This window comes from Pseudomonas sp. Pseusp10 (assembly GCF_059492225.1).
This window is the reverse complement of the sequence record NZ_CP168528.1, coordinates 2473634-2701210: the sequence shown is the minus strand read 5'-3', so window position 1 is coordinate 2701210 and position 227577 is coordinate 2473634. Positions and strand designations below refer to the sequence as shown.

208 protein-coding genes, 4 tRNA genes and 5 pseudogenes (2 of these 217 only partly in view) are annotated in these 227577 nt (G+C 60.2%); 95 read left to right on the top strand and 122 right to left on the bottom strand.

Going from position 1 to position 227577, the window contains the following annotated elements:
• The 5 genes from ACEN8Z_RS12265 to ACEN8Z_RS12245 form a co-directional block, all read left to right on the top strand.
• On the top strand, positions 1-765 hold the 3' portion of the coding sequence (locus tag ACEN8Z_RS12265; RefSeq protein WP_495597815.1) for a type I secretion system permease/ATPase. The gene continues 972 nt to the left of window position 1, outside the view; the window shows 765 of its 1737 coding nt (coding positions 973-1737); the start codon falls outside the window, past its left edge; the stop codon is at positions 763-765.
• A gap of 6 nt (positions 766-771) precedes the next feature.
• The gene (locus tag ACEN8Z_RS12260; protein ID WP_008001583.1) at positions 772-2112 is read left to right on the top strand and encodes an HlyD family type I secretion periplasmic adaptor subunit; all 1341 of its coding nucleotides are present in this window, start codon (positions 772-774) and stop codon (positions 2110-2112) included.
• 1 nt (position 2113) lies between these two features.
• A complete protein-coding gene (locus tag ACEN8Z_RS12255; protein ID WP_495597814.1) occupies positions 2114-3442 on the top strand; it encodes a TolC family outer membrane protein in 1329 nt (442 codons plus the stop codon).
• A gap of 235 nt (positions 3443-3677) precedes the next feature.
• On the top strand, positions 3678-4808 hold the full coding sequence (locus tag ACEN8Z_RS12250) for a carbon-nitrogen hydrolase family protein (protein WP_495597813.1): 1131 nt from the start codon (positions 3678-3680) through the stop codon (positions 4806-4808).
• 3 nt (positions 4809-4811) lie between these two features.
• Entirely contained in the window at positions 4812-5852 is a 1041-nt protein-coding gene (locus tag ACEN8Z_RS12245) for an AraC family transcriptional regulator (protein ID WP_495597812.1), read from the top strand.
• A 31-nt stretch (positions 5853-5883) separates the two neighbouring features.
• Here the strand turns inward: ACEN8Z_RS12245 and ACEN8Z_RS12240 are convergent, their stop codons facing one another.
• From ACEN8Z_RS12240 to ACEN8Z_RS12185, 12 genes are all read right to left on the bottom strand, one after another.
• The gene (locus tag ACEN8Z_RS12240; protein ID WP_177323284.1) at positions 5884-6030 is read right to left on the bottom strand and encodes a hypothetical protein; all 147 of its coding nucleotides are present in this window, start codon (positions 6028-6030) and stop codon (positions 5884-5886) included.
• A gap of 194 nt (positions 6031-6224) precedes the next feature.
• Positions 6225-7052 carry a DUF2242 domain-containing protein gene (locus ACEN8Z_RS12235; RefSeq protein ID WP_495597811.1) on the bottom strand — a complete coding sequence of 276 codons (828 nt, stop codon included), beginning with the start codon at positions 7050-7052 and terminating at the stop codon, positions 6225-6227.
• Positions 7053-7255: 203 nt separating this feature from the next.
• Entirely contained in the window at positions 7256-9127 is a 1872-nt protein-coding gene (locus tag ACEN8Z_RS12230) for a SurA N-terminal domain-containing protein (protein ID WP_495597810.1), read from the bottom strand.
• A gap of 233 nt (positions 9128-9360) precedes the next feature.
• Positions 9361-9633 carry an HU family DNA-binding protein gene (locus tag ACEN8Z_RS12225; RefSeq protein ID WP_002552737.1) on the bottom strand — a complete coding sequence of 91 codons (273 nt, stop codon included), beginning with the start codon at positions 9631-9633 and terminating at the stop codon, positions 9361-9363.
• A 149-nt stretch (positions 9634-9782) separates the two neighbouring features.
• Entirely contained in the window at positions 9783-12179 is a 2397-nt protein-coding gene (lon, locus tag ACEN8Z_RS12220) for an endopeptidase La (RefSeq protein ID WP_495597809.1), read from the bottom strand.
• A gap of 266 nt (positions 12180-12445) precedes the next feature.
• Positions 12446-13729: an ATP-dependent Clp protease ATP-binding subunit ClpX gene (gene clpX / locus ACEN8Z_RS12215; protein WP_007982210.1), complete on the bottom strand. Its 1284-nt coding sequence runs from the start codon at positions 13727-13729 to the stop codon at positions 12446-12448.
• 112 nt (positions 13730-13841) lie between these two features.
• Positions 13842-14477: an ATP-dependent Clp endopeptidase proteolytic subunit ClpP gene (gene clpP / locus ACEN8Z_RS12210; protein WP_008001573.1), complete on the bottom strand. Its 636-nt coding sequence runs from the start codon at positions 14475-14477 to the stop codon at positions 13842-13844.
• A 93-nt stretch (positions 14478-14570) separates the two neighbouring features.
• The gene (gene tig, locus ACEN8Z_RS12205; protein WP_495597808.1) at positions 14571-15881 is read right to left on the bottom strand and encodes a trigger factor; all 1311 of its coding nucleotides are present in this window, start codon (positions 15879-15881) and stop codon (positions 14571-14573) included.
• A gap of 386 nt (positions 15882-16267) precedes the next feature.
• A tRNA-His gene (locus ACEN8Z_RS12200) sits at positions 16268-16343 on the bottom strand.
• Between the two features lie 77 nt (positions 16344-16420).
• Positions 16421-16505 (bottom strand) — tRNA-Leu (locus tag ACEN8Z_RS12195).
• 56 nt (positions 16506-16561) lie between these two features.
• Positions 16562-16637: transfer RNA gene (locus tag ACEN8Z_RS12190), tRNA-His, on the bottom strand.
• Positions 16638-16669: 32 nt separating this feature from the next.
• Positions 16670-16746 (bottom strand) — tRNA-Arg (locus tag ACEN8Z_RS12185).
• A 274-nt stretch (positions 16747-17020) separates the two neighbouring features.
• Between ACEN8Z_RS12185 and folD the strand changes: the two genes are divergently transcribed.
• Positions 17021-17875 carry a bifunctional methylenetetrahydrofolate dehydrogenase/methenyltetrahydrofolate cyclohydrolase FolD gene (gene folD / locus ACEN8Z_RS12180; protein ID WP_495597807.1) on the top strand — a complete coding sequence of 285 codons (855 nt, stop codon included), beginning with the start codon at positions 17021-17023 and terminating at the stop codon, positions 17873-17875.
• Positions 17876-18112: 237 nt separating this feature from the next.
• Positions 18113-19051 (top strand): D-alanyl-D-alanine endopeptidase, encoded by a 939-nt coding sequence (pbpG, locus tag ACEN8Z_RS12175; RefSeq protein WP_495597806.1) that lies wholly within the window; start codon positions 18113-18115, stop codon positions 19049-19051.
• Positions 19052-19108: 57 nt separating this feature from the next.
• On the opposite strand, the gene ACEN8Z_RS12170 is transcribed toward pbpG, so the two are convergent.
• From ACEN8Z_RS12170 to ACEN8Z_RS12160, 3 genes are all read right to left on the bottom strand, one after another.
• On the bottom strand, positions 19109-19324 hold the full coding sequence (locus ACEN8Z_RS12170) for a hypothetical protein (protein WP_008001568.1): 216 nt from the start codon (positions 19322-19324) through the stop codon (positions 19109-19111).
• Positions 19325-19341: 17 nt separating this feature from the next.
• On the bottom strand, positions 19342-19548 hold the full coding sequence (locus ACEN8Z_RS12165) for a DUF6021 family protein (RefSeq protein ID WP_007986494.1): 207 nt from the start codon (positions 19546-19548) through the stop codon (positions 19342-19344).
• 91 nt (positions 19549-19639) lie between these two features.
• A complete protein-coding gene (locus tag ACEN8Z_RS12160; protein ID WP_495597805.1) occupies positions 19640-20374 on the bottom strand; it encodes a C39 family peptidase in 735 nt (244 codons plus the stop codon).
• 179 nt (positions 20375-20553) lie between these two features.
• Here ACEN8Z_RS12160 and ACEN8Z_RS12155 point away from each other — a divergent pair, with 179 nt between their 5' ends.
• Entirely contained in the window at positions 20554-20721 is a 168-nt protein-coding gene (locus tag ACEN8Z_RS12155; protein ID WP_495597804.1) for a hypothetical protein, read from the top strand.
• Between the two features lie 79 nt (positions 20722-20800).
• Here ACEN8Z_RS12155 and ACEN8Z_RS12150 read toward each other — a convergent pair whose 3' ends face one another.
• Both ACEN8Z_RS12150 and ACEN8Z_RS12145 read right to left on the bottom strand, forming a co-directional pair.
• Complete coding sequence (locus ACEN8Z_RS12150; RefSeq protein WP_495597803.1) at positions 20801-21550, bottom strand: TerC family protein; 750 nt, start codon at positions 21548-21550, stop codon at positions 20801-20803.
• A 29-nt stretch (positions 21551-21579) separates the two neighbouring features.
• On the bottom strand, positions 21580-21822 hold the full coding sequence (locus ACEN8Z_RS12145) for a hypothetical protein (protein WP_495597802.1): 243 nt from the start codon (positions 21820-21822) through the stop codon (positions 21580-21582).
• Between the two features lie 135 nt (positions 21823-21957).
• Between ACEN8Z_RS12145 and nhaR the strand changes: the two genes are divergently transcribed.
• Entirely contained in the window at positions 21958-22857 is a 900-nt protein-coding gene (nhaR, locus tag ACEN8Z_RS12140; protein WP_495597801.1) for a transcriptional activator NhaR, read from the top strand.
• Between the two features lie 5 nt (positions 22858-22862).
• On the opposite strand, the gene ACEN8Z_RS12135 is transcribed toward nhaR, so the two are convergent.
• Positions 22863-24020, bottom strand: a complete 1158-nt coding sequence (locus tag ACEN8Z_RS12135; RefSeq protein ID WP_495597800.1) for an MFS transporter — start codon at positions 24018-24020, stop codon at positions 22863-22865.
• A gap of 481 nt (positions 24021-24501) precedes the next feature.
• Here ACEN8Z_RS12135 and sstT point away from each other — a divergent pair, with 481 nt between their 5' ends.
• Positions 24502-25734 carry a serine/threonine transporter SstT gene (gene sstT, locus ACEN8Z_RS12130; protein WP_008002104.1) on the top strand — a complete coding sequence of 411 codons (1233 nt, stop codon included), beginning with the start codon at positions 24502-24504 and terminating at the stop codon, positions 25732-25734.
• A 189-nt stretch (positions 25735-25923) separates the two neighbouring features.
• On the opposite strand, the gene ACEN8Z_RS12125 is transcribed toward sstT, so the two are convergent.
• From ACEN8Z_RS12125 to ACEN8Z_RS12070, 12 genes are all read right to left on the bottom strand, one after another.
• A complete protein-coding gene (locus tag ACEN8Z_RS12125) occupies positions 25924-26433 on the bottom strand; it encodes a DUF1993 domain-containing protein (protein ID WP_495597799.1) in 510 nt (169 codons plus the stop codon).
• Between the two features lie 200 nt (positions 26434-26633).
• Positions 26634-27509 carry an SDR family oxidoreductase gene (locus ACEN8Z_RS12120; RefSeq protein ID WP_495597798.1) on the bottom strand — a complete coding sequence of 292 codons (876 nt, stop codon included), beginning with the start codon at positions 27507-27509 and terminating at the stop codon, positions 26634-26636.
• A 162-nt stretch (positions 27510-27671) separates the two neighbouring features.
• Positions 27672-28820 carry an acetyl-CoA C-acetyltransferase gene (locus ACEN8Z_RS12115; protein ID WP_442099873.1) on the bottom strand — a complete coding sequence of 383 codons (1149 nt, stop codon included), beginning with the start codon at positions 28818-28820 and terminating at the stop codon, positions 27672-27674.
• Between the two features lie 168 nt (positions 28821-28988).
• Positions 28989-30044: an acyl-CoA dehydrogenase family protein gene (locus ACEN8Z_RS12110; RefSeq protein ID WP_495597797.1), complete on the bottom strand. Its 1056-nt coding sequence runs from the start codon at positions 30042-30044 to the stop codon at positions 28989-28991.
• A 10-nt stretch (positions 30045-30054) separates the two neighbouring features.
• Positions 30055-31221 carry an acyl-CoA dehydrogenase family protein gene (locus ACEN8Z_RS12105; protein ID WP_495598121.1) on the bottom strand — a complete coding sequence of 389 codons (1167 nt, stop codon included), beginning with the start codon at positions 31219-31221 and terminating at the stop codon, positions 30055-30057.
• Between the two features lie 10 nt (positions 31222-31231).
• Positions 31232-31987 carry an enoyl-CoA hydratase family protein gene (locus tag ACEN8Z_RS12100; protein WP_495597796.1) on the bottom strand — a complete coding sequence of 252 codons (756 nt, stop codon included), beginning with the start codon at positions 31985-31987 and terminating at the stop codon, positions 31232-31234.
• 30 nt (positions 31988-32017) lie between these two features.
• Positions 32018-33085, bottom strand: coding sequence for an NAD(P)H-dependent flavin oxidoreductase (locus tag ACEN8Z_RS12095; RefSeq protein ID WP_495597795.1), 1068 nt, complete (start codon positions 33083-33085; stop codon positions 32018-32020).
• A gap of 2 nt (positions 33086-33087) precedes the next feature.
• The gene (locus ACEN8Z_RS12090) at positions 33088-33960 is read right to left on the bottom strand and encodes an enoyl-CoA hydratase (RefSeq protein WP_495597794.1); all 873 of its coding nucleotides are present in this window, start codon (positions 33958-33960) and stop codon (positions 33088-33090) included.
• Positions 33961-33985: 25 nt separating this feature from the next.
• Positions 33986-34774 (bottom strand): CoA-transferase subunit beta, encoded by a 789-nt coding sequence (locus tag ACEN8Z_RS12085; protein ID WP_495597793.1) that lies wholly within the window; start codon positions 34772-34774, stop codon positions 33986-33988.
• A 12-nt stretch (positions 34775-34786) separates the two neighbouring features.
• Positions 34787-35668: a CoA transferase subunit A gene (locus ACEN8Z_RS12080; RefSeq protein WP_495597792.1), complete on the bottom strand. Its 882-nt coding sequence runs from the start codon at positions 35666-35668 to the stop codon at positions 34787-34789.
• A gap of 11 nt (positions 35669-35679) precedes the next feature.
• Positions 35680-36570, bottom strand: coding sequence for a VOC family protein (locus ACEN8Z_RS12075; RefSeq protein ID WP_495597791.1), 891 nt, complete (start codon positions 36568-36570; stop codon positions 35680-35682).
• A 258-nt stretch (positions 36571-36828) separates the two neighbouring features.
• Complete coding sequence (locus tag ACEN8Z_RS12070; protein ID WP_495597790.1) at positions 36829-37188, bottom strand: DUF6124 family protein; 360 nt, start codon at positions 37186-37188, stop codon at positions 36829-36831.
• Positions 37189-37598: 410 nt separating this feature from the next.
• On the opposite strand from ACEN8Z_RS12070, the pseudogene ACEN8Z_RS12065 reads away from it, so the two are divergent.
• Positions 37599-37676 (top strand): annotated as a pseudogene (locus ACEN8Z_RS12065) (YqgE/AlgH family protein); the annotation flags it as partial.
• Positions 37677-37930: 254 nt separating this feature from the next.
• On the opposite strand, the gene ACEN8Z_RS12060 reads toward ACEN8Z_RS12065, so the two are convergent.
• Both ACEN8Z_RS12060 and ACEN8Z_RS12055 read right to left on the bottom strand, forming a co-directional pair.
• Positions 37931-39052, bottom strand: coding sequence for an LLM class flavin-dependent oxidoreductase (locus ACEN8Z_RS12060; protein WP_495597789.1), 1122 nt, complete (start codon positions 39050-39052; stop codon positions 37931-37933).
• Between the two features lie 137 nt (positions 39053-39189).
• On the bottom strand, positions 39190-40374 hold the full coding sequence (locus ACEN8Z_RS12055) for an acyl-CoA dehydrogenase family protein (RefSeq protein ID WP_495597788.1): 1185 nt from the start codon (positions 40372-40374) through the stop codon (positions 39190-39192).
• A gap of 1129 nt (positions 40375-41503) precedes the next feature.
• Between ACEN8Z_RS12055 and ACEN8Z_RS12050 the strand changes: the two genes are divergently transcribed.
• The 6 genes from ACEN8Z_RS12050 (at position 41504) to ACEN8Z_RS12025 (ending at position 48181) form a co-directional block, all read left to right on the top strand.
• Positions 41504-42019 carry a flavin reductase family protein gene (locus ACEN8Z_RS12050; RefSeq protein WP_007976920.1) on the top strand — a complete coding sequence of 172 codons (516 nt, stop codon included), beginning with the start codon at positions 41504-41506 and terminating at the stop codon, positions 42017-42019.
• A gap of 9 nt (positions 42020-42028) precedes the next feature.
• On the top strand, positions 42029-43708 hold the full coding sequence (locus ACEN8Z_RS12045; RefSeq protein ID WP_495597787.1) for an FAD-binding protein: 1680 nt from the start codon (positions 42029-42031) through the stop codon (positions 43706-43708).
• Positions 43696-44451, top strand: coding sequence for a glucose 1-dehydrogenase (locus ACEN8Z_RS12040; protein WP_495597786.1), 756 nt, complete (start codon positions 43696-43698; stop codon positions 44449-44451). The genes ACEN8Z_RS12045 and ACEN8Z_RS12040 overlap by 13 nt, the downstream gene beginning before the upstream one ends.
• A gap of 13 nt (positions 44452-44464) precedes the next feature.
• Positions 44465-45547, top strand: coding sequence for a 2Fe-2S iron-sulfur cluster-binding protein (locus ACEN8Z_RS12035; RefSeq protein WP_495597785.1), 1083 nt, complete (start codon positions 44465-44467; stop codon positions 45545-45547).
• A 234-nt stretch (positions 45548-45781) separates the two neighbouring features.
• Positions 45782-46528 carry an SDR family NAD(P)-dependent oxidoreductase gene (locus ACEN8Z_RS12030; RefSeq protein WP_495597784.1) on the top strand — a complete coding sequence of 249 codons (747 nt, stop codon included), beginning with the start codon at positions 45782-45784 and terminating at the stop codon, positions 46526-46528.
• Positions 46529-46600: 72 nt separating this feature from the next.
• On the top strand, positions 46601-48181 hold the full coding sequence (locus ACEN8Z_RS12025; protein ID WP_495597783.1) for a FadD3 family acyl-CoA ligase: 1581 nt from the start codon (positions 46601-46603) through the stop codon (positions 48179-48181).
• Positions 48182-48339: 158 nt separating this feature from the next.
• On the opposite strand, the gene ACEN8Z_RS12020 is transcribed toward ACEN8Z_RS12025, so the two are convergent.
• The gene (locus tag ACEN8Z_RS12020; RefSeq protein WP_495597782.1) at positions 48340-49203 is read right to left on the bottom strand and encodes an SDR family NAD(P)-dependent oxidoreductase; all 864 of its coding nucleotides are present in this window, start codon (positions 49201-49203) and stop codon (positions 48340-48342) included.
• Positions 49200-50942 (bottom strand): FAD-binding protein, encoded by a 1743-nt coding sequence (locus ACEN8Z_RS12015; protein WP_495597781.1) that lies wholly within the window; start codon positions 50940-50942, stop codon positions 49200-49202. The genes ACEN8Z_RS12020 and ACEN8Z_RS12015 overlap by 4 nt, the downstream gene beginning before the upstream one ends.
• Positions 50943-51208: 266 nt before the next feature.
• On the opposite strand from ACEN8Z_RS12015, the gene ACEN8Z_RS12010 reads away from it, so the two are divergent.
• The 3 genes from ACEN8Z_RS12010 to surE all read left to right on the top strand — a co-directional run bounded on the left by ACEN8Z_RS12010 (position 51209) and on the right by surE (position 55246).
• On the top strand, positions 51209-52786 hold the full coding sequence (locus ACEN8Z_RS12010) for a DUF1302 domain-containing protein (protein WP_495597780.1): 1578 nt from the start codon (positions 51209-51211) through the stop codon (positions 52784-52786).
• 23 nt (positions 52787-52809) lie between these two features.
• Positions 52810-54189: a DUF1329 domain-containing protein gene (locus ACEN8Z_RS12005; protein WP_495597779.1), complete on the top strand. Its 1380-nt coding sequence runs from the start codon at positions 52810-52812 to the stop codon at positions 54187-54189.
• A gap of 79 nt (positions 54190-54268) precedes the next feature.
• The gene (gene surE / locus ACEN8Z_RS12000; protein ID WP_495597778.1) at positions 54269-55246 is read left to right on the top strand and encodes a 5'/3'-nucleotidase SurE; all 978 of its coding nucleotides are present in this window, start codon (positions 54269-54271) and stop codon (positions 55244-55246) included.
• 88 nt (positions 55247-55334) lie between these two features.
• On the opposite strand, the pseudogene ACEN8Z_RS11995 reads toward surE, so the two are convergent.
• The 4 genes and pseudogenes from ACEN8Z_RS11995 to ACEN8Z_RS11980 all read right to left on the bottom strand — a co-directional run bounded on the left by ACEN8Z_RS11995 (position 55335) and on the right by ACEN8Z_RS11980 (position 58862).
• Positions 55335-55792, bottom strand: a pseudogene (locus tag ACEN8Z_RS11995) (REP-associated tyrosine transposase).
• A 205-nt stretch (positions 55793-55997) separates the two neighbouring features.
• Positions 55998-57113: a 3,4-dihydroxy-2-butanone-4-phosphate synthase gene (locus ACEN8Z_RS11990; RefSeq protein WP_495597777.1), complete on the bottom strand. Its 1116-nt coding sequence runs from the start codon at positions 57111-57113 to the stop codon at positions 55998-56000.
• Positions 57110-58036, bottom strand: coding sequence for a LipP1 family hormone-sensitive lipase (gene lipP1, locus ACEN8Z_RS11985; protein ID WP_495597776.1), 927 nt, complete (start codon positions 58034-58036; stop codon positions 57110-57112). Before lipP1 ends, ACEN8Z_RS11990 begins: the two co-directional genes overlap by 4 nt.
• On the bottom strand, positions 58023-58862 hold the full coding sequence (locus tag ACEN8Z_RS11980) for an SDR family NAD(P)-dependent oxidoreductase (protein ID WP_495597775.1): 840 nt from the start codon (positions 58860-58862) through the stop codon (positions 58023-58025). Before ACEN8Z_RS11980 ends, lipP1 begins: the two co-directional genes overlap by 14 nt.
• 146 nt (positions 58863-59008) lie before the next feature.
• Between ACEN8Z_RS11980 and ACEN8Z_RS11975 the strand changes: the two genes are divergently transcribed.
• From ACEN8Z_RS11975 to ACEN8Z_RS11960, 4 genes are all read left to right on the top strand, one after another.
• On the top strand, positions 59009-60052 hold the full coding sequence (locus ACEN8Z_RS11975) for a 3-ketosteroid-9-alpha-monooxygenase, oxygenase component (protein ID WP_495597774.1): 1044 nt from the start codon (positions 59009-59011) through the stop codon (positions 60050-60052).
• A gap of 137 nt (positions 60053-60189) precedes the next feature.
• A complete protein-coding gene (locus ACEN8Z_RS11970) occupies positions 60190-61320 on the top strand; it encodes a helix-turn-helix transcriptional regulator (RefSeq protein ID WP_495597773.1) in 1131 nt (376 codons plus the stop codon).
• 87 nt (positions 61321-61407) lie between these two features.
• The gene (gene nudE, locus ACEN8Z_RS11965; protein WP_495597772.1) at positions 61408-61956 is read left to right on the top strand and encodes an ADP compounds hydrolase NudE; all 549 of its coding nucleotides are present in this window, start codon (positions 61408-61410) and stop codon (positions 61954-61956) included.
• A 688-nt stretch (positions 61957-62644) separates the two neighbouring features.
• Positions 62645-62812, top strand: a complete 168-nt coding sequence (locus tag ACEN8Z_RS11960; RefSeq protein WP_495597771.1) for a hypothetical protein — start codon at positions 62645-62647, stop codon at positions 62810-62812.
• 62 nt (positions 62813-62874) lie between these two features.
• Here the strand turns inward: ACEN8Z_RS11960 and dmpG are convergent, their stop codons facing one another.
• Genes dmpG through ACEN8Z_RS11940 form a run of 4 tightly spaced genes read right to left on the bottom strand, consistent with a single transcriptional unit; the run spans position 62875 to position 66480 of the window.
• Positions 62875-63909: a 4-hydroxy-2-oxovalerate aldolase gene (gene dmpG / locus ACEN8Z_RS11955; protein ID WP_495597770.1), complete on the bottom strand. Its 1035-nt coding sequence runs from the start codon at positions 63907-63909 to the stop codon at positions 62875-62877.
• 13 nt (positions 63910-63922) lie between these two features.
• The gene (locus ACEN8Z_RS11950; protein WP_116260877.1) at positions 63923-64831 is read right to left on the bottom strand and encodes an acetaldehyde dehydrogenase (acetylating); all 909 of its coding nucleotides are present in this window, start codon (positions 64829-64831) and stop codon (positions 63923-63925) included.
• An 18-nt stretch (positions 64832-64849) separates the two neighbouring features.
• The gene (locus ACEN8Z_RS11945; protein ID WP_007997182.1) at positions 64850-65641 is read right to left on the bottom strand and encodes a fumarylacetoacetate hydrolase family protein; all 792 of its coding nucleotides are present in this window, start codon (positions 65639-65641) and stop codon (positions 64850-64852) included.
• A complete protein-coding gene (locus ACEN8Z_RS11940) occupies positions 65638-66480 on the bottom strand; it encodes an alpha/beta fold hydrolase (RefSeq protein ID WP_495597769.1) in 843 nt (280 codons plus the stop codon). Before ACEN8Z_RS11940 ends, ACEN8Z_RS11945 begins: the two co-directional genes overlap by 4 nt.
• 275 nt (positions 66481-66755) lie before the next feature.
• Between ACEN8Z_RS11940 and ACEN8Z_RS11935 the strand changes: the two genes are divergently transcribed.
• Together ACEN8Z_RS11935 and ACEN8Z_RS11930 are read left to right on the top strand one after the other, a co-directional pair.
• Entirely contained in the window at positions 66756-67532 is a 777-nt protein-coding gene (locus tag ACEN8Z_RS11935; protein WP_495597768.1) for an SDR family oxidoreductase, read from the top strand.
• A gap of 26 nt (positions 67533-67558) precedes the next feature.
• On the top strand, positions 67559-68056 hold the full coding sequence (locus ACEN8Z_RS11930; protein ID WP_495597767.1) for an SRPBCC family protein: 498 nt from the start codon (positions 67559-67561) through the stop codon (positions 68054-68056).
• A 617-nt stretch (positions 68057-68673) separates the two neighbouring features.
• On the opposite strand, the gene ACEN8Z_RS11925 is transcribed toward ACEN8Z_RS11930, so the two are convergent.
• The 10 genes from ACEN8Z_RS11925 to ACEN8Z_RS11880 all read right to left on the bottom strand — a co-directional run bounded on the left by ACEN8Z_RS11925 (position 68674) and on the right by ACEN8Z_RS11880 (position 76925).
• Positions 68674-69108 (bottom strand): nuclear transport factor 2 family protein, encoded by a 435-nt coding sequence (locus ACEN8Z_RS11925; protein ID WP_495597766.1) that lies wholly within the window; start codon positions 69106-69108, stop codon positions 68674-68676.
• Positions 69105-69494, bottom strand: a complete 390-nt coding sequence (locus ACEN8Z_RS11920) for a steroid Delta-isomerase (protein ID WP_495597765.1) — start codon at positions 69492-69494, stop codon at positions 69105-69107. The genes ACEN8Z_RS11925 and ACEN8Z_RS11920 overlap by 4 nt, the downstream gene beginning before the upstream one ends.
• The gene (locus tag ACEN8Z_RS11915; RefSeq protein ID WP_495597764.1) at positions 69495-70697 is read right to left on the bottom strand and encodes an acetyl-CoA C-acyltransferase; all 1203 of its coding nucleotides are present in this window, start codon (positions 70695-70697) and stop codon (positions 69495-69497) included.
• A gap of 29 nt (positions 70698-70726) precedes the next feature.
• Complete coding sequence (locus ACEN8Z_RS11910) at positions 70727-71185, bottom strand: MaoC family dehydratase (RefSeq protein ID WP_442100123.1); 459 nt, start codon at positions 71183-71185, stop codon at positions 70727-70729.
• Positions 71186-71187: 2 nt separating this feature from the next.
• Positions 71188-71970, bottom strand: a complete 783-nt coding sequence (locus tag ACEN8Z_RS11905) for an SDR family oxidoreductase (protein ID WP_495597763.1) — start codon at positions 71968-71970, stop codon at positions 71188-71190.
• Positions 71971-71983: 13 nt separating this feature from the next.
• Complete coding sequence (locus ACEN8Z_RS11900; RefSeq protein WP_495597762.1) at positions 71984-73177, bottom strand: acyl-CoA dehydrogenase family protein; 1194 nt, start codon at positions 73175-73177, stop codon at positions 71984-71986.
• Complete coding sequence (locus tag ACEN8Z_RS11895; protein WP_495597761.1) at positions 73174-74346, bottom strand: acyl-CoA dehydrogenase family protein; 1173 nt, start codon at positions 74344-74346, stop codon at positions 73174-73176. Before ACEN8Z_RS11895 ends, ACEN8Z_RS11900 begins: the two co-directional genes overlap by 4 nt.
• A gap of 150 nt (positions 74347-74496) precedes the next feature.
• Positions 74497-75906, bottom strand: a complete 1410-nt coding sequence (locus ACEN8Z_RS11890) for an ArnT family glycosyltransferase (protein ID WP_495597760.1) — start codon at positions 75904-75906, stop codon at positions 74497-74499.
• A gap of 3 nt (positions 75907-75909) precedes the next feature.
• Positions 75910-76188, bottom strand: coding sequence for a lipid-A-disaccharide synthase N-terminal domain-containing protein (locus ACEN8Z_RS11885; protein ID WP_204934500.1), 279 nt, complete (start codon positions 76186-76188; stop codon positions 75910-75912).
• The gene (locus tag ACEN8Z_RS11880; RefSeq protein WP_495597759.1) at positions 76185-76925 is read right to left on the bottom strand and encodes a glycosyltransferase family 2 protein; all 741 of its coding nucleotides are present in this window, start codon (positions 76923-76925) and stop codon (positions 76185-76187) included. Before ACEN8Z_RS11880 ends, ACEN8Z_RS11885 begins: the two co-directional genes overlap by 4 nt.
• A gap of 304 nt (positions 76926-77229) precedes the next feature.
• Here ACEN8Z_RS11880 and ACEN8Z_RS11875 point away from each other — a divergent pair, with 304 nt between their 5' ends.
• The gene (locus ACEN8Z_RS11875; RefSeq protein WP_495597758.1) at positions 77230-77874 is read left to right on the top strand and encodes a YceH family protein; all 645 of its coding nucleotides are present in this window, start codon (positions 77230-77232) and stop codon (positions 77872-77874) included.
• A 136-nt stretch (positions 77875-78010) separates the two neighbouring features.
• On the opposite strand, the gene ACEN8Z_RS11870 is transcribed toward ACEN8Z_RS11875, so the two are convergent.
• Both ACEN8Z_RS11870 and ACEN8Z_RS11865 read right to left on the bottom strand, forming a co-directional pair.
• On the bottom strand, positions 78011-78529 hold the full coding sequence (locus tag ACEN8Z_RS11870) for a cupin domain-containing protein (RefSeq protein ID WP_495597757.1): 519 nt from the start codon (positions 78527-78529) through the stop codon (positions 78011-78013).
• Between the two features lie 171 nt (positions 78530-78700).
• On the bottom strand, positions 78701-79519 hold the full coding sequence (locus tag ACEN8Z_RS11865) for a shikimate 5-dehydrogenase (protein WP_495597756.1): 819 nt from the start codon (positions 79517-79519) through the stop codon (positions 78701-78703).
• A 246-nt stretch (positions 79520-79765) separates the two neighbouring features.
• On the opposite strand from ACEN8Z_RS11865, the gene ACEN8Z_RS11860 reads away from it, so the two are divergent.
• The 3 genes from ACEN8Z_RS11860 (at position 79766) to ACEN8Z_RS11850 (ending at position 81041) form a co-directional block, all read left to right on the top strand.
• On the top strand, positions 79766-80119 hold the full coding sequence (locus ACEN8Z_RS11860; protein WP_495597755.1) for a hypothetical protein: 354 nt from the start codon (positions 79766-79768) through the stop codon (positions 80117-80119).
• 420 nt (positions 80120-80539) lie between these two features.
• On the top strand, positions 80540-80734 hold the full coding sequence (locus ACEN8Z_RS11855) for a hypothetical protein (protein WP_007988042.1): 195 nt from the start codon (positions 80540-80542) through the stop codon (positions 80732-80734).
• Between the two features lie 115 nt (positions 80735-80849).
• Entirely contained in the window at positions 80850-81041 is a 192-nt protein-coding gene (locus tag ACEN8Z_RS11850) for a hypothetical protein (protein WP_008004165.1), read from the top strand.
• Here the strand turns inward: ACEN8Z_RS11850 and ACEN8Z_RS11845 are convergent.
• A complete protein-coding gene (locus ACEN8Z_RS11845) occupies positions 81038-82099 on the bottom strand; it encodes an AI-2E family transporter (protein WP_495597754.1) in 1062 nt (353 codons plus the stop codon). The two genes, ACEN8Z_RS11850 and ACEN8Z_RS11845, sit on opposite strands and share 4 nt — an antisense overlap.
• A gap of 162 nt (positions 82100-82261) precedes the next feature.
• Here ACEN8Z_RS11845 and trhP point away from each other — a divergent pair, with 162 nt between their 5' ends.
• The gene (gene trhP, locus ACEN8Z_RS11840; protein ID WP_495597753.1) at positions 82262-83587 is read left to right on the top strand and encodes a prephenate-dependent tRNA uridine(34) hydroxylase TrhP; all 1326 of its coding nucleotides are present in this window, start codon (positions 82262-82264) and stop codon (positions 83585-83587) included.
• Positions 83588-83709: 122 nt separating this feature from the next.
• Here trhP and ACEN8Z_RS11835 read toward each other — a convergent pair whose 3' ends face one another.
• Positions 83710-84573 carry a LysR family transcriptional regulator gene (locus ACEN8Z_RS11835; RefSeq protein ID WP_310060211.1) on the bottom strand — a complete coding sequence of 288 codons (864 nt, stop codon included), beginning with the start codon at positions 84571-84573 and terminating at the stop codon, positions 83710-83712.
• A gap of 95 nt (positions 84574-84668) precedes the next feature.
• Here ACEN8Z_RS11835 and ACEN8Z_RS11830 point away from each other — a divergent pair, with 95 nt between their 5' ends.
• A complete protein-coding gene (locus ACEN8Z_RS11830; protein WP_495597752.1) occupies positions 84669-85571 on the top strand; it encodes a DMT family transporter in 903 nt (300 codons plus the stop codon).
• Positions 85572-85734: 163 nt separating this feature from the next.
• Here ACEN8Z_RS11830 and ACEN8Z_RS11825 read toward each other — a convergent pair whose 3' ends face one another.
• A complete protein-coding gene (locus ACEN8Z_RS11825) occupies positions 85735-86445 on the bottom strand; it encodes a FadR/GntR family transcriptional regulator (protein WP_495597751.1) in 711 nt (236 codons plus the stop codon).
• A 279-nt stretch (positions 86446-86724) separates the two neighbouring features.
• Between ACEN8Z_RS11825 and ACEN8Z_RS11820 the strand changes: the two genes are divergently transcribed.
• The 3 genes from ACEN8Z_RS11820 (at position 86725) to ampC (ending at position 90709) form a co-directional block, all read left to right on the top strand.
• The gene (locus tag ACEN8Z_RS11820) at positions 86725-88071 is read left to right on the top strand and encodes an MFS transporter (RefSeq protein WP_495597750.1); all 1347 of its coding nucleotides are present in this window, start codon (positions 86725-86727) and stop codon (positions 88069-88071) included.
• A 24-nt stretch (positions 88072-88095) separates the two neighbouring features.
• Complete coding sequence (gene gudD / locus ACEN8Z_RS11815) at positions 88096-89439, top strand: glucarate dehydratase (RefSeq protein ID WP_495597749.1); 1344 nt, start codon at positions 88096-88098, stop codon at positions 89437-89439.
• Between the two features lie 160 nt (positions 89440-89599).
• The gene (ampC, locus tag ACEN8Z_RS11810; RefSeq protein WP_495598120.1) at positions 89600-90709 is read left to right on the top strand and encodes a class C beta-lactamase; all 1110 of its coding nucleotides are present in this window, start codon (positions 89600-89602) and stop codon (positions 90707-90709) included.
• A 133-nt stretch (positions 90710-90842) separates the two neighbouring features.
• Here the strand turns inward: ampC and ACEN8Z_RS11805 are convergent, their stop codons facing one another.
• Positions 90843-91403, bottom strand: coding sequence for a DUF4174 domain-containing protein (locus ACEN8Z_RS11805; protein ID WP_495597748.1), 561 nt, complete (start codon positions 91401-91403; stop codon positions 90843-90845).
• 180 nt (positions 91404-91583) lie between these two features.
• Here ACEN8Z_RS11805 and ACEN8Z_RS11800 point away from each other — a divergent pair, with 180 nt between their 5' ends.
• Complete coding sequence (locus ACEN8Z_RS11800) at positions 91584-91952, top strand: VOC family protein (RefSeq protein ID WP_495597747.1); 369 nt, start codon at positions 91584-91586, stop codon at positions 91950-91952.
• Positions 91953-91972: 20 nt separating this feature from the next.
• Here ACEN8Z_RS11800 and ACEN8Z_RS11795 read toward each other — a convergent pair whose 3' ends face one another.
• On the bottom strand, positions 91973-92758 hold the full coding sequence (locus ACEN8Z_RS11795; RefSeq protein ID WP_495597746.1) for a sulfite exporter TauE/SafE family protein: 786 nt from the start codon (positions 92756-92758) through the stop codon (positions 91973-91975).
• Positions 92759-93126: 368 nt separating this feature from the next.
• Here ACEN8Z_RS11795 and ACEN8Z_RS11790 point away from each other — a divergent pair, with 368 nt between their 5' ends.
• Both ACEN8Z_RS11790 and ACEN8Z_RS11785 read left to right on the top strand, forming a co-directional pair.
• On the top strand, positions 93127-93948 hold the full coding sequence (locus tag ACEN8Z_RS11790; RefSeq protein ID WP_008004123.1) for an aldo/keto reductase: 822 nt from the start codon (positions 93127-93129) through the stop codon (positions 93946-93948).
• 29 nt (positions 93949-93977) lie between these two features.
• A complete protein-coding gene (locus ACEN8Z_RS11785; protein ID WP_008004122.1) occupies positions 93978-94448 on the top strand; it encodes a DUF1810 domain-containing protein in 471 nt (156 codons plus the stop codon).
• Here the strand turns inward: ACEN8Z_RS11785 and ACEN8Z_RS11780 are convergent.
• Complete coding sequence (locus ACEN8Z_RS11780) at positions 94413-96773, bottom strand: DNA polymerase II (protein WP_495597745.1); 2361 nt, start codon at positions 96771-96773, stop codon at positions 94413-94415. The two genes, ACEN8Z_RS11785 and ACEN8Z_RS11780, sit on opposite strands and share 36 nt — an antisense overlap.
• A 331-nt stretch (positions 96774-97104) precedes the next feature.
• Between ACEN8Z_RS11780 and ACEN8Z_RS11775 the strand changes: the two genes are divergently transcribed.
• On the top strand, positions 97105-97545 hold the full coding sequence (locus ACEN8Z_RS11775) for a CBS domain-containing protein (RefSeq protein ID WP_204934462.1): 441 nt from the start codon (positions 97105-97107) through the stop codon (positions 97543-97545).
• Positions 97546-97672: 127 nt separating this feature from the next.
• Here ACEN8Z_RS11775 and ACEN8Z_RS11770 read toward each other — a convergent pair whose 3' ends face one another.
• Positions 97673-98296: a glutathione S-transferase family protein gene (locus ACEN8Z_RS11770; protein WP_495597744.1), complete on the bottom strand. Its 624-nt coding sequence runs from the start codon at positions 98294-98296 to the stop codon at positions 97673-97675.
• A 236-nt stretch (positions 98297-98532) separates the two neighbouring features.
• Here ACEN8Z_RS11770 and ACEN8Z_RS11765 point away from each other — a divergent pair, with 236 nt between their 5' ends.
• Positions 98533-98973: a phage infection protein gene (locus tag ACEN8Z_RS11765; RefSeq protein WP_495597743.1), complete on the top strand. Its 441-nt coding sequence runs from the start codon at positions 98533-98535 to the stop codon at positions 98971-98973.
• Positions 98974-99048: 75 nt separating this feature from the next.
• Here ACEN8Z_RS11765 and ACEN8Z_RS11760 read toward each other — a convergent pair whose 3' ends face one another.
• Complete coding sequence (locus ACEN8Z_RS11760) at positions 99049-100140, bottom strand: DUF1615 domain-containing protein (protein ID WP_495597742.1); 1092 nt, start codon at positions 100138-100140, stop codon at positions 99049-99051.
• A 137-nt stretch (positions 100141-100277) separates the two neighbouring features.
• Here ACEN8Z_RS11760 and ACEN8Z_RS11755 point away from each other — a divergent pair, with 137 nt between their 5' ends.
• Positions 100278-101813: an FAD-dependent oxidoreductase gene (locus tag ACEN8Z_RS11755; protein WP_495597741.1), complete on the top strand. Its 1536-nt coding sequence runs from the start codon at positions 100278-100280 to the stop codon at positions 101811-101813.
• A 121-nt stretch (positions 101814-101934) separates the two neighbouring features.
• On the opposite strand, the gene ACEN8Z_RS11750 is transcribed toward ACEN8Z_RS11755, so the two are convergent.
• On the bottom strand, positions 101935-102645 hold the full coding sequence (locus ACEN8Z_RS11750; RefSeq protein WP_495597740.1) for a glutathione S-transferase family protein: 711 nt from the start codon (positions 102643-102645) through the stop codon (positions 101935-101937).
• A gap of 367 nt (positions 102646-103012) precedes the next feature.
• Here ACEN8Z_RS11750 and ACEN8Z_RS11745 point away from each other — a divergent pair, with 367 nt between their 5' ends.
• Entirely contained in the window at positions 103013-103684 is a 672-nt protein-coding gene (locus ACEN8Z_RS11745; protein WP_495597739.1) for a histidine phosphatase family protein, read from the top strand.
• Positions 103685-103822: 138 nt separating this feature from the next.
• Here the strand turns inward: ACEN8Z_RS11745 and mnmH are convergent, their stop codons facing one another.
• The 5 genes from mnmH to ACEN8Z_RS11720 form a co-directional block, all read right to left on the bottom strand.
• Complete coding sequence (gene mnmH / locus ACEN8Z_RS11740; protein ID WP_495597738.1) at positions 103823-104926, bottom strand: tRNA 2-selenouridine(34) synthase MnmH; 1104 nt, start codon at positions 104924-104926, stop codon at positions 103823-103825.
• A complete protein-coding gene (gene selD, locus ACEN8Z_RS11735; protein ID WP_495597737.1) occupies positions 104926-105960 on the bottom strand; it encodes a selenide, water dikinase SelD in 1035 nt (344 codons plus the stop codon). Before selD ends, mnmH begins: the two co-directional genes overlap by 1 nt.
• A 110-nt stretch (positions 105961-106070) precedes the next feature.
• The gene (locus ACEN8Z_RS11730; protein ID WP_495597736.1) at positions 106071-107027 is read right to left on the bottom strand and encodes a quinone oxidoreductase family protein; all 957 of its coding nucleotides are present in this window, start codon (positions 107025-107027) and stop codon (positions 106071-106073) included.
• Positions 107028-107054: 27 nt separating this feature from the next.
• Positions 107055-107228 carry a DUF1427 family protein gene (locus ACEN8Z_RS11725; protein ID WP_007982408.1) on the bottom strand — a complete coding sequence of 58 codons (174 nt, stop codon included), beginning with the start codon at positions 107226-107228 and terminating at the stop codon, positions 107055-107057.
• Positions 107229-107334: 106 nt separating this feature from the next.
• Positions 107335-108114, bottom strand: coding sequence for an AraC family transcriptional regulator (locus ACEN8Z_RS11720; RefSeq protein ID WP_495597735.1), 780 nt, complete (start codon positions 108112-108114; stop codon positions 107335-107337).
• A 147-nt stretch (positions 108115-108261) separates the two neighbouring features.
• Here ACEN8Z_RS11720 and ACEN8Z_RS11715 point away from each other — a divergent pair, with 147 nt between their 5' ends.
• Positions 108262-108489, top strand: a complete 228-nt coding sequence (locus tag ACEN8Z_RS11715; protein ID WP_007982405.1) for a DUF6555 family protein — start codon at positions 108262-108264, stop codon at positions 108487-108489.
• Between the two features lie 31 nt (positions 108490-108520).
• The gene (locus ACEN8Z_RS11710; protein ID WP_495597734.1) at positions 108521-108799 is read left to right on the top strand and encodes a hypothetical protein; all 279 of its coding nucleotides are present in this window, start codon (positions 108521-108523) and stop codon (positions 108797-108799) included.
• Positions 108800-108986: 187 nt separating this feature from the next.
• Here ACEN8Z_RS11710 and ACEN8Z_RS11705 read toward each other — a convergent pair whose 3' ends face one another.
• The 3 genes from ACEN8Z_RS11705 to ACEN8Z_RS11695 all read right to left on the bottom strand — a co-directional run bounded on the left by ACEN8Z_RS11705 (position 108987) and on the right by ACEN8Z_RS11695 (position 112605).
• Positions 108987-109142 (bottom strand): metallothionein, encoded by a 156-nt coding sequence (locus ACEN8Z_RS11705; protein ID WP_007998919.1) that lies wholly within the window; start codon positions 109140-109142, stop codon positions 108987-108989.
• A gap of 246 nt (positions 109143-109388) precedes the next feature.
• On the bottom strand, positions 109389-111065 hold the full coding sequence (ctpM, locus tag ACEN8Z_RS11700; protein WP_495598119.1) for a methyl-accepting chemotaxis protein CtpM: 1677 nt from the start codon (positions 111063-111065) through the stop codon (positions 109389-109391).
• 223 nt (positions 111066-111288) lie between these two features.
• Positions 111289-112605, bottom strand: a complete 1317-nt coding sequence (locus tag ACEN8Z_RS11695) for a Na+/H+ antiporter family protein (protein WP_007998923.1) — start codon at positions 112603-112605, stop codon at positions 111289-111291.
• A 290-nt stretch (positions 112606-112895) separates the two neighbouring features.
• On the opposite strand from ACEN8Z_RS11695, the pseudogene ACEN8Z_RS11690 reads away from it, so the two are divergent.
• The 3 genes and pseudogenes from ACEN8Z_RS11690 to ACEN8Z_RS11680 all read left to right on the top strand — a co-directional run.
• Positions 112896-114185: pseudogene (locus ACEN8Z_RS11690) on the top strand (cache domain-containing protein); the annotation flags it as partial.
• Positions 114186-114287: 102 nt separating this feature from the next.
• On the top strand, positions 114288-115043 hold the full coding sequence (locus tag ACEN8Z_RS11685; RefSeq protein WP_495598118.1) for a methyl-accepting chemotaxis protein: 756 nt from the start codon (positions 114288-114290) through the stop codon (positions 115041-115043).
• A gap of 322 nt (positions 115044-115365) precedes the next feature.
• Complete coding sequence (locus tag ACEN8Z_RS11680) at positions 115366-117042, top strand: MFS transporter (protein WP_495597733.1); 1677 nt, start codon at positions 115366-115368, stop codon at positions 117040-117042.
• 154 nt (positions 117043-117196) lie between these two features.
• On the opposite strand, the gene ACEN8Z_RS11675 is transcribed toward ACEN8Z_RS11680, so the two are convergent.
• From ACEN8Z_RS11675 to ACEN8Z_RS11665, 3 genes are read right to left on the bottom strand one after another with little or no spacing between them, the layout of a single operon-like run.
• Positions 117197-118513, bottom strand: coding sequence for a sensor histidine kinase (locus ACEN8Z_RS11675; RefSeq protein ID WP_495597732.1), 1317 nt, complete (start codon positions 118511-118513; stop codon positions 117197-117199).
• The gene (locus ACEN8Z_RS11670) at positions 118510-119178 is read right to left on the bottom strand and encodes a response regulator transcription factor (protein WP_495597731.1); all 669 of its coding nucleotides are present in this window, start codon (positions 119176-119178) and stop codon (positions 118510-118512) included. The genes ACEN8Z_RS11675 and ACEN8Z_RS11670 overlap by 4 nt, the downstream gene beginning before the upstream one ends.
• Positions 119179-119181: 3 nt before the next feature.
• Positions 119182-119502, bottom strand: a complete 321-nt coding sequence (locus ACEN8Z_RS11665; protein ID WP_495597730.1) for a PepSY domain-containing protein — start codon at positions 119500-119502, stop codon at positions 119182-119184.
• Positions 119503-119877: 375 nt separating this feature from the next.
• On the opposite strand from ACEN8Z_RS11665, the gene ACEN8Z_RS11660 reads away from it, so the two are divergent.
• From ACEN8Z_RS11660 to codA, 3 genes are all read left to right on the top strand, one after another.
• The gene (locus ACEN8Z_RS11660) at positions 119878-120957 is read left to right on the top strand and encodes a patatin-like phospholipase family protein (RefSeq protein WP_495597729.1); all 1080 of its coding nucleotides are present in this window, start codon (positions 119878-119880) and stop codon (positions 120955-120957) included.
• Between the two features lie 74 nt (positions 120958-121031).
• Complete coding sequence (gene queD, locus ACEN8Z_RS11655; protein WP_003223505.1) at positions 121032-121388, top strand: 6-carboxytetrahydropterin synthase QueD; 357 nt, start codon at positions 121032-121034, stop codon at positions 121386-121388.
• 363 nt (positions 121389-121751) lie between these two features.
• On the top strand, positions 121752-122996 hold the full coding sequence (codA, locus tag ACEN8Z_RS11650; RefSeq protein WP_495597728.1) for a cytosine deaminase: 1245 nt from the start codon (positions 121752-121754) through the stop codon (positions 122994-122996).
• A gap of 113 nt (positions 122997-123109) precedes the next feature.
• On the opposite strand, the gene ACEN8Z_RS11645 is transcribed toward codA, so the two are convergent.
• Complete coding sequence (locus ACEN8Z_RS11645) at positions 123110-124102, bottom strand: diaminopimelate epimerase (protein ID WP_495597727.1); 993 nt, start codon at positions 124100-124102, stop codon at positions 123110-123112.
• Between the two features lie 164 nt (positions 124103-124266).
• Here ACEN8Z_RS11645 and ACEN8Z_RS11640 point away from each other — a divergent pair, with 164 nt between their 5' ends.
• Positions 124267-125418 (top strand): MFS transporter, encoded by a 1152-nt coding sequence (locus ACEN8Z_RS11640; RefSeq protein WP_495597726.1) that lies wholly within the window; start codon positions 124267-124269, stop codon positions 125416-125418.
• Positions 125419-125543: 125 nt separating this feature from the next.
• Here the strand turns inward: ACEN8Z_RS11640 and ACEN8Z_RS11635 are convergent, their stop codons facing one another.
• The 3 genes from ACEN8Z_RS11635 to ACEN8Z_RS11625 form a co-directional block, all read right to left on the bottom strand.
• On the bottom strand, positions 125544-127967 hold the full coding sequence (locus ACEN8Z_RS11635; protein WP_495597725.1) for a TonB-dependent siderophore receptor: 2424 nt from the start codon (positions 127965-127967) through the stop codon (positions 125544-125546).
• A gap of 98 nt (positions 127968-128065) precedes the next feature.
• Positions 128066-129049 carry a FecR family protein gene (locus ACEN8Z_RS11630; protein ID WP_495597724.1) on the bottom strand — a complete coding sequence of 328 codons (984 nt, stop codon included), beginning with the start codon at positions 129047-129049 and terminating at the stop codon, positions 128066-128068.
• Positions 129050-129089: 40 nt separating this feature from the next.
• Positions 129090-129590 carry a sigma-70 family RNA polymerase sigma factor gene (locus ACEN8Z_RS11625; protein WP_495597723.1) on the bottom strand — a complete coding sequence of 167 codons (501 nt, stop codon included), beginning with the start codon at positions 129588-129590 and terminating at the stop codon, positions 129090-129092.
• Between the two features lie 234 nt (positions 129591-129824).
• Here ACEN8Z_RS11625 and tynA point away from each other — a divergent pair, with 234 nt between their 5' ends.
• The gene (tynA, locus tag ACEN8Z_RS11620; RefSeq protein ID WP_495597722.1) at positions 129825-132113 is read left to right on the top strand and encodes a primary-amine oxidase; all 2289 of its coding nucleotides are present in this window, start codon (positions 129825-129827) and stop codon (positions 132111-132113) included.
• A 133-nt stretch (positions 132114-132246) separates the two neighbouring features.
• Here tynA and ACEN8Z_RS11615 read toward each other — a convergent pair whose 3' ends face one another.
• Complete coding sequence (locus ACEN8Z_RS11615) at positions 132247-132555, bottom strand: cupredoxin domain-containing protein (RefSeq protein ID WP_495597721.1); 309 nt, start codon at positions 132553-132555, stop codon at positions 132247-132249.
• A gap of 14 nt (positions 132556-132569) precedes the next feature.
• Positions 132570-133538 carry a metallophosphoesterase family protein gene (locus ACEN8Z_RS11610; RefSeq protein WP_008003001.1) on the bottom strand — a complete coding sequence of 323 codons (969 nt, stop codon included), beginning with the start codon at positions 133536-133538 and terminating at the stop codon, positions 132570-132572.
• A 154-nt stretch (positions 133539-133692) separates the two neighbouring features.
• Here ACEN8Z_RS11610 and ACEN8Z_RS11605 point away from each other — a divergent pair, with 154 nt between their 5' ends.
• Complete coding sequence (locus ACEN8Z_RS11605; RefSeq protein WP_495597720.1) at positions 133693-134205, top strand: sigma-70 family RNA polymerase sigma factor; 513 nt, start codon at positions 133693-133695, stop codon at positions 134203-134205.
• Positions 134198-134935 carry an anti-sigma factor family protein gene (locus tag ACEN8Z_RS11600; RefSeq protein WP_495597719.1) on the top strand — a complete coding sequence of 246 codons (738 nt, stop codon included), beginning with the start codon at positions 134198-134200 and terminating at the stop codon, positions 134933-134935. Before ACEN8Z_RS11605 ends, ACEN8Z_RS11600 begins: the two co-directional genes overlap by 8 nt.
• 32 nt (positions 134936-134967) lie before the next feature.
• Here the strand turns inward: ACEN8Z_RS11600 and feaR are convergent, their stop codons facing one another.
• The 3 genes from feaR to paaY form a co-directional block, all read right to left on the bottom strand.
• Entirely contained in the window at positions 134968-135882 is a 915-nt protein-coding gene (feaR, locus tag ACEN8Z_RS11595; RefSeq protein ID WP_495597718.1) for a transcriptional regulator FeaR, read from the bottom strand.
• Positions 135883-135983: 101 nt separating this feature from the next.
• Positions 135984-136907 carry a phenylacetic acid degradation operon negative regulatory protein PaaX gene (gene paaX, locus ACEN8Z_RS11590; RefSeq protein ID WP_007972019.1) on the bottom strand — a complete coding sequence of 308 codons (924 nt, stop codon included), beginning with the start codon at positions 136905-136907 and terminating at the stop codon, positions 135984-135986.
• Between the two features lie 160 nt (positions 136908-137067).
• A complete protein-coding gene (paaY, locus tag ACEN8Z_RS11585) occupies positions 137068-137664 on the bottom strand; it encodes a phenylacetic acid degradation protein PaaY (protein ID WP_007972020.1) in 597 nt (198 codons plus the stop codon).
• A gap of 348 nt (positions 137665-138012) precedes the next feature.
• Here paaY and paaF point away from each other — a divergent pair, with 348 nt between their 5' ends.
• From paaF to paaK, 6 genes are all read left to right on the top strand, one after another.
• The gene (gene paaF / locus ACEN8Z_RS11580; protein ID WP_495597717.1) at positions 138013-138786 is read left to right on the top strand and encodes a 2,3-dehydroadipyl-CoA hydratase PaaF; all 774 of its coding nucleotides are present in this window, start codon (positions 138013-138015) and stop codon (positions 138784-138786) included.
• A 51-nt stretch (positions 138787-138837) separates the two neighbouring features.
• On the top strand, positions 138838-139629 hold the full coding sequence (paaG, locus tag ACEN8Z_RS11575; protein WP_495597716.1) for a 2-(1,2-epoxy-1,2-dihydrophenyl)acetyl-CoA isomerase PaaG: 792 nt from the start codon (positions 138838-138840) through the stop codon (positions 139627-139629).
• Positions 139630-139632: 3 nt separating this feature from the next.
• Positions 139633-141150: a 3-hydroxyacyl-CoA dehydrogenase PaaH gene (gene paaH / locus ACEN8Z_RS11570; protein ID WP_495597715.1), complete on the top strand. Its 1518-nt coding sequence runs from the start codon at positions 139633-139635 to the stop codon at positions 141148-141150.
• Entirely contained in the window at positions 141143-141592 is a 450-nt protein-coding gene (gene paaI / locus ACEN8Z_RS11565) for a hydroxyphenylacetyl-CoA thioesterase PaaI (RefSeq protein WP_495597714.1), read from the top strand. The genes paaH and paaI overlap by 8 nt, the downstream gene beginning before the upstream one ends.
• Positions 141585-142796, top strand: a complete 1212-nt coding sequence (gene pcaF / locus ACEN8Z_RS11560) for a 3-oxoadipyl-CoA thiolase (protein WP_495597713.1) — start codon at positions 141585-141587, stop codon at positions 142794-142796. The genes paaI and pcaF overlap by 8 nt, the downstream gene beginning before the upstream one ends.
• A gap of 99 nt (positions 142797-142895) precedes the next feature.
• Positions 142896-144221, top strand: coding sequence for a phenylacetate--CoA ligase PaaK (gene paaK / locus ACEN8Z_RS11555; RefSeq protein WP_495597712.1), 1326 nt, complete (start codon positions 142896-142898; stop codon positions 144219-144221).
• A 113-nt stretch (positions 144222-144334) separates the two neighbouring features.
• On the opposite strand, the gene ACEN8Z_RS11550 is transcribed toward paaK, so the two are convergent.
• Positions 144335-145636 carry an IS4 family transposase gene (locus ACEN8Z_RS11550; RefSeq protein WP_495597711.1) on the bottom strand — a complete coding sequence of 434 codons (1302 nt, stop codon included), beginning with the start codon at positions 145634-145636 and terminating at the stop codon, positions 144335-144337.
• 391 nt (positions 145637-146027) lie between these two features.
• Here ACEN8Z_RS11550 and paaA point away from each other — a divergent pair, with 391 nt between their 5' ends.
• The 9 genes from paaA (at position 146028) to paaZ (ending at position 155370) form a co-directional block, all read left to right on the top strand.
• Positions 146028-147017 (top strand): 1,2-phenylacetyl-CoA epoxidase subunit PaaA, encoded by a 990-nt coding sequence (gene paaA, locus ACEN8Z_RS11545; RefSeq protein ID WP_057713980.1) that lies wholly within the window; start codon positions 146028-146030, stop codon positions 147015-147017.
• A gap of 139 nt (positions 147018-147156) precedes the next feature.
• The gene (paaB, locus tag ACEN8Z_RS11540) at positions 147157-147438 is read left to right on the top strand and encodes a 1,2-phenylacetyl-CoA epoxidase subunit PaaB (protein WP_008003021.1); all 282 of its coding nucleotides are present in this window, start codon (positions 147157-147159) and stop codon (positions 147436-147438) included.
• Between the two features lie 8 nt (positions 147439-147446).
• Complete coding sequence (gene paaC / locus ACEN8Z_RS11535; RefSeq protein ID WP_495597710.1) at positions 147447-148208, top strand: 1,2-phenylacetyl-CoA epoxidase subunit PaaC; 762 nt, start codon at positions 147447-147449, stop codon at positions 148206-148208.
• A complete protein-coding gene (gene paaD / locus ACEN8Z_RS11530) occupies positions 148195-148728 on the top strand; it encodes a 1,2-phenylacetyl-CoA epoxidase subunit PaaD (protein WP_495597709.1) in 534 nt (177 codons plus the stop codon). Before paaC ends, paaD begins: the two co-directional genes overlap by 14 nt.
• Before the next feature lie 34 nt (positions 148729-148762).
• Positions 148763-149839 carry a 1,2-phenylacetyl-CoA epoxidase subunit PaaE gene (gene paaE / locus ACEN8Z_RS11525; RefSeq protein WP_495597708.1) on the top strand — a complete coding sequence of 359 codons (1077 nt, stop codon included), beginning with the start codon at positions 148763-148765 and terminating at the stop codon, positions 149837-149839.
• Between the two features lie 175 nt (positions 149840-150014).
• Positions 150015-150323, top strand: a complete 309-nt coding sequence (locus tag ACEN8Z_RS11520; protein WP_495597707.1) for a DUF485 domain-containing protein — start codon at positions 150015-150017, stop codon at positions 150321-150323.
• The gene (locus ACEN8Z_RS11515; protein WP_495597706.1) at positions 150320-151966 is read left to right on the top strand and encodes a cation acetate symporter; all 1647 of its coding nucleotides are present in this window, start codon (positions 150320-150322) and stop codon (positions 151964-151966) included. The genes ACEN8Z_RS11520 and ACEN8Z_RS11515 overlap by 4 nt, the downstream gene beginning before the upstream one ends.
• A 22-nt stretch (positions 151967-151988) precedes the next feature.
• On the top strand, positions 151989-153242 hold the full coding sequence (locus tag ACEN8Z_RS11510) for an OprD family porin (protein ID WP_495597705.1): 1254 nt from the start codon (positions 151989-151991) through the stop codon (positions 153240-153242).
• A gap of 58 nt (positions 153243-153300) precedes the next feature.
• Positions 153301-155370: a phenylacetic acid degradation bifunctional protein PaaZ gene (gene paaZ, locus ACEN8Z_RS11505; protein ID WP_495597704.1), complete on the top strand. Its 2070-nt coding sequence runs from the start codon at positions 153301-153303 to the stop codon at positions 155368-155370.
• A 137-nt stretch (positions 155371-155507) separates the two neighbouring features.
• Here the strand turns inward: paaZ and ACEN8Z_RS11500 are convergent, their stop codons facing one another.
• From ACEN8Z_RS11500 to ACEN8Z_RS11490, 3 genes are read right to left on the bottom strand one after another with little or no spacing between them, the layout of a single operon-like run.
• Entirely contained in the window at positions 155508-156416 is a 909-nt protein-coding gene (locus ACEN8Z_RS11500) for a helix-turn-helix transcriptional regulator (protein WP_495597703.1), read from the bottom strand.
• The gene (locus ACEN8Z_RS11495; protein WP_495597702.1) at positions 156413-157831 is read right to left on the bottom strand and encodes an aminotransferase; all 1419 of its coding nucleotides are present in this window, start codon (positions 157829-157831) and stop codon (positions 156413-156415) included. The genes ACEN8Z_RS11500 and ACEN8Z_RS11495 overlap by 4 nt, the downstream gene beginning before the upstream one ends.
• Positions 157832-157870: 39 nt before the next feature.
• Positions 157871-158977 carry a polyamine ABC transporter substrate-binding protein gene (locus ACEN8Z_RS11490; protein WP_008003806.1) on the bottom strand — a complete coding sequence of 369 codons (1107 nt, stop codon included), beginning with the start codon at positions 158975-158977 and terminating at the stop codon, positions 157871-157873.
• Between the two features lie 215 nt (positions 158978-159192).
• On the opposite strand from ACEN8Z_RS11490, the gene ACEN8Z_RS11485 reads away from it, so the two are divergent.
• The 5 genes from ACEN8Z_RS11485 (at position 159193) to ACEN8Z_RS11465 (ending at position 165532) form a co-directional block, all read left to right on the top strand.
• The gene (locus ACEN8Z_RS11485) at positions 159193-159975 is read left to right on the top strand and encodes an enoyl-CoA hydratase-related protein (RefSeq protein WP_495597701.1); all 783 of its coding nucleotides are present in this window, start codon (positions 159193-159195) and stop codon (positions 159973-159975) included.
• Positions 159972-161153, top strand: coding sequence for an acetyl-CoA C-acyltransferase family protein (locus tag ACEN8Z_RS11480; protein ID WP_495597700.1), 1182 nt, complete (start codon positions 159972-159974; stop codon positions 161151-161153). The genes ACEN8Z_RS11485 and ACEN8Z_RS11480 overlap by 4 nt, the downstream gene beginning before the upstream one ends.
• Before the next feature lie 315 nt (positions 161154-161468).
• Positions 161469-162638 (top strand): aromatic ring-hydroxylating oxygenase subunit alpha, encoded by a 1170-nt coding sequence (locus ACEN8Z_RS11475; protein ID WP_495597699.1) that lies wholly within the window; start codon positions 161469-161471, stop codon positions 162636-162638.
• 158 nt (positions 162639-162796) lie between these two features.
• Positions 162797-164458, top strand: a complete 1662-nt coding sequence (locus ACEN8Z_RS11470) for a choline dehydrogenase (protein ID WP_495597698.1) — start codon at positions 162797-162799, stop codon at positions 164456-164458.
• 9 nt (positions 164459-164467) lie between these two features.
• Positions 164468-165532 (top strand): GlxA family transcriptional regulator, encoded by a 1065-nt coding sequence (locus ACEN8Z_RS11465; protein WP_495597697.1) that lies wholly within the window; start codon positions 164468-164470, stop codon positions 165530-165532.
• Between the two features lies 1 nt (position 165533).
• Here ACEN8Z_RS11465 and ACEN8Z_RS11460 read toward each other — a convergent pair whose 3' ends face one another.
• Positions 165534-166262, bottom strand: coding sequence for a class II aldolase and adducin N-terminal domain-containing protein (locus ACEN8Z_RS11460; RefSeq protein ID WP_495597696.1), 729 nt, complete (start codon positions 166260-166262; stop codon positions 165534-165536).
• 338 nt (positions 166263-166600) lie between these two features.
• On the opposite strand from ACEN8Z_RS11460, the gene ACEN8Z_RS11455 reads away from it, so the two are divergent.
• On the top strand, positions 166601-167722 hold the full coding sequence (locus ACEN8Z_RS11455; protein ID WP_495597695.1) for an HlyD family secretion protein: 1122 nt from the start codon (positions 166601-166603) through the stop codon (positions 167720-167722).
• Entirely contained in the window at positions 167719-169311 is a 1593-nt protein-coding gene (locus ACEN8Z_RS11450) for a DHA2 family efflux MFS transporter permease subunit (RefSeq protein ID WP_495597694.1), read from the top strand. Before ACEN8Z_RS11455 ends, ACEN8Z_RS11450 begins: the two co-directional genes overlap by 4 nt.
• A gap of 22 nt (positions 169312-169333) precedes the next feature.
• Here the strand turns inward: ACEN8Z_RS11450 and ACEN8Z_RS11445 are convergent, their stop codons facing one another.
• The 5 genes from ACEN8Z_RS11445 to ACEN8Z_RS11425 form a co-directional block, all read right to left on the bottom strand.
• Positions 169334-169774: a carboxymuconolactone decarboxylase family protein gene (locus ACEN8Z_RS11445; protein WP_007999662.1), complete on the bottom strand. Its 441-nt coding sequence runs from the start codon at positions 169772-169774 to the stop codon at positions 169334-169336.
• Positions 169775-170107: 333 nt separating this feature from the next.
• Complete coding sequence (locus tag ACEN8Z_RS11440) at positions 170108-171550, bottom strand: mechanosensitive ion channel domain-containing protein (RefSeq protein WP_495597693.1); 1443 nt, start codon at positions 171548-171550, stop codon at positions 170108-170110.
• A 213-nt stretch (positions 171551-171763) separates the two neighbouring features.
• A complete protein-coding gene (ycaC, locus tag ACEN8Z_RS11435; protein WP_495597692.1) occupies positions 171764-172390 on the bottom strand; it encodes an isochorismate family cysteine hydrolase YcaC in 627 nt (208 codons plus the stop codon).
• Positions 172391-172445: 55 nt separating this feature from the next.
• A complete protein-coding gene (locus tag ACEN8Z_RS11430) occupies positions 172446-173129 on the bottom strand; it encodes an isochorismatase family protein (protein ID WP_007984214.1) in 684 nt (227 codons plus the stop codon).
• Between the two features lie 92 nt (positions 173130-173221).
• A complete protein-coding gene (locus ACEN8Z_RS11425; protein WP_495597691.1) occupies positions 173222-174088 on the bottom strand; it encodes a pirin family protein in 867 nt (288 codons plus the stop codon).
• A 104-nt stretch (positions 174089-174192) separates the two neighbouring features.
• On the opposite strand from ACEN8Z_RS11425, the gene ACEN8Z_RS11420 reads away from it, so the two are divergent.
• Together ACEN8Z_RS11420 and dkgB are read left to right on the top strand one after the other, a co-directional pair.
• Positions 174193-175101, top strand: a complete 909-nt coding sequence (locus tag ACEN8Z_RS11420) for a LysR family transcriptional regulator (RefSeq protein ID WP_495597690.1) — start codon at positions 174193-174195, stop codon at positions 175099-175101.
• Between the two features lie 298 nt (positions 175102-175399).
• Entirely contained in the window at positions 175400-176203 is an 804-nt protein-coding gene (dkgB, locus tag ACEN8Z_RS11415) for a 2,5-didehydrogluconate reductase DkgB (protein ID WP_495597689.1), read from the top strand.
• Between the two features lie 3 nt (positions 176204-176206).
• Here the strand turns inward: dkgB and ACEN8Z_RS11410 are convergent, their stop codons facing one another.
• The 7 genes and pseudogenes from ACEN8Z_RS11410 to ACEN8Z_RS11380 all read right to left on the bottom strand — a co-directional run bounded on the left by ACEN8Z_RS11410 (position 176207) and on the right by ACEN8Z_RS11380 (position 185742).
• Positions 176207-179404, bottom strand: a complete 3198-nt coding sequence (locus ACEN8Z_RS11410) for a transporter substrate-binding domain-containing protein (protein WP_495597688.1) — start codon at positions 179402-179404, stop codon at positions 176207-176209.
• A gap of 30 nt (positions 179405-179434) precedes the next feature.
• Entirely contained in the window at positions 179435-180061 is a 627-nt protein-coding gene (locus tag ACEN8Z_RS11405) for a response regulator transcription factor (RefSeq protein WP_007999648.1), read from the bottom strand.
• 108 nt (positions 180062-180169) lie between these two features.
• Positions 180170-180571, bottom strand: a complete 402-nt coding sequence (locus tag ACEN8Z_RS11400) for a chemotaxis protein CheY (RefSeq protein ID WP_495597687.1) — start codon at positions 180569-180571, stop codon at positions 180170-180172.
• Positions 180572-180743: 172 nt separating this feature from the next.
• Positions 180744-181460 carry an MgtC/SapB family protein gene (locus ACEN8Z_RS11395; protein WP_007999644.1) on the bottom strand — a complete coding sequence of 239 codons (717 nt, stop codon included), beginning with the start codon at positions 181458-181460 and terminating at the stop codon, positions 180744-180746.
• Between the two features lie 140 nt (positions 181461-181600).
• The gene (gene mgtA / locus ACEN8Z_RS11390) at positions 181601-184315 is read right to left on the bottom strand and encodes a magnesium-translocating P-type ATPase (RefSeq protein WP_495597686.1); all 2715 of its coding nucleotides are present in this window, start codon (positions 184313-184315) and stop codon (positions 181601-181603) included.
• 557 nt (positions 184316-184872) lie between these two features.
• Positions 184873-185110 (bottom strand): annotated as a pseudogene (locus ACEN8Z_RS11385) (ornithine monooxygenase); the annotation flags it as partial.
• Between the two features lie 149 nt (positions 185111-185259).
• Positions 185260-185742 carry a sigma-70 family RNA polymerase sigma factor gene (locus ACEN8Z_RS11380; protein ID WP_495597685.1) on the bottom strand — a complete coding sequence of 161 codons (483 nt, stop codon included), beginning with the start codon at positions 185740-185742 and terminating at the stop codon, positions 185260-185262.
• 433 nt (positions 185743-186175) lie between these two features.
• Here ACEN8Z_RS11380 and ACEN8Z_RS11375 point away from each other — a divergent pair.
• Positions 186176-186472: pseudogene (locus tag ACEN8Z_RS11375) on the top strand (efflux RND transporter periplasmic adaptor subunit); the annotation flags it as partial.
• Positions 186473-186589: 117 nt separating this feature from the next.
• Positions 186590-189007, top strand: a complete 2418-nt coding sequence (locus ACEN8Z_RS11370) for a TonB-dependent siderophore receptor (RefSeq protein WP_495597684.1) — start codon at positions 186590-186592, stop codon at positions 189005-189007.
• A gap of 225 nt (positions 189008-189232) precedes the next feature.
• On the opposite strand, the gene ACEN8Z_RS11365 is transcribed toward ACEN8Z_RS11370, so the two are convergent.
• The 3 genes from ACEN8Z_RS11365 to ACEN8Z_RS11355 form a co-directional block, all read right to left on the bottom strand.
• The gene (locus ACEN8Z_RS11365) at positions 189233-189739 is read right to left on the bottom strand and encodes a PaaI family thioesterase (protein WP_108231953.1); all 507 of its coding nucleotides are present in this window, start codon (positions 189737-189739) and stop codon (positions 189233-189235) included.
• A 210-nt stretch (positions 189740-189949) separates the two neighbouring features.
• Positions 189950-190411, bottom strand: a complete 462-nt coding sequence (locus tag ACEN8Z_RS11360) for a GNAT family N-acetyltransferase (RefSeq protein WP_495598117.1) — start codon at positions 190409-190411, stop codon at positions 189950-189952.
• Between the two features lie 37 nt (positions 190412-190448).
• The gene (locus tag ACEN8Z_RS11355) at positions 190449-190862 is read right to left on the bottom strand and encodes a VOC family protein (RefSeq protein ID WP_495597683.1); all 414 of its coding nucleotides are present in this window, start codon (positions 190860-190862) and stop codon (positions 190449-190451) included.
• A gap of 509 nt (positions 190863-191371) precedes the next feature.
• Between ACEN8Z_RS11355 and ACEN8Z_RS11350 the strand changes: the two genes are divergently transcribed.
• Positions 191372-191719, top strand: coding sequence for a DUF6124 family protein (locus tag ACEN8Z_RS11350; protein WP_495597682.1), 348 nt, complete (start codon positions 191372-191374; stop codon positions 191717-191719).
• A gap of 139 nt (positions 191720-191858) precedes the next feature.
• Here ACEN8Z_RS11350 and ACEN8Z_RS11345 read toward each other — a convergent pair whose 3' ends face one another.
• Positions 191859-193031: an MFS transporter gene (locus ACEN8Z_RS11345; protein WP_495597681.1), complete on the bottom strand. Its 1173-nt coding sequence runs from the start codon at positions 193029-193031 to the stop codon at positions 191859-191861.
• Positions 193032-193404: 373 nt separating this feature from the next.
• On the opposite strand from ACEN8Z_RS11345, the gene ACEN8Z_RS11340 reads away from it, so the two are divergent.
• The 8 genes from ACEN8Z_RS11340 (at position 193405) to ACEN8Z_RS11305 (ending at position 201598) form a co-directional block, all read left to right on the top strand.
• Entirely contained in the window at positions 193405-194286 is an 882-nt protein-coding gene (locus ACEN8Z_RS11340) for a LysR family transcriptional regulator (protein WP_495597680.1), read from the top strand.
• A gap of 350 nt (positions 194287-194636) precedes the next feature.
• Positions 194637-196241, top strand: a complete 1605-nt coding sequence (locus ACEN8Z_RS11335; RefSeq protein ID WP_495597679.1) for an asparagine synthase-related protein — start codon at positions 194637-194639, stop codon at positions 196239-196241.
• Entirely contained in the window at positions 196229-197194 is a 966-nt protein-coding gene (locus tag ACEN8Z_RS11330) for an aminoglycoside phosphotransferase family protein (RefSeq protein WP_495597678.1), read from the top strand. The genes ACEN8Z_RS11335 and ACEN8Z_RS11330 overlap by 13 nt, the downstream gene beginning before the upstream one ends.
• Entirely contained in the window at positions 197182-197658 is a 477-nt protein-coding gene (locus tag ACEN8Z_RS11325) for a GNAT family N-acetyltransferase (RefSeq protein ID WP_495597677.1), read from the top strand. The genes ACEN8Z_RS11330 and ACEN8Z_RS11325 overlap by 13 nt, the downstream gene beginning before the upstream one ends.
• Complete coding sequence (locus tag ACEN8Z_RS11320; RefSeq protein WP_495597676.1) at positions 197655-199376, top strand: ATP-binding cassette domain-containing protein; 1722 nt, start codon at positions 197655-197657, stop codon at positions 199374-199376. Before ACEN8Z_RS11325 ends, ACEN8Z_RS11320 begins: the two co-directional genes overlap by 4 nt.
• Positions 199377-199637: 261 nt before the next feature.
• Entirely contained in the window at positions 199638-200027 is a 390-nt protein-coding gene (locus tag ACEN8Z_RS11315; protein WP_495597675.1) for a hypothetical protein, read from the top strand.
• Positions 200028-200038: 11 nt separating this feature from the next.
• Complete coding sequence (locus ACEN8Z_RS11310) at positions 200039-200671, top strand: BRCT domain-containing protein (protein ID WP_495597674.1); 633 nt, start codon at positions 200039-200041, stop codon at positions 200669-200671.
• A 24-nt stretch (positions 200672-200695) separates the two neighbouring features.
• A complete protein-coding gene (locus tag ACEN8Z_RS11305) occupies positions 200696-201598 on the top strand; it encodes an alpha/beta fold hydrolase (protein WP_495597673.1) in 903 nt (300 codons plus the stop codon).
• Here the strand turns inward: ACEN8Z_RS11305 and ACEN8Z_RS11300 are convergent.
• On the bottom strand, positions 201567-202550 hold the full coding sequence (locus ACEN8Z_RS11300; RefSeq protein ID WP_495597672.1) for a GlxA family transcriptional regulator: 984 nt from the start codon (positions 202548-202550) through the stop codon (positions 201567-201569). The genes ACEN8Z_RS11305 and ACEN8Z_RS11300 overlap by 32 nt on opposite strands.
• Positions 202551-202638: 88 nt before the next feature.
• On the opposite strand from ACEN8Z_RS11300, the gene inhA reads away from it, so the two are divergent.
• On the top strand, positions 202639-203325 hold the full coding sequence (gene inhA / locus ACEN8Z_RS11295; protein WP_495597671.1) for an isonitrile hydratase: 687 nt from the start codon (positions 202639-202641) through the stop codon (positions 203323-203325).
• Positions 203326-203611: 286 nt separating this feature from the next.
• Here the strand turns inward: inhA and ACEN8Z_RS11290 are convergent, their stop codons facing one another.
• Entirely contained in the window at positions 203612-204100 is a 489-nt protein-coding gene (locus ACEN8Z_RS11290) for an SRPBCC family protein (RefSeq protein WP_495597670.1), read from the bottom strand.
• 198 nt (positions 204101-204298) lie between these two features.
• Here ACEN8Z_RS11290 and ACEN8Z_RS11285 point away from each other — a divergent pair, with 198 nt between their 5' ends.
• The gene (locus ACEN8Z_RS11285) at positions 204299-204697 is read left to right on the top strand and encodes a GFA family protein (protein WP_495597669.1); all 399 of its coding nucleotides are present in this window, start codon (positions 204299-204301) and stop codon (positions 204695-204697) included.
• A 63-nt stretch (positions 204698-204760) separates the two neighbouring features.
• Positions 204761-205162 (top strand): lysozyme inhibitor LprI family protein, encoded by a 402-nt coding sequence (locus ACEN8Z_RS11280; protein ID WP_495597668.1) that lies wholly within the window; start codon positions 204761-204763, stop codon positions 205160-205162.
• A 150-nt stretch (positions 205163-205312) separates the two neighbouring features.
• On the opposite strand, the gene peaD is transcribed toward ACEN8Z_RS11280, so the two are convergent.
• The 4 genes from peaD to peaA form a co-directional block, all read right to left on the bottom strand.
• Positions 205313-206431: a quinohemoprotein amine dehydrogenase subunit beta gene (peaD, locus tag ACEN8Z_RS11275; protein ID WP_495597667.1), complete on the bottom strand. Its 1119-nt coding sequence runs from the start codon at positions 206429-206431 to the stop codon at positions 205313-205315.
• 23 nt (positions 206432-206454) lie between these two features.
• Positions 206455-206778, bottom strand: coding sequence for a quinohemoprotein amine dehydrogenase subunit gamma (gene qhpC, locus ACEN8Z_RS11270; RefSeq protein ID WP_007971075.1), 324 nt, complete (start codon positions 206776-206778; stop codon positions 206455-206457).
• 1 nt (position 206779) lies between these two features.
• Positions 206780-208210 (bottom strand): quinohemoprotein amine dehydrogenase maturation protein, encoded by a 1431-nt coding sequence (gene peaB, locus ACEN8Z_RS11265; RefSeq protein ID WP_108231965.1) that lies wholly within the window; start codon positions 208208-208210, stop codon positions 206780-206782.
• A gap of 95 nt (positions 208211-208305) precedes the next feature.
• Positions 208306-209886 carry a quinohemoprotein amine dehydrogenase subunit alpha gene (peaA, locus tag ACEN8Z_RS11260; RefSeq protein ID WP_495597666.1) on the bottom strand — a complete coding sequence of 527 codons (1581 nt, stop codon included), beginning with the start codon at positions 209884-209886 and terminating at the stop codon, positions 208306-208308.
• 344 nt (positions 209887-210230) lie between these two features.
• Here peaA and ACEN8Z_RS11255 point away from each other — a divergent pair, with 344 nt between their 5' ends.
• Positions 210231-210587, top strand: coding sequence for a hypothetical protein (locus tag ACEN8Z_RS11255; RefSeq protein WP_495597665.1), 357 nt, complete (start codon positions 210231-210233; stop codon positions 210585-210587).
• 49 nt (positions 210588-210636) lie between these two features.
• Here the strand turns inward: ACEN8Z_RS11255 and ACEN8Z_RS11250 are convergent, their stop codons facing one another.
• The gene (locus tag ACEN8Z_RS11250) at positions 210637-210891 is read right to left on the bottom strand and encodes a DUF1652 domain-containing protein (protein ID WP_204933857.1); all 255 of its coding nucleotides are present in this window, start codon (positions 210889-210891) and stop codon (positions 210637-210639) included.
• A 277-nt stretch (positions 210892-211168) separates the two neighbouring features.
• Here ACEN8Z_RS11250 and ACEN8Z_RS11245 point away from each other — a divergent pair, with 277 nt between their 5' ends.
• Positions 211169-212659: an aldehyde dehydrogenase family protein gene (locus ACEN8Z_RS11245; RefSeq protein ID WP_429491709.1), complete on the top strand. Its 1491-nt coding sequence runs from the start codon at positions 211169-211171 to the stop codon at positions 212657-212659.
• 123 nt (positions 212660-212782) lie between these two features.
• Here ACEN8Z_RS11245 and qhpG read toward each other — a convergent pair whose 3' ends face one another.
• From qhpG to ACEN8Z_RS11200, 9 genes are all read right to left on the bottom strand, one after another.
• The gene (gene qhpG, locus ACEN8Z_RS11240; protein ID WP_495597664.1) at positions 212783-214078 is read right to left on the bottom strand and encodes a flavin-dependent monooxygenase QhpG; all 1296 of its coding nucleotides are present in this window, start codon (positions 214076-214078) and stop codon (positions 212783-212785) included.
• Entirely contained in the window at positions 214075-214752 is a 678-nt protein-coding gene (gene qhpE, locus ACEN8Z_RS11235; RefSeq protein WP_495597663.1) for a subtilisin-like serine protease QhpE, read from the bottom strand. The genes qhpG and qhpE overlap by 4 nt, the downstream gene beginning before the upstream one ends.
• Complete coding sequence (locus tag ACEN8Z_RS11230) at positions 214742-216460, bottom strand: ABC transporter ATP-binding protein (RefSeq protein WP_495597662.1); 1719 nt, start codon at positions 216458-216460, stop codon at positions 214742-214744. The genes qhpE and ACEN8Z_RS11230 overlap by 11 nt, the downstream gene beginning before the upstream one ends.
• Positions 216460-218364, bottom strand: coding sequence for a sigma-54-dependent Fis family transcriptional regulator (locus ACEN8Z_RS11225; RefSeq protein ID WP_495597661.1), 1905 nt, complete (start codon positions 218362-218364; stop codon positions 216460-216462). Before ACEN8Z_RS11225 ends, ACEN8Z_RS11230 begins: the two co-directional genes overlap by 1 nt.
• Before the next feature lie 243 nt (positions 218365-218607).
• Positions 218608-219927 carry an outer membrane protein transport protein gene (locus ACEN8Z_RS11220; protein ID WP_495597660.1) on the bottom strand — a complete coding sequence of 440 codons (1320 nt, stop codon included), beginning with the start codon at positions 219925-219927 and terminating at the stop codon, positions 218608-218610.
• Positions 219928-220079: 152 nt separating this feature from the next.
• A complete protein-coding gene (locus ACEN8Z_RS11215; protein ID WP_495597659.1) occupies positions 220080-221990 on the bottom strand; it encodes an acyl-CoA synthetase in 1911 nt (636 codons plus the stop codon).
• 2 nt (positions 221991-221992) lie between these two features.
• The gene (locus ACEN8Z_RS11210) at positions 221993-222949 is read right to left on the bottom strand and encodes a fumarylacetoacetate hydrolase family protein (protein ID WP_495597658.1); all 957 of its coding nucleotides are present in this window, start codon (positions 222947-222949) and stop codon (positions 221993-221995) included.
• A gap of 175 nt (positions 222950-223124) precedes the next feature.
• The gene (locus ACEN8Z_RS11205) at positions 223125-224216 is read right to left on the bottom strand and encodes a VOC family protein (protein WP_495597657.1); all 1092 of its coding nucleotides are present in this window, start codon (positions 224214-224216) and stop codon (positions 223125-223127) included.
• An 87-nt stretch (positions 224217-224303) separates the two neighbouring features.
• The gene (locus ACEN8Z_RS11200; RefSeq protein WP_007984994.1) at positions 224304-224918 is read right to left on the bottom strand and encodes a TetR/AcrR family transcriptional regulator; all 615 of its coding nucleotides are present in this window, start codon (positions 224916-224918) and stop codon (positions 224304-224306) included.
• A gap of 351 nt (positions 224919-225269) precedes the next feature.
• Here ACEN8Z_RS11200 and ACEN8Z_RS11195 point away from each other — a divergent pair, with 351 nt between their 5' ends.
• Positions 225270-226526, top strand: coding sequence for an NADH:flavin oxidoreductase/NADH oxidase family protein (locus ACEN8Z_RS11195; protein ID WP_495597656.1), 1257 nt, complete (start codon positions 225270-225272; stop codon positions 226524-226526).
• Here ACEN8Z_RS11195 and ACEN8Z_RS11190 read toward each other — a convergent pair whose 3' ends face one another.
• Positions 226527-227174 (bottom strand): TetR/AcrR family transcriptional regulator, encoded by a 648-nt coding sequence (locus ACEN8Z_RS11190; RefSeq protein ID WP_495597655.1) that lies wholly within the window; start codon positions 227172-227174, stop codon positions 226527-226529.
• 2 nt (positions 227175-227176) lie between these two features.
• A protein-coding gene (mhpA, locus tag ACEN8Z_RS11185) for a bifunctional 3-(3-hydroxy-phenyl)propionate/3-hydroxycinnamic acid hydroxylase MhpA (RefSeq protein WP_495597654.1) crosses the window boundary here: on the bottom strand, positions 227177-227577 show its final stretch. The gene runs 1258 nt beyond the window's last position; the window shows 401 of its 1659 coding nt (coding positions 1259-1659); the start codon falls outside the window, past its right edge — the gene reads right to left on this strand; the stop codon is at positions 227177-227179.

The following is a 227577-nucleotide window of genomic DNA, read 5'->3' as shown; positions in this document are numbered from 1 at the left end:
CAGCGGCCAATGGGCATGCTGGCGGTGGAGAATGTGTATGCCGGTGCCCCCGGTACCAACAACACGATTCTGCGCGGGGTGGGCTTCAGCCTTGTCCCCGGCGAAAGCCTTGGCATTATCGGTCCGTCCGCCTCGGGCAAATCCACCCTCGCCCGCTTGCTGGTTGGCGTCTGGCCGGCACAGGCCGGCAAGGTACGCCTGGACGGCGCGGACATTTTCACCTGGAACAAGGGTGAACTTGGCCCCTGGCTCGGCTACCTGCCACAGGACGTGGAACTGTTCGAGGGCAACATTGCCGACAATATTGCGCGCTTTGGCGAAGTGGACAGCGAAGCGGTCATCCGCGCCGCCAAGAGCACTGGCGTGCACGAGATGATCCTGCGTTTCCCGCAGGGTTATGACACCCGCCTGGGCACCGACGGCAGCCCGCTTTCCGGTGGTCAGAAGCAACGCATCGCCTTGGCTCGCGCGTTGTATGGCGAACCCAATCTGATCGTGCTGGATGAGCCGAACGCCAACCTCGACGACGTCGGCGAAAAGGCTTTGGTCGATGCACTGGCCGAACTCAAGGGCCGCGGCGCCACCGTCATTCTGATTTCCCACCGTCCCAACGTACTCTGCGCCGTCGATAAGGTGCTGATGATGCGCGACGGCGGCGTGCAGATGCTTGGCACGCGCGATGAAGTATTCGCAGCGCTGCGCAAGGCCAGTGTGATGCCTGCTGGCGCGTCGACCCCTCTGGCCTCCGTCAAAGCGCGGGAGTGACCGATCATGCAAATGAGCCAACACACCGAGATGATCAAAGCCGATACCAGAAGCATGGTAGATCTGGACGTCGGTAAACCCGCGCGATGGGGCGTGTGGCTGGTGCTCGCCGGCTTCGGCGGCTTCCTCCTGTGGTCCTGGCTGGCGCCACTGGATGCCGGCGTGGTCGCGACAGGCACGGTCAAAGTCACCAACAATCGCAAAGCCGTGCAGCACCTCACCGGCGGTACCGTGGACGCCATTCTCGTTCGCGAAGGCGATGTGGTGAAAAAAGGTCAGGAGGTGGTCCGTCTCGATTCGTTGCATGCCGTTTCCGAACAGGGTGCGGTCAGCGCCCAGTACATCGTCAGCAAGACGGTGGAAAACCGCCTGGAAGCGGAACGTGACGGCCGCGATGTAGTGAACTTCGACCCCGAGTTGCTCAAGCGCTTCGGGGATGACCAGCGCCTGGCGGCCGCCATGGACTTGCAACAGCGTCTGCTGGACACTCGGCGCGCCGGTCTCGCTGGCGAAATCAGCATACTGCAGGAGAACCTGGCGGCGTCGGCGGTGCAGCTCAAGGGCCTGCAGCAGGTCTATAGCGCCCGCGCCTCGCAGATCAGCTTCCTCAACCAGGAACTGCAAGGCACCCGCGTGCTCACCGCCGAAGGCTATGTGCCGCGCAACCGCCTGCTTGAGCTGGAACGCAGCAATGCCGAGCTCTCCGCCGGCCAGGCCGAGAACCTCAACAACATCGCCCGCGTGCGTAGCCAGACCACTGAAATCAAGCTGCGCATCCTGCAGCGCCAGCACGATTACCTGAAGGAAGTCGAATCGCAACTGACCGACACCGCCAAGGAAAACACCACCCTGGCCGACCGCTTGCGCGCGCTGGACTATGAAGTGACCCATACGGTGATTCGTTCGCCGATCGATGGCATGGTCCAGGGCCTGAGCATTGCCACCGTTGGCGGGGTCATTCAGCCTGGCTTCAAGATTATGGAAATCGTTCCGGTCAACGAGCCGCTGCAGGTCGACGCAATGATTCCCGTGCAGGCCATCGACAAGATGGTCCCAGGCCTGCCCGTGGACATTTCCTTCCCGGCCTTCAACCATGCCAGGACGCCAAACATCCCCGGCCGCGTGAAGACCATCTCCGCCGACCGCCTGATGGACGAGGAAAGCAAGCAACCGTTCTATCTGGCTCAGGTGGAGGTCACGCCCGATGGAATGGGCCTGCTTGGCAGCAACCACATTCGCCCCGGCATGCCCGCCAGCGTCACCATAAAAACCGGCGAACGCAACATGATCAGCTATCTTCTTAAACCAATGCTTGATCGTGTGGACAGCTCATTCAAGGAACAATGAGATGGAACGTCGTTGCCTGTTCTTCTGCCTGCTGGGGCTGTCCCTGCCGGCTGGTGCCATGGACCTCAAACAAGCCTGGGATCTGTTGCAATTCCAGGGCCCTATCTACCAGGCCTCCGTGCATGAAAAAGAGGCTGGCCAGGAAAACCGCGCCATCGGCAAGGCCGGCCTGCTACCGCAGATCAATGCCTCGGGCTACCACAACAAGGTCAATGGCTCCCAAAGCCAGAGCGGCATCGACAGAGATCTCCATTACGACTCCAAGGGCGCTAACGTGCGCCTGCGCCAGCCGCTGTTCAACAAACAGAAGATGGCTGAGTACCGCCAGGGTCAGCAGCGTGCCGACTACAGCATCGCGGTATTCGATGCCAAGACCCAGGACGCCGCGGTGCGCTTGTCCGAAAGCTATTTCGATGTGCTCCTGGCCAGCGAAACCATCGTCCTGGCCAAGTCCAAGCTGACCGCCTTCGAAGAGCAACTCGCTTCGGCGAAGCGGCGCATGGAGCTGGGGGCCGGCACCGTCACCGACATCGACGAGTCGGCCGCTCGCCGCGACCTCGCTGAAGCCGAGCTGATCGAAGCGCAAGACAACCTGATCAACGCGCGCCGCAAGCTTGAGGAATACATCGGTGAAACCCCCGAGTCACTGACCACCTTGCGTCCGAGCTTCGATACACCACCGCTGCTACCGAGCAACCTGCAGGACTGGTTGGTCAAAGCCCAGACCGATAGCCCGCTGATCCATGCGCGCCGTTACAGCAGCGACCTCGCAGCAGAAGAAGTGAAGCGTGCCAGTGCCGGCCACTGGCCAACACTGGATTTCATTGCCGGCTACACCGCGGGTGAGAGCCAGTCGCTCTCCGAGTTGAATCAACGCAACCACTACGGCTCAATCGGGCTGGAAGTCAATATCCCGCTGTACAGCGGTGGCGGCGTCAGCGCGTTGACACGCCAGGCCAGTGCCAATAGCGATAAGGCCATGGACGAACTCGACGCCGCGCGACAGGAAGTCATCACCGAAACCACCCGTGAGTATCAAGGCATACTGAGCGGCGCCAAACGCATTCGCGCACTGGAGAAGGCCGTGGAGTCCAACGAACGCTCACTGGCATCGTCACGCAAGGGCTTCAAAGAGGGCGGCACCAGCACCAACTCGGACGTCCTCAATGCCGAAGAGCTGCTCTTCGTTGCGCGCCACGATCTGTTCGAGGCCAAGATACGCTATTTGATGTCGCGCCTGCGCCTGGCCTCTTCAGTGGGCAGCCTGGGCGACGACGATATCAACCAGATCAACGACTACCTCGGCCCGGAACTGCTGGTCACCAACTAACGTTCACCTGCCGGCCGGTCTAGCCAAATGATGGCTGACCGGCACGCCCCCTCCCCGTCAATTCCCCTCGCGTTTTGTCCGGTCATTCATTGCCGGATCTCGAAGCAGATAGGCAGCCGACCGCGAAAAAACCGTCAGCGTTGAAATTTGCCCACTAAGCCGTTGATTCCCTTTATGCTCGATCCGATTCCAAATGAAAAGCCACGCCCAGCTCCAGGCTGTAAACTGTGTCCCCATGCGCAAACTTTTGTACCTGACATTTTCCATGGCGTTGCTCGCCGCCCTCACGACCTACGCGATGTGGGCCGCGGACCGGCCGGTGGGTCATTACCTTTCGGACCTGCGGATCAACCTGGCTGTCGACCAGGGTACGCCTGCGGACCGTGGCAATCTCTTGGGCATCCAGCCCGAACTGTTTCCTACCGATTATCAAAGCCCCGAGCGTTTGCACCGCAAACTCGCGGCCTATCTGCAAGCAGCCCGGGACCAGGGTCTGTTGAACGGCAAGACCGTCGTCGTATTGCCGGAACACATCGGTACCTGGTTGATGGTCAGCGGCGAGAAGGATGAGTTGTATCAGGCCAGCACCCTCAAGGAGGCCATGAACTGGCTGGCAGTGAGCAATCCCCTGAAGTTCGCCAAGGCATTGATCAGCGCCGAGGGTGGCAACCGTCTGGACGATGCCCACCTGCGCATGAAAGCCAAGGCGATGGCCAGGGACTACCAGGCATTGTTCGGAGGGCTGGCCAGGGAATTCCACGTGACGCTGGTGGCCGGCTCCATCGTGCTGCCCGAACCGAACATCGTCGACGGCACCTTGAAAATCGGCCGTGGCGCGCTGTACAACAGCAGCGTGGTGTTCAACAGCGAAGGCCTGCCGATCGGCCAGCCCCAGCGCCAGATGCATCCGTTCTTCGCAGGACAGAGCGGGATCAAGGCGAACGGCGAGCACTCGCTCAACGTCGTTGATACCCCCGCAGGAAGGCTGGGCGTATTGATCGGCCACGACAGCTGGTACCCGGAAAATTACCTCAAGCTCAACGACCAAAGCGTAAAGCTGGTTGCAGTACCGGCCTTTGTTGCCGGCCGTGGCACCTGGGATCAACCGTGGCGCGGCTACAGGGGTTTGCCGGAGCCGGCCTCGGTCAATTTGAAGCCAGGAGAAGTCAGTGAAGGTCAGGCCTGGCAGCGCCTGACCCTCACTACCCGGATACCGGCCAGTCAGGCTGTCGCTGGCATGAGTGTGTTCCTGCGGGGTCAGTTTTGGGATCAGGGCAGCGCCGGGCAAAGCTTCCTCAGCAGCAACGGCCAGCATTTTGCCGACGGCAACGCACTGGGTGCGCGTTTGCTGAACCTCTGGCTGTAAACCATGAAACCGCAGCCGATGCGCCTCGGCGATCTGTCGGTGGGCTTTGTTCATAGCCTGGCCGATGCCGTGCGCAGTCATGGTATCGATCCGCAGCCACTGCTCGATCAATACGGCCTCGATGCAGCGCGCCTGAGCGAAGCCGGTGCCCGGCTGTCGATACCGCGCTACATGCGCCTGGGCCACAGCGCCATTCAGCTGACCGACAACCCGGCCCTTGGCTTGCGCATGGGTCAGCTCAGTCGCCTGAGCCAGATCGGCCTCGCAGGGGTCACTGCCGCCCAGGCGCCGACCGTACGTGAAGCCGCGCGCTGCCTGATTCGGTTCGAAGCCTTGTATGGTTCGAACTATCGGGGTCAATCAAGCTTTCACGAAGACGCCCAGGGCGCCTGGCTGCGTTTCTATTCGATCAGCCCCTATAACGCCTACAACCGCTTTGTGGTGGATTCGATCATCGCCAGCTGGTTGCAGCAATTGTCCAGTGTCAGCCCTGCCCCGCTGCGCGCCGAACGCATCGAGATCGAATTCGAAGAGCCCGGTTACCGTGCGGCCTATGACGTTTTGGGTGACTGTCCGATTCAGTTTGGCGGCGAACGCAATCAACTGCGCTTGAGCCTGGCAAGTCTCGCCCAACGCAACCCCGAGCATTGCCCGAGCACCTGGCGGCATTTGCTGCAATTGTGTGAGCGGGAACTGGAACAACTGACACGCACCCGCAGCCTGCGTGAACGGATCATCGCGCTGCTGGGACCCTTGCTCAATGGTGGTCGGGAGCCCGACTTGCAAGAGGTGGCGGCACGCCTGAAGCTGCCCACCTGGACCTTGCGCCGCAAGCTCGCCGATGAAGGCACACAATTTCGTGCCATTCTCAACGACACCCGTCGCGACCTGGCCATGACTTACATACGCGACACCGAACTGGCGTTCGGAGAGATCGCCTACCTGCTGGGCTTTGCTTCAGCCGAAGCGTTTCAACGTGCGTTCAAACGCTGGAACGGGCAGACACCCGGCGAGTTTCGCCGCAGCCATAGAAAAACAGCCTGAAGCTTCTGGCTGCAAGCGACAAGTTGGAGTTTTAGAGCTCAGTGGCGTCTTCTGCGGGCTCCGGCGGGTCCAGTTCGAACGCCTGGTACTCGAGCAGCTCTTCTTGATAATCGTCCATTTTTGAATCTCCCGAACCGTATTGAAAAACGTCTGAATAAATGACCAATGCCTTGAGCATAAAGTGCCCGCGTGAAAGAAAAATGACGCGGGCACGACACTCCGTCGCTACTGAATAAAACGTAGCAGTTGGTCAGGAATTTATCATTGATTTTTTCGCGGGAGGCCGCAGGACAGCGGCCTTGTTTGACACCGATCAATCGATGCGCTCGCTACGGGATCGTTACTCGTTGGCCGATCCCGTAACGCGATCAATCACTGGCCGGAGACAGGTATCGCCGGAATCGCCTCGCTCGGCGGCGGCATGTCTGTCGGGTTCACCGGCGGTGTGATGATTTCTACCGACGGTGCCGGATCCATGTTCTGAACCGGGGTAATCGGTGCCGCTTCAGGCGGTGGCGCGACCGGTTCAGAGGCCGTAGGAGCGGGTGCCGGGGCTGGCTCTGCGGTCGGCGCAGTGGTCGCGGCGGGCGCCAGGGGAGCCGGCGCTACCTTGGCTTCAGGCACGCCCAGGTCTGTTTTCGGCTTTTCGGTGATGTGCGCAGCCTTTTTCGCTTCCGGCGGCAGGAACAGTTCGACCAGTGCGAAGAAACGCTCGTAGAACTTGGCAGACGATACGGTTTCGCTGGCCACCTTGACCATCGAATCGTCCGACGAACCAATCGGCATCGACACCGAGCCCAGCACACCCACACCGAGACTGGCGGAGTTGTTGGTTTTCTTCAGCGCATAACGATCCTGCAGGGCGTTGGCGAACACAGTCGCGTGGTGCCCTTCGCTACCGTCATCGGTACAGACCACACTGAAGCTGATCTCCATGTGGTTTTCGCCGGTCTGCTGAAAGCTCTTGTGACCGCTGACCAGCTTCGAGTCATTGCTGGTAATGATGTAGCCCTGACTGAGCAAGGCGCGACGGGCGGCTTCACAGCTCTGCGTATCCGTTACCGGATAGTTGCGGGAGAAGGTTCCGGAATCGTCGAAGTTCTCATGCTCGTAGATGGCGGCCTTGTTCGAAGAACAACCGGCCGCTACGGCCAGTACGGCAGCCACGCCGACAATCCGCATGGGAAATGATTTAAACATTGAACATCCTGAGGAAAACGGTTCGGGGCGTATTGTGCAACAGATCGATGCTTAGCGGAGCATCGATTGTGTCTTAAAACGGTTACAGGCTGATTGACCCCGGTTTTGCGCAAAAGTCACCGCAGCAAATGACGTACGGCAAAACAAAAAGACCCCGGCTTTTCGGCCGGGGTCTCCTGTGCAGCACTAAACCTGGTCAGGCATCAGTAACGCTTGATGTCCGCCTGGCTTTCCAGCTGCTTGCGATAAGCCGCAAAGTCTTGCTGGCCGATGCGAGAAGCGAGGTAGCGACGATACTGTGCTTTCTCCTCTTCGGTCGGCGCCGCTGCTTCGTTCACGCCATTGAGGCGCACGATCATCAGACTGCCATCAGTCAGCGTCACGCTGGTGAAGGTCGGCTTGTCCTTGGCCGCGGGCTTCGCCATGCGGAACAGCGCCTGCAGCACGGCAGGGTCGACCCCTTCCTGAGCGCGAGTCGCCGCTTCGGTGACTTTCCAGGCCTGGCCGTCGATCGCCTTATCCAGCGGGGTCTTGCCGTCGCGCAGGCTTGCAATCAAGGCTTCAGCCTTGGTCTTGGCATCGGCGCTGGCGTGTTCCTTGGCCAATTGCACACGGATCGCAGCAGAAACGCTTTCCAGCGGCAGCTGTGAAGGCTTCAAATGCTCCTTGGCACGCAACACGACCACGGTTTCCGGATCGAGCTCGATGGCTGTGCTGTTCGCGCCTTCATCCAGGACTTCCGGGCTGAACGCAGCAGTGATCACCGCACGGTTGGCTGCAATACCCTCACCACCTTCACGGCCGAACGGCTTGGAGGTTTGGACGGTCAGTTTCAGGTCCTGCGCTGGCTGAGCCAGATCGGACGCTTCGAACGAGGCGTCTTCCAGTTGCTTGCTCGCCTCAACGAAGCGCTGCTCGACCTGCTGGGTTTTCAGAGCGCGGGTCAGCTTGTCCTTCAGGCTGGCGAAGGTTGGCACTTCAGGTGCTTCCACACCCAACAGCTTGATCAGGTGGAAACCGAAGTCGGTGCGAACCGGCCCCGACACCTGGTCCTTGGCCAACGAATACAGGGCTTTCTCGAACGCCGGGTCGTAGACGCCAGGACCGGCATAACCCAGGTCACCGCCGTTGTTCGCCGAACCCGGATCCTGGGAGAACTCCTTGGCCAGTGCCTCGAACTGCTCACCCTTGGCCAGACGGGCCTGGATCTCTTCGATTTTCGCCTTGGCTTGCGCCTCGGTGGTCTTGTCGTTCACTTCAATCAGAATGTGCGCAGCCCGGCGTTGCTCGGACAGGTTCGCGATTTCTTTCTGATAGGCCGCTTGCAGGTCTTCGTCGCTGACGCTGACCTGATCGAAGAAGGAAGCCTTCTTCAACTCGAGGTAATCGATGATCACCTGATCCGGCGTCATGAATTCCTTGGCGTGTTCGTCGTAATAGGCCTTGACCTCTTCGTCGGTCAGCTTCACAGCCGCCGGGTCAGCCTTGATGCTCAGCGAAGCGAAATCGCGGGTCTGTTTTTCCAGACGGGCAAACGCGAGCACCTGTGCATCGGTCACGAAACCGCTACCTGCCAGACCGGCACGCAGCTGACCAATCAGCATTTCCTGGGCCAGCATCTGGCGGAATTGCATGCGGGTATAGCCGAGTTGGCGAATCACCTGGTCGAAACGCTCGGAGCTGAACTTGCCGTCAACCTGAAACTCTGGTGTTTGCAGGATGACCTGATCAAGTGCCGCCTCGGAAAAAGCGAATTTCGATTTTTCGGCGCCTTGCAGCAGCAGTTTGCGATCGATCAGGCCCTTGAGAGCCGATTCGCGCAACATTTTTTCATCCAGCAAGGAAGCATCGAAATCCTTGCCCAGCTGTTGCATGAGCTGACGGCGTTGCATATCGACCGCCTGGCTCAGCTCGTTCTGGCTGATTTCATCGCCGTTGACCTTGGCCGCATCATTACTGTGCGACGTGGCCTTGAAAATGGCGTCGAAACCGGTCAAGGCCATCAGAACAACGATGACCCCGATAATAGTCTTGGCAATCCAGCCTTGTGAATTGTCCCTGATATTCTGCAGCATGCGTCCCCCAGAAACGGTTGAACTTCAAAATTAGGCAACCGTGGAGCGTGGGTAGAATCCGGATAGAAGAAAGGCGCATCCGAGGATGCGCCTTCTCGTAACTGGCGGAGCGGATCGAGGGCTCGAACTGGCGACCCTCGGTGTCTTGAACCGGCGACCTGCAGTCAGGACTGCCGCTCCGCTGCCAAGTCAGGCATGACCCCGACCCGGATGGGTAAAAACCTGAATCGAACTCAGTTGACAGCTTCTTTCAGTGCTTTACCGGCTTTGAAACCTGGTTTTTTGGCTGCTGCGATTTCCAGCGTCTTACCGGTCTGTGGGTTACGACCAATGCGAGCTGGACGATCAGTTACGGAGAAAGTACCGAAACCAACCAGAACAACAGAGTCGCCAGCCTTGAGAGCGCCAGTGACGGATTCGATTACAGCGTCCAGCGCACGGCCAGCAGCAGCTTTCGGGATATCAGCGGATGCAGCGATAGCATCAATCAGTTCCGACTTGTTCACTCTAAGTCCCCTTATATCTATTTGAGTATGATTCTAAGTTTTTTTGGTGAAAGCAAAAACGAGTGCTGAATGGCCTACAGACACTTAAGAGCCGCTTTATAACAAGGGCTCTAAAAAGCTGTCAAGAAAGCCCCCCAGGCAAATACGTACTAATGCGTGCTAATTCTTTCCTTAGAATCTGCGTCGCGCTTCTCATCCTTCGCGACTATCTCCGGAGCCACGTCCGGCAAGGGCTCCGGCGCGTATTGCAACGCAATTTGCAGGACCTCGTCAATCCATTTAACCGGTTTAATCTGTAGATCCTGCTTGATATTGTCCGGAATCTCTTTGAGATCGCGCACATTTTCTTCAGGAATGATCACGGTCTTGATTCCGCCACGATGGGCAGCCAGCAGTTTTTCTTTCAAGCCGCCAATGGCCAGCACCTGACCACGCAAAGTGATTTCGCCGGTCATGGCGACATCCGCGCGTACCGGAATGCCGGTCAATGCCGACACCAGGGCCGTGCACATGCCTACACCGGCGCTAGGACCGTCCTTCGGAGTTGCCCCTTCCGGCATGTGGATGTGCGTGTCGCGCTTCTCATGGAAGTCCAGGGGAATGCCCAGGCTCTTCGCCCGGCTGCGAACAACAGTCAAGGCAGCAGTGATCGACTCGACCATCACGTCACCCAGAGAGCCGGTCTTGATCAACTGGCCCTTGCCCGGCACCACAGCGGCTTCGATAGTCAGCAGTTCGCCGCCCACCTGAGTCCATGCCAGCCCGGTCACCTGGCCGATCTGATCCTGCTGCTCAGCCAGGCCGTAGCGGAATTTTCGCACACCCAGGAAGTGCTCCAGCATGTCTGCAGTGACCTTCACCGAGAAGCGTTTTTCCAGCGCATGTTCCTTGACGGCCTTGCGGCAAACCTTGGCAATCTGACGCTCCAGCCCACGCACACCGGCTTCGCGGGTGTAGTAGCGAATGATGTCGCGAATCGCTTCGGCGTCGAATTCCAGCTCGCCTTTTTTCAAGCCGTTGGCAGTGATCTGCTTAGGCGAAAGGTACTTCACGGCGATGTTGATCTTCTCGTCTTCGGTGTAGCCCGGCAGACGGATCACTTCCATCCGGTCCAGCAACGCCGGCGGGATGTTCATCGAGTTCGAGGTGCACAGGAACATCACATCGGACAGGTCGTAATCGACTTCCAGATAGTGATCGTTGAAGTTGTGGTTCTGCTCGGGATCGAGCACCTCCAGCAACGCCGATGCCGGATCGCCACGCATGTCGCTGCCCATTTTGTCGATTTCATCGAGCAGGAACAGCGGGTTGCGGACACCCACCTTTGTCATCTTTTGAATCAATCTTCCTGGCATCGAACCGATGTAAGTACGGCGATGGCCACGAATTTCCGCTTCATCACGTACACCACCGAGGGCCATGCGCACGAATTTACGGTTGGTAGCGTGAGCGATCGACTCCGCAAGGGACGTTTTACCCACCCCGGGAGGACCCACCAGGCACAACACCGGACCACGAATTTTCTTCACGCGTTTTTGCACGGCGAGGTATTCGAGGATGCGTTCCTTGACTTCTTCCAGGCCGTAGTGGTCGGCATCCAGAATGTCTTCTGCACGCGCCAGGTCCAGGCGTACCTTGCTCTGGGCCTTCCACGGCACCTGAACCAGCCAGTCGATGTACGAACGCACCACGGTCGCTTCCGCGGACATCGGCGACATTTGCTTGAGCTTGTTCAGTTCGGCCGTCGCCTTGGCCAGGGCATCTTTCGGCAGACCGGCGGCTTCGATACGCTTTTTCAGGTCTTCGACTTCATTGTGACCTTCGTCACTGTCGCCGAGCTCTTTCTGAATGGCCTTCATCTGCTCATTCAGGTAGTACTCGCGCTGGCTGCGCTCCATTTGCTTTTTGACGCGGCCGCGAATGCGTTTTTCGACTTGCAGCAGATCGATCTCGGCATCCAGCAACGCAAGAACGTGCTCGACCCGGGCCGACAAATCGATGATTTCGAGGATTTCCTGCTTCTGTTCGATCTTCAGGGCCATGTGCGCGGCCATGGTGTCCACCAGGCGGCCAGGCTCGTCGATGCTGTTGAGCGACGACAGGACTTCAGCCGGGACTTTCTTGCCCAACTGCACATATTGTTCGAACTGCGACAGCAGGCTGCGAACGAACACTTCCGACTCGCGCTCTGGCGCGTCGACTTCGTCGATCAGGGAGACCTCGGCACGGCAGTGACCGTCCACTTCGCTGAAGCGCTCCACGGCACCCCGCTGCTCACCTTCGACCAGAACCTTGACCGTTCCGTCAGGCAGCTTCAGCAGCTGCAGAACAGTGGCAATTGTACCGACGCGATACAGGGCATCTTCACCGGGATCGTCATCAGCCGGGTTTCTCTGGGCTAGCAGAAGAATCTGCTTGTCACCCGTCATCGCGGCCTCGAGGGCTTCGATGGATTTCTCGCGCCCCACGAACAGCGGGATAACCATGTGCGGATAAACCACGACATCACGCAATGGCAGGAGAGGCAATTCGATGGTTGTCTTCATGATTTCGCCTCTACGGCGGCCGTAAGGCCGTAAACAGATGGAAGTAAGCTTGAAACCAAGATGGGGGCTGCCTTGGAAAAAAACAAGCGGATAAAAGAACCACTTGAAAGATTGCAGCTGGTGGTAGCGCGTGAGATGGCCCGGACACATCCGAAAATCAGATCGGTTGTCAGGGCGCCTTCGCTGCAGTGCGGCGATCCGACAGGCCAACTCCCACAAAAGCAAAGGGGCCCGAAGGCCCCTTCTTTATTCAAGCTGCGTGACGCTTAAGCGTCTGGCGCGGCCTTGGCGGTCGGCTCACTGTTTTCGTAGATATACAGTGGCTTGGACTTGCCTTCTATCACGCTTTCATCGATCACTACTTTACTCACCTCGGATTGCGAGGGGATTTCATACATAGTGTCGAGCAATACACCTTCGAGAATCGAACGCAGGCCACGGGCACCGGTTTTACGCTCCAGGGCACGCTTGGCGACCGATTTCAGAGCGTCGGAACGGAATTCCAGATCAACGCCTTCCATCTCGAACAGCTTGGCATACTGCTTGGTCAGAGCATTTTTCGGCTCGGTGAGGATCTGCATCAACGCAGCCTCGTCAAGCTCGTCCAGCGTCGCAAGCACCGGCAGACGACCGACGAATTCCGGGATCAGACCGAACTTGACCAGATCGTCAGGCTCGACTTCACGCAGGGACTCACCGACTTTCTTGCCTTCTTCCTTGCTGCGCACTTCCGCGTTGAAACCGATACCGCCCTTGGTGGAACGGTTTTGAATAACCTTTTCCAGACCGGAGAACGCACCGCCGCAGATGAACAGGATGTTACGGGTGTCGACCTGCAGGAATTCCTGCTGCGGATGCTTGCGACCACCTTGAGGCGGAACGGACGCGACCGTGCCTTCGATCAACTTGAGCAGGGCCTGCTGCACGCCTTCACCGGAAACGTCCCGGGTGATCGACGGGTTGTCGGATTTGCGCGAAATCTTGTCGATTTCATCGATGTAGACAATGCCCATCTGGGCTTTTTCCACGTCGTAATCGCATTTCTGCAGCAGCTTCTGAATGATGTTCTCGACATCTTCACCCACGTAACCCGCCTCGGTGAGGGTGGTTGCGTCGGCAATGGTGAACGGAACGTTCAGCAAGCGGGCCAATGTTTCGGCAAGCAGGGTTTTACCCGAGCCTGTCGGGCCGATCAGCAGGATGTTGCTCTTGCCGAGTTCGACGTCGTCATTCTTTTTGTCACGCTGATTCAGGCGCTTGTAGTGGTTGTACACCGCTACGGCCAGAACCTTTTTCGCACGCTCCTGACCAATCACATACTGATCAAGGATGCCGCTGATTTCTTTAGGCGAAGGCAATTTATGCGCGCTGCTTTCGGCCTGTGCTTCCTGCACCTCCTCGCGGATGATGTCATTGCACAGGTCGACGCACTCGTCGCAGATAAAGACCGAGGGGCCGGCAATCAATTTGCGCACTTCATGCTGGCTTTTGCCACAGAAGGAGCAATAGAGCAGCTTGCCGTTGTCCTCGCCGTTGCGGGTGTCAGTCATTCGTTCGATCCAAATCCGATAGGCTTGCAACACAAGATGAAGGCTATTGCGGGCTTTTTCAAGCCCGCAGGTGATCGGACCCGCCGACCAACCCTATTTTGAGCTGCTTATTTTAAGCAGGGCGCTGGGTGATCACTTCATCGATCAACCCGTACTCACGCGCGGCTTCTGCACTCATGAAATTGTCGCGGTTGGTATCGCGCTCGATTTCTTCAAGAGTGCGCCCGCTATGCATGGCCATCAGCGTGTTGAGGCGCTCACGGATAAAGAGGATTTCCTTGGCATGGATTTCGATATCCGACGCCTGGCCCTGGAAACCGCCCAGTGGCTGGTGAATCATCACACGCGAGTTCGGCAGACAGTAACGCTTGCCAGGGGCACCGGCCGTCAGCAGAAACGCGCCCATGCTGCACGCCTGACCGATACAGGTGGTCGCCACGTTGGGCTTGATGAACTGCATGGTGTCGTAGATCGACATGCCCGCCGTCACCGAACCGCCCGGTGAGTTGATATAGAGATGGATGTCCTTGTCCGGGTTTTCCGCTTCAAGGAACAGCAGTTGCGCACAGATCAGATTGGCCATGTAGTCCTCTACCGGGCCAACCAGAAAGATCACTCGCTCCTTGAGCAGGCGCGAGTAAATGTCGTAGGCGCGCTCGCCACGAGCGGACTGCTCGACAACCATCGGGACCAGGCCGCCTGCGGCCTGGATATCAGAGTTCTGCTGAATATAGGAATTACGGAACATGCTCTGCAGTCACTCCCAAATAGTTATGTCTTGAATACGCATAAGCCAGCACGAAGGCTGGCTTATGGTGTTTGCTTCTTACTGCAAATGTGATCAGTCGGCTTGTGGTGCTTCTACCGGCTTGACCGCTTCTTCGTAAGAGACCGATTTGTCGGTCACGCTAGCTTTCTGCAGAACAGTATCCACAACTTGCTCTTCCAGCACAACCGAACGGACTTCGTTCAGTTGCTGGTCGTTCTTGTAGTACCAGGACACAACCTGCTCAGGCTCCTGATAGGCCGAAGCCATTTCCTGAATCATCTCGCGAACGCGGGTTTCGTCAGGCTTCAGGTCGAATTGCTTGACCACTTCAGCCACGATCAGGCCCAGCACGACGCGACGCTTGGCTTGTTCTTCGAACAGCTCGGCCGGCAGTTGGTCTGGCTTGATGTTGCCGCCGAACTGCTGAACAGCCTGCACGCGCAGACGGTCAACTTCGTTGGACAGCAGAGCCTTTGGCACTTCGATCGGGTTGGTGGCCAGCAGACCGTCCATTACCTGATTCTTGACCTTGGATTTGATCGCCTGACGCAGCTCGCGCTCCATGTTCTTGCGAACTTCGGCACGGAAGCCTTCCAGACCGGCTTCCTTGATGCCGAATTGAGCGAAGAATTCTTCGGTCAGTTCTGGCAGCTTTGGCTCGGAAACGGTATTTACAGTCACGGTGAACTCAGCGGTTTTGCCAGCCAGGTCCAGGTTCTGATAGTCCTCAGGGAAAGTCAGGTTCAGAACGCGTTCTTCACCGGCTTTTGCACCAACCAGGCCATCTTCGAAACCAGGGATCATGCGGCCGGAACCCAGAACCAGCTGAGTACCCTTGGCGGAACCGCCGGCGAACACTTCACCGTCGACTTTGCCGACGAAATCGATGTTCAGCTGGTCTTCGTTCTGGGCAGCGCGATCGGCCGCTTCGAAACGGGTGTTCTGCTTGCGCAGGACTTCCAGCATCTTGTCCAGATCGGCATCAGCTACGTCAGCGCTCAGGCGCTCGACGGTGATACCTTCGAAACCGGCAACGGTGAACTCAGGGAACACTTCGAATACAGCGACGTATTCCAGGTCCTTGCCAGCTTCCAGGGATTTAGGCTCGATCGAAGGCGAACCAGCCGGGTTCAGCTTCTGCTCAACCACAGCTTCGTAGAAGGAAGACTGGATCACGTCGCCTACAGCTTCCTGACGAGCATCGGCACCGAAACGGCGCTTGATTTCGCTCATTGGCACTTTGCCTGGACGGAAGCCAGCAATCTTGGCCTTTTGGGCGGTCTGCTGCAGACGCTTGTTGACCTGGCTCTCGATGCGCTCAGCCGGCACGGTGACGCTCATGCGGCGCTCAAGAGCAGTAGTATTTTCAACAGAAACTTGCATGGATATTCCTCGTTGCACAGACGTTAGCCGGCCGTTTCCGACCCCAGAATCAAGGGCATGCATTCTAGTGGGTCAAACTCAAGAAGTCACCCTACTGAAAACGGGTAAAAAAGCAGCAGGCAATTTATAGGTGCGAATGCACGGATGCACCTCGCCCCGATGGCAAATACAACCAATCACGCCAAGGCTCTGCGCCAACCCTTCTATATATAGAGGAGGTGGCCAATCATCTCCCTGACAGCCGATCTCGCAAGCAAGGCCGGCGGACAGGACGGCATCATCGAGAAACATAAATACGACGAAACGCCCTGCCCCTGCGGCCCGAAACCTGCAGCCGCTGAAACAAAAAAGGCGCCAGACTTTTCAATCTGGCGCCTTTCGAAATATGGGGTGGACGATGGGGATCGAACCCACGACAACGGGAGTCACAATCCCGTGCTCTACCAACTGAGCTACGCCCACCATATTGCCTGTTAAAGAAGCCAAACAACTTCTTTATCAAGCTCCAGCCAGGCCAACAGCCTGAATGAAGCTTTATTTGGTGCGGATGAAGAGACTCGAACTCTTACGCCTCGCGGCGCTGGAACCTAAATCCAGTGTGTCTACCAATTCCACCACATCCGCGGATGAAGCCGTTAAAGCAAAGGCGCCAGACTGTTAATCTGGCGCCTTTCGAAATATGGGGTGGACGATGGGGATCGAACCCACGACAACGGGAGTCACAATCCCGTGCTCTACCAACTGAGCTACGCCCACCATATCGCGTTACTTGTGCCAATGCTGCCTAATGGCGCACCCGGCAGGACTCGAACCTGCGACCATCCGCTTAGAAGGCGGATGCTCTATCCAGCTGAGCTACGGGCGCCTTGTTAGCTGTAACCTTGGAGGACTACAAACTAAGTGCTTTCCAGCCTTGCAGAACTGTAATCCTGCTCGACCTTCTTAACCAGTGCTAGGCTGTGCCCGACAAGTGCGACGAATAGTATAGAGCCCCCTGAAGGTCGTCAAATCCTTTTTAAAAAAAATTCATTTAATTAAAGGAGTTAGGGGAATTTGCAGACCAAGCGCCTTTGCCCTCACCGCATGACATGCGAGAATGCGTTCTCTTTTTTTCCCCTCTCGATGGTTAATCACGCGCAATGACTGCACAACTAATCGACGGCAAATCGATCGCCGCCAGCCTGCGCCAGCAGATCGCCCAACGTGTCACCGAGCGTCGCCAGCAAGGCCTGCGCACGCCCGGCCTTGCGGTGATCCTGGTCGGCAGCGATCCTGCCTCTCAGGTTTATGTCTCGCACAAGCGTAAAGACTGTGAAGAGGTCGGCTTTCTATCCCAAGCTTATGACCTGCCTTCCGAAACCACTCAAGAAGCGCTTTCCGAGCTGATCGATCGCCTGAACGACGATCCTGCAATCGACGGCGTTCTGCTTCAGCTTCCGCTTCCCGAACACCTGGACGCCTCCAGACTGCTGGAGCGCATTCGTCCGGACAAAGACGTCGACGGTTTCCATCCTTATAACGTCGGTCGCCTGGCCCAGCGTATCCCGCTGCTGCGCCCATGCACCCCCAAAGGCATCATGACCCTGCTGGAAAGCACCGGCGTCGATCTTTACGGAATGAATGCCGTGGTCGTCGGAGCGTCCAACATCGTTGGTCGCCCGATGGCGATGGAATTGCTGCTGGCCGGTTGCACCGTGACGGTCACCCACCGTTTTACCAAGGACCTGGCCGGCCATGTCGGCCGTGCGGACCTGGTCGTCGTCGCCGCCGGCAAGCCGGGCCTGGTCAAGGGCGAATGGATCAAGGAAGGCGCGATCGTGATCGATGTCGGCATCAACCGTCAGGACGACGGCAAGCTGGTCGGTGACGTGATCTACGAAACCGCCCTGCCCCGCGCCGGCTGGATCACTCCGGTACCGGGTGGCGTTGGCCCGATGACCCGTGCCTGCCTGCTGGAAAACACCCTGTACGCCGCTGAAACCCTGCACAGCTGAGTTTCAACGAAGACGCTGACAGCGAGTCAAAGAACCCCGCCCTTGGCGGGGTTCTTTTTGCCTGCGAAACAAGCTCGACCACCCGACGGAAAATGACTTTTTTTTCATGTTTCTCAGGACTTTCACCTGTTACTTGAACAACCATCGACAGTTATTCAGCCATACTCCAGAATGTCGCGCTTTTTACGAAATAGCCCGTTACAAAACGGCTTATCAACACTTTACGAGTCTGCCAGCGTGAAAATCCGTCTTTCCATCCTGAGCCTATTTTTTGCAGTTACAGGGGTTTTCCTCACGCCAATCGCCAGTGCTGACGAGACCACCGCAGCGCCGCGAGAGACGAAGACACTCAAGCTCGCTTCCGGCAGTTCCTTACTGCTGGACATACAGACCAATAAAGTCATCTATGCCAGCAACCCTGACGTGGTGGTGCCGATCGCTTCCGTCAGTAAGTTGATGACTGGCCTGGTCGTGGTTGAATCCCGGCAGAACATGGACGAATACATCGACGTCAACATCAGCGACACACCGGAAATGAAAGGCGTGTTCTCCCGGGTCAAGCTCCGCAGCGAACTGCCGCGCCGGGAAATGCTGCTGATTGCCCTGATGTCTTCGGAAAACCGCGCCGCCGCGACTCTGGCGCACCACTATCCGGGCGGCTATGCCGCGTTCATTGCTGCAATGAATGCCAAGGCCCGGGCACTGGGCATGACCAACACGCATTTCGTCGAGCCGACTGGTCTTTCCCCGCGCAACGTGTCGACCGCTCGCGACCTGAGCAAGCTGTTGATCGCCGCGCACAAATACCCGTTGCTGACAGAGCTGAGCACGACCAAGGAAAAAACCGTCTCGTTCCGTAAACCCAACTACAGCCTGGGCTTTCGCAACACCGACCATTTGGTCCGCAAGCCGGACTGGGACATTCAACTGACGAAAACCGGTTTCACCAACGAAGCCGGTCACTGCTTGGTGCTGGTGACCCGGATGAGTAACCGTCCGGTTGCCCTGGTGCTCCTGGACGCTTATGGCAAATACACACACTTTGCCGATGCTGCCCGCATCCGCAATTGGGTCGAAACTGGCAAGAGCGCCAATGTGGCTTCTGCAGCCCTGCAGTACAAATCGGACAAGAACCTCAAGCAGCGCCAGAGTGGTGTAATTGAAGCTTCGAAGTAAGCAGGCAGCTACAGCAGGCAAAAGCCCCGATCATTCGGGGCTTTTTTTCGTCAGCTGTTAATCGTTGGGCAGAGGCATCTGGTCATCATCCGGAATGCCATCACCTTTGCTTGGGTCTCGCCAGTCCTGCGGATGTTTGGTCGGCACCACCGTCGGCCGCGCCAGCGGATCGCGCATCGGGCTATCCGGATCCATCACTGGGTCCGTGTCCTGCTCGGGAGTGGTCGGAACGGTTTCCGGACGCTTGTCGTCGAAACTGGAATCGGTAGACATACTCACCTCCATTGGACCTAGGGTTTCAGATTGCCCAGTGGATCGTAGGGTTTGGCCGGGGCCTTGGGGTTGTCGCCCGGTTTCACATCCCTCGGTGCCTTGGCCGGTCCGACGGGATCAACCTGCGGATCGGAAAGGTCCGGGGAATCCGGGTCGAACCCCAGTTCATCACCGGAGGAATGTTCAGATGAATGCGGGCCGACAGGCGTGGGGGGATGAGCCATGGGCACCTCCTGATCTCGAACCGATGGTTGCAGGTCGTTATAGATCAGAGGCTGGCGACGGACAATGGTGCCCGTCGGGTGACCAACGGGCTTACTGCGCGGCCAATGCCTTTTTAGCCTTGGTCGCCGCTTGTTCCTGACCGGCCTGAGCCAGATCGTTGGCCGCCTTGAGCCAACGCTGCTGATCGACCTGGGCCGGGATTTGCGTCGGCTTCTGGATCAGCACGGCCCAGCCGCCGGCGTCCTTGAACGCCGACTCGAAGGAGCTGAAGCTCATCAGTTCGCGGCGATTCATTCCGGCGCGCAGCAGGACCGTCTGCTTCTGACGGTTGTAACCGGCAAGAATGGCATAACGCGGTTCGGCCCACATGGCCGAGCCCTCAGTGAAGCGCACCATCACCGGATAACCGGCGGCGACTTGCGTCAACAACGCCGGAAGGTTGCTGTCGACGGGATAAACGACCATCCCGTACTCGCGGGCCAGGTTCTGCATGTTTTGTTGCAACCGGTCTTCGCCCCCCGGCAAATGCAAGGGCTTGTCGAGCAAGCCCGGGGTGATCACGATGCCCTGCTGGGACAGCATGCTGGCCAGCACCTGCGGCCCGCTTTGATAGGCATCGCCCCGGTAGAATCGACCGCTGAGTTCGACACGCTCCGGCAAACGCTTGATCTCGGGCGCAACGCTTCCGGCACAGCCCGCCAGGCTGGCCACGCAACCGGCTATCAGCATGGCCGACAAAATTCGAGAAAATACCCGCACCATCATCTCTCTCTTGTTCAGGTTCAGACGCCAGGCAACCCCACTCCCGGCTAGGTTGTCGATCATAGGTCGCCGCGCCGCTACGGTATAGCTCTAAACGGCAGTCGAGTGCATTCGATAGAGCGAACTGGTTGGTGACAGACGACTTTCGGTCAATAGCCTGAAATGTAGCAACGACTAGACTGTTCTCTGAAGCGACAGCAGCAAAGCGTGTTTGCCCGCAGCAGGGCAAAGAGGAGGCACAGATGAGCCTGGCAATGATTATTTTGATGTTGATTTGCAGTTGGCTGGCGGTAGCCGCCGCCATGCTGTGGGGCGTGCTGCGTATTGCCCGCCGCCACCATCACCCTGTTCAGCCAGCACCTGCGTCGGCAATGGACAAGACGCCGAGCCAACACGCCAACGCTCACTGACGAACACTTTCAGCCGATACCAACAAAAACGGCCGCCTGCACTCCTTGGAGTTCAGGCGGCCGTTTCTTTCAGTGTCGGTTAAGCCTCAGTGGCTACGCGCTTCTGCCTGGCGCGACGGGACATCATGTTCAACACCTCGATCGAAGCCGAGAATGCCATGGCCGCATAGACGTAGCCTTTCGGCACGTGGGCGCCGAAGCCCTCGGCGATCAGCGTCATGCCGATCATGATCAGGAAGCCCAGGGCCAGCATCACCACCGTCGGGTTGTCGTTGATGAACCTGGCCAGCGGATCAGCCGCAAACAACATCACCAGCACCGATACCACCACCGCGATGATCATGATCGGCAAGTGCTCGGTCATGCCGACAGCGGTGATGATGCTGTCGATGGAAAACACCATGTCCAGCATCAGGATCTGGCCGATCGCCGCAGCAAAGCCCAAGGCCACGGTCGAAGTCTTCGACGTTGGATCTTCCGGGTCCGGGTCCATGCTGTGATGGATCTCGGTGGTCGCCTTCCACAACAGGAACAGGCCACCGGCGATCAGGATCATGTCTTTCCAGGAGAACGCGTGGCCGAGAATCTCGATCACCGGCGCGGTCAACTGGACGATGAACGCGATGGTGCTCAACAGGCCGAGTCGCAGGATCAGCGCCATGCCGATACCGATGCGTCGCGCCTTCTGCCGGTGCTGCTCGGGCAGTTTGTTGGTCAGGATCGAGATGAAGATCAGGTTATCGATGCCGAGCACGATTTCCATCACCACCAGGGTGGCCAGGGCGACCCAGGCTGTGGGGCTGGCGGCAAGTTGTAAAAGGTAGTCCATGGGTCAGTCCTGACTCGTTGTAGTACGGTTTAGATTTCCTGGGAGGAAGATTCGGATTTTTCCGCCTCTTTTTCCGATGATTCTTTTTTGCTGATCAGCCCGCCAGTGGCATCGCTGAGTGCTTGTTCGGCGGCCTTGTGGGTATCGTCAATCGCCTGTTTGGCACTTTCGGCGGCCTTGCCCATCAACTGTTGCGCGCTTTTCTCGGCCTGGTCGCAACCGGCCAGTACCAGTAAAGACGTGATCAACAGTGCCGTGGTTCTCAGCTTCATGATGCTTTCCTCGATAGAACGAACGGGACCTAAACGATGGCCCGTTGATAGCGATGCATTCTAGGGAGACGAACACTTCAGGAAAATTCGTATTTTCAGCGGTTATACTTCGGTTTTTACGAACTGTAGACCAACATGCTCAACTATCGGCAGTTACATTACTTCTGGGTGGTAGCCAAGACCGGCAGCATCGTGCGCGCCTGCGAGCAGCTGAACCTGACACCCCAGACCATCAGCGGACAAATATCCCTGCTCGAACAAACCTACGGCATCGAATTGTTTCGCCGGGTAGGTCGGCAACTGGAACTCACCGAAGCCGGGCGACAAACCCTGCCCTACGCCGAACAAATGTTTCAGCTGGGCGGCGAACTGGAGCTGATGCTGCGGGCACGACCCAATGAACAGCAGATTCTGTTTCGCGTGGGCGTGGCGGACGTAGTGCCCAAATCCATTGTCTATCGCCTGATCGCACCGACCATGGAGTTGAGCGAACCGCTGCGCATCACGTGCCGCGAAGACAAGCTTGAACGTTTATTGGCCGACCTGGCGATCCAGCGTCTGGACCTGGTGATTTCCGACAGCCCGATGCCGTCGCACCTGGACATCAAGGGCTACAGCCAGAAACTCGGTGAGTGCGGGATCAGCTTCTTTGCCACCCCTGAGCTGGCGGCACGTTACGGTCACGACTTTCCGCGCAATCTGCACGGTGCGCCGCTGCTGATTCCCGGCCCGGAAACCGTGGTACGCAGCCGTTTGCAGCGCTGGTTCGCCGAGCAGCAGATCCAGCCGCAAATTGTCGGCGAGTTCGACGACAGCGCCCTGATGCAGGCCTTCGGCCAATCCGGCAGCGGGATCTTCATCGGCCCGAGCGTGATTGCCGATGAAGTGCAACGCCAGTACGGCGTAGAAGTGATCGGCAAGACTGACGCGGTGAGCGAGTCGTTCTATGCCATCTCAGTGGAACGCAAGGTCAAGCACCCCGGCATCGTTGCCATTACCGAAGGTGCCCGACGCGAGCTGTTTACCGAGTTTTAAGGCTTTCAGGTGCAGACTTCCCGGGGCTGGAAGGTCATCAGGGCAATCGCCAGCAGGATCGAGGCGAGGATAAAAGCCGCCGCGGCGAAGCCAAGGCCTTGCAGGCCGACGCTGTCGATCACCCGGCCACCGATCATCGCGCCCAGACCGATACCGAGGTTGGCCCCGGCGATGTTCAGCGACGCGGCAAACGCCGGCGCCTCGGGTGCGGCTTTCATCAGGCGCACATGGCTGACCAGGAACAACGCGGCCTGGGTCACGCCCCAGATGCCCATCGCCGCCGCCAGACCGACCGGCGAATGGATGTTCGGCACCAGCGCCACCAGGCCGGCAATCATGAATGCACAGAACATCATCGACGCCATCAGCGGATGACGATCCACCGCGCGCCCGCCCAGGGAGTTGCCGATCAGCCCGACCGCGCCGAAGCCCATCAGGCACCAGCCGACCACAGTGCCGTTGAAGCCGGCCAACCGCTCAAGAATGTCTGCCAGATAGGTGTAGGCGGTGAACATACCGCTGAACACCACCACCGACAGCAACACATGCCCCAGCATCAGCGGGCTGCGCAGGATCTTGAACTGCGAAATGAAACTCACCTGATGCTGGTGCAAGTTGGTCTTCGGCAGGTAGATAAACAGCAACAACGCCTTGGCAAAGGCGATGACCGCCAGAATGGCAAAGGCACTGCGCCAGCCGAACGCGTCGGAAATCAGCGTGCCCACCGGAATGCCAAATACCGTCGCGCAAACGATGCCGAAGCCGATCTTGGCGATGGCGCGACCGGCGTAATCCGGCCCGACGATGTCCACCGCAGTCTCGCTGGCCAGCGCCCAGAACACCGGCAGCCCCAGCGCCGGGATCAGCCGCGCGAACGCCATCACCCAGATGTTCGGCGCCAGTGCCGCGAGCGTGTTGGCCAGGCCGAACAGGATCAGCACCGAAATGAACAACTTGCGCCGCTCGAAGCGGGCGAAGTACGCGGTGAGGAACGGCCCGAACGCGGCCACGGTGAAGGCAAACAGGGTCACCAGCAACCCGGCCTGCGGGATGCTGACGTCCAGGTCGCGGGCGATGGCCGGCAACAGGCCGACAATGATGAATTCCGTGGTCAGCACCGTGAAACCGGCGGCAGACAACAGAAGAATGGGCAACAACCGCATGCACAACTCCAGAAAACGACGACACCAGCGATAGCCCGAAGGCCCACTGGCAGACATGAAAATGAGGATGGCGAATCTTAACAGAGTGTTTCCAATCAGGGTTGCACGAACCTGCCGATCTCGTTGAATGCCCGAGTGGCGGATCGTCACAGGTCTGAAGGATCGTGCCTGCGCTGTGATAAAGTCCGCGCCCTGAAAAACGTACACCCTGTGGTTAATGCCGATTATTTAAGGGCAAAACCTGTGGGAGCGAGCTTGCTCCGGGCGGCGTTCCGACGATGGCGGACTGTCAGACAACGCGACTATGGACTGTGCCACCGTCATCGCGAGCAAGCTCGCTCCCACAAGAAATGCGGCGTTCAGCACCTTAAATGACATTACACCCTGTGTTTCCTTCTCGGTTTCCCGTCTGCGGCCTGCCCTGTTTGTTGCTGCAAGCGCGGTGAAACCTCGCACTTATAAAAATCAGAGATGCTGCTTTATGACTGCTTCATCCCCTTCTCTATTGCAACGCCTTAAACGCTTGAGCCTGGTCACGCAAATCGTGATCGGCCTTATCGCCGGTATTGCCCTGGCCCTGTTTGCCCCTGACGTGGCGAAGTCCACGGCGTTCATCGGCAAAGTGTTTGTCAGCGCATTGAAAGCCGTCGCGCCGATTCTGGTGTTTGTGTTGGTCATGGCGTCGATTGCCAACCATAAGCACGGTCAGGAAACCCACATCCGACCGATTCTGTTTTTGTATCTATTGGGCACTTTCGCCGCCGCCGTGGTCGCAGTGGTAGCCAGCATGATGTTCCCGTCGAGCCTGGTGCTGTCGACCCAGGACGTCGCGGTCACGGCACCAGGCGGAATTGGCGAAGTGCTGCAAAGTCTGTTGCTGAGCGTGGTGGATAATCCGGTCAGCGCCCTGATGAACGCCAATTTCATCGGCATTCTGGCGTGGGCCATCGGCATGGGCATCGCCATTCGCCACGCCGGCGACACCACCCGTGAAGTACTGGGCGACTTGTCCAACGGCGTGACGGTGATCGTGCGCCTGGTGATCAGCTTCGCCCCGCTGGGCATCTTCGGCCTGGTGGCCTCGACCCTCGCCACCTCCGGCTTCGGCGCCTTGATCGGCTACGCGCACCTGCTGGCCGTGCTGCTGGGCTGCATGCTGTTCGTGGCGCTGGTGATGAACCCGCTCATCGTGTTCTGGAAACTGCGCCGCAACCCCTACCCGCTGGTCCTGACCTGCCTGCGCGAGAGCGGCATCACCGCGTTCTTCACCCGCAGCTCGGCGGCGAACATTCCGGTCAACCTGGAATTGAGCAAGCGTCTGGGCCTGCACGAAGACACCTACTCGGTATCGATCCCGCTGGGCGCCACCATCAACATGGCCGGCGCGGCGATCACCATCACGGTGCTGACCCTGGCGGCGGTGCACACCCTGGGCATCGCCGTGGACATTCCGACCGCGATCCTGCTGAGCGTCGTCGCAGCGATCTGTGCCTGCGGTGCTTCGGGCGTGGCGGGTGGTTCGCTGTTGCTGATTCCACTGGCGTGCAGCCTGTTCGGCATCCCGAGCGAGATCGCCATGCAGGTGGTGGCGGTCGGTTTCATCATCGGCGTATTGCAGGACTCGGCGGAAACCGCGCTGAACTCGTCCACCGATGTGCTGTTCACCGCGGCGGCTTGCCTGGGTGAAGAGCAGAAGGCAGCACGATTGGCGTAACACCGCCGCCCCTGTGGGAGCGAGCTTGCTCGCGATAGCGTTTTATCATTCAACAAAGCTGTCGACTGACACTCCGCCATCGCGAGCAAGCTCGCTCCCACAAGGATTGATGGCGTAGCTGAAAAATGCGTACACATGAAAAAGCCCCCGCAGCCAAAGGCTCCGGGGGCTTTTTTGTACCTGGACGGTTTAGAACGCGCCCATGTAGTCGCGCTTGCCCACTTCCACGCCATTGTGGCGCAGCAGTGCGTAAGTAGTGGTGACGTGGAAGAAGAACTGCGGCAGGCCGTAGGTCAGCAGGTAAGCCTGGCCACTGAAGCGCTTCTCTTTAGGCGTGCCCGGACGGGTCACGATCTCGATGCCTTCCTTGCCGTTGATCTGCTCCGGCTTGATGCTGCCGATGAAAGCCAGGGCCTTGGCGATCAGTGCTTGCAGTTCGGCAAAGGTGGTTTCGCTGTCGTCGTACTTCGGCAATTCGACTTCGGCCAGGCGACCGGAAACGCCCTTGCTGAAATCAACGGCGATCTGCACCTGACGCACCAGCGGGAACATGTCCGGAAACAGGCGCGCTTGCAGGAACGCGTTAGGGTCGATGTTTTTTTCGGTGGCGTGAGCCTCGGCCTTTTTCAGTACATCGCTCAGGGCGTTGAGCATTTGCTGGAAAACAGGCACGGAAGCGTCATACAGGGAAATGGTCATGGCAGGTCTCGTGTAGAGGAACGTGGTTCATGTGCATCTGTAGGAGCGAGCTTGCTCGCGATGGACTCAAGCGCAACACGTTAATCCGGAAAGAACGCGTTATCGTTAACGTCCATCGCGAGCAAGCTCGCTCCTACAGGTGATCGGCTTTGGATCGTGGGCCGATTATAGCCATGCCGCCCATCCGAGACCGGTATTTTTCAGCTGCCGTACACTTTGGCTGCCGGAACGGCCTGAGCCACAAGCTGTGCGACGGCATCGCCCATTTCACCGACCGCCCAGCGGCCCTGGCGATCCAGTTCCGGGCCACGGCGCCAGCCGTCGGCGATCGACAACTTGCCACCCTCGACTTCGAACATCTGCCCCGTCACCTCAGCGGAAGCCTCGGAGCCGAGCCACACCACCAGCGGCGCGACGTTTTCCGGGGCGAAGTAATCGAAGCCCTCTTCAGGCTTTTTCATGGTGTCGGCGAACACTTGCTCGGTCATCCCGGTACGCGCGGCCGGCGCCAGGGCGTTGGCAGTGATTCCGTAGCGGCGCAGTTCAGCCGCCTGCACCAGCGTCAACGAAGCAATACCGCCCTTGGCCGCCGCGTAGTTGGACTGGCCAATGGAGCCCTGCAAACCGGCACCGGAACTGGTGTTGATGATCCGCGCATCGACCTTGGCGCCGCCCTTGACCTGCTCACGCCAGTACTTCACGGCGTGGCTGGAAATGCAGAAGTGCCCCTTCAGATGCACGGCCACCACAGCGTCCCAGTCGGATTCGCCGAGGCTGGCGAACATGCGGTCGCGGCAGATGCCGGCGTTGTTGACCACCACGTTCAGATCGCCAAAGGTTTCGATGGCCTGGCGCACGATCAGCCCCGCCGAGTCATAACGGGTAATGTCGTCACTGTTGGCCACGGCACTGCCACCCTGGCCGAGGATTTCGCCGACCACGGCCAGTGCCGCTTCGCGGTTGATGTCGTTGACCAGCACTTTCGCGCCTTCGGCGGCGAAGGCCAGCGCATAGGCGCGACCCAGACCGCCACCGGCGCCGGTGATGATCACAACGCGGTTTTCACAGATTTTCATGTTCTAAATCCTTCAAATTCATCACTACTCGCCACAAATCCCCTGTAGGAGCGAGCCTGCTCGCGATGGTCGTTAACGAATACACGGGGTATCTGAATAACCGCGTCGTTCTTGAGTCCATCGCGAGCCGGCTCGCTCCTACAGGACCGGTGTGCATCCTGATTACAAGCGTTCGATGATGGTCACGTTGGCCTGACCGCCGCCTTCGCACATGGTCTGCATGCCAAAACGTCCGCCGCTGCGTTCCAGTTCGTGCAGCAGGCTGCACATCAAGCGGGTGCCGGTGGCGCCCAGTGGATGGCCGAGGGCAATCGCACCGCCGTTGACGTTGGTTTGTTCGTGGGGATAGCCCGTCTCTTTGAGCCAGGCCATGGCCACCGAGGCGAAGGCTTCGTTGATCTCCACCCGGTCAATGTCTTCGAGCTTCATGCCGGCACGCTTGAGCGCGTAAGCCGTGGCCGGGATCGGCGCGGTGAGCATCCAGATCGGGTCTTCGGCGCGCACGCTCAGGTGATGGATGCGTGCCCGTGGCGTCAGGCCGTAACGCTTGAGCGCTGCTTCCGAGACGATCAGCATCGCGCTGGCCGCGTCGCAGGTCTGGCTGGACACCGCTGCGGTCACCCGGTCGCAGCCGAACAGGAATTCCAGCTCGGCCATTTTTTCCAGGCTGGTGTGGCGCGGGGTTTCGTCATGCAGCACACCGGCCAGGGGCACGATTTCGCGGTTGAAACGGCCTTGCTCTATGGCCTGTAAGGCACGTCGATGGGACTCAAGCGAATAGGCTTCAAGTTGCGCCCGGGACAAGTCCCACTTTTCGGCGATCATCTGCGCCGAACGGAACTGCGTCGGTGGTTGCGCGCCGTAACGCCGCACCCAGCCTTCGGAGCCGCTGAACGGATCGGTGAAGCCCAACGGCTCGGCGGCGATCATCGCCGAAGAGATCGGGATCTGGGTCATGGTCTGCACGCCACCGGCGATGACCACGTCCTGGGTGCCGCTCATCACCGCCTGGGCGGCGAAGTGCACCGCTTGCTGCGATGAGCCGCACTGGCGATCGATGGTGGTGCCCGGCACCGATTGCGACAGGCCGGCCGCCAGCCAACTGGTGCGGGCGATGTCACCGGCCAGCGGGCCGATGGTGTCGACACAGCCGAAGATCACGTCGTCGTAATCCTCGTCGGGAATGGCGTTGCGCTCGACCAGCGCGCGCAATACGTGGGCGCCCAGGTCGGCGGCGTGGATCTGGCTCAGACCACCCTTGCGCCGCCCGGTGGGCGTACGCAGGGCGTCGACGATATAGGCTTCAGGCATGGTCTACCTCGGTGAAAAAATTGAAGTCTGGTATTGAGAGCGCCGAAAAACCTGTGGGAGCGAGCTTGCTCGCGATGAGGCCGACACATCCAACATTGATGCCATCTGACGCACCGCTATCGCGAGCAAGCTCGCTCCCACAGGGATGTAGTCACCCTTACTGACTGGTTAGAACGTATTGCCCGCACCCAGCTCTGGGGTGCCATCAAACAGGGCCGCACGAATCCGCCCTTTGTGCAAACCGCGATCGCCCCAGACCTTGTCCAGCGCCCAGGCGCGTTTCATGAACAGATGCAAGTCGACTTCCCAGGTGTAACCCATGGCGCCATGGGCCTGGATGCTGTTCTTCGCGGCGAGCAGGGCCGCTTCCGCGGTTGCCAGTTTGGCGTGGGACACCAGCACGTCCTGCCCCGGTTGCTGCTCGGCCAGCGCATAAGCGGCGCGGTATAGCGGACCTTTGGCGAACTCGATCTGCACCGCGATGTTGGCCATCAAGTGCTTGACGGCCTGGAACGAGCCCACCGGTTTGCCGAACTGCTTGCGCTCGAAGGTGTAGTCCACCGCCAGGTCGACCATGCGTTTGGCCAGCCCGAGCAATTGCGCGGCACTGGCGAGGGCGCCACGGTTGCAGGCGGCTGCCCACAAACGCCGCCCCTGTTCGCCGCTGGCGACACAGGTGGTGGGCGTTGGTGTCCATTCGACCTGGAACAACTGACGGCTCGGGTCGACCGATTCATTGCGGGTCAGGCGCACGGCGTCGCGCTCCAGTGCATGCACTTCATCGCCATTAGCCAGCAACAGCAGATCGGCAACATGGGCATCGCTGACCAGCGGATTGCCCGGTTCAGAAACGGCGAAACGCGCGCGCCCCTCAGCGACCCGTGACAGCCAAGTCTGCTTTAGTGAAGCGTGTTGCTCATCAAGGGCGGCGAGCAACGGCACGCCGACCAGCATGGTGTCCACCAACGGTTCAGGCAGACCGGCGTAACCGCATTCCTGGGCAATCAGCACGAAATCCAGCTCATTCATGCCCATGCCGTCCTGCGCCTCGGGCACGGTCAGGGCGGTCAGGCCCAGTTCCACCAGCTGGGCCCAGAGTCGCTCACTGCGCCCGCTGTCGCTCTGCCACAGTTCGCGAATGCGTTCCGGGGTGACTTCGTTGATCAGGAAGCTGCGGACGTTGTCCTGAAACAGCAGTTGGTCGCGGCTGAAACTAAAGTCCATGGTCTATTCCTCAGGCACGCGGCATGCCGAGCATGCGTTCGGCAATGATGTTGCGCTGGATCTCGTTGGTGCCGGCGTAGATCGGCCCGGCCTGGGCAAACAGGAAACCTTCCAGCCAATGGCCGACATCACCGGCGGCCGGGGCTTGGGGCAGCAGCTCGCCACGCAGGCCAAGAATGCTCATGGCGGTGTCGTGCATGCGCTGGTCGAGTTCCGACCAGAAGATTTTGTTGGTCGACGACTCCGGCCCGATCTTGCCGCCCTGCACCAGTTTCGAGGCGGTCATGTAGGTGCTCAGGGTGTAGGCCTCGGCATCGAGCCAGGCGCGCATCACCGCCTCACCGATGGCCGGGTCGCGATCGGCCCGTTCGCGGTTGGCCAGGTACAACTGCACCAGACGCTTGGCGGTTTCCTGGAAGCGTGCCGGCGAACGCAGCAGCAAACCGCGCTCGAACCCGGCGGTGGACATCGCCACGTGCCAGCCCATGCCCTCGCCGCCGAGGGCGTTCTCCACCGGCACCTTGACGTCATCGAAGAAGATTTCGGCGAAACCCGGCAAGCCGTTGAGCTGCGGAATCGGCCGCACGGTGATGCCCGGCGTATTCAATGGCAGCAGGATGAACGTCAGCCCGTGATGACGCTGGGACTGTGGATCGGTACGGAAAATACCGAACACCCAATCGGCCCACACCGCGCGGGTCGACCAGGTTTTCTGGCCATTGATCACATAGTGGTCGCCCACCCGTTCGGCCCGGGAGCGGATCGCCGCCATGTCGGAACCGGCGCCCGGCTCGGACCAGGCCTGGGCCCAGATATCTTCGCCCTTGGCCATGCGCGGCAGAAACCGTGCCTTTTGTTCTTCGCTGCCGTATTCCATCAGGGTCGGGCCAAGCAAGAAAATGCCGTTCTGGTTGACCCGTGCCGGCGCCCCGGAACGGTAGTACTCCTCTTCGAAAATCAGCCACTCGATCAGGTCGCAGCCGCGCCCGCCGAGTTCCGTCGGCCAGGTGACCATGCCCCAACGACCTTCGTTGAGTTTGGCTTCCCAGGCGCGGTGCTCGGCAAAGCCCTGTTCGGTGTCGAACGATTGCAGCGGTTCACTCGGTACATTGGCCGCCAGCCAGGTTCGCGCATCAAAGCGAAAGGCCTGCTGGGCCGGGGTATAGGTCAGGTCCATGGATATGCCTTCAGCCGTTAAATCGGGCATCGCGTTTCTCGACGAACGAGTCGCGTGCTTCCTGAGAGTCCAGTGAGCGATAGGCTTCGAGGGTGAAGCCCTGCTCCCAGCGGTATTTGTCTTCCAGATTGCCGTCTTCGATGCCGGTCAGCGCTTCCTTGGCCAGGCTGATCATGCCCGGGCTCTTGGCGGCGATGGTGCGGGCGATCTGCAACGCGGCTTCGCGCAAGTCTTCACGCTTGACCACCCGCTCCACGGCGCCCAGGCGGTAAGCCTCGGCGGCGTCGATCGGCTCGCCGGTGAAGTACATGTGGCGGACTTTCTGCACCGGGAACAGCCGCTGCAAATGCGCGCCGCCGCCCATGGCGCCGCGATCCACTTCCGGCACGCCGAAGGTGGCGCACTCGGACGCGACGATGATGTCGGCGGCACCGCAGATGCCGATACCGCCGCCCAGCACGAAGCCGTGCACGGCGACGATCACCGGTTTCGGGTTGCGGTGAATGGCCTTGAAGCTGTCGTAGTTGCCCTTGTTCACCGCGACGATCAGGTTGCCGGCGGCGGCCAGTTCCTTGATATCGACCCCGGCGCAAAAGCCGCGACCTTCGGCCCGGATCACGATCACCCGCACAGCGTTGTTGCGGCCCAGGCCCTCGATCTCGCTGGCGATGTCGGCCCAGCCCTGGCAATTGAAGGCGTTGACCGGTGGCCGGTTGAACACCAGTTCGGCAATGCCGTTTTCGATGCTGACGCTAAATGGTTTCATGGTTTCCTTCCTTCACAATACATGGCCCCTTCACGACACACGGCGGCACAGCTCGCCCAGGCGCGCTTCGGCGTCGCGGACGATCTGTTCAATTAATTGGGCGCAGCTGGGCAAGCTGTCGATGGATGCGGCGATCTGTCCGGCAGGCAACACGCCCGCGGCCGGTTGCCCGTCGACCATGGCTTTCTGGATCACCATCGGCGCGTTGGCGGCCATGATGCTTTGCGCGGCGGTCAGCTCTCCGCTGCCGCGCATCTTCAGTGCGCTGGTCAGCAGTTGAGTCAGGCTCATGCCCGTGTGACGGCGGTAGGCCAAACCACTCTGCAAGGCCAGCAACAGGCGCTTGAGGCCACCGCTGTTTTCCAGCTGGTTGAGCAATTCGTTGCGGATCATCCGTTGTGGCATGCCGTCGATGGCGCGGCTGATGATGATCGCCGCCGGGTCTTTCACTGCCAGGTAACGGGCCAGGGTCGCCTGGGGCACCGGGCTGTCGGCGCACATCAGAAAACGCGTGCCCATGGCGATACCTTCGGCACCGTAGGCCAGGGCCGAAACCAGTCCCTTGCCGTCCTTGAAACCGCCGGCCGCCACCACCGGCACCGACACGGCATTGACTACTTGATCGAGCAGCATCGAAGTAGGCACGGAACCGGTATGCCCGCCACCCTCGCCGCCCTGTACGGTCACCGCATCGGCGCCCATTTCCACGGCTTTCTGCGCATGCTTGAGCGCGCCGACCGTGGGAATGCACACCACGCCGGCATCTTTCAGACGGCTGATCATTTGCTTGCCCGGTGAACGGCTGTAGCTGACCGCCCGGACTTTGTGGCGCAACACCAGTTCGACGATCTCGCCGGCATTGGCCTGGTACATGTGGAAATTCACCCCGAACGGCTGATCGGTCAGACGCCGGGTTTCGATAATCGCCGCTTCCATGAGCTGCGGTTCGATAGTCGCCCCGGCGAGAAAACCGAAGCCGCCGGCATTGCCCGTGGCCGCCACCAGTTTCGGGTCGGCGACCCAGCCCATGGCGGTCTGGATGATCGGATAGCGGCAACCGAGCAGTTTGGTCAACCGGGTATTCAACGAAATCGCCATGCTCACGCCCCGCCCGCATTGCGTTGCGAACTGGCCATGGCCCTGGCGTCGTAGCCGCCGAGGCGGTCGCCGGACACCAGTTCATTGTGGGCATGGGCGAAGTGATGCAGGCCGAACACCATGTCCATGGTCGCGCGCTTGCCCATCAGGTCTTCGGCGTTGTTCACCGCTTGCTTGCTCAATTGCAGGCCCAGGCGCGGCATCTGGGCGATGCGCCCGGCGATGTCGAGAGTCTGTTGTTCCAGCTCGTCGCGCGGCACCACCCGATTGAGCATACCCATCTGATAGGCACGCGGTGCCGGCATGCGCTCGCCGAGGAACAGGAATTCCTTGGCGATGCGCGGGTTCAATTCATGCACGTGGGCGAAATACTCGACCCCGGGAATGCCCATGCGCACCACCGGATCGGCGAAGTAAGCATCCTCGCTGGCAACGATCAGGTCGCAGACCCAGGCCAGCATCAGCCCACCGGCAATGCACGCGCCCTGGACCATAGCGATGGTCGGCTTGGGCATTTCGCGCCAGCGCCTGCACATGCCCAGATAGACCTCCTGCTCGCGGGCATAGAGAAACTCGCCACCCGGTTTGTTGGTGTGGTCGTACCAAAGGCTCGCCCGATCGAACGTCTTGTCGACGTCGCGCCCCGGCGTGCCAATGTCATGCCCGGCGGAGAAATGCTTGCCGGCGCCGCGCAACACGATGACCTTCACTTCATCGTCATCGCAGGCCCGGCGAAACGCCGCGTCCAGCGCATAAGTCATCTGCGAGTTCTGCGCGTTGTGGTACTCGGGGCGGTTCATGGTGACGATTGCCACCGCATCGCGCACTTCGTACAGGACCACTTCGGCCTCGTTCTTGTCGTTATGTTCAGCCATCACTTGTCTCCGAAAATGCGGGCGCTCAGCGCTGGCCTGGCGGGTTGTCTTTGAGCTGCAGGGCGCGCAGGTTGTGCGGGTCCAGACGCTGGATCAGCTGCAATTGCTCGACCGTCGGTGCCACGGTGGTCGGGCAATCGTCCGGCACGTGCAGCTCAAACCCGGTGTTGTCCCGGACCTGCGCTGCCGTCACACCGGGGTGCAGCGAACGAATGCGCATCTGCCGCTGCGGTCCCTGGAAATCCAGCACGCACAGATCGGTGATGACCAGGCGAATGTCGATGTCATCCAGCGACCAGCCGCGCGCCAGGCGGGCCGGGTTGTAGCCGACCGAGGCGACCATATCGACCTCGCCTTCGACGAACACCCGACGGTTATGGCTCGGCACGCAAAACGAGTTGGCGTGGCTGATCGAGTTGCCGGGAAAACCACGCACGCCGAGCATCTGCGCCTTGGGTTTGGCGTAGTCGCCGATGCAGGAAATGTTCGCCTGGCCATAGCGGTCGATCTGGGTCGGGCCGACCAGTGCATGGCGCTTGCCGCCCCAGACGTTGTCGAAAATCCGCGAGAACCCCATCCAGCTGTCACGCTTGAGCTCGTAGCCGTTGCGTGTGCCCAGCGGCACCGGCTCTGCGACCATGTAGGCTTCGGAGTCGGTCATCAGCAGTTGCGGGTTGCTGGTCAGCATGGCCAGCGAAGCGGCCAGACGCGGGATCACGCCGATGCCGGTGGCCAACACTTCGCCGTCCTCGCGCCAGGCTTCGGAGGCCGCGCAGATCATCAACTCAGCGAGGCTGTAAGTAGTAGTGCTCATCGCAAGGCTCCCTTAGAAAATCGGCAACGGCAGTTCACGGATCGCAGCCAGGCCGCCAACCTTGTCCAGATACTGTTCGTGGGTGCAGTCGACGTAGTCGCGCACGTACCCTTCCCAGCCGTCGGCCGCCTGCACGGTGGCGTTGTAAGCCTTGAAGTGCGCGACGTCGAAACCGTACAGCGGCGCGCAGGACGACGGGTGCGCCCCACCCGGCACGTGGGCCACGGCGGTGGTCAGGTTGCGCTCCCAGAACACTTGATGGGCGTGGGCGCTGTCCTGGTGGAAGTAGTCGCTGTCGACCAGTTCATCGCAGGTCACGTAGCTGTGGGTCGCGGCCCGCACGAACAGGTCGTCCATGTAGTGATCGGGTCCGCTAATCTGGCACACGCCGCGTTTGTCGGCACGGTCGACGTGCACCAGTGCTGCGTCGAGCTTGAGCGCCGGCATCGCCACCCAGTCCTTGCCATCGGCATAGGGCGAGGCGATCAACTTGATCTGGCGGTTGTAGCGCAGCACATCGGTGCCCAGGCCCACTGCGGTCGGTATGAACGGCACATTCATCGCCGCCGCCCGCAGACCGAGCAGCAGCATGCCTTCGTCGATCTCCATCACTTCCAGCGCCGCTTCCTGGCGCGCCTTGCGGAAGTACGGCTCCAGTGGAATGAAATCCAGGGAAACGAAGGCGAACACCAGTTTCCTGATCTTGCCGGCGGCGCAAAGCATGCCGACGTCCGCCCCCCCGTATGCAACAACAGTCAGCTCCTTGAGGTCCGAGCGCAGAATCTCCCGCACCAGCGCCATCGGCTTGCGCCGCGGGCCCCAGCCACCGATGCCGATGGTCATGCCATCACGCAGTTGGCCGACGATCTCGGCGGTGCTCATTTGCTTGTCCATCGTCATGTTCCTCATTGGCGACCGACACTGAAGTCGTGGCCCCAGTGGCTGACCACGGTGCTTTCGAACGGCGTGTGGCGATCCCAGTCGACCACCAGGCCATCGCAGCCGTACTCCAGGTCAAACCCGGACGGGGTCTTGATATAGAAAGAGATCATCTGGTCGTTGGTGTGCTGGCCGAGGGTGGCCGACAACTTCACGCCGTTGGCGTGGACGCGGTCCAGCGCCCTGCCCACTTCATCAAGCGCATTCACCTCGACCATCATGTGCACGCAGCCGTGGGGCATCGGGCACTCGAAAATCGCCAGCGAGTGGTGCCGGCCATTGTTGCAATGCAGGAAGTGGATGCGCTTTTGCGGTTCGGCCGGGTCCGGGGTGAAGCGGACTTTCATCAGGTCCGACAGACCGAAACCGAGCACCTGTTCGTAGAAGTCGCGGCAGCGTTCGAAGGCTGGCGCCGGGAGTACGACGTGGCCCATGCCGAGGTCGTTGGTGACAAAACCTTTGACGCCGACCGGCGAGACGAAACGGGCGAAGTCCTGCAACGGGCCCCAGAACAGTTCGTGACGATTGCCATCCGGGTCGCTGAAGTGCACCAGCTCCTGAACCTTGCGCAGCTCGGCCTCGGCCGCGGTGCCACGGGTCACTTGCACGTCGGCCTGTTGCAGCTCGCTGATCGCCTGCTCCAGCGCCGCTTTACCGGCCACTTCCCAGCCGCAGGCACCGAAGCCGTTGTCGGCATTTTTCTGCACCAGGATGCGGTAATGGCGCTCGTCCATTTTCAGGTACAAAAGCTCATCGTCGCCGCTGACCATCATGCCCAGCACCTGGCTTGCGTAGTGACGCCATTGCGCCAGATCGCTGGACAGCAGGGTGACGTAACCCAGACCACGGATATCCATGGATGCACTCCTCGTTTTTCTCAGGCGATGCCACCCTTCGGCGACTGCCGGGGGAGACTTTATGTAGGGCCTATTCAAACGGGTTCGGGGAGGGGCAACATCGTCCAATGGGACTAGCGGATTTGATGGGGTACGCACATAAAAAACTGTAGGAGCGAGCCTGCTCGCGATGGGGACCTAACAGTCAACATTGATGTTGAATGTACGACCGCTATCGCGAGCAAGCTCGCTCCTACAGGGGTAGGTGGTGTTGCGGCTTTATGCAGGTTGTTCGATTTGATCCAGCACACGGTTCGCGGTGATCTCGGCGAGCATGACGCTGTTGGAAATGCCCAACAGTGCATTGCGGTCACCGCCCTCCAGATGATCCACCAGTTGATGCACCATCACATCGACCGAGGCCAGGGTCTCGACCAGATAGACCACCAGGGTTTCGGTCGTGGCCCCGGGGTCGACGCTGAACAGCGTGCTGATGGTTCGAGGGGTGGCTTTGATGTCGGCTGTCGAGGGGAAGTGGTAAGCGAGGGCTCGCTCGGCGGCTTCGTTGAGTTTTTTGGAATCGGGTTCGTTCGGGGATGCCGGATCGGCTTCCGGGGGATTAGGTGAAGGCTTGATCATGATTCTGTCTCCAGAAATTGGAGCCGTCACCCAATTGCGACCAAACAAGGGGGTGGCAGCTGTACGCAGGTTAGTCGACCGGGGAGACACGAAACCGGCGCGCCCGAGAGCGCCCTGCGCACAGCTACCATCAAGCGCAGACATGAAATGACCTGACTCTTTGGAACGCATGCACGCTTCGTGTAACCACAGGCGACTAAACCCGATCACTGATGAGCAGTGACGCGAATCAAGTTACCGAGGGGGTCCAAAGCGCACAAGCCGGCGGATTCTGGCGTACCTGTAGGCAACGACGCAAGGCGTTGTAGCTTTCATCAAGTAACGCTGACAGCCGTTAAACAAACCCCGTTTAAAGGCCAAATCGGTGACGCGAACTTGCGCAAAAACCTGTAGGAGCGAGCTTGCTCGCGATGGTCGCCAACGATAACGCTGAAAGCCTGACACCCCGCGGCGCTCTCCGGTTTATCGCGAGCAGGCTCGCTCCTACAGGGGGTATGCAGTGGTCAATGCCCTATCCGGCGGGCATAAAAAAACGGGCCTTGGGGACCCGTTGGAAAGTTGGCCTGACGTCCATGCCAGGCCTGAAAAAACTGTAGCAGCTGCCGAAGGCTGCGTCCGAGTGCGCAGCGCTCGCAACCTGGCAAACCGAGTCCGTCCAGAAACACCGTCTATTGCCCTTTTGCGAGTGCTGCGCACTCGGACGCAGCCTTCGGCAGCTGCTACAGGTTTGCGTTATCTCAAATCAGCCCTTACGAAAATGCGGGATCACCTTCTCGCCAATATTCTTCAGGGTCTCCAGCTGCGCCCACTGCGGCACGGTGCCCATCTGGCAGATGAACAGGATTTCGTCGGCGCCGGCATCGATCAGGCGCTGCACATAATTGATGCAATCCTCGACGGTGCCGTAGGCGTGGTTGGGGTTCATCATCGCCATGGTAGGGTCGGAGAAATCGACGCTGACTTCTTCGGAGGCGAAGCGCGACTTGATCACGCTCTGGCCGTTGCCGTCGACGAAGGTGTCGTCTTTCCACTTCTCCGGGTCCGGACGCTCGCCACCGCCGTACCAGTAGCCCAACGATTCCATGAAGTAACGCTGACCACGGATACCGATGCGGCGCGCTTCTGCGTTGTCTTCCAGGACGATGGCCGGGCACAGCGCGGCGATGTGACGGTTTGGACGGAAGCCCACTTGCTTCTTCTCATCGCGGTTGTCGTAGGCCGTGTGATACACCTCGACCTTCTTGGCGATCTCTTCCGGGCCCCCGAAGCCCAGCACCAGCGCGCCCATGCCGCGACCGCCGGCGTTTTTCAGCGACTCGGTGTTGGTGCATGCCAGGTACATCGGCGGGTGCGGATCCTGGTAAGGCTTTGGATGGATCGGACGCTTGGGGATCTGCACGAAGTCGCCGTTGTGCTCGATCTCGTCCTGCACGAACATTTTCGGGATCAGGTACATCATCTCGTCGATCTGCGGCTGCAAGGTCGCCAGGTCGTAGCCGAAGGTGCCGGCTTCCTGCTGGGTGCCGCCCTTGCCCACGCCAAAGTGCACACGGCCCTTGGACAGCAGGTCGAGGGTGGCGATGCGCTCGGCGACTTTCACCGGGTGGTTCATCGCCGGAGGCAGGCAGACCACACCGTGACCGATGCCGATGCGCTCGGTTTTACCGGCCACGAAAGCCAGCATGGTTTCCGGCGCGGACATGTGCGAGTAGTTGCTCAACGCGGTGTGCTCCACGCACCAGAAGGTGTCGAAGCCAAGCTTGTCGGCGAGGATGGCCTGCTCGACCGTGTCTTCAAAAATCTTGCGGTCGCCTTCACGGCTGGAGTCCACCGTCTGGGCTTCGTAAATCAGGGAAAATTTCATGGTTGATCCTTGTGCTTATTTGGATGCGCAGTCGGCGCCGTAGACCTTCGCCTTACCGTCAATGCTCGTGCATCGACGGGGCGCTCGAATCACGCAAACGGACTAGCCGATTTATAGGTAAAGAGCCGGACATCGCGTCAGAGGAAGAAGTCGTTGCTGTCCTGACCCATGCTGACGCCGCCAAGGTTCCAGGCGTACTTGGCCGGGCTATTGGCCACGTGGGCGCGACCGGTGTGAATGTCGCGGAAGGCACGGTTGATCGGGTGACTGCGGAAGATCGTCGAAGCACCGCTGTTGAACATCAGGTCACCAACGGCCTTGGCGCACTTGTCGGCCACCAGCGCTGAGTCGTAACGCATCTTCACCCGCTCGGGCATGCTCAACGGCTCACCCTTCTGCGCGCGCTCAAGCATCAGGGCGAAGTTTCGCAGCAGCACGGTCTTGCATTCATCGACGCAGACCATGGCATTGGCCAGGGCCGATTGCGCGGCCGGGTCCTGAACCATTTTGCGACCGTCATTGACTCCGACCCGCGCACGGTTGTGCTCGACAAACTGATCCACCGCGCCTTGCAGGGCACCGATGGCGGACGACGAAACCGCACGCACGAAAATCTGCCCGAATGGCAGACGAAACAACGGCGCAGTGTTCACCGCATTGCCCGGGCTGTTCTGCATGAAGCCGTCGAACGCGCGATGAGTGCGGTACTCCGGCACGAAAGCGTTCTCCACCAGAATGTCGTGGGAGCCAGTGGCTTCCAGGCCCATGACATTCCAGTTGTCGAGAATCTGATAGTCACTGCGCGGCACCAGGAACGTCCGATAGTCCGGCGCCCCACCCGCCTCTGCCGGCGGCACCAGCGCACCAAGGAACACCCAGTCGCAATGCTTGCTGCCGGAAGAAAAGCCCCAGCGGCCGCTCAACTTGAAGCCACCTTCGACCCGCTCGACCTTACCCACCGGCATATAGGAAGACGAAATCAGCACGCTGGAATCGCTACCCCAGACATCCTGCGCGGCGCGGTCGTCGAACAGCGCCAGTTGCCAGTTATGGATCGCCACCACCCCCAGCACCCAGGCCGAGGACATGCAGCCTTCGGCAAGGGTCATCTGCACCTCGAAGAAATCCTTGGGCTCCAGCTCATAGCCTTCCCAGCGGGACGGTTGCAGGATGCGAAAGAACCCGGCGGCCTGGAAATCCTTCAGTGTTTCTTCGGGCAACTGGCCGGCTTGCGCAGCGTTCAGGGCGCGCTCACGCAGGATCGGCACCAGCTCGCGGGCACGTTGGCTCAAACGCTGGCGAATCAGGTCTTGGTTGAGCATTTTTATTGTTCTCCTTTGTTCACCCCATCCGCCGGGGCGCGCGTGCAACGGGGCGGGTGTAGCGCCCCTACACTGGCATTCAAGCAATGCGCAACAGAGTGGACATCCCTCAAACGGACCATGTGGGATTGGGGGAACAGGTGTCTGGGGGTGTATCTGAAAGGGGGGCGTTGGCTGGCAGGCCGTCTTCGCGAGCAAGCCCGCTCCCACATTGGGTTCCGGTTTTACTCGGGACTTGTGGCCACTGAAGATCCCTGTGGGAGCGAGCTTGCTCGCGATGGCTATGTATCAGGCGATGATTATTTTGTAGGGGTACATATCCGTTGCTGCGGTAACGGCGGCTTATGGTTCCGCCCTTACGGCACCCGAGGCGGCCTACCGGCCGGCCTGGTTATTGGGGACGTTCGTCTGTGCGATACCTGGTCGACTGGCCGGCCGCCATCGCGAGCAAGCTCGCTCCCACAGGTACTGAGTACATCTGCAAGCAATTGGTTGGCTGGCAGGCCGTCATCGCGAGCAGGCTCGCTCCTACAGTTGGGCCGGGTACATTCGGAAGAAATTGGTCGGCTGACAGGCCGCCATCGCAGGCAAGCCAGCTCCCACAGGGATTGCGGACATCTGCAAATACCAGGTCGGCTGTCAGGCCGCCATCGCGAGCAGGCTCACTCCTACAGAAGAGCAACGGCAGATCGGCATACCCCCACGCTCTTCACCACTCATCAGGCCGAGCGTTAGCTCGCCTGCAGCTCTTGATCTTGATCCACCCGCCCCCTCGGAAGGCTGAGTGGAGGTGTTCATCCGGGGATGGGCGCGCAGCGCCGTTCGACGCAGTCGAACTCATTGCATGCAGGTCGCGCGAAGCCGACCGGAGGGCAATGCCCCCGGATGGACACCGGAGCGAAGGAACCCCGAGCCTTGGCGAGGGGCCGTACGTAAGGGGCGAGACCTTTGGTTCCTTTGGGGCGTTTGCCAAAGGGACTCGCCGTAAGGTCGAAACCATAAGCCGCCGTTACCGCAGCAACGGATATGTCCCCCCCCCACCCAGGCCTAGTCCCCTCGGACGATGTTCTAGATAGACACCAGAGCAAGAATCCATCGCACTCCCCAACCAACAAAAAGGCCCAGTGCGATGAACGACGCCAACCTCAAAGCCGACATGCTCCAGGCCATGCGCCGCCTGGCCAAGTCCGTCACCATTATCAGCACCAGCAACGGCTCCGAACGCTTCGCCATGGCCGCCACCGCGGTCGATTCCCTGAGCACCGAACCGCCATCGCTGCTGATCTGCGTCAACAAGACCGCCTCCCCCCACGCCGCACTGGCGACCGGCGCGGACTTCTGCGTGAACATCCTCGGCGTCGAACAACAAGACCTGGCCAACCTGTGCAGCGGCGCGATCAAGGGTGAAGCACGCTTCGACCGTGGCAACTGGCTGACCAGCCCCGGCGGCATCCCTTACCTGGGTGACGCACAGTCGGCGATCCTCTGCCGTCAGGACGGCCACTTCAGCTACGGCACCCACACCGTGTTCATCGGACGCATCCTGCAGATCCACACCACTGACGCCATCACCCCGCTGGTCTACCTCGACGGCAGCTACACCACCACCGCCAAACCAGCACCTTCTCTCGCTGCGGCTGGCTGAGGCCCGAACATGGACAGCCTGAACCGGTTGACGGCGTTGCGAGTGAACAGCGCCGACCAGTTGCCATGGGATGACCGCTGCGACTTGCTGATCGTCGGGTTTGGCGGAGCCGGCGCCTGTGCCGCCATCGAAGCCAGCACTCGCGGCCTGTCGGTGCTCGCACTGGATCGCTTCGAAGGCGGCGGCGCCACGGCACTCAGCGGTGGCGTGGTCTACGCCGGCGGCGGTACACCGTATCAGCGTCAGGCTGGCTATGAAGACACCAGCGAGGCGATGTTCAATTACCTGCGACAGGAAGTTGGCGAGGCCGTCAGCCCCGAGACGCTACGGGATTTCTGCGAAGGCAGCCGCGAGCAACTGGCCTGGCTGGAGCGACAAGGCGCGTCCTTCGAAGCCAGCGTACCGCCGCACAAGACCTCGTACCCGAGTGACCAGTACTACCTCTATTACTCTGGCAACGAAGCCGTGCCGGCCTATGCCGCCAGCGCCAAGCCGGCGCCTCGTGGCCATCGTACCAAAGGCCCGGGCATGTCCGGCGCCAGCCTGTTCGCCCCGCTCAAGGCCAGCGCCTTGCGTCACGGTGCACGCCTGCGCAGCCAGTGCGAAGTACGGCGGCTGGTGCTTGACCTAGACGACAAGGTCATCGGCGTCGAAGCCTGGCAGTTGCCGTCGGGTAGCCGCGCTGCCAAACAACATGCGCGTCTGTCGCGCTGGGCCGCGGCCATTCATATGTACGCTCCGGCGTTGGCCGACCGCTTGCGCGCCCGTCAGCGCCGTATCGAACAGACCAGCGCCATACGCCAGTTGATTCGTGCCGAGCAGGCGGTGTTGCTGAGCAGCGGCGGTTTTATTTTCAATCGCGAACTGGTGCGCCAGCACGCGCCGCAGTACCTGGCCGGTTTGCCGCTGGGCGCCACCGGGTGCAACGGCAGCGGCATCGCCCTGGGCCAAAGCGCCGGTGGCAGCGTGGCGCGGATGGACAAGGTCAGCGCCTGGCGTTTCATCAACCCGCCACTGGCCTGGGCCCGCGGGCTGATCGTCAATGCCCGCGGACAACGTTACGCCAACGAAGAAATCTACGGCGCGACCCTCGGCCACGCCATGGTCGAAGAACAGGATGGCCGCGCCATTCTGATTCTCAATCGGGCACTGGTTCGAGAAGCACTCAGTCAGGTCGCCCCCGGCAAAGTGTGGAATTTCCAGCGCCTGCCGGTGCTGCTCAATTTGCTGTTCAACGCCAAACGCAGCAGCAGCCTGGCCGGGCTGGCCAAACGCTGCAATCTGCCGCCGGAATTGCTGCGTCAGAGCGTCGAACGTTACAGCCGCGCGGCACGAGGCGAACTGGTCGACGAGTTCGGCAAATCCGCGGCGATGCTCGCCAACCTCGACCAGGGCCCGTGGTACGCCCTTGATCTTTCATTCGCCAGCAAACTCTTCCCCTGCCCGGTCATTACCCTGGGCGGGTTGAAAGTCTGCGAGGCCAGCGGTCGGGTGCTGGACCCTGCCGGCCAGCCAATAAACGGCCTGTACAGCGCTGGCCGCAACGCGGTCGGGGTCGCCTCCAACCTGTATGTCTCCGGCCTGTCACTGGCCGATTGCATCTATTCCGGTCGCAGGGCTGCTGCCCACGTGGCCGACCAATTCGCACTTCAAACCGCACGATCAGGAGAACAACAATGCAACGTGTAGAAGGCAAAGTCTGCATCATCACCGGCGCCGCCAGCGGCATCGGTCGCGAAGACGCCCTGCTGCTGGCCCGCGAAGGCGCCAAAGTAGTACTGACCGACCTCAACGAAGAGGCCGGTCGCCAGGCGGCTGCGGAAATCGGCGCCAACGCGCTGTTCATCCGCCACGACATCGCCAGCGAAAGCGACTGGCAACACGTGGTCAAGACCACCGTGGAACACTTCGGCCGCCTCGACGTACTGGTCAACAACGCCGCGATCCTGGCCCTGGGCAGCATCGAGGACACCACCCTTGAGCTGTGGCAGAAGGTGCAGAAGATCAACGGCGAAGGCTACTTCCTCGGCTGCAAGTACGCGATCCAGGCCATGAAGAAAACCGGTGGCGGCTCGATCATCAACATGTCGTCGGTGGCCGCGTTGGGCGCGATGCCGATGTTCTGCGCTTACTCGGCATCCAAAGGCGCAGTGGCGGCGATGACCCGCTCCATTGCCTTGCACTGCAAGCAGCAGGGCTACCGCATCCGCTGCAACAGCGTGCACCCCGATGGCGTGAACACGCCGATGACCCAGGCCCTGGCCGGTGGTCAGCCGATCCCGCAGGAAGCACTGGACCGGGATCCGATGAATCGCATGGCCGCGCCACGGGACATTGCCAATGTGGTGCTGTTCCTCGCCGCCGACGAGTCGCGATTCGTCAACGGTGCCGAGATCCGCGTCGACAACGCCCAACTGATCAGCGGGCTCTGAGGCCGAGGTGAACATGGGCACGCAACAACAGAACCTGACTCCGGCTGAATCGACGACGGCAAGCGTCTCATTGCAAGTGTGCGCGGTGATCGACGAGACCGCTGATGCGCGCTCGCTGGTGCTGGACGTACCGCCAAACCTGCGTGAGCGCTTTCGCTACAAACCGGGCCAGTTCCTGAGTTTTCGCGTGCCCTTGGCCGGCAAACTGTTGACCCGCTGCTATTCCATGGCCAGCTCGCCCCTCGCGGACGCACTGCCCAAGGTCACGGTGAAACGGGTTGACGGTGGGCGGGTGTCGAACTGGATGAACGAAGTCCAGGTCGGCGACTGGCTGGAAGTGCTGCCACCGGCCGGGCATTTCTGCCTGGACCCGCAGGCGGACACCGAAAAGCCCCTGGTCTTGTTCGGGGGCGGTTCGGGCATCACCCCGGTGTTTTCCATTCTCAAATCAGTGCTGCACAGCAGTCGGCGGCCGATCAAGTTGATCTACGCCAACCGCGATGAAGCGTCGGTGATTTTCAAGGACGAGCTGTGCCGCTTGATCAAGGCGCATCCTGATCAACTGCACGTGGTGCACGTCCTCGACTCGGTGCAGGGTTTCCTGACGGACCATCAGGTCCGTCATCTGCTACGGGGATCGGCCGGCGGTGATTACTTCATCTGCGGGCCGGGGCCGTTCATGGACACTGTGGAGCGCACGCTGCTGGCGCTGGGCGAAGCGGCCGAGCGGATCCATGTCGAACGTTTCGTCTCGCCACCGGACCCCGATGAACTGTTGGCCGAAGAAGCCCTAGCCCGCGAGGCGGCGATGGGGTCGCAGTGCGAGGCGTTGATCGTCGAGCTTGATGGCCAGCAACACGAAATTACCTGCAAACCCGGCGACACCCTGCTGCAAAGTTGCAAGGCCGCCGGCCTGGACGTGCCATCGTCCTGTGAAGAAGGCTTTTGCGGCGCATGCATGTGCGTGGTCAAGGAAGGTGAAACCCAACTGGCGCGCAACGACGTGCTGACGCCAAAGGAACTGGCCGACGGCTGGACGCTGGCCTGCCAGAGCCGCCCGACGGGTGCCCGGGTACGCCTGAAATTCCCGGATTGAGAGTACGCGTCCCCCCCCTGTAGGAGCGAGCCTGCTCGCGATGGGCGTCAACGATAACGCGCCTTGTCTGAATGAACGCGGTGCCCAGACGTTTTTCGCGAGCAGGCTCGCTCCTACAGTTGAAATGTGCCAGACGGGGGATCTGTTGCTTAGTCTCATTGGACGATCACTCAGGCCAAGTCTGCCGTTAGACTCGGCCACAGCATTAGCCCACAACAATAAAGAGGTGCAGTTATGGCTCGTTTGCAGAATAAGGTCGCGGTGGTCACCGGCGGCGCTTCGGGTATCGGTCTGGCCTGCGTGCGCCGTTTCGCTGCCGAAGGCGCGCAAGTGGTCGGGCTGGACATCGGCAGCGCTCCGGCAGACTTCCCCGGCCTGTTCATGCCCCTGGACGTGCGCGACGAAGCGCAGGTACAGCAGGTCATGCAAGACGTCATCAGCCGCTTCGGGCACATCGACGTGCTGGTCAATGCCGCCGGCGTCGCCGACCAGGGCAGCGTGACCCAGACCACCACCGCCAACTGGCAACGGGTGATGGACATCAACCTGACCGGCAGCATGCTCACCAGCAAGTACGCGCTGGCGTCGATGGTTGAGCAGCGCGGTGGTTCGATCATCAACGTCGGTTCGATCTTCGGCCTGCAAGGCTGCGACGGCAACGTGGCCTATAACGTATCCAAGGGCGGCATCAACCAGCTGACCCGCTCGATGGCCATCGACTACGGCTACGCCAACGTTCGCGTCAACGGCCTGTGCCCGGGCCTGATCGAAACGCCGATGACCAGCATGGTCCGTGACAATGACGCGTTCCACGCGTTTTTCGCCTCGCAGCACATGCTCAGCCGCTCCGGGCAACCGGAAGAAGTGGCCAACGTCGCGCTGTTCCTGGCCTCGGACGAAGCGTCCTTTGTCAGCGGCCAGATGATCGCCGTGGACGGTGGTTTCTCCGCCGGTCGCCGTTTCGCCCCGCCCGCCCAGTAATTCGCAATCCGGCCGGGCGCCCTGCCCGGCCTACTCCCTTTTTCGCAACTGTCTTCTAACCGGGGAGGCCCCATGCCGCCTGTCGCCACCGCACTGACCATCGCTCAACTGTTCGCCAACGCTGCCCAGGCCTACGGCGACCGCCCGGCCATCGAGGACGCGGGCCACGTCATCAGCTACCGACAACTGGACCAACTGCGCCGCCAGGCTGCCCGCGCACTGCTGGCCCTCGACGTACAGGCCGGGGACCGCGTGGCGATCTGGGCGCCCAACGTATGGGAATGGATCGTCGCCGCCGGCGCCCTGCAAAGTGTCGGCGCCGCTCTGGTACCGCTCAATACCCGGATGAAGGGCAGCGAAGCCGGCTACATCCTGCGCGAAAGCGGCACCTGTGTGCTGTTTGCCATCGGCGAATTCCTCGGCGCGGACTACCCCGGCATGCTGGCGTCGGAAGACCTGCCTGAGCTGCGCCACATCGTCAGCGTGCGCGGCGCCAATGCGGGCACCCTGGCCTGGGAGCGGTTTATGGACCTGGGCACCGACGTGCCGCACCTGGCCCTGCGCACCCGCGAACAGAGCGTTGGCCCGCAGGCCTTGTCCGACGTGCTGTTCACCTCGGGCACCACCGGCAAGCCCAAAGGCGTGATGACCAGCCACGGCCAGAACCTGCGCATCGTGCGCGACTGGAGTGATATCGTCGGGCTGCGCGAAAGCGATCGCTACCTGATCGTCAATCCGTTCTTCCACTCCTTCGGCTACAAGGCCGGTTGGCTGGCAGCGCTGATGCGTGGCTGCACCCTTCTGCCGCAGCAAGTGTTCGACGTGCAGGCCGTGCTCGAATGCGTGCAGCACGAACGCATCACCGTGTTGCCCGGGCCGCCGACGCTGTATCAATCGTTGCTGGCCCATCCGCAACGCAGTGAGTTCGACCTCAGCTCCTTGCGCGTGGCGGTGACCGGGGCGGCGGCGATTCCCGTGGAGATGATCCACCGCATGCGCGACGAACTGGGTTTCGCCACCATCGTCACCGCGTATGGCCTGACGGAAGTCTGCGGTTTCGCGACGATCTGCCGCGCCGGCGACTCTGCGGAACTGGTCGCCAACACCAGTGGCCGGGCGATGCCGGGGGTAGAAGTACGCTGTGTCGGCAACACTGGCCGCAGCCAGCCGGCCAACATCCCCGGTGAAGTGCAGATTCGCGGCTACAACCTGATGCAGGGGTATCTCAACAACCCCGAAGCCAGCCAGGAGATTCTCGACGCCGACGGCTGGCTGCACACCGGCGACATCGGCATGCTCGACGAACAGGGTTACCTGCGCATCACCGACCGCCTCAAGGACATGTTCATCACCGGTGGCTTCAACGTGTACCCGGCGGAGATCGAACAGTGCCTGCTGACCTATCCGGGCGTGGCCCAGGCCGCGGTGATCGGTATTCCTGACGAGCGCCTGGGAGAAGTGGCAATGGCGTTCCTGTTGCCTGCCCCCGGGATGGACATCGAGCAAACCCGATTCCTCGCCTGGTGCCGTGAGCAGATGGCCAACTACAAGGTGCCGCGCCGGGTGCAGGTGCTGCAGAGCATGCCGATCAATGCGGCGGGTAAAGTGACGAAGAATGTGTTGCGCGAGTGGGCATTGCAACCGGCCGACTAAACGCAATCCCTGTAGGAGCGAGCCTGCTCGCGATGGTGTGTCAGTCGACATCAATGCAACTGATAGACCATCGCGAGCAGGCTCGCTCCTACAGGGTTCGGGGGTGCACAAAAATTTCCCGCTCCCACAGGTATTGTGCTTGCCTTACTTAATCGGAGTCAGACCACCCGCGCCGGATGCTGCTGGCGAGGGTCGCCGAGCATGGCGCGGTGCGACGGTGGCTGACGGCCTTCGGCTTCGCTGATGCCGTAGCCAGGGGCGATTTCGGCGGTGATCAGGGTCTGTCCGGACAACGCCATCAACTGCGGATCATTAAGCAAGGCATGAATCACCCGCCCATTGAATTGCGGGGTTTCGGCATGGGCGAGAAACACCTGGTACTGCTCGCCATGCTGTTCGCCGGCAATCTTCGTGCGCTCGGTCAGTTGCGGGCCGAGCCACAACGACAACGCCGCCACGCCCTGCCCTTCGAAATCGATCGCCATGTCCGCCGCCAGTTTGTCGACCCCGGCCTTTTGCGCACCGTACGCCGGACCATGCATGTAGCACCCGGCGCCGAATGACGAAGTAAAGCAAACCAGCCCTTGGGCACTTTTCAGCAACAGCGGCGCGGCGTAGTAGCTGGCGATATAGGCCGAGCGCAGACCGACCTCAAGAATGCGCACCAGGTCCAGGGGTTTGGCCCAGAACGGTCCGGGTTCGATCAACTGGTCATGAATGAACGCGGCGTTGTTCACCAGCAAATCCAGATGCCCGCACTCGGCTTTTACTCGAGCAAACAGCGCCTGGACCTGCGCGTCATCGGCGTGATCGCAGACCACCGCGATACCGCGCCCACCGGCGGCGGTGTCCTCCAGCGAGCCGCGCAAGGCATGCCCGTACAACTTCGACCCGCCCTGCGCCGGGGCACGGCCGGTGACGTACACGATCATGCCGGCCGCCCCGAGGGCCAAGGCGATGCCCTGGCCCACTCCGCGACTGGCACCGGTAACGACAGCAATCTGTTGACGTGACTGATTCATTCGAAACTCCCGAACAAGGTTTTCGCCGAAGCGGTTTCGCTCTGGCGCTTGATGTGATTGGCCGCCAGGTAACCGAAAGTCATGGCCGGGCCGATGGTCGAACCGGCGCCAGGGTAGGTGCGGCCCATCATCGAGGCGGCGCTGTTGCCGATGGCGTACAGGCCGCTGATCGGTTCTCCGTCTTCATGCAACACGCGGGCGTGCACGTCGGTCAGCAAGCCACCCTTGGTGCCAATGTCGCCGGCGTCGATGCGCACGGCGTAGAACGGTCCCTTGAGCAACGGCGCCAGGCATGGATTGGGTTGCACGTTCGGGTCGCCGTAGTAGCGGTCGAACAGTGATTCGCCCTTGTGGAAATCCTCGTCGACACCCTGCACGGCCATGCCGTTGAAGCGCTGCACGGTGCGGACAAGTCCGGCGCCGTCGACGCCGATTTTCATCGCCAGTTCCTCCAGGCTCGACGCCTTGTGGAAGTAGTCGCGCAGATGCTCGGGCAGTTGCCAATCGCGCTGGGCGTAACCCGGCAGCAAGGCGCCGCACGGGTATTTGCGCCGGAACTCGGCGTCGAACACCATCCAGCACGGCACGCTCGCGGCGCCTTCGCGGTGGTTGGCGTACATCGCGTAAACGATATCGGTATAAGGCGCGGCCTCGTTGACGAAACGCTCCCCCGCCGCGTTGACCATCACACACCCCGGCAGGGTGCGTTCAACGAACAGTGCACGCTGTTTTTCTTCGCCCTTGACGTAAGTGGTCGGCGCCCACCAGCTGTGTTCCATCAGCGCGGTTCGCGCGCCGATGGCCTGACCGGCGCGGATGCCGTCGCCGGTATTGTTGGGCGGCGTGGCACTCCAGTTCGCCTGGGACGGCTGCGGCAGATACTGCTCGCGCATCGCCTGGTTGCGCTCGAAACCACCGGCGGCAATGATCACCCCGTAGCGCGCCTTGACGTTGAGCAGCTGACCGTTGCGATTGACCCGCGCACCACCGACCCGGTCGTCGACCAGCAGCAGCTCTTCGAGTGCACAGTTGAGCCACAGCGATTTGCCGCGATCCTGCAACGAACAGCGCAAGGCACCGATCAAGGCATTGCCCAGGGTCAGGAAGCGGTCACGGCGAGACAAGCGTCGACCCTCGCGATCACGCCAGTAACGCCACATCACCCGCAGGGTCAGGCGCAACCAGCCGGGGCCACGGCACAGCAGCACTTGCGCCTCTTTCATGGTCATCGCCATGCGCCCCATCATCAGGGTGCCGGGGGACGGCGCGCGCATGCGCAGGAATTCTTCGCCGAGTTCGGCGGCGTCAAACGGTTGCGGATCCATCGAGCGATAACCCGGTTTTCCGCCAGCGACTTCCGGGTAGTAATCGGCGTAGCGCGGTTGCGCCTCGAAGCGCACGCGGGTGTGTTTTTCCAGGTACTCGACCATCTCCCGGCCGTGCTCGACATAGGCTTCGATGCGCCCGTCGTCGATCTCGCCATGGGTCACTGCGCGGATGTAGGCAATCGCTTCGGCCGCCGAATCACTGCCACCCAGGGCCTTGATCCGGTGGTTGTCGGGGATCCAGATGCCGCCGCCGGACACCGCCGAGGTGCCGCCATATTCGCCGCTTTTCTCGATCAGCAGCGCATTCAGGCCCAGGTCATGGGCGCGCAGCGTAGCGGTCATGCCACCGGCTCCCGAGCCAATCACCAATACATCACAGCACTCGTCCCATTTGATCCCGGCAGCGTTCATGCGATCACCCTTGTTCAGCGCCCATCAGGCAGAAACCGCCACCGCCGGATCTTCGCCCGGTGCAGTCGGTCTCGGGATTGTTCGCCGCACGCGCCCGGTGTTCATCGTCCGATAAGACTAAGGCCAGGACTGTGGTCGCCCCGTACAAATCGGTTAGTCCGCTTGGACGATGTTGCGTGCAAGTCGTGACTCCATAGTCGCCCACAGCACCAATCACCCCCCTGAAATGCAGGTCGGGCAGGTCTGACCTGGGCCATGAGGACGACATGATAAAAACAATAATCGCCCCACCAACACAGCACCCTCGCGTACAGCTGGCTTTGCTGTTGCTGGCTGGCGGACTAAGCGCTCACGTTAACGCCATGAGCTTTCAGCCGAGCGAAGACTTGAGCATCGATTGGGACACCACACTGACCTACAGCCTCGCCTGGCGGACCGAGTCTCGCGATCACAAACTGACCGCCAATGCCAACGGCAACGACGGCGACAACGCCTTCGACAAAGGCAGCCTGATCAACAATCGCAGTGGTTTTCTCACCGAAGCCAACATCAAGTGGCAGGACGACTACGGCGTGTTTGTCCGGGCAACCGGTTTCTACGACAACGTCTACGATCAGGACAACGACAACACCACCGGCACCTCGAACTGCTTCGCCGGCGGCCATTGCAGCAAACCCGACCGTTTCTCCCAGGACACCATCGACCAGCATCGCAATGAATTGCGCATGCTCGACTACTACGCCTATGGAAACTGGGACGTGAGCGGCCATGCCCTCAACGCGCGCCTGGGCAACCAGGTGGTGAGCTGGGGTGAAAGCCTGTTCTATCCGGGTATTTCCGCGGCCCAGAGCCCGGTGGACGCGACCAAGGCGACTACCCCCGGTGTCGAGGTCAAGGAAATCCTGCTGCCGGTCGGCCAACTGTTCACCCAGTTCGCCCTCACCGAAAGCCTGGGTATCCAGGCCTACTACCAATACAAGTGGGAGAAAACCGAGCTGTTCGGCGTGGGTAGTTACTTCTCCACCACCGACTTCATCGATGAGGGCGGCTTCAACGACGCCTCCGGATTCGTCACCCGCCTCAAGGACGACAAGCCGAGCGACAGCGGCCAGTACGGTCTGGCCTTCACCTACGCCGCCGAGTCGTTGAACAACACCGAGTTCGGCATCTACTACTCGCGCTATCACGACAAGACCCCGTCGCTGGACTTCGCCTCGACCCTGGGACGCTACCAGGTGCGCTACTTCGACAACATCGACCTGTTCGGCGCGAGCTTCGCCACCGTGCTGGGTGACGTCAGCTGGGCCGGTGAAGTCAGCTACCGCGACGGTACGCCGGTGATGGTCGACAACGGTTTCTCCAGCCCCGTGCGTGGCAAAACCGTGCAAGCGCAAACGTCGATGATCTACGTGCTCGGCCCGACCTCCTTCGCCGACAACACCACCCTGACCGGTGAGGTGGTCTACAACACCGTGATCAGCAACGACAAGTCGCAGCCAGTGACCCTGGCCCCTGGCTTCGCGCTGCCGGGCACCGACAGCCTGGTCTTTGACCGCGATGCCTGGGGCTACACGGTGCAGGCGAACTTTGACTACAACGACGTGTTCAGCGGTTGGGACATGTCGGTGCCTGTCACCTTCAGCGCCGCCGCCCACGGCGACAGCTCGATGGTCGGCTCGATCAACGCTGGCCAGAACGATAACCGCGCCAGTATCGGCAGTTCCTGGCGTTACCTGGGCAACTTCACCGTCGAGGCCCGCTACAACGCCTACCTCGGCAATGCCAACAACAGCCCGTTGGCCGACCGCGACAACGTCGCGCTCAACTTCAAGTACCGGTTCTGATTCCCCAATCGGAGGAGCACAGCATGTCCAGATTCACCCAAACATTATTGAGCACGGCGCTGACCGTCGGCCTGCTCGGCAGTGGCCTGGCCTACGCCAAGGTCAGCCCCGAAGAAGCCGCCCGCCTGGGCCAGGACCTGACCCCGATGGGCGCCGAAAAAGCCGGCAACGCCGACGGCAGCATCCCGGCCTGGACCGGCAAATGGCGTGGTCTGCCACCGGGACTCAAATACGCCGGCCCCGGCACCCCGTACCCGGACCCGTACGCCGCGGAAAAACCGCTGTTCGTGATCGACTCGAAGAACATGGACAAGTACGCCGATAACCTGACCGATGGCCAGAAAGCGCTGCTCAAGCGTTACCCTGATACGTTCAAGATCCCGGTGTACCCGAGCCACCGCGACTTCCGCCTCGATCAGCGCCTGGAAGACCAGATCAAGAAAAACGCCGTCACTGCCGAACTCGACAATGACAACAACGACACGAAATACGCCTGGGGTGCTTCGCCGTTCCCGATCCCGAAGAACGGCAGCGAGTTGATGTTCAACCATACCTTGCAGGGGCGCGCCAGCACTGAAGAGGCCAACTACGGCCAGGCAGTGGTGTACTCCAACAAGGAAAAGGTACTGGAAGAGGTCGACTACAAGATCTTCTCGATCTGGTCGACCCCGGACAAAAACCTGGATACCGCCAACGGTGTGTTCACCCACTTCATGATCACCACACTGGAACCGGTACGCAAGAAAGGTGAAATCGTGGTCGGTCACGAGTTCATCAACCCGACCGCCTCCCCGCGCCAGGCCTGGCAGTACAGCCCGGGCCAACGCCGGGTACGTCGCGCACCGACCGTGGGCTACGACTCGCCAACCGGCGCCGGAGGTTTTCGCGTGTACGACGAAGACCGTTTGTTCAACGGTGCGCCGGACCGCTACAACTGGACCATCGTCGGCAAGAAGGAAATCTACATTCCGTACCACAACTACAAGATCGACGACCCCAGCGTAACAACCGACCAGATCCTGGACACCACCGGCCACGTCGATCCGCAGTACATGCGCTACGAGAAACACCGCGTCTGGGTGTTGCAGGCCAACCTCAAGGAAGGTGCCCGCCACGTTTACGCCAAGCGCGTGCTGTACCTGGACGAAGACACCTGGTCCGCGACCATGGCCGACAACTACGACAGCCGTGGCCAGTTGTGGCGCACCAACATGCAGACCTCGATCTACGCCTACGAGATGCAGCGCTACCACGCTCGTCTCGGCATCTACCACGACCTGATCGCCGGGTCCTACCTGGTTGACCGGATGCTGATCGACCAGAAACCGGCCAAGCTCAACGCCACCGCCTTCACCGAAGACGAATTCACCCCTGGCAACCTGCGCAAACTCGGCACCCGCTAAACCCATGACGCCCCGACCGATTCATTCGGTCGGGGCGTCATGCTTTGTAAAATTCGCTCCTTCCACGGAAGAACTCTCCATGAACAAACTTCTCACCGGCATCATCGCCATGGCCAGCGTTGGCCTGTCGATGCAAGCCAATGCCCTGAACATCCTGCTGACCAACGACGATGGCTGCCGCGCGCCCGGCATCGATGCGATGTACCGCGCCCTGACCGCGGCCGGGCACAAGGTCACCCTGGTCGGCCCGTTGCACGACAGCAGCGGCATCAGTGCCGCCAGCGTGGTCGTGCCCGGCCAGGCCCTGGCGGTGACCGAACTGGCGCCGGGCAAATTTTGCGTCGGGCCGCCGGAAGGCTACACCCCGCCCGCCGGCAAGACCTCCGCTATCGGCACACCGGTGGATGCGGTCAACGTCGGCCTCGACGTGATCCTCAAGGATTCGCCGCCAGACCTGGTGGTATCAGGCAGCAACTTTGGCGAAAACGTCGGCCCGCTGACGCAGATGTCCGGCACCCTCAACGCGGCTGTGCGGGCGATGTTCAAGGGGATTGCGGCGGTGGCGGTGTCCACGGGTATCGACATGGACCTGATCATCCGCGACCAGCAGGCAGGCGTCCGCAAAACCCTCGGCGCCATGGACGACACGGCGCGTTTTGCCGTGAAGGTCATAGAGCAGGCGAGCCTGGCCGGCACCGAAGCCAAACAGGCCTGCGCCAGAAACAAACATCAGTGTGATTTGAACGTGCTCGGCCTGCCGGGCGTCAGCGGCCTGAACCTCAACTACCCGCCCCTGAAACCCGATGAAGTCAAAGGCGTAAGCTTTGCCCCGATAGGCAACTGGGATCGGGTGAACTTCACCTCACAGCGCGGCACCGACGGCGTGGTCCACGTCAACCTGGCCGCCCCGTCGACACCGACCCAAGCCCAGCAAAAGGCCGATGCCTATCAACTGTGGCAAGGCCACGCAGTGATCACCGTGATCGACGGCAACATGACGGCACCGGAAGCGGTACAGGATCAGGCGAAGAAGATGTTGAGCAGCATCAAGCCTTAAGCCAAAGCGAGCGCACGCAACATCTGCGGACAACCCAAAATTACTGTGGGAGCGAGCTTGCTCGCGATTGGGGCAACCCGGTTCTGGATCAAACCCATATCGCATCCCACAGCGGATAATCGCCAAGCTTCCCAACCAACCCAGCTCGCAATGGATTGGCAACGACATAACGAGCCAGCTTCACCAAGTCCTCATCCCGCCGCAGTGCCCGATCGTGATAGCCCTGCTGCCAAAGACTGCCTCTACGTCCGATGGACATGTTCACAGCCCGCGTACTCAATGACTTGGTTTTTGCATCAGTTCGCTAAGAGAGCACTGCTGCAGTTCGATCAACCAATGAAAATGATCGGGCATGACAACCCAAGCCAAAGAGTTCGCCCAGTATTGTTCCTGTGCAAATTGAAATTGCTTAACAACCAGCCTGCCCAAACCGAAATCCTTGAAGACCGGTTCTCGATTCAGCGTGTTGCTCGTCAACAGGTAAACCCTGTTGGGCTCGGCATAGCGGCCGATGCGCAGACGATATGAAGCAGGTAAATCAGGCATTCCTTTGCCCTCTCCATGGTGAATTCAGGAGTAAGGCTAGACCGGTGAGTGTTTGGGCATGGGATCTACTGTTAACTGGATGTGACCAATAGATAGCCATCGCGAGCAAGCTCGCTCCCACAATGATTTTGGTTGCTCGCAGATATTGCGTACACCCACTACCCCTGTGGGAGCGAGCTCGCTCCCACAGGTTCATTCGCTGAAGTCAGTTTGCGGGTTGAAAAGGTATGAACTCGGTCACCTCCAGATCAAACCCGGACACGGCCTTGTACGGCACTGGCGAGCTCATCAGGCGCATTTTGCGTACGTTCTGGTCGCGCAGGATCTGCGCGCCGATGCCCAGGGTCCGTTGCGGAAACTGCGGTGTACGCAGCTTGCCGCCGCTACGCTGGCGCAACTGCTCGAGCACGCCGTCGGCGGTTTCCTTTTGCGCCAGCAACACCAGTACGCCGTTACCGGCGGCGGCGATGCTCGCCAACGAGCGTTCGAGGGTCCACTGCTGCGACCCGCCTTCGCTTTCACACCCCAGAACGTCGCGCAACGTCTCGATGCTTTGCACCCGCACCAGCACCGGCTGACTGCTGTCGATCCGCCCCTTGACCAGTGCCAGGTGCAACGCGCCCTGGTAGGTGTCCTGATAGGTCGTCACCTGGAACTCGCCGTGGCGGGTGTGCAACGGGTACTCGTCGCCGCGCTCGATTGTGCCTTCATGCAGGATGCGGTAGTGAATCAGGTCGGCGATGGTGCCGATGCGCAAACTATGACGTTGGGCAAACTCATGCAACTCGGCGCCACGGGCCAGTTCACCGTCTTCGTTGAGAATCCCCACCAGGGCCGCCGCCGGCTGCAGCCCCGCCAGTCGTGTCAGGTCGCAAGCGGCCTCGACATGTCCGGCCCGCTGCATCACGCCACCGGGCAAGGCCTGCACCGGAAAAATGTGCCCCGGCTGCACCAGGTCCGCCGGGCCGCTGGCCGGGTCGACCGCCACCTGGATCGAGCGCGCCCGGTCCGCCGCCGAAATGCCTGTAGACACCCCGGTGGCCGCCTCGATCGAGCGGGTAAAACCCACGCCGTGTTGCGCCCGGGAGTTGGGCACCATCAGGTCCAGGCCCAGCGCGCGGCAGCGCTGCTCGGTCAGGGCCAGGCAAATCAACCCGCGCGCCTGCACCGCCATGAAGGTGACGGCCTCGGCCCCGGCCTGTTCGGCGGCCATCAGCAACGAGCCTTCGCCATTGTTTTCGTCGTCGGTGATCACCACCATGTGACCTGCGCCAATGGCCTCGATCAGTTGCGGCACTGTGTTGAAAGCCAGGCCGCTCATTTGAGTGCTCCACGCAGATCGGCGCAAGCTTCTGTCAACGCTTGTGCTGCGGCTTCAACAAACGGCGCCATGCTGATAAAGCCGTGAATCATGCCTTCGTAACGTTGCAGGCGCACCGGCACACCGGCTTCGCGCAGGCACTCGGCCAATGCCTCGCCCTCGTCCCGCAGCGGATCGAACCCGGCGGTGAACAACGTGGTCGGCGGCAAGCCTGCCAGGCTTTCGGCTCGCAACGGCGAGGCCAGCGGATCATCCGCTTGTCCATCCTCTTGCAGGTATTGCTGCCAGAACCAGCGCATCGCCTTGGCGGAAAGCAGATAACTTTCGGCGAATTCCTCAAAGGACTGACTGTCACAACCGGCATCGGTGACCGGGTAGAACAGGCATTGATAGCTGATCTTCGGTCCCTTGCGTTGCGCCGCCAATTGGCTGACCGCCAGTGCCAGATTGCCACCCGCACTGTCGCCGGCCACGGCCAGTCGGTCGCCATCGAAGCCAAGCTCGGCTGCATGCACCACCAGCCAGCAGGTCGCCGCATAGCAATCGAGCGGTGCGACCGGAAACTTGTGTTCAGGCGCCAATCGGTAGGCAACCGATACCACCACCGCCTCGGTCTGGCGGGCCAGCGAGCGGCAGAGATTGTCGTGGGTATCGAGATTGCCCATGACAAATCCGCCGCCATGGAAAAACACCAGCAACGGCAGGTCGGGCGCTTCCGATGGCCGGTACAGCCGTGCGTCCAGATCACCGTCCGCGCCGGCCACTTTCAGATCGCGCACCTCGCTCATCGGATCGCCGGGGATGGCCGGCAGCAGGTTATCGGAGAACTGCCGGTACTGAGCGGCATCGACCTGGCTGAAATCGGGTTCCGGGAGGTCGCGAAATTGCTGGAGAACCCCAGCGATCTGCTTATCGAGCGGCATGGGCATCGTCCTCTACGTCGGCCATTTGAAACTGCGGATTGGTCTCACCCAGGATGCTTTGTACCCGGCGCTCAAGGGCCGGTTTGAAACCCTTGTGAGGCAGGATCCAGAAGCGTTTTTGCGCGACGGCGGCGAACACTTGCGCGGCCAGTTCAGCTGGGGTCATGCCCTGGCGAATGGTGCTGTCGAGCAGTTGGCTGAAGTCGGATCCGGCAGTGTCCACCACCTGGTTGGACGCCATGATTTCACTGGCCACCGGCCCCGGGCACAGCACCGAAACCGACACCGGCGCACCGAGCATGGTGAGTTCGTAATGCAGGGTTTCCGAGAGCGCGACCACCGCCTGCTTGGTCACGTTGTACGGTGCCATCAGCGGGCTGCTGACCAGCCCGGCAAGGGATGCGGTATTGATCACATGGGCCGCCCGGCCCTGGCTGAGCAACAGCGGCACGAAACTGCGAATGCCGTTGATCACGCCGCTCAGGTTGACGTCGAGCATACGCTGCCATTGCGCGTCGGTGATTTCCCAACTGAAGCCGGTTTGCATCACCCCGGCGTTGTTGAACAGCAGGTCGACCCCGCCAAAGTGCGCGACCGCTTGATCGCGCAAGCGCTCGACCTGCGTCACATCACCGACATCGGTGACGCAGGCAATTGCTTGCACACCGCTGGCCTTCAATTCGTCGCACAGGGCTTGCAGGCCCGCTGCATCCCGATCCGCCAGCACCAGGCGCATGCCCAGCGTCGCCGCGTGTTCGGCCAGGCCACGGCCAATACCACTGGCGGCCCCGGTAATCACCGCTACCGGCCCTTGTTCATTACTCATCGCCAACTCCTGCCATGGGTCCAATGGCGCCAGTAGAGCGGGCCTGCTTAAAGCAGCCATCGTCCATTCAGACGATGCCCGCTTTTACAGGGCCGGCAGAATCCCTTAAATGCGCCAAACCCGTGATCCCTTGGGAGAATAATAAGATGAGTACCCTGCACCGCATCGAAGCCAAATTACTGGAAGACCGCTACGCCCGCGGCTGGCATTGCCTGGGCCTGGCCGCGCAATACCGCGACGGCAAGGCCCATCGCCTAGAGGTGTTCGGCACCCGTTTGGTGGCGTACCAGGGTGAAGACGGCGAGCTGCATATTCTGGATGGCTACTGCCCGCACATGGGCGCCGACCTCAGCACCGGTTGCGTCGAAGGCAACTCGATCCGCTGCCCGTTCCACGCCTGGCGCTGGGGCGCCGACGGCGTCTGCGACGACATCCCTTACGCCAAACGCATTCCGCCACGAGCCAAAATCAAAAGCTGGCCGATCATGGAGGAAAACCAGCTGCTGTTCGTCTGGAATGACCCCGAAGGCAACCCGCCTCTACCGGAACAACGCATCCCGCGCATCGACGCCTGCTTCAGCGACGAGTGGGCTTCCTGGGAAGTCGCCGAGTTGCAGATTGACACCAACTGCCGCGAACTGATCGACAACATCGCCGACATGGCGCACTTCGGCACCGTGCACGGTGCACCGGTCGATGAGTTCATCAACGTCTTCGAAGGCCACCTGGCGACCCAGATCATGCGTGCCCGCAGCGAGCGTCTGTCCGGTGACAGCCTGTTGACCACCGAAGCCACCTACTTCGGCCCGGCCTATCAGATCACCGAAATGAACGGCGCCATGAACGGCCAGCCGATCCACTCGATCCTGCTCAACTGCCACGTGCCGATCGACCTCGACAGCTTCACCCTGCGCTACGGCGTGCTGGTGAAAAAAATCCCGGGGCTCAGCGAGGAGCAGAACCAGGCGATGGCCAAGGCCTACGTGGCACAGGCTCAGGCAGCCTTCTACGAAGACGTGGCGATCTGGCACAGCAAGACCCGCGTCGACAACCCGCTGCTGTGTGACGGCGACGGTCCGGTCTACCAGTTACGCCGCTGGTACGAGCAGTTCTACACCGACGTCGCGGCGCTCTCGGCGGATGTGGCGGAGCACAAGAAGTTTGTCGTGCGCGCCAGCGAACGGGTCTGATCGCAAACGGCCTTTCGCCCGCCCCGGGCCTGAGCGGCAGCCGCCGGTCAGGCCCTGAGCCCGAGCGTTGCAAGGAGTCGATACCGGCGCTTATTCTCGGCCACCGCCAACGCTAATAATAAAAACGGTTTTTCCCTATGCAGCAGAGCCTCAGCCTCGATACGTTCAGTGATTTGATCGGCAACCTCTATCAGGGTCCGCTGGAAAACATTCCCTGGGCTACGTTCCTCAATCAGCTCAATGTGCATCTGAACAGCAAGTACGTGACCTTCATCCTGCGTCCGCCCAGCGCCAACGTGGACGGCTTGATGGTCAACACCACCGGCACCTCGACCGAGGCGACCGCGTCGTACAACAAACACTTTTTCAGCCTCGACCCGTTTGTTGACCTGCCCAATCGCCAGGTCGTGACCCTCGCCGAGTTCGTATCCAACGACGACTGGCAGAACTCCGAGTTCTACAAGAATTTCCTTGAACCTGTGGACGTGTTCCACATCCTCGGTGCCGACATCAACACTGTCGATGGCGCCCAGTGCCGCATTCGCATCAGCCGCGGACGCGACGACAAGCCCTTCGGCAACGAAGAAAAGGCCATGCTCACGCATTTCATTGCGCACCTGGAACGCTCGATCAAGATCCACATGCAGCTCAACCGCATCGAAGCCGAGCGCAACCTGTACGCCGGCGCGGTGAACCAGATGGCGGTTGGCACGATCATCCTCGACGAGTCCGGCAAGGTGTTGCAGACCAACCAGGTCGCCGACCGACTGATCCAGGAAAAGGACGGCATCAAACTGGTCAACGATGGCCTGCAGGTCGGTACGGCCCGGGACACCCAGGAATTCAGGCGCCTGGTCAAGCAATCGCTGCTGTCGCAGAAGAGCAGCAACCCGTCGGTGGTCGAAGCCCTGCGCGTGCAGCGGCCGTCCGGGAAAGCGGACCTGGGGATCATCGTGCGCTCGGTGCCATTGACCGACTGGAGCGAAGGCAAGCAGTGCCCGACCGTGGTGATTTTCATCAGCGACCCGGAACAACAGTCCACCGCACCGCAAGAGATCGTCCGCGCCCTGTTCGACTTCACCCCGGCGGAAACCCAGCTTGCCATGCTGCTGGCCAACGGCTTGACCCTCGACGAAGCGTCGGAAGAGCTGGGCATCAGCCGCAACACCTCGCGGGCACACCTGCGTTCGACCTTCTCCAAGACCGGCGTGACCCGCCAGACCATGCTGGTGCGCCTGATCCTGCGCAGCGTCGCGACCCTCGGCTAGATGCCATTGCCGCCCTCGTCCGCTCGGACGATGGCGGCCCCCGTTGTACAGCGCACAGTGTCTTTATCCCAAACAGGGGACTGCCCCATGCGCAACTGCCCAACCATCCTCAAGACCGAACTGTTGGCCGAAAGCGGCCACTTCCAGATCGAAGCCCTGCACCTGCAATTCAGCAACGGCCAGCAGCGGGTCTACGAACGCCTGCGCGGCACCGGTTATCGCTCGGTGATGCTGGTGGCAATGCCTGATCCGCAGCATGTGCTGCTGGTACGCGAATACGCGGTCGGCGTGGAAAAAACCATTCTCGGCCTGCCCAAGGGCGGCGCGGAGCCCGATGAAGACTATTTGCAGGCGGCGCAGCGCGAGTTGAGTGAAGAAGTCGGCATGCGCGCCGCCCGCCTCACCGAACTGGGCGAGCTGACACTGGCACCAGGGCATTTGTGCCATCGCTACCGGGTGGTACTGGCCGAACAACTGACCCCCTGCCAACTGCAAGGCGACGAACCCGAACCCCTGGAATGCCTGCGCATACCACTGGCGCAGATCCCCGAACTGGTGGCCCGCGGCGAACTGCATGAAGCCCGGGCGATTGCCGCGTTGTTCATGGTCATGGGCGCCCTCGCCCGGCGAACCTGACACCACACAAAACCTGTGGGAGCGAGCAAGCTCGCTCCCACAGCGGATCACGGCCAGCCGCAAATCCCGGGAACGCCCAATAAACCTGTGGGAGCGAGCCTGCTCGCGATGAGGCCGGCACAGCCGACATCCATGGCGCCTGACACGCCGCCATCGCGAGCAAGCTCGCTCCCACAGAGGAATGCAGCCAGCCGCAATTCCCGGGAACGCCCAATAACCTTGTGGGAGCGAGCTTGCTCGCGATGAGGCCGGTACCTCCAACATCCATGTCGTCTGACACGCCGCCATCGCGAGCAAGCTCGCTCCCACAGAGGAATGCAGCCAGCCGCAATTCCCGGGAACGCCCAATAACCTTGTGGGAGCGAGCTTGCTCGCGATGAGGCCGGCACAACCAACATCGATGTCGTCTGACACGCCGCCATCGCGAGCAAGCTCGCTCCCACAGCGGATCACAGCCAGCCGCAATTCCCGGGAACGCCCAATAACCTTGTGGGAGCGAGCTTGCTCGCGATGAGGCCGGCACAGCCGACATCCATGGCGTCTGACAGTCCCCCATCGCGAGCAGGCTCGCTCCCACAGGGGGGCTGCTGCGTTTTCAAGTCATCGACTAGTCCATTCGGACGAAGCAGCATTTGATCCATCGCAATAACGTACCTCTACAACAATAAAATCCGTACCGAGGCTCGCCATGCGAAAAGCCACCTGCGCCCTGTTCATCATCCTCTGTGCGGGCACTTCCACCAGCCTGTGTCAATTGTTCAAGAATGAAGCCTACCGACCGACCACCGCGTACTTCAGCTGCTCGAGTGCGGCCACCAACTGTTACCCGCCAGTGGTGCGCAATCTGCTGCCCTGAGCGCGGTTTGCAACAGCCATAAAAAAACCACCAAATCGGTGGTTTTTTTGCTGAGCCAAGAATCAGGTCGGCAACACGCCCCGCGCCCGCGACAAGGTTAGCGCCAGGTCTTCAATCATGTCCTCCTGCCCCCCCACCGTGCCGCGACGCCCCAGCTCCACCAGCAGCTCGCGAGCCGCGATGCCGTATTTCTGCTCCGCACGCTTGGCGAACAACAGGAACGAGCTGTAGACCCCGGCATAACCCAAAGTCAGCGCATCGCGGTCGAGGCGGATCGGTTGGTCCATCATCGGCACCACCAGGTCTTCGGCCACGTCCATGATCCGGTACAGGTCGACACCACTGTTGACGCCCATCCGTTCCAGCACTGCGACGAACACTTCCAGCGGCGTGTTACCCGCTCCCGCACCAAGGCCTGCCACCGAGCCGTCGATCCGCGCAGCACCGGCCTCAATGGCAGCCAGGGAGTTGGCGATGGCCATGCCCATGTTGTGGTGGCCGTGGAAACCGACTTCGGTCCCGGCGTTCAGCCCGGCGCGCAAGGCACCGATCTTTTGCGTGACTTCATCGGGCAGCATGTAGCCGGCCGAGTCCGTGCAATAGATGCAATTGGCGCCGTAGCTTTCCATCAACCGCGCCTGCTCCAGCAGTTTTTCCGCGCTGACCATGTGCGCCATCATCAGGAAGCCGACAGTATCCAGACCCATCTGCGCCGACATGCCGATGTGCTGGCCGGACACGTCCGCCTCGGTGCAATGGGTGGCGACGCGAATGGTCGAGACCCCATGCTCATGGGCCATTTTCAGGTGATCGAGGGTACCGATCCCCGGCAGCAACAGGGCCGAAACCTTGGCCTGCTTCATCTGCGGGATCACCGCGGCGAAATATTCCTCGTCGCTGTGGGCCGGGAAACCGTAGTTCAGCGACGCACCGCCCAGGCCATCGCCGTGGGTGATTTCGATCAGCGGCACACCAGCCGCATCGAGGCCGGTGGCCACCGAGACCATTTGTTCGATACTGATTTGATGCTGTTTGGCGTGCATGCCGTCGCGCAGGCTCATGTCATGCAGACGGACGCTCTTACCTTGCAAATTCATAGCGATTCTCCACTCAACGGGCAGGCAGTTGCAGGGTGCCCTTGTGGGCTTCTTCGGCGAACATCTCGGCCGTGCGCAAACCGGCGGCGGTCATGATGTCGAGATTGCCGGCGGACTTTGGCAGGAAATCGCCGAGGCCTTCGACCTCGATGAAAATCGACACCTTGCGCCCGTCGAACACCGGCCCGTTGATCAGCTTATAGCCGGGCACATAGCGCTGAACTTCGCGGACCATCTCCAGCACCGAGGTGCGGATCGCATCCTGGTTCGGCTCGTCATCGGTCAGGCAGTGGATGGTGTCGCGCATCATCAGCGGCGGCTCGGCCGGGTTGATCACGATGATGGCTTTACCGCGTCGGGCGCCGCCGATCTTCTCCACTGCACCGGCTGTAGTGCGGGTGAATTCGTCGATGTTCTGTCGCGTGCCCGGGCCGACCGAGCCGGAAGACACCGTGGCAACGATTTCGCCGTAGCTCACTGGTTGCACCCGCGACACCGCCGCCACCATCGGGATGGTCGCCTGGCCACCGCAGGTGACCATGTTGACGTTCATCGCCAGGCTCGACGCGTGCTCCTTGAGGTTGACCGGCGGCACGCAGAACGGGCCGATGGCCGCTGGCGTGAGGTCGATCATGATCACCCCGAGTTCGTTGAGCTTGCGGCTGTTTTGCGCGTGCACGTAGGCCGAGGTGGCGTCGAAAGCGATGCGAATATCATCGTCGAGCACGTGCGGCAGCAAGCCATCGACACCGCCAGCGGTGGTTTTAATGCCCATTTCCCGGGCACGTTTCAGGCCTTCGGATTCAGGGTCGACGCCAACCATCCATACCGGCTCGATCCATTCCGATCGGCACATTTTCATCAGCAGATCGGTGCCGATATTGCCCGGGCCGATAATGGCCGCTCTGAGTTTTTTGCTCATGGGGTCAAACTCCAAAAGTCAGGCGCAGAAAGACACCCGGGCACTGCCCAGGCCATCAATGGTCAGAGAAAAACGGTCGCCGGCACGGGCCGGTTCCAGTGGTACCAGAGAGCCGGACAAGATGATTTCCCCTGCCTTGAACGGAATGCCGAAGGCGCCCAGGGTGTTGGCCAGCCAGGCCACCGCAGTCAATGGATTGCCCTGAACCGCCGAACCCAGGCCTTCGCTCAGGGGTTCACCGTTCTTGAACACACGCATGCGCAAGTTCGGCAGATCAAGCTCACGGGGATCGACCTGGCTGTCGCCCAACACGAACACACCGCAGGAGGCGTTGTCGGCCACGGTGTCCTGGATGCGGATGCGCCAGTCGTGAATCCGCGAGTCGACGATCTCGAAACACGGCATCACGTATTCGGTCGCGGCCAGTACATCGGCCTCGGTGATGCCGGGGCCGACCAGATCATGCTTGAGCTTGAAGGCGATCTCGCCTTCGGCGCGGGGCTGGATCAGTTTGTTGGCGGACAGGGAAATCCGGGCATCGTCATCGAACGACATCTGCCGGGTGATGAAACCGAAATCCGGCTGATGCACGTTAAGCATTTGCTGCACTGCCGCCGAGGTCACACCGATCTTCTTGCCGACGATCTGGTCACCGGCCGCCACCCGACGCTCAATGGCGTACAGGGAAATGTGATAGGCGTCTTCAATGCTGATCGACGGCCAACGCTCGGTCAGCGGCGCCAGGGTCGAGCCGCTGAGCAGCGCCTGATAAAGCTCTTCGCCGAACTCACGGCGCAATTGCACGCTCATCCGCGGGCCTCCTGAAAAAATGCCAGGCACTGGCGGTTGAACAGTTCACGGTGCTCGACCTGGACCCAATGCCCGCACTCGCTGAGCATCACGAAACGGATTTTGGTGCAGTTTTCAAGCATGGTCCGGGCACCGGAGGACGGGCAGAACTTGTCGTTCATGCCCCAGAAACCGAGGATCGGGCATTGCAGCTCGCCCAGGCGTGCGGACATGTTCGGCACTTGCATGGTTGACAACACACACACCGGCTGTTGCTGCACCACGGCCACCCGTTCGTTGACCGTTTCGTCGCTGATCAGGGTTTCGTCGAACAGTTGCAGGGCCAGCAGGCGACGCATGCCCGCCGCGTCGTTCAGTTCACCCTTGGCGAAAGCCGCACCCATTTTCTGGATGCCTTCCATCTGCAGGTAATACTGTTCCTTTTCCATCAGGCCGCCGGGGGCCATCAACACCAGACGGCTGACCCGCTGTGGTTGGTCGAGGGCCAGTTTGATGGCGATCGCGCCGCCCAGGGAGTTGCCGACCAGCACGCAACGCTGGATATCCAGGGCGTCGAGCAGACCGCTCAGGGCGGTAACAAAGAAGTCCAGGGTGTAGAGGGTGTCGGGTTTGTCCGAGGCGCCGTAGCCCGGCAGGTCGGGGACAATGACCCGGTAACCGGCTTCGGCAAACACCGGGTAGTTCTGCTTGAAGTTGCTGTGACCGCTGGCGCCCGGCCCGCTGCCATGGATGAAAATCACCGGCTCGCCGCTGCCGCCATCCTTCCCGCTTATATCCACATAGCGCAGCTGCAAACCATCCGGCAGCGTAACGAAGTGCCCTTGCGCTGAAGCGCCCATAAGGTGTCCTCCCGGCCTGTTGTTGTAGCCGGATTATTCCGACGGGCCGGCTGCGCAACATCGTCCGACAGGACTACGCCCATGTACCTGTAGGAGCGAGCCTGCTCGCGATGGACGTCAACGAAAACGTGCCCAGCCTGACTGAACGCGTTGTCCAGACGTTTTTCGCGAGCAAGCTCGCTCCTACAGAAGTCTCTAGTCCCATTGGACGTTGGCTGACGGGAGCCGCAGACCTAGCATCGATGGCATTCCCGAGCGACAAAAAGAGAATTCCCATGCTTGATCCAATGGACTTTCGCGGCAAAGTGGTACTGGTCACCGGCGGTGGCAAAGGCGTCGGGCGCGGCATCAGCCAGCGCTTTCTCGACTGCGGCGCCGAGGTGGTGATTTGCGGTCGCGAAGCCCCGCAATCCTTGCCCGCCAGCGCCGGGCGCGAGGCGCTGTTCGTGCCCTGCGACCTGCGGGATGTCGAGCAATCCGGGCACTTGATCGCACACATCGTCGAGCGTTTCGGCCGCCTCGATGTGCTGGTCAACAACGCCGGTGGCTCACCGAATGCCGACGCTGCCACGGCTTCGCCGCGTTTCAGCGAAGCGATCATCCGCCTGAATCTGATCGCGCCGCTGAACCTGTGCCAGCAGGCCAACCAGGTGATGCAGGCCCAGGCCGACGGCGGTGCGATCATCAACATCTGCAGCGTCAGCGCCACCCGCCCTTCTCCTGGCACCGCCGCTTATGGCGCGGCCAAGGCCGGTCTGCTGAACCTGACCACTTCGCTTGCGGTGGAGTGGGCGCCGAAGGTGCGGGTCAACGCCGTCACCGCCGGGCTGATTCTCACCGAGCAGGCGGCCATGCATTATGGTGACGATGCAGGCATTGCCCGGGTGGCGGCGACCATTCCGTTGCAACGTCTGGCGACCCCGCAAGACATTGGCGATACCTGCCTGTACCTGGCGTCGTCTTTAGCCCGTTATGTCAGCGGCGCGAATGTCGCAGTGCATGGCGCGGGTGAACGCCCGGCGTTTCTCGACGCGGCCCAATCTCATTCATAAGCCCCATTCACAAGAGGTGCTCCGACATGTCCGCGATTGCCCGCCACAGCGTACGGCTAGACCTTTCACCCCAAGCGGCCTGGGCCAAACTGCGCGACCTGAGCCTCGCCCCGCACTATGTGCCGGGGTTGACCGGTTGCCGGTTTCATCCCGGTGCGCAAGAAGGCCTCGGCGCCAGTCGCCGGGTGTTGCGCAAGGGTGGTCAGTATCTGGATGAAAGCGTGGTGCAGTGGCAGGAAGGCACAGGGATCGTGCTGCGGTTGCACAAGGGCAGCAATGACTCGCCCTTCCCGTTTCGCCAGGCCAGCTTCAGCTATGCCTTGCAAGCCGAAGGCAACGCGACGCGCATCACCCTGCAAATGAGTTACAGCCTGCGCGGTGGCAGGCTGATGGAGTGGTTGCTGGCCAAGGCCTTCAACAAGGTCGTGCAGCAGATTGCCGAGAACCTCAAGGCCTTCTACGAAACCGGCCGCACGCAGAATTCCGATATGGCTTTGAGCACATCCAACATTGATGTCGCCTGACACGCCGCCTTCGCGAGCAAGCCCGCTCCCACAGGGGATTGGGGTGTTTGCAAATGCCAGGTTCACCACAAAAACTGTGGGAGCGAGCTTGCTCCGGGCGGCGATCCGACGATGAGGTCGGCACATCCAACATTGATGTCGCCTGACACGCCGCCTTCGCGAGCAAGCCCGCTCCCACAGGGGGATCGGGTTGAACGCTAATGCCAGGTTCACCACAAAAACTGTGGGAGCGAGCTTGCTCGCGAAGGGGCCGGCACATTCAACATTGATGTTGCCTGACATGCCGCCATCGCGAGCAGGCTCGCTCCCACAGGGGGATCGGGTTGTACGCTAATGCCAGGTTCACCACAAAAACTGTGGGAGCGAGCTCGCTCCGGGCGGCGATCCGACGATGAGGTCGGCACATCCAACATTAATGCCGCCTGACATGCCGCCTTCGCGAGCAAGCCCGCTCCCACAGGGGACTGGGGTGTTTGCAAATGCCAGGATCACCACAAAAACTGTGGGAGCTGGCTTGCCTGCGAAGAGGCCAGCACATCCAACATTAATGCCGCCTGACACGCCGCCATCGCGAGCAAGCTCGCTCCCACAGGGGCCACCTCTGGGGCGAGCGGTCTTCAGGAACGCGCCACTTCCGAGTGAGCGGTAAAACGGGTGGCGACAATCTTCCACTGCCCGGTGACGCGCTGGTAACGGTCCTGATAGAACCCACCCAACTGCCGCGTCGCCCCGCTCTCGCCATCCACGTTGAAATACCACAGGGCCCAACGGCCCTGGGCTTGATCTTCGTTCAGCACCTCGATTTCCGGGTTGGCACCATGATGCAGGTCGATCACCCGCTCATGGCAAGCCAGTTCGCGGTACAGCGCGACAAAACTGTCGCGCTCACGAAAGATCCCCAACGGACCGTAATCGATCAGCACTTCACCTTCGGCAAAGCAGTCGCCAATCACCTCGACCTGCTTGAGGTCGCAGGCATTGAGGTAGCGATGCTTGAGCTGGCGGATGTCCTCCAGCGCTTCCAGGCGGGCGATCCGCTGTTCCAGATTCATGCTGCACCTCGCGTTGTCACATTGACCTCACTCCAGAAGGCTTTCATCGAACGGATCTTGCCGTCGACATCGAATTCCATCACGTCGATCACATGCAGCGAGCACGGTTGCCCGCCCCACTCCATGTCGACCCGGAACGGCATCGCGCCGCAACCGTTGAGCGTCGCGCGCACCGGGCCGGTCCGGGTCGCCGAGACTTTTATCGACCCCAGTCCTTCACGGTAAAAGCGCGCAATGGCGTCGATGCCCTGTAACGGCGCGTGGCCGACCGGGTCTTCAACCGTGGCGTTTTTGGCGTAGAGCGCGAGGATGCCGTCGATGTCGCCGGCATCCACCAGCTCCACATAACGCGCCATGCTCTCTTGCACATGCTGTGCGCTGATCATTCAGACCACCTCGAACAGGGCGGCGGCGCCCATGCCGCCACCGATGCACATGCTCACCACCACATAACGCAAACCGCGACGCTGGCCTTCGACCAACGCATGACCGACCATCCGCGCCCCGGACATGCCGAACGGATGACCGATGGAGATCGCCCCGCCGTTGACGTTCAGGCGCTCGGCCGGAATGCCCAACGTGTCACGGCAGTACAGCACCTGGCAGGCAAACGCCTCGTTCAGCTCCCACAGGCCGATGTGGTCCATGGTCAGGCCGTGGCGCTTGAGCAGCTTGGGAATGGCGTAGACCGGACCGATGCCCATCTCGTCGGAATTGCAGCCGGCGACCGCCATGCCGCGATAGATCCCCAGCGGTTCCAGGCCGCGCTTCTCGGCCATTTTGGCGCTCATCAGTACCGAAGCCGATGCGCCGTCGGACAGCTGTGAGGCGTTACCGGCGGTGATGAAACGACCTTTTTCGCTCCACTGACCGCCCGGCCACACCGGCTCCAGCGCCTTCAGGCTCTGGAGGCTGGTGTCGATGCGGTTGCACTCGTCGCGCAGCAGGGTGACAGACTCATGGCGGGTTTCGCCGGTGGCCTTGTCGACGATCATCTGGCGGCTGGTCAGCGGCGCGAGCTCGCGATCGAAGCGCCCGGCACTCTGGGCCTGTGCGGTACGCAGCTGGCTCTGGTAGCTGTACTCGTCCTGTTCGTCACGGGAGATGCCGTAGCGCGCGGAGACGATCTCGGCGGTTTCGATCATCGGGATGTAGGCATGCGGATCCAGCTCGATCACCGAAGCCGACTGGTTGCGATAGAGGTTCTTGTGCTTGTTCTGCACCAGGGAAATCGACTCCAGGCCACCGGCCACGGCGATGTCGATTTCGTCGCACATGATGCCTTTGGCGGCCATGGCAATACTCATCAGGCCCGACGAGCACTGGCGCTCGACGGCCATCCCGGCGACGGAAACCGGCAGGCCGCCGGCAATCGCGCACAGGCGCCCCAGGTTATAGGACTGGGTGCCCTGCTGCGCGGCGGCGCCGATGATCACGTCGTCCACTTCGCCCGGCTCGATGCCGGCACGGCGCACGGCTTCGCGCACCACATGACCGCCCAGTTGCGGCGCTTCGGTGTCATTGAACGCACCACGAAAGGCTTTGCCGATCGGAGTACGGGCGGTCGAAACGATGACGGCTTCTTTCATGCTGGATTCCTCGAAAATTCTGTTGAAGGTCAGGCCGGGTAATAGCGACTGATGGTGTCGACCACGCAGCCGGGGCGTTCTTCACCGTCGATTTCAACGCTGACGCGGATGGTCGCCTGCACGCCGCCCTTCACTTCCTCGACAGCGATCAATTGCGCGCTGCCGCGAACCCGCGAACCGACGCGCACCACCGAAGGGAAGCGCACCCGCTCGCAGCCGTAATTGACGCCCATGGCCAGGCCACGGACTTCAACGATCTGCGGCAGGAACAGATTGACCAGCGACAGGCTCAGGTAGCCATGGGCAATGCATGCGCCAAACGGGCCGCTGGCGGCCTTGAGCGGATCGACGTGAATCCACTGGTGATCGCCGGTGGCGTCGGCAAACCGGTCGATGCGGTCCTGCTCCAGCAACAGCCAGTCGCTGACGCCGAGTGATTCGCCCACGGCGTCGAACAAGGCCATCGGCGTGTCGAAAATACGTGGCATGGTCACGCCCTCTGGCTGGACACCGACAACACTTCGCCGGTCATGTAGGAGCTGTAGTCGCTGGCCAGGAACATCATCACGTTGGCCACTTCCCAGACTTCAGCGGCACGGCCGAAGGCTTCGTTGGCGGCGAGTTGCTCGAGCACCGCCTGGGGCGCGGATTTGCGCAGGAAATCGTGCAGGGCGATGCTCGGGCTGACCGCGTTGATGCGGATGCCGTAGTCAGCCGCCTCGACTGCTGCGCAGCGGGTCAGCGCCATCACGCCGGCCTTGGCGGCGGCGTAGTGCGACTGTTCTTTCTGCGCCCGCCAACCCAGCACCGAGGCGTTATTGACGATGACTCCGGCACGCCGCTCCATCATTTTCGGCAGCATGGCGCGGGTCATGCGCATGGTGCCGGTGAGCGTCACATCCAGCACCCGGTTCCACTCTTCGTCGCCCATCTCCACCAGCAAGCGCGAGCCGCCAAGACCGGCGTTGTTGATCAGCACATCGACGCCTTGCAGGTCCCGCTCGGCGCAGGCAATCAGTTGCTGCACCTGGGCTTCATCGGCGACGTTGCAGACCTGGCCGAAGACCTGTTGCAGCCCGGTGGTTTCGCGGATTTTCACCACCGCCTCGGCCAGGCGGCCTTCGTGGATATCGCTGATCATCAGCGCGCGGCAACCTTCCTCGGCGGCGCGCACGGCAGCGGAAAAACCGATCCCGGCGCCTGCGGCGGCGGTGATCAGCACCGACTTGCCGCGCAGCAGGCCGCGACCTTCAACATATTGAGGTACAGACATGAACTCTCTCCTTTCAGGCGCGCGGACGCGGCTCTTTGGGCATGCCCAAGGCACGCTCGGCGATGATGTTGCGCTGGATTTCATTGCTGCCGCCGTACAGGGTGTCGGCGCGGCTGAACAGGTACAGCGACTGCAACCGGGTCAGTTGGTAGGGCGCCGCTTCGAGCAATTCCGCTTCGGCGCCGAGCACGTCCATCGCCAACTTGCCGAGGCTGGCGTGCCAGGTCGACCAGAACAGCTTGTAGATGGTCGCCTCCTTGCGCAGCGAACCGTCCTGGCTACCCGAGAGCATGCGCAGCGAGTTGTAGCGCATGATCCGCAACCCGCTCCAGGCTTCGGCCAGGCGCTGGCGCAGGATCGGATCGCGGTCGGCACCGTTGGCTTTAGCGATGGCGATGATTTCGTTGAGTTCGTTCTGAAACTGCATCTGCTGGCCGAGGGTCGACACACCGCGCTCGAAACCCAGCAACGCCATGGCGATCTTCCAGCCTTCGCCCGGCGCGCCGATGATATTGGCGGCGTCGGTGCGGGCATCGTCGAAGAACACTTCGTTGAATTCCGAAGTGCCGGTCAGTTGCTCGATGGGCCGCACGGTGATTTGCGCCTGGGCCATCGGCACCAGCAGAAACGACAGACCGCGATGGCCGACACTGCCCGGCTCGGTGCGGGCAATCACGAAACACCAGTCCGACTCATGGGCCAGGGACGTCCAGACTTTTTGTCCGTTGATCACCCAACTGCCCGTCGCTTCATCCAGCACGGCACGGGTCTTGACGTTGGCCAGGTCGGAACCGGCGCCCGGCTCTGAATAGCCCTGGCACCAGAAAGACGTGCCGCTGACGATTCCCGGCAAAAACCGCTGTTGCTGCTCAACCGTGCCGAATGCGGCGATGGTCGGCCCGGCCAGCCCTTCACCAATATGCCCCATGCGGCCGGGGCCACCGGCGCGGGCGTATTCTTCGTGGAAAATCACCTGCCGGGTGATCGACAGTCCGCGCCCGCCATGCTCCGGCGCCCAGCCGACGCAGGTCCAGCCGCCCTCGGCGAGTTTGCGTTCCCAGGTTTTGCGCTCCTCGGGAAACATGTGTTCATCGCCCGGGCCGCCGCGAAAACGCAGGGCCTCGAACTCACCGCAAAGGTTGGCACTCATCCAGTCGGCGACTTCCCGGCGGAAGCGTTCGTCCTGCTCGCTGAAACTGATTTTCATGGCTGCTCTCCAAGAATCACCGCGGCAATCCGCTCGCGATGCCAGGCCGGTAGCCCGAGGAAGCTCTCGCTGGCGCGGGCGCGCTTGAAGTAGAGGTGCGGGTCGTATTCCCAGGTGAAACCGACGCCGCCATGCAACTGGATCGACTCGGACGCGCAGTGGAAGTAGGTTTCAGAGCACTGCGCCTTGGCCAGCGCCGCCGCCAGCGGCAGTTCGGCCGCCACCTGCGGATCACCCTGCGGATCGAGGACTTCCTGGGCCACGCACGCGGCGTAATAACTGGCCGAACGCGCGCATTCGACTTGCAGCATCATGTCGGCGGCGCGGTGTTTGAGGGCCTGGAAACTGGCAATCGGGCGACCGAACTGCTGGCGTTCCTGCATGTAGGCCACGCTCAGGTCGAGCACCTGCTGCGCGCCACCGGTCTGCTCGGCGGCCAGGCCGATGCAGGCCAGTTGCAGGACCCGCTCAAGATGCGGCCATCCGTTACCGAATTCACCCAGCAGCGCGTCAGCTTCAAGGTACAGGCCCTTGAGCTGGATCCGCGCCTGGTGCCGGGTCTGGTCCATGGTCGGTAGCATTTGCCGCTCGATGCCGGCCCGCGCGGCGTTCACAACAAACAGGCTGATGCCCGCCTCGCCGTTCGAACCGGGTTGCCGTGCGGCAATGACCAGAAGGTCGGCACCATGCCCGTCGAGCACATGCTTGAGGGTACCGTCGAGGACAAACCCGTCACCCTCGGCCACCACCGTTGCCTGGACGTCGTCGGCCGACCAGCCGTTGGCACTGCTGAACGCCAGGGTCGCGGTCACGCTGCCGTCGGCAATCGACGGCAACCAGCGCTGCTTCTGTTCGTCATTGGCGGCCAGCAACAGCGCGGGGGTGGCCATGCAGGCGGTGGCGAAAAACGGCGAGCACAGCAATCGCCGGCCCATCTGTTCCAGCAGGATCGCCAGCTCGACAAAGCCCAGCCCAAGGCCACCATAAATTTCGGGGATATGAATCGCCGGCCAGTACATTTCCTGGCACAGACGCTGCCAGAGGGCTTCGTCAAAACCCCGTTCGCTGACCATTGCCGCGCGCACGGCGGCAGAATCCGAGACATCGGCGAGGAAGCCCTCGGCCGATGCGCGGATCATTTCCTGTTCGTCGCTGAATGCAAACTCCATCGCGGCGCCTTCTGCTCGTTTGGCGGGGCGCGCGTGGCGCAACACCCCTTTGAGCATGAAGTTTGGCGCCGGCCGGACGCGGCAGAATCGTTAGCCCTGCCTAGTCCGAACGGGTGATGTGGTGGCGCAAGTGTTCGGCTGCGAAGCCGATCAGCGGCAGTCTCCACCCATGCGCACCAGCAGCGCTGAACGGTGCGGATTGAGGTACGGGTTGATTTCACCGACCTGGCATGACGCCAGGTTCTGCAGTTCCGGTGCGAGGGGTTCTTGCACAAACAGCAGCCCCGCCGGACGGGACTCGGCTTGCAACTGCGCCACCGTCAGCGGCGCCACCGGCCGGCCCATGTAATAGACCAGACGGATATCCGGCTCACCGAGGGTATAAGCCTTCTGCCCCGGCTGCCCGTCGGCCAGCGTGGCAATCTGCTCAAGACCGTCAACCCGGTGCGACAGCACCCGTGCTTCGACGAACATGTAGAACACCACGAACCCGGCCAGCATCACGTAGGGCACAACGGCCAGGACCGTGCGCCAGCGTCCCTTCAGCTCATCGAGCAGCGCCGACCAGTGCATCGCCAGCAGCAACGCCATGGACGGGTAAACCGGCAACAGGTACTTGCCATGCTTTTCGGTGAACAGGGAAAACACCAGCAGCGGCAACAGGCTGCAGCACAGCAGCATGCCGGCCTCGCGGTGCGAGCGGATCATTGCCCAGAACTTGCGCGGCTGCACAAACACGATCAGCCAGAACGGGAAGAAATCACCGGCCAGGTACAGCAGATAAGCGTACCAGGCCTCGGCGCCCTGCCCGTCGATCTTCTTCACGATGTCTTCGCTGATGATCGAGGCCCAGATGCCCCAGCCCTGACTCACCGACACCGCCAGGTACCAGGAACTGCCCAGCACCACGGCAATCAGCCAGCCCCAACCGTCACACAGATACGCCTTGGCCCGCGCATCGCGATAGATCAAGGCATAGGCCAGGATCGGCGCCGTCACCCACAACAGGCAAACCGGTCCTTTGGTCAGCAGTGCACAACCCAGCAGCACGTAGCTGAGCCGACTCCACAAGACCCGGCCTTGCTGGAAGATGAATTGCCAGGCCGCCAGCAGCGCGCCGAAGCACAGCAGGGTCAACACCATCTCGATTTCCGAGCGCCGTGCGAACAGGCTGAAGGCACCGTTCGCGGCCAGGAACACCACGGCGAACAGACCGACCTGCCGCCCCGCCTGCCGAACGCCGTACAGGTAGGTGCCAAAACAGCACAAGGCGGCGGCCAGCGCCGAAGGCAGGCGCACGCTCCACTCGGACAAGCTGCCCAGCACCGCCGTCGAAACCAGGCCGGCCCAATAGAAAAACGGCGGCTTGGACAAGTACAAGTCGCCGTTCATGTAAGGCAGCAGCCAGCTGCCTGCCTCGCGCATTTCACGCACGGTAACGGCGCGGCGGGCCTCGTTGACACTGAGGAACGGCACGCTGCCCAGCCCCCAGAAAAACAGCAACGCAATCGCGATGGCCACAAGCAACGTAATATTCCGGGTCGATAACGATCCGCGCATGACCTACTCCTTCAGGTGTTTGCTTTTTTTGATCAATTGCAGGTTGCGAAAATAGACGATGGAGCCAAACGCCTGACCGGCGATGAACACCGGGTCTTCGCGGTAAATGGCATAGGCGAGCAACAGGGTGCTGCCGACGATGCTCAGGTACCAGAAGCTCACCGGAATGATGCTGCGTTTTTTGTATTCGCTGTACAACCACTGCAGGACAAACCGCCCGGTAAAGGCGATCTGGCCGGCAAAGCCGACGATCAGCCACAAGGCTTCACGGGAGATGTTCATCCTTCGATCTCCTGGGCAATGGTGTTCAACCGCGTACGCTTGATCAGCCACCAGACACCGAACAAATCGAGAATGCCGACCAATGCACGGTCCAGGTTGCCGTATTTCGACACCCCGGCCGTGCGCGGCCGGTGATTGACCGGGTGCACGATCATGCGGCCGTTATGGCGCTGGATCAGCGCTGGAATATAGCGATGCATGTGGTCGAAGTACGGCAGGCGCAAAAACGCCGCGCGCTCGATCAGCTTCAGGCCGCAACCGGTGTCCGGGGTGGCGTCCTTGAGCAGGCGGCGGCGCAGGTTGTTGGCGAAACGCGAGGCGTAGCGTTTGCTCGCGGTGTCGCGACGGTTGACCCGGTGCCCGGCGACCAGCTGCACATCGACCTTGTCCGGCTCGCCGCGCACCAGCGCGAGCATGCCGGGGATGTCCGCCGGGTCGTTCTGGCCGTCGCCATCGAGGGTCGCCAGCCACGTGCCCCGTGCCTCACGGGCCGCATGGTAGAGCGAGGTGCTCTGCCCCAGCGAACGCTCGTGATGGAGGATGCGCAAAGTGTTCAAGCCGTCGTGGCGGATCTGCCGCAGTTCATGCAGGGTCGCGTCGGTGCTGCCATCGTCGACGACGATGATTTCGTACGACTCATCGGCCAATGCGATGCGGATTTCCTCAAGTAGCGGCTTGAGGTTGTTCGCTTCGTTCTTGGCGGGAATCAGTACGGATACAAAAATGTCTTGGCTCATGGAGTCTCTCTCGCCTTATTGGATTTCTTTTATCAGAGGCGAATCAAGGTGTCGTACACCGGCCGACTCGATGCAGGGCTCAGCTATTCAGGGCGATGACGACAACAGTCCTCTGCCCCATGGACGCGCTCGCGCGCGACCCCGCATACGGTGCCCGGCCATTTGTAAAAATGGCGTTAATATTTCATACACTTTTTGTCATCATTCCCCGGATGCCCCAGCGAATTCGGTTGCGATTGGCGCCCGCCCATCTAAAGTGCACCCACGCACGTGAAAAACATGAACCGGGTAAGGATGCACAACCATGAGCACTGACCAAGAGACGACTTTAGACGAGCCGCGGCTCAACAGTACGGAAATCCGCATTCTGGGCTCGTTGATCGAGAAGCAGGCCACCAGCCCGGAAACCTATCCCCTGACCCTCAATGCCCTGGTGATTGCCTGCAACCAGAAAACCAGCCGCGAGCCGGTGATGAACCTCACACCAGGTCAGGTCGGCCATAGCCTGCGCGTCCTCGAAGGACGCGGCTTCGCCAGACTGGTGATGGGCAGCCGCGCCGACCGCTGGGAGCACAAGGTCGACAAGGCCCTGGAACTGGTGCCGGCGCAAGTCATCCTGACCGGGCTGATGTTTCTGCGCGGCCCGCAGACCGTCAATGAACTGCTGACCCGAAGCGGCCGCATGCATGAATTCGAAGACGCCGAACAGGTGGTGCATCAGCTCGAACGCCTGATTGCCCGGGGTCTGGCCGTGCTGATTGCGCGTCAGGCGGGCCAGCGCGAAGACCGTTACACACACGCCCTGGGCGATCCGGAAGATATCGAAGCGATCATGGCGGCAAGGAACAACCCGTCCGAGCGTGGCAGCAGCGGGGTTTCGGTTGAACGGATAGAAGAGCTGGAAGCGCGGATTGCAGCGTTGGAAGAAAGACTCGATCGGCTCGAATAGCCTGGATTTTTGCCTGACACAGAACCTGTGGGAGCGAGCTTGCTCGCGATGGCGGACTTTCAGTCACATCAATGCCGGACAGGCCAACGCTATCGCGAGCAAGCTCGCTCCCACAGTAGTTTGAGGGTGTCTGCGCTTACTCGCCGTCCCAGTAATCCACCCCATCCGCCTGCCGGGCCACCGCCACAAAACCTGATGCATTACCCTCGGCATCGACCTTGAAGTCATCCATCACGGCGTATTTTCCGGAATCCGGGTACTCACAGATCTCCGGCGATTGCTGGGTGCTGACGGCCAGGTAACGCAACTCGCCATTGCTGGTATTGATGATCTGATGCGCCCTTTCAGGCCCGCCCGGCGGGCAGGCAATCACATCACCGGCGCGAATTGGAAAACGTTCGGATCCCAGGCGGACTTCCCCTTCCCCGGCCACGACGTAGAACATTTCCTCATTGACCCGATGACTGTGAAACGGGCTGCCACGCATGCCTGGCTCCAGCACATACAGGCGATAACCAAGCTTTTGCGCCCCCAGCAGCTGACCGACACGGGCCAGACGCTGTTGATAGCGACCGGCGGTCTCACCGGTCGGCGCAATCGCTTCGGGTAGCGGTTCAAGTTCGACCGAATTCAGATTGAGAATGGGGGGATGCATCGACACCTCCTGGTGTCCTGTGTGGGAAATACGTTTCCTTTTGACGAGTGCCTGTGGCTGTCCGGCAAGGCGCCGCGACGAGTCATAGCAGGGCTATGGCGAGGAGTGGCAACGCAGGCGGGCGGCCACAGGTGCCGTCAAAATGGAACAGCTTATTTCCCACACAGGACACTAGCTGCGGGCAAAGGCTACTGCCTTGTGGAATTGCTCGTCCGTCGGACGCACGCCGGTATACAGCACAAATTGCTCCAGTGCCTGGATCGCGATGACTTCCAGCCCGGTAATGACCCGCTTGCCTTCGGCACGAGCATGCACGATCAGCGGTGTTTCCGAGGGAATCGCCACCACATCAAAGACAGTTTCCGCTTTTTCGATCACGTCAGGCTCGAAGGCCAGTTGATCGGCCTCCGGTCCTCCCGTCATGCCGATCGGGGTGACGTTGACCAGCATCTGCGGGCGACGACTCCCCAGCTCTGCCTGCCACTCATACCCCAACGACTGCGCCAGTGCCTGCCCGGCGCGCTCGTTGCGGGCCACGATCAGGCCGTTTTCATACCCGCCGTCGCGCAGGGCGCTCGCCACGGCCTTGGCCATGCCGCCGCTGCCGCGCAGGGCAAAGGTCGAGTCCCTGGGCACCTGGTGTTTTTCCAGCAGCTGGGCAACGGCAATGTAATCGGTGTTGTAAGCCTTGAGATGACCGTCGGTATTAACGATGGTGTTGATCGATTGAATCGCGGCGGCAGACGCGTCGAGTTCATCAACCAGGGCGATGCAGGCTTCCTTGAACGGCATCGACACGCCACAGCCACGAATCCGCAGGGCGCGAATACCGGCAACGGCGCCCGGCAGGTCCTGGCTGGCAAAGGCCTTGTAGTAAAAATTCAGGCCCAGCTGTTCATACAGATGATTATGAAAACGCAGACCAAAGTTCCCGGGGCGCCCTGAAAGGGACATGCACAGCTGGGTGTCTTTGTTGGGGTTCATCTGCATGGGGAAGCTCCTTCAAATGCACTTTTCGGATGGACGGGTTTAGCCCCCCATCGGGTTCTGATCGATCATATAAGCCTGATTACACGGACTTACACAGGTCGGTAAGAAAGTCGGTACAGACCTTACACAAAATTTACCAAGCGGCTGTGCTGATTTTCGAAAAAACGCTGTCTTAGAAGTATCCCCGCGACAATCCCTGGGTCTATTGCAGACACAGGCGCCGGGCTGAAGAACCGAGGAACTATCATGATCCGTAAAGTCCCCACAGTTGCCTTACTGATCGGCGCCCTCGCTATCGCAGGACAGGCGCAAGCCCATGGTGGTGGTGGTGGTAATTACTGGCAAGGCCCGGCGGTATTTGGCGCAATAGTCGGTACTGCCATCGTCGGCTCGGCCCTGATCAACGCCAACCGCCCGGTTTATGTCGCACCGCAACCGGTCTACTACCAGCCAGCGCCGGTTTATTACGCACCACCGCCTCCGGTTTACTACCAGCCGGCGCCGGTCTACGTGCAACAACCGATGTACTACCGTCCGGCCCCGGTCTACTACTACGGACCACCCCGTGGTTACTACGGCCATCACTACGGTCGCTGGTAACGGACTCATCAAGCCCCGCTGATATAGCGGGGCTTTTTTTGGGGCGTTTATTGGTTTGGATTCGGACGTGGCCTTTTGTAGGAGCTGGCTTGCCAGCGATGGTCGTTAACGATAACCCGTGTGAACTGGATAAACGCGGCGCACTTGAGTCCATCGCCAGCAAGCTGGCTCCTACAGGTATTGCGTTATCGGTGTTTCCCGGGATTGCGTGAAGATCCTTTTTTATGCCCTTTTGTCGGTGCAGGTCTGGATAAATCTCGCCAAGGTCGTTATCGGAACAGCGTTGGCGACTCAAGTTGGCAAGATTGACCTGGTATTGTTTCTGCCGTGCGGCAGCAAACTGTCATATTTACGTCATGTCAGGTCCGCAAGCTCGGGTCTGTCCGTCAATAACAGGTTGATAACAACAAGGACGACCACATGCCAACACAAAACCCGCACCGCATCGTCGGTCTGTGCACCTCCAGCAAGGTCTACAACGCACTGACCGAACTCAAGCACTTGGAAGGTCATCGCAGCGCCAAGTTTCTCTCGCTGCTGACGCAAAACCTGGTGCGCAAGGGCCTGCTCAACGAGCAGGAAGTGGTTCATATGCTCGATCAGGTGGTCAGCTGACCGACCAACGGTCGTTTGCCCCCGCTGGCATCAATGACCACTATCGAAAGCGTTGATTACCCCTCAAGGCACCCTGACCTTAAAGTAACTCCACAGATTGATGGAGGTACTTGTCATGTCCAAGGTTCAGATCATGTCCGTTATCGGCAGCGCCGTCCCTGCACAGCTCAGAGAGCTGGGCATGCTCGCCTGTTGGTATCTGGTGCAGGATGGCGTGCAGATCAGCGGCCCGCTCACTTCGCTGCCCGCCGCCCGAGAGCTGTCGCAACGCATCGGCACCGGCCAGTCCGGCAGGCTCAGCGCCTAAGGCAGCTGCACCCGCGGTTTGGTTTCAATGAAAATGTCCCAGCTCGACATGAACAGGGCTGCGATCAGCGGGCCGATGACAAAGCCGTTCAACCCGAATATCGCCAGGCCGCCGAGGGTCGAGATCAGGATCATGTAGTCCGGCATCTTGGTGTCCTTGCCCACCAGCAACGGCCTGAGCAGGTTGTCCACCAGTCCGATCACGAAGATCCCGAACAGGCCCAGCACCACGCCTTGCCAGATCGCCCCGGTCAGCAGGAAAAACACGGCCACCGGCGCCCAGACAATCCCCGCCCCGACCGCCGGCAACAGCGACAGAAACGCCATCAACACCGCCCAGAGCAATACGCTGGGAATGTCCAGAAACCAGAAAATCAGACCGCCCAGCGCGCCTTGCGTAATCGCCACCAGCAGGTTGCCCTTCACCGTGGCCCGCACCACACGATTGAACTTGAGCTGCAAACGGCGTTTCTGCTGTTCCTGCAACGGCACCGCCAGGCGCACCTTGCGCGCCAGTTCCGCACCGTCGCGCAGGAAGAAAAACAGCAGGTACAGCATGATGAAAAAGCTGACGATGAACTCGAACGTGCCCTGGCCAAAACTGAAGACCTGAGTGGCGAAGAACTCGTTGCCGGTCATCGCGCTCTTGATGATTTTCTCCCTCAGCCCATTGAGCTCCCCGATGCCGAAGCGGTCGAGCAAATGCTGGAAATATGACGGCAGGCTGTGCTTGAACTGCGCCACATACCCGGCGATGTCCAGCTCCCCGCTTTCGATGTTCTTGTAGAGCGTTGTTCCATCCTGGACCAGGAAGAAACCGAGGACTATCACAGGCAGGATCGCGATAAACAGGCAGATGCTCAGTGTGAGCAGTGAAGTGAGGTTGCGCCCCCAACCGAACTTCAGTTGCAGCCGCCGTTGCAGGGGAGCGAAGAGGATCCCGAGGATCACCGCCCAGAACACGGCGCCGTACAGCGGCAACAGAATCCAGACGAAAGCGATGCTCACCAGGGCCAGCAGGACGGTCAGCGATTTGTCTTTCAGGGTTTCGTCGTTCATGTAGGATCCATGCCAGTCTGCCCGGACGCAAAGGTGCATCCTGATGCTTCGGTCACCACGGCCAGCACGAGTGCCCTCCGTTCGTGAACAAAGCATAGATCCAGATCAATAAACCCTCGGGCCAAGTCGTTTACCCTGCGCGGCTTTTGCGATCGACCCGCCATGAACCTGATTGCTCCGCAACTGCTTGCCCCCGCCGGCACCCTGAAAAACATGCGTTACGCCTTCGCCTACGGTGCCGATGCCGTGTACGCCGGCCAGCCGCGCTACAGCCTGCGGGTGCGCAACAACGAATTCGACCACGCCAACCTGGCCCTCGGCATTCGCGAGGCCCAGGCTCAGGGCAAGCGCTTTTACGTGGTGGTGAACATCGCGCCGCACAACGCCAAGCTCAAGACCTTCCTCAAGGACCTGGCGCCGATCATCGCCATGGCGCCTGATGCCCTGATCATGTCCGACCCCGGCCTGATTATGCTGGTGCGTCGCCACTACCCGCAGATGCCAATCCACCTTTCGGTGCAGGCCAATACGGTGAACTGGGCGAGCGTCGAATTCTGGCAGCAGCAAGGTTTGAGCCGGATCATCCTGTCGCGGGAGCTTTCGCTGGAAGAAATCGCCGAGATCCGCGAGCAAGTGCCCGCCATGGAACTGGAAGTATTCGTGCACGGCGCGTTGTGCATGGCCTATTCCGGGCGTTGCCTGCTGTCGGGCTACATGAACAGGCGCGATGCCAATCAGGGCAGTTGCACCAACGCCTGTCGCTGGAAATATTCGGCGCAACCGGCCACGGAAAACCAGCTCGGCGAGATCGTCCAGACATTCGATCCCGAACCGACCCTGGGCATCGGCGCGCCCACCGGGCAGGTGTTTCTGTTGCAGGAAGCCAATCGTCCCGGCGAACAGATGCCGGCCTTCGAAGACGAACACGGCACTTACATCATGAACGCCAAGGACCTGCGCGCCGTGCAGCACGTCGAACGCCTGACACACATGGGCGTGCACTCGTTGAAAATCGAAGGCCGGACCAAATCCCACTTTTACTGCGCGCGCACCACCCAGGTTTATCGCCGGGCAATCGACGACGCAGTGGCGGGCCGGCCCTTCGACCGCAACCTGATGACCGACCTGGAGTCCCTCGCCCAGCGTGGCTACACCGAAGGTTTTCTGCGCCGGCATGTGCATGACGAATACCAGAACTACCAGAACGGCAGTTCGGTGTCGGAACGCCAGCAGTTTGTCGGAGAACTGACCGGCCAGCGCCGGGATCGCCTGGCCGAGGTCAAGGTGAAGAATCGCTTCGGCCTGGGCGACCACATGGAACTGATGACGCCCAAGGGCAACTTCCACTTCGACCTGCATCAGTTGCAAAACGCTAAAGGTGAAGCGATCGACGTAGCGCCGGGCGACGGGCATACGGTGTATTTGCCGATACCGGATGCGGTGGATCTGGATTTTGGATTGTTGATGCGGGATATGGGTGTGTCTTGATCTTCAAATACACACAAAACACCTGTGGGAGCGAGCTTGCTCGCGATGACGGAGTGTCAGTCGCCAGCAACGTAGACTGATACAACGCTATCGCGAGCAAGCTCGCTCCCACAGGTACCGCGTCAGGCAAATTCCTCGCGCAGCATCGCCACAAACGCCTCACGCGCAGGGTGCACTCCGGCGTTTTCGTGCCAGTAAAACAGGTTGTCGACGGCGGTCAGTTCGGGGAACTCAAACCCCGCGCACCCGGCACCTTTGGCGTATTGATCGAAGATGCCTTTGGGCACCAGCGCCACGCCAGCCCCGGCGCTGACGCAACCGACAATCGCACCATAACTGGCCAGGCTGACAATCGGCAGTGCCTGCCCTTGTCGCAACAGCCAATGCTCCAGCGCCGCCCGGTACGGACAGCCCTGGGGCCACATGAATACGGTCTGGTCCTGCAAATCGCTGATGTCCCGCAGCGGCCCCAGGGAGGTCGAGGCGATCAGCAGCAGATCTTCGCGGTACATCGGCGTGCGCTTGAGGTGCGAACGCTCGACATCCACCGCCACGATGGCGCCGTCGAGCTTGTGATTGAGCGTGTCATCGAGCAACTGGCCCCAGGAGCCGGTGGTCAGTTCCAGCGCCACCTGCGGGAAACGCTTGTGGAATTTCGCCAGCAGACGCGGCAAACGCCCGGTGGCCGACGACTCGATGGCCCCGATGCGCAAGGGACCGGAGGGCTCGGCCGAAGGGTCGACCGCGCGCTTGGCCTCGGCGGTGAGGGCGAGAATTTTCGAGGCGTAGGCCAGGAAGGTCTGCCCCGACGGGCTGATGCGCAGACCGCGACCCTCACGCAGAAACAGCGCCACTCCCAACTCTGCTTCCAGCGACTTGATCCGTGCCGTGATATTCGACGGCACGCAATGCAGCAACTCGGCGGCCCGGGCAATGCTGCCGACGTCGGCCACGGTCTTGAACATGCGAATCTGTGCCAGCTCCATACATCACCCACAGTGAACGGTTAGCGCAGTATAAGTCAGTTGTGGCGAACGATCATGGTTCTGATACTCAGTGCACCTCCTATCGGTGCCCAACCATGAATCCACTCACGCCCTCCCCATTGAAAATCATCCCGGCCATGGCGTTTGTCGTGGCGTGCTGGGGCTATTCCCCGACCGGCATTCATATCGGCCTGCAGGCCTACGACCCCGTGCATCTGGCGCTCCTGCGCTTCTTGCTGGCTTCCGTGTTCATGGCCGTGGTCGCGATATTCAAAGGCATTCGCCTGCCAAGCCTGCGAGACTTACCGCTGATGTTCGGCCTGGGTTTCTTTGCCGTGAGCCTGCACCACGTGGCGATCAACTTCGGACAGCAAGGCGTCAGCGCTGGCGCTTCGAGCGTCCTGGCCCAGACCACGCCGTTGTTCAGCACATTGATTGCGCGCTTCGTGTTCAAGGATCGGGTGAGCCTGTGGCGCTGGGGTTGTGTGCTGCTCGGGCTACTTGGCGTGGTGATTGTGGTGGCGGGCGACCATGGCCTGGGCAGCATTGACGCCCACGGCTTGCTGATCCTGCTGGCGGCGGTGTCCTGGAGTCTCTACTTTGCCCTGCAAAAGCATCACACCGGGCGTTATGACGGGCTGACGCTGGTGTGTTACACGGTGTGGTCCGGGACGGTGCTGTTGCTGGTTTACTTGCCCGGCCTGGTGGATCAAGTCGCCCTTGCGCCGCCGCACGTGCAGTTTGCGGTGATCGCCTTGGGGATATTCCCCAGTGCCCTGGCCTATCTGGCCTGGGCCTATGTGCTGGCGCATGTCGATTTGAGCCGGGCGACGATGACGCTGTATTTGACGCCGCCGACGGCGATGGTCATTGCGTCTTATGCGCTCGGCGAACGGCCGACGTTGATGATCGTGGTGGGCGGGCTGGTGGTGTTGGCGAGTGTGCTGGCGTTGAATCTGGAGCGGCGGGCTGTCGTTGTTCAGGTTGCCCGGGCCTGATCCATGTTTTTTGCTACCTGAACTGACGCCTTCGCGAGCAAGCCCGCTCCCACAGGTTCAGGGTCTGCTCAAGAACCGCGGCAAACATAAAACCCTGTGGGAGCGGGCTTGCTCGCGAAGAACGACAACTCGGTATAACTGAAAAAACGCCCCCTGATCAGCATCAACTGGGCGAAAACCGGTCACGGCTGTTACTCAGGTGCAGCCACATCGCCGCCCGCGCCGCGTCCGGGTCCTGGCGCCTGATGGCATTGAGAATCGCCTCATGCTCGAGGTTGGCCAGCTCGCCGAGTTTGCTCAAGTCCACTGCGCCACGCTCGGCCGCATTGACCCGGGTGCGCGGGATCATGGCACTGCCCAGGTGCTGCATGATCTCGGTGAAGCACAGGTTGCCGGTGGCTTCGGCGATCAGCAGATGAAAACGCCGGTCGGCTTCGACACAGCTGTCGTTGTTGGCCAGCAGGCGTTGATAGTCATCCAGCGCTTCACGCATCTGCGCCAGTTGCTGATCGCTGCGGCGCATTGCCGCCAATGCGGCCGCCTGGGTTTCCAGGCCCATGCGCAACTCCAGAATGCTGCGGACCCCCAGCGCGGTATCGACATTGAGCCGTAACCCCTGCTCCGGTGCGCGCTCGATCACGAACGTGCCGATGCCATGCCGGGTTTCCACCAGCCCCGAGGCCTGCAACTTCGAGATTGCCTCACGTACCACCGTGCGACTGACCCCGTGTTCCTGAACGATGGTGTTTTCCGACGGCAACTTGTCACCGGGCAACATCTGGCCGAGCAGGATGCGCTGGGTCAGTTTTTCGACCAGGTCATGGGCCAGGTTGTGGCTGCGCTTGCGGGCGGGAACTTCGAGGTCTTCGTGCATGAGGGTGTCCGGAAATCAGGGCTATCGAATCGTAGCACCGCGCCTGCCGGGAATCTTGAAAAACCTCACGCAACTTGTATGACAACACTCATCATCACGCCCCTGTAGAGCCATTTCAAAGGCCAGAGATCACCGTATAAAGAATAAAAACCCCCAGACACGGCGCCATTTTGTTGGAAAACACAGTTGCACGATGAAAAAATGTAGTTGTATGATGTCTATCAACAACGCAGCACCCAGCCTTACCCCGCATAAAAATAACGAGTGGGAGAAAACGCAGTGAATACATCCATCTCCGGGATGCACGACGACGCCAATTCAGCGCTGAAGTCCGCCATCGCCAAAGTCAAACGTCACGTCTTGCCGCTGTTCGTCATCATGTTCATCGTCAATTACATAGATCGCGTGAACATCGGCTTCGTCCGCGCCCACATGGAACATGACCTGGGCATTGGCGCTGCCGCCTATGGCCTCGGTGCCGGGCTGTTCTTCATCGGTTATGCGCTGTTCGAAGTACCCTCCAACATCCTCCTGCAAAAAGTCGGCGCGCGGATCTGGCTGACACGGATCATGCTGACCTGGGGCCTGGTCGCCGCAGGCATGGCATTCATCCAGAACGAAACCCACTTCTACATCCTTCGATTTCTGCTGGGCGTGGCCGAAGCCGGTTTCTTTCCCGGGGTGATCTACTACTTCACGCGCTGGTTGCCCGGCGTGGAGCGCGGCAAGGCGATTGCCATTTTCCTCAGTGGCTCGGCGTTCGCGTCGCTGATCTCAGGCCCCCTGTCCGGTTTGCTCCTGCAAATCGAAGGGCTGGGCCTGCACGGTTGGCAGTGGATGTACTTCATCGAGGGCATGTTTTCGGTGGGGTTGTGCGTGTTCGTCTGGTTCTGGCTGGACTCCAGACCCCACGATGCCAAATGGCTGAGCCGCGAAGAGCAGGACGCGCTGGTCAAGGCCATCGACGACGAACAACTGGCCCGGGAAGCGGCGACCCCCATCAAGCCGTCGCTGGGCAAACTGCTCAAGGATCGCCAGATCATCCTGTTCTGCCTGATCTACTTCTTTATCCAGCTGACCATTTATGCCGCGACCTTCTGGCTGCCCAGCATCATCAAGAAAATGGGCGAGCTGAGCGATGTCCAGGTCGGATTGTTCAACTCGATTCCGTGGTTGCTGTCGATTGTCGGCATGTACGCCTTCGCTTCGCTGTCGGCCAAATGGAAACACCAGCAAGCCTGGGTTGCCGCCGCCCTGCTGATTGCGGCCGCCGGGATGTTCATGTCCACCACCGGCGGGCCGGTCTTCGCCTTCGTCGCCATCTGCTTTGCAGCACTGGGCTTCAAATCAGCCTCGTCACTGTTCTGGCCGATACCCCAGGCCTATCTGGATGCGCGCATTGCTGCTGGTGTCATCGCACTGATCAACTCGGTGGGCAACCTCGGCGGCTTCGTCGCGCCGACCACCTTCGGCCTGCTGGAAGAACGCACCGGTTCCATTCAGGGCGGCCTGTACGGCCTGGCCGCGACCTCGATCATCGCCGCCATCATCGTGTTTGCCGCGCGCAACACACCGAAATCCGCACCTGCCGTGGCGCAGGGCAAACCTGCACCCAACCACGCCTGAATTCTGCTTTTTAAGGATTGGAAAATGAACGCACAAGACACCGCAAAAGCCCCGGTCATCACCAGCATGCAAGTGGTTCCGGTCGCCGGCCACGATGGCATGTTGCTCAACCTGAGCGGTGCCCACGGCCCGTTCTTCACCCGCAACATCGTGATTCTCAAGGACAACGCCGGCCACACCGGCGTCGGCGAAGTGCCGGGTGGCGAGCGCATTCGCCAGACCCTCGAAGACGCACGCAGCCTGGTGGTTGGCAGCCCGATTGGCACCTGGCAGAAGATCCTCAATCAAGTACGCCAGACCTTCGCCGACCGCGATGCCGGTGGCCGCGGTTTGCAGACCTTCGACCTGCGCATCACCATCCACGCGGTCACCGGCCTGGAAGCCGCGCTGCTCGATTTGCTTGGTCAGCATCTGGACGTGCCGGTGGCCGCCTTGCTCGGTGAAGGCCAGCAGCGCGACGAAGTGAAGATGCTCGGTTACCTGTTTTACGTGGGTGATCGCCAGCAAACCGACCTCGCCTACCGCAGCGAACCGGACGCCGACAACGACTGGTTCCGCGTACGGCACGAGAAAGCCATGACCGCCGACGCGGTGGTCCGTCTGGCGGTCGCGGCCCATGCCCGTTACGGTTTCAAGGATTTCAAACTCAAGGGCGGCGTGCTCAGTGGCGACGCCGAAATCGAAGCGGTGACCGCGCTGGCCGAACGCTTCCCCGACGCACGCATTACCCTGGACCCGAATGGTGCATGGTCACTGAAAGAAGCCATCCGCCTGTGCCGCGATCAGCACCGCGTGTTGGCCTATGCCGAAGACCCGTGCGGGGCAGAAAACGGTTACTCGGGACGTGAAGTCATGGCTGAATTCCGCCGGGCCACGGGCCTCAAAACCGCAACCAACATGATCGCCACCGACTGGCGGGAAATGGGCCACGCGATCCAGTTACAGTCGGTCGACATTCCTCTGGCCGATCCGCACTTCTGGACCATGCAGGGTTCGGTGCGCGTGGCGCAGATGTGCCACGAATGGGGCCTGACCTGGGGTTCGCACTCCAACAACCACTTCGACATCTCCTTGGCGATGTTCACCCATGTCGCGGCGGCCGCGCCGGGCGAGATCACGGCGATCGACACCCACTGGATCTGGCAGGACGGCCAGCGCCTGACCAAGGCCCCGCTGCAAATCGTCGACGGCTGCGTGCAGGTGCCGCAGAAGCCGGGGTTGGGGGTGGAGCTGGACATGGATCAACTGGCAAAGGCCCACGAGCTGTACAAAGGCATGGGCCTGGGGGCGCGGGATGACAGCGTGGCGATGCAGTTCCTGATTCCCGGCTGGAAGTTCGACAACAAGCGGCCTTGCCTGGTGCGTTGAATCGCCAAGTGCGTTGAATCAATGGTTGCGCGTGGCCGCCTGATGGCGACCGATTTTAAAAAGCGCTCGGAGCATGACGCTCCAGCCCCTAAAATGACGCGCAACTGAATCAACGACGGATGAAACCAACATGGACAGGCTGAAAACCATCGCCACCGGCATGGCGATATTTGCCGCAGGCCAGTGCGTGGCACAGGATCAAATCGAGACAGTGGTGAACGCCGCTGTACAACCGGTGATGCAGGCCGAGGGTATCCACGGCATGGCCGTGGCAGTCACCGTCAACGGCCAGGCGCACTACTTCAACTATGGCGTCGCCTCGACAGAAACCGGCAACCCTGTCACGCAAGACACCCTGTTCGAGATCGGCTCCGTCAGCAAAACTTTCACCGCCACCCTCGCCGCTTACGCCCAGGCCACGGGCAAGCTGTCACTATCGGACAAGGCCAGTCATGTCCTGCCAGCCTTGCGCGGCAGTGCATTCGATCACATCAGCGTGCTGCAACTGGGTACCTACAGCGCTGGCGGCCTGCCCCTGCAATTCCCTGCTGAATCTGATTCGACCGACAAAATGCTCGGCTACTACAAACAATGGAAACCGCTCTACGCCCCCGGCAGCCACCGACTGTATTCGAACCCCAGCCTTGGCCTGTTCGGCTACCTCGCCGCCCACAGCATGGGCCAGCCGTTTGATGACCTGATGGAGAAAACCCTGCTGCCGAAACTGGGCCTCAAGCACACCTACGTGCATGTGCCGCAGGACCAGATGGCGCTGTACGCCCAGGGCTACAACAAGGACGGCAAGCCGATACGGGTCACTCCAGGGGCGCTGGACTCCGAGGCGTACGGGGTGAAAACCAGCGCCGCTGACTTGCTGGCCTACGTCGGCGCAAACATGAAGCCGGCGTCTCTGGAAAAGCCGTTGCAGCAAGCCATCGCCTTGACTCATAGCGCCTACTACACCGTTGGCGACATGACCCAAGGCCTCGGTTGGGAAATGTATCGCTACCCGATCACACTGGATCGCTTGCTGGACGGCAACTCCACGCCGATGGCCATGGAGGCGCACAAGGTCCAGTGGCTGAATCCGCCGCAAGCGCAGCCGCAGAACGTACTGGTCAACAAGACAGGTTCAACCGGCGGCTTTGGCGCTTACGTGGCGTACGTGCCATCGAAGGGCATCGGCATTGTGATGCTGGCCAACAAGAATTATCCCAATGCAGAGCGGGTCAGGATCGCCCATCAAATATTGAGTGCCCTTCCCCAATAGTTCCTGATCCGTCTGTGGGAGCGAGCTTGCTCGCGATAGCGGTGTGACATTCAACATTGATATCAACTGTTAAGACGCCATCGCGAGCAAGCTCGCTCCCACAGGTCCTCTGCTCCCCACCTGAAATTCCGGCTCAATCATCCGGCATTTCGGGCGGTTTGGCGGGCTTCGCCGGTTTGCCGCTTTTTCCAGCCTTGGCACCTTTGGCACCTTTGGCCGCCGGCTCGGCTTCAGCAACGGGAGCGGTCACCGTCGCCGTAAATTCTTTCTCGGCTGCCGGCAATTGATCGACAGCGCTGAAAATCTCTTCCAGCTTGATGGCGTCCGATTGTTCAAGTTTCTTTTCGCCGTCCTTGCCGACCAGTATCACCTTGGTCCTGGCGCCGGCGCCCAGCTTGAGCGAACGGATCAGCGCCGCCGTGTCTTGTGGCCCGAGGTCTTTGCCGTCGCGCTGGCCCATCAGATTGAGCACGGTGTAGAGCACCATGTTGCGGTCGGTGAACCCCTTGCGATTGGCCGGCTCATCCAGCGACTTTTTCAGGCTGACCCAGATTGGATCAACGGTGCTTGGAGCGATGACAATCAGTGGCCGGACTCTGCCCTTGTCTATGTCCAGCGGTGAGCCGTCATCGGCGGCGAACAAGGGGCCGGCGATAGCCAGCAAGGTTGCCAGGGTCAGTGACCTGATCAGCATGCGCATCTCCTTTTGATATCCACGCTCTAATGATTGCGCATCGCGGCGATCGTTCCGGGTGACGTACCGCAATTGTGTTTCGCCTTGCCCCAAGCTTAGGTCAGGGCGGTCATTGCGCAACAGGCTGGGCTAATCTGAAGACTCAAGACAACCCGCTTGATCCGTCGTGAGGACTTGCCCATGAGCGCTCAGTTGAACCACACCATCGTCTGGTGCCGGGACAAGCAGGTTTCGGCGAACTTCCTGGCCGGACTGCTCGGCCTGCCCACCCCCGAGCCCTTCGGGCCGATGCTGGTCGTCAGGTTCGATAACGGCGTGTCACTGGATTTCTACGACAACGATCCGCCGATAGCGTCCCAGCACTATGCGTTTTTGATTGGCGATGAGGATTTCGATGCAGCCTTCGCACGCCTGCAAGCCAACGGTCAGCCGTGGTGGGCGGATCCGGGCAAGCAGCGGCCAAGGGAAATCAATGATTACGCGGGAGGACGGCGGGTGTATTTCGATGACCCGGACGGGCATCTGCTGGAAATATTCACCCGCGAATGAAGCTGGCGTACCGGATTGAATCAGAACGCCAGTTTATAACCGATCAACAACAGCATGGTCGCCAGGCAAGGACGCAGCAGTTCGTCGGAGATGCGCCCGGTCAGGTGGCTGCCCAGGTAAATCCCCGGCAACGAACCCACCAGCAGGTAACCCAGGACGTGCCAGTCCATGTTGCCCATGCTGGCATGGCCAAGGCCCGCGACCAGGGTCAACGGCACGGCGTGGGCAATTTCAGTCCCCACCAGGCGGCGGGTCGGTAGCATCGGATAGAGAATGAACAGTGCCACGGTGCCCAGTGCACCAGCGCCGATGGACGTCAGCGCGACCATGGTGCCAAGGACCAGCCCGGTGATGACTGTCATCACATTCAAGCGCAATCCGCTGGGGTTGTAGTTGCCGCCCGCACGTTTGTGGGCGAAGTCGAGCAGGCGCTTCTTGAACAGGATCGCCAGTGCCGTGGCAAACAATACAAAACCGAGGGCCTGCTTGATGATCGCGTTCATCGCCTCGGGGGCGCTGTTCAGGGTGCTGAGGAACCATAGCGTCAACGCCACCGCGGGCACGCTGCCCAAGGTCAGCCAGCCGGTAATCGCCCAGTCGATGTTGTTGTTCTTGCGGTGAACCAGTACACCGCTGGATTTGGTGATGGCGGCGTACAGCAGATCGGTACCGACCGCCGTCGCCGGGTTGATGCCGAACCCAAGCAGGATCGGGGTCATCAGCGACCCGCCACCTACGCCAGTCATGCCGACGATGAAGCCGACGACCAGCCCGGCAACCACCAACCCGATGTTCACTAAATCCATGAATACTTCCACAAAGATCGCAGGGGAAATCTGGCCCGCAGCATAGCGATATTTCTTATAACCAGTTATATCGATGCGATCTATCTTTATGCCTGTAGGAGCGAGCTTGCTCGCGATGACTGCATGTCAGTCGACATCCATGTCATCTGATACACCGCTATCGCGAGCAAGCTCGCTCCCACAGGGTTCTCAATTGGATTCACTGCACCGGCAGGAAATTCAGGAACAAAAGGCTCTGGACATTGTTCAGGCCGATGTGACGATGCTGGGTGAACCTCAAGCCAACCCTTTGACCCGAAATTTGCGCTTGCCCAGTGAGGTGCAAGACGGTACCTAAAGTGTTCACCGAATACACACAGGAGATTTGCATGCGCGCATTAGAACTGGCAGGCGCTCAGGTGCCGGTCATTGGCCAAGGCACCTGGCAGATGGGCGAAGACCGCTCGCGACACACGCAAGAAGTCGCGGCACTGCGCCTGGGCATCGAACTGGGCATGACCCTGATCGACACCGCTGAAATGTACGCTGAAGGCGGCGCCGAGGAAGTTGTCCGCGATGCCATCGCCGGCCAGCGCGACAGCGTCTTCCTGGTCAGCAAGGTGTACCCGCACAATGCCAGCCGCCAGGGCATTCCCCAGGCTTGCGAGCGAAGCCTGCGCAGGCTTGGCACCGATTACATCGATCTGTATCTACTGCATTGGCGCGGCCAGTATCCCCTGGAAGAAACCGTCGACGCCTTCGAGCGCCTGCGCGAAGCCGGCAAGATTGGCCGTTGGGGCGTGTCCAATTTCGATCTCGATGACTTGCTGGAACTGGATGCCCCGGCCTGCGCCACCAATCAGGTGCTCTACAACCTGGAACAACGCGGCATAGAATTTGATTTGCTGCCCTGGAGCCAACAACGGCGGTTGCCGGTCATGGCTTACTGCCCGATTGGCCAAGGCGGCAAAATGCTCGCCAATGCTACGCTCAAACTAGTAGCCAGCCGTCACGGCGTGACACCGGCACAGGTAGCGCTGGCATGGATTCTGCGTCAGGACGCAGTGATTGCCATCCCCAAAGCGGTTCATCCCGAACATGTACGCCTCAACGCCCAGGCCGCCAGGTTGCAGCTTGAAGCAGAGGATCTGGAGGCGCTGGACCAAGCGTTTCACGCGCCACAACGCAAACAGCGGCTGGCCATGGTCTGAACCACCGCAGTCTGTCAGAGAGCTTCGCCATGAGAAGCACCGACCACCTGGACCCGTTCAATCTGCAACGCTTTCTCCAGGCTCAGGACCCGGTATTCGACCGGGTTCAAGACGAGTTGAGCAACGGACACAAGCGCAGTCACTGGATGTGGTTCGTTTTTCCGCAGTTTGCCGGGCTCGGCGACAGCGAGATGTCGCGCCGCTTTGCCATCCACTCGCGGGAGGAAGCCCAGGCCTACCTTGAGCACCCGTTGCTGGGCGCCCGGTTACGCAGCTGCACCCAGGAAGTGCTGAATATCCGGGAGCGCTCGGTGGCCGGGATTTTCGGTCATCCCGACGACCTGAAGTTTCATTCATCGATGACCCTGTTTGCCCAGGTCGCCGCTGCCGACAGTCTGTTCCAGCAAGCCTTGAACCAATACTTCCACGGCATCCTGGATGACTGGACCTTATCGCTGATGGACTCAAAACAGGCCCAGCTGCCCCCCAATCAGAGTTGAGAAGTCGTCGTCGACAAACGGCAGTATCGCGTCCGCCACCGGTTGCAGTTGCCGGGTGATGTAGTGGTCGTAATCGATGGGGGCGCTGCGCACTTCCAGCGGTTCAGGGCCGGCGACGGTGATCACATAGCTGATCCAGCCGCCGCTCTGGTATTGCCGCGGGCGACCCTGCCGGTCGTTGTACTCGTCGGCCAGGCGCGCCGCGCGTACGTGGGGCGGGACATTACGCTGGTAGTCATCGAGGGTGCGGCGCAGGCGTTTGCGGTAGATCAGCCGGTCATCGAATTCACCGGCCAGGGTCTTGCGGACATAGTCGCGCACATAATCCTGATAGGGCTTGCGCAGGAAAATCCGTGAATACAGCTCCTGCTGGAATTGACGGGCCAGCAGCGACCAATCGGTGCGTACGGTTTCCAGGCCTTTGTAGACCATTTCGTCGCTGCCATCGGCCCGGGTCACCAGTCCGGCGTAGCGCTTTTTACTGCCTTCTTCGGCACCGCGAATGGTCGGCATCAAAAAGCGCTTGTAGTGGGTTTCGAACTGCAACTCGAGAACGCTTTGCAAGCCGTATTCCTGCTGCACGTGCTCGCGCCACCACTGATTGACGTAAGCGACCAGTGCATGGCCGATCTGCGCCGCCTCCTGCTGGCCATGGGCGCGACGCAGCCAGACGAACGTCGAGTCGGTGTCGCCGTAAATCACCGCATGCCCCTGCGCTTCGATCAACTGGCGGGTACGCAGCATGATCTCGTGCCCGCGCAAGGTGATCGACGAGGCCAGACGTGTGTCGAAGAAGCGACAACCGCTGGAGCCGAGTACGCCGTAGAAGGCGTTCATGATGATTTTCAGCGCCTGGGACAGCGGTGCGTTGTGTTCGCGCTTGGCGGTTTCCCGGCCTTCGGCGACCCGGGCGACGATGGATGGCAGGCAATGCCGGGTGCGAGAAAAGCGCGCGCCACGAAAGCCCGGCACCGACTCGCTGTCGTCCGGGTGCTTGAGCCCTTCTATCAGCCCCACGGGGTCGATCAGGAAGGTGCGGATGATCGACGGATAGAGGCTTTTGTAGTCCAGCACCAGCACCGATTCGTACAGTCCCGGTTGCGAATCCATGACGAAACCGCCCGGGCTGGCTTGCGGCGGCTTGCCACCGAGGTTCGGCGCAACGAAACCCTGACGGTGCATCAGCGGCATGTACAGGTGGGTGAATGCCGCCACCGAACCGCCCATGCGATCGGCCGGAAGTCCCGTGACGCTGGCCCGCTCCAGCAGGAAGGTGAGCAACTCGGTCCTGGCGAAAATCCGCGTGACCAGTTCGCAGTCCTTGAGGTTGTATTTGGCCAGCGCCGGTTTGTCCTCGGCGAACATGCGATTGATTTCGTCCATGCGCTGGTACGGGTTGTCGATGGATTTGCCTTCGCCGAGCAAGGTTTGCGCGACGTTTTCCAGGCTGAACGAAGGGAAACTCCAGGTCGCCGAACGCAGGGACTCGATACCGTCGATGATCAAGCGGCCAGCCGCCGAGGCGAAGTAGTGGTTGCCGCTGCCGTGTTCGCGCCACTGCATTTCCTCGCCGCCACGCCCCAGTTTCAACGGCACCGCCAGGCGCCGGGCGTGCTCGTGAAGCACCCGCAAATCGAACTGCACGACGTTCCAGCCGATGATCGCGTCGGGGTCGAACCGGGCAAACCAGTCGTTGAGTTTCTTCAGCAACAGGGTCCGCGAATCACAGTATTCGAGCTGGAAATCCACCTGGCTAGCGTTGCCATTGGGTGGACCGAGCATATACACCTGACGCTCGCCGCAACCTTCCAGGGCAATCGAATACAACTCGCCCTGGGCCGTGGTCTCGATGTCCAGAGACACCAGTTTCAAGCTCGGCCGATAGTCGGGATCGGGTTTCATCTGCGCATCGAGCAGCAGCCCCTCGGCATTCGGCGTGCCACCGAAGCGCACCGGCGCGGTGATGAAGCGTTCCATCATGTAGCGTTCCGGCGGACGCACGTCGGCTTCGAACACCTCGACACCGGCCCGGCGCAGTGCGGTTTCCAGGCGCATCAACTGGCCATGTTGCCGGCAGTAAAGACCGAGGACCGGGCGATGCTCGAAATCCTGCAGGGCCAAGGGCCTGAGCTCGACGTTCTTCTCGTCATGCAAAACGCTTTCGGCCGCCTGACGCTGCGCAGCAGGGATGAACGCCACCGAGGGCTGGAAAGGCAAGCGGATTCGCCGGGGACCGCTGTCAGTCGCCAGCCAGAACTCGACTTCCGTACCGGCCGGGGTGTCGTGCCAATGCCGGGTCAGGACGAAGCCCTGCTGTAGATCCACCACTGCAAACCTCGAAACTGATTCAGAGGGTGATTCTACCCGTCATCCGTCGCGATAGCGCGTTTGCCGCAGGCCTGCCAGGCAGACACCTCCCTCTGTAGGAGCGAGCCTGCTCGCGATTGCGGATAAACATTCAACAAAGATATTGGCTGACAGTCCGCCATCGCGAGCAGGCTCGCTCCTACAGGGGGGTGTTGGCCAGAAATACGAGGTTTGCCGAAGAAAAATCGCCGAATGACGTTTTTTGCGCGTTATCTGCCGCTTTCGCCCTTGCCCTGAACGCTTGCGTCTACGATTCTTCAAGGACAACGACAACACCCGAGTAACCACCATGAAAACCGTCGCCCAACTGCTCAAGCTCAAAGATCAGAAGAATCAGGAAGTGCACCAGATCAAACCCGATCACATGGTGCTCGAAGCGCTGATGAAGATGGCCGAGAAAAACGTCGGCGCCTTGTTGGTGGTGGAGAATGATGAAGTGCTGGGCATCATCAGCGAACGGGACTATGCACGCAAACTGGTGCTGCACGGCCGCTCTTCGGTGGGCACGCCGGTGCGCGACATCATGGTGTCGCCGGTGATTACTGTCGACACCCATCAAACCGTGGAGACCTGCCTGGGCATCATGTCCGATAAACGCCTGCGTCACTTGCCGGTGGTCGAAGATGGCAAGTTGATCGGCCTGCTGTCGATCGGTGACCTGGTCAAGGAAGCGATCGCCGAACAGGCGGAACTGATCAAGCAGCTGGAACAGTACATTCGCGGGGAATAATTCGACACGCCGAAAACCAATGTGGGAGCGGGCTTGCTCGCGAAGGCGGTGTGTCAGACATCATTAATGCTGTCTGACACACCGCCTTCGCGAGCAAGCCCGCTCCCACATTTGGTTTTCAGTGTTCTCAGGTCGGCCAATGCCGGGCGAATACCGGTGCCAGTGCCGGGTGGCGGTCGATGCGTTCCAGCCAGGCGAAAAAACCCGGCCGGGCACTGCGCAGATGTTCCCGACTGCCCGCCCATCGCGAAATCACCGCCGCCAGTACATCCAGGGCCCCTGGTTTCTCGCTGCCCAGGTACAACTCGCCCGAGAACTGATCGGCAAACACCTCCCAACTCCAGTGCAGGCGCCGGCGGGCGCCCTCCATGAGGTTCTGCCTGGACGACTCATCCGCCTCGGCCAGCCAGCGTTCGGGGTAGTCGATGATGCCGATGGCCGCATAGCAATTGCTGACGATGTACGCCATGCCGCGAATGGCCTGGGCCCGCTCGGCCGGGTCTGGCGGCAACAACCCCGACGCAGGATAGGTCAACCCGAGGTGAATCAGGATCGCCGCGCTTTCGGTCAGGACGCCGCCGTCGGGCAGCTGCAAGGTCGGAATCTGTTTGAGCGGGTTGAGTTTCTCCAGCGCCTGGGCCGCCTCCGCGGAGGTCTCGACATCGATGAAGCGATAAGGAATATCGCAGAGTTCAAGGGCGGCTTCGATGGCCGCCGCCCCGGAGTTCTGATAACCGTAGAGCTGGTACATAAACGTCTCCTTTCACACCGCGCCCCCTGCAGTGCCGCATCAAGCTATCCAGTGTAGAAGCCGCCACCCGCCACACAGCGGCCATCCGACGACCGCACCATCACGCCCACACGAGGCATGACGCGGGTCCTATCATTGCCGTCGATGTTCACCATCATCTCAATGAAGTTCTCATAAAAAATCCCCGGCGTAACATCTGCTCCATACCAACCCATTACCCCCCGGAGCACACCGTCATGAAACGCCAAACCCTTCTCAGCATCGCTTTCTCGGTTTTCGCCGTTAACGCTTTCGCCGCCACCTCTGCTCAACCTGTGGTCGCTGAAGGCGGCTCGCATCGTCTGATTGAAAGCCGTGTAGCTGAGGGTGGTTCCGATCGTCTGATCGAGAATCGAGTGGCCGAAGGTGGTTCGAATCGCCTGCTGGAAAAGCGTGTTGCCGAAGGTGGCTCCGACAAACTGCTGCAAAACCGCGTCGCTGAAGGTGGTTCCGACAAACTGCTGCAAAACCGCGTCGCCGAAGGTGGTTCCGACAAACTGCTGCAAAACCGCGTTGCCGAAGGCGGTTCCGACAAGCTGCTGCAAAACCGCGTTGCCGAAGGCGGTTCCGACAAGCTGCTGCAAAACCGCGTTGCCGAAGGCGGTTCCGACCGTCTGATCGAAAGCCGCGCTGTCTGAATGCAGTGCTTTAGCGCAGGACTCAATGAAAACCCGGCCTCACCCGCCGGGTTTTTTATGCGTTTTTCGCCGCGATTAATTCCCTGCCCGCGCCATGCAGCGCTGGTAACGTTCATCGACCCGTTTGGCGAACCACGCGGTGGTGAGTTTGCGGGTGATTTTCGGGCTTTGCAGCACGATCCCGGGTAACACCTCACGGGGTAACGGCCGGCCCTCGGCCTGTTCGGCCAGCTCGTAAACCCGCCGATAGAGTTTGCTGTTTTCGAACCCCAGGGTTTTCCCCTCTTCCAGTTGCTCGCGGATCGTCGGGTTGCGCATGCCCAGTTGTTTGCCGAGGGTGCGCACGGCCAGTTCCGTGGTGCCGGGCATGATCGAACCGTAGCGCACCAGGTCGCCATCCAGCGCCAACGGAATACCGGAAGCCCGGCTCACCGCGTTCTGAAACGCGGCGTTGCGGCTGGCGTACCAACCCGCGTTGAAGTCCGCAAAACGGTACAGCGGTTGTGGGTAGCTCACCGGATACCCAAGCAGATGCGCGATACCGAAATACATGCCGCCGCGCCGGGTGAACACTTCATGACGAATCGAGCCCTTCACCGGGTACGGATAGCCCTTGGCCTGCTGCTCGGCAAAATCAATGCCGACCTGCATCGGTCCGCCGGTATGCACCGGGTTGAAGCCTGCGAACAGGGTTTTGCCCATGGGCACCATGCTGATGAAGTCGTCGAAAATCGCGCTCAGTTCCTTTTCACTGCGCGCGGCATTCAGGCGCTCGCTGTAGCTTTTGCCGTTGGGGGAATCGAGCTTTAATGCACCGCTCACCAACAGGCCGGGAATGTGTGCCCTGGCAGCGCGACGGTCGATCTCGTCGCGGGCGATCTTGCCCAGGCCCGGTACGCCCGGATCGACCTGAAAGGTCGACTCCTGTTCGGTCACGGCCAGCACCGAGCACAGGTTTTGCGTGGTCGGCGAGATGTCTTGCGCGGCAAATGCCACCTGGATATCAGTGGCCCATCCCTGAGGATCGGCAGCTTTGGCCGGCAGCAAACGCACAATCTCGGCCTTCACTTCGGCCGGACTGCGCGCCGCCGGTTCCTGGGTTCGCTGGCTGCCGCAACCGGCCAATACCAGCAACACGGCGACGCTTGTGATCAATCTGATTTGCATGTCGTTCCATCTGATCCGTTGGTCCGGGTCAACCATACGACCAATGGCATGCCAGCGGCTACGGTCGTGGTAGTCCGATGGTTGCCGCCCTCCCCGACTGGACCATACTTGATCCACGTAGCGAGGAGGACAGGTTCATGCACCGTAGCGACGTGTTGATCATCGGCGCCGGCCCGACCGGGCTGGTCCTGGCGTTGTGGCTGAGCAAACTGGGCGTGCGCGTGCGAATCGTCGACAAAACCTCCGCCCCCGGCACCACGTCCCGGGCACTGGCCGTCCAGGCACGGACGCTGGAGTTGTATCGCCAGCTCGGACTGGACGACGCCGTGGTGCAAAACGGTCATCACGTGGTGGCCGGCAACTTCTGGGTCAAGGGTGAGCCCGTGGCGCGACTGCCCCTGTCTCAGATCGGTGAAGGCCTGACCCCCTACTCGTTTCTCGAGATCTTCCCGCAGGATGAACATGAACGGCTGCTGATCGAACGCCTGGAAGCCTTCGGCATTACGGTGGAGCGCAACACTGAACTGGCAGGCTTCGAGCAAACCGCAGAGGGCATCACGGCCACGCTGCACCTGCCCGACGGCCAGCAGGAAACCTGCCAGGCCTGTTACCTGGCCGGGTGCGACGGTGCGCGGTCGATTGTGCGCAAGACCCTGGATACAGGGTTTCCCGGCGGGACCTACCAGCAGATTTTCTACGTCGCCGACGTGCAGGCCAGCGGCCCGACATTCAACGGCGAACTGCATGTGGATCTCGACGAGGCGGACTTCCTCGCCGTGTTCCCACTGGGAGACAGTGGTCGTGCCCGTCTGATCGGCACGGTGCGCGACGAGCGCGCCGAACACGCCGAAACCCTGCGCTTCGAGGACGTCAGCAGCCGGGCCATCGAGCACATGAAGGTGAAGATCGAGCAACTGAACTGGTTTTCGACCTATCGCGTGCATCATCGGGTGGCGGATCACTTCCGCAAAGACCGGGCGTTTTTGCTGGGGGATGCCGCCCACGTGCACAGCCCGGCGGGCGGCCAGGGCATGAACACCGGGATTGGTGATGCCATCAACCTGGCATGGAAGCTGGCGGCCGTGTTGAGCGGCGGCGCCGAGGCCAGGCTGCTCGACACCTATGAAACCGAGCGCATCGCGTTTGCCCGCAAACTGGTGGCCACCACCGACCGGGTCTTCAACTTCATTACCGCCGAAGGACGGATGGCCGATCTGCTGCGTACACGCCTGGCACCGTTCTTGATACCGAAAATAACCTCGTTCGAAACCTCCCGCGAATTCCTGTTTCGCACGGTGTCGCAGATCACCCTGAATTATCGTGGAATGCCGCTGAGCACGGGCATTGCCGGGCATGTGCATGGCGGCGACCGCCTGCCCTGGGCCCATGACGGTGAGGGGGATAATTTTGAATCGCTCAAGTGCCTGACCTGGCAGGTGCATGTCTATGGCGACACCAGCGACGAGATGATCGCCTGGTGCCAGGAGCACCATCTGCCGCTGCATGTGTTCGACTGGCGACCGGCGTTCGAGGCGGCGGGTCTGGGGCGCAACGGCTTTTATCTGTTACGGCCCGATACCTATGTGGCGATTGCCGAAACGTGCTCGGACCCGAAAGTGATCGAACGGTATTTCAAACACCACGGGATCCGGCCGTTTTTTGGCGCTCCCTGATTCAACGCAGATCAAAATGTGGGAGCGGGCTTGCTCGCGAAGGCGTAGTGTCAGGCGACATTTAGAGTGACTGACCCACCGCCTTCGCGAGCAAGCCCGCTCCCACAGGTTATGCGATGTATCAGCTGGCGACCGGGCTTGGAATCTGCAACCCGCGCACCACCGCCGGCCGCGCCAGGAAGCGCTCCAGCACCCGCGTGACGTTAGGGAAGTTCTGAATACCCACCAGATCGCCGGCTTCATAGAAACCGATCAGGTTGCGCACCCACGGGAAAGTGGCGATGTCGGCGATGGTGTAGCGCTCGCCCATGATCCAGTCGCGCCCTTCCAGCCGGCCATCGAGCACCTTGAGCAGGCGTCTGCTTTCCTCGACGTAGCGGTCACGGGGACGCTTGTCTTCGTAGTCCTTGCCGGCGAACTTGTTGAAAAACCCGAGCTGGCCGAACATCGGGCCGATCCCGCCCATCTGGAACATCAGCCACTGAATCGTTTCGTAGCGCGCTGCCGATTCCTGGGCCAGCAGTTGCCCGCTCTTGTCCGCCAGGTAGATCAGAATCGCCCCCGACTCGAACAACGCCAGCGGCCGGTCGTCCGGACCGTGGGGGTCGAGGATCGCCGGGATCTTGTTGTTGGGGTTGAGCGACAGAAATTCCGGGGACATCTGGTCGTTGGTGTCGAAGCCTACCCGGTGAGGTTCATAAGGCAGGCCGATCTCTTCGAGCATGATCGAGACCTTGACGCCGTTGGGAGTCGGCAAGGAGTACAGCTGAATCCACTCCGGATACTGGGCAGGCCACTTGCGGGTGATGGGGAATGAGGACAAATCGGTCATGGGCGGGATCCACGAAGACATTGAGAGTGACGATCATAATGTAGATATCGGGTCAGCGATCCCTTGAAGCCATCAATCTCGCTGATAGAGGAGATCAAAAGAGATCACGACTGTTTCAACACCATCCGGTGTAGTGTGTCCATCAATCCGCAACATCCTGTCGATAACCTTCTCTGCAAACCCGCGAGGGTTACCGGTACATTGCCGCGCACTCGGCCGGAATCGAACCAAACGGGTTCAGGGGACTCTGAGCACCACCCCTTTGAAAACGGACGGTTTCAATGACATGGAAAACACTCGACACAGGACAATCGTGGTGTAAAGGTGTGTCAGCCTTAACCGAATCGCGCTGAAGATCCCTTTATTCATGAACCTGTTCAACTTTGCCAGACGCTACAAGCATCGCGCCTACCTCTTGTTGCCCGCCTTGTTGGTGGTCAGCGCGTTGTTCCTGTCGCTGGAATCCAGCCTGAGCCGCGCCCAACCGATGGATGGCACCCAGACGCTGGTGTTCCTGCGCCACGGGGAAAAACCCGCGGGCGGCCTGGGCCAGCTCAATTGCCAGGGGCTCAACCGCGCCATCGACCTGGCCACCCTGCTGCCGGAAAAATTCGGCAAGGCCAACTATGTGTTCGCGGCCAACCCGACCCGTAACGTCGAGGAAGGCGAGTTCGACAACTCCTACAGCTACATCCGCCCCCTGATGACCATCAGCCCCAGTGCCATCAAGCTGGGCCTGCCGGTGAACATCAATTTTTCCGCCAATGACACCAGTGACCTGGCCGAAGAGCTGCTACGCGACAAGTATCACAACTCGGTCATTTACACGGCCTGGTCCCACGGCTACCTGCCGGAGCTGATCAACACGGTGGCCGGCGACGCCACCGGCAAGAAAATGACCATCACGGATGACTGGGAGTCCAGCGATTATGACTCGCTGTATGTGCTCACCCTGACCTGGCAGAACGGCAAGGCCAGTGTGCAGAGCCATGTGTACAAGCAAGGCCTGGATAATGGCTCGCAGACTTGCCCGACCTGAGGTTGTGCGTTGCTTTAGCGGGCCTCATCGCGAGCAAGCTCGCTCCCACAGTAGATCTTCGTTGAACACAGGTTTTGTGTACGGCGTAAATCCAGTGTGGGAGCGAGCCTGCTCGCGATGAGGCCGGCAAAAGCACCCTCACCCCTTCTGATTCACCCGCTCGCGCAAGTACTCAAGAACCGCCCCTCGCTCCCCGGCAAACTCGATCCGTGCGTCTTTCTTCTCCCGCTGAAACGCGTACATCGGGTCGTAATACTCGCGCAGCAACCCTTCGATCCAGCCCCGGTGCAGATCCACCGCGCCACTGCGGGCCTGCTCCGCCAACGCCTCCTCCATCAAAATCAACATGCGTTGATGACGTTCGCCACCCAGGCGTTTCTGCACATTATTCAGGCTCGCCAGCAACCGTTCGGAGAACAGCGCAAAGCCCTCCTCGCCATGCACGCCGATGAATTCGGCGCACAGATCCACCACGTAATCGCGCAGGATCCGCTCGACCCGACCTTCCAGGCTGTCTTCCAGCCAGACCATCGGGAACTGCTGCATGCCCTGGTACAGCGGTAACGGCAACGCACAACTGCCCACCGCGCGGCTTTCGTCTTCCAGTACAAACTGCTCAATGCCCCGGGCACGCTTCTTCAGTACGTCCACAGCCAGGCGGTTTTCGAAGTCGATGTTGGAAGGCTGTCCGGTGGCACGTTTGCCGAAACTGGAACCGCGATGGTTGGCATGACCTTCAAGGTCCACCCCGTTGCTCAGCTGCGTGAGCACCTCGGTTTTGCCGGTGCCGGTCATCCCGCCCAACAGGACGAAATCGCACTGGGCAACCGCCTGATCGAGGGTGTCCAGCAGGAAGGTACGCATGGCCTTGTAGCCGCCACCCACCCGTGGGTAGTCGATGCCAGCCTCGTCCCTGAGCCATTGCTGGACAATCTGCGAGCGCAAGCCGCCGCGAAAGCAATACAGATAGCCGTCCGGATGTGCCCGGGCAAAATCGGCCCAGGCCTGGATGCGTTCGGCCTTGATCGCGCCCGACACCAATTGATGCCCCAGCACGATGGCCGCTTGCTGGCCGTGCTGTTTGTAGCAGGTGCCGACCCGCTGACGTTCAAGGTCATTCATCAACGGCAGGTTGACCACACCGGGAAACGAGCCCTTGTTGAATTCGACCGGCGCGCGGGTATCCATCATTGGCCGGTCGTTGAGGAAGATGTCGCGGTAATCGGTGAAATCAACAGACATCAAAACACCTCGACCGCGTTGCTCTGTCGCTCGACCAGTTCACCGATCGGTTCCAGGCTCAGGCCCAGTTCGGCGGCCACCGAAAGGAATTGCTCGTTGCCTTCAGGCGTCACGGCAATCAGCAGGCCACCACTGGTCTGCGGGTCGCAGAGCACGCGCTTGTGCAGTTCCTGAAGGCGTCCGAGCTTGCTGGCGTAGCTGTCGAAATTGCGCAGTGTCCCGCCCGGTACGCAGCCCTGTTCCAGGTAATACTCGACCCCCGGCAAGCGCGGTACTCGGTCATATTCAATGCGCGCCGTGAGCTGGCTGCCGTCGGCCATTTCCACCAGGTGCCCGAGCAGGCCGAAACCGGTGACATCGGTCATCGCGGTCACGCCGTCGAGCTTGCCGAAACGGCTGCCGGGTTTGTTCAGGGTGCACATCCAGTCCCTGGCCAGGCCGATGTCGGTGTTACGCAACTTGCCCTTTTTCTCGGCGGTCGTAAGGATGCCGATGCCCAGGGGCTTGGTGAGATAGAGCAGACAGCCGGCCGTGGCGGTGTCGTTGCGCTTCATGTGGCGCTTTTCCACCAGACCGGTGACGGCCAGGCCAAATATCGGTTCTGGCGCGTCGATGGAATGCCCGCCTGCCAGCGGGATGCCCGCCGCGTCGCACACCGAACGCCCGCCGCGTATCACTTCCCGGGCAATTTCCGGCGCCAGCACATTCACCGGCCAGCCCAGAATCGCAATCGCCATCAAGGGGTCGCCCCCCATCGCATAGATGTCGCTGATGGCATTGGTGGCGGCAATTCGGCCGAAATCGAAGGGATCGTCGACGATCGGCATGAAAAAGTCCGTGGTCGAGACCACGCCGCGCTCTTCATCGATGGCATACACCGCCGCGTCGTCGCGCGAGGCATTGCCGACCCAAAGCTTCGGGTCGAGGTTCTGCGCCCCGCTGCCGGCCAGGATCACTTCCAGCACCTGGGGAGAAATCTTGCAACCGCATCCAGCGCCGTGGCTGTATTGGGTCAGGCGAATCGGTTCGCTCATAGGGGCACCTCATTGGGTCAATGGGGCCGATTCTAGCAGAGCGAGGCCTGCGCAAGGCGTTGCACGACCATGGACCTTGTGGGAGCAAGCCCGCTCCCACAAAGGTTGGGTTATGGCAGCAGAATCACCTTGTCGCCACTGCCCTGACTCACTTCGGCATAACGCTCCAGGCCTTCGGCCAATGGCGACTCGAACAAGCCTTGGGGCAACGGCAACAGGTCCTGATCGAAAAACCGGCCGAACTGCTCGAGCATCGCCGCACACGCCTGCACCCCGTACAGCAACGAGTTGATCCCTACCACGGAGCCACCCTTGCGATACAACGCCAGGGCCGGCAACTGCACGTGACCGTCCACAGGCGCCGCGATGATCGCGATACGGCCGAACGCGGCCAGGGCTGGCACCGAAGCCGGCAGCCAGAATCCGGTGGTGTCGAAAATCACGTCGGCACCGCCGGCATAGACGGCGTTGACCTGAGCCCCGAGGTCTTCGGGTTTATCCAGTTGAAGGGTCTGATAGCCCTGGCCCTGCAAGTCCATGACCTGCTCCGGACGCCGCGCGGCCGCCAGCACCCGGGCGCCGCGCACCTTGGCCAAGGCCAGGGCGGCACTGCCGACCGCCCCGCCACCGATGACCAGCAATCGGGTTTCGGCCGTCACCAGGCTGCGTTCCAGCGCATCCCACGCCGTGGTGTATGGCACGCCGAGGCTGGCGGCCTGGGCGAAGCTCAAGTGCGTGGGTTTGAGCGCCACACCATTGGCCGGCAGCTTGACGAACTGCGCATGGGAACCGTCGGCGAAAAAGCCAAGTTCCTTGCCCGTGCCCCAGACTTCCTGACCGATCAACGCCTGCGGGCCGGCCACGACGACACCGGCAAAATCGCGACCGGGAATCCGCGGCAAGGTGGTGTAGGGAAAACGCCCCAGCACGTTCTTCACATCGCTGGGGTTGAGGCCAGCGGCCTTGATTTCGACCAGCACTTCATCGGCGCCGGGAACGGGGGTAGGCACCTCAACGTAGCGCAGGGCCGAGAGATCACCGGTTTTATCGAATTGCAGAGCTTTCATGGGCGTATCCATCGAGTCAAAGAGGGTTCAGGAAATCCAGCCAGCCACCAGCTCCCGCCCCATCGGCCAGAGCTTTTCGCCGGCGAGCATGCCGAGCAGGCCAACCAGCGCGATGGCCGGGGGTGCAGGGGAACGGAAATCCAGGGCGCCGTAGAGCAGACCGACGCCCAGACCGATGGCCAATGACATGAGGTAGTTCATGGCAGACTCCGGGGGCAATTGAGGTATGCGCCGAGTCTAGAGGGCGACGCCTGCGGGCATCGGTCAAGTGCTTCTGAATTTCGGCCAATGCATGACACCCACGAATTCAGTCCTGGGGTTGCGCCGCAGGAAACTGCGAAGGGGCAACACCCAGTTCGCGACGAAACATGTCGCTGAAGCTGCTCGGCGAATAGCCCAGCTCGCGGGCAATCGCGCTGACCGGTACGCCCTGGATCAACCCGGCCACCGCCGTTGCCAATTGCACCTGACGCCGCCACTCGGCGAAGCCCATGCCCAAACCGTCCTTGAACAGCCGCGCCAGGGTCCGCACGCTGGCACCGGCAGTTTCTGCGTGTTGTTCGAATGGAATATCCAGCGATGGCGCCGACATGACCGCCTGACACAGGTTCATCAGCCGTCGGTCGGAATCATCCGGCAGCGGGATTTTCAGCAGCGAGCGTCTCGCCCGCTTGAGCTCCAGCAGCGCCAGGCTCACCAACGCGTCGTAATACTCGGGCGGCCCGTCGTTGCCCTGCTCCACCAGACCGACAATCAGTTCGCGCAGCAAGCCGCCGACCTCGATGACTTGCACGCTGTCACCCAGGGTCGCCGCCAGGGACGGGCGCAAGTAGATATTGCGCATTTGCAGATCGGACACCACGCGAATCCCGTGGGGCACGCCGGGTGGCAACCACACCGCCCGCTGCGGCGGCACCACCAGCGCCTCGTGCGGCGTCTCGACCCACATCACCCCGCTCATTGCATACAGCAACTGGCCCCAGACGTGCTCGTGGGGCTCGATGTACAACCCGCGCGGATAGGTGCGAGCCAGCGGTTGCACGGGCACGTCGGTGTCACTCAGGTCGGGCGGTGCGGCGAGGGCCATGGTCAATGTTCATTGGGGTTCGGGAAGACCTCCATGGTAACGAGGCACCGAACTTGTCGCCAGCAACCGCCGCCGTCCTACAATCGGAGTGAATTTTCCTGATGGCACGCGATCCGTTTATGTACAACAGGGAGGAACCGGGACTTTATGAACAGTGCAAAGTTATTCGTCATCGAGTACACCCTCCATGGCGCTCCCAAATCATTCATTATCCGTCTGGACAAAATGGACAACGCAGAAGCCTGGCATTGGGCGAGCTGTGACGCAGGGGTGGGGCGAATCCCCCGTTTTGGACGCGAGAAGGTACAAAAGACCAGCAAGCCAATGGCTGAAAAATTCGGCGTGGAAAACGTCAAGTGGCGTCCCGCGAACTGACGCCTGCCGCTGTCAACATGGGGGGAAGGAAATGGTCGCGACACCCGTCAGCAGCCCTGCGCAACTGGACTACGGTCTGGACACGCCGGCTGGCCGCATCACCAGGAGCGCCGAGTGCCGGATTGCACTGGAACAGGTCGAAAATGACGCATTTTGCTTTGCAGTACGCGTCCCGGCGCCACTGCCGGAAGACCTGGAGCAGGCGAAGAGCCTGGTGCTGCGGGTCGAAGGGCGGCGCTTGCAGGGCAGCGTCCGTCACAGCGAACGCCTGGAGGATGACAGCCTCAGGCTGGAAGTGGAGCCGGACTAGTGGCCTGTACGGTTAATTCGAGTACTCAAATTCGAGTGCCAGGACTTGTCAGGCAAGGCGCCATGACGAGTCGTAGCTCGCTACGGCGAGGAATGGCAACGCAGCCTGGCAAGTCCTGGCGCCGAAGTTGAGTGCACGAATTAGCCACACAGGCCACTAGGCTCCACTTTGGCATGTACCGTGGTTTTCAGTGGGCACACTTGCAGCCTTGAGAAGCACACTCCTCGCCATGCTCGTGATGCTTGGCGCAGGCTTCACAGCAATAGTGCTTGCCGTGACGCACGATCGGATGTTCGCCCAGCTTGCAGTTACATTTCGGACAGTCGCAGGTGCGTTCGGTCATGGGTTTGACTCCTGTAGGTGATGGTCGTCCGGGCCTCACCAACGCGACCCGTAATACCAGTGTAGGAGTTGTGGCAGACTGCGGCAGGGCCTGCCAGGAGTCGGACTTATGCATGGCGGTGATGGAAAGTACACCGCTAACCCTGTGGGAGCGAGCTTGCTCGCGATAGCGGTGGCTCAGTCAACATCAATGCTGAATGTACTGCTGCCATCGCGAGCAAGCTCGCTCCCACAGGTTGCAAACCTGTCAGATACGGAACTGTCCGACCAGACTGCCCAGACGCTGACCGAGGTCGGCCAGGCTACGGGACGTTTGCGCGCCGAGCTGGGTTTCGTCGGCGACGTTGTCCACGGCCACGGCAATCTGATGCACGCTGCGGTTGATCTCTTCGGCCACGGCGGTCTGTTCTTCGGCGGCACTGGCGATCTGTGCGTTCATCGAATTGATGGTCGCGATCAATTGGGCCATGGTGTCCAGCGAAGCCCCCGCTTCGTTGGCCTGGGCCGAGGTGCCGTCGCCGGCCTCGCTGGAGCGACGCATCGCCTCCACCGCTGACTGGGTGCCGGCCTGCAAGCGGTCGATCATGCCCTGGATTTCCTGGGTGCTGATTTGCGTGCGACTGGCCAGCGCCCGCACTTCATCGGCCACCACCGCAAAACCGCGCCCGGCCTCGCCGGCACGGGCGGCTTCGATGGCCGCGTTGAGCGCCAGCAGATTGGTCTGCTCGGCAATCGAGCGGATCACCCCGAGCACGCTGACAATCGACGACACGTCTTTTTGCAGGCTGTCCAGGGACACGCCGCTGCTGCGGATGTCGTCCACCAGGGCATGGATCTTCTCGATGCTGCCGGCCACCACGCGCTTGGCCGCCTGCCCTTCTTCGTCGGTCTGTTGGGCTGCCACCGCGGCGTTCTGTGCGCTCTTGGCCACTTCCTGGGCGGCGGCCGACATTTCGTTGATCGCCGTGGCCACCTGATCGGTCTCATGGCGCTGACGTTCCATGGCCTGGTCCGAGCGATTGGCCTGGTCGGACACCTGATTCACCAGTCCGGTCAGTTGCGAGGTCATTTCGGTGATCTGACGCACCAGGCCGTGGATCTTGTCGACAAAGCGGTTGAACGAGCCGGCCAGCTCGCCCAGTTCGTCCTGGCTGGTGATGGTCAGGCGGCGGGTCAGATCACCCTCCCCAGCCGCGATGTCGTCGAGGTTGGTCTTCATCAAATGCAGCGGACGCAGAATGGTGTTGGCCAGCAACATCCCGGCAGCGGCGATCACCAGCAGCACCACGACCGCCACGCCGACGATACTCAGCACCATGCCTTGCATGCGTTCCTGGACCTTGGCTTCGACCACGGCCACTTGCGCTTCGATGCCGTCGAGGTTGACCGAGGTGCCGACCGCCATGTCCCACTTCGGCAGGTACTCGGTGTAGCCGAGCTTGGGCACCAGCACCTGGGTGTTGCCGGGCAATGGCGAGCTGTATTGCAGATAGTGCGTACCGTCCTTGGCGACTTTCACCAGGTCGCGGTTGACGTAGACACCGTTCGGGTCGCGGTTGTCCTTGAAGCTCTGGCCCACGCCTTCGGGGCTGTTGGCCTTGAACAGGCGCACGGTGTTGGAGTCGTAGCCGAAGAAGTAGCCATCCTTGCCATAGGTGATGCTCGACAGCAGCTTGATCACCTGGGCCCGCGCCGCCTCATCGCCTGGGGCGGCCGCGTCGTAGAGCGGCTTGATCGTGGTCATGGCCACCGCCACGTAGCTTTGCAGGGTCGCCTTGGCATCACTGAGCAGACGCTCGCGGGTCTGCTCGACTTCCTTGCGGGCCTGTTCCTGCAGAATGAACAGCGTGGTCAGGCTGATGACCAGCGCAAACAGCAACACCGGGAGGACGGCAAGGGACAGGACTTTAGCCTTGAGGCTCATGCGCATGGCGTTCACTCTTTTTATTTTATTGGCGTGGGTAAAAGCTTTAACGGCACGCCGGGGCAAAAGTTGAACGCGGTCATCAGGTCCGCAGAAGATCCCTTGTAGGAGCGAGCTTGCTCGCGATTTCGGTGTGTCAGCCACATGGATGCTGACTGTTTCACCGCCATCGCGAGCAAGCTCGCTCCCACATTTTGATCCAGGGTGATCAGAAGGGAATGGGTTACAGGACCATCGCCGCCACCCAGCCAAACACCAGCAGCGGCAGGTTGTAGTGCAGGAAAGTCGGGACCACGGTGTCCCAGATGTGATGGTGCTGGCCGTCGATGTTCAGGCCGGAGGTCGGGCCCAGGGTCGAGTCCGAAGCCGGTGAACCGGCGTCGCCCAGGGCACCGGCCGTGCCAACGATGCACACGATCGCCAACGGGCTGAAGCCCAGTTGCACGCACAGCGGCACGAAGATGGCCGCCAGAATCGGCACGGTGGAGAACGAAGAGCCGATGCCCATGGTCACCAGCAACCCCACCAGCAACATCAGCAAGGCGCCGATGCCCTTGCTGTGATCGATGTACGACGCCGACGACTCGACCAGCGTCTGTACCTCACCGGTGGCCTTCATCACTTCGGCAAACCCGGAGGCTGCGATCATGATGAAACCGATCATCGCCATCATTTTCATGCCTTCGGTGAACAGGTCGTCGGTGTCGCGCCATTTGACGATGCCCGATACCGAGAAAATCAAGAAACCGGCCAGTGCACCGATGATCATCGAATCCAGCAACAACTGAATAATGAACGCCGCCGCGATGGCCACGCCGGCCACCATCAGGCTCAGCGGGTTGTATTGCACTGCCACTTGCTCGACCTGTTCGATCTTTGCCAGGTCGTAGACCCGCTTCTTGCGGTAGCTGACAAGCGCGATCAGCAGGCCCGCCACCATGCCCAGGGCCGGAATGCCCATGGCGTGGGTCACATTGATGCCGCTGATGTCCACACCGCTGCGGGCGACGTTGGCCAGCAGGATCTCATTCAGGAAGATGTTGCCGAAGCCCACCGGCAGGAACATGTACGGTGTGATCAGGCCGAAGGTCATCACACAGGCGATCAGTCGACGGTCCAGTTGCAGCTTGGTCAATACATAAAGAAGCGGCGGCACCAGCAACGGAATAAAGGCGATATGAATCGGCAGGATGTTCTGCGAGGCGATGGCCACCACCCACAGTAACCCGATCAGCAGCCATTTGACCTGCCCGCCACCGCTGGCGTGCTGGCGGTCGACCATTGCCAGGGCCTTGTCGGCCAGGGCGTGGGCCAGGCCGGACTTGGCAATGGCCACGGCGAAAGCACCGAGCAAGGCGTAGGACAACGCCACGGTCGCCCCGCCGCCAAGGCCACTGTTGAAGGCCTTGAGGGTCGCGTCGATGCCCAGGCCACCAGTCAAGCCGCCCACCAGCGCACCCACGATCAGCGCGATCACCACGTGCACGCGGGACAGGCTGAGGATCAGCATGATGCCGACCGCGGCAATCACTGCATTCATTTCGTTACCTCGAGACAAACGGAAAGACTCCGTCCGGCAGTCTGCGTGAGCCGCCAGCGGATAAAGGAATGGGTTTTATTAGAGGGCGCGCACTTTGCCGCAGAGAGGGCGCGGTGTCAAAGCAACCGGGCCCTAAGGAAATGTAACGGCGTGTGATGACCTGTGGCGAGGGAGCTTGCTCCCTCGCCACGACAGCAATCAGAACCTTATTCCGCTAACGGGATAAAGAAAGCCAAATCGCGGCCGCTACAGTGCAAAGTCTCAGATATTTATCGAATAAGGACGTCTCCATGTCGCTCAGACAACTTTCCATTCAATGGAAAATCACCCTGCTGGCCGGGCTGTGCCTGGCGGGCATCGTGACCCTGCTGGTGGGTCTTTCGCTGTACCGCATGGAGCACAGTTCCGAGCTGGTGAAAGCCTCGAGCATGGAGATGCTGACTGAAGCGGCCCAGGCGCGGATCGAGTCCCAGGGCGAAAACCAGGCGCTGGGGATTCGCCAGCAGTTCATGGACGCCTATCAGTACGGCCATGGCTTCTCCCGGCAGGTGCTGTTCCTGCGCGACCAGGCCGAGAAGCGCTTTCTCGATGCCTTCGACCTGCGCGAGGACCTGACCCGCCAGGTCAAGTCGGCCCTGCAAGCCAACCCGGAACTGCTCGGCCTGTCCCTGGTGTTCGAACCCAATGGGCTGGACGGCAAGGACGAACTGTTCACCGGCCAAGCCGAACTGGGCAGCAACGAAAAGGGCCGTTTCGCCCTCTACTGGTCGCAGCCGACACCGGGCAAAGTGACATCCATGGCGCTGCCGGAAAAGGACATGGCCGACACCAGCACCGGCCCCAGCGGCGAAGCGGCCAACGCCTGGTTCACCTGCCCGCGCGCCACGCTCAAGCCGTGCGTGATCGAACCCTACTTCTATGAGATCGACGGCCAGAACGTGCTGATGACCAGCATCGTTTTCCCGCTGATGGTCAACGGCAAGGTCATCGCCTCGCTGTCGGTGGACATCAACCTCAACAGCCTGCAAGCGATCAGCCTGGGCGCGAGCAAGAAACTCTATGACGGCCAGACCAGCGTCAGCATCATCAGCCCGGCCGGCCTGCTCGCCGGCTACAGCCCGGACGCCGGCAAACTCAGCCAGCGCCTGGATGCAGTGGACAAGACCAGCGGTGCCGAACTGCTGCGCATGCTCGCCGCCAGCAGCAAAACCACCAGCCTGCACGGCAATCAGCAACTGAAAGTGCTGGCTCCGTTCCAGCCGATTCCCGGCGGCAAGTCCTGGGGCGTGTTGCTCGACGTGCCGGAGAAAGTCCTGGTCGGCCCGGCCGAAGCCCTGAAAAAGCAACTGGATGACAGCAACACCGCCGGCACGCTGGTCGAGCTCGGCCTGGGGGGACTCGCGGCACTGCTTGGCCTTGTTCTGGTGTGGCTGATGGCCCGCAGCGTGACCAAACCGATCCTCGGCGTGGCGCACATGCTCGAAGACATCGCCAGTGGCGAAGGTGACCTGACCCGTCGTCTGGCCTACGACAAAAAAGATGAACTGGGCCAGTTGGCCGGCTGGTTCAACCGTTTCCTCGACAAGCTGCAACCGATCATTGCCGAAGTGAAACGCTCGGTGCAGGACGCCCGCAGCACGGCGGACCAGTCGTCCGCCATCGCCACCCAGACCAGCGCCGGCATGGAGCAACAATATCGGCAGGTCGATCAGGTGGCGACCGCGTCCCATGAAATGAGCGCTACCGCCCAGGATGTCGCCCGCAGTGCCGCGCAAGCGGCCCATGCCGCACGGGATGCCGATCAGGCGACCCGTCAGGGTTTGACCGTGATCGACCGCACCACCGCCAGCATCGACAACCTCGCCGCCGACATGAGCGCGGCCATGGTTCAGGCCGAAGGCCTGGCCGCCAATAGCGAGAAGATCGGCACGGTGCTGGAAGTGATCCGTGCAATTGCCGAGCAGACCAACCTGCTGGCCCTCAACGCCGCGATCGAAGCGGCCCGTGCCGGTGAAGCCGGACGCGGTTTTGCCGTGGTGGCCGATGAAGTGCGCAACCTGGCGCGGCGTACCCAGGAGTCTGTCGAAGAAACCCGTCTGGTGATCGAACAACTGCAAAGCGGCACCCAGGAGGTGGTGGGTTCAATGAACAACAGCCATCGACAGGCCCAGGGCAGCGTCGAGCAGGTTGGCCAGGCCGTGACGGCGCTGCGCCAGATCGGTGACGCAGTGACCGTGATCAACGACATGAACATGCAAATCGCCAGCGCCGCCGAAGAGCAAAGCGCGGTGGCCGAGGAGATCAACAACAACGTGGCGACCATTCGCGACGTGACCGAGTCGCTGTCGGGCCAGGCCAATGAATCGGCGCGGGTCAGCCAGTCGCTCAACAGCCTGGCGAACCAGCAGCAGAGTCTGATGGACCAGTTTCGCGTTTAAACCCCGAAAAACAAACCTGTGGGAGCGGGCTTGCTCGCGAATGCGGTGGATCAGACAACATCTTTATTGATTGACCCACCGCATTCGCGAGCAAGCCCGCTCCCACATTTGTTTCCCACATTTATTTCTGCGCCCCGCTCAATGAAGTGATGGCGAGTGGATATCTGCCGCAAGGTGATTATGCTTCTAGGAACCTTGCAGCGTTTCAAGGCGTCAACCTGTATGCAAGACCCGTAATCCGATGACATCAGTCCCAGGGCCTGGGTAGGGTAAGTGTTAGTGGGAACTCCGGCCTACAACAAGAGCAAGACGGAGAAAACTCATGGCAGCAATCGACAATGCAACCACGGGCAGCGCCCCCCACCACGGGATCACCAGGGAGGAGCGCAAGGTCATCTTCGCCTCGTCTCTGGGCACCGTGTTCGAATGGTACGACTTTTACCTGTACGGCTCCCTCGCGGCGATCATCGCCAAGCACTTCTTCGCCGGTGTCAACGAAACGACTTCCTTCATCTTCGCCCTGCTCGCCTTCGCCGCAGGCTTCGCCGTTCGCCCCTTCGGCGCCATCGTGTTCGGTCGACTGGGCGACATGATCGGACGCAAACACACCTTCCTCATCACCATCGTGATCATGGGCGTCTCCACGGCCGTGGTGGGTTTGCTGCCGGGCTACGCGACCATCGGCGTAGCTGCGCCGATCATTCTGATCAGCCTGCGCCTGTTGCAAGGCCTGGCGCTGGGCGGTGAGTACGGCGGCGCAGCTACTTACGTGGCCGAACATGCGCCCAAGGGCAAACGCGGCTATTTCACCTCGTGGATTCAGACGACAGCCACCCTCGGCCTGTTTCTGTCACTGCTGGTGATCCTCGCCTGCCGTACCGTGCTGGGCACTGAAGCCTTCGAGGCCTGGGGCTGGCGGATTCCATTCCTGCTATCGATCCTGTTGTTGATTGTCTCGGTGTACATCCGCCTGCAGCTCAGCGAGTCGCCGGTGTTCCAGAAAATGAAAGCCGAAGGCAAGTCCTCCAAGGCACCATTGACCGAATCCTTCGCCCGTTGGGAAAACCTCAAGATCGTGATCATGGCCCTGCTCGGTGGCACCGCCGGCCAGGCCGTGGTCTGGTACACCGGGCAATTCTATGCGCTGTTCTTCCTGCTGCAGACGCTGAAGATCGACCCGCAGACCGCCAACTTGCTGATTGCCGGCTCGCTGCTGATCGGCACACCGTTCTTCGTCATATTCGGCAGCCTGTCCGACCGCATCGGTCGCAAGGGCATCATCATGGCCGGCTGCATTATCGCGGCACTGACTTACTTCCCGATCTTCCACGCGTTGACCCAATACGGTAACCCCGACGTGTTCATTGCACAGGAGAAAAACCCGGTCTCGGTAATCGCCAATCCCGGCCAGTGCTCGTTCCAGTTCGACCCGGTGGGCAAGGCCAAATTCACCAGCTCCTGTGACCTGGCCAAGACCGTGCTGGCCAAAAGGGCCATCCCCTACCAGAACGTGAACGCCGACCCGGGCGCCGTTGCGCAGGTGCGCATTGGCGACAAAGTGATCGAGAGCTTCGAGGGCACCGGCATGCCGGCCGCCGACTTCAAGGCCAAAAACGACGCCTTTACCGCTACCCTGGCCACCGCCCTCAAGGACGCCGGGTACCCCGAGAAGGCCGACCCGGCCAAGACCAACTACCCGATGGTGTTGCTGCTGCTGACCATCCTGGTGGTCTACGTGACCATGGTCTACGGCCCGATTGCTGCGTGGTTGGTGGAATTGTTCCCGGCGCGCATCCGCTACACCTCGATGTCGTTGCCCTACCACATCGGCAACGGCTGGTTCGGTGGCTTCCTGCCGACGGTGGCGTTCGCCATGGTGGCGGCCACGGGTGATATCTACTACGGGCTGTGGTATCCGATCGTCATCGCGGTGATGACGGCCATCCTGGGAATTTTCTTCATGCCGGAAACCAAGGATCGGGAGATTCATCACACCTGAATCTGACACCCCACAATCCCTGTGGGATCGGGTGCCACCAAAAACCACTGTGGGAGCGAGCTTGCTCGCGATAGCGTCAGCACATTCGACATCAATGTGATAGACAGATCGCCATCGCAAGCAAGCTCGCTCCCACAGGGTTCCCAGTATGATTTCAAGTGTGTCTGGGCAACCTGATCAGCACTTTCAACCCACCCCACTCGCTCTCCAGCAGCGATAACTTGCCACCCCAGCTATCGACGATGTCGCGCACGATGCCAAGTCCCAGGCCATGCCCATGGGTTTGCTCGTCCAGCCGCGTTCCTCGGCTGAACACCTGATCACGGCGGTCTTCGGGAATGCCCGGGCCGTCGTCCTCGACGCTGAGCTCGAATCCCTCAGCGGTCTCGACAACACTCAGCCGGATTTCCGTGTCCGCCCATTTGCAGGCGTTGTCCAGCAAATTGCCCAGCAGCTCCAGCAGGTCTTCGCGATCCCAGGGCAACTGCAAACCGGCCGGAGCACGGTAGCTCAGCGCCAGGTGTTCGCCATGAATCATGTTCAGGGTGGCCAGCAATCCGGGGAGTTCGGCGTCGCAATCAAACAGTGCGCCCGGCAACGCATCGCCGGACAAGCGCGCACGATTGAGTTCGCGATTGAGCCGTTGCTCGACCTGTTGCAGTTGTTCCTTGAGGGTTTTGCGCAATTGCGGGTGCCCGTCGAGTTGCTCGCTTGAAGCCAGGCTCAACAGCACCGCCAGCGGGGTTTTCAAGGCATGGCCGAGATTGCCCAGAGCGTTGCGCGAACGCTTGAGGCTGTCTTCGGTGTGGGCCAGCAGGTGGTTGATCTGCGCCACCAGCGGCTCCAGTTCCACCGGCACCTGATCGTCGAGTTGCGAGCGCTGGCCCTGTTGCAACTGCGCGATCTGCTCGCGGGCCTGTTCCAGCGGACGCAAGGCGCGGCGCACGGTAATCCGTTGCAGCAGCAGAATCAGCAGCAGCCCGGTCAAACCAAGGCCCAACCCGAGCTGTTGCATGCGCCGGAAGCTTTCGCGTATCGGCGTGTAATCCTCGGCGACGCTGATGGAGATAGGCAACCCCAAACGTCGATAGTCCGTACGCAGCACCAGCAACTGTTGCCCTTCCGGCCCCAGTTGCAGGTTGCCGTGCAGCCCGGGGTGATCGAGCGCCGGCAGTTCCTGATCCCATAACGAACGGGAACGCCAATGCCCGTCAGCGAAATCGATGCGGAAGTAATGCCCGGAAAACGGCCGCTGATAGGCCGGTGACAGGCGTCGTTCATCCAGTTGCAAGCCTTGCGGCCCGCGCACCAGTGCCGCCAGCAGGCTCTCGCTGTCATTGCGCAACCCGGCTTCGAGGTAGCGCTGCAACCCCATTTCGAACAGCCACAGGCTGGTTTGCGCCAGCACCAGGCCAACGACCACCATCACGCTGATCAGGCCCAGGCTCAGGCGGCGCTGGATCGATCTCACCGGGCTTGCCCGCCGAACAGGTAACCCTGGCCGCGACGGGTTTCGATCACGCTTTTGCCGAGCTTGCGGCGCAAGTGGTTGACGTGAACTTCCAGCACATTGGAGTCACGCTCGGTTTCACCGTCGTAGAGGTGTTCGGCGAGGTGGCCTTTGGAGAGGATCTGCTCGGGGTGCAACATGAAATAACGCAACAGGCGAAACTCCGCAGCGGTCAGCTGAATGTCCGCACCGTCGCGGGCAACACACTGGCGACCTTCATCCAGATGCAGCCCGGCGGCCTGGAGCGTCGGCTGGTTGGCCTGGCCATGGGAGCGGCGCAGCAACGCCTGGATGCGCAAATACAATTCTTCGGGATGGAATGGCTTGGTCAGGTAATCGTCGGCGCCGGCCTTGAGGCCTTCGATACGCTCGGCCCAGGAACCACGGGCCGTCAGGATCAGCACCGGCGTGGCCAGTCCCGCCGCGCGCCATTGCGCCAGCACCTCAAGCCCCGGCACGCCAGGCAAACCGAGGTCGAGGATGATCAGGTCATAAGGTTCAGTACTGCCCTGATGCACCGCGTCGCGACCGTCAGCCAGCCAGTCCACCGCGTACCCCTGGCGGTTGAGCCCGGCCAGCAGTTCGTCGGCCAGGGGCACATGGTCTTCCACCAGCAGCAAACGCATTGATCAGTCTTCCTTGTCTTTCAGTAAACGGCCGGTGGTGGCTTCGATGTCCAGTTCGCGGACTACGCCTTCAGGGGTCAGCAGCTCGACTTCATAAATGTAGACGTCATGTTTTTCTTCGAGCCCGGCTTCCAGCAGTTTCGCGCCGGGGTAGCGATCCATCGCCTGCTGCAGCAGTTGCTCCAGCGGCAGGATCACGCCCTGTTGACGCAGGCGCAGGGCTTCATTCTGATCCAGGTCACGGGCCATCACCACCGAGCAAAATGCCAGAAGCACCAGCGCCATCCGGCTGCCGGTGCATCGATTGAATAAAAACACCTTCATTACCAATCCTGATGTTCCTTGAGAACCTGCCCGCTGACCGGGTCTAATTCCAGAGCCCGGTCGATACCCTGCTGCCGATCACCGGGATACCTGACCAGTGCGAGTGGTGTGAGCTTCTCGAAAGCCACAATGGTACCAGCGTTGCGTCGGGGTCCAGGCGAGCCACCTTAACCGGCTGAACTTAATTGAAACTGAATTGCCATCATTGCTGGCCATTACACATTTCCTGTGGGAGCGGGCTTGCTCGCGAAGGCGGTGGTACATCCAACAATGATGTGACTGAAACACCGCTATCGTCGGATCGCCGCCCGGAGCAAGCCCGCTCCCACAGGGGGTTGCGTATAATCCTTGCGCTTGCCACAAATCGAGACCGCAATGACCGCCATCCACATCAAGTTCCCCTCCCTGACCCTCAAGGCCGGTCCACGCGCCTTTGCGCGCATCCGGGACAACGGCTTGAACGCCGCCGACGTCGGCACCCTCCCGGGCGCGGCTGGCGGTCCGAAGGCACTGGGGATTCAGGGGCTGGACCTGGCGCTGTTCGGCGAGTGGCTGCCGGCGGCACCACGGGAACGCTCGCTGATTGGTGCATCGGTGGGGTCCTGGCGCTTCGCCAGCGCGTGCCTGCCGGATGCCGCCGAGGGCATCCGGCGTCTCGGGCAGTTGTACACCGAGCAGAACTTTGCCAAGGGCGTGACCATGGCGCAGATCAGCCAGAGCTCACAGCGCATGCTCAACGACCTGCTCGACGGTCGCGATGCCTCGATCCTCGGCAACAGCGATTACCGCCTGAACATCATGGTGGTCAAAAGCCACGGCCTGCTGGCCGACGATCATCGCGCTCGCCTCGGGCTGGGCCTGTCGTCGGTCATCGCCGACAACCTGCGCGGCCGGGCGCGGCTGGCCCGGCACTTCGAGCGCCTGATCATCCACGACCCGCGCCTGGCGCCGCCGGTCCACGCCTTGAACGACTTCCCGTCGCGCTTCGTCGCCCTCAATGCCGGCAATCTGCGCCAGGCCCTGCTGGCTTCGGGCTCGATCCCAATGGTGATGGAAGGCGTGCGCGACCTGCCGGGCGCCGGTGCCGGAACCTATCGCGACGGCGGCCTGCTGGACTATCACCTGGACCTGCCTTACAGCGGCAACGACATCGTGCTCTACCCGCACTTCACCGACCGGGTGATTCCCGGCTGGTTCGACAAGACCCTGCCGTGGCGCCGCGCCTGCCCGACTCGCTTGCAAAACGTGCTGCTGCTGGCACCGTCAAAGGACTACCTGGCGCGCCTGCCCTACGGCAAACTGCCAGACCGTAACGACTTCAAGCGCTTCATGGGCGACGCCCCGAGTCGGCAGAAATACTGGCGCACGACCATGGATGAAAGCCGCCGCATGGGCGACGAATTCCTCGAACTGGCCGCCAACGGTCGCCTCGGCGAGCGCTTGCTGACCCTTTAGTCAGGACAAACTGTTAAACTCGCCCCCTGCCCGAATCGCTGCGGCGAACGCCACCTGAACAGAGCTGAAAAACTGTGGAAATCTTCAAGGAATTTACTTTCGAATCCGCCCACCGCCTGCCCCACGTACCGGACGGCCACAAGTGCGGGCGCCTGCACGGTCACTCGTTCAAAGTGGCAATCCACCTGAGCGGCGACCTGGACCCGCACACCGGCTGGATCCGCGACTTCTCGGAGATCAAGGCGATCTTCAAGCCGCTGTACGAGCGTCTCGACCATAACTATTTGAATGACATTCCCGGGCTGGAGAATCCGACCAGTGAAGTGTTGGCCAAATTCATCTGGAATGAAATGAAGCCGTTGTTGCCGGAACTCAGTGCGATTCGCATCCACGAAACCTGCACCAGCGGTTGCATCTATCGCGGTGAGTAATCTTCAGGCAACACTGCTCCCCTGTAGCAGCTGCCGAGCCTGCGAAGCTGCGTTCGGCTGCATAGCAGTCGTGAGTCAAGCTGACGCGGCCTGCCTGACGTACCGCAATTACTGATTTTACGACTGCTTCGCAGCCGAACGCAGCCTCGCAGGCTCGGCAGCTGCTACAGATCGCATTACCGCTTAACTGACTGGCATCAGCCTTCATCGGCTGTTTTTTTATGCCTGTGCTTTTTGCCTCGCCCCCGCCAAGAGGACAAGCCCTACATTTGAACTGTAGTGATCAATGTCACTGGCAGGAGTTGCCACCACCGAGCTAACGTAGAGGTATTGCCTAAACGATTCGATAAAAGGATCTGCCTGATGCACATCATCAACGCCCGTCTGCGCAACCAGGAAGGCCTGCATGAGTTGTACCTGGAAAACGGTCTGATCAGCAGCATCGGCCGCCAGATCGAAGCCCCGACCCTGGGCCCTGACGATCTGGACGCCGGTGGCAAACTGGTGGTGCCACCCTTTGTCGAGCCGCACATCCACCTCGACGCAACCCTGACCGCCGGCGAGCCGCGCTGGAACATGAGCGGCACGCTGTTCGAAGGCATCGAGTGCTGGGGCGAGCGCAAGGCGAGCATCACCCTGGAAGACACCAAGAACCGGGCGAAGAAAACCATTCAGACCCTCGCCGCCCACGGCATCCAGCATGTGCGCACCCACGTCGATGTCACCGACCCGCAACTGACCGCACTCAAGGCCATGCTCGAAGTGCGCGAGGAAAGTCGGCACCTGGTCGACCTGCAAATCGTCGCGTTCCCCCAGGAAGGCATCGAGTCCTACCGCAATGGTCGCCAATTGATGGAAGAAGCCATCCGCATGGGCGCGGACGTGGTGGGTGGCATTCCGCATTTCGAATACACCCGCGATCAGGGCGTCAGCTCGGTGAAGTTCCTGATGGACCTGGCCGAACGCAGCGGTTGCCTGGTGGACGTGCATTGCGACGAAACCGACGACCCGCATTCGCGCTTCCTCGAAGTCCTGGCCGAAGAGGCCCGCAGTCGCGACATGGGTTCGCGGGTCACGGCCAGCCACACCACGGCCATGGGCTCCTACGACAACGCCTACTGCGCCAAACTGTTTCGCTTGCTCGGGCATTCGGGGATCAGTTTTGTCTCCTGCCCCACTGAAAGCATCCACCTGCAGGGTCGCTTCGACAATTTCCCGAAACGCCGGGGCGTGACCCGGGTCAACGAGTTACTGGAAGCGGGCATGAACGTGTGCTTCGGCCAGGATTCGATCGTCGACCCCTGGTATCCGCTGGGCAATGGCAACATTTTGCGGGTGCTCGAAGCCGGGCTGCATATCTGCCACATGCTCGGTTATCGCAACCTGCAAAGCGCGCTGGATCTGGTGACCGACAATAGCGCCAAAGCCATGAACCTCGGCGATCGCTATGGCCTGGAGCGCGGGCGGCCGGCGAACCTGCTGATTCTGTCGGCAGAGAGTGATTACGAGGTGATCCGCAGCCAGGGGTTGCCGCTGTACTCGGTGCGCGATGGCAAGGTGTTGATGAAGCGGACGATGCCGGTGGTTGAGTTCAGTGGCCTGAACTGACATTTGCACTGGCTGGACAGGCCCCATCGCGAGCAAGCTCGCTCCTACAGTGGTTATGTGTCGTTCACAAAACCACTGTAGGAGCGAGCCTGCTCGCGATGGCTATTTCAAAATCAATCGATCATTCGAGCCGTACCAAACAGGCTGACCCGCCTCAATTCCCCCAACTCCTCTTCCAGCAAGATAGGCGCCGTGCCACCCGGCATTGTCACCTTCACTTCACCAGCCGTCACCCAACCAGCCCGCCAAGCCGCACAGGCCACCGCACTGGCGCTGGTCCCCGACGACGCCGTCGGCCCCTCGCCCCGCTCGAACACTCGCGCAGCGATATGCCCTTCGGACAAGCGCATCGCCCATTGCAGATTGATCCCCGCCGGACAAGGTTTGCCTGCACCGACCGGCATGGCGTAGGCGATTCGCATCAACCCGTCACCCAGCGCCGGTTCGCGCATCTGCTCGTTGCTCGGCAGATCGTCGGCGTTTTCGACAAGTGTCACGCAATGGGGATTACCGACCCGCGCGAACTGGCTGCGCGACCATGCGCCATTGAGTGCCGACAATTGTTCAACATGGCTGAGTTCACGACCATTGAACACCGCAGCTTCGACCCCGTGAGCACTGACCGCTGCCGGCCCGAACCCCGGCTGGCCCAGGTCGAGCCAGAATCCGCTCACGCCATCGACCTGCGCGGCTTTCACTGAGGTCTGCCCCGGCGAAGGCGTATCCGCCTTGTCGTGATAAACCCTGAGCAGACAGGCTTCGTCGCGGGGTAAAAGCCCTTGGTCGCTCAATGCCTGGGAAAAAATCGTCAGACCGTTGCCGCTGCGCTCGGCCAGGGTGCCGTCGGTGTTGACGATCAACAGATCAAAGGGTGGCGACGATTGAAAGGGTCCGACCAGCAAACCGTCGCTGCGATGCTCCTTGCTGCCGGGCGGTTGCGTGCCGGGAGCCCAGCTACAGCACGCTTCGATGGCCGCCAGCGTCCACGCCTCACGGGTTTGCGCAGCATCGCTGGCCTGATCGGGCAGGTCGATACCCATGCGGCGCAGTTCTTCGGGCGCTACCACGATGTAAATATTGCCCCGTGCATCGTACCTCTGCGCCATGGCGCCCTCCGCGTGTCATTGAATGGGCTCAACATATCGCGAAACAGACTGAGGCTGTGCAACGATGTGCCTCTGTTTGACCGCCAAACCTTCCGGGCACTGATCGAACCTCCCCGTTCAATCCCTGTCCGTTGGGAACGCGATGTTTTCCTCCAAGGATTGATATGACCAGCCTCAACAGCCAAACCGCCTTCGTTCCCGGACGTCTGGAACAGATGTCCACGCGCATCGCCTTTTTCATCGCCGGGTTCGGCATCGCCGCGTGGGCACCACTGGTGCCTTATGCCAAGGCCCGGGCCGGGCTGGATGAAGGCACCCTGGGTCTGTTGCTGTTATGCCTGGGGGTGGGCTCGATCCTGGCGATGCCTTTGGCCGGGATCCTGGCCACGCGTTTCGGCTGCCGGCGGGTGATGACCGGCGGAACGTTGCTGATCTGTGCCGCCCTGCCGCTGCTGGCGACGGTGTCGTCGATTCCGGCCTTGATCGCTGCCTTGTTCATGTTCGGTGCGGGTCTCGGCACGGTGGATTCGACGGTCAACCTGCAAGCGGTGATCGTCGAGCGCGCCAGCGGCAAAAACATGATGTCGGGGTTCCATGGTCTATTCAGCCTGGGCGGGATTGTCGGCGCGGCGGGCGTCAGCGGGTTGCTTGGCCTGGGTATTTCTCCACTGGGAGCCACACTGGTGGTGATCGTGATGCTGCTGATCGCGCTGGCCAGGGCCGTGCCGCATCTGTTGCCCTACGGCAGTGAGAGATCGGGGCCGGCATTTGCGGTGCCCCATGGCATTGTCCTGTTCATTGGCGGGATGTGCTTCATCGTGTTTCTCGCCGAAGGCGCGGCGCTGGACTGGAGCGCGGTGTTCCTGGCGCAGGAACGTGGCATCGACACGGCGTATGCGGGGCTCGGTTATGCGGCGTTTGCCTTGACCATGACCGCCGGGCGTTTGACCGGTGACAAAATCGTACGGCGGTTGGGCGCGACACGGGTGATTGTGTTCGGCGGGCTGACGGCCGCCGCAGGCTTGTTTCTGGCGACGTTCGCGCCAGATTGGGAAGCCGCGCTGGTGGGGTATGCGCTGCTGGGTGCCGGTTGCTCAAACATTGTGCCGGTGTTGTACACCGCTGTGGGCAAACAGACCGTCATGCCCGAAAGCATCGCCGTGCCGGCCATTACCACCCTGGGTTATGCGGGCATCCTGGCAGGCCCCGCCGTCATCGGCTTCATCGCCCATGGCAGCAGCTTGAGTTTTGCCTTTGCCTTGATGGCAGTGTTGCTGGTGGCAGTGGCGATTGGCGGGAAGGTGTTGAAGGTCTGAAAAGCTTCGTCGGAACGCCGCCCGGAGCCGGCTCGCTCCCACAGGATTTGTGTCGTACACATGATTTGTGAACGATACGGTCATTGTGGGAGCGAGCGTGCTCGCGATGAATTCACCTCGGTCTATCAGAACCCGACACTGGCCTGCACAAAGAACGTGCGCGGCGCGCCGACGTACATGCCCGAGTTGTTGTCGCTGGAGCGGGTGAAGTACTGCTTGTCGAAGATGTTTTTCACCCCCGCGCCCAGTTTCAGGTTCGACACCTGCGGGCCGAAGTCATAGCCGCCACGCATGTTCCAGGTCACGTAACCCGGGATGTCACCGAACTGGCCGTCGGCGGTGCCTTCGGTGATGTAGTTGCCGTTGAAGCTGCCATCGGCGTTCACCCCGGTGCCCGGCGAGCGCTGTTTGGACTGGGCGAACGCATCGAGGTTCCAGGTCCAGCGGTTGATGTCGTAGCGCAGGCCGGCAGTGGCCACCTGACGGGAGTAGAACGGCAGGTCACGGCCCTTGAAGCCCGGGATATCACCTTCGTTGGTGGCACGGGTGTAGGTAAAGCCGGCGTTGGCGGTCAGGCCGTCAAGGCGTGGGTCCAGCGCGGCCAGATCGTAGTGCACCGACGTTTCGATGCCCTGGTGCTTGGTCGCGCCGAGGTTGGTCCAGCCCACGTCATTGCTGATGTATTGCAGTTCGTCATCGAAGTCGATGTAGAACAGCGTCACCTCACCGCCCCACACGTCATCGTTGTAGCGCGTACCGATTTCGTAAGTCTTGGCCTTTTCCGGCTGCAGGCCGTTGGCGGTGTTGTCGCCGATACCACCCTGCCCCAGCTGGAAGTACTGCAGCGCGCCGAACGAGGTTTCGTAGTTGGCGAACAGCTTCCAGGCATCGGACATGTGATACATCACGCTCAGGGCCGGCAGCGGCTCATTGCTCTCGATGCTGCGTTTTTTCTCCGGCACCCGTTTACCGGCGTTATCGAGCACCGGGCGGTCGTGCCAGTCGGTGCTGATGTGCTCGAAGCGAATACCCGGGGTGACGGTCCAGTTGCCGACGTCGATCTTGTTGTCGACATAGACCGAATTGGCCTCGGTTCCACCGGTGCGGTCCTGATAGACATGGCCGTCCGCCCCCGGACGCACGACTGGCTGGTTGTTGACCAGCGCCACGCGGCTGGCCTCTTCATGCATGGCCTCTTTCAGGTAGCGATAACCGACGCTGACTTCCTGGGTGGTCGGGCCCACATCAAACACATGGGACACCCGTGGTTCGATACCGAAGGTGTAGTAGCTGCGCGGATAGGAGTTAAGTGTGCTCAGGTCACGGGAGGCGATGGTGCTGCCACGAAAACTGTCGGTGTAGTAAGTCAGCACTTCGGCCTGAGTACGATCGTCGATCTGCCGCGCCCACTTGAACGACACATCCTTGCGGCGGCCGCTGAAGTTGTCGAAGTCGCGCACGGACTGGAACGGGTCGGCGTCGAATTGCGCCTGGTTCAGGCCGCCGGGCATGTCGGCCTTGGCGTCGTAGTAGTGGAAATTGAGGCTGAAATCGTCGACATCGGTCGGTGCCCAATGGGTCTTGAGGATCACGTCGTCGATGTCATTGCCGTTGTTGCTTTCACGGTAACCGTTGCCGTTCACGCCGGAATACAACAGCGCCACGCCCATGCCGTTATCGGCGGTACCGCCCATGAACGCCGTGTCGATGTGCTTCCAGCCGCCGTGCTGCGAGGTTTCCAGGGTGGTGCCGATTTCCGCAGAGGCTTTTTCCGGGATCGCACGGGTCACGAAATTGATCACGCCGCCGACGTTCTGCGGTCCGTAGCGTACGGAACCGGCACCGCGCACCACATCGATGCTGTCGAGGTTGCCAGAGGAAATCGGCGCCATGGACAATTGCGGCTGACCGTAGGGCGCGAAGGCCGCCGGGATGCCGTCGATCAGCACGGTGGAGCGTGGCGACAGGCGCGAGGTCAGGCCACGCACGCCGACGTTGAGGGAAATGTCGCTGCCACCAGTGCCGTTGGCATCTTGCACTTGCACGCCAGGAACGCGCTTCAACACGTCACCGACGTTCATCGCGCCCTGCTCGACCATGGCTTCGCGGCGGACCACGGTTCGTGCACCGGGGTGGTTCTGCACCAAGGCGGCATCAGCGTTATCGAGCCAGTCACCGACCACCTTGATGTCGGTCACACCCAGTTCCAATGGACCGTTTGCCGCCGAAGTCGGCGCCGGCATCAACGTCACCGAACCTTCATCGATCTGGTATTGCAGGCCGCTGCCTTGCAACAACTGGCGCAGTGCGTCTTCCGCAGACAAGTTGCCATCCACCGCCGGGGCCTGTTTGCCAGCGACCAGTTCAGGGCTGAAGAACACCTGAAGCGAAGTTTGCTGGCCCAACTGACTCAAGGCCTGCCCCAAGGGTTGCGCCGGGATACGGATGCCGTCGGCAGCAAAGGCCTGGGGCAGCGCAACGTTGACCGCCAGCGCGAGGGCCAGCGACAACCAGGGTAGATTGTTGTTTTTAGCGGTGGAGTTTTTCACGTCGAACGTAGTCCTGTGGATCGCAAGAGTGTGCGTTTGTTAATGCAAACCAGTTGCAGTTGAACAGGAAGACGATGAACTCGAAAAAAACCTGAATTTTATTTTGAAATTATTTCCTGGCTGCCGTCGCCAAGGGTGCGCACGGCCACCGGCAGGATGTTTGGCAAGGCCTTGAGCAGCGCATCGGTGTTGTCGGACTTGAACACACTGGTCAGACGCAGATTGCCCACCGCCGTGTTGCCGACCTTCAGCGGTTTCTCCCGATAGCGCGAGACCTGCTCCGCGACATCGGCCAGGCTGACGTTGTTGAACACCAGTTTGCCGCTGCGCCAGGCGGTCATTTCCGCCGGGTTGACTGCATAGGCAGCCGCAACCTTGCCCTGGGCATCGACATGGGTGCCAAGGCCTGCTGTCAGACTGATGAAATCGTTGTCGGCGGCGTCGCGCCCTTGAACCTTGACGGTGCCCTGCTCCACCACGATCCGGGTTTCGCTGGCGCCATGGCGCACATCGAAACGGGTGCCGGTCACCGTGACCTTGCCGCTGCCCGCCTCGACCACGAATGGGCGGCTGGTGTCGTGTTCAACGCTGAACATCGCTTCGCCTGCGCTCAATTCGACGTTGCGACGATCCTTGTCAAACCGCACTTGTACCCGGCTGCGGCTGTCCAGGTCGACCACCGAGCCGTCCGGCAGCGCCACATGCCGGCGCTCATTCAGGGCCGTCGAAAACTCGGCAGTGTAAGGCGCCGGATGATTCAGGCCGCTGAACAACCCCAGGCCGAGCGTCACGGACAGCACACTGGCCGCCACCGCGTAACGCAGCACGGGACGACGTTTTTTCAGCACTGGCGGGGTTTCGCACAAGGCACGCAAGCGCGCCGCCGGCACCAGGTCGGCGGCGCTCCACAACCCCTTGAGAACCTCGAATTCGTTTCGGTGTTGGGGGTGTTCGTCCAGCCAGGCCTGAAACTGGCGACGCACCGCGACATCGGCGACAGGCTCCTGCAAACGCACAAACCACTGCGCCGCGTCATCGCGAACCGTTGTTTGCCCGCACGCGCAATCACGAGTATCCATCATGGAAGTTCCTGTCTGGCTGGGGAGGAGATGGCGCAGCCGATCATGACTGCGACCCGTCCAGGCGATCGCGCAGATGCCGAAGCGTGCGGATCATATACTTTTCCACCATGTTCTTGGACAGTCCCAGGCGTTCGGCGATTTCTGCCTGGGTCAGGCCCTCGATTTTCTGCCAGACAAACACCTTGCGGCAGTTGACCGGCAGCTCGGTGAGCGCCCGCTCGATAGAATCAGCCAACTGGATCGCGTGCATGAAATGCTCCGGGTCGCCGGTCGGCGACTCACTGAGATCAATCGCCTCTGACTCCATGGCGCCCCGCCGATCCTCACGCCGATAACCATCCACGGCGATGTTGCGCGCGGTCTGGTGCAAATACGCCCGGGGCTGTTCCACCACCGCCGAATCGGACTCAAGCACCCGCACGAAGGTATCGTGGGCCAGGTCCTCGGCCTGTTGACGATTCCTCAGGCGACGGGTCCAGGTGCCAATCAACTCTTCGTAGTGCTCGAAAAAGCCGTGTCTGCGGGGCAGCTTGAGGGTCATTGCGGTGTGCTGTGGAGACGGGGCGTGAATAGTAATGCTTCCTATTAACTGGAAGCAATGGTTTGCGGCCTCTCTGGTCGGGCACTTGGCCTGCTTGTCATTGTGCATTTCGTCAGCAAAGCTGAATTTCGGCACGCAGCCAAAGGAATCTGGCAGGCATTCAAATGCAGCCATTGAGTGCTTGCAATAACGTGCAGAAGCGCCCGTTACCGGCTTTTCTCCAGGAACTCATACATGCTCAGCTCCAAAGCATCGCCCAAAAGAAATCCGCTTGCCCGCCTCGCCCTGGCCATCACCTTGAGCACCCTCGGCCTGCCTTTCTTGGCGAACACAGCCCAGGCCCACGGCGGTCACGCCGAAATGGTGCCGCTGCAAGCGGGTCTTGAGGAATTTGGCGCCACGGTGAAATGGGACGATTACGCCAATCTGTTCACCATCGCCAAGGACGGGGTCTACCTCAAGGTCAAGCCCGACAGCAAAGTGGCGATGCTCAACGGCAAGCGCATCGAGCTGACTGTGCCAGTGGTGTTCAAGGGCCATACGGCGTTCATGTCCACGGACTTCATCAACCAGGTGTTCCAGTCCGGACTGGACAAGACCTTCGTCGTCGAGCCCCGCCCCCACCCGCTCAATCCCCTGAGCGCCGCCGAAATCACCACGGCCGTGGACATCGTCAAGAAATCGGACAACTACAAGCCCGGTTTCCGCTTCACCGAAGTCTCGGTCAAGGAGCCGCCGAAGGATCAGGTGTGGAACTTCGTCTTCACCGGGCAAAACGTCGCCCAACCGCGCGAGGCCTCGATCGTGGTGCTCGACGGCAAGCACGTGATCGAAGCCTTGGTCGACCTCGACAAGAAAGAACTCAAGTCCTGGAAACCGATCGAGGGCGCCCACGGCATGGTGCTGCTGGACGATTTCGCCACGGTGCAGACGGCTGTGGAAACCAGCCCGGAATACGCCCAGGCCTTGGCCAAGCGCGGCATCAACGACGTGAAGAAGGTCGTGGCCACCCCTCTGACCGTCGGCTACTTCGACGGCAAGGACGGCCTGGCACAAGACAAGCGCCTGCTGAAAATCGTCAGCTACCTCAACACCGATGACGGCAACTACTGGGCGCACCCGATTGAAGGCCTGGTGGCGATTGTCGATCTGGAACAGAAGAAGCTGATCAAGATCGAAGACGAGGCGCTCATTCCGGTGCCGATGAAGCCGACGCCATATGATGGGCGCGGACGCCAGGGCGTCGCAGTCAAGCCGCTGGAAATCATCGAGCCCGAGGGCAAGAACTACACCATCAGCGGCAACAGCATTCACTGGCAGAACTGGGACTTCCACGTTCGCCTCGATTCGCGGGTCGGCCCGATCCTGTCCACCGTCACCTACGACGACAAGGGCAAAAAACGCAAGATCATGTACGAAGGCTCGCTGGGCGGCATGATCGTGCCTTACGGCGACCCGGATGTCGGCTGGTACTTCAAGGCCTACCTCGACTCCGGCGACTACGGCATGGGCACCCTGACCTCGCCGATCGCCCGCGGCAAAGACGCCCCGGAAAACGCCGTGCTGCTGGACGCCACCATCGCCGACTACACCGGTGCACCGACCGCCATCCCGCGTGCCATGGCGGTGTTCGAACGCTACGCCGGGCCGGAATACAAACACCAGGAAATGGGTCAGCCCAACCTCAGCACCGAGCGCCGTGAGCTGGTGGTGCGCTGGATCAGCACCGTAGGCAACTACGACTACATCTTCGACTGGGTCTTCCAGCAGAACGGCACCATCGGCATCGACGCCGGTGCCACCGGTATCGAAGCAGTCAAGGGCGTGAAGTCCAAAACCATGCACGAAGACACCGCCAGGGAAGACACGCGCTACGGCACCCTGCTCGATCACAACATCGTCGGCACCACGCACCAGCACATCTACAACTTCCGCCTCGATATGGACGTGGACGGCGAGCAAAACTCACTGGTGGAAGTGAACCCGGTGGTGCTGCCGAACGACCGGGGCGGGCCGCGTACCAGCACCATGCAAACTGAAACCAAAGTGGTCGGCACCGAGCAGCAAGCGGCACAGAAATTCGACCCGTCGACCGTGCGCCTGCTGACCAACCTCAGCAAGGAGAACAAGGTCGGCAACCCGGTTTCCTACCAGCTGATTCCCTATGCCGGCGGCACGCACCCGGTGGCCAAGGGCGCCAACTTCGGCAAGGACGAATGGCTCTACCACCGCCTGAGTTTCATGGACAAGCAGCTGTGGGTAACGCAATACAACCCGGAGGAAAAGTACCCGGAAGGCAAGTACCCGAACCGCTCGGACAAGGACTCGGGCCTGGGGCAATTCACCCAGGACAACCACTCCATCGAGAACACCGACGATGTCGTCTGGCTGACCACCGGCACCACCCACATCGCCCGTGCCGAGGAGTGGCCGATCATGCCGACCGAATGGGTGCATGTGCTGCTCAAGCCGTGGAACTTCTTCGATGAAACGCCGACGTTGAACCTCAGCTCACCGAAGTAACCAGGTCGTACGCAATACCTGTGGGAGCGAGCTTGCTCGCGAAGGTGGGTCAGCTACCTTGGTGTCGGCTGACACACCAACGCGAGCAAGCTCGCTCCTACAGGGTTACATCGTCTTAAGGTGAACCATCCGCTTATTGGCTGACCACAATCTTCCCGATCATCTGTGGATGCAGCGCACAAAAATACTCAAACTCCCCTGGAGTGTTGAACACCCAGGAATAACTGTCTCCGGTATCCAGCGCCCCGGAGCGAAACAGCTTGTGGGTTTCCGCCACTGTGTGCGGGATCTCGTCATCGTTTACCCACGTGACTTTGGTGCCCACGGCCACGGTCAGATCCTTGGGCCCGAACATGAATTCCTTGATATCGATTTTTACCTCATTAGCCCACGCCGGCATCGACAGCATCAGGCAGGCAACGGCCAATAATCGCGCTTTCATCCAAGTCCCCTCCGTTAAACCAGTGCCGAATCGATCAGCGCCAGCGGATGATCACCCTGACTCGCTCGCACTTCGGTGATCCCTAAATAATTGCGCAGTTGATCAGCCGCCACGGTCATCGGCCCCGGCGTCGGCGCCGCGCCCGGTGCGGGTTGTGGATAAGCCGTGCCGCGAGCAGTGTGGAAGGTGATATTACCTTCGACTTTCTGGATGACCTGATGGATGTGCCCGTTCAACACCGTTACCGAACCGTACTTACGCAGCATGGCAATCGCCTGATCGCCATCCTCGGTACCCCAGCCCCACGGCTGATAAATCGTCCACAACGGAATATGGGTAAACACCACGATGGGCGTGCTGCTGCTCACGGCTCGCAAGTCATCGGCCAGCCACGCCAGTTGATCGGCACCAAGGGTCGCTTCATGGCCGGCCTGGAAGTTGAAAACATTCACCAGCGCAATGAAATGCACACCGTGGTCATCGAAGCTGTACCAGCCATTGCCTTTGGTGCCCTTGCCGTAACGTTCCAGATAGAGCTTGCCGCCGCCTTCGTCGAGGGTGTCGTGCTCGCCCGGCACGTAGTGCACGGGGGACGGCAAGCCTTTGAGCAACTGGGCGGCGGTGTCGAACTCCTCGGCTTTGGACAGATGGGTAATATCGCCGGTATGCAGGATCAACGACGGCCGTTTCGGCAGGGCAACGACCTTGTCGATAGCCACCTGCAAGGTCTTCAGCGGTTCCGGATTGGCCTCCTTGTTGAAACCGATGTGCGAGTCGCTGATTTGCACAAACTGGAACGTGCTGGCGAGTGCCTTGGGGTCGGTGACGTTACCCGTCTCATCCAGAGCAAAGGCCCGGGGAATACCGCCACTCAAGGCCCAGATCACGCCAGCCCCGGCCCATGCAGAGCACTTGAGCAGCGTTCGACGGTCAGGGTTCAGCGGGCCGTCGGTACGTCGTTGGTGTTTTGAATGAATGTCCATCGGTAATCCCTCGCTGGAGAACTACAGTGATGTAGCTGGCACGAGGTAAAAACCTGGCGGGACAGGTCTTTATTCCCTGTCGAAAATATATTTTTCCTCGGGAATAAAACGCAACGCTTCACAGTTATAGGGATGGGACAGTGCGGAAACCACTATGACGCGATTTGAGGAACTGTTTGCGCCCCACCTGGACGCCGCCTACAACCTCGCGCGCTGGCTCACCGGCAACGACAGCGCCGCGTGCGATGTCGTGCAGGAAAGCGCCCTGCGGGCGTTCAGATTTTCGCAGCGCTTCGCCGATGGCAACGCCAAGGCCTGGTTCCTGACCATCGTGCGCAACGAAAGCTACACCTGGCTCAAGGCTTCAGCCGGGCGCCGTTGGGTCGCCATCGGCGATGAACTCGCCGAAGACGACAAGGCGCTCAGCCACAGCCAGACCCCGGAACTGTTGGCCATCCACAGCGAAAATGCGGCGCTGATCCAGCAAGCCCTGTGCGCCCTGCCGCCGGCGTTTCGCGAGGTGATCGTGCTCAAGGAACTCGAAGACATGCCCTACAAGGACATCGCCCTGGTGGTCGACATCCCCATCGGTACCGTCATGTCGAGGCTGGCCAGGGCTCGCGCCATGCTCACGCTCGAACTACTGAAGTTGCACGATCATGAATGAACTCGACTGCACGGTTTGCCAGACGCTGATACATGGCTATCTGGACAAGGAACTCGATTCGGCGACGGCTGCAAATGTGTCCGGGCATCTGGCCGCGTGCGTCGCGTGCGCGCGATTACATGATCAGACGAAGCTGCTGATGGCTGGTGTGAAGCAACGAGCGCCGTATTACGCAGCGCCGGCGTCATTGACTTCCCGGGCGTTCGCCCCTGCCCCCCCATCGACTGGCGTCGTCGAGCGTTGGCGAAAATGGTTCGCACCGGTTTTTTCAGCGACGGCGTTGGCCTTGGCGGTGGTGCTGTATGTGGCGACGCCGGGCAGCGAACAGCCATTGATGGACGAGGCGGTCTCCAGCCATGTGCGTTCGCTGATGGGCGAACATTTGAACGATGTAGTGTCGTCCGACCGCCACACCGTGAAGCCCTGGTTCACCGGCAAACTCGACTTCTCGCCGCCGGTCTTCGATTACTCGGCACAGGGGTTTCCGCTGCTGGGAGGGCGGCTGGACTATCTGCAACATCAGACCACGGCGGCCCTGAGTTACGGGCGGGCCATGCACATCATCAATGTTTTTATCTTGCCCACGCCTGAGACGGACAAGCCACGGCAAAGCCTGACGATCCGAGGTTTCAACGTGGTGTCCTGGCAAGAAAACCACATGCGCTTTGTGCTGGTGTCCGATCTGGAGAAAAGTGAGCTGGAGGCGTTCAGCCAGTTACTCAAGCCATAGCATTTTTTCACCGAAGCAAGAGCAAAAAAACCTCAAGCATACCGCTTGCGATACTCCCCCGGCGCAATGCCGAAGCGTGACTTGAACGCGGTGGAGAAGTAGCTCGAATCGGAAAACCCCCACGAGTACCCCAGCACCGACAATTTCTCCTCCTTGCCCGACCGACGCAGGGATTCGGCACACAGGTCAAGGCGGCGGTTCTTGATGTAGCGCGCCACCACCAATCCCTTCTTGGCAAACATCCGGTACAGGCCACGGGTGGACATGCCGACCTCCCGCGCCAGCCATTCCGGACAAAGGTCTTCGGAGCGAATGTTTTCGTCGATGCAATTGAGCGTCTTGCGGAAGATCCGCTCATGGAAGTCCGTGCAGTCGTCGGCCTGGCTGATCGCCGGACGCAGCAGGCTGACAATCGCCTCCAGGGTCGCTTCGCTTTCCTGCCGGGTCAGGTGCTGCTGGCGGGTGGCATCGAGGATCAGCCGGTGCGAGAGCACCGCGATGGGAGAAGTCGCGGCAATCCGGTGGCCGCACTTGACCTGGTTGAAGCGCAGGGTTTGCTCGACCAGTTGATACGGCAGGATCAGCGACAACTGTCGGGAGTTTTCGCCGTAGGTGAAGTCGCTGGGCCGCGAGGCATCGATCAGCGTGATGTCACCGGGCGACAGCAAGACCTTGTCGTCGCCCTGGGCCATGCCCGCCGTGCCATCGAGCTGGAACACCGCGAAATACTTGCCGCCCTCGCCCGCTGCGACTTCCTGGGGCGTGCGGTACAAACGCGCCTGGCACACGTCGACGAAACTGAGTTTGAGCGAATCGCTCTGGTATTCGTGGATACGCCCGGCAAATTCGCTGCCCAGGGGTTGTGCGTTGAAGGCGCCACAGATCTGGTTGATCTGATGGATCCATTGTTCGAACCCATCATGGCGCTGTGCTGTTGTAGAAATCATGTCAGGCCTCACGCAGGCTTATTTTTATTGTCTACGTCAATCCACACGACACCGGATGCTTCGAGTCTCCTGAACCGCACCACTCCCTGAACAATGACGTGCTATTTCAGTCCGCCAAAACGCCGATAGAAGCTTTCACCCACATCCGGCAACGGGCCGTCGGCCGTTTCCAGTGCAGCATTCAGCCATTCTTCGGCCTTGGCGTAAATCAAACGGTAAATGTTTCGGCACAGTTGCCGGGCGGCACGGCCCTCCCAATCACCGGGCAACAGTTCGTCCGGCAGTTGCGGGTCGCGCAGCAGCAGCTTGCGGTACTCGTGAATCAACAGCACCCGTGCCAGGAAGCAGTCGGCCGGCTGCAGGTTTTCCTGCTCGCGCAGTGCTTGCCACAACGGCCGGAACAACTGAATGAACTCGCTGTAGTGCGCGGCCAGCTCCTCAATGTTCCAGCTCTCGCGCACTTGCAGGCGCAGCGCTTTGGAGGCCAGCACGTCCTGGGCGGTGGTTTCGAAGACGATGGTGTCTTCCTGGGCGCCGAGGTCGAGCAGGGTCGCGTTGACGTCGGAACGGTCGCTGCGCGGACAAGCCAGCACCACTGGTGAAATCGCGCCGAAGCCTTGCCACTCCAGCTCCTCGCGCACTTGTTTGCGCTTGTCCTGGGTCAGTTGCGAGAGCATCACCAGGCACCAGGAACCATCCCAGGCCGGCATCGTAGTGCTGTAGACCCGCTTGAAGGCCTTGTCGAAACGGCGACGACCGGTGCCGGTCAGGCTGTAGTAACTGCGACGCCCGACTTTCTCGGCGGTCAACCAGCCTTCCTTGGTCAGGCGAAAAATTGAGGTGCGGATCAGCCGTTCATTGATGCCGATGGGTTCGAGCAACTGAATCAGGCTGCCCAGCCAGACGGTACCGCCATGGGGTTCGATGGCATCCCCGTACAACGTGATGATCAAGGAACTGGCGCGGATCGGCGTCTGCTCCTGGAAGCGGGTAATCAGATGGTTCAAGGGAGTCAGGGACGACATGGGCGTTCCGTGCAAAAAAAGAAAAGGAATATACCGAAAGCCATGGGGTTAATCCCAATCCCTTGTAGGAGCGAGCTTGCTCGCGATGGTGTGTCAGTCGACACCAAGGTAGCTGACCCACCATCGCGAGCAGGCTCGCTCCTACAGTAGGGGACGGTGTTCACAAAGTGCTGCCTTTCGGCCGCAACCCGCTGTCGCTGATACGCGGGCGATCCGGCTCCGGTTCGCTCAGCGGTTCGCAGACCTGCATCTGCTCAAGGCATCGCTGGGCCAGTTGCTGATATTCCCGGGTACCGGCCTGTTTCCACGCCACTTCCTGATCGCTGAGGCTGCGCTTGATGCTGGCCGGCGCCCCCATGACCAGCGACTGTTCCGGGCATTCGAAGCCGGCCTTGACGAACGCCGCCGCCGAAACAAACGAGCGCGGGCCAATCCGGGCATTGTCCATCACCACTGCATTCATGCCCACCAGCGCATCGGCGCCGATCCGGCATCCGTGCAGCACCGCGCCGTGGCCAATGTGGCCGTTGCGCTCCACCACTGTGTCGCTGTCGGGAAAACCGTGCATCACACAGGTGTCCTGCAGGTTGGCGCCCTCCTCCAGCACGATCCGCCCGAAGTCCCCGCGCAAGCTGGCCAGCGGCCCCACATAACAATGCGGGCCGATGATCACGTCACCGATCAATACGGCGGACGGGTGCACGTAAGCGCTCGGGTCAACCACTGGAGTCAGGCCATCAAGGCTGTAGCAGGTCATGGCAGGTTCCTTCACAAAGCGATGCCGATAATGATTCATTTTGTATCACATCAATTTTACAAGCACAAAGACTAAAAACCGTATCATTTGAAATGCACCTTCGCGACGAATGCCAGCACACCTCAAAAACCAGCACAAACCCCAATAAAATATGGGAAAAATCGATTACCAACGCCTATTCGGCGGGGTATAAACGAACCAAGTTCTTCACAAATAGGACACATCAAATCAATTTTGATATTGCTTTTACGTATCACGTTGTAGCTATACTTGGGCAAAACCGGCCCCCGAGGCCGATCCAATAACGAGCCGGCACCACGCCGAGCGTGCACCCTGAGGGCATCCGCCATGCCTCTGACCCTTGCCGTCGAATTGATCGAGCCCGGCGTCCGCCTGATTACCCTTCAGCGCCCGCAAGCCCTGAACGCCTTGACCACCGAGTTGCTGGGTGAACTGGCGGAAGAATTGAACGCCGCGCAAGCCGACCCCAAGACCCGCGCCGTAGTCCTCACCGGCAGCCGCAAGGCGTTCGCGGCCGGTGCCGACATCAAGGAAATGGCAGAACGCAACCTGGTCGGCATCCTCGACGACCCACGCCAGGCCTCGTGGCAAACCATTACCCGCTTTAGCAAACCACTGATCGCCGCCGTCAACGGCTTCGCCCTCGGCGGTGGCTGCGAACTGGCGATGCACGCGGACATCATCATCGCCGGTGAAGACGCGCGCTTCGGCCAACCTGAAATCAACCTCGGAATCATGCCCGGCGCTGGTGGCACCCAACGCCTGCTACGTGCGGTGGGTAAATCCATGGCCATGCAAATGGTCCTTACCGGCGAGCCGATCGACGCCCGCCAGGCCCAACGCGCCGGCCTGGTCAGCGAAGTGACCCAGCCGGAATTCACCGTCGACCGCGCCCTGCACATCGCCCGCAGCATTGCCGCCAAAGCGCCGCTGGCGGTGCGCCTGGCCAAGGAAGCGCTGCTCAAGGCCATGGACACCGATCTGGCCAGCGGCCTGCGTTTCGAGCGCCATGCTTTCACCGTGCTGGCCGGCACCCGCGACCGCGACGAGGGCATTGCAGCCTTCCAGGAAAAGCGCAGCCCGACTTTCACCGGGCAATAAAGCGGCCACTGACATCCGAATTCGAACGACTGCCAAGAGAACGCCAAGACCATGAACTTCGAACACATCCTGTTTTCCATCGACGCTGGCGTCGCCCTGCTCAGCCTCAACCGGCCAGACCAGCTCAACAGTTTCAACACCCAGATGCATGGCGAAGTGAAGGAAGCGCTCAAGCAAGTAAGGCAGAACCCGGACGTGCGCGTATTGCTGCTGACCGGCGAAGGTCGCGGCTTCTGCGCCGGGCAGGATCTGAGCGACCGCAATGTCGCGCCGGGCAGTGCGGCGCCGGACCTGGGCGAGTCCATCGAGAAGTTCTACAACCCGCTGATTCGCCAGCTGCGCGACCTGCCGCTACCAGTGATTTGTGCGGTCAACGGCGTTGCCGCGGGTGCCGGCGCCAACATTCCGCTGGCCTGCGACCTGGTATTGGCGGCGCGTTCGGCCAGTTTCATCCAGGCGTTCTGCAAAATCGGCCTGATCCCCGATTCCGGCGGCACCTGGACCTTGCCACGCCTGGTCGGCATGGCCCGCGCCAAAGCCCTGGCCCTGCTCGGTAATCGCCTGACCGCTGAGCAGGCCGAGCAATGGGGGCTGATCTATCGCTGCGTGGAAGATGTCGAACTGCGTGATGAAGCACTGAAACTGGCCCGCCACCTGGCGACCCAGCCGACCTATGGCCTGGCGCTGATCAAACGCAGCCTCAACGCTAGCCTGAGCAACAGCTTCGACGAACAGCTTGAACTGGAGAAAGACCTGCAGCGCTTGGCCGGGCGCAGCGAGGACTACCGCGAAGGCGTCGGTGCCTTCATGGAAAAACGCACCCCAAGTTTCAAGGGACGCTGAGCCATGACCGCATTGAATACCTCCGCACGCATTGCCGTGATCGGTGCCGGCGCCATGGGTGCCGGCATTGCCCAGGTCGCGGCACAAGCCGGCCATCCGGTGCTGTTGCTGGACAATCGCCCCGGTGCCGCAGCGCAAGCCATCGAAGGCATCGACCGACAACTGGGCAAACGGGTCGCGAGCGGCAAACTGTCGGACGACTCGCGCAGCGCCACCATCGCCTGCCTGCAAGCGGTGGAAGCCATCGAGGCCCTCGCCGACTGCGACCTGATCATCGAAGCCATCGTCGAGAATCTCGAGGTCAAGCGCGCACTGTTCCGCCAGCTCGAAGGCATTTGCGGCGAGCATTGCATCCTCGCCAGCAACACCTCGTCGCTGTCGATCACCAGCATTGCCGCGCAGCTTGATCACCCAGAACGCTTGCTTGGCCTGCACTTCTTCAACCCGGCACCAGTCATGGCGCTGGTGGAAGTCGTCTCCGGCCTGGCCAGCGATCCGGCACTCGCCAAGTGCCTGTATGACACGGCCAAGGCCTGGGGCAAAAAACCGGTGCACACCCGCTCCACACCGGGCTTCATCGTCAACCGCGTGGCCCGGCCGTTCTATGCCGAAAGCCTGCGGATGCTGCAGGAAGGCGCGGCCGACTGCCCGACACTGGATGCCCTGATGCGCGAGGCCGGCGGGTTTGCCATGGGCGCGTTCGAACTGACCGATCTGATCGGCCACGACGTCAACTACGCCGTGACCTGCTCGGTGTTCGACGCCTATTACCAGGACACGCGCTTCCTGCCTTCGCTGATCCAGAAAGAACTGGTGGACGGCGGGCGCCTGGGACGCAAGAGCGGTCAGGGTTTCTACAGCTACGCCCAAGGCACGGAGCGCCCGCAAGCCGCTGAAATCAGCAGCGATGCGAAGGTTGAGGTGTGCGCAGTCGAAGGCGACCTCGGTATTGCCCAAGGTTTGATTCCTCGGTTGCGCGAGCAAGGCGTCGAGATCATCCAGCGTGATGGCCAAGGTTTACTGCGCGTCGGTGACGCCGTGCTGGCCTTGAGCGACGGGCGCATGGCCTGCCAGCGGGCACGTGAAGACGGATTGCGTAACCTGATCCTGCTGGACCTTGCGTTCGATTACAGCAAAGCCCAACGCATCGCCATCAGCTACTCGAACGGCATTGATCCCCAGGCACTCGAACAAGGCGTGGCCCTGCTGCAACGCGCCGGCTTCAAGGTCAGCCTGCTCAGCGACAGCCCGGCTCTCGCTGTTCTGCGCACAGTGGCCATGCTCGCCAACGAAGCCGCCGATGCCCTGCTACAGGGTGTGGCTTCGGCCGCCGACATCGATCTGGCCATGCGCGCCGGGGTCAATTATCCACAAGGTCCACTGGCCTGGGCCGATGCCATTGGCCCGGCGCACATTCTGAACGTGCTGGAAAACCTGCAAGCCAGTTATGGCGAAGAACGCTACCGGCCGTCGATGCTGCTGCGCCGTCGCGTCGCCGAAGGGAGAACATTCCATGACTAACCATGAAGCCATGACCCTGGCCAGCGAATGCGCGCAAGCGTTGTTCCAGCGCGACACCGCCAGCCAGGCCATGGGCATGCGCCTGCTCTCGGCCGGCCCCGGTTGCGCCCGTGTCGGCATGACCGTGCGCGCCAACATGCTCCAGGGACACGGCACCTGCCACGGCGGCTACCTGTTCGCCCTCGCCGATTCGGCGTTTGCCTTTGCCTGCAACAGCTACAACGAGGCCACCGTGGCCATCGGTTGCAGCATCGACTACATCGCCCCGGCCCGTCTGGGCGACACACTGAACGCCGACTGCATCGAGCAAAGCCGTTCGGGTCGCACCGGCAACTACGACGTACGCATCGAAAACCAGCAGGGTCAGTTGATCGCCCTGTTCCACGGCAAATCCTACAAAGTGCGCGGCCCGGTGCTGGCGCAGGAGACACCCAATGAATGACGCCTTGATCATTGACGCGGTACGCACCCCGATTGGCCGCTACGCCGGCGTCCTGAGCGGCGTACGCGCCGACGACCTCGGCGCGGTGCCCCTGCGCGAATTGCTGCGCCGTCACCCGCAAGTCGACTGGAGCACGGTCGACGACGTGATCTACGGCTGTGCCAACCAGGCCGGCGAAGACAACCGCAACGTCGCTCGCATGTCAGCGTTGCTGGCCGGATTGCCGGTCAGCGTGCCGGGCACCACCCTCAATCGTTTGTGCGGCTCAGGGCTGGATGCCATCGGCACCGCTGCCCGGGCGATTCGCAGCGGCGAAACCGGATTGATGCTGGTCGGTGGCGTCGAATCCATGTCCCGCGCACCACTGGTAATGGGTAAGGCCGAGCAAGCGTTTTCCCGGTCGGCGGAGATTTTCGACACCACCATCGGCTGGCGCTTCGTCAATCCACTGATGAAAAAGGCCTACGGCATCGACTCCATGCCGGAAACGGCAGAGAACGTCGCCGAACAGTTCAACATCTCCCGGACCGACCAGGATGCCTTCGCCCTGCGCAGCCAACAGCGTGCAGCGGCCGCCCAGGCCAATGGGCGCCTGGCCAAAGAAATCGTCGCCGTGGAAATCCCGCAGCGCAAAGGCCCGGCCAAAGTGGTCGAGCACGACGAACATCCACGCGGCGACACCACCCTTGAACAGCTTGCCAAACTGGGCACGCCGTTCCGCGAAGGCGGCAGCATCACCGCCGGCAACGCCTCCGGGGTCAACGACGGCGCCTGCGCGCTGCTGCTGACCAGCCCGCAAGTCGCGAAGCGCCACGGCCTGACTGCCCGTGGCCGGGTCGTGGCCATGGCCACTGCCGGCGTAGAACCACGGATCATGGGCATCGGCCCGGTGCCGGCCACACGCAAGGTGCTGGAAGTGGCCAACCTGAGCCTGGCCGACATGGACGTGATCGAGCTCAACGAAGCGTTTGCCGCACAGGGTCTGGCGGTGCTGCGCGAGCTTGGCCTGAGCGACACCGATCCGCGAGTCAACCCCAACGGTGGAGCCATTGCCCTTGGCCATCCGCTGGGCATGAGCGGCGCGCGACTGGTGACCACTGCCCTGCATGAACTTGAGGAACGCAATGGCCGCTATGCCCTGTGCACCATGTGCATCGGCGTCGGCCAGGGGATCGCGCTGATCATCGAGCGTCTATCCCACTAAAGAATCGCGATTCCCAAGGAGCCGAGAGGTATCCTTGGGGCATGCACTCAAAGCCCTTGTGCAAAAGGGCTGGAACACAAAAACAATTCGAGTGAACACATGAACATGCCAATTGCCAAAGCCGTGCTGGACCCCGTGCTGGACCCGCTGGAAACCGCCAGCATCGACGAGCTGCGCCAGCATCAGCTGGAGCGCCTGCGCTGGAGCCTGAACCACGCCTACAACAACGTGCCGCTGTATCGTCAGCGCTTCGACGCGCTGGGCGTGCACCCGGATGACATCAAGTCCCTCGACGACCTGGCGAAGTTTCCCTTCACCACCAAATCCGACCTGCGGGACAACTACCCCTACGGCATGTTTGCCGTGCCGATGAACGACATCGTGCGCCTGCACGCCTCCAGCGGCACCACTGGCAAACCGACCGTGGTCGGCTACACCCAGAACGACATCGACACCTGGGCCAACGTGGTGGCGCGCTCGATCCGCGCCGCCGGTGGCCGCCGAGGCGACAAGGTGCACATCTCCTATGGCTACGGCCTGTTCACCGGCGGCCTGGGCGCGCACTACGGCGCCGAACGCCTGGGTTGCACGGTGATCCCGATGTCCGGCGGCCAGACCGAAAAGCAAGTGCAACTGATCAAGGATTTCCAGCCGGACATCATCATGGTCACACCGTCCTACATGCTCAACATCGCCGACGAAATTGAGCGCCAGGGCATCGACCCGCACAAACTGGCCCTGCGTTTGGGCATCTTCGGCGCCGAGCCGTGGACCGCTGAACTGCGCAGCGCCATCGAGCAACGCCTGGGCATCACCGCCCTGGACATCTACGGCCTGTCGGAAATCATGGGGCCAGGTGTCGCCATGGAATGCGCCGAAACCAAGGACGGCCCGACCATCTGGGAAGACCACTTCTACCCGGAAATCATCGACCCCGTCACTGGCGAAGTACTGCCGGACGGACAGATGGGCGAACTGGTGTTCACCTCCCTGAGCAAAGAAGCCCTGCCGATGATCCGCTACCGCACCCGCGACCTGACGCGCCTGCTGCCGGGCACGGCACGGCCGATGCGACGTATCGACAAGATCACCGGGCGTAGCGACGACATGCTGATCATTCGCGGGGTCAACGTGTTTCCGACGCAGATCGAGGAGCAGGTACTCAAAGTCAAACAACTCGCCGAGTGCTATGAGATCCATCTGTATCGCAATGGCAACCTGGACAGCGTTGATGTGCATGTCGAGTTGAAGGCTGAGCACCAACACCTGAGCGAAGAACAGCAGAAGGCTGTTTGCGGGGAATTGAGCAAACACATCAAGACGTATATCGGGATCAGTTCGCGGATTGTTTTGCAACCTTTCCATTCGATCAAGCGATCCGAAGGCAAGGCTTGCCACGTGTTGGATAAACGTCCGAAAGCATGACTGCTGCACCCTTTATGGCCCCGCTTATTGCGGGGTTTTTTTTGGGGTGTTTGTTTACATATCCGTTTCTTCGGTAACGGCCGCTAATGGTTCCGCTCTTATGGCCATCCCTTTCAAGGTCTTTTCGTTTTGGCGGCCTTGATTGCCCGGTCCGTTGAAACATGCGCATGCACCGCGGTGCCTTGGACCCATGTCTTGGGCTTGGGCACCTTGGGGCCACGGGGACTTTTCGCAACTTGTTTTGGCTGGATGTTTTTGGCCAGTTCCAACAAACGCTGGGCCAGTTTTTCCGCAGGGATAACGGGAAGATGTTCCGAGGGCAGCGCAATCTGCAGGCCTTCATAACCACTTCGGATCTGGACCGCCAAATGGTAGGTCGAGGCCTCCCAACCTTCAGGCTGAGTATCCCGATGGGCTTGCTCGACGCTTCGTTTGAGTACGGCCAGGACGTTGTAGGCCAATACCGCCGTGGTGAATCCGAGCAAGGCAGCCTTCGGGCTGCCAAGGGTTTCGATTTCACTTTCCAGGATCGCTTCCAGCCGCTGGAACATGCCTTCAATGCTCCAGCGACGGCGATAGAGTTCCGCGATCTGCTGCGCACTGATGCTTTCAGGCAGGTTGCTCCAGAACATCAAGCTGCTGTCACCCGAGTCCGTTGGCGAATGAAGTGTCAGTTCGACGCGCCGACATTGGTAACCGCCTCTGACTTGGATGATCTGCTCACGGACAGTGCCTGTTTCCACAGGTACGGGCGCTTGCCACTCACCCTCTTGAATCAAGCGCGGGTGCTTGGCTTGCTGACGAATCACAAAGGAGGTTTGGACCTGCTCACACGCTGCCATGACCGGCAGCGTGCAGTAGAGTCGATCAGCCAGCCACACCTGGCCCGGTTCGGCATCGGCCAATAGAGGCAGCACACAAACACGCTCGCTTGCATAGGCATCCTCACACGCCTGAAGGTCGATGACCTGATCCAGGTCGGGGTCGTAGACAACCACCGAAAAACCGGGACGAGCGGCGCCGCGCTCGTGGCGTAAAGCCCCCAGACGCTTCTCAGTGGAGGCCAAGTGATTACCGTCCACTACCCGAACCTGCCACCCCGGCAGCATCGTCGTGCAACCCAGATCCTTGATGGTTGGCGTCAGGCGTTGTGCACAGCCCGTGACCAAGGCGCGCAACAGCGCAGGCTCGGTACGACTGATCTTGTCGTAAAGGGCTGCCAAGCTGACAGGAAGATCTTCCAGTTGCCGTGCGGCGGCGTGCAGGGATGGCTTCAAGCCTAATGAAACAAGGGACATCAGCTTGATGATGGTCGAGAACAATAGTTCACGAGAATACTGCCGTTGCCGATGTTCTTCGAAAACCTGATCGACCCACTCAGGGGCAATAGCCTGCTCCAGCGCCAATTTGGCCATGACGCTGGCAGGTGCTTTTTTTTCGAATCGAGCTAGAACATCGGCCCACATCTTTCGGGTATCCCTGACTGAAATTTCGGGGGATTTTACCTAAGACCTTGAAAGGGACTCGCCGTAAGGGCGAAACCGCCAGCCGCCATTACCGCAGGAATGGATATGTACGCGGTCAACAAAAGACAGGTCGGCTGTCAGGCCGCCTTCGCGACCAGGCTCGCTCCCACAGGTGGCCGTTACCCCAGAAACGGATATGTACACCGCCCCAAAAAGCGACCACCCACCCAAAGCGATACAAAAAACAAATACGACACGTCATTTTGTGTTTGATATTAAATTCTGTATCGCTTATAAAGTTCTCCATGCCTCAGAACAGATTCAAGGCGGGAGACCAAATATGTACGCACAGCTCGTAGAAACAGGCGTCAAGCGCATCAAGGACCTGTCGGAAATGTCCGAACAGGAACGCGCCTTCCAGGAAAAAATCGATTCAGAAATCAAGATCGAAGCCAAGAACTGGATGCCAGATGCCTATCGTCAGACCTTGATCCGGCAGATCTCCCAGCACGCCCACTCCGAAATCGTCGGCATGCTGCCCGAAGGCAACTGGGTCACCCGCGCACCGTCGCTCAAACGCAAACTGCAACTGATGGCCAAGATCCAGGACGAAGCCGGTCACGGCCTGTACCTGTACAGCGCCATGGAAACCCTCGGCGCCGACCGTGATGAAGAGATCGCCAAACTGCACAGCGGTAAGGCCAAGTATTCGAGCATCTTCAATTACCCGACGCTGAACTGGGCCGACATGGGCGCGGTGGGCTGGCTGGTGGATGGTGCGGCGATCGTCAACCAGGTGGTGCTGCAACGCACCTCCTACGGCCCGTATTCGCGGGCGATGATCCGCATCTGCAAGGAAGAGAGCTTCCACCAGCGCCAGGGCTACGAAATCCTCTTGACCATGATGCGCCACGGTAACCAGGCGCAAAAAGACATGGTCCAGGACGCGATCAACCGCCTGTGGTGGCCATCGCTGATGATGTTTGGTCCAAGCGACGAACACTCGCCGAACAGCGCCCAGTCCATGGCCTGGAAAATCAAGCGCCAGAGCAACGACGAACTGCGCCAGCGCTTCATCGACCAGACCATCCCGCAACTGGAATTGCTGGGCTGCACCTGCCCTGACCCGGACTTGAAGTGGAACGCTGAGCGCGGTCACTACGATTTCGGCGAAATCCAGTGGAACGAATTCTACGAAGTGCTCAAGGGTAACGGCCCCTGCAACCAGGAACGCGTCGCCACCCGCCGCAAGGCGATTGAAGACGGCGCCTGGGTTCGTGAAGCCGCCGTCGCCCACGCCCGCAAAAAACAAAACAAGAACGCCGCCTAAGACAACCGTACCCCCTGTAGGAGCGAGCTCGCTCGCGATGGTTGTCAACGTTAACGTTGGTTGCCTGACACCCCGCGGTGCTCGCGGGTACATCGCGAGCAAGCTCGCTCCTACAGAGCCTCAATGTGGAGTAACTGAAATGTCCGAGTGGACCCTCTTCGAAGTCTTCGTGCGCAGCAAGCACGGCCTCAACCACAAACACGTCGGCAGCGTGCATGCCGCCGACACCACCATGGCCATCGAGAACGCACGCGAGCTCTACACCCGTCGCAGTGAAGGCGTAAGCCTGTGGGTAGTCCCTTCGGCATTGATCACCGCTTCTTCGCCGGATGAAAAAGACCCACTGTTCGACCCGTCGGATGACAAGGTCTACCGCCACGCCAGCTTCTACGAGCTGCCGGCCGATGTCGGGCACATGTGAGGTCGACCATGGACAACAAGACTGATCTGATCGAATACCTGCTGCGCCTAGGCGACAGCGCCCTGATCCAGGGCCAGCGCCTGTGCCAGTGGTGCGGCAAGGCACCGGCACTGGAAGAAGAGCTGGCGCTGATGAACGTCGGCCTCGACCTGGTGGGCCAGGCGCGCAACTGGCTGGAATACGCCGCCGAACTGCTGGACGACGGCCGCGACGCCGATCACCTGGCGTTCCGTCGCGACGAACGCGCTTACCGCAATCTGCTGCTGGTGGAACAACCCAACGGTGACTTCGCGGTGACCATGCTCAAGCAGTTCCTCTACGACGCCTGGCACTTGCCGGTGTTGCAGGGCCTGAGCCAGTCCAGCGACGAACGCATCGCCGGGATCGCCGCCAAGGCAGTGAAGGAAGTGACCTATCACCTGCGCCGCTCCGGCGAGTGGATCGAGCGTCTGGGCGACGGCACCGAGGAAAGCCACCGGCGCATGCTCGCGGCGATTCCCGAGGTCTGGCGTTTCACCGTCGAACTGATCGCCGCCGACGACAGCGAACAGCGTCTCTGCGACGCCGGCATCACCCCGGATATCGCCAGCGTAGCCACGCAGTGGCAGGCCAAAGTCGAGCAAATCTTTACCAGCGCCACCCTACCCGTGCCTGCGGCGCCGAGCTACTTCTACCTGAATGCCCGCAAGGGCCTGCACACCGAACACCTGGGCATCCTGCTGGCCGAAATGCAGTTCCTGCCACGAGCGTACCCCGATGCAACCTGGTGATCTGATCGCCAGCGACCTCGGCGCCCGGCCGGCGGGGCCGACCGACCTGGCTGCCGCCTGGGCGATTCTGGCAGAGGTCATGGACCCGGAAGTGCCGGTGGTCAGCGTGGTTGACCTGGGCATCGTCCGCGACCTGGACTGGCAGGCCGGTCACCTTCACGTGGTGGTCACGCCGACCTATTCCGGCTGCCCGGCCACCGAAGTGATCGAGAGCGATATCCGTGAAGCCCTGGAACTCGCCGGGTTCAAGGCGCCGCAATTGGAGCGCAAGTTGAACCCGGCCTGGACCACCGACTGGATCAGCGACAGCGGTCGCGAACGCCTGCGTGCCTACGGCATCGCACCGCCCGAGGGCAGCACCAGCAAGCGCAGCCTGCTCGGTGAAAGCCCGCAGGTTTTGTGTCCCCAATGCGCCAGCGCCCACACCGAAGTCCTCAGCGAGTTCGGTTCCACCGCCTGCAAGGCGCTGTACCGCTGCGTCGATTGCCGGGAACCGTTCGACTATTTCAAGTGCATCTGAGCGGCGAATCGGCCGTCCCAGCTGGAGAACAACAATGAGCAAATTTCACAGCCTGACCATCAAGGACGTGCGCGCCGAGACCCGCGACGCGGTGTCGATCGCCTTCGAGATTCCGCAGCACTTGCAGGACAGCTTCCACTTCACCCAGGGCCAGCACCTGGTGATGCGCACCCAACTGGACGGTGAGGAAGTACGCCGCTCTTACTCGATCTGCACCGGCGTCAACGATGGTGAATTGCGCATCGCCGTCAAGCGTGTAGCTGGCGGACGCTTCTCGGCGTTTGCCAACGAACAACTGAAAGCCGGGCACACCCTGGACGTGATGCCGCCGGCCGGGCACTTCTGCGTCGAACTCGACCCGGCGCGCCGCGGCAACTACCTGGCCGTGGCGGCCGGCAGCGGCATCACGCCGATCCTGTCGATCATCAAGACCACTCTGCAAACCGAGCCCCACAGCCGCGTCACTCTGCTGTACGGCAACCGCTCCAGCTCCGGTGCGCTGTTTCGCGAACAACTGGAAGACCTGAAAAACCGCTACCTGCAACGCCTGAACCTGATCTTCGTGTTCAGCCGCGAACAGCAGGATGTCGACTTGTACAACGGCCGGATCAATGCCGAGAAATGTGAGCAGTTGTTCACCCGCTGGCTCGACGTCAAGGCTCTCGATGCCGCCTTCATCTGCGGCCCGCAGGAAATGACCGAGACCGTGCGCGACAGCCTCAAGGCCAAAGGCATGCAACCTGAGCGTATCCATTTCGAACTGTTCGCCGCCGCTGGCAGCGAACAGAAACGCGCCGCCCGCGAAGCCGCCCACCAAGTGGACGCAGCGGTGAGCCAGATCACCGTGATCAGCGACGGCCGCGCCCTGGCCTTCGACCTGCCGCGCAACAGCCAGAGCATCCTCGATGCCGGTAACGAACAAGGTGCGGAACTGCCCTACTCGTGCAAGGCCGGCGTGTGCTCGACCTGCAAGTGCAAGGTCATCGAAGGCGAAGTGGAAATGGACAGCAACCACGCCCTGGAAGACTACGAAGTGGCCGCCGGCTATGTGCTGTCGTGCCAGGCGTTCCCGATCAGCGACAAGGTGGTGCTGGACTTCGATCAGCTCTGATCGGTCCGCACCGTCCCCCTGTAGGAGCGAGCTTGCTCGCGATGGTCGTAAACGGTGACGCGGGTTGCCTGATACCCCGCGGCGATCTCAGGCTCATCGCGAGCAGGCTCGCTCCTACAGAGTTCGCGTCGTACTTGCTTCACCCCCACTACAAAAACAACAACGGAGAGTCACCATGAGCCCGCAAGACATAGAACTCATCCACCAACACCCCGACTTCATCCAGTTGGTGCGACGCAAGCAGAAACTCTACTGGTCGTTGTCGCTGATCATGCTGGTGATCTACTTCGGCTTCGTCCTGCTGGTGGCGTTTTCGCCCTCCACCCTCGGCCAATCCCTGAGCGGCGGTGTGACCACCGTGGGCATGCTGGTGGGTGTCGCAATGGTCGGGCTGGCCTTTGCGCTGACCGGGTTCTATGTCTATCGCGCCAACAACGTAATCGACCCGCTGAATGAAAAACTCAAGCAGGAGTGCGCCCGATGAGCCGCCTTCTCGCACTGTTCCTGCTGCCGCTGGCGGCTGTCACTGATTTTGCGGTGGCCGCCGAGGGTGCGGCACGTCCGCTGAACTGGAACGCCATCGGCATGTTCCTGGTGTTCGTGCTGTTCACACTTGGCGTGACACGCTGGGCGGCACTTCGCACCCGCTCCGCCGCCGACTTTTACACTGCCGGTGGTGGCATGACCGGTTTCCAGAACGGTCTGGCAATTGCCGGCGATATGATATCGGCAGCCTCGTTCCTCGGCATTTCCGCGATGATGTTCCTCAATGGCTACGACGGTTTGCTCTACGCCTTGGGCGTGCTGGCCGGCTGGCCGATCATCCTGTTCCTGATTGCCGAACGCCTGCGCAACCTGGGTAAATACACCTTTGCCGACGTGGTTTCCTATCGCCTGGAACAGACCCCGGTGCGCCTGACCTCGGCCTTCGGCACCCTGACCGTGGCGTTGATGTACCTGGTGGCGCAGATGGTCGGCGCCGGCAAGCTGATTGAACTTTTGTTCGGCATCGACTACCTCTATGCGGTGATGCTGGTCGGCGTGTTGATGGTGTTCTACGTGACCTTCGGCGGCATGCTCGCCACCACCTGGGTGCAGATCATCAAGGCGGTGATGTTGTTGTTCGGCACCAGCTTCATGGCGTTCATGGTGCTCAAGCACTTCGGCTTCAGCACCGAGGCCATGTTTGCCGGCGCCACCGCCGTGCATGCCAAAGGCAACGCGATCATGGCCCCCGGCGGCTTGCTGTCCAACCCGGTCGATGCGATTTCCCTGGGCCTGGGCATGATGTTCGGCACCGCCGGCTTGCCGCATATCCTGATGCGTTTCTTCACCGTCAGCGATGCCAAGGAAGCGCGCAAAAGCGTGTTCTACGCCACTGGCTTCATCGGCTACTTCTACTTGCTGCTGATCATCGTCGGCTTCGGTGCCATCGTCATGGTCGGCACCGATCCGGCGTTCCGTGACGCCAGCGGCGCGATCATCGGCGGCGGCAATATGGTCGCCGTACACCTGGCCCACGCGGTGGGCGGCAACCTGTTCCTCGGTTTCATTTCGGCGGTCGCCTTCGCCACCATTCTGGCGGTGGTTGCCGGGTTGGCACTCTCCGGCGCCTCAGCGGTGTCCCATGACCTGTATGCCTGCGTGATACGCAAGGGTCAGGCCAGCGAACAGCAAGAGATGCGCGTGTCGCGAATCGCCACTCTGTGCATCGGTGTACTGGCGATCATCCTCGGCCTACTGTTCGAATCGCAGAACATTGCCTTCCTCTCAGGTCTGGTGTTGGCCATCGCGGCGTCGGTGAATTTCCCGGTGCTGTTCCTCTCGATGTACTGGAAAGGCCTGACCACCCGCGGCGCAGTCCTCGGCAGTCTGTCCGGACTGGTCTCAGCGATTGTGTTGCTGGTGCTGAGCCCGGCGGTGTGGGTCAACGTTATGCATCACGACAAGGCACTGTTCCCGTACTCCAACCCGGCCCTGTTTTCCATGAGCCTGGCGTTCTTTAGTGCGTGGCTGTTTTCCGTCACCGACACCTCACCCCGTGCAGCCCTCGAGCGCGGTCGTTATCTGGCGCAGTTCATCCGTTCGATGACCGGCATTGGTGCCACCGGCGCCAGCAAACACTGAATATTGGCAGGGAATAAAAATAATGAAGCCCGCACGTAACGCACCTTGTGAATCACTGTTTTCGCTGGCCGCCGCATTGAGTCTGCCCATGATCGCGCCGAGCGCCATGGCCGACTTCATCGGTGACAGCAAGGCCCGCATTGATATGCGCAACCACTACATCAATCGCGATTTCCGTCAGGACAACGCGCCGCAATCCAAGGCCGAGGAATGGGCCCAGGGTTTCACTGCGCGCATCGAGTCCGGTTTCACTGACGGCACCTTCGGTTTCGGTCTCGACGCATTGGGGGAGCTGGGACTGAAGCTCGACTCCAGCCCGGATCGCCGTGGCACTGGGCTACTGCCGTTTGGCCCGCAGAGCCATGAGCCCGACGACGAGTACAGTGAGCTGGGCCTGACCGGAAAATTGCGGGTGTCCAAAAGCGTATTGAAACTCGGCACCCTGCAACCCTTGTTGCCAGTGGCGACTTACAACGACACGCGCCTGCTGGGTTCGACCTTTGAAGGTGGCTTGCTGACCAGCCAGGAAATCGACGGCCTGACAGTGAATGCCGGACGCCTGACCAAGGCCAACCTGCGGGACTCCTCCAGCAACGATGACATCGGCTTCGGCGCCGCCAGCAGCGATAGTTTCGATTTCGGTGGCGGCAGCTACGCGTTCAGTCCGCAACTGAACCTGAGCTACTACTACGGCAAGCTCGACCAGATCTATCGCCAGCAATTCGCCGGACTGGTGCATACGCAACCGCTGGGTAACGGTTTCAATCTGCGCAGCGACCTGCGTTACTTCGACAGTCGCGGTGACGGCGCCGAGCGGGCCGGGCGTATCGACAACCGCAACTTCAACAGCATGTTCACGGTGTCCCACGGTGCCCACAAGGTCAGTGCCGCCTACCAGCAATTGTCCGGCGACAGCGCCTTTCCGTTCCTCAACGGCGGTGACCCCTATGTGGTCAACCTGGTGACTTTCAACACCTTTACCCGCGCCGACGAGGATTCCTGGCAGCTGCGTTACGACTATGACTTCGCGGCACAAGGCATTCCCGGCCTGACCTTCATGACCCGCTACACCGACGGTCGCCACGTCAAGGCAGGCAGCGTCGACAACGGTCGCGAATGGGAGCGCGACACCGATATCAGCTACGTAATCCAGAGCGGTGTGTTCAAGAACGTCAGCCTGCGCTGGCGCAACGTGACCTTCCGTTCCGGCAATGGCTTGACCACCGACCTCGATGAGAACCGCTTGATCGTCGGCTACACCGTGGCGCTTTGGTAATTCCGCAAGGGCGCGGTCGCGGCCGCGCTTCAACCCTTCATCACTTGGAGCAATCGTGATGTCCTCTTCACCTGCACTGCATGCCCCTACCCTGCAAAGTTTCATCGCCGGTCGCTGGATCGGCCAACACGGCGCACAAATCCTGCGCAGCGCCATCGACGGACACGATATTGCGTACACTCATGAAGAGCGCCCGGACTTCGCCGAAGCCGTCGAGCACGGCCGTCGCCAAGGCATCAGCGGCTTGATGGCGCTGGACTTCCAGCAGCGCGCCCAGCGTCTCAAGGCCCTGGCCCTGTACCTGAGCGAGCGCAAGGAACAGCTCTACGCGATCTCTCACCACAGCGGCGCGACCCGTGCCGATAGCTGGATCGATATCGAAGGCGGCAACAGCACGCTGTTCACCTACGCCAGCCTCGGTTCCCGGGAGCTTCCGTCGGGCAACATCGTCCACGAAGGCCCGGCGCTGCAACTGAGCAAAATGGGCACATTTGCTGGCACTCACATCCTGGTACCTCGCGGTGGTCTGGCAGTGCACATCAATGCCTTCAACTTCCCGATCTGGGGCATGCTGGAGAAGTTCGCGCCGAGTTTCCTCGCCGGCATGCCGTGCATCGTCAAACCGGCCAGCGCCACCAGCTACCTGACCGAAGCCGTCGTGCGCCTGATGGATGAATCCGGCCTGCTCCCGGCGGGCAGCCTGCAATTGATCATCGGCGGCACCGGCGACCTGCTCGACCGCCTGCAGGGCCAGGACGTGGTGACCTTCACCGGTTCCGCCGACACCGCGGCCAAGCTGCGGATCAACCCGAACCTGGTGCGCAATTCGGTGCCGTTCAACGCCGAGGCAGACTCGCTGAACTGCGCGATCCTCGCCCCGGACGTGACGCCGGACGACGAAGAGTTCGAGCTGTTCATCAAGGAAGTCGCCCGGGAAATGACCACCAAGGCCGGGCAGAAATGCACCGCCATCCGCCGCGCCATCGTGCCGGCCAAATACATCGACGCAGTCGCCACCCGTCTGCGCGATCGCCTGGCCAAAGTCGTGGTTGGTGACCCGTCGGTGGAAGGCGTGCGCATGGGCGCACTGGCTTCCCACGATCAGCAGAATGATGTGGCCGAGCGCCTGGAAGCCCTGTTGCAGAGCAGTGACATGCTGTTCGGCGCTCGCGACGGTTTCGAACCGCGCGGTGAAAATGTCGACAAAGGCGCGTTCTTCGCCCCGACCCTGTTGCAGGCCCGTGACCCGCATGCCGAGGGCGGTGCCCACGATATCGAAGCGTTCGGCCCGGTCAGCACCCTGATGGCTTACGACGATCTGGATGAAGCACTGGCCCTGGCCGCACGTGGCAAGGGCAGCCTGGTGGCCAGCCTGGTAACCAAAGATCCGCAAATTGCAGCCAAGGCCATCCCGGTCGCCGCTGCCTGGCACGGCCGTTTGCTGGTACTGGATCGCAACTGCGCGGGCGAATCCACCGGCCACGGCTCGCCGCTGCCACAACTCAAGCACGGCGGCCCGGGTCGTGCCGGTGGCGGTGAAGAACTCGGTGGGTTGCGTGCGGTGAAGCACTACCTGCAACGCGCGGCGGTGCAAGGTTCGCCAACCATGCTGGCGGCGGTCACCGGCGAATACGTGCGTGGCGCCAATGTCATCGAAACCGACGTGCATCCGTTCCGTCGCTACTTCCAGGACTTGCAGATCGGCGAATCGCTGCTGACTCACCGCCGCACCGTCACCGAAGCGGACCTGGTGAACTTCGGCTGCCTGTCAGGCGACCACTTCTACATGCACTTCGACGAGATCGCGGCCAAGGAATCGCAGTTCGGCAAGCGCATCGCCCACGGTTATTTCGTACTGTCGGCAGCGGCCGGGTTGTTCGTATCCCCCGGCGTCGGCCCGGTGCTGGCCAACTACGGCCTGGACACCCTGCGCTTCATCAATCCGGTGGGCATCGGCGACACCATCCAGGCGCGCCTGACCTGCAAGCGCAAGATCGACCAGGGCAAGAAGAGCCCGCAGGGGATTCCGCAAGGGGTGGTGGCGTGGGATGTGGAGGTCACCAACCAGTTGGGTGAGCTGGTGGCCAGTTATGACATTTTGACCTTGGTCGTAAAACGCGAAGACTGACGTGACAACCTGTAGGAGCGAGCTTGCTCGCGATGGACGTGAATGATGGCACGCGCTTTCTGGATGAACGCGTTGCTCTCAGGTTCTTCGCGAGCAAGCTCGCTCCTACAGGGGTATCGGTAGGCCAAAAAATTTGGTTAGTGCTTGCGCAACCACTCGATAAACAGCGCAAACAACTCCGACTGCGAACCTACCTGCAGTTTCAGGTACAGGTTCTTGCGGTGCATGCGCACGGTTTCCGGCGAGATGTTCATCTGGCTGGCCGTGGACTTCACCGAATGCCCGCGCAACACCATGTGCGCCACTTGCCGCTCGCGCTCGGTGAGCAATTCACAACCGAAGTTTTCGAACGCCGCCTGCACGCGATGCTTGAGATCATCGCGCATGCCTTGCTCGTTATCACGCTCGATCCCGGAACTGCGCAGCAGTCCACGCTGGCTGAATTCGCTGATGAATTCACGCACCAACGGTTCGACGGCACGCAGCAGGTTCAACTGTTCGTCGCTTAGACATTCTCCGCCGAAACCCTGATAGAGGCTGACGGAAATCTTCGTGTCGTTGCCGGTATCGACAATGTAGTAGCTGTCTTCCGAGCAGCCCGCCTTCAGGTAATAGGATTTGTAGTAGTCACTGTCGAAGAAGTTGTCCGGGGCGATCTCTTCCAGGTGATAGAAGCCTTGCGCCAACCCCTGCTCCACCGCCAGGCAGAACGGGTCGAGCAAATAGCCCCCGGCAAAATAGCGCTCCAGAATCGAGACCTGATACTCCTGCGCAATCCCGCGCTGATGCAGCAGCTGTGGCGCGCGGTCCTTGCGCTCCAGGCTGATCATCATCGACTCGACGGACACCAGTTGCGCCAACGCTGACGCCAGGTATTGCAAGGCGTCAGGCTCATCGACATGGGCGAATGCCTCGCGCATTCCCCCATGCCATTTGTGCAAGGCCCCGAAGGGCATTGCGATCAGCGTATCGTCGTCTGGTTTGCTCATGCCCCGCAGTCTAGCGGGTGCGCAAGCCCTTGATAACAGCCTGTAGGGCGAATTCATTGGCCGCCATATTGGCCGCTGGCCTGAAGCTCGGCCGCCACTTCCAGAATGCACTCGCGCAGGGTCTCGACGATTTCATCGACCTGGACAACCGTCAGGATCAACGGCGGCGACATCACGTTAAGGTGCATGATCGGCCGCACCAGCAAGCCACGGGCCTGAGCGCGCACGTGGATTTTCTCGCCGATATTGATCTCGTCGGGGAACAGCGCCTTGGTGCGTTTATCGGCGACGAACTCCACGCAGGCCATGAGTTTCTGGCAGCGCACATCCCCCACCAGCGGCAAGTCCCGCAGGGTGGCCAGGCGCTCTTCCAGATAAGCCCCCACCGTGTCGACATGGGCCAGCAGGTTTTCCCGCTCGATGATTTCGATGTTCTTCAGCGCCGCCGTGCAGCACACCGGGTGGCCGCTGTAGGTGAAGCCGTGGGTGAAGCAGCGGCCCTTGCCCGGCTCGGCGATGACTTTCCAGATACGGTCGGAAAAGATGCACGCGCCCAGCGGCAGGTAAGCCGAGGTCAGGCCTTTGGCGGTGGTAATGATGTCGGGCTGCACGTCGAACACATCCCGGGAGGCAAAGAACTTGCCCAGGCGACCGAACGAGGTCACCACTTCGTCGGCGACGAACAGGATGTCGTAGCGCTGGCAGACGTCCCACATGCGCTTGAGGTAGCCCTGTGGCGGAATGATCACCCCGCCCGAGCCCATGATCGGTTCGGCGAAAAACCCGGCGACCTTGTCCGCGCCGATGGCGAGGATCTTGTCTTCGAATTCCTTGACCAGAAACTCGAGAAACTGCGCCTCGTCCATGCCATCGGGTGCGCGGTATGGATTCGGGTTGGACACGTGGTGGATCAGCGGGTTGGCGTAGTCAAACTCCGGCACCCGGTCGGCGGCCTTGTTGCCGATCGACATGGTCAGGGTGGTGGAGCCGTGATAGGCGTTGAACCGGGCGATGACGTGCTTCTTCTCCGGTTTGCCACGGCAGTTCTGGTAGTACTGGATCAGCCGGTACGCGGTGTCCACGGCGGTGGAGCCACCGGTGGTCAGGAACACATGGTCGAGGTCGCCGGGGGCGAGGCTGGCGAGCTTTTCGCACAGCTCGATGGCGACGTTGTTCGACATGTCGGAAAACGGATTGGAATAGGCCAGTTGCCGCACCTGATCGGCGATGGCCTCGGCCATTTCCTCACGGCCCAAACCGATGTTGGTGCACCACATGCCGCCCACCGCATCGAGAAAGCGGTTGCCCTGGGTGTCGTAGATGTAGGCGCCATCGCCTGCGACGATGTTCAACGAACCTTGTTCGGCGTGTTCGTCGAACACGTGATAACCGTGCATATGGTGAGCCTTGTCGGCCTTGACCAGCCGGGACTCGTCCGCTGGGGAAAAAACGGTGCGTGTTGGCGTCGCCATAAATAAACCTCTAACCGGGTTGACTAACGATCGAACAAATCAGATGCCGCTTTTCACGGTGCTCCAGACCCGGGTAATCGCCCGCATGTCCTTGGCATCCTGGGTCTTCTGCGGGAACAGGCGCTCGCGGGTTTGCGCGTCGGGGTAAATCGCCGGGTTGTTGCGCACATCGGCGCTCAACAACGGGGTAGCCGCCGCGTTACTGTTGGCGTAATTGATGAAGTCGCTCACGTCCGCCATCACCTGCGGCTGCATCAGGTACTCAAGAAACTTGTGGGCATTGGCGACGTGGGGCGCGTCGGCCGGGATGTACATGTTGTCGAACCAGATCAACGAGCCTTCCTTGGGGATGAAGTAGGCCAGGTCGATCTTTTTCTTGGCTTCTGCAGCGCGGGCCATGGCCGTGGCGTAGTCGCCGGACCAGGTCATGGCCATGCACACGTCACCGTTGGGCAGGCTGGTCAGGTAATTGACCGAGTCGAATTTGCGGATGTACGGCCGCACGGACAACAGCAAGTCCTGGGCGGCTTTCAAATCTGCCGGGGCGGCACTGTTCGGGTCACGTCCCAGGTACTTCAAGGCCATGGGAATGACTTCGGTCGGGGCATCGAGCAGGGTCACGCCGCAGTCGGCGAAACGCGAGACGATCTTCGGATCGAAGATCATCGCCAGCGAACCGATCGGCGCGTCCGGCATGCGTTCCTTGATCTTGTCGACGTTGTACGTGACGCCATTGCTGCCCCAGGTGTAGGGCGCAGAGTAGGTGGTGCCCGGATCAAACCCCTGCAGGTCCTGTAATACTTTCGGGTCCAGGTTGCTCCAGCCCGGCAGCAACTTTTTATCCAGCGGCTGGAACACCTTGGCCTTGATCAATGGCGGCGCAAGGGAGGCGTTCAACACGATCAAGTCATAACCGGAGTGGCCGGTGAGCAATTTGGCCTGCACCGTTTCGTAGGCATCGAAGGTGTCGTAGATGACTTTGATGCCGCTGGCCTTTTCGAAGTCGGCCACGGTTTTTTCACCGATGTAATCCGCCCAGTTGTACAGCCGCAGCGTATTGCTGTCGTCCACTTGAGCGGCGTAGGCATTCAAAGTCAGTGGTACAACAAACAGACTGGAAATCACCTTAAGCAGCGTCTTGCCCATAGCAAATGCACCTTATAGCGAGTTCGGCTCTGGATGAGCGGATGCCCCCACTATTGGCGGATTCGCCGGGCGCAGCCATACCCCGAATGGGTGTGTGTCGCTTTTGGCGCACCGGCATGGCAAAAAGCGGCAGCGCAGTTGACCCGTTTTGCCATAGATCCGGGGTTTGTCCGGCGCTTAAAGTGGCAGCCTGAACCGACCCTGCGGAGCCTGCGATGACCGACCTGATCAAACACGAGCAACGCGACGGCGTGTTGACGCTGACCATCGACCGCCCGGACAAGCTCAACGCGCTGAACAACGCCATGTACACGCAACTGGCCGACCTGTTGCTGGCCGCCGACGAAGACGCGCAAACCGGCGTGATCATCCTCACCGGCGGCCCGGCCTGCTTTACCAGCGGCAATGACCTGGTGGATTTCCTCCAGCATCCGCCGACGCATCTGGACGCCCCGGCGTTCCGCCTGATGAAAGTCGTCACGCGCCTGCAAAAGCCGCTGATCGCGGCAGTCTGCGGGGCGGCCATCGGCATTGGCACCACGTTGCTGTTGCATTGCGATCAGGTGCTGGTGACCCGCAACGCCAAGCTGCGCATGCCGTTCGTCAACATCGGCCTGTGCCCCGAATTCGGTGCCAGCCTGTTGCTGCCACGCCGGCTCGGCCACGCCCGTGCCGCGAGCCTGTTGCTGTTGGGCAACGGCCTGGACGGCAACGAAGCGGTGGCCTGGGGCCTGGCCAACGAAGCTTTCGATGCCGGCGAGCAATGCCTGGCTGCGGCCAGAAAAATCGCCCAGCGCTTTTTGGCGATGCCCCAGGAGGCCTTGCGCCAATCCCGTCAACTGATGAAACAGGCGACGTTGCCGGAACTGGAAGCCACCCTGCGCGAAGAAAACACGCTGTTCATCCAGCGCCTGAATACCGATGAGGCGAAAACCGCCTTGAACGCCCTGCTCAATCGCAGTACAGATAAGAATCCACCGAAAGGAAACCAGCCATGAACACTCCGGAAATCTACGTCGTCAGCGCCGCCCGTACCGCCATTGGTACGTTCGGCGGCTCGCTCAAGGACGTGCCACTGGCCGACCTCGCGACCACGGCCGTGAAAGCCGCCCTGCAACGGGCCGCCGTGGACCCGGCGCTCGTTGGCCATCTGGTGATGGGCAACGTGATCCCGACCGATACCCGCGACGCCTACATCTCTCGCGTCGCGGCAATGAACGCCGGCATTCCGAAGGAAACCCCGGCCTACAACGTCAACCGCCTCTGCGGTTCGGGCCTGCAAGCGATCATCAACGCCGCGCAGACGCTGATGCTCGGCGATGCCGAAATCGTTGTCGGCGCCGGTGCCGAATCCATGAGCCGTGGCCCGTACCTGATGCCAGCCGCCCGTTGGGGTTCGCGCATGGGCAACGCCCAGGTCATCGACTACATGCTCGGCATCCTGCATGACCCGTTCCATGGCATCCACATGGGCATCACCGCCGAGAACGTCGCCGCACGCAACGGCATCACCCGCGAAATGCAGGACGCCCTGGCGCTGGAAGACCAGCAACGCGCGGCCCATGCGATTGCCAACGGCTACTTCAGCGAGCAGATCGCGACCGTGGAAATCCAGGATCGCAAAGGCGTCAAACTGTTCAGCGTCGACGAGCACCCGCGCGCCACGTCCCTGGAACAGCTGGCTGCGATGAAGCCTGCGTTCAAGAAGGACGGCTCGGTCACCGCCGGCAACGCCTCGGGCCTCAACGACGGCGCCGCCGCACTGGTCATGGCCACCGGCACGGCGGTTCAAGGCAACAACCTGAAACCACTCGCCCGCCTGGTCAGCTACGCCCACGCCGGCGTCGAACCGGAATTCATGGGCCTGGGCCCGATCCCGGCCACCCGCCTGGCACTCAAGCGCGCCGGCCTGACCGTCGCCGACCTGGACGTGATCGAAGCCAACATCGCCTTCGCCGCCCAGGCCTGCGCCGTCAGCCAGGAACTGGACCTCGACCCGGCCAAGGTCAACCCGAACGGTTCGGGCATCGCCCTGGGCCACCCGGTGGGCGCAACCGGCGCGATCATCGCCACCAAGGCCATCCACGAACTGCATCGCACCGGTGGCCGTTATGCACTGGTGACCATGTGCATCGGTGGCGGCCAGGGGATTGCGGCGATTTTCGAACGCGTCTGAACCCTGCACCATCCCCTGTAGAAGCAACCTCTACAGGGGTAGCAGTACCTGTGGGAGCGGGCTTGCTCGCGAAAGCTCTGGGTCAGGCAATACAAATGTCGACTGACACGCCGCCTTCGCGAGCAAGCCCGCTCCCACAAGGGCAATTTATTGCTTGTCCTTTCGTGCAAGAGGTCGCTGGCCAAAGCAAGCGCACTTGATGATTTCCCCGCGCAACTGGTCGCAATCGATCAATACCGCCCCCGCCCCGCACCCTAGATTAGCTCCCAGAACACGAAGCCGTACCGCGCGGCCAGTCACTGAGGAGATCGCCCCATGCACAGTTTCCAGAACCGTAAGCAGCAGAGCCCGATCGATGGCTGGGACCATCAGGACCCGGAAGAGGCCTTCACCCTGCCCTCGCGTTACTTCTATGACGAAACCCTGTTCAAGGCCGAGCGCGACAACATTTTCATGCACGCCTGGCACGTGGCCGGGCACGTCAGTGAGTTCGCCGAGCCGGGACAGTACGTGGTCACGGATCTGTTCGACCAGAGCGTGGTGGTGGCGAAAAACCGTCAGGGCCAGATCCACGCCTTCCACAATGTTTGCCAGCATCGCGGCAATCGCCTGCTCGAAGAACGGCGCGGCACCACCGGTGGCGTGGTGCGTTGCGCCTATCACTCGTGGTGCTACGAAATGGACGGCAGCCTACGCAGCGCACCCCGCTGCGAGAAGATGAAGAACTTCGAGTTGCAGCAGTTCAACATCCCGCAGATCCGCACCGAAGAATTGGGCGGCTTCATTTACTTCAACCTCGACCCGGCTGCGCCGTCCCTGCGGGATTTGTTCCCCGGGGCGGACGAGGAAATGCGCCGGGTGTTTCCGGACCTGGCCGACATGCGCCTGATCGAAGAGCAAGACGTGATCGTACCCGCCAACTGGAAGGTGATCATGGACAACTCGATCGAGGGTTATCACTTCAAGCTGTCGGGGCCTTGCCACATCGACCTGGCCCGGCTGATTGACTTCAAGGGCTACCAATTGAGCAAACGCGATAACTGGTGGACCTACATCGCCCCGGCCAACCTCTCAGTGACCGAAGCCTACGGCGTGCCGCTGCGCAAGGACCTCAACCCGGACGAGTGCTTCTTCAACATCGGCATGTGGCCGAACAATACCTTCTACACCTTCCCGTTCTCGGAGTTCCTGGGCTCATTCATCATGATTCCGCTGGACGCCGAGCGCTCGCTGCTGCGCTTCGGTTACTACTCCAGCAATGCCGAGACTGCGGCGGTGAGTACGTCGTGCATGAAGTGGATGAACGAGGATCTGGGGCCGGAGGACATCGCCCTGAACATCTCGGTGCAGAAAGGCCTGCATTCGCTCGGTTACGACCAGGGCCGCTACATGATCGATGCCCAGCGCAGCAATGAAAGCGAGCATCTGGTGCATCACTTTCATCGGTTGGTATTCAACGGGATTCATGGGTCGCACACAAGTTGATCAGGCGGTGGATTCCCTGTGGGAGCGAGCTTGCTCGCGATAGCAATTCATCATTCAACATTAATGCTGAATGGCCCACCGCCATCGCGAGCAAGCTCGCTCCCACAGGTTTTGTGTTGTGACTGACTGATCTGCTTTTTGAGGGAGCCCCCCAAACCATGTCCGATCATGAATTTGATTACCTGATAGTGGGCGCAGGGTCCGCTGGCTGCGTATTGGCCAATCGTCTGGGCGAAGACCCGTCGGTGCGGATTCTGTTGCTGGAGGCCGGTCCGGCGGACCAGAGCTGGACCATCGACATGCCGTCCGCCGTGGGCCTGGTGGTTGGCGGCACGCGCTACAACTGGAGCTACAGCTCCGAGCCGGAGCCGTATCTGGACGGTCGCCGGATCGGCACACCGCGAGGCCGTACACTGGGCGGCTCGTCGTCGATCAATGGCATGGTCTACATCCGTGGCCATGCCCGGGACTACGACGGCTGGGCCGAACAGGGCTGCGACGGCTGGCGTTATCAGGATGTGCTGCCGTATTTCAAGCGTGCGCAAACCCATGCCGATGGCGCGGACGATTACCGCGGCGCGGCAGGCCATCTGCACGTCACCCCAGGCGATACAACGACGCCGTTGTGCGCGGCGTTTCTGGCGGCCGGTGCCGAAGCCGGGTATGGCCTGAGCGATGATCTGAACGGGTATCGTCAGGAAGCCTTTGGCCCTGTGGACCGCACCACCCGCGACGGACGACGCTGGAGCACTGCCCGTGGCTATCTGCGTGAAGCCCTGGCCCGCGGCAATGTGCAGGTGCGCACTGATGCCTTGGCTTTGCGCATTCTGTTCGACGGCAAACGCGCCGTCGGCATTGAGTACGAGCACAATGGCGAGATCCGCCAGGCCTTTGCCCGGCGCGAAGTATTATTGACCGCCGGGGCGATCAACTCGCCGCAACTGTTGCTGCTATCTGGAGTCGGCCCGGCGGCGGAACTGCGGGATCTGGGGATCACGGTCAAACATGATTTGCCCGGTGTTGGCCGGCGCCTCAACGATCACCCGGACACCGTGGTGCAATACCGCTGCAAACAGCCGGTGTCGCTCTACCCGTGGACCACCGCGCCGGGCAAGTGGTGGATCGGCGCACGCTGGTTCGCCACTCACGACGGCCTGGCGGCGAGCAACCACTTCGAAGCCGGGGCGTTCATCCGCTCCCGGGCCGGGATTGAACATCCCGACCTGCAACTGACCTTCATGCCCTTGGCGGTCAAACCCGGCAGCGTCGATCTGGTACCGGGCCATGCGTTCCAGATCCATATCGACCTGATGCGCCCCACCAGTCTGGGTAGCGTCACACTCAACAGCGCCGACCCCAGGCAGCCGCCGCGCATCCTGTTCAATTACCTGAAAACCGAGCAGGATCGAGCCGACATGCGTGCCGGTGCACGGCTGGTGCGCGAGATCATCGCGCAACCGGCCATGGCCGCTTTCCGGGGCGAAGAACTGGTGCCCGGCCCGCAAGCGCAAAGTGATGCAGCACTGGACGCCTGGGCCAGGCAGGTCACGGAAACCGGCTACCATGCCAGCGGCACCTGCAAGATGGGCCCGGCGGGCGATGCCGAAGCCGTGGTCGATGCGCAATTGCGGGTGCATGGCCTCGACGGTTTACGAGTGGTGGACGCGTCGATCATGCCGGTGATCGTCAGTGGCAACACCAATGCGCCGACGGTGATGATTGCGGAAAAGGCCAGCGACCTGATTCGCCGCTTGCCGCCGCTACCCGCCGCCGAGGCACCGGTGTGGATTCATCCACAGTGGCAGACGCAACAACGATAGAGTTCACCCATGAGCAATCAGTCGTCCAATAGCACAGAGGCACCCTTCACCTGGCGGCGCGGCGAGGTCACGCCGCTGCGGGTCGCGGTGTTGTTGATGCCATCGTTTTCCAACTTCGGCCTGGCTGCGGTGCTGGAACCGTTGGCCATTGCCAACTGGCTGACTCAACGCCCCTTGTTCGAGTGGTCGCTGCTGTCCCTGGACGGCCAGCCGGTTCAAGCCAGCAACGGCCTGACCACCGTCGCCAATGACGGATTGAAGGCTGACCAGGGCTTTGATGTGTGCCTGGTGATTGCCAGTTTCGATGTGCACAAACACAGCCGCAATCTGGCGCTCAAGAGCTGGCTGCGCAAGCAGGCGTTGTTCGGCGCCGTGCTGATGGGCGTGGAAACCGGTACTGAACTGCTGGCGGCGGCCGGCGTGCTCGACGGTTACGCAGCCGCCGTGCATTGGGACAATCTGCAAGGGTTTCAGGAGAGTTATCCACGGGTCCACGCCAAGCCACAGCTCTACACGCTGGAACGCCAGCGCATGACGTGCGCCGGCGCCACCAGCACCCTCGACATGCTGCTGGGCTGGATCGGCCAGAGCATCGACAGCGAGCTGGCCCGGGAAATCGGCATGCACCTGCTGATGGGGCCTGTGCGCGCACCCGCCGACCAGCAACTCGATGGCGGCCTGACCAGCACCGGGCTGTACGGCGGCAAGATTCGCCGTGCCATCGGGTTGATGGAGCAAGCCCTGGAAGAACCGCTCGATTGCGAAGCGATTGCCGCTCAGGTCGGCCTGTCGCGACGGCAACTGGAGCGGCAATTCAAGCATCAGACCGGCCTGTCGCCGCTCAAGTACTACATCACCTTGCGCCTGGCCAAGGCCCACAGCCTGCTGCAACAGACGCGCCTGAGCGTCGCGCAAGTGGCGGCCTGTTCCGGGTTCGGTTCACTGGAGCATTTCTCCCGCACCTATCGTGCCCGCTTCGGCTGCCCACCCAGCGAAGACCGCAGCCAGGTCTGGACCGCGCCGGTGATGCGCCAGCCGTTGCGCAAGGAACACCGGCCGCTCGAGGCAGACTAACTCACAGGCGATAACCCGGTTCTTCCTCATCGAGAATGCCCATCAACGCATTGAAATGCTTGTCGGCAAAACCCGGATAGTCGAGCCATTGCCGGCAGGTCTTGCGGGCGATTTCGTCGCTGGCGATGCGCAGTTCACGGCCGGTCGAAAGCGCGGTGATGTAGGTCTCGCAGGCACGCTCGAAGTAATACAGATCGTCAAACGCCTGGGCAATGCTCGGCGCCGCCACCAGTACGCCATGGTTGCCCATCAACAGAATCGGCTTGTCGCCCAGCAGGTGGCTGACCCGTTCGGCCTCGTCGCCTAATCCCATGCCGTCAAAGCCCTCATCGATCACTACGCGTTCGAAAAAGCGCATGCAGTTTTGCTCGATCGGCGGCAGTCGCGAGTCCGCCAGACAGGCCAGCGCCGTCGCATATTTTGAATGGGTATGCAGGATGCAACGGGCATTCGGCTGGTTGCGATGCAAGGCGCTGTGCAGCGCCCAGGCGGTGATGTCCGGCGCGTCCGGGCGATCGAGGCTGGCGGGCTCATCGGCGTTGAGCAGCAGCAAGTCGCTGGCCTTGATCCGCGAGAAATGCGAGCCGTAAGGGTTGATCAAAAACTCCCGACCGTCCCCCGACACCGCAACGCTGAAGTGGTTGGCAATGGACTCGTGCAGATTCAGCCGCGCCGCCCAGCGGAACGCACAGGCCAGTCGGATTCGCAATTGTTCGACAGATAGATTCATCCCCGGCTCCCGGATTCTGATCGTTTGCCTGGCAGTGTAGAGCGACGCCTTGAACGTACTTGACGGGAAACGACACCGATTGCCGCTATCCGGTGAAGATCTAATGTAGGAGCGAGCCTGCTCGCGATAGCGGTGTGCCAAGCTCCATCATCGTTGACTGGATGTCAGCTATCGCGAGCAGGCTCGCTCCTACAGTGGTTCTTCAGTGCAAACAAAATCTCTTTCTCTCTCTGAACCAACCACCTGACGACCGGCAGCAAAAACCATTTGCCACAAAATATTACATACGTCATATTACAACTATCATAATTAACCACAGCTCCAACAGGTAATCCTCCATGACCAGCATGCCCACCGTTGAACCCGACCTGGCTGCCCCGGTGACTGCCGCCAAACCTCCCCTGTTCAAACGCCTGCTGCTGCCAACAGTGGGCATCGCAGCGTTGGTATTGGCCGGTGTATATGGCGCACATTGGTGGAGCGCCGGACGCTTTATCGAAGAAACCGACGATGCCTACATCGGTGGCGATGTGACGGTGATCGGGCCAAAGGTGGCGGGCTATATCGAGGAAGTGCTGGTGGCCGATAACCAGAAGGTCAAGGCTGGCGACGTGCTGATCCGTCTCGACTCACGCGACTACCGTGCCAACCTGGCCAAGGCCGAAGGCGCAGTGGCCGCCCAGGAAGCCTTGCTGGCCAACCTCGACGCCACCGAACAACTGCAACAGGCCGTCATCGGCCAGGCCCGCGCCGGCATCGACGCCGCCGGTGCCGAAGCCACCCGTTCGCGGGATGACGATGCCCGCTACAAAAAACTGGTGATCACCAACGCCGTCTCGGTGGAAAGCGCCCAGCGGGCCAATACCACGTTCAAGACCGCCCAGGCCCAAAGTAACCGCGCCCAAGCTGAACTGCTGGCCGCACAACGCCAGTTGAATGTGATCGACACCCAGAAACAGCAGGCCCGTGCCGCTTTGATACAAGCGAAAGCCGAACGTGATCTGGCGCAATTGAATGTCGGCTACACCGAACTGAAGGCACCGGTTGATGGTGTGATCGGCAATCGCCGGGCTCGGGTCGGTGCCTATGCCCAGGCCGGTTCACAATTGCTCTCGGTGGTGCCGACCAGCGGTCTGTGGGTCGATGCCAACTTCAAGGAAGACCAACTGGCACACATGGTGCCGGGGCAACGGGTGGTGATCCGTGCCGACGTGCTGTCGGGTCAGGAATTCCACGGTCACCTCGACAGCCTCGCTCCTGCCAGCGGTTCGCAATTCAGCGTGTTGCCACCGGAAAACGCCACCGGCAACTTCACCAAGATCGTGCAGCGGGTGCCGGTGCGGATTCACCTCGACCCGGCTGACAGCGTACTCGGCCACCTGCGTCCGGGGCTGTCGGTGACCGCTGAAGTGGACACGCGCAAGGCGCCTGAAGCGCCAGCCGTGGCCAGCGCGCCATGAGCCGCGCCCTCGCCGCCCCGGCGCAGCCGTTCAATGCCGCGAACATGGCGACCGCGACCAAGGTCTTCGCCTTTGCCAGCATGTGCATCGGCATGTTCATTGCGCTGCTGGATATCCAGATTGTCTCGGCTTCGTTGCGTGACATCGGCGGCGGGCTCTCCGCCGGCACCGACGAAACCGCGTGGGTGCAAACCAGTTACCTGATCGCCGAAATCATCGTGATCCCGCTGTCGGGCTGGCTGTCGCGGGTATTTTCGACGCGCTGGCTGTTTTGTGCATCGGCGGTGGGTTTCACCCTGACCAGCCTGCTGTGCGGCGTGGCCTGGAACATCCAGAGCATGATCGCCTTCCGCGCCCTGCAAGGGTTTCTGGGCGGCTCGATGATCCCGCTGGTGTTCACCACCGCGTTCGTATTCTTCACCGGCAAGCAACGGGTGATCGCCGCCGCCACCATCGGCGCGGTGGCGTCCCTGGCACCAACCCTGGGACCGGTGATCGGTGGCTGGATCACCGACATATCGTCCTGGCACTGGCTGTTCTACATCAACCTGGTACCGGGGATTTTCGTCGCGGTCGCCGTGCCGATGCTGGTAAAGATCGACCAGCCGGAACTGTCGCTGCTCAAAGGCGCGGATTACTTGAGCATGGTGTTTCTGGCGCTGTTTCTCGGCTGCCTGGAATACACCCTCGAAGAAGGTCCGCGCTGGAACTGGTTCAGCGACCGCACGATCCTGACCACGGCGTGGATCAGCGGCCTGGCCGGCCTGGCGTTCATCGGCCGGACCCTGCACGTGGCCAACCCGATTGTCGATTTGCGCGCCTTGAAGGATCGCAACTTTGCCCTTGGCTGTTTTTTCTCGTTCGTCACCGGCATCGGCCTGTTCGCCACCATTTACCTGACGCCGCTGTTCCTCGGTCGGGTGCGTGGTTATGGAGCGCTGGACATTGGTCTGGCGGTTTTCTCCACCGGAGTGTTCCAGATCATGGCGATTCCGCTGTACGCCTTTCTGGCCAACCGCGTCGACCTGCGCTGGATCATGATGACCGGCCTTGGGCTGTTCGCGTTATCGATGTGGGATTTCAGCCCGATCACCCATGACTGGGGGGCCAGGGAATTGATGCTGCCGCAAGCTTTTCGCGGGATTGCCCAGCAACTGGCGGTGCCGCCCGCGGTGACGCTGACCCTCGGCGGCCTGGCGCCGGCACGGCTCAAACATGCGTCAGGGTTGTTCAACTTGATGAGAAATCTTGGGGGGGCTATCGGCATCGCAGCGTGTGCGACCATCCTCAACGACCGCACCAACCTGCATTTCACCCGGCTGGCAGAGAACCTCAACAGCACCAACGAGGCGCTCAACCAATGGCTGTCCCAGGTCGGCAACAACTTCACCGCCCTCGGCCAGAGCGGTGACGCCGGGGTCAGCGCCAGCCTGCATCAACTATGGTTGCTGACCTACCGCGAAGCCCAGACACAAACCTATGGCGACGCATTTTTGATGATCATGGTCTGCTTCATCATCGCCACGGCAATGGTGCCCCTGATGCGCAAGGTGCAACCACCGGCCGCGCCGAGTGCCGATGCCCATTGAAGCATCGGCGGATTGTTGAGAATCAGGCCTGAGGCATTTTACGGAAGCCGACCGCCAGGCGGTTCCAGCTGTTGATGGTGCTGATGGCGACGGTCAGGTCAACCATTTCCTTGGGCGTGAACTGCGCGCTGACCGCTTCGTAGTCTTCGTCCGGAGCGTGGGTCAGGCTGAGCTGGGTCAGGGATTCGGTCCACAGCAGCGCAGCGCGTTCACGCTCGGTGAAGAACGGCGCCTCGCGCCAGGCCGTCACGGCGAACAGACGACGCGGGGTTTCGCCACCCTTGATCGCATCGGCGGTGTGCATGTCGATGCAAAAGGCACAGCCGTTGATCTGCGAGGCGCGCAGCTTGACCAGTTCGACCAGGTTTTTTTCCAGCGGCAGTTTGGAAACAGCCGTTTCCAGGGCAATCATGGCTTTGAGGGCGTCGGGGCTGGCGGTGTAAAAATCGATACGCGATTGCATGGTGTGCTCCAGGGCAAGTGGGTGTGTCGCTACGTTAGTCCCTCGGCCGGAATACACAAATAGCCAATTTTTCAGATGTCGAGGAGGCCACTGGCGGTGCCTTCTTGAAAGAAAGTGCTATTTGAGAATTGCTCGCAGAGCTCAGCCGCTATCGCTCTGGCGTTGTGCACTGCCATCCCGATGTGGTGGATTTGCCGGTGTGATGGGCTTCACTCTTCGTTTTTGCTGAATTCACTGCCGCCATCGCGAGCAGGCTCGCTCCCACATTTGACCGCATTCCCCTGTGGGAGCGAGCCTGCTCGCGAACCGCGAAGCGGCCATTCATCACTGGATTCAAGCCCGATTGCGCAACCACTGCAGAAACCCCTTCTTCTTCACTACCACCGGCAAGTCCTGGGTAAGCGATTTCGCTTTTTGCAGCCGGTAATCGAGCAAGGCCTTCATTGCATTGTTGATGTCGTGACGGGCGTCCAGGCACGGCTTGAGGTATGACTTTTCGATACGGTACAGGCCACAGAATGTCTTGGCGGTAAACTGCGCAGGCAGCGCGCTGTCAGTGAGAATACCCGCCTCGCCGATCACCTCCCCCGGCCCCATGCGTCCGGATTCGTATGGCGCTCCGTGGCGCATCAAGGTCACCGAAATCACGCCGGACTCGATAATGAACAAGTGATCGCTGACCTCCCCCGCTTCCAGAATCACCTCCCCGGCGCGAAAAGTTTGCAGGGTCATGTTCTGGCTGAACGTGTCTTTCTCTTCCTGACGCAGGGTGGAGAAAATCGGCGAGCTGTCCAGCAACGCCCGTTTCCGTGTCGAATTGATTGGCGGGCTGGGTTCCACGCTCGACAGCAGGTTGACGCCGGACGCCTGCAAGTGCCGGTAGGCCAGGTCGAACAGTTGATTGCGCACCGAACGCTTCTCGTCCATCGACGCGACGAATCCGCTGATTTCATAGACCACGCCGGTGTTGCTGGCACTTTTCAGGCCGACACTCGGCGAGGGTGTATCCAGCAGCGCACGGCAGCCTTGCATGGCCCGCTCCAAGGCCTCGATCACGGTGTTCGGCCGCGCATGCGGGCTCACTTCCAGGGAGACAGAGATTCCGAACATATCGCTCGGCCGACTGAAATTGATGATCTTGGCCTTGGCTGCCAGGGAGTTGGGTATGACCGCCATGCAACCCTGGGAGGTTTGCAGGCGCGTGGCGCGCCAGTCGATGTCGGTGACCCGGCCTTCCATGCCGTCTATGGAGATGTAGTCATCCAGTTGATAGGGTTTGGTGGTGTTCAGGACGATCCCGGAAAACACATCGCTGAGGGTACTTTGCAAGGCCAGGCCGACAATGATCGCCAACGCACCGGACGTCGCCAGCACCCCCTTGACCGGTAGATCGAGTACGTAGGCCAGGGCGGCAATGATCGCGATCAGGAAAATCACCGCACCGAGCAAATCCTGAAGCAATCGCCCGGTATGCCCGACCCGTTGCATCATCACCGCGCCGATCAGCACGGTCAGGGTCCGCGCGCCGAACAACCACCAGCCGATCTGCAACCCGGTGGCCGCCAGGTGCAACGCTACGTTGTCGGCCCAGGGCGGCGGCTCCATCGGGTTCAGGCCTTCGTTGAACAACAGCAGGCTGAACAACGAAAAAATCACCACCCGCACCAGCAGCCGCCAGGCACTGCCAAGGGCGCTGAGCAAGTACCACAAACCAAGATCGATCAGGATCAGCGCCATTGCGCAGATCAGCGGGTGTTCGGTGAGCAATGACAGCATCAAGCAACTCCAGCCAGGGCCAATAACGCAAAGATCGCATGGATTGGCCTTAGTGTAGGAGCAATTGATTTCACTGGATTCTTCAATCGCCACAAAAACAAATGTGGGAGCGAGCTTGCTCGCGATGGCGGTGTGTCAGCCAACAAAAATGCTGAAAGTGAATCCGTCTTCGCGAGCAAGCCCGCTCCCACAGGGGGATGCGTGATGCCGAATTTACTTGCTGTTGGCCAGCGTGTTGTAGCTGGTCATCAGGTTGCGGTAATCCGGAATGTGGTTGGAGAACAGCGTGGCCAACCCTTCTATGTCGTTGCGCCAGTCACGGTGCAGTTCACAGGCCAGGCCGAACCAGGTCATCAATTGCGCACCCTCAGCGGTCATACGGCTCCACGACGAATCGCGGGTCAGTTCATTGAACGTGCCGGAGGCGTCGGTGACCACGAACACTTCAAAACCTTCGGCCAGCGCCGAAAGTGCCGGGAACGCCACGCACACTTCTGTCACTACGCCAGCGATGATCAGTTGTTTCTTGCCGGTGGCCTTGACCGCCTTGACGAAGTCTTCGTTGTCCCAGGCGTTGATCTGGCCCGGGCGGGCAATGTACGGCGCGTCCGGAAAGAGCGCCTTGAGCTCCGGCATCAGGGGGCCGTTGGGGCCGGTGTCGAAACTGGTGGTGAGGATGGTCGGCAGCTTGAAGTACTTGGCCAGGTCGGCCAGGGCCAGCACGTTGTTCTTGAAACGATCCGGTTCGATGTCGCGCACCAATGACAGCAGACCCGCCTGATGATCAACCATCAAAACCGCGGCGTTGTTCTTGTCGAGACGCTTGTAGGAAGTACTCATTGCAGTAGTCCTCGCATGATATCGATGCCGAGTGAGATCGGCGTGGGGTAACCGGTTAGCGCTGGGAGTCCAGTGCCTCGTGTTCGCTCGCCACTTGCTGAGCCTTGAGGTAGCTCTCGATCAGCAATTGATAATGCGGCATGGCCTGGGCGTAGACAGCGGCCCACTGCTCGGCATCCGGACGGTTCCACGAGCCTTGCAGCTCAGAAAGCGTAGCCATGATGTCGATCGGCACCACCCCTGCCTGGGACAAACGGGCAACAGTCAGATCAGTGGCCAGTTTCGAGTGGTTGCCGGAGGCGTCGACCACCGCAAACACCTTGTAGCCTTCATGCACGGCGGCGATGGACGGGAACGCCAGGCACACACTGGTCAAGGTGCCGGCGATCACCAGGGTTTTCTTGCCGGTGGCTTTGACCGCCGCGTGAAACTCCGGGTTGTCCCAGGCGTTGATTTCACCTTTGCGCGCCACGTATTGCGCATGGGGCGCGGCTTCGTGAATCTCCGGAATCAGCGGCCCGTTCGGTCCCTGGGGAACGGAAGCGGTGGTGATCACCGGCATTTTCAGCAGGGTCGCGGCCTTGGCCAGGGCAATGGCGTTGGCGCGCAGTTGTGGCACGTCCATGTCCTTGACGATCTGGAACAGTCCGCTCTGATGGTCGATCAACAACATGGCGGCATCGTTGGGGTCGATGGTCGGTTTCTGGCCGTTGAAATTGGCCGCGTTGACGGTACTCATGTGTGTTTCCTCTTTATTACAGGCAACAGCCATCCCTGGCCTCGGACCGGCCTACGCATCCTGTGTAGAACGGGTTGTTGAAACGGAACGGGTTAAGCGTGCATCCGGCCGAAGCGACCGGACTGGAAGTCGGCGAAGGCCTGGTGGATTTCTTGCTCGGTGTTCATCACGAACGGTCCGTGGCCGACGATCGGCTCGTCGATCGGCTCGCCGCTGAGCAGCAGCACCACTGCGTCTTCGCCGGCTTCAAGGGTCATTTGATCGCCCTTGCGCTCGAACAGGGCCAGTTGCCCTTGGCGCACCGATTCCAGGCCGTTGACCTGAACGGTGCCGCGCAGGACCACCAGTGCGGTGTTACGCCCTTCATGCAGATCAAGAGTGAGCAACTTGCCGGCATTCAAACGAATGTCCCACACGTCGACCGGGGTGAAAGTGCGCGCCGGGCCCTTGTGACCGTCGAACTCACCGGCGATCAGGCGCAGGCTGCCGGCGTTGTCCTGCAAGGCGATGCCCGGGATGTCGCGGTCGAGAATCGTCTGGTAGCCGGGGTCGGCCATTTTGTCCCTGGCCGGCAGGTTGACCCACAGTTGCACCATCTCCAGGGTGCCACCGCTTTTGGCGAAACCTTCGGAGTGAAACTCTTCATGCAGGATCCCCGAGCCAGCGGTCATCCATTGCACATCGCCGGGGCCGATCTTGCCGCCACTGCCGGTGGAGTCCTGATGCTCCAGTTCGCCCTTGTAAACGATAGTCACGGTTTCGAAGCCACGATGGGGATGCTGACCAACGCCACGTCGTTCGGTGGTTGGGGTGAATTCAGCGGGGCCGGCGTGATCCAGCAACAGGAACGGGCTGATGTGTTTGCCCAGGTTGTCGTAGGAAAACAGCGTGCGAACCGGAAAACCGTCGCCAACCCAATGGGTCCGTGGACTGGTGTAGATACCGATGATGTTCTTCATGGTGTCTCCTGATGAGGTGAGTGAAGCCATGGACAAAGCTTAAAACCGTGACCTTTGCTGCGCTAGACTGCAAAAATCAGCTTTAGCGTTCTATTTGGAGAACGATGGTGGAAGACCTCAACACCCTCTATTACTTCACCCAGGTGGTGGAGCATCACGGTTTCGCCGCGGCCGGCCGAGCGTTGGACATGCCAAAGTCCAAGCTCAGCCGCCGCATCGCCGAACTTGAAGAACGCCTTGGTGTGCGCTTGCTGCACCGCACCAGTCGGCATTGTTCTTTGACGGAAATCGGCCAGGCCTATTACCAGCGCTGCCTGGCCATGCGGGTGGAGGCGGAAAGCGCCGCCGAACTGATCGAGCGCAACCGCTCCGAGCCCCAGGGCCTGGTGCGTATCAGTTGCCCGACGGCGCTGCTCAATTCCTGGGTCGGACCGATGCTGACCCGCTACATGCTCAAGTACCCCTTGGTGGAGTTGTTCATCGAGAGCACCAACCGCCGGGTCGACCTGATTCACGAAGGCTTCGACATTGCCCTGCGGGTGCGCTTCCCCCCACTGGAAAACACCGACATGGTGATGAAGGTCCTGGGCAACAGCACCCAGAGCGTGGTCGGCAGCCCGGCCTTTGTCTCGCGCCTGTCGACACCGGCCTCCCCGGCCGACCTCAGCGGCTTGCCGAGCCTGCACTGGGGTGCGGCGCAACGCGAATATCAGTGGGAACTGTTCGGTGCCGATGGCAGTACCGCGATGATTCGTCACGCGCCGAGGATGGTCACCGATGACCTTTTGGCCCTGCGCCATGCGGCGGTTGCCGGGATCGGCATCGTGCACCTGCCCAGCGTGGTGGTGCGCGATGAAATTGCCACCGGTCAACTGGTGGAACTGGTGCCGGGCTGGGCACCGAAAAGCGGTGTCATCCATGCGATCTTCCCCTCGCGTCGGGGCTTGCTGCCTTCAGTACGCACGTTGATCGACTTTCTCGGGGAAGAATTCAGCCGCAGTGATATTGCCTGATGGCAGCGGCGAGTTTTGAGCGACAAGCGGCAAGTTGATTGGGGCCAGGGGTAAGGCTTCAAAACCGCGGCGCCCCCATCGCGAGCAAGCTCGCTCCCACATTGGATTTGCGTTCACCACAAATCCCCTGTGGGAGCGAGCTTGCTCGCGATGGGGGCGGATCAGACACCATCCCCCAACCAGACTGCCGATGATTTTTGACTTACGGTAAACATTGCTTTGCCGCTCCAGCGGTTTTTCTCACGGATGCAGGCGCGGATACTCGCGCCCATTCCCACTGCAACCTCTGGAGTCATTGATGTCTATTCCCCCATTCGGTCTGGGTACGTTTCGCTTGCAAGGCCAGGTGGTCATCGATTCGGTGAGCACCGGCCTTGCGCTCGGCTACCGGGCGATCGATACCGCGCAAATCTACGAGAACGAAGCCGAAGTCGGCACGGCAATCGCCGCCAGCGGCATCGCCCGGGAAGAACTGTTCGTCACCAGCAAGGTCTGGGTCGCCAACCTGGCCGGTGATCGTCTGATCGACAGCCTGAAAGAAAGCCTGCGCAAACTGCGGACCGACTACCTGGACCTGACCCTGATCCACTGGCCGTCGCCGGACGATCAAGTGCCTGTCGCAGAATTCATGGGTGCCCTGCTCGAAGCCAAACACCTGGGCCTGACCCGGCAGATCGGCGTGTCCAACTTCACCATCGACCTGATGAAGCAAGCGATTGCAGCCATCGGTGCCGAGCACATCGCCACCCACCAGATCGAACTGCACCCGTACCTGCAAAACCGCAACGTCGTCGCCTTCGCGCAGCGCCAAGGCATCGGTATCACGTCATACATGACCCTGGCGTACGGTGAAGTCCTCAAGGACCCGCTCATCCAGCAGATCGCCGAACGCCTGCAAGCGACGCCGGCTCAGGTCACCCTGGCCTGGGCCATGCAATCGGGTTACGCCGTGATCCCGTCGTCCACTCGCCGGGCCAACCTTGAAAGCAACTTGAAGGCTCGCGAGCTGACCTTGAGCGAAGCCGACATGGCCTTGATCGCAACGCTGGATCGCGGCCACCGGCTGACCAGCCCAAAAGGCATCGCGCCGAACTGGGATTGAGCCTCAACCCTGCTCGAGACGCTGGTCCAGGCGGGCCATGGCATGCTGCAACTGGTCGACGGCGTCGTCGATCAGTGCCGCGCGACCGTCATTGCACGCCCGCTCCAGTTGTTCGCAACACTCGACCAGGCCAAGCGCTCGCACCATCAGCGCCCCGCCCTTGATCCGGTGTGCCAGCGCCTGTAAACCCGGGCGATTGTCGCCAGCGTGAAAGGCCAGCAAATGCCCGCGATCCTCGCGGTTGGTCAGCGCCAGATCGCGCAGCAGTTGATCGATCAGTTCACGGTCCGAATCCGCATAGCGTTCCAGCCCGCTCAAATCGAACTCGGCGAAGCCAGGGTTCTCGATTGCCGCTGAGGGGGCGCTGGAAAACCGCTGGGCCAGCCACGCCTGCAAATCCACCAGGCGAATGGGTTTGAACAGGCAATCATCCATGCCCGCCGCCCGACACCGGGCCTTCTCCTCGGCCTGCGCATTGGCGGTAAAGCCCAGAATCAGCGTCGGCGACAGGCGCTGCACCTGCTCTTGCTCACGTATCGCGCCCGCCAACTCGTAACCGCTGAGCACCGGCATGTTGCAGTCGGTGATGACCAGCTCGAACCCCTGCCCGCGCCATTGTTCAAGCCCCTGTGCCCCGTCTTCAGCCAGCACCACGCGATGGCCCAGGTAGCTCAGCTGCCGCGAAAGCAAAAGACGATTGGCCGGATAATCGTCGACCACCAGAATCGACAACGCCCGGGTCATAAGCTGCTCCGGCCCCTGGGACACCACTTCGACCGGCAAAGCCTGCAGGACGGGCAGCACCAGGCTGAGGTCCACCCGTGTGCCGCGCCCAAGCTCACTGTCGAGTTGCAACCGGCCTCCCATCATTTCGCACAGGGTACGACTGATAACCAGGCCCAGGCCGGAACCTTGCCGGGCCGTCTGCTGGCTGTTGCCCGCCTGCACGAACGAACTGAACAGGCGTTGCTGGTCAAGAGCGCTGATACCAATGCCGCTGTCCTCGATCTGTACGCTGACGGCGAGGTGCGCCGGGGCTTGAGGCCGTACTCGCAGCGTCAGGCTCACCTGGCCTTCCCGGGTGAACTTGATCGCATTGCTCAGCAGATTGGACAGCACCTGTTTGAAGCGCGTGGGATCGAGCATCACATCACAGTCGCTGTGTTCGTCGAGATCGACCCGCCACTGCAGATTCTTCTGCACCGCCAACCCTTCGAAAACCCGGCAGACCGACATCACCAGCGCGTGCAGATTGACCCGCTCCGGCGTCAGCGACAAATGCCCGGATTCGATCCGGGCGACGTCCAGAATGTCGCCGATCAACTCCAGCAACTGCTGCCCGGCGTTGGACGCCAACTCGATGGCGGCGCGGTCGGTCTCCCCTTCATCGGCCCGTTTCAGCGCCAGTTCGAGCATGCCGATCAATGCGTTCATCGGTGTGCGGATTTCATGGCTCATGGTGGCCAGGAACGTGGTCTTGGCCCGGTTGGCGTCGTCCGCCGCGTCCTTGGCTTCCTGCAATTGCCCCAGCAATTGCTGACGCTGGCGAATCTGACGCCGCTGCCAGACGATCCCGGCCAACGCGAGCAACAGCAAGACACCCGCCACCGCAAACGCCTGCAAGATCGGTTGCCGGTGTCGCAGCCAGTAACTCTGCTCGACCATCGAGTCATAGCGCCAGGGTTGGGTCAGTTCGTCAATTTCTTCGGGCGGGATGCTCAACAGCGCCTTGTCCAGGATCGAATGCAGCTCGGTGGCCTCGCGACTGGTTGCCAGGGTGCTGCGGGCGGGGTCGGTGCCCACGGTGCTGGTCACTTGCAGGCGATCGCGATACTGCCGGGAAATCAGGTAACGGGCGCTGATCAACGAGTTGATGCCGCCATGGGCCTTGCCCTGGGCAACCATTTCCATGGTGTCCGTCGACAATGGCGCATCCACCGGCTGGATCAGCGGGTAATGCTGGCGAAGGTACTCGCCGGCAATGTTGCCCTGGGTCAGCGCCAGCGTTTTTCCCGCCATGTCATCCAGCGTTCTGGGGCTGTCCGCGGCCACGCGGGTCACCAGCACCGACGGGCTGCTCAGGAACGCGCGGGTGAACAGCAATTCATCTTCACGCTGGGAACTGAGACCGATACCGGCCAGTACATCGATCTGCCCGCTCTTGATGCCGGTCATCATCTCGGTCACTGATTTCATGCCCTGGATGTCAAATTGCAACCCGGTGCGCGAAGTGATTTTCGCCAGCACATCGACGCCGATACCGCGAAACTTGCCTTCGCTGTCGACAAATGAAATCGGCGGGATGTTTTCGTTGATCGCGACCCTCACCCGCGGGTGGCGTTCGAGCCAGTGCTGTTCGGCCACGCTCAATTGCAATGACTGGGTGCCGGGGATAGACACTCCGTTTGCCCCCCAACGACGCAGGATGTTCATTTGTTTATTGGTGGGGATGACCGCCAGCGCCTTGTTGACGATGCGCAACAGCGAATCGTTGTCGCGGGCCATCGCAAAGGCAAAACGCCCGGACTCCATGGGCGAGAAGTCCGTCAGGTGCACATTGTCCAGGTAATTCTTGCTGATCAGATAATGGGCATTGATCGCATCGCCCAGATAGACATCGGCCTGGCCGAACGCCACGGCGCCCATCGCCGCCAGTGTCGAGGGAAACAGCTGGACCTGCGCTTTGGAATAGAACTGTTGCACGCTGTATTCGGGCAGGTAGTGATACAGCATCGCCAGCCGCTTGCCGGCCAGTGTCGGGTCGAGCACCGGAGGGAAATCGGTGCGGGTGACCAGCACCGGTTGATCGACCGCGTACGCGCTGGACATCTGTAGCTGCGGATCTTCGGCTTCAAATCGATTGGCCGTTCCCAGCAGGTCTGCCTGCCCTTCCTTGATGGCCTGCACTGCGTCGGCCCGCGACGGATAACATTGAACCTCGATGACAACGTTCAACAACTGTTCGAGCAACCCGGCGTAATCGGCTGTCACGCCTTCGAACACCCTGCCCGCGGTGTTGAACTCGAAGGGGGGATAGTCCGGCGACGAGACAGCCAGCACCAATCGCCCCTTTTGCTGCAACCAGCGCAACTCGGTTTCCGACAACCTGACGCTCATGCCTTCGGCACTTGAGCGTCCCAACAGGGTCAACGACTGCTGGGCACAGACCGTCGATGCCCAGAGAAGAAGGCCAATCAGCATCCCACCTGCCAGTCGTCGGAGTGCGTTCATTCAGATCAAATGATTGCGCAGGGCGAAATCCCTCAAGTGCACCGACGAGCTCACGTTGAGCTTGAGGATGAGTCGGGTCTTGTAGGTACTGACGGTCTTGTAGCTCAGGTGCATGATCTCGGCGATTTCCAGGTTTTTCGACCCCCGGGCCAGGTACTGCAGAATGGTCAACTCACGATTGGAGAGCCTGTCGATCAACTGCTTTTCACTGCGTTGCAACTCCCCCATCGACACGGAACTCGAAGGAATCTGGGCGAAATAGGTATAGCCTTTCATCACGCAGTTCACCGCCGCCCTCAAGTCATCCAGATCCTTGCTCTTGGAAACATAGGCAAGAGCCCCGGCACGCCTGCAGCGGTCCTGATAAAACTGGGCCTCCAGCGAGGTGAACACCACCACGCGGCATGACGTGACCTCGGCCTTGATGCGATCCATCACCTCAAGCCCCGCCACACCGGGAAGGCCCAGATCAAGCAGCACGACATCCGGTTGATGCTGCCGGATCAACGACAAGACCTCATCGCCACGGGAAGCCTCGTAAATCTGCTCGAACCCTTCTTTATTGAGTACGAGTGTGATCATGGAGCGAACCACCGGATGATCTTCCACAATCAGTGCTGACTTCATGACAACTCCCGTGCAAACCAACACGATCGGGCAAAAAATGCCCTCCAGGCACTGCAGCGGTTGGGCACAACGCTGCGCATAGACTTTTGCATGGATGGCTGGAAAGAACTACCTGACAGAAATGACAGTTCCGACGAACGGTAGCCGAGGATCGACGACGCTCATCAACTGCGTGATTGACGCCAGGTCCGGCAGAGCGGCCTGGCTGACCTGGACATTGCCCGCGACGGGCGGCAACGGCGCCTGCTGTTCATTGAAGATAAAGGCGTGATGAACCTGCGGGTTGTCGGCAAGGAAACCGAACAGGTCCAGCGCTCCGCCGGCCATCGCTGCATTGACGAGCACCAGATCCAGAGGCTCGCAACCGTACTCCACCAGTGCAAGGAGCTCGTCGAGGCTGTGCACCGGTGCAACGCGAAAGTAGCCAAGCTGGTTGAACAGCCGCTCGATCCGCAGGCGGTTGAAGTGCTGCGCATCGGCGATCAGGATGCGCAAGGATTTGTTCGGCAAGGTGACCTCCAAAAGGATGTCGGTTTCAAGAGGTCGCAAAGCCTACGGAAGACCGCCCTAGGTTTATGTAGGAATATTCCTAAATAAATGCTGGTTATTCTGGCTCTTGATTGGAAAACGCAAAACCGCCTCAAGGCTTCGCCAACGACTCTCTGCCCCTGAAACCCTGGCTTTACTCCGTGGTACTCGGACTCCAGAACGCCTGCACCACCAGGGTCGACGTCGAAATCCGTGCCACCAGTGCATCCAGTTCATCACCATCGACCGAGGTGGTCGCCAGGGTGGCTTCGATTTCAATTTCATCGGTGCCGAAGGCATGCACATCGACATCGCTGGCCGGATAGTTGCTGCGCTCCAGTTCGGCTTCGAGCAAGGCCAGCACGGTTTTTTGCTGCGTACGCCGGGCAATGACATAGACGATGTTGGTGACTTCTGCGGAAATCACATCCAGCGGCTGACGGTTGATGTTGTTGACGATCGGTCGCAGCAAGGTGTTGGCCGCGAGCACGAACAGCGTGCCGAGCAACGCTTCGGCCAGCAGGTCGGCACCGGCGCAGGCACCGACTGCCGCCGAGGTCCAGAGCGTCGCGGCAGTATTGAGGCCGCGCACATTACCCTCTTCGCGCATGATCACCCCGGCACCGAGAAAACCGATGCCGGAAACCACGTAGGCCACGACCCGCACGGCGCCTTCGGCACCGGCGAGCCGGTTGGCCATATCGACGAAAATCGCCGCGCCCACCGCCACCAGCACGTTGGTGCGCAGGCCGGCGGTGCGTTGCCGGTACTGACGCTCGAAACCGATCAGGCCACCGAGGATGAATGCCGCGCTGAGGCTGACCAGGGTGTCGAGCAGGGAGGTCAGGTTGAGGTTGTTGATGGCTTGCATGATGAATCCCTTGAAAAACACACGATCCCCTGTAGGAGCGAGCTTGCTCGCGATGGTCTCAAGAGCGCCGCGTTTAGCCAGTAAACACGCGTTATCGTTAACGACCATCGCGAGCAGGCTCGCTCCTACATCTGGCAGCATTACTGCCAGCCAAACCGGCGGATGTAGAACCCTTTCACCGCTTGGGTCAGCGCCATGTACGCCAGCAGGATCACGGGCAGGAACACGAAGTACAGCGACGGCAGCGCCTGCAGTTTGAAGTGATGCGCCAGCGGCCCCATCGGCAGGAAAATCCCCACGGCCATGATCAATCCGGTCATCACCAGCAACGGCATGGCCGCGCGGCTCTGCAGGAACGGGATCTTCGGCGTGCGGATCATGTGCACGATCAGTGTCTGGGTCAGCAGCCCGACCACAAACCAGCCGGACTGGAACAGGGTCTGGTGATCCGGGGTGTTGGCATCGAACACGTACCACATCAAGGCGAACGTCATGATGTCGAAGATCGAACTGATCGGCCCGAAAAACAGCATGAAGCGCCCGACATCCGCTGGCTGCCAGCGCTGCGGTTGCTTGAGCATTTCGTCATCGACGTTATCGAACGGAATGGCGATCTGCGAAATGTCATAGAGCAGGTTCTGCACCAGCAGGTGCATCGGCAGCATCGGCAGGAACGGAATGAACGCACTGGCCACCAGCACCGAGAACACGTTGCCGAAGTTCGAACTGGCGGTCATCTTGATGTACTTGAGCATGTTGGCGAAGGTCCGGCGCCCTTCCAGCACACCCTCCTCCAGCACCATCAGGCTCTTTTCCAGCAGGATGATGTCGGCCGCTTCCTTGGCGATGTCCACGGCGCTGTCCACGGAAATACCGATGTCGGCGGTGCGCAGGGCCGGGGCATCGTTGATGCCATCGCCCATGAAACCGACCACATGGCCGTTGCCCTTGAGCAGACGGACGATGCGCTCCTTGTGCGACGGCGTCAGTCTGGCGAAGACGTTGGTGGTCTCCACGGCATTCGCCAGTTCGGCATCGCTCATGCGTTCGATGTCATTACCCATCAGCAGGCCTTGCTGTTCCAGGCCGACCTCGCGGCAGATTTTCGCCGTCACCAGTTCGTTGTCGCCGGTCAGCACTTTCACCGCCACGCCATGGGCCGCCAGGGCCTTGAGGGCCGGCGCGGTGCTCTCTTTCGGCGGATCGAGAAAAGCTACGTAACCGATCAGCGTCAGTGCCTGTTCATCGGCCAGACTGTAGGTGTCGCGGCCTTCAATCATTGACCGGGCTGCTACGGCAACCACCCGCAAACCTTCGGCGTTGAACGTGGCCGTGACCTGACGGATTCGCGCCAGCAGTTCTTCGGTCAACGCTTCATCGACTTCGCCATGACGTACCCGCGAGCAGACCGCCAGCACTTCTTCCACCGCGCCCTTGCAGATCAGCAGGTGCGGTTGCTCGTGCTCGGCGACCACCACCGACATGCGCCGGCGAGTGAAGTCGAACGGAATCTCGTCGACCTTGCGAAACGCCGTGCCGACTTTCAGCTCACGATGGATTTCGACGTGTTCGAGCACCGCCACATCCAGCAGGTTTTTCAGCCCTGTCTGGTAGTAGCTGTTGAGGTAGGCCATTTCCAGCACGTCATCGGAATCGCGGCCCCAGACATCGACGTTGCGCGCCAGGAAGATCTTGTCCTGGGTCAGGGTGCCGGTCTTGTCGGTGCACAGCACGTCCATCGCGCCGAAGTTCTGGATCGCGTCGAGGCGTTTGACGATGACTTTTTTGCGCGACAGGAACACCGCGCCCTTGGCCAGGGTCGAGGTGACGATCATCGGCAGCATTTCCGGGGTCAGGCCCACGGCAATCGACAGCGCGAACAGCAGCGCTTCGGTCCAGTCGCCCTTGGTGAAACCGTTGATGAACAACACCAGCGGCGCCATCACGAACATGAAGCGGATCAGCAGCCAGCTGACTTTGTTGACTCCGGTCTGGAACGAAGTCGGCGCCCGGTCGGTTGCGCCCACGCGCTGGGCCAGGGCGCCGAAATAGGTGCTGTTGCCGGTGGTGAGAATCACTGCCATGGCCGTACCGGACACCACGTTGGTGCCCATGAACAGGATGTTGTCCAGGTCCAGGGGATTGAGCGTGTCGCGGTCTTGCTGGCGAGGAAACTTTTCCACCGGCATCGATTCACCGGTCATGGCCGCCTGGCTGACGAACAGGTCCTTGGCGCTGAGCACCCGGCAATCGGCGGGAATCATGTCACCGGCAGACAGCACGATCAGATCGCCCGGCACCAGCTGCCTGATCGGCAATTCGATGCGCTGCGCGCTGTGCTCCTCAAGGTCCCGGCGCATCACCGTGGCGGTGTTGCTGACCATGGCCTTGAGGGCATCAGCGGCCCGGTTGGATTTGGTTTCCTGCCAGAAACGCAGCAAGGTCGAGAGCACCACCATGGAGAAAATCACGATGGCGGCTTGCATGTCCTCGGTCAGCCAGGAGATGACCGCCAGCAACGTCAGCAGCAGGTTGAACGGATTCTTGTAGCAGTGCCACAGGTGCGTCCACCAAGGCAGCGGCTGTTCATGCTCGACTTCATTGAGGCCGTATTGCTGGCGCAAGGCATCGGCTTCAAGCTCGCTCAAGCCGTCGGTGTGACTGCCCAGCGTGCTGAGCAATTGCCCGGTGTCGCTACCGGCAGCGGCCACCAGGGTTTGCGCCAGGGTGGGTGGGACTTCACGGCTGACCGTGGTGTCGGTGAAAGTTTCCAGCAAAGCCAGGCGACGGAAGTGCCGGGCGATGTGGCGGTTGCGCAGGAAACCTGCGAAGAGTTCCTTGAGGGTAAGTTTCATGGCTGGTGCCCCTTTGGTCAGCCGGGAAACCGTCGAGCAGGCAGGTCCATGCCTTTGCCGCCGGAACAACCGGCATGGCAAGGCCTGGCGCGCCGGTCACGAATGACAGGCGTGTCGATAGGGCGGCGGCCACGACAAAAAGTCGAAACCACGCACTGTTCAGCGTCGATGAGAAGGGACGTCGGGACACGGCCAGGACTGGCCATGATCAGGATGCCGCTGCTCGCTTTTCGGCGAGACAACGGCACAGGAGACTGCGCGTTATCTTGCCGAGAAAATGCCGGTTACCGAGACCGGCCGACAACTGTCACTCGAACAAGTACCCACTGTGGGCCTCCGTAATGGATGAAAACGCGCGAAGCTTACGCCCCGTTTTTTGCTGAGTAAACCAGGCATTGCCGAGCTGAAGGGGAATCGCGGGGTTCTTCAGGAAGGGTTCAGGATTCAATATTTGTGGTGTTCTCCATGGCCCCTTCGCGAGCAAGCCCGCTCCCACAATGGACCAGTGTTCGCAGGACAAATGTGGGAGCGGGCTTGGTCCGTGCGGCGTTCCGACGATGGCTGGCCTGACAAAAGCCCTGCATGTAGAGGCCGGCCTTGGCGTTCATCCGTGATCAGTTTGTAGTGGCGATCGACCTCGAAATCCCCCAGGTACTCCTCCAGCGGTGCCAGAAGCTTGCGGTGCATCTGCCGCTCGTAACCGGTGGCGTTGTTGCGCAACACCAGTTCGATGCCGCGTTCGTTGGCGGTGGCTTTTGAGAGGGTGGTCAGGGTGTGGAACGCATGGCGGGCGACGCAGTTGCCTGTGTCATGTCCAGTGTCCTCTGGATGTTCCCCTCTAAAACGGGGCATGGAACCTAAGTGACCTGACCCACCAAGGGCCGCACAACAGTTCGTCTGTTGAGTTGGAACGAGGACCGTGAAAAAAATTTACCCGCGCAGGATCACTGGGCGTCCCACTGTCGCATCCGTATACGGCAATGCTTCATGGCATTGACAATGTGCTTCTCGACCATTGCACGGGAAATGCCCAGTTGCTCGGCAATTTGCGAATGGGACAGGCCCTCGATCTTGCGCAGCAGGAAACTCTCGCGGCACAAACGCGGCAACTGCGCCAAGGCCCGCTGGAGCATTTCCAGGCGCTGGCCTTGATCAAGCACGTTTTGAGGCGAAGGGGTGAAAAAGCGCTCTTCATTGTCGAGCACATCCAGAGGTTCGGCCTGACGCAGGGTGTTGCGTCGATGGTCATCGATGACCAGGTTCAATGCGGTGCGATAAAGGAATGCGCGGGGCTGCTCGATCGGCGCATCGCTGGTCCGTTCCAGCACGCGCAGATAAGCGTCATGTACCACATCTTCGGCCACCTGACGGTTGCCCAGCCTGGCGTTGAGGAAACACACCAGCTCGCGATAGTAGTTTTCCAACATGACTCCCGTCCGCACGGGGGGTGCGGTTTCTGTCCTTGAACCGTTTCGGCGACCGCTGAATCACGCAGTAGCACGATAGTGGCAGTTTGATCCGCGTAATTTATAGTAATTCTCATATAGATTTAAAGTACTGGTTCAACTTGTCGGGCATTTAGTCACGAACCCTGTAGGAGCGAGCTTGCTCGCGATGGCATCAAGGACAACGCGTTGATCCAGACAGCACGCGTTATCGTTGACGTCCATCGCGAGCAAGCTCGCTCCTACAAGGGTTTGTGTCACCACCTGAATTCCTCGCCCGGTTCATCGTTTACAGGACAGCTCCCCCGTCTGCGCCCCGGTCTCCCCGCCGCTGAACGACTGGCCGATTCCCCCAGGCCGGAACCCTGCATGAAACGCCCGACAGACCCGACGCGCCCCGCTTGCAGCACTTTGTCTGATCCCCGTAGTTGCCGTCGCTGCCTGGCAGTTCATCCCGCCGGGCCGCGACCAGTTCGCCACCGTCCAGGTCAGCCGCGCCGACATTGAAAGCAGCGTCACGGCATTGGGCACCCTGCAACCGCGGCGTTATGTCGACGTCGGTGCCCAGGCCTGCGGGCATATCCACAAGATCCACGTGGAAGTCGGGGATGTGGTCAAGGAAGGCCAGTTGCTGGTGGAAATCGACCCGTCCACGCAACAGGCCAAACTCGATGCCGGGCGCTTCTCCATCGAAAACCTCAAGGTGCAGTTGCCGCACGCAAATCATTGTTTTTTGAAGTTTGTTTTCCGGTTTAGCCAAAGTGGTACGTCTAATAATAATTATCATTAACTAAAAAACTGCACACACCATTCTGGAGCGATTCGAGCAATGCAAAGCCCTACTCTGTCCCGCGCACCCTTGGCATTAGCCATCGAACGGCAAAAGAAACTCCGAACCGTCGTGCCGGGCGCGCTGTTGACCCTGTTGCTGCTGGGCACTTCCCAGGTCGAGGCGGCCCCGGTGAACGTCAATGTACCGGCCCAATCGCTGGCCAGTGCATTGCGCCAACTGGGCCAGCAGACCAACCTGCAGATTCTCTACAGCCAGGACATGGTCAACGGCATCAAGTCCACGGCAGTGTCCGGCAACATGGAACCGGAACAGGCACTGAAAAGCTTGCTGCTGGGGAGCGGCATCAATTTTCAGTTGAATGGCAACACCGTGTCGCTGGTGCCATCGTCAGGTGACTCCAGTGCGCTGCAACTGGGTGCAACGTCCATCACTGGCGTGGCGCTGGGGCCGACCACTGAAGGCTCGCACTCCTACACCAGCGATGAAGTGACCATCGGCAAAGGCAACATCAAGGTCAAGGACATCCCGCAGTCGGTGTCCGTCGTCACGCGCCAGCGCATGGACGACCAGAACCTGAACAGCCTGCAGGACGCCCTGCGTCAGGTCACCGGCGTGACCATCAAGACCTACAACTCCGGCTCCAGCCTCAACGACATCTTTATGCGCGGCTTCCTCGTTGACCAGGTGCAGGTCGACGGCGTCTCGCAACCCACCGGCCAGGGCGACATGGCCACCAGTTTCGACCTGGCGATGTACGACCGCATCGAAGTGCTGCGCGGCCCGTCGGGCCTGTACCAGGGCGCGGGTGAACCCGGCGGTACGATCAACGTGGTGCGCAAGCGCGCCCTGAGCAAATTCGCCCTCGGTGGCGAACTGGCCGCAGGCTCCTACGATCGCTACCGTTCTTCGGTGGACGTCACCGGCCCGTTGAACGACCAGGGCACCGTGCGCGGTCGCTTCATCACGGCCTACGAGAACAACAAGTCCTTCGTCGACCACGCGAAGAACGAACGACCGATGGTCTACGGTCGCCTGGAATTCGACCTCGACCCGGCCACCACCCTGTCGGTCGGCGGCGCTTACCAGAAGAACAACTCCACCCCGGCGTTCGGCTTGCCGGCCTATGCCGACGGCTCATTGCTCGACGTGCCGCGCTCGACCTTCGTCGACGCCAAGTGGAACACCCTCAACGAAAAAGTCTGGGAAACCTTCGCCGAACTCGATCACGAACTGGACAACGGCGGTCAGTTCAAGACCACCCTGACCTACCGCGACGCCGAAACCCCGGAGCGTAACTTCACCTGGGCCGACGGCGCGGTCGACCCGGCCACCGGTGACAGCTGGGCCGTGGCCTACGACTACTACACCCACATCAAGACCATCGGTGTCGACAGCTTCGTCACCACGCCGTTCGAGTTCGCCAATCGCCGGCACGAGTTCACCCTCGGCGCCGAGTACCAGCACCAGGACAGAGACTTTACCTACGGCGGCGGCGAGTACTTCCCGATCAACGTGTTCGATCCGGGCAGCATAGACATTCCCCACAATGACTATGCGCACGTCAACGGCAACTGGTCCAAGTCCGATCAGTACGGCGTCTACACCCGCGCCAAGTTCAACGTCACCGACTGGCTCGACGTCATCGGCGGCAGCCGCGTAACCTGGTACGAAAGCGACGCGAAGAACGCCAACGCCTTCTTCAACAACTTCGGCGAAGCCCACACCAGCATCAACCGCAAGGTCGTGCCGTACGGCGCCATCATCGGCAAGATCACCCCGCAACTGTCGACCTACTTCAGCTACACCGGCGTGTTCAAACCCCAAAGCGAAATCGGTACCGACGGCCAGCCGGTCGGCCCGCGCGAAGGCAAGCAGTACGAGATTGGCCTCAAGCGCGAATTCTACGACGGACGCCTGAACGCCAGCATCGCAGCCTTTCGCATCTACGATGAAAACCGCGCCGAATACGACAACACCTCCGGTGCCTACATGACCGAAGGCAAGGCCCGCAGCGAGGGTTGGGAAACCGAGCTGAGCGGCAACCTGACCGAGAACTGGAGCATCGTCACCGGTTATGCCTACACCTCCACCAAGTTTCTGGACGGCGATCAGGCCAACAAAGGCAAGACCTTCAGCACCATCACGCCCAAGCACAACTTCAACCTGTGGAACAAATACGAGTTCACCGACGGTGCGCTCAAGGACTTCAGCGTCGGCGGTGGCGTGCGTGTGGTCAGCGACACCTACTATCAGCGTGACGTGAAGTTCAAACAAGGCGGCTTTGCCATTGCCACGGCGCAGGTCGGCTACAAGTTCAACGAAAACCTGTCGTCGACACTGACCGCCAACAACCTGTTCGACCGCAAGTACTACGACCGCGTCGATGCCTCCTGGGGCACCAACTTCTACGGCGACCCGCGCACACTGACCCTGAGCCTGCGCGCACAGTACTGATCGCTGACAGCCTCATCTGCAACAAAAAACCGGGCCCCTTGTGGGAGCGAGCTTGCTCGCGATAGCGCAATGTCAGTCAACAATGATGTTGACTGTGCAATCGTCATCGCGAGCAAGCTCGCTCCCACAGGAGTTGCAGTGACCAAAGCCTCGACTGAACAGCATTGGCCGCGTGCGGCCCGGTTGTGTTTTCGGCTTCCGACGACAGTCTGTGCCTGATTTGCTTCAGGATTCGACCTGACGCTCGTGCGCGGCGGCCCTCAGTTGCTCGGTATCGACACGGACAAAAGTGGAGTCCCCGACAGCCGTCAGGACATCCCCGGCGAAAACCTCACAGATGACGCGACTCTTGCGCCCGACATCGCCCTCGACTTTTGCCCGCAGTGTCAGGCGCACGCCCATCGGGGTGGGCTTGATGAACTTGATGCCCAGGTTACCGGTGACGCAGGTGATGTGGGGCAAGCTGCCCACTTCGCGCTGTTCTGCCCGGTAGTGATAAGCCATCGCCGCCCAGTTGGAGTGGCAATCCACCAGCATCGCGATCAAACCGCCGTAAACCAGATCCGGCCAGCCGCAATACTTGTCATCCGGCATATGCTCGGCCATGACATGCACCCCGTCTTCATGCCAGAAGCTCTTGACGTGCAGCCCGTGCGGGTTTTGGCTGCCGCAGCCATAACAAACGCCTTCAGGCGCAGCGATGTCTTGAAGCGAAGTGTTCTGCGTGGTCATAGCGTGTTCATCCTTAATACCGGGGGCAAATCGTCGTGGTTCAAAGCGGACCGGGTCGCTCCGGTGCGCAACGGCTGATCAATAAGGAAGAGTTGCTTTCACCTTTCCCGGCGGGAGCGAGCGGCGGGCGGCATCGGGCCGTAGTGATCATACACAGCCGATACTGGGCGAAAAAGTCGGTTAGGCACTTCAAGAGCGATGTCCCATTGTCTATGGGACATCCACCAGTGACTTCATGTGCGTCGCAAAATCATCCTGTATCGGCCGGAACCCGCAGCGAAGGTAAAAGGCAGCGCCTTCGGGTGTGTCCGTGGACAGTCGCACAACGCGGAAATGCCCGGACGCCAATTCCAGCAGTTGCTGCACCAACGCTTTACCCACGTTCTGGCCCCTTGATGCACGTGCGACGTAGACCCGCCGTAATCGCCCTGCATCCGGTTCGGCAAATGGGTCTGATGAAAGACCTCCTATGGCAATCAGCCGCCCGTTGCGAAACACCCCCAAAAAGCACTCACCCTGCTGATCGAACCGATTGGCCCCGCTTTCCCATTCCGCAATCAACCGGGTGAGGAACCTGAAGCCTTCTGCAACGGCCTCAGCCTCCAGTTCGCGGATTTGTGGCGTGAGCCCGGAGATTTTACATATCACCAATTCGTTCATTGACGTGACCATGTTCTGGTTGCTGCCTGGCTTGTCTGCACGGGTCACTTCAAGTCTGAGACTCGCTCTCTGGAGCGTTTACGGGTGTGCACAGCTCAACCAGCGTTCCATCCGGGCACCGAACGTAAGACACGGTTTGCCCCCAGGGCTTGGTAGTCGGGGCAGCGATTTCGCTAGCGCCTGCTTGAATCGCTTTGGCATGGGCCGCGGGGACATCCTCGGTCACCAGCCCGACTTCGATGCCTAACGGTTTGGGAGATGAGTGCGCGGAGACATGGCCGGTGCTGAAGTTCGACGCGGCCAGTTCATCGGCGGCGAATGCCAGTGCGGTTTCGCCGGTTTCGAGTTCGCCATAGGTGCCGGACTCATGGATGAAGCGAACACTGAGGCCGAAGGCCGCCGAGAAGAACTTGAGTGAAGCTTCTACATCCTTGACGTAGATGATCAGGTAGCCAAATTTCATGAACGAACATTCCTTGTCGTGCCAATCGGGTGGTGAATCTAGCAGCTTTGCGTGATATGTCGAGGGACACAAAACCGAATAACCCATCAGATGTTTTCTGTGTATTTTTTTTCGAAACACAACGAGGGCAGGAATCAGATCGTCGCTGACAAACACCACTCAGCCACGCTTGTTTAAACGCTCTGTAGGTTACTTCGTGAAAGCCACAACGCCTTGCGCCGTTGCCTACAGGTACGCCAGAATCCGCCGGCTTGTGCGCCTTGGGGGTCGTCGGTAACTTGGTTCGGGTCACTGATTTCCAGTGATCGGGTTTAGTAGCCCGGCCAAGGTAAGAGCGGTCGCATGAGTATCATCAGTCAGGTATCCGCCTGTGCTTGATGGTGGCTGTGCGCATGGCGTCCTCGGGCGCGCCGGTTTTTGCTTACCTCACCGGTCTACTAACTTGCGCACAGCTGCCGCCCCTTCGTTTAGTAGCGAACTGGTGCGGCCCTCTTTAAAGGTAAGTATCTATGTTCAAGGTTACGCCAAATCCGCCGGACTCCGACCCGGCCTCCCCACGCGAAAGTCCCGATTCAAAACAATTCCACAAAACCGCCGAATGCGCCTTCGATCCAGGCCCCAACATCATGGCCACCCCGCGCACACCCGGCACGATGTTCATCGTCAACCCCGAGCTCAGTACCGAAACCCTGCTGGTGCACGCCTGCGAATCGCTGGCGTCGGCCAATGTCATGGCCAACGACCTGGTGGATCATTTGCAGGGGACAAGTCGCAATGCGCTGTTGGGGATTGCGCAGGTGATCATGCTGGGGGAGCTGACGGTGAATCGGGCGCTGGATCGGCTTGATCCGCCCTAGTTATCTGAGTCAGCGTAAAACAACCTGTAGGAGCGAGCCTGCTCGCGATAGCTGTGTGTCAGGCACCATTTTTACCGGCTGACACGACGCCATCGCGAGCAAGCTCGCTCCCACAAGGAAATGCCCCACAGGTCGATCTTCATTTCAGATGGCGATAGCTTGGAATTGCGGAACCGAGCACCACCACCCCCGCCGCAATCGCCAGCCAGAACCCGCTGCGTGCACCGAAGGCATCCACCAGCCAACCGGAGCCGGCGGCGCCAATCGCCACGCCGATACTCAACCCGGTCACCAGCCAGGTCAGGCCTTCGGTGAGTTTGGCCGGCGGCACGATCTGCTCCACCAGGGCCATGGCGACGATCAGCGTCGGGGCAAAAAACAGGCCGGCGACAAACACCGCCAGCGACAAGCCGAAAATATTCACCGCCAGCAGCAACGGCAAGGTAGTCACCGCCGTTGCTACCCCGCCATACAAATACAGGCGCGCCAGCGGCACTTTCGAGCGCAGTGCGCCGAACGCCAATCCGGCCAGGCACGAGCCGATGGCATACACCGACAGCACGATACTGGCCGCTGCCGGTTGGCCCTGCTGCTGGGCGAAGGCAACGCTGACCACGTCCACCACGCCGACGATGGTGCCCATGGCCACCATCAACAGCATCAGCAACTGAATGTCACGAGAGCGGATGATCGAGCCTTGATGGTGGTCTTCGTGGGGATGTACCGGAGGCTCCGTGCTGCGCTGCAACACGAACGCGGTGACGCCGACAGCCAGCGCCAGCAAGGCCGCCAATGGCCCTGCCTCGGGAAACGCCACCACACACAGGCCAACGGAAAGCGGCGGCCCGACGATGAAGCAGACTTCGTCCAGCACCGACTCCAGGGCGTAGGCAGTCTGCAACTCGGGGCGGCCGCGATACACCTCGGTCCAGCGGGACCGGACCATCGCCGACATGCTCGGCATGCAACCGGCCAGCGCGGCGAAGACAAATAGAGTCCAGTGCGGCGCTTGCAACCGCGTGCACAGCAACAGCAGCAACAGTGCCCCACCACCAAGCAGTGCCGCCACCGGCAGAATCCGCCCCTGGCCATATCGATCCACCAGCCGCGATACCTGCGGCGCACAAAACGCCGTGGCCAGGGCGAACGTCGCCGCCACCGCGCCAGCCATTCCATAGCCACCCTGTAACTGCGAGAGCATGGTGATCAGGCCGATGCCGGTCATGGAAATCGGCATGCGCGCGATCATTCCGGCCAGCACGAAGGCACGACTGCCAGGGGCTTTGAACAACTCGCGATAGGGGTTTGCCATGGGACCGGCCTCAGTCAGGGCATGCACGTTGCCATAACGGCGAATCGAGGGGGAAGCAGCAATTTGTTGGTTGAATGTGAAGGCCCCACCGCGGGCAAGCCCGCTCCCACAATGATCACTGATGTTCACAGGATTTGTTTGCACAACCGGTTCCTGTGGGAGCGACCAGGAACACTTTGCATTTTTGTTGCACATAAGCCGAAGTAGGAATATTCCGTAAACCCTGTCAGCAAAATCAGAACCAAGCAAACCGACGTATAAAAGCCTCCTGCAAGCGATACCATTAAAAACTGTTACAAAATTCTGGTGCGCCTTTGGGCTCCATTACAAACGTCAGAATTTATTAATAACCAATCAGCAAGGAGAGCTTAACTTGGAATTACGACACTTAAAGCACTTTATTTGCGTCGCCGAGGAGCTACACTTCGGAAGGGCTGCAATCCGATTACACATTGAGCAATCTCCACTTTCACGCTCAATAAAAGACCTTGAAAGCGATCTAGGAGTAACTTTATTTGAGCGCACGACAAGATCAACAAAGCTTACTAACTCCGGTGAAATTTTCCTGAATGAAGCCAGACAGATAATCACCGCAGTTGAGAAAGCTCGTCTGTCCGTCATCCAAAAACTCCAGAATTACGACACATCTATGCGAATAGGCATCACGGAAAACTTCGTACAACCTTACACCGCTAAATTATTCGAAGAATGCCGCAAAGAATACCCAAAACTGCAATTGTTTTTATCAGAAGTCCCAGAAACCGAGCTAATAACAGCACTTACAAGCGGCAATATAGATGCAGGAATCTCGCCAGAGAAAACTGACAAGAATGGTTACACATCCTTTCCACTTTGGACTGATTCAGTATCAATTCTAATCCCGAAAAAACACCACCTCGCAAAGAACAAACATATAAAAATTGAAGACATACTTACAAACCAACTAATAGCCCTAAAGCCCATAACCTACAAAGTAATTAACAAGCTACTAAAAAACTCAGATCACACTAAAGGCAGAACATTCACGTTCGAGCAAGTATCAAGCTTAGAGATGATGACACTTCTGGTGACTTCCGAATTCGGCATTGGGGTTGCCACACAGTCACAACTATCGACACTTCATCACCCCGACATCTGTATACAGCCCGTACAACCCAACACCCCAATCATCACTGCTTATTTAGTAACCTTGAGCCGCCGCCTCGAGCAAATAAAAATCCTCCTCAAGTGTGCACAGCTGCTAAAAACCTCATAACAAATCCCCCCTCCCCTTAAGCGCTCCGACTTAGACCTAAAATGTAAAAGATCAAGACATAAACGGACTTTCTCCTTCGATATAAAAATGTATTCATAGAGATGCGGAATTAACCCGCACCAAAGGAGAAACCAGCACCATGAAAAAAGAAAGATCTATCCAAAACAACAAAACCAGCACAATCGAAAAACCAATGGAGATAACTGTACTTAATGCCCCGTCGCTTCCAAAACGCGCTCCAAAATTTCTGGTCCAAGGTGACAGCAATCGACTTCGATATTAATCGCCAGGATTAACCAGAAGTATAATAATCTAGGTAGGCCATTGCTCAACGTTGGAAAGGAACTCTTATGATAAATTGCAAAATCAACCTTCAAACCTGCTATGGCCTGCCTACTTTTAAAAACAACGAATACAAATGGATAGACGAAAGCTATTTATCCGTACTAGACAACCCTCATATCAATTCAACACTATTCCACAGCCTGGAGCGTTGGATATGCATAATTTGTACTTCCCCACACTCAAAAAAAACTGACAAAAATACAAAACTCAAGAAGCTCAACCACTCTATCCTAAGTAAAATTTACAATGAGTTTTTATCCCTTAAATCCGAAGGCGTTCTTGTAGAGTTCGTGAGTGGCAAAAACGGTAACGCATTAAGAGTAATCGCCACGAATGAAGGCAGCATACCAATTTACTTTTGCAACAACAGAAATACGGTCCATTTAAATTGGGATTTTAGAAAAATTGTATCCACCAAACAATCTCTAATCTTAGATTTTGAATACCTTGTAAAATCAACATTTGAACCGATCTACTCCCACCGAACTGCATTTCAGGGCATATCCATGCTAACGGCTGGTTCATCCTGTACATTCTCCGATGAGGGTGGCGAGTATAAGTACCCCGCACCAGAAGAACCAGACACTCAACGTGTAGTAGATATATGTTCCGATGAAGCGACTGACATTTTTTCGGGTCTACTTCAGAAAAAACTAAACTCACAACTCACAAAAAAAAGCAGAATAGCAATTGAATTAAGTGGCGGCCTCGACTCCTCTACCATTGCCGTTTCATGCGCACAGTTTTTTCCCGAAAAAAAATTAAACACCTATGGAATAATCGTAAGCGAACCGTCACTGGCTCTGAGCCAACAAAACAGAAGAAATGCGATTATAAGAAGCATAAATGGAATTGACCACAAAATTAACATCAAAGATCATTTACCATCAATACTCTCCCCCTCTAGAGATAGATACTATTTAAACTCAGAAGCATATGGGAGTGCGTTTGAATCTATTTGGCACCGAGCAGCGACAGATGGGCAGAGCATTCTCATGAGTGGCTGCGGCGGCGACGAACTCTTCCCTCAATTTCTAGATGAGGATTTCTCAAGCGACCAACTGCGAAGTATTGATGACCGATCATGGCTACTATACAACCAACACCTAATGAACCGAATTACCCCAAGGGCACAAGATGCTTTATGTTCTTACTTACTACCACGCGCCCCCAAAAAAAATGTAGACACTGGAATGCTGTTAGCCATGGCCAGGAGAGCCCCTCTGCTTCTAAGCTTTAACTTACTACCAATGTACCCACTCAGAGATAACGAAATAATAAAATTTTGCAGCGCACTTCCAGTCAGCCTAAAATTAAATAAAGCCCTTCTTACAAACACCCTCAACAGAAAAACACAGAGCAGTATTTTCACAAATTACCCAAAAGAAACATTCATGCATGCCGACGAAACATCGCTACTACGGCAAAAAAATACGCTTATAAAAAACTGTGGGAAGCTGAAAATAATTGATATCGGCCTAATCGAGAAAAGAGATCTTCTCCGAGACCTTGAGCAATTAAATTCCAAAACACCAAGATATGTATTTGATTTTCTTTTAAATATTCTCGCTATCGAACGTTTTTTAGGAGCCTACACATGGACAGCCTAGACAGCCTAAGCCACTCAATTTCCGAGACATACGACCTACAAATAAAGCACATAGAACTCATCTACGACGCCGTCAACAAAATATTCAGAATAACCAACAACAACAATTCTCTAATATTTAAAATTTTCAGAAAAAGAGACCATTCTAAACAAAGAATCTCTTTCGAAAGAAAAATAATGTCACATATATCATCCCACCAAGCCAACAGCATTAAACCTATCCTACCAATATCTCAGGGCGAAAAAATCTACCAATTCGAGAGCCAGCTTTACTATGGTATTCTCACTCATGAGTGTAGTGGCAACCCGTACCTTACAAATAACAGCATACCGTCAGACGACTATTTGTTTGGCCAAGCGCTTTTCACTTTACATCACACACCACTCCCCACGTTCAGAAACCCAAAGTACAACACAAGTAACACTCAACACCTAATATCAAAACTTGAAAGCGCCAACTGCTCCCGGCAAATCATTCAATTAAAAAAAACAATACAAACATTACACAACGATATAAATCTAACTACTCCAGCTCATATCGAACGGATGAAGCGTTGCATCTGCCACGGAGATGCCTGGCCAGGGAACGCACTTTATACATCTAAAACATGCACACTAATTGACTTTGAGCACACCAGAATTTCTGCACCAGCATTTGATATCGCTACATTCATCTGGTGGCTTACGGGGGGCGAATACAACGAATCCGAAAAAATCATGTCGTGGGAAAATTTCATCAAAGGATATGGTGAATCTATAAAACGATCACTTAACAACAACACACCAACATTAATAAAAATCAATCAACTGAGAAGCCTTGTATTTTTACACAACAACATAATTATCAGTAACGAAATACTTGAGCACGCACAATATCAAACATATTACTTACTAGAAAAATTAACACCAAACCTGAAAACCGAACAACTGCTAGAGTCTCTATGGAAAAAATAGCGTATATAATCAGGTGCCCTGATCGCTCAGACCTTGAAAAAATAATTGACTTTTACCTTAAAGAAATACCCTCAAGCCCCTCCTACAAATTAATAGAGGATACCGTTCTATTCCATATAACATCGACTCAGGATACCCCTCCTACTCACTTCATGATCGCCTGCAAAGACGATGACATATTGGCGTTATCTATTACCCGTTTCAGCCAAACTTTCAAAACATATGAAATCGAGTGCAACACCAAAGAAGCCTTAAGACGTCAAGGTATAGCATACACCCTAATAACAAACTCAATTGCACAATGTCAAAAAGATCGTTTTTTCAACTTCCAAGCGAGCATCCTTCCCGAAAACACAAACAGTATTAGCCTCTTTAAAAAGCTCGGATTTAAGCTAGACCAATCCACTCTACCCTCCACTTATCAAACCTACCGGCTAAACTCTGACCTGAGCCCCCCCCAATGAAAAACAGTAAGAGTATTACAAAAAAAAGCGGTTGGAGCCCCGTATTCACATTACTGAAGCCGAAGCGCATTAGGCTGTTGGCTGTCGCCACGTGCACTGTAGCGATATACGTAACCAGTCTCATCTATCCGCTAGCATTACAAAAAGTTATTGATGCAGCTCTGACTAACGATATTCGGCAGTTCCACTGGATGCTTGCTTGCTCAATAATTGCCGCCTCACTTGAAATAGCATTAAGCACTTGGCGATTAACTGCAACTATAAATCTTGGAGCCTATTTAGATCTAAAACTATCAGGAAAGCTTACAAAAATAGTTCTCTCCAGAATACACACCAACCAACAGCTTTCCCCTGGCAGCATCCTTAACACCACAAACCAAATTAAACACATAAAGGACTTCATTCTAAACACAGCACCACAAACGACTCTGGAGCTAGGCCAAGCATTCATTTCTTTTATTCTGATCGCTAACTTCAGTAAAACAATTGCTATATTAGTTCTAGCAGCACTAACCCTTAGCGCACTCCCAATGAAATTACGATCATCCGAATTGCCTCTTCACCTCCATGAATACAACAAATTTGAAAATCAGAAACAAAATACAGTTTCCTCACTAGCTACATCTTTGAAGCAAATAAAACACCATGCCCTTGAAAGCTTTTTTTATAGAAAGCTGCTCACTCACTTTAAAGCCGCGTCAACTTCTTTATGCAACCTCTTAAAAACCAGCGCTGCAATTCAATTCTGGGGAACTTTGACTTCTCGATCATTAACTTTTATCGTCCTAATTTCCGGATGTATTTCTGTTAGTCAAAATGAGCTTTCCATTGGGGAGTTTATGATAATCCAGCTACTCGCCAGTCGTTTGAGCTCTTTACTTTCAGCCAGTAGTGATTTTATTAGTAAATATCAGGAAGCTAAAGCTGCATTGGATAGATTTGATCGATTCAGCGAACTCCCGGCAGAATACAGTCCATTTAAATCAATATCAAAAAAATTCTCTAATAGTGCGATAACAACATCCAACATCCATTCGCTACATGAAAATGGTACTTTTGCACTCGCAAACATATCAATTAATTTCCCTCACTCTGGACTAATAGCACTTACCGGCAAGAGCGGATCAGGGAAATCTTCACTCATTTACACCCTTCTTGGAATATATGGATATTCATCAGGTGAAATTTATTACTATGGCAGTGAAATCTCCACTCTTAACATCAGAGGTGTTCGTAGGCACATCAGTGTTGCAGATCAAGACACCTATATATTCCCTGGAACCTTGCGAGAAAACCTGTGCTGCGGCCGAACAATTGACAACAGTCAAATCTTCCGAACACTAGAGCTTGTCAAGCTTTTACCTTTTATAGAATCCTTACCTGAAAAACTTGAGTATCGAGTTAATGAAAATGGACGAGAGCTATCTGGCGGACAAAAGCAAAAAATCTGTCTTGCGCGTGCGCTATTAAGGGATAACTCGTGCCTCATTCTAGATGAGCCCACGTCGGCCTTGGATAAAGAATCGTCTGCTAGCATTTTGAGCAGCCTGGTTGACTTGAGCAAAAACCACTTAATTATTTGCATTACACATGAACCGGAAATAATGAAAAAATCAGACAACGTAATTCTAATGAATCACGGCTCTATTATTGCCTCCGGCCATCATATCGAGCTAATGAAATCATGCCCCGATTACAGAAAAATACACACCATCTAAAATACAAATATCAGGACAGCAAAACCACAACCATTACTGTTGGCTCTTTGCACAACAAACAACACTTAAACTATTAATTTTTACTTACAATAATCTTTTACGGGCTTTGAACATTATCAGCAAAACTACTCACTCTGCACACCGGGTAACTTTTCGTATATTTTGAAGTATATTGTTGCCAGTCGTTACATCCCCACCTAACATCCTTGCTGAACGGGTACAGCGGAGCTGTCCAGAACCACCCGAATTCAAGGAACCAGAATGACCCAACGCATCCATCGCAGCATCGACGCCCCGCTCCGAACCGGTTTGAACCGCGAAGAACTCTGGGAGGCCGACGACAAGGGCCTGATCAAATGCTGGGAAGTCGGCCGCCAGCGCGCCGCCCGCTTCCCCGAACTCGCCCGACAGTGCCTTGCCGGCGAGTTGCCGGTACTGGGCTGGAAAGGTGGCGTCAGCCGCAGCCTGAAGAAATCCGAAAAATACGGCTCCCTCAAATACCTCGCCCAGTGGCAAGGCTTGCGCGGGGAAGACCTGGACGTGGATCTGGCGCAAGAACGAGCGCTGACGTGTGCACGGACAGCCATGGTGGTGACGTTTACACCGGATCGGGCGAAGTACTTCAATCAAGTACCGGAAGTTGAATCCTAGGAGCAGGGACGATGGTCGATTTGCATCAGGAATTTCAAAACAGTGGATTCTTCCACGAAGCACGTATTGATAGACGTTCAGCCGACGCGTTGACAGGTATTGCAGCTGGACTCGCTGCCGATGGCCAGATCAACCAGCAGGAAGCCGAGTTTCTCAAGAGCTGGATCGACGCTCATTTGTGTCATCTGGGTGATCCGGTCGTGAACATCCTCTATAAACGCCTCTCCGACATGTTGAGCGATGGCGTGCTGGACTCCGAAGAATCGGCTGAGCTACTGGATATGCTGCACCAGTTTGCAGGTCTGTCGGTTGGTTCTGGCCAGATGTTCACAACGCCTTGCAGTCTTCCACTCGATAACCCTGCACCCGCACTGAACTGGGTTGATCGGGTTTTCCTGTTCACCGGAGTCATGGCTTACGGTCCGCGCAAAGCATGCGAATCGCTGATAGTCGAACGCGGTGGCCTGATTGGAGGTTCGGTCAGCAAGAAAACCAACTATCTGGTGGTCGGCAGCATCGGAAACGATCAATGGCTTCATAGCACTTATGGAACCAAGATCAAAAAAGCGGTTGAGCTGAGAGAGAGCGGTGCTCCTATCGCGATCATCAGTGAAGAACACTGGCAAAGGGTGCTGTTCGGGTGACACAACTATCGGCGGCAAGGGGGGATGATGAATCAGCAGCCACTAAAGACCGTCCGCACGACACAACTCGACATTACCTACGAAGAACACGGCCCCGCCACCGGCGACCCGATCATCCTGCTTCATGGCTTTCCCTATTCGCCGCGCGCCTACGATGATATCGCCCCCGCTCTCGCCGCTAACCGTTACCGTGTGATCGTCCCGTATCTGCGGGGTTACGGCCCGACGCGTTTCATCAGCGCCGATACCCTGCGCTCCGGCCAGCAAGCCGCCCTTGCCCAGGATTTGCTTGACCTGATGGATGCTCTTTCCATCAAACGGGCGTCCCTGTGTGGCTACGATTGGGGTGGGCGGGCGGCGTGCATTGTGGCCGCGCTGTGGCCGGAACGGGTACGCTGCCTGGTCACGGGCGATGGTTATAACCTTCAGGACATCCCCCATTCGACACTGCCTCTGCCTCCTGAGGTCGAGCATCGCTATTGGTATCAGTACTATTTCCACACGCCTCGTGGCGTCGCAGGCCTGACCGAAAATCGCCGCTCCTTGTGCGAATTGCTCTGGAAGCTCTGGTCACCGACCTGGGCCGAAAACGCTGCACGCTATCCGTTGAGCGCCCCGGCCTTCGATAACCCGGATTTTGTCGATGTGGTGATTCACTCCTACCGCCACCGCTTCATGTATGCCCTTGGCGACCCGGCGCTGGAATGGATGGAGCAGGCCTTGAGCAAACAACCAACCATCAGCGTGCCGACGATTTCCCTGTGCGGTGCCGATGACGGTGTCGGGCCTGCGCAAGAAATCGACGAAGATATCGGGCATTTCACCGGCCCCTATGAGCGTCGAGTGCTGGCAGGCGTTGGCCACAACATTCCAGAAGAAGCGCCAGAGGCAACACTCAAGGCACTACTCGATCTACTTCGGCACTGACCGAAAACCGCTCCCGATAAGCCTGCGGAGTCACGCCCATGGCCCGCAGGAAACTGCGGCGCAGGGTTTCTTCGCTGCCGAAGCCGCATTGCACTGCCACCCGTTTGATCGGCAAGCCAGTGTCGCTGAGCAAACGCCGCGCGGTTTCGACGCGGATCAGTTCGATGGCCCGGGCCGGCGTCTGGCCGGTGTCGGCGCGGTAGTGGCGCACGAAACTGCGTTCGCTCATACCGGCCTGCAAGGCCAGGGTCGGGATGCCAAGGTCCTGAGTCAGGTTTTCGCTGATCCAGGCGTGAAGTTCGTCGAATCGATTGCCTTCCTTTTGCAGGGACAGGGTCACGCTGAATTGCGACTGGCCACCCGGACGCTTGAGAAACACCACCAGTTGCCGGGCGACTTCCAGGGCCATGTTGCGCCCGAGGTCTTGTTCGACCATGGCCAGCGCCAGGTCGATGCCGGCGGTCACCCCGGCCGAGGTCCAGACCGGACCGTCGTTGATGAAGATCGGGTTGGGCTCGACGTGCAGTTGCGGGTGTTGCTGCGCCAATTGCTCGCAGCGGGTCCAGTGGGTGACCACGCGCCGGCCATCGAGCCAGCCGCTGGCCGCCAGCAGAAACGCCCCGGTGCACACCGAAGAAACCCGCCGGCAGCCATGGGCATGTTCGCGCACCCAGGCGACCAACGGCGCATCCTGCGCCGCCGCGTAAACACCCCAGCCACCGGCAATGATCAAGGTATCAGTGCCCTCGTCCGGTAACGGTTCGGCCAACAGCGCCAACCCCGCCGACGACATCACCGCCCCGCCGCCGCTGGCAATCACCGTCGGTGCGTAGGGTGGCGGCTGGCCTTGCTGACGGGCAATGTCGTTGGCCGAAGCGAATACCTGCAACGGCCCAGTGACGTCGAGCAATTGCACGTTGGCGAAAGCGAGTACGTGGATGATTTTATGCATTTGGCGTAATTCGTGGGGATATTGGCGTATGCGCCAAAGCCTACGGGCCTACAGTTAAACCGTCCACCCACTTCACGAGAAAAACACCATGACGTTGCAGATCGGTTTTCTGTTGTTTCCACAGGTTCAGCAACTGGATCTGACCGGCCCTTATGACGTGCTGGCCTCGCTGCCGGATGTGAAAGTACATCTGGTCTGGAAAGACCTGATGCCGGTCACCGCCAGCACCGGCCTGATGTTGAAACCGACCACCACCTTCGACGATTGCCCGGCGCTGGACGTGATCTGCGTGCCCGGTGGCAGCGGCGTCGGGCCGTTGATGGAAGACGACGAAACCCTGGATTTCCTCAGGGCCCAGGCCGCCAACGCCCGCTACATCACGTCGGTATGCACCGGCGCGCTGGTGCTTGGCGCGGCGGGATTGCTCAAGGGCAAACGCGCCACCACCCACTGGGCGTATCACCAATTGCTCAAGCCACTGGGCGCAATTCCGGTAAAGGATCGGGTAGTTCGCGACGGCAATCTACTGACCGGGGGCGGGATCACCGCGGGTATCGACTTCGCCCTGACCCTGGCCGCCGAGCTGTTCGACCAGGCCACCGCCGAGCTGGTGCAGTTGCAGCTGGAATACGCCCCGGCCCCGCCGTTTACCGCGGGCAGCCCCGAGACGGCCCCGGCCAGTGTTCTGGAAGAGGCTCGCCAGCGGGCTGCCGGCTCGTTGAAGCTGCGGGCGCAAATCACCGAGCGCGCGGCGGCGAAACTCGATCAGCAGTGAAAAAATGGCGGCGGGAACCCGGTTCCTGCCGCCACGACTTTTCATGCGCACACAAAAAAACCCGCCGAAGCGGGTTTTTCCAAGACCATGACGACTCCTTGTCGTAGCGTTCCTTGCATATGGTCGATCATCCATGATCCTGAGCACATCCTGTGCTTCAGTGGGTGAGGCCAGATTACACATCGGATCCAATTTGTAACAGGCGATATCGCTACCATCGTGTGTAAGACATTCGCTATAAACCCCCTTCCGAAAACCCTTAGACGCCTCAGGCTTCGAGCCGACTTCAGCCACTCTGTTGCTCGTGGGACTTGGCATTTTCGATCAAAAACTGCTCGATATTGTTCATTTGCTCTTCCCACCCACGACTATCCATTCGGAAAGCCTTTTCCCGGCGCACATCGGGGATGTGATCGAAACCGGACTCGGAGACTCTGAGCAAGGTGCCTTTTTCATGATCTTCCAGTTCGAACTTGACCAGGGTGGTTGGCTCCTGGGAATAGTCGATCTCGGGACGCACCGCGTACGGATGCCAGCGAAACGAAAACAACCGCTCCGGCTCGACCCGCTCGACCAACACGTTCCACAATACGTGTTCATAACCGGGGTACGTGACCCGGCCCTGGGTCCACTCGCCTGCAACAAAACGCTTGCCCTCCAGCGCCACGCCAAACCACTTCCCGAACTCTTCGGCATGGGCTATCACTCGCCAGACCTGTGAACGCTTGGCCTTGAGCAGGATTTTCCTTTCGATGCGATCAGATGCTGGGTTCATAAGTCACCTCCTGTACTTGAACAGTAGGTCAGTAAGATCACAAGACCAACCCTAAAGTTGTACCAATCGGGATGCGCAATCAACCATACCTGAGATATTCGGTTGCATTTACGCCGATAAGTTCTGGGGCAAGAGAATAGTCGGAGAATCGAAACTGCTAACGTTCCCCATTGAAACCGCCCCCGAAAGGAGTCATCCATGAAAAACCTGCGCGGCAGCTGCCTGTGCAAAGCCGTCGAGTACGAACTCGATTGCCTCGACATGCCTATCAGTCACTGTCACTGCCAAACCTGTCGCAAGGCTCACGCGGCAGCTTTTGCATCGACCGCCGGGGTCATGCGCGAGCACTTTCGCTGGACCAAAGGCCAGGATCGACTGAGCCGCTACGAATCGTCGCCGGGCAAGTTTCGGCATTTCTGTTCGGTCTGCGGTGCACATTTGATGGCCGAACGGCTGGCCCAGCCTCACGTTATTGTTCGTGTGGCGACACTGGATAGCGATCCGCAAATGACGCCCCAAGCGCATATCTGGACGTCTCATGATGTGCCATGGCTTGAATACGAATCGGCGGAAAAACACTCGCAATGGCAAGCGTAGTGGGCTGATTCCATCTCGGCGCTACACTGCACCTCTACATTCGGTCACAGCGAGCACTCCAGCATGAACCCACGCTTACTATTGGCGCTGACGCCCCTGTTGTTCACCTCGATGGCTTTCGCCGTGGACTGCGAAAACGCCAGCGACCAGTCGACGATGAACCAGTGCGCGGCACAGCAGAATGCGGCCGCCGACAAGGAGTTGAATGCGCTGTACCAGCAGATCACTTCGCGACTCAAGAGCAATCCGGACAGCAAGAAACAGTTGGTGAGTGCGCAGCGGGCGTGGGTTGCGTTCCGCGATGCCGAGTGCAAGTTCTCGGCGTCCGGGGTGGAAGGTGGGAGTGTGTATCCGCTGATCTACAGCAACTGCACCACGGAACTGACCAAGGCACGAACCCGGATGTTCAAGAACTACCTGAAATGCCAGGAAGGGGATTTGAGCTGCCCGGTGCCGGGGGTTTGATTTTTGCTATTTTTGCGGTGTTTCTGAGGGACCCATCGCGAGCAAGCTCGCTCCCACAGGGTTCAGCAGTGTTCACACAACAGTGATCACACTGCGAATCCACTGTGGGAGCGAGCCTGCTCGCGATTGGCGTCAGTTCAGTCGCCGCAACTACCGGACAAAAACCTGCGCCGTGGTAATCGCCATGTCCCCGCCCGGCAGCTTGATACTACCGGTCTGTTTCAGGCTGTCGGCATCGAAGATCGCCACGTCGTTGAAGGTCCCCGCCAGGTAGATCTTGCTGCCGTCCTTGTTGAAGGAAATGCAGTAGTACGAGTGATCGAGCGTGGCGGACTGAAGCATTTTCTTCTGCTTGATGTCGTACTTGGCCAGGCGGTTGAGCACGCCAAACATCAGGTTCGGATCCTTGGGCGAGCGCATGCCGCTGAAGTAGATTTCGGTCAGGGGGCCGAAATCGGTGGTTTCGGTCTTGCCGGTCTTCAGGTCGACGCTGAACAGGCCGTACAGGTATTCGGCCGTGGCCGGGTCCTGTTTCTTGTCCTTGAACTTCGCCGCGGTGTAGAGCAGCGAGAAGTCATGCCGATACGTCTGCTGGTTCCACACGTAGAGCACGTCCGGTGCGCTGTAGTTCGGGCGTTTCCAGTGACGGCTGGGGATCAGCACATCGAACTTGCCGGTCTTCACATTGACCTTGTAGACATCCGCCCCCGCCACGTACAGCGTGCCGTCGTCGCCACTCTGCATGATGGTCAGCTGCCGTGGCACCGGGAAACTGCGCACAGGCTTGGCGTCCATCCCGGCGTCGGTGGCATACACGTCCAGCCGAGGCTGCTGCACTTCGTACCGATCGTTCATCATCAGCGTCGGGTTGGCGATGGTGAACAGTTCCTTGCCGTCGTGGCTGAGGGTGAAGGCGAACATAGACTTCGCTTTCTCCCCCGGCTTCTGGGTGATGCTGGCGTGGAACACCTGCTTGCAGCTGTCCAGTTCGACGCCGTAGACATCCGCGTAGTGATTGTTCAGCACATAGGCAGTCTTGCGGTCCGGCGACAGCTGCACGGTGCCGGGGCCGAAGGCGTCGGGCATCTTGCAGGTCTTGTACAAGGTGTCGGTGGCCAGATCGATCACGTGCAGGTTGTTCGGGTAATTGGTGGTCAACATGTATTCGTGACCGTCTTGCAACGCGGTATTTTCATCGGCCAGGACACTGACCGAACAACTGCTCAGAACGGCGAACGCGGCCAGGCCGCAGGCTTTGATATTACGCATGCTGGAATCCTTCTGATATCCGATCACTTGTCTTTCGGGAAGACAGTGCCGAGGTTGCGCCAGTTTTCGTTGGACGCCTGGGCATCCTTGTTCCAGTCCGGGTAGGTGCTCATCATGTCGGGCACCTGGGCCGGCCACCAGCAAGGGTCGGAGCACCCGTAGAGGTCGGCCTCCATCGGCTGGCACAGCGACGACACACCGCCAAATGCATCGATTTCCCAGCCCGGGTCGGTGGTCGAGGCGCAGCCCGCCACGGAACTCATGGCCACCACTTCTTCGATGCGGTTTTCATCCGCGGCCTGATCCAGCTTCAACGCTTTGTTATTGATTGCCTTGAGATGTTTCATATCAGTGAGCCTTGCGCGGAGTGATGTAACTGCTGATGAACGCAGGGTTGTTGGCCATGATCCGGGTGTAGACCTCGATGCCGAAATCGACCCAGTCACGCATCAGTTCGCAGTAGTGATAAGTCGGGTGCGTCGGATCGCCGTAGCGGGCGTAGCTTTCGTGGTAACAACCGCCGGAGCACAGGTTGCGGATCTGGCAGTCTTCGCAGCCAGTGTTGGTGCGGTCCAGGCGCTGGGACAGGAAGTCGTTCAACTCCACCTGCTTGACGCCGCTGTGCACGTTGCCGAAGGTCGGCAGACTCGAACCGGTGAAGCGGTGGCACAGGTTCAGTTCGCCCTTGTGATCCACCGCCAGCATCTTCAGGCCCGCGCCGCACGGCAGGGCTTTCTTGTGGCCTTCATGAATGTCGGTGATCAACTGGTGCAGGTTGGAGAAGCCGATGTTGCGGTGTTCCAGCGCCGCTTCCAGGTAACGCTTGCCGAGTTTTTTCATGTTGGCGAACACCTGCACCAGTTCATCGCTGGTGAGGTTGAAGCTGCTGATGTCGCCGGAAGTCACCGGGGCAAAGCCGACCTCAGCGAAACCCAGTTCGTTGAACAGGTGATCCCAGATGGTTTCGACGTCGGTGACGCCGGTGGTCAGGGTCACCCGCGCCCCCACCGGACGGCTGTTGTAGCGCGACAGCAGCATCTCGGCCTTGCGCCGCACCACATCGTACGTGCCCTGCCCGCCCACGGTGATGCGGTTGCGGTCGTGCACGGTTTTCGGCCCGTCGATACTCACCGACAGCCCGAAACGGTGAGCGTTAAGGTAGTCCACGGTTTCTTCGGTGAGCAGTGTGGCGTTGGTGGTCATGACGAACTCGACGAACTTGCCCGCCTCGCGAAAACGCTTCTCACAGTAGTCGACCATGTACTCGATCAGCTTGCGGTTGCTCAGCGGTTCGCCGCCGAAGAACACCACGGTAAAACGCTCTTCATCCGGGGATTCGCGCAGCAGCATTTCCACGGAGGCAATCGCCGTTTCCACGTCCATCTTTTTGCCGGCCGACGGCTTGTCGAGGTCTTCCTTGTAGCAGTAGGTGCAACTCAGGTTGCAGCCGGTATTGACATTGAGCACTACGGTGTTGATCGCCGTGCGCTCGACCCGTTTGGTGGCGATGTCCGGGGTCAGTGGCGAGCCGTCGCTGACCAGTTCCAGGGCCATCAGCTCACGCAGGGTCTCGGTGATTTCCTCGCCGTTGAAGCGCGCGGCCAGGCGCTGGATCAGGTCGTCCGACGAACAGCCCGGGCCGCGCAGGGTATCGATGATGGTGCCCGTCAGTTCATCGCTGGCGAACAGTGAACTGCTGGGGATGTGAAACAGCATGCGGTCGGCATCGACCTGCACTTCGTGCAGGTTGCGTTCGACCAGATTCAAGATAGCGCCCATTGCCAACCTCCTGTGCAGGCCCCGCTTAGGGGACCTGCGATCATTCCGAAAAAGTGTTTGAAGCCGTTGCTTTCAGCGCAGCTCACGTTTCAACATCACGGAATGGGTGGATTGTTCCAGCGTTGCACGGTCACGATCATGTGGCCTTCACCGGTCAGGGATTTCCCTGCGTCGTCGACGGCGGCGATTACCTTGAGGTTGCCGGCATTGTTGGTGGACATCTTGCGCGCCGGGTTCGGCCCGGCATCGCCCGGGGTGAATACGCCTGCATCGGCCTGCATGGTGCCGGCAAACTTGACGTCTTCGTCTTCCTTGGCGCGGTCGTCGAAGGCCTCGACCTTCCATTGCGCCGGGAACACGCCGATGCGGTACGGCTTGCCGTCTGCGCCCTTGCCCCAGGCTTCCGCGTCGAAACGGCCCTGGACTTTCGGCGTCGAACCACCACCTTCGCCGATCCGCGCCACCGAGAACTCAGGCACCACTTTGACTGCATCGATCTTGCTGTACACCGACAGGCTCGGGCCTTTCAGGGTACCGACGGTGACTGCACGCAGCCCCGGTTGCGCGTTGGCGGCAGCCTTGAGCTTGACCTTGATTCGCTCGGGGCTCTGCTCGACGACTTCAACCACTTCCACACCTTTACCGAAGTTCGGTTTGCCGGTCAGACCGCTGCCGATCAACGTCACCTCGGTTTCGCTGCCGGCCTTTAGATAACCCGGCTGCACCGCCAGTAACCGGTTGGAGCCCTGCCTGGCTGCGACGAAGTCCAAACCACGTTCATCGTGCTCGGCCTCGAACATCCGGCCCTGCAGCGCATTGCCTTGCGCGGCGAACACCTGACGCATGGTCACGCCATCGATGGTCACGTTGCCGCGCCATTCGTAGCCGGTGTACAGGATTGCACTGCCGTCGCCATTGAACGGACTGCCATCGGCGTATTGGCCTTTGACGCTGACCTTGAAGGTGTCGCTGCCATCGGCACTCACGGTCATGACACCGGCCAGCTCACCCTTGCCCGGCAAGTGGCCGCTGAAGCTCCAGTCGCCCACCAGCGCATCGGCTTTGGGCGCCGCGCTCTGCCATTTTTTCCACGCGGGGTTGTCCAGCGGATAACGCTTGGCCAGCAGCGGCACCATGTCCTTGCGGGCGATGTCGAACCAGTCGCGGTCGCGGGCCAGCGCCTGGTATTCCAGGGACGGCCACTGACCGAGGTGGAAGTTCACCAGACGTTCCCACTCCTGCGCCGGACGCCGTTGCAGGGCGACCCGCGCCCCGGAGTGGCAGCGGCCGCACATCTGGCTGGTCTGGTCGTCGAAGTGCTCGACGGTATTGAGCCGCCGCTCCAGCGCATAACGCACGCCATCGGTTTCGCTCGGCGCCAGGCCCTGGCTGTCGGCCAGGTATTTGACCAGCGTGCGACGGTCGTCATCGCTGATCTGCAAACCGTGCATGGTCTGCATGCGGGCGATGCTCATCAACCAGCCTTCCGGCGTTTTGCGCTGGTGGCTGATACGGCTGAGGGCGTTATCGGCTTCGGGGGTGTGACAGCCCTGACAGGTTTCCTTGAGGATGGTCTGGGCGTCGCGGGCTGCCAGGCTATGAGGCGAATGCAGCGCTACACAAGCGGCTACGGCCAGCAGGCTGGCGCTCATGCCTGATCGGAGTTTTCTCTTCATCAACGTCGAACCTCGCACGGTGCGTTCTTATTGTTGTGGCTTATCGTTTTTATGGTTTCTGCCGCCGGCTTTGATTCGCTGACGGAGGCAAGAGAAACGTCTGCAATGTGCAATACACAGAGCGTGCCAGCTTGCCGATAAGCTTTTTTATCAATCACTTGCGTTGATTTTCCTGCCTTGGGCCATGCCAGGACGCGATGAGCTGCGTCTAGTTTCGCGACAGCTGTTGCAGTCTGAGACAGCATAGTTGGCCCTGCCGGAACAGCTCATCGCCCGACCATTGACGCCCCTCCCCTGCAGGTGCGAAATGGAGAGTCACCGATTGCCAACCAGAGGAATAAAAAATGGCAAGCATCACTGTCCTGGCGGGGGACTTTCTGCAGGGTGATGGAGATTATCGCGATGGCGTTTTTACCCTCAGAACGTCGCTGTACCCGTGGCCCGGCCTGACCCTCCCGCTATCCAGGTTCAAAAGCGTGGAAGTGGCCAATGAGGACTCGATCAACAACATCAAGCAAGCCATCGGTTTCGGCATGGCAGGAGCCATGTTGCTGGGGCCGATCGGCGCATTCGCCGGGTTCATGCTGGCGGACAAGGAAACCGAAGTGACCTTCCTGGCGACACTCAAGGACGGGCGCAGGTTACTGGTTGCCGCAGATAGCAGCACGTTCGAGGAAATATCGCGAAAAATGGCGTCTTGAACCTATCAGCGCAGTCCGCACCACACCCGTGGTGCGGCTGACGTCAGGGTCAGTGATAGAACGTCGGTTGAACGCTTTTTTGCGACTGGATCTGTTGGCGCATTTCCGCCACCAGCGTCGCAATGCCGTGGACGCTGTCCAGTTTCCACAGCGGCACGTGGGTGGCCACCAGGTCCACGTGGCCGGTCATGCAATCGCAGACCCGGATCGTCAATGACTGGTCCGGCGCCACGCTGCAGGTGCATACCGAGGGCAGAAAACTGCGCTCAATGATGCTTTGGATCTCCAGGGGTGAAAGGTTCATCGCTACCTCCCTTACGACAGATGTGTAGCCGGGAAAATGGTCCGTCATTTCACCCACCGAGCCGGAAAATTCTAGTCCTCGCCAAGGGGCGCCTCAAGATCGCGGGCCGGTTGTTCGTCGTCTCATCCGGTTTCTCGATTTGCGACAATCCCTCGTGTTATCCGACTGCTTCGGCGTCAGGCAAAACCCCGTCAGACAAGGCCTGACCGGCACTCCCGAACACTTGGCACAGCCATTGCGAAAGCCCGGTTCTCACGAACAACAAGAGGCCTCGCCAATGTCGCTCCCAAACGTGCTTCCCGCCACTTCGGCATTCATCCAGCGCGCCCCGCGCATGCTCATCGGTGGCGACTGGGTCGAGGCCGCCGACGGCCAGACCATGCCCCTGCACAACCCGGCCACCGGTGAGGTGCTATGCGTGGTGCCACGGGCAACGCCGGAGGATGTCGACCGCGCGGTACTCGCCGCCCGTCAGGCGTTCGACGACTCGGCCTGGACCCGCACCCGTCCCCGGGAGCGGCAGAACCTGCTATGGAAACTCGCCGACCTGATGCAGCGCGACGCCGAATTGCTGGCGCAACTGGAATGCCTGAACAATGGCAAAAGCGCGGCCGTGGCCCAGGTGATGGACGTGCAACTGGCCATCGACTTTCTGCGCTACATGGCCGGTTGGGCGACCAAGATCGAAGGCTCTACGGTTGACGTGTCGGCACCGCTGATGCCCAACGACCAGTTCCACAGTTTCATCCGTCGCGAAGCGGTGGGCGTGGTCGGCGCCATCGTCGCCTGGAACTTCCCGCTGTTGCTGGCCTGCTGGAAACTCGGTCCGGCCCTGGCCACCGGTTGTACCGTGGTGCTCAAACCCGCTGACGAAACCCCGCTGACCGCGCTGAAACTCGCTGAGCTGGTGCTGGAAGCCGGGTATCCCGAAGGCGTGTTCAACGTCGTCACCGGCACCGGCATCACCGCAGGCGGAGCCCTGACCCACAACCCATTGGTCGACAAACTGACCTTCACCGGTTCCACCGCCGTGGGCAAGCAGATCGGCAAGATCGCCATGGATTCCATGACCCGGGTGACCCTGGAGTTGGGCGGCAAATCACCGACCATCGTGATGGCCGACGCCGACCTGAAAACCGCCGCGGCCGGGGCTGCCAGCGCGATTTTCTTCAATCAGGGCCAAGTCTGCTGCGCAGGCTCCAGGCTGTATGTACAGCGCAAGCATTTCGACAATGTGGTGGCGGACATCAGCGATATCGCCAACGCCATGAAACTCGGCAACGGCCTGGACCCTAGCGTCGAGATGGGGCCGTTGATCTCGGCGCGGCAGCAGGAGCGGGTCTATGGGTATATCGAGAAGGGCCGGGCAAGCGGCGCGACGATCGCCTGCGGTGGTGAACAGTTCGGCCCCGGTTTTTTCGTCAAACCGACGGTGATTGTCGACGTCGATCAGAAGCACTCACTGGTGCAGGAAGAAATCTTCGGCCCGGTGCTGGTGGCGATTCCGTTCGATGACGAAGCCGATGCCTTGCGCATGGCCAATGACAGTCCCTACGGCCTGGGGGCGAGCATCTGGTCCAATGACCTGGCGGCGGTGCACCGGATGATTCCTCGGATCAAGTCCGGTTCGGTGTGGGTCAACTGCCACAGCGCCCTGGACCCGGCGCTGCCGTTTGGCGGCTACAAGATGTCCGGGGTCGGGCGTGAGATGGGGTATGCGGCGATCGAGCATTACACCGAGCTGAAGTCGGTGTTGATAAAACTCTGATTTGCGGCGACCTCTCGGGCGCCATCGCGAGCAGGCTCGCTCCTACAGGGGATTTGTGTACGACGCAAAACCACTGTAGGAGCGAGCCTGCTCGCGATGAGGCCAGCCCAGCCACCCCATATTTCAGGGCTTGAACCCCTGAGCCAACAACCAACTGCGAACCACCCGCCCCTGCTCCACCGTCAACCCCGCCAAAACCTGCTCCACTGGCTCGTTACGCAACCGCCGCACCAACGGTGCCACCTCAATCCCCTGTACATGCCAGATGCCCAACGGCTGATCCGCCGTGATCACCACCTCGGCCTCATCGACAAAACCATCGCGCAGCACCGGTGCGCGCTCGATCATCAGGGCATTGAAATCGGCCTCGGCATGGGCGATTTCAGCATCCGGCCATTGCCGTCGCGCCTGCCAGAATGGCTGATCCAGCCAACGCTGCTCATCGGCATAAAAATCCCGGCCAATCCGCGCAAACCGCAAGAACAACTGTTCCACCCGCTGCTGGTGGAAACGCTGGGCCAGAGCCGCCCGCTCAGGTTTGCACAACAATGTGTTGATCACCGTCGGCGCCTGCAACGCCGAAGACAAGGACTGAAAGATGCCATTGCCCGACAACGGGTCCACCGCCATTGCCGCATCACCGACCCGAATCCAGTTATCGCCGCACACCTGCGGGCTGAGAATCGCCGTGCTGCTGCGGGCGTGCAGCTGCAAATCAAGCTCTGGTTCGCCGCCGAAAAACCCACGGGCCACTGCCGACTCCCCACGGCGTTGGCGACAGTATTCGAGCAACATAGCCTTACCCGGCAACCCGGCACTGGCCACGTCCACCGTCCATTGCCAATAACACTGGCCGTCGGCCCGCCGCGCCATCCAGGCCCAACCGTCCGCAAGGCTTTCCACGGCGCTGGCGGTGCTGCCCGGCGTACCTTGCCAGCGATTGAGCAGGCTGACCGTCTCCGGTCCACGCAAGCCTTTACCGAGGGTCGGCGCCTGGCGTCCGCGGGCCTCTACCAGAAAGTCCGCTACCAGCGATTCGCGGCCGTCGATTTCGATTCGATGTCCGGTCGCGCAGGTCTGTACCGCCAGCACTCGACCTTCAATAAGTTCAACTCCAGCCAGGCGCAATTCCTCGCGCAAGCCGCGATCCAGGGTCGGGCGATCGAGCAGGTATTCAACGTTCTGCGCATGCTGCTGGCCGTTCCAGTTCACCTGTCGTTGGGAAGGCAGCGCCGCTTGCGCCAACGCCTGATGCAGGCCCGCGCCACGTAACGCCTCCAGCACCCGCAAGGACACGCCTTCCAGCGCAGCAAAGCGGCGCCACTCGCTGACCAGTGTCACGGCGTAACCCAGTCGCCGCAGCCCCAAGGCCGCCGCCGCGCCCGCCGGCCCCGCCCCCAGAATCACAATCGCGGTCATGGCCCGAAACGCCGTTCGGGGCCGCGATAACGTGCGTTCTGTCGCAGAAACTCGATGATCTGATCATTGCTGGCGTCAGGCTGCTCGGCGAGGAATCCGGCGATGTGCCCACTCAATGCGGCACAACCGAGGCTCGCCCCGGATTGCCCCGGATAGGTGCCATGCACACACGCGGCGAAATCCGCCTGGGCACTGTTGAGCCACGACCACTCCTGCTCGGCGCACCGCGCATCTCCGGTTACCCGTAACACCTGCGGATAGTTCGCCGGAAACACCCCGTCCCCCTGGGCCGGACTCGACGCACACAGCAGCACACCCCGTGCCACCGCCGCCGCGCAGGCGGCGCGCAACAGGCTGCGATCCTGACGCAAGCCGAGGCTCAAATTGATCAGTCGAACCTCCTGCGCCACCAGCCAGTCAATCGCCGTGGCGATCTGCAAGGCACTGGTGACACCGCGCTGGTCGAACACCTGTGCCACGCAAAACAGCGCCAATGGCGCGCGCCGGCCGATTGCCTCGATCACGGCACTGCCATGCCCCAGCGGGTCTTCGCGCAAATCGCCCTCGGCCAGGCCGTCTTCAAGCAATGAAAAGCGTCGACCGGCGATCACTTGCACCCGTTGTGCTGCCGAGTGTCCGCTGTCCACCACACCAATGCGCAACTCAGGTTTCATGCAGCACCGTTTTCGAGGTCAGCACGCCGTCGAGCAATTCGAAACGCAGATCGGCATCGGCCAGGGTGGAAGGACGATGGCTGATCAGGATGCGCGTACGCCCGGCAAACAAGCGGTCGATGGCGTCGATGACTTCGCGCTCGGTGGCTTCGTCCACCGCGGAAGTGGCTTCATCGAGTACCAGAATCAAAGGGTCCTGCAACAATGCCCGGGCAATCGCGATGCGTTGCTTCTGCCCGCCAGACAACTGCTGACCCCGCTCGCCCAACGGGCTGTCGAGGCCTTCGGGCAACGACTCGATCAGGCTGTCGAGTTGCGCCAGTCGCGCCACTTCGGCAATCGCCTCGCGGCTGGCGTCCGGCACTGCATAGGCCAGGTTGTCGGCGAGGCTGCCGCGAAACAGCACGATGTCCTGGCTGACCACGGCAATGCGCCGACGCAACTGGAACAGGTCCAGTTCGCGCACATCGACGTCGCCCAACAGCACCCGGCCCGATTGCGGATCGTGATGACGTTGCAGCAGGTCGATCAGGGTCGATTTACCCACGCCCGAGCCGCCGCTGAGGGCCACCTTCAAACCGTAGGGAATCCGCGCTTCGATACCGCGCAGGGTCGATTGGCGACCGGGATGGGCGAAGTGCACGTTGTCGAACCAGAGTTCGCCGCCATTGGGCATCGGACGTGGCGTGGCGGGCGTCAGTACGGTTGGTAGTTCACCGCGCAACTCCATGACCCGGCCGAGGCTGACGGTCATCCGCTGAACGGCGACGTAGAGCCCGAGCAGGCTCTGTACCGGCCCCACGGCCATCCCCAGGTAGGTGGAAAACGCGATCAGCGCACCGAGCTGCCAGGTGCCCTGCACCACCCAGTACCCGCCGATCAAAAATGCGCAGGCCCTGGACAGCGAGGTCAGCGTGCCGGGCACGGCCTGGGTGAAAAACTCGGTGATTTGCAGGCGCAGCAACTGGCTCATGTAGCCTTGCCCCAGCGTCTCCAGGCGCCGTGCTTCGCGCTGTTGCTGGCCGGCGGACTGGATGAACTTCATCACCGGCAACGTCTCGACCATGAACGACGACATGTCCGCCGAACGCTCGCGCAACTGCCGCACATCGCGTTCGACCTTGCGCCGCATCCAGCGCAGCCAGAGGACATCGAGGGGAATCAGCACCAAGGCCAGCAGCGACAATTTCCAGGACAGGGTCAGCAGCATCGCCACCGCGACCACCAGGCCGATCACACTCGACACGGCCGAGAACAGCGAGTCCACGGCAAAACGCTGGATTTCCGCGACGTCGCCATCGAGGCGCGACATCAGGTCGCCGATGCGCCGCTGGCCGTAGAAACTCGGCGACAGGGTTTGCAAATGCCGATACAGGTCATCGCGCAGGGCAAACAGCATGCGCCCGGACAGGCGCGTGTGCAGGTAGCGATTGATGCCCGAAAGCGCTGTCCCCAACAACCCGGCAACGATCATCAGCCCGGCAATCAACACTAGCATCGGGAAGTTGCGCGCCAGCAGGCCATCGTCGATCAGCAGTTTGGTCAACCACGGCTGCACCAGCACCAGCGCTGAGGCGCAAACCGACAGGCCCAGCAGTCCGGCAATCGCCAGGCGATGGGGTCGCACAAAGCTGTACAGCCAGCGCAGCGACGCTTGCAGGGCCTCGGGGTTCTGGCTGTCGATCAGCCGGACGATCAAGCGCTGCATCAGGAACGCAACTGTTTGAGCTTGCGATACAGGGTCGCGCGGCTGATGCCCAAGGCGTCGGCGGCGGCCGAAACGTTGCCCTGATGCGTGTCCAGGGACTGACGGATCAGCTCCAGTTCGTTTTCACGGATGCTGCCTGCCTGGGGCCGTTCGCTGGCGGTCAACTCGTCGAGCATGCTGTCGGGCAAGTGGTCGAGGGTCAGCACGGTTTCACCCGGCTCGCGCATAGCCAGCGCGGTACGCAGGACCATCTCCAGCTGGCGGATGTTGCCGGGCCAGTGATAGCCGCTGAGCAAGCGATTCAGATCGTCGTGCAGGAGCACGGTGGGTGCGCCCATTGTCGTCAGCATGCGACTGACCAGCGCGGCGAAATCTTCGCGATCGCGCAGGGCCGGGAGCATCACGCTGATGCCATTGACCCGGTAGAACAAGTCCTCGCGAAAGTGTTTTTCTTCCACCAGACGCTTGAGGTCACGGTGGGTGGCGCAGATCAATGCGACGTCGATATCCTGCTCTTCGCCAGCACCCAGGGGCGCGACCTTGCGATCCTGCAACACGCGCAACAGCCGAGCCTGCAAGGCCAATGGCATATCGCCGATTTCATCGAGGAACAAGGTGCCGCCGTGAGCCTGTTGCAGGCGCCCGACCATGCCGCCCCGGCGCGATCCGGTGAACGCGCCTTCGCGATAGCCGAACAGTTCGGACTCGATCAGGCCCTCGGGAATGGCCGCGCAGTTCACCGCCACGAAGGGTTTGTCGCAGCGCGCTCCGGCCATGTGCAGGGCGCGGGCGATAACCTCTTTACCGGTGCCGGTTTCGCCCAATAACAACACCGGCAGTTCATTGGCCAGGCCTTGACGGGCCATGCGCAAGGCACGAGCGTAACGTGTATTGCTGCCGGCCAGCGCTTCCAGATCCGGTTGTGCCTTGGCCTGTTTCGCAACGCTGCGCGGCGAGCTGCTGACGTTGATCGAGCGTTGCGGCGCGCGCAGGGTTTTGTAGAAGAATTCACCCTTGGCAGTTTGCAGGCTGCCGGTGCCGCCCTGATGCAGACGCGCCAACAACTGCAGGCCGTCGACTCCGAGAAACTCCTCGCAGCGCCGCCCAACCAGGGCCGAGCGCTCGGCGTGGAGCAACTGACAGGCCTGGGCGCTGACCGCCAGGATCTGCCCGCCGAGGCTCACGGCCAGCAGGCCTTGCCAAGGAGATTCCAGGTATTGCCTGCGGCTGTGGAAGGCCAGGACGATTTCGTCCGGATAGCTGGCATTGAACACCCGGCTTTCGATCTGGCTGACCGCCATGGCCAGCAACGCGGTGCTGTCGTGGGCGCGGCCGAGCGGGCCTTCGCGGGTCAGGTCGAGGACGCCAAGAATGTCGCCTTGGGGGCAATGGATCGGCACCGAGGTGCAGGAAAAATCACTGAGGCGATCCAGATAATGTTCGCCGCAATCGATCAGGGTCGGCCGGGCTTCCACCAGTGCCGTGCCGAGGGCGTTGGTGCCGCGTACGGCTTCACTCCAGCAGGCGCCGAGGGTGATGTCCTGCAGGCCACTGCCCTTGAGACGGTCGGCGCGGCCTTCGACGGCGAGGATGGTGGCGTCGGAGTTGGCCAGGATGATCAGCCCTTCCTTGCCCTGACGTTCGGCCAGGTAATCGATCGCCGGCAACGCAGCGTCGATCAGCAAGCGATTGCTGGCCAGCAACACGTCCAGGCTGGCACTCGATTCCAGCGCCAGCTCATGCTTGGCATTGAAATGCACGCCATGGCTCAGGCTGCGCCGCCACGAGGCATCGATTTCCGCCCGCAGGACGCCATCCGGCACTTCGCCTTCCAGGTGCAGCTTTTCCCGGGCCAGCCGGGCTTCGCGATGCAGTTTGGGGGAATTTGTTTTTATTAGCGTCATCAAGCGCTCCGGGTCATCCGCCCTGCGCCTTCATACGTCGGCGCCCTGCCGCAATCTTTACGTTAACGTCAGGGCAATGGCAAGTGCCGTAGGGCGCATACAGACCGCGTTATCGTTCATCGCGAGCAAGCTCGCTCCCACAGGGGGCATGGATGATCACATGCCTGTGTTTCAACCCGGTCAACTGTGGGAGCGAGCTTGCTCGCGAAAGCGGTGTGTCAAACGACATTGGCGTCGATTGGATCAGTACCGATAGGTTGCCTGCACTGAAATGCCATTCGCACTGTTCTCGTAGTTGGCACTGTATTCAGGTTGAAGGCCGGAGTTGTTCGACTGCTTTACTGAGACTTTGGAATCCCAGAGATAACCATAAGCAAAGTCTATCGTCAGATCGGAATTCGGCGAATAAGCGCCCCCCAAGGTCACGGCTTGGCGATTCCCGACCGGAACGCGCACGCTGCGATCGGCATTCCTGATGGGCGACGGATCATAGGCGTAGCCTGCGCGCAGCAGCCATTGCTGGTTCAATTGCCAGGATGCGCCAACTGCGGTGGACCACGTGTCGTGCCAGTTCATTTCTTCGGTCACACTTCCCAGACCAGCCGCCTGACCCAAGGGGGAAAGACCGCTGTTGACTGCCTCGACCTTCTTGATCCGGCTCCAACGTTTCCAGGTGGTCCCCAGGTATCCCGTCCAGCGACTGTTGAAATGATGGGTGATGGACGTGTCCACGGATTCGGGCATCGTGAGGTCTATCTTGTTGTCATAGTTTCCGTCCAGCGGGATAACGCTCGGGGAGCCGGAAACCTCAGTATGCCCTTTGAGTTCATAGCTCACCTTCGAGTGATAGTTAATCCCCCAACGGGTCGCATCACTCAAATCAAACAAGACGCCGACGTTGTAGCCAAGTGCCGTGTCATCGCCTTTGATGGTAACCAGTGTGTCCTGGCCGTTGTTCAGGGCGCCGGTGGCCAGGTAATTCTGAAGCTTTGCATTGAAACGGTTCAGGGTCGGTCCGCCACCAATGGACACGTAATCATTGATCCGCCAGGCAATGGTGGGCTGCAGGGTTATTTCCCTGGTCGTGCTATAGGAGCCATGGTAACGGCCCTGAAAACCGCTCTCGTAATCATTGATCAGACCACTCGGAGCATAAAGGCCCAGACCTATCGAAAAACGATCGTCAAGCGGCGTCGACATATAGGCAAAAGGCACAACCCCCAAAGGTACCGAGTCCCCTTTATTCGTTCCCGGGGCACTGCTCTGCGCATCACTGATGTCATCGCTCACCGAGACGACCGCGGCTCCGCCGGAAATTTCGGTACGCTTCAACTTGGTCAAACCTGCAGGATTGCCAAAGATAGTGCTGGCATCCAGCGCGGAGGACGACCTTCCCGCATAAGCAGTACCCGCACTACTTGCACTTTGCTCGTTCAAGGCAATGCCATTGGCGCTTGCGCTTGTTGAAACGCTGAGTATTGCCGCGGCACCTGTGAACTTAATCCAGGAAGACACTTCTCGCACAGCTGAGAGACACGGGGTTGCACGGTTGCTCAGTTTCATTTCCCACCTCGTATTGTTTTTATTGATTGGTGCGCAGGCAAGGCTTCGCCTTCCGGTGCACTTGGCAGTGCCGGTTGGCGTTGATCGAAGTTGTGAAAATGGCCCTGGCTGATTACTACCAGGACCGAGGTGCCGAACTTACGAAGTCAGGATCATTTGAGCCACTCCACCTGAAAGCTATAGCGACCTAGAAGGAGGGCCAGGGACTCTTGATTTCTCCCAGCCCGGATGCAGGCGACTAACCCACGTTGTTCGTGCTGAATCACCTCTACTGCAATGTCCTTCAGACACATGCGTTCCACTTCCTGCAGAACTACTCGGGCCACCTCGCGCTGCTGCAAAGCGGGCTTGAAGATCTTGCCAACCGCAGTCAATGGCAGTGCGTCGAGGATTTCGATCCGCTTGGGAATGGCCGCCCGCTCACTGATGTGGTGCTGAGCAAACTGCTCAAGTTCTTCAACATTGCAGACGTGGCCTGGTCGCAGTTGCACGTAGGCGACCGGCACTTCACCCGAATAAGCGTCCGGGCTGCCGATGGCGGCCGCCAACGCCACCGCTGGATGGGCCTGCAAAGCCTCCTCGATTTGTTTGGGATCGATATTGTGGCCGCCGCGGATGATCAGTTCCTTTTTGCGCCCGGTCAGCCAGAAATAGCCATTTTCATCCTGGCGCCCCAAATCACCCGTATTCAGCCAACGCTGACCATTGATTTCGATCCACAGGCCCCGGTTATGGCTTTCCTCAACGTAACCCTCGAACAGGTTCGGACCCGTGATGGTGATCAGGCCAACTTCGTCGATTTTGGCATCGCGCAGATATTCTCCCGAGTCATCGAGCATGACTGCGCGCATGTCCTGGTAGGCAATCCGTATACCGATGGAACCGATGTAGCGCTCGCCATGGGGTGGATTGACCGAGGAGACGCATGCGCCTTCCGTGAGTCCATAGCCTTCGAGGATCTTTACCCCGGTCCGGCCTTCGAATTCCCGGAAAAGCTCGACCGGCATCGGCGCGGCACCACACATGGCATAACGAAGGCTGGACAGGTCGCGGCCTTCCAGCTCATTTTGCAAAAGTGCGGAATAGACAGTAGGAACACCCGAGAAGAAGTTGATGCCGAAGTGCTCAACCATCTCCCAGAAGCGCGGGATCACGCCCTCACCACGATAACCCTGCGGCGTGCCGAGGATGACATGATCACCCTGGCTCCAAGGCATCAGGCCTGTCACCAGCTGTGCATTTACGTGGAACAGCGGCAACCCACAGAAAATGACCTGGCCACTCCCGTGTGGCTGCATGTGCGTGTCCATGGCCCACGCGTTGAAGACCTCCGCCCCATGCGTACGCATCGCAATCTTGGGTAGCCCCGTGGTACCTCCGGTGCAGAAGTAAGAGGAACGATCCTCAGGGCGGAACAGCCGCGCACTCTTCAGGTGCGTGCCGGGCTGAGCGTCCATCAACGTTCGTAATTCGTGAATCGTGGCCCCCCTGTGCAACTCACGTTCTTTTTGTGCCAGGGATTCAAGGGATTCAAGGGATTCACGTTGAGCTACATCGACGTAGGGTCCCATGCCAACCCAAACGACGTGCTTGATCTCGGGAAGCTGATCGAGCTGAGAGGCCAGCTTGGGCCACAGGTCGCTGCCCGGAGTCGGCGCGAGCGTTACCACCACGCTGGCCTTCGCGGCCCGTAGCAGGGCAGCCATCTGTTTGGCTTCCTGGAGCGGATTGATCGCCATGACGACACCGGCCGCTTCCCCCCCCCAGATGGTGAAGTGGGTTTCCGGCAGGTTGGGCAGGATGAAGGCCAGCACTTCACCCGGGACAATGCCCAGGTCATGGAAGGCATTCGCCGCGCGAGTGATATCTTCGACGAGTTCGGCATAGCTCCAGTGGTGGGTGTTCCTGAAGCAGCTGGCGTCGGCGAAGAAGCTCAGTGCGGGCGCGTTGGGGCTGAGCCTGGCTGTCCGTGTCAGTGCTTCATAGGTGCTGGAAGCCAGGCTACGCTCTGCCAACGGGACCTGCTCGATACGTTCAATGTCGTTCAGTGATCGCACCATCATCGTCAGGCTTCCTCTACGACTCGGTTGCGTTGCACACCCAGATCAATCACGCCATCCGCACTGCTAATGCGCGCTTCGACGACGTCTCCTGGCTTGAGGTACTGAGACCGCCCTTCCTGCGCCTTGAGGAAAAGCTTCCACTTGGTGGCTTCTGGCATCAGGGCTGCAATGCGCTGTTTGGCGGGTGAAGGTATGGTCAGCGCGCATCCCGCAGGAGTACCGGTGGCAATCAGATCGCCAACGGCGAGATCTTGCACGGCGGAGAGTTCGGTAAGGGTTTCAGCGGGACCGTAAACCAGGTTGGCCGTACTGTCGCTCTGTCGCACCTGGTCGTTGACCGTCAGGCGTAGCTGCAAAGCTTTCAGGTAATGCATGTCCTTGGCATCCAGAAGGCAGAGGTAAGGACCGACCGGACCAAATGTGCGGAAACTCTTGCCCTTGTAGAACTGCATCTGGGGAATCTGAATGTCGCGGGCCGAGTAGTCATTGACAATGACGACGCCTGCGATGAACTCATGCAGATTGGCGTCAGTGACAGACACGGAACCGGTGATCGCGCGTTTCATCACAAGCCCCAGTTCAATCTCGTAGTCGAGGAAGCGCACGGTACGTGGCTTGATCAGGTCGCTGTCAGCCGCCACCAGGCAACTCGTCGCCTTGGTGAAGATCATGTTGAATTTCTTCGCATCCGGATCCATGCCCGACTCAATCATGTGCTGACGGTAATTGGCGCCCTGGCAGACGAACTGCTGGTTACGGGTCACCGGCGACAGCAGTTTTACTACGCCCTCATCCAACTCCGAACCTTTCAGCTGAGCGAGGTCGTCAATACTGTTCTGGCGGATGAAATCACCGGTGGTTTCAAAAACACCGGGGATGACCGTGATACGGCCCTGGCGAAGCACGCCCCAGTGGATACCGTTCTCGAATTCAAAGCGGACTACATGTACAGCAGACATTGAAGGTACTCCTGGAGCGGCGTTTGTCCCGCGTTCGGTGGCGTGGGAACTGTGGTGTTGTTCTGAAGGGGGGCTGGCAACGCTGTAGACCAACGAGCCGCCGGCGATCAAGGCACCGGCTTTGAGCACATCCCGCCGGCCATACCGGGTTGAGTTACCCGACATGGCGGCAGCTCTACCCGAACATCCGCATGAGTGTTATCAACTTGCGAATGGTCAAGTCCGGGCTGCGTCGCAGGTTGCGGATCAGCGCACGCACATTGCTGAAGCTCATCCTGGGTTTGGTAAAACTCTTGGGCATACGTTGCCCCCACTGCGCCATTGCCTCGGGACTCACGGGATGAATGCCTGTAGGCCGGGTGGCCGTGAAAATATCCCCGTCGCAGTAATGCTCGTGCTTATCGCCCCATGGGTCTTGCCAGTAATCGAAGATCTGACTGCCCAGAATGTGTCGGCCGATTCCCCATGAGTGCTCCCAACCGCGCTCGCGCAGGACGCGCTGCCCCATTCCCACCGCGTCTGCATCGACGACTTCATAGGCGCTATGGCTATAGGTCGCCATGAACCCTTGCGCAATCGCGAGCGTATGGTGAGCCGCGGGAATGTCACCGAGATCAAGACGCATGAAAGTGACGATAGGCGTGCCGTCGGGGAGTACTTGCACATCGCTGGGAATAAACCCGAAATGCTGTGTATACCAGGCACAGGTTGCCTGATAGTCGGCCACTTCGATCACGATGTGGCCAAGTCTCAGTACTTCAGGGGGAGCAATCGGCGGGCGCTGCGTGGCGTTGATTCGCGGTTGCTCATGCGCCAGATTCCAGTGCAGAGGAGCTCTATGTGCCAGAGACTTGCCTGGAATCTGGTCGCAAACGGCTTCCACAATGAAGCCGGACGGATCAGTCAGTCTGACGTAATGCCCTTTGCCAGGATGTTCCGACTTTTCTACCGATGACGCACCCGGGATTCGAGTGAGCTTTTCCAGATCCTGCAGAGACTGGACTGCGAGTCCGAACCCGATAAAACATGCATGGTCGGCACGATGGACACGGTAACAATATGAAGTGGCGTCGGTGGCCCGTAGATAGAGCGTATCGGCGTCCTGCCGACTTACCGTCAGGCCGAAGTCGGTCAGGAAGCGCGCCGCCTCATTCAAGTCCGGCCTTTGAAAGATCAGGTGAGTCAGATCCTGGGCCTTCACCGTCGGCTGCGGATGCCGGGCGGGATGTTGTGTTGCCAACCGGTGCAATTCGTTTTTGTTGTTCATTGTTCTTGTTTTCCGGGTTTTTAGGGCAAAGCTGTCCCGAACCCCTGAAAAAATCAGGGGCGTTGTGTAGTTGAGTCAGTCAGGTGCTCAGTCGAGAGACGGAAGTGCCGGCAACTCTTTGGTCGCCAGCGCACGAGCCTCCTCTGGCGACACGCCCAATGCCCGCAGTACCAGTTCGGCGGTGTCAGAGCCCGATTCGCGCCACGTTCTGTGACCTTCCAGTACCAGGAAAATCGAGCCCAGGACGCTGCTCGATATCAGCGTCAGTACTGAGAGCAATTGCTCCTGCGCAAACGTGTAGCGACCTGTGGAAAGCCCGCCCAGAAGATCCGTAGTCGCTTGGCTGCTAAACATTTCGCGCAACGAAGAATTGCTCATGGCGAATTTATGTATGAATGCGCCCCACTGGGAGTCCTCGTGCGCTCGACGAATGAAGAATCGAATGCCATTGGCAAGGCGCTGAGCCGGATCGGAGAGGGAGTTGAAGCTCTTGTTGACGCGCTCATGCATCTCTCTCGCAAGATGGCTGGCGACTGCCTCGAACAGGCTTTCCATGCTGTCGATGTTGCTATAGACCGTTCCGCGCGCCACTCCTGCCTCTTGTGCAAGGTCGAGAATGTTCACTTGCGAGGTGCCTCTTTCAGCGAACAGGCGAAAGGCGGCTTGATGAATGCGGCGCTGCGTTGGATTTAGGGATTCCACGGTTCTCTCTCCAGGATTACCTTGTGACCTTATTGAACACCTGTGTTCATCTGACGTCAACAAAGTTTTTCCGGCCAGGTACGTCAACCTCAATAAAAACCGCTCTACAGCCGAAAAACTGAATGGTTGGTTGATGTAACAAGATCAGTGGAGGGCTCTATTCATTGACACAACTGAACACGCGTGTTCAGCTACATCCTGTTTGTGGCTCGCCTTCCCGGCAGGTCATCAAGCCGGCCCATCGATGTAAACCGGGACCTCAACAATTTGAGCAAGTACTGTTCAGACGGTGCTCAACGGTATGACCCTTAGCGATGGCTGGCCGACTTTTCATTAGCTGAAGGACAGAAAATGACCGGCTCAAAGCTCTTCAAACCGCTTCGATTGCCTAACGGCACGGTGATTCCAAACCGAATTGCCAAGGCTGCCATGGAGGAGAACCTTGCCAATGAGGATCACGCTCCTGGGGAAGCGCTGATCAAGCTCTATCGGCGCTGGGCGGAGGGTGGGGTCGGTCTGATCATCACTGGCAACGTCATGGTTGATCGCCACGCCTTGACGGGACCCGCTGGCGTGGTGTTTGAGGACGATCGGAACCTGAAGAATTTTCGGCTATGGGCCGATGCCTGCCGCAGTCGTGGAGCCCAGGCCTGGATGCAAATCAATCATCCCGGACGGCAGCTATTGGCATCAATGGGGCAGCCGGCAAGAGGCCCTTCCGCAGTTGCGGTCGATATCCCCGGACTTTCAAAAGCGTTTGTGCCGCCCAGGGCTTTGGATGAGCAGGAGATCGAAGAACTGATTGGGCGCTATACCCAAGCGGCGGTGTTGGCAGAGCGTGCCGGATTCACCGGCGTGGAGATTCACGCAGCGCATGGCTACCTGTTCAGCCAACTCCTTTCGCCCTTGACCAACCAGCGTAGCGACTGTTGGGGGGGCAGCCTGGAAAACCGTGCGCAAATTCTCCTGCGCACCATCGATGCAATACGTCAGCGTGTGGCGCCGATCTTCTGTGTCGCTGTGAAGCTCAATTCCGCGGACTTTCAGCGCGGCGGATTCGATGCCGAGGATGCAGCTCGCGTGGTGGAAATGCTTAACGCCAAGGCGGTCGATCTGGTCGAGTTGTCAGGTGGCAGCTACGAAAGCCCGGCAATGCAGGGGCAGACCCGCGATGGCAGTCGATTGGCTCGAGAAGCCTATTTTCTCGAATTCGCGGAGAAGATAGGAGAAATCGCGCGCATGCCGCTGATGGTCACTGGTGGTGTGCGAAGAAAGGAAGTCGCGGAGCGAGCGGTGAGCGGCTCGGTGTCGATGGTCGGGCTTGCCACGGCGTTGGCAATCGAGCCGACCCTGCCCAGAAAGTGGATGGCAGGCCAGGACACCGAAGTGGAGCCCATCGTAGTTCGCTGGAAGAACAAGGCGCTGGCGTCGCTTGCAGTGGCGTCGTTGATCAAGAAACAACTTGGCTTGCTGAGCCAAGGGAAACGAACACGACCCGGGACGTCGCCACTCATGGCATTGATCAGCAATCAGCTGAAATCCCGATGCCAGGCGAAGCGTTATCGGCAATGGATTAATAACGCCTGTCAGGTCAAGAAAGACATCTGATCAGGCGGGTAAGGGTTTTCCAGCGATCCTCCTGGCTCTGGCGGGTGTAACGCCCAGAGCCTGGAGAATCATTTCGGCGACCCGCAAATCGTGCCCCACCACTGCGCGGCCCTCGACAACTGAACGCATTGCTCCGGTTGTGCACGATAAGACTAAATCCAGGGCGACCCCTTCGTCCTCATAAGCAAAAGTCCCCGCACGCAGCCCCTCACGCAGATCGCCAAGTACATGGGCAGCCAAACGCGAGCGCACTGCCCGGTCGAAATGGATGATGCGCAGCAGCGCATTCGCCCATTGGTGGTCGGTGGCGGCTCGACATACAAACATGCGCACGCCAATCGAAAGCCGCTGCGCTCCGCACTGCACGTCCGCGTTCAAGACGGAAATGGCGTCAGAGAACTCGGCGGCCATGGCAATGCCCACCGCTTCGAGTACTTCGTCGCGCGTTCGGAAATAGTTGTAGATGGTGCCGTTGGATACGGCCGCCTCGGCGGCGACTTCGAACAATGCGATCTCCCCCACCTCCTTGCGTGCGACAAGTCGCAATGCCGCGTCCACCAGACCGCGACGGGTGCGCTCACGCTTCTTGTGCCCCCTGGTGAGAGGTTCTGGCGCAGCAGCTTCTAAAGGATGAGTGGGGGAATGCATGATCAGGCTCGTAATTTAATCGGCTCGTTGATGGTAATCGAAACGTTGTCAGGCGTGGCGTCATCGCTCATCAACAGGCCCCGGCAGTCTCGAAGGAGTTTGCTGGCCTCTGTGCCGGGGGCGTGGTGCATGATGATACGGTCAGGACGAACGGCGACCAGTGTGCCTTTCGCAGCCAGCGGCAGGATGTCATGGTTCATGTCTTCGATGAAGTCACAACTGCCGCCGCAGCGTTGACCGCGGGGCCTGACCTCCAGGAAGTGGCCCCCCAGCTTTTCCCAGGAAACGATCTGATCAGTGGTGAGCAGTGACAACGGGTCAACACCGAATCCAACCAGGGTCAGGTTATCTCCCAGTGCATCGTCGCTCAGCTTGATCTGCTTTTGCAGGGTGCGAACCCAGG

Coding starts and splice junctions, on each gene's coding strand:
- ACEN8Z_RS12260 (WP_008001583.1), top strand. CDS start 772: ATGCAAATGAGCCAACACACCGAGATGATCAAAGCCGATACCAGAAGC.
- ACEN8Z_RS12255 (WP_495597814.1), top strand. CDS start 2,114: ATGGAACGTCGTTGCCTGTTCTTCTGCCTGCTGGGGCTGTCCCTGCCG.
- ACEN8Z_RS12250 (WP_495597813.1), top strand. CDS start 3,678: ATGCGCAAACTTTTGTACCTGACATTTTCCATGGCGTTGCTCGCCGCC.
- ACEN8Z_RS12245 (WP_495597812.1), top strand. CDS start 4,812: ATGAAACCGCAGCCGATGCGCCTCGGCGATCTGTCGGTGGGCTTTGTT.
- ACEN8Z_RS12240 (WP_177323284.1), bottom strand. CDS start 6,030: ATGCTCAAGGCATTGGTCATTTATTCAGACGTTTTTCAATACGGTTCG.
- ACEN8Z_RS12235 (WP_495597811.1), bottom strand. CDS start 7,052: ATGTTTAAATCATTTCCCATGCGGATTGTCGGCGTGGCTGCCGTACTG.
- ACEN8Z_RS12230 (WP_495597810.1), bottom strand. CDS start 9,127: ATGCTGCAGAATATCAGGGACAATTCACAAGGCTGGATTGCCAAGACT.
- lon (WP_495597809.1), bottom strand. CDS start 12,179: ATGAAGACAACCATCGAATTGCCTCTCCTGCCATTGCGTGATGTCGTG.
- clpX (WP_007982210.1), bottom strand. CDS start 13,729: ATGACTGACACCCGCAACGGCGAGGACAACGGCAAGCTGCTCTATTGC.
- clpP (WP_008001573.1), bottom strand. CDS start 14,477: ATGTTCCGTAATTCCTATATTCAGCAGAACTCTGATATCCAGGCCGCA.
- tig (WP_495597808.1), bottom strand. CDS start 15,881: ATGCAAGTTTCTGTTGAAAATACTACTGCTCTTGAGCGCCGCATGAGC.
- folD (WP_495597807.1), top strand. CDS start 17,021: ATGACTGCACAACTAATCGACGGCAAATCGATCGCCGCCAGCCTGCGC.
- ACEN8Z_RS12170 (WP_008001568.1), bottom strand. CDS start 19,324: ATGTCTACCGATTCCAGTTTCGACGACAAGCGTCCGGAAACCGTTCCG.
- ACEN8Z_RS12165 (WP_007986494.1), bottom strand. CDS start 19,548: ATGGCTCATCCCCCCACGCCTGTCGGCCCGCATTCATCTGAACATTCC.
- ACEN8Z_RS12160 (WP_495597805.1), bottom strand. CDS start 20,374: ATGATCGACAACCTAGCCGGGAGTGGGGTTGCCTGGCGTCTGAACCTG.
- ACEN8Z_RS12155 (WP_495597804.1), top strand. CDS start 20,554: ATGAGCCTGGCAATGATTATTTTGATGTTGATTTGCAGTTGGCTGGCG.
- ACEN8Z_RS12150 (WP_495597803.1), bottom strand. CDS start 21,550: ATGGACTACCTTTTACAACTTGCCGCCAGCCCCACAGCCTGGGTCGCC.
- ACEN8Z_RS12145 (WP_495597802.1), bottom strand. CDS start 21,822: ATGAAGCTGAGAACCACGGCACTGTTGATCACGTCTTTACTGGTACTG.
- nhaR (WP_495597801.1), top strand. CDS start 21,958: ATGCTCAACTATCGGCAGTTACATTACTTCTGGGTGGTAGCCAAGACC.
- ACEN8Z_RS12135 (WP_495597800.1), bottom strand. CDS start 24,020: ATGCGGTTGTTGCCCATTCTTCTGTTGTCTGCCGCCGGTTTCACGGTG.
- sstT (WP_008002104.1), top strand. CDS start 24,502: ATGACTGCTTCATCCCCTTCTCTATTGCAACGCCTTAAACGCTTGAGC.
- ACEN8Z_RS12125 (WP_495597799.1), bottom strand. CDS start 26,433: ATGACCATTTCCCTGTATGACGCTTCCGTGCCTGTTTTCCAGCAAATG.
- ACEN8Z_RS12120 (WP_495597798.1), bottom strand. CDS start 27,509: ATGAAAATCTGTGAAAACCGCGTTGTGATCATCACCGGCGCCGGTGGC.
- ACEN8Z_RS12115 (WP_442099873.1), bottom strand. CDS start 28,820: ATGCCTGAAGCCTATATCGTCGACGCCCTGCGTACGCCCACCGGGCGG.
- ACEN8Z_RS12110 (WP_495597797.1), bottom strand. CDS start 30,044: ATGGACTTTAGTTTCAGCCGCGACCAACTGCTGTTTCAGGACAACGTC.
- ACEN8Z_RS12105 (WP_495598121.1), bottom strand. CDS start 31,221: ATGGACCTGACCTATACCCCGGCCCAGCAGGCCTTTCGCTTTGATGCG.
- ACEN8Z_RS12100 (WP_495597796.1), bottom strand. CDS start 31,987: ATGAAACCATTTAGCGTCAGCATCGAAAACGGCATTGCCGAACTGGTG.
- ACEN8Z_RS12095 (WP_495597795.1), bottom strand. CDS start 33,085: ATGGCGATTTCGTTGAATACCCGGTTGACCAAACTGCTCGGTTGCCGC.
- ACEN8Z_RS12090 (WP_495597794.1), bottom strand. CDS start 33,960: ATGGCTGAACATAACGACAAGAACGAGGCCGAAGTGGTCCTGTACGAA.
- ACEN8Z_RS12085 (WP_495597793.1), bottom strand. CDS start 34,774: ATGAGCACTACTACTTACAGCCTCGCTGAGTTGATGATCTGCGCGGCC.
- ACEN8Z_RS12080 (WP_495597792.1), bottom strand. CDS start 35,668: ATGGACAAGCAAATGAGCACCGCCGAGATCGTCGGCCAACTGCGTGAT.
- ACEN8Z_RS12075 (WP_495597791.1), bottom strand. CDS start 36,570: ATGGATATCCGTGGTCTGGGTTACGTCACCCTGCTGTCCAGCGATCTG.
- ACEN8Z_RS12070 (WP_495597790.1), bottom strand. CDS start 37,188: ATGATCAAGCCTTCACCTAATCCCCCGGAAGCCGATCCGGCATCCCCG.
- ACEN8Z_RS12060 (WP_495597789.1), bottom strand. CDS start 39,052: ATGAAATTTTCCCTGATTTACGAAGCCCAGACGGTGGACTCCAGCCGT.
- ACEN8Z_RS12055 (WP_495597788.1), bottom strand. CDS start 40,374: ATGCTCAACCAAGACCTGATTCGCCAGCGTTTGAGCCAACGTGCCCGC.
- ACEN8Z_RS12050 (WP_007976920.1), top strand. CDS start 41,504: ATGAACGACGCCAACCTCAAAGCCGACATGCTCCAGGCCATGCGCCGC.
- ACEN8Z_RS12045 (WP_495597787.1), top strand. CDS start 42,029: ATGGACAGCCTGAACCGGTTGACGGCGTTGCGAGTGAACAGCGCCGAC.
- ACEN8Z_RS12040 (WP_495597786.1), top strand. CDS start 43,696: ATGCAACGTGTAGAAGGCAAAGTCTGCATCATCACCGGCGCCGCCAGC.
- ACEN8Z_RS12035 (WP_495597785.1), top strand. CDS start 44,465: ATGGGCACGCAACAACAGAACCTGACTCCGGCTGAATCGACGACGGCA.
- ACEN8Z_RS12030 (WP_495597784.1), top strand. CDS start 45,782: ATGGCTCGTTTGCAGAATAAGGTCGCGGTGGTCACCGGCGGCGCTTCG.
- ACEN8Z_RS12025 (WP_495597783.1), top strand. CDS start 46,601: ATGCCGCCTGTCGCCACCGCACTGACCATCGCTCAACTGTTCGCCAAC.
- ACEN8Z_RS12020 (WP_495597782.1), bottom strand. CDS start 49,203: ATGAATCAGTCACGTCAACAGATTGCTGTCGTTACCGGTGCCAGTCGC.
- ACEN8Z_RS12015 (WP_495597781.1), bottom strand. CDS start 50,942: ATGAACGCTGCCGGGATCAAATGGGACGAGTGCTGTGATGTATTGGTG.
- ACEN8Z_RS12010 (WP_495597780.1), top strand. CDS start 51,209: ATGATAAAAACAATAATCGCCCCACCAACACAGCACCCTCGCGTACAG.
- ACEN8Z_RS12005 (WP_495597779.1), top strand. CDS start 52,810: ATGTCCAGATTCACCCAAACATTATTGAGCACGGCGCTGACCGTCGGC.
- surE (WP_495597778.1), top strand. CDS start 54,269: ATGAACAAACTTCTCACCGGCATCATCGCCATGGCCAGCGTTGGCCTG.
- ACEN8Z_RS11990 (WP_495597777.1), bottom strand. CDS start 57,113: ATGAGCGGCCTGGCTTTCAACACAGTGCCGCAACTGATCGAGGCCATT.
- lipP1 (WP_495597776.1), bottom strand. CDS start 58,036: ATGCCGCTCGATAAGCAGATCGCTGGGGTTCTCCAGCAATTTCGCGAC.
- ACEN8Z_RS11980 (WP_495597775.1), bottom strand. CDS start 58,862: ATGAGTAATGAACAAGGGCCGGTAGCGGTGATTACCGGGGCCGCCAGT.
- ACEN8Z_RS11975 (WP_495597774.1), top strand. CDS start 59,009: ATGAGTACCCTGCACCGCATCGAAGCCAAATTACTGGAAGACCGCTAC.
- ACEN8Z_RS11970 (WP_495597773.1), top strand. CDS start 60,190: ATGCAGCAGAGCCTCAGCCTCGATACGTTCAGTGATTTGATCGGCAAC.
- nudE (WP_495597772.1), top strand. CDS start 61,408: ATGCGCAACTGCCCAACCATCCTCAAGACCGAACTGTTGGCCGAAAGC.
- ACEN8Z_RS11960 (WP_495597771.1), top strand. CDS start 62,645: ATGCGAAAAGCCACCTGCGCCCTGTTCATCATCCTCTGTGCGGGCACT.
- dmpG (WP_495597770.1), bottom strand. CDS start 63,909: ATGAATTTGCAAGGTAAGAGCGTCCGTCTGCATGACATGAGCCTGCGC.
- ACEN8Z_RS11950 (WP_116260877.1), bottom strand. CDS start 64,831: ATGAGCAAAAAACTCAGAGCGGCCATTATCGGCCCGGGCAATATCGGC.
- ACEN8Z_RS11945 (WP_007997182.1), bottom strand. CDS start 65,641: ATGAGCGTGCAATTGCGCCGTGAGTTCGGCGAAGAGCTTTATCAGGCG.
- ACEN8Z_RS11940 (WP_495597769.1), bottom strand. CDS start 66,480: ATGGGCGCTTCAGCGCAAGGGCACTTCGTTACGCTGCCGGATGGTTTG.
- ACEN8Z_RS11935 (WP_495597768.1), top strand. CDS start 66,756: ATGCTTGATCCAATGGACTTTCGCGGCAAAGTGGTACTGGTCACCGGC.
- ACEN8Z_RS11930 (WP_495597767.1), top strand. CDS start 67,559: ATGTCCGCGATTGCCCGCCACAGCGTACGGCTAGACCTTTCACCCCAA.
- ACEN8Z_RS11925 (WP_495597766.1), bottom strand. CDS start 69,108: ATGAATCTGGAACAGCGGATCGCCCGCCTGGAAGCGCTGGAGGACATC.
- ACEN8Z_RS11920 (WP_495597765.1), bottom strand. CDS start 69,494: ATGATCAGCGCACAGCATGTGCAAGAGAGCATGGCGCGTTATGTGGAG.
- ACEN8Z_RS11915 (WP_495597764.1), bottom strand. CDS start 70,697: ATGAAAGAAGCCGTCATCGTTTCGACCGCCCGTACTCCGATCGGCAAA.
- ACEN8Z_RS11910 (WP_442100123.1), bottom strand. CDS start 71,185: ATGCCACGTATTTTCGACACGCCGATGGCCTTGTTCGACGCCGTGGGC.
- ACEN8Z_RS11905 (WP_495597763.1), bottom strand. CDS start 71,970: ATGTCTGTACCTCAATATGTTGAAGGTCGCGGCCTGCTGCGCGGCAAG.
- ACEN8Z_RS11900 (WP_495597762.1), bottom strand. CDS start 73,177: ATGAAAATCAGTTTCAGCGAGCAGGACGAACGCTTCCGCCGGGAAGTC.
- ACEN8Z_RS11895 (WP_495597761.1), bottom strand. CDS start 74,346: ATGGAGTTTGCATTCAGCGACGAACAGGAAATGATCCGCGCATCGGCC.
- ACEN8Z_RS11890 (WP_495597760.1), bottom strand. CDS start 75,906: ATGCGCGGATCGTTATCGACCCGGAATATTACGTTGCTTGTGGCCATC.
- ACEN8Z_RS11885 (WP_204934500.1), bottom strand. CDS start 76,188: ATGAACATCTCCCGTGAAGCCTTGTGGCTGATCGTCGGCTTTGCCGGC.
- ACEN8Z_RS11880 (WP_495597759.1), bottom strand. CDS start 76,925: ATGAGCCAAGACATTTTTGTATCCGTACTGATTCCCGCCAAGAACGAA.
- ACEN8Z_RS11875 (WP_495597758.1), top strand. CDS start 77,230: ATGAGCACTGACCAAGAGACGACTTTAGACGAGCCGCGGCTCAACAGT.
- ACEN8Z_RS11870 (WP_495597757.1), bottom strand. CDS start 78,529: ATGCATCCCCCCATTCTCAATCTGAATTCGGTCGAACTTGAACCGCTA.
- ACEN8Z_RS11865 (WP_495597756.1), bottom strand. CDS start 79,519: ATGCAGATGAACCCCAACAAAGACACCCAGCTGTGCATGTCCCTTTCA.
- ACEN8Z_RS11860 (WP_495597755.1), top strand. CDS start 79,766: ATGATCCGTAAAGTCCCCACAGTTGCCTTACTGATCGGCGCCCTCGCT.
- ACEN8Z_RS11855 (WP_007988042.1), top strand. CDS start 80,540: ATGCCAACACAAAACCCGCACCGCATCGTCGGTCTGTGCACCTCCAGC.
- ACEN8Z_RS11850 (WP_008004165.1), top strand. CDS start 80,850: ATGTCCAAGGTTCAGATCATGTCCGTTATCGGCAGCGCCGTCCCTGCA.
- ACEN8Z_RS11845 (WP_495597754.1), bottom strand. CDS start 82,099: ATGAACGACGAAACCCTGAAAGACAAATCGCTGACCGTCCTGCTGGCC.
- trhP (WP_495597753.1), top strand. CDS start 82,262: ATGAACCTGATTGCTCCGCAACTGCTTGCCCCCGCCGGCACCCTGAAA.
- ACEN8Z_RS11835 (WP_310060211.1), bottom strand. CDS start 84,573: ATGGAGCTGGCACAGATTCGCATGTTCAAGACCGTGGCCGACGTCGGC.
- ACEN8Z_RS11830 (WP_495597752.1), top strand. CDS start 84,669: ATGAATCCACTCACGCCCTCCCCATTGAAAATCATCCCGGCCATGGCG.
- ACEN8Z_RS11825 (WP_495597751.1), bottom strand. CDS start 86,445: ATGCACGAAGACCTCGAAGTTCCCGCCCGCAAGCGCAGCCACAACCTG.
- gudD (WP_495597749.1), top strand. CDS start 88,096: ATGAACGCACAAGACACCGCAAAAGCCCCGGTCATCACCAGCATGCAA.
- ampC (WP_495598120.1), top strand. CDS start 89,600: ATGGCGATATTTGCCGCAGGCCAGTGCGTGGCACAGGATCAAATCGAG.
- ACEN8Z_RS11805 (WP_495597748.1), bottom strand. CDS start 91,403: ATGCTGATCAGGTCACTGACCCTGGCAACCTTGCTGGCTATCGCCGGC.
- ACEN8Z_RS11800 (WP_495597747.1), top strand. CDS start 91,584: ATGAGCGCTCAGTTGAACCACACCATCGTCTGGTGCCGGGACAAGCAG.
- ACEN8Z_RS11795 (WP_495597746.1), bottom strand. CDS start 92,758: ATGGATTTAGTGAACATCGGGTTGGTGGTTGCCGGGCTGGTCGTCGGC.
- ACEN8Z_RS11790 (WP_008004123.1), top strand. CDS start 93,127: ATGCGCGCATTAGAACTGGCAGGCGCTCAGGTGCCGGTCATTGGCCAA.
- ACEN8Z_RS11785 (WP_008004122.1), top strand. CDS start 93,978: ATGAGAAGCACCGACCACCTGGACCCGTTCAATCTGCAACGCTTTCTC.
- ACEN8Z_RS11775 (WP_204934462.1), top strand. CDS start 97,105: ATGAAAACCGTCGCCCAACTGCTCAAGCTCAAAGATCAGAAGAATCAG.
- ACEN8Z_RS11770 (WP_495597744.1), bottom strand. CDS start 98,296: ATGTACCAGCTCTACGGTTATCAGAACTCCGGGGCGGCGGCCATCGAA.
- ACEN8Z_RS11765 (WP_495597743.1), top strand. CDS start 98,533: ATGAAACGCCAAACCCTTCTCAGCATCGCTTTCTCGGTTTTCGCCGTT.
- ACEN8Z_RS11760 (WP_495597742.1), bottom strand. CDS start 100,140: ATGCAAATCAGATTGATCACAAGCGTCGCCGTGTTGCTGGTATTGGCC.
- ACEN8Z_RS11755 (WP_495597741.1), top strand. CDS start 100,278: ATGCACCGTAGCGACGTGTTGATCATCGGCGCCGGCCCGACCGGGCTG.
- ACEN8Z_RS11750 (WP_495597740.1), bottom strand. CDS start 102,645: ATGACCGATTTGTCCTCATTCCCCATCACCCGCAAGTGGCCTGCCCAG.
- ACEN8Z_RS11745 (WP_495597739.1), top strand. CDS start 103,013: ATGAACCTGTTCAACTTTGCCAGACGCTACAAGCATCGCGCCTACCTC.
- mnmH (WP_495597738.1), bottom strand. CDS start 104,926: ATGTCTGTTGATTTCACCGATTACCGCGACATCTTCCTCAACGACCGG.
- selD (WP_495597737.1), bottom strand. CDS start 105,960: ATGAGCGAACCGATTCGCCTGACCCAATACAGCCACGGCGCTGGATGC.
- ACEN8Z_RS11730 (WP_495597736.1), bottom strand. CDS start 107,027: ATGAAAGCTCTGCAATTCGATAAAACCGGTGATCTCTCGGCCCTGCGC.
- ACEN8Z_RS11725 (WP_007982408.1), bottom strand. CDS start 107,228: ATGAACTACCTCATGTCATTGGCCATCGGTCTGGGCGTCGGTCTGCTC.
- ACEN8Z_RS11720 (WP_495597735.1), bottom strand. CDS start 108,114: ATGGCCCTCGCCGCACCGCCCGACCTGAGTGACACCGACGTGCCCGTG.
- ACEN8Z_RS11715 (WP_007982405.1), top strand. CDS start 108,262: ATGAACAGTGCAAAGTTATTCGTCATCGAGTACACCCTCCATGGCGCT.
- ACEN8Z_RS11710 (WP_495597734.1), top strand. CDS start 108,521: ATGGTCGCGACACCCGTCAGCAGCCCTGCGCAACTGGACTACGGTCTG.
- ACEN8Z_RS11705 (WP_007998919.1), bottom strand. CDS start 109,142: ATGACCGAACGCACCTGCGACTGTCCGAAATGTAACTGCAAGCTGGGC.
- ctpM (WP_495598119.1), bottom strand. CDS start 111,065: ATGAGCCTCAAGGCTAAAGTCCTGTCCCTTGCCGTCCTCCCGGTGTTG.
- ACEN8Z_RS11695 (WP_007998923.1), bottom strand. CDS start 112,605: ATGAATGCAGTGATTGCCGCGGTCGGCATCATGCTGATCCTCAGCCTG.
- ACEN8Z_RS11685 (WP_495598118.1), top strand. CDS start 114,288: ATGGAGCAACAATATCGGCAGGTCGATCAGGTGGCGACCGCGTCCCAT.
- ACEN8Z_RS11680 (WP_495597733.1), top strand. CDS start 115,366: ATGGCAGCAATCGACAATGCAACCACGGGCAGCGCCCCCCACCACGGG.
- ACEN8Z_RS11670 (WP_495597731.1), bottom strand. CDS start 119,178: ATGCGTTTGCTGCTGGTGGAAGACCATGTGCCCCTGGCCGACGAACTG.
- ACEN8Z_RS11665 (WP_495597730.1), bottom strand. CDS start 119,502: ATGAAGGTGTTTTTATTCAATCGATGCACCGGCAGCCGGATGGCGCTG.
- ACEN8Z_RS11660 (WP_495597729.1), top strand. CDS start 119,878: ATGACCGCCATCCACATCAAGTTCCCCTCCCTGACCCTCAAGGCCGGT.
- codA (WP_495597728.1), top strand. CDS start 121,752: ATGCACATCATCAACGCCCGTCTGCGCAACCAGGAAGGCCTGCATGAG.
- ACEN8Z_RS11645 (WP_495597727.1), bottom strand. CDS start 124,102: ATGGCGCAGAGGTACGATGCACGGGGCAATATTTACATCGTGGTAGCG.
- ACEN8Z_RS11640 (WP_495597726.1), top strand. CDS start 124,267: ATGACCAGCCTCAACAGCCAAACCGCCTTCGTTCCCGGACGTCTGGAA.
- ACEN8Z_RS11630 (WP_495597724.1), bottom strand. CDS start 129,049: ATGATGGATACTCGTGATTGCGCGTGCGGGCAAACAACGGTTCGCGAT.
- ACEN8Z_RS11625 (WP_495597723.1), bottom strand. CDS start 129,590: ATGACCCTCAAGCTGCCCCGCAGACACGGCTTTTTCGAGCACTACGAA.
- tynA (WP_495597722.1), top strand. CDS start 129,825: ATGCTCAGCTCCAAAGCATCGCCCAAAAGAAATCCGCTTGCCCGCCTC.
- ACEN8Z_RS11615 (WP_495597721.1), bottom strand. CDS start 132,555: ATGAAAGCGCGATTATTGGCCGTTGCCTGCCTGATGCTGTCGATGCCG.
- ACEN8Z_RS11610 (WP_008003001.1), bottom strand. CDS start 133,538: ATGGACATTCATTCAAAACACCAACGACGTACCGACGGCCCGCTGAAC.
- ACEN8Z_RS11605 (WP_495597720.1), top strand. CDS start 133,693: ATGACGCGATTTGAGGAACTGTTTGCGCCCCACCTGGACGCCGCCTAC.
- ACEN8Z_RS11600 (WP_495597719.1), top strand. CDS start 134,198: ATGAATGAACTCGACTGCACGGTTTGCCAGACGCTGATACATGGCTAT.
- feaR (WP_495597718.1), bottom strand. CDS start 135,882: ATGATTTCTACAACAGCACAGCGCCATGATGGGTTCGAACAATGGATC.
- paaX (WP_007972019.1), bottom strand. CDS start 136,907: ATGTCGTCCCTGACTCCCTTGAACCATCTGATTACCCGCTTCCAGGAG.
- paaY (WP_007972020.1), bottom strand. CDS start 137,664: ATGACCTGCTACAGCCTTGATGGCCTGACTCCAGTGGTTGACCCGAGC.
- paaF (WP_495597717.1), top strand. CDS start 138,013: ATGCCTCTGACCCTTGCCGTCGAATTGATCGAGCCCGGCGTCCGCCTG.
- paaG (WP_495597716.1), top strand. CDS start 138,838: ATGAACTTCGAACACATCCTGTTTTCCATCGACGCTGGCGTCGCCCTG.
- paaH (WP_495597715.1), top strand. CDS start 139,633: ATGACCGCATTGAATACCTCCGCACGCATTGCCGTGATCGGTGCCGGC.
- paaI (WP_495597714.1), top strand. CDS start 141,143: ATGACTAACCATGAAGCCATGACCCTGGCCAGCGAATGCGCGCAAGCG.
- pcaF (WP_495597713.1), top strand. CDS start 141,585: ATGAATGACGCCTTGATCATTGACGCGGTACGCACCCCGATTGGCCGC.
- paaK (WP_495597712.1), top strand. CDS start 142,896: ATGAACATGCCAATTGCCAAAGCCGTGCTGGACCCCGTGCTGGACCCG.
- ACEN8Z_RS11550 (WP_495597711.1), bottom strand. CDS start 145,636: ATGGCCAAATTGGCGCTGGAGCAGGCTATTGCCCCTGAGTGGGTCGAT.
- paaA (WP_057713980.1), top strand. CDS start 146,028: ATGTACGCACAGCTCGTAGAAACAGGCGTCAAGCGCATCAAGGACCTG.
- paaB (WP_008003021.1), top strand. CDS start 147,157: ATGTCCGAGTGGACCCTCTTCGAAGTCTTCGTGCGCAGCAAGCACGGC.
- paaC (WP_495597710.1), top strand. CDS start 147,447: ATGGACAACAAGACTGATCTGATCGAATACCTGCTGCGCCTAGGCGAC.
- paaD (WP_495597709.1), top strand. CDS start 148,195: ATGCAACCTGGTGATCTGATCGCCAGCGACCTCGGCGCCCGGCCGGCG.
- paaE (WP_495597708.1), top strand. CDS start 148,763: ATGAGCAAATTTCACAGCCTGACCATCAAGGACGTGCGCGCCGAGACC.
- ACEN8Z_RS11520 (WP_495597707.1), top strand. CDS start 150,015: ATGAGCCCGCAAGACATAGAACTCATCCACCAACACCCCGACTTCATC.
- ACEN8Z_RS11515 (WP_495597706.1), top strand. CDS start 150,320: ATGAGCCGCCTTCTCGCACTGTTCCTGCTGCCGCTGGCGGCTGTCACT.
- ACEN8Z_RS11510 (WP_495597705.1), top strand. CDS start 151,989: ATGAAGCCCGCACGTAACGCACCTTGTGAATCACTGTTTTCGCTGGCC.
- paaZ (WP_495597704.1), top strand. CDS start 153,301: ATGTCCTCTTCACCTGCACTGCATGCCCCTACCCTGCAAAGTTTCATC.
- ACEN8Z_RS11500 (WP_495597703.1), bottom strand. CDS start 156,416: ATGAATTCGCCCTACAGGCTGTTATCAAGGGCTTGCGCACCCGCTAGA.
- ACEN8Z_RS11495 (WP_495597702.1), bottom strand. CDS start 157,831: ATGGCGACGCCAACACGCACCGTTTTTTCCCCAGCGGACGAGTCCCGG.
- ACEN8Z_RS11490 (WP_008003806.1), bottom strand. CDS start 158,977: ATGGGCAAGACGCTGCTTAAGGTGATTTCCAGTCTGTTTGTTGTACCA.
- ACEN8Z_RS11485 (WP_495597701.1), top strand. CDS start 159,193: ATGACCGACCTGATCAAACACGAGCAACGCGACGGCGTGTTGACGCTG.
- ACEN8Z_RS11480 (WP_495597700.1), top strand. CDS start 159,972: ATGAACACTCCGGAAATCTACGTCGTCAGCGCCGCCCGTACCGCCATT.
- ACEN8Z_RS11475 (WP_495597699.1), top strand. CDS start 161,469: ATGCACAGTTTCCAGAACCGTAAGCAGCAGAGCCCGATCGATGGCTGG.
- ACEN8Z_RS11470 (WP_495597698.1), top strand. CDS start 162,797: ATGTCCGATCATGAATTTGATTACCTGATAGTGGGCGCAGGGTCCGCT.
- ACEN8Z_RS11465 (WP_495597697.1), top strand. CDS start 164,468: ATGAGCAATCAGTCGTCCAATAGCACAGAGGCACCCTTCACCTGGCGG.
- ACEN8Z_RS11460 (WP_495597696.1), bottom strand. CDS start 166,262: ATGAATCTATCTGTCGAACAATTGCGAATCCGACTGGCCTGTGCGTTC.
- ACEN8Z_RS11455 (WP_495597695.1), top strand. CDS start 166,601: ATGACCAGCATGCCCACCGTTGAACCCGACCTGGCTGCCCCGGTGACT.
- ACEN8Z_RS11450 (WP_495597694.1), top strand. CDS start 167,719: ATGAGCCGCGCCCTCGCCGCCCCGGCGCAGCCGTTCAATGCCGCGAAC.
- ACEN8Z_RS11445 (WP_007999662.1), bottom strand. CDS start 169,774: ATGCAATCGCGTATCGATTTTTACACCGCCAGCCCCGACGCCCTCAAA.
- ACEN8Z_RS11440 (WP_495597693.1), bottom strand. CDS start 171,550: ATGCTGTCATTGCTCACCGAACACCCGCTGATCTGCGCAATGGCGCTG.
- ycaC (WP_495597692.1), bottom strand. CDS start 172,390: ATGAGTACTTCCTACAAGCGTCTCGACAAGAACAACGCCGCGGTTTTG.
- ACEN8Z_RS11430 (WP_007984214.1), bottom strand. CDS start 173,129: ATGAGTACCGTCAACGCGGCCAATTTCAACGGCCAGAAACCGACCATC.
- ACEN8Z_RS11425 (WP_495597691.1), bottom strand. CDS start 174,088: ATGAAGAACATCATCGGTATCTACACCAGTCCACGGACCCATTGGGTT.
- ACEN8Z_RS11420 (WP_495597690.1), top strand. CDS start 174,193: ATGGTGGAAGACCTCAACACCCTCTATTACTTCACCCAGGTGGTGGAG.
- dkgB (WP_495597689.1), top strand. CDS start 175,400: ATGTCTATTCCCCCATTCGGTCTGGGTACGTTTCGCTTGCAAGGCCAG.
- ACEN8Z_RS11410 (WP_495597688.1), bottom strand. CDS start 179,404: ATGCTGATTGGCCTTCTTCTCTGGGCATCGACGGTCTGTGCCCAGCAG.
- ACEN8Z_RS11405 (WP_007999648.1), bottom strand. CDS start 180,061: ATGAAGTCAGCACTGATTGTGGAAGATCATCCGGTGGTTCGCTCCATG.
- ACEN8Z_RS11395 (WP_007999644.1), bottom strand. CDS start 181,460: ATGCAAGCCATCAACAACCTCAACCTGACCTCCCTGCTCGACACCCTG.
- mgtA (WP_495597686.1), bottom strand. CDS start 184,315: ATGAAACTTACCCTCAAGGAACTCTTCGCAGGTTTCCTGCGCAACCGC.
- ACEN8Z_RS11380 (WP_495597685.1), bottom strand. CDS start 185,742: ATGTTGGAAAACTACTATCGCGAGCTGGTGTGTTTCCTCAACGCCAGG.
- ACEN8Z_RS11370 (WP_495597684.1), top strand. CDS start 186,590: ATGCAAAGCCCTACTCTGTCCCGCGCACCCTTGGCATTAGCCATCGAA.
- ACEN8Z_RS11365 (WP_108231953.1), bottom strand. CDS start 189,739: ATGACCACGCAGAACACTTCGCTTCAAGACATCGCTGCGCCTGAAGGC.
- ACEN8Z_RS11360 (WP_495598117.1), bottom strand. CDS start 190,411: ATGGTCACGTCAATGAACGAATTGGTGATATGTAAAATCTCCGGGCTC.
- ACEN8Z_RS11355 (WP_495597683.1), bottom strand. CDS start 190,862: ATGAAATTTGGCTACCTGATCATCTACGTCAAGGATGTAGAAGCTTCA.
- ACEN8Z_RS11350 (WP_495597682.1), top strand. CDS start 191,372: ATGTTCAAGGTTACGCCAAATCCGCCGGACTCCGACCCGGCCTCCCCA.
- ACEN8Z_RS11345 (WP_495597681.1), bottom strand. CDS start 193,031: ATGGCAAACCCCTATCGCGAGTTGTTCAAAGCCCCTGGCAGTCGTGCC.
- ACEN8Z_RS11335 (WP_495597679.1), top strand. CDS start 194,637: ATGATAAATTGCAAAATCAACCTTCAAACCTGCTATGGCCTGCCTACT.
- ACEN8Z_RS11330 (WP_495597678.1), top strand. CDS start 196,229: ATGGACAGCCTAGACAGCCTAAGCCACTCAATTTCCGAGACATACGAC.
- ACEN8Z_RS11325 (WP_495597677.1), top strand. CDS start 197,182: ATGGAAAAAATAGCGTATATAATCAGGTGCCCTGATCGCTCAGACCTT.
- ACEN8Z_RS11320 (WP_495597676.1), top strand. CDS start 197,655: ATGAAAAACAGTAAGAGTATTACAAAAAAAAGCGGTTGGAGCCCCGTA.
- ACEN8Z_RS11315 (WP_495597675.1), top strand. CDS start 199,638: ATGACCCAACGCATCCATCGCAGCATCGACGCCCCGCTCCGAACCGGT.
- ACEN8Z_RS11310 (WP_495597674.1), top strand. CDS start 200,039: ATGGTCGATTTGCATCAGGAATTTCAAAACAGTGGATTCTTCCACGAA.
- ACEN8Z_RS11305 (WP_495597673.1), top strand. CDS start 200,696: ATGATGAATCAGCAGCCACTAAAGACCGTCCGCACGACACAACTCGAC.
- ACEN8Z_RS11300 (WP_495597672.1), bottom strand. CDS start 202,550: ATGCATAAAATCATCCACGTACTCGCTTTCGCCAACGTGCAATTGCTC.
- inhA (WP_495597671.1), top strand. CDS start 202,639: ATGACGTTGCAGATCGGTTTTCTGTTGTTTCCACAGGTTCAGCAACTG.
- ACEN8Z_RS11290 (WP_495597670.1), bottom strand. CDS start 204,100: ATGAACCCAGCATCTGATCGCATCGAAAGGAAAATCCTGCTCAAGGCC.
- ACEN8Z_RS11285 (WP_495597669.1), top strand. CDS start 204,299: ATGAAAAACCTGCGCGGCAGCTGCCTGTGCAAAGCCGTCGAGTACGAA.
- ACEN8Z_RS11280 (WP_495597668.1), top strand. CDS start 204,761: ATGAACCCACGCTTACTATTGGCGCTGACGCCCCTGTTGTTCACCTCG.
- peaD (WP_495597667.1), bottom strand. CDS start 206,431: ATGCGTAATATCAAAGCCTGCGGCCTGGCCGCGTTCGCCGTTCTGAGC.
- qhpC (WP_007971075.1), bottom strand. CDS start 206,778: ATGAAACATCTCAAGGCAATCAATAACAAAGCGTTGAAGCTGGATCAG.
- peaB (WP_108231965.1), bottom strand. CDS start 208,210: ATGGGCGCTATCTTGAATCTGGTCGAACGCAACCTGCACGAAGTGCAG.
- peaA (WP_495597666.1), bottom strand. CDS start 209,886: ATGAAGAGAAAACTCCGATCAGGCATGAGCGCCAGCCTGCTGGCCGTA.
- ACEN8Z_RS11255 (WP_495597665.1), top strand. CDS start 210,231: ATGGCAAGCATCACTGTCCTGGCGGGGGACTTTCTGCAGGGTGATGGA.
- ACEN8Z_RS11250 (WP_204933857.1), bottom strand. CDS start 210,891: ATGAACCTTTCACCCCTGGAGATCCAAAGCATCATTGAGCGCAGTTTT.
- ACEN8Z_RS11245 (WP_429491709.1), top strand. CDS start 211,169: ATGTCGCTCCCAAACGTGCTTCCCGCCACTTCGGCATTCATCCAGCGC.
- qhpG (WP_495597664.1), bottom strand. CDS start 214,078: ATGACCGCGATTGTGATTCTGGGGGCGGGGCCGGCGGGCGCGGCGGCG.
- qhpE (WP_495597663.1), bottom strand. CDS start 214,752: ATGAAACCTGAGTTGCGCATTGGTGTGGTGGACAGCGGACACTCGGCA.
- ACEN8Z_RS11230 (WP_495597662.1), bottom strand. CDS start 216,460: ATGCAGCGCTTGATCGTCCGGCTGATCGACAGCCAGAACCCCGAGGCC.
- ACEN8Z_RS11225 (WP_495597661.1), bottom strand. CDS start 218,364: ATGACGCTAATAAAAACAAATTCCCCCAAACTGCATCGCGAAGCCCGG.
- ACEN8Z_RS11220 (WP_495597660.1), bottom strand. CDS start 219,927: ATGAAACTGAGCAACCGTGCAACCCCGTGTCTCTCAGCTGTGCGAGAA.
- ACEN8Z_RS11215 (WP_495597659.1), bottom strand. CDS start 221,990: ATGATGGTGCGATCACTGAACGACATTGAACGTATCGAGCAGGTCCCG.
- ACEN8Z_RS11210 (WP_495597658.1), bottom strand. CDS start 222,949: ATGTCTGCTGTACATGTAGTCCGCTTTGAATTCGAGAACGGTATCCAC.
- ACEN8Z_RS11205 (WP_495597657.1), bottom strand. CDS start 224,216: ATGAACAACAAAAACGAATTGCACCGGTTGGCAACACAACATCCCGCC.
- ACEN8Z_RS11195 (WP_495597656.1), top strand. CDS start 225,270: ATGACCGGCTCAAAGCTCTTCAAACCGCTTCGATTGCCTAACGGCACG.
- ACEN8Z_RS11190 (WP_495597655.1), bottom strand. CDS start 227,174: ATGCATTCCCCCACTCATCCTTTAGAAGCTGCTGCGCCAGAACCTCTC.